Source organism: Salinicoccus sp. RF5, from assembly GCF_020786625.1.
Lineage (GTDB): Bacteria > Bacillota > Bacilli > Staphylococcales > Salinicoccaceae > Salinicoccus.
Window position 1 is genome coordinate 344,726 of record NZ_JAJGRC010000001.1, and the last position, 226,745, is coordinate 571,470.

The window sequence follows — 226,745 nt, forward strand, 5'->3', positions numbered from 1 at the left end:
CTTGCCTGGCTCACGACATCATTCATATACATATTGAAATCCATATTCATTATAAAAACTCCTTTTGAAACAGCCCCATGGAGAGGATGCGATTTCAGTTCCTTGTATTCAATTCTATAGCGGATGAGAGGTTTTGTAAAGTCTAGTAGATCGAAGTCGTTTCGACGGAATACGCTTCAATCCTCTCTTTGACGGCTTTCAGGAACTGGCCTGCCACCAGACCGTCCAGAATGCGGTGGTCGATGGACAGGCAGAGGTTGACCATATGCCTGACGGCAATCATATCATCAATGATGACCGGCTTCTTGACGATCGATTCAACCTGCAGGATGGCAGCCTGGGGATGGTTGATGATTCCCATGGACTGTACGGAACCGAAGGCACCGGTATTGTTCACTGTGAAGGTTCCCCCTGCCATGTGCTCCTGTGTGAGTTTATGGCTGCGCCCGAGCGCTGCAAGTTCCCCCACCTGCTTGGCGATTCCCTTGATGGAGAGGTCGTCGGCATTCCGTATGACCGGCACATAGAGTTTATCATCGCCGGCTACGGCGATGGAGATGTTGATGTCCTTGTTGAGGACGATCTTATCTCCCTGCCACGAGCTGTTCAGCATCGGATATTCCTTCAATGTTTCGGCGACAGCCTTGACGAAGAAGCTGAAGAACGTGAGATTGAATCCCTCCCGCTCCTTGAAGGCGGATTTATGGCTGTTGCGGACATTCACCAGGTTGGTGGCATCCACCTCCATCATCAGCCATGCATGGGGGATCTCCTGGCTGGACTGCACCATCTTGTTGGCGACAGCCTTCCTGACACCGGTCACCGGTATTTCGTCCCCCGCCATTATATTCCCGGAAGCTGGCGCAGGGTCTGCCTGCTGATCAGTGGAAGGCGCTGCCTTCGTCTCTGTTCCGGCGGTCACGGGACCTGCTTCAATCGTCTTCAGAACATCCTTCTTCGTAATACGTCCTTCAAACCCTGTACCTTCAATCGTATTGAGGTCGAGGTCATGCTCCTCGGCCAATCGCATCACTACAGGGGAAATTCTTGTTTTGGCCTTCTTCTGGGCACCCTTTTCCACTTTGCTTGTGGAGGATGGTGCGTCCTCCTGATTTTCATCGGATGACGGGGCCGCCTCTTCAGGCGCCGTGACGCTACCTTCATCCTCGTCAGCTTTTCCGGCCTCACCAGCACCATCCGTCTCCATCAGGCATACCGGGGTACCGACTTCAACGGTATCCCCTTCCGCCACAAGGAGTTCCTTGATCGTGCCCTCGAATACGGAAGGCACTTCCGCGGTCACCTTGTCGGTGATGACTTCACACAGGGGATCATATTCCTCGACCGTATCCCCGGGCTGGACCAGCCATTTTTCAATGGTCCCTTCTGTAACACTTTCGCCGAGCTTCGGCATCAGCACTTCTTCCATAGGTTTCGTCCTCCTTAATGCTCCGCGAGCTCTTTCATTTTGGCTTCTATCTTATCAGGGTTGATCATGAAGAAATCTTCCATTGGTGGCGCATAAGGCATGGTAGGAACATCCGGCCCTGCGAGCCTCATTATAGGTGCATCGAGGTCATACAGGCAGTTTTCTGCGATGATCGCAGCCACTTCACTGATGATGCTTCCCTCAAGGTTATCCTCGGTAACGAGCAGAACCTTTCCTGTCTTGGAAGCTGCCTCGATGATGCCTTCCTTATCGAGTGGATAGACAGTTCTAAGGTCGAGCACTTCTGCTTCATATCCATCCTTCGACAGGCGCTCTGCTGCCTGCAGGGCATAGTTGACACAGAGGCCATATGTAATGACCGTGATGTCGTCCCCTTCCCTTTTGACGTCCGCTTTGCCGATCGGCACGGTATAGTCGCCTTCAGGCACCTCTTCCTTGAGAAGACGGTAGGCTTTCTTGTGTTCGAAGAACAGCACCGGGTCGTTGTCCCTGATTGCCGAAATCAGGAGCCCCTTCGCATCGGATGGCGTGGATGGAATCACGACCTTCAGTCCAGGAGTTGAAGCGAAGATGGCCTCAACGGACTGGGAATGGTAGAGTGCACCGTGGATACCGCCGCCGAAAGGTGCACGGATGACCATTGGACAGTTCCAGTCGTTATTGGAACGGTATCTGATCTTCGCCGCCTCACTCAGTATCTGATTCGTTGCGGGCAGTATATAGTCTGCAAACTGAATTTCCGCCACAGGTCTTTTCCCCATCATTGCAGCACCGATGCTGGTGCCGACGATATTCGATTCAGCGAGTGGTGTATCCAGGCAGCGCATCGCACCGTATTTTTCCTGGAGACCGGCAGTGACCTTGAAGACGCCGCCTTTCTTGCCGACGTCCTCACCGAGGACGAACACACTTTCATCCTGGCCCATTTCGTAGTCGAGCGCCTGATGTATTGCCTGCAAATAAGAAATTTTAGCCATGGTGAACCTCCTCATAAACATGCGTCAAGGCTTCTTCAGGTTTCGGGTAAGGTGCTTTTTCAGCAGCTTTTGTCGCATCGGTGACGATTGCCTTCGCCTCTTTTTCCAAGGCTTCGAACCATGCCTCATCTGCAACGCCGTGCTCAAGGATGTATGACCTGAATTTGACCAGGCAATCCGATTCCTTCATGGTCTCGCGCTCTTCCTTCTCCCGATAGCTGTCATCATCGTCGGAGGAATGGGCAGTCAATCGTGTGGACATCGCTTCGATGAGGGTGGCGCCTTCTCCATTGACAGCACGCTCCCTGGCTTCTTTGACAGCCTTGTATACGGCAATCGGATCATTGCCGTCAATATGCTCTCCATGCATGCCGTATCCAAGTGCACGATCTGACAGTTTTTCAGCGCCATACTGGAGTTCACGGGGCACGCTGATTGCATAATCATTATTTTCGATGATGCAGATGAAGGGCAGGTCATGTACACCGGCAAAATTCAGGCCTTCATGGAAATCCCCCTGGTTCGAAGAACCTTCCCCGAGTGTAGTCAGAGCCACCCGCTTCTCATCGTCCATCTTGAATTTGAAACTTGCACCGACTGCGTGCAGGAGTTGCGTTGTTACACTCGAGCCTTGTGTCATGATGTTGCAGGATTTTTTACTGAAGTGCGAAGGCATCTGCTTTCCACCACTGGAGATGTCGCCCTTCTTGGCAAAAGCGGACAACATCGTTTCCTCTGCGGTCATCCCAAAATGCGTAACGAGCGCAAGGTCCCTGTAGTATGGGCTGATGATGTCCACTTCCCGATCAAGCGCATATCCCGCGCCCACCTGTGTCGCCTCCTGACCTTGGCATGAAATGACGAACGGAAGTTTACCCGCACGGTTGAGCAGCCACATCCTCTCGTCAATTTTTCTGGCAAGGTGCATCGTACGATACATTTCTTTCAGATCCTCTGATTCGAGGCCCGCTTCTTTATAATCCAACAATGTAGTGTCCTCCTTATACATGGATACCAATTCCTTCCGCATCAAGGCCGAGCTCCATCAGCACTTCCCCTATGGAAGGGTGGGCATGGGTGGCGCTGCCGACTTCAAGTGCCGATGCATCGAGAAATTTGGCCAGAGCCGCTTCGTTGATCAATTCGGTGGCTCCGGGGCCTATAAGGGATAGGCCGAGTATATCCTTTGCTTCCGGTTCTACGAGCATTTTACCAAATCCTTTTCCGCCATGGGCAATCACCGCTTTTCCCACCGCTGCAAACGGCACCTTATGTACGGAATATTCCATACCTGCCTCTTTGAGCTCCTTCTCCGTCCTTCCGATTGAAGCGACTTCAGGATGAGTATATATGCATCGTGGAACAGTAGTATAGTCAAGCGTGTATGGGCGTTTCTCGGCCATATGTTCGACTGCAATGACTGCTTCCTTGGTGGCCACATGGGCAAGCTGCAGATTGCCGATGGCATCCCCTACAGCATAGATGTTCGCATCCTTCGTCTGATAGTATTCATTGGTGGAGATGTAACCGCCATCAAGCTGTATCTTCGTATTGCCAAGACCGAGGTCTTCAGTGTTCGGAGCCCGGCCGATGGCGACCAGTGCCTTGTCGAAGGTATCTTCCCCTTCATCGAAATGGAGCGTGATGGCATCTTCTCCTTTGCTGATGCGGTCCTCATCCAGGGCCGTGCCGACCCTGAAAGTGACACCTTCAGCTTCGAGCGCTTTTTTCAATGCGCCGGCAAGATCCTTATCCTCATGCGGAATGATCTGGTTCCCTGCTTCGACCACAGTGACATGTGACCCGAGATCGGTCAGTATGCTCGCAAATTCAAGACCGATGACACCTCCACCGATGATCACCATCCTGGAAGGGATGTGATCGAGTGTCATCATGTCATCGCTTGAAAGTACGAGGGAACCATCGAATGGAAGGAACGGCAATGGCCGCGGTTGTGATCCCGTCGCAACCAGCACATGCTGGTTGATGAGGATTTCACTCTCCGCATCCTCGTCTTCGGGGTGTTCGACCGCCACGGTACCTGCCATCGGAGAGAATATGGAGGGTCCGAGTATGCGTCCATGGCCATTGAAGACATCCACCTTATGCTTCTTCATGAGATGTCTGACCCCGTTGTACATCTGATCGACCACTTCCTGTTTCCGCTCCTGCACCTTTCCCATATCGATTTCAGGCTCGACAGAACCTATGCCGAAGATGCCGGCATGCTTCATTGTATTGGCAACCTCCGCAGATTTGAGCATGCTTTTCGTGGGTATGCAGCCCTTATGGAGACATGTGCCCCCGAGCTTCTCCTTTTCGACGACTGCCGTCTTCATGCCGAGCTGGCTCGCCTTGATGGCTGCAACATAGCCGGCAGTCCCGCCGCCCAGTATGACCAGGTCATATTCGTATGCCATTATATCCACTCCTACATATAGGTTTTCATTTCTTCCCTGCCTGTCAGAACACGGTATGCCCCTTCCGCCAGCGCCTGCATCTCCTCTTCCCCCGGATAGACTGAGACCGGTGCAATGAATGAAATATAGGGCCTGACGAGGTCTATGAGATACGTGCTGTGGGCCATGCCTCCTGTAAAGATGATCTGGTCGACCTGTCCCTTCAATATGGCAGAACGGGAGCCGATCTCCTTTGCAAGCTGTGCGGCAAGTGCCTTGAATATCTTTTCGGTCGCTTTGTCCCCGGAAACTGCACGCTTTTCAAGCTCAAGAGCGTCCTGGGTGCCTGCGAGGGAGATGAAGCCGCCCTCCTTCGTCAATATCTCATAGATGCTGTCGTAATCGAGGCTGTTCTCAGTGATGTATCTGGCCAGGCTGCCGTTCGGCAATGAGCCTGTACGGGTCGGACTCATCGGTCCTTCGCCGGACAGCCCGTCATTCACATCGATCACCCTGCCCTTTTCATGTGCTCCGACAGTGATGCCGCCCCCCATATGAGAGACGATGACATTGACATCGGTATAGCGTTTTCCGATGGACGCGGCATACTTGCGGGCAACCGCCTTCTGATTGAGCGCATGAAAGACGGATTTCCTTTCGATGCCGCTGAGCCCTGTAAGGCGCACCGCCTCGGTCATTTCGTCCACGACCACCGGATCCGTGATGACTGCCCTGCAGCCATACTTTTCACGGAAACGGGCGGCGATGATGCCGCTAAGATTGGAGGCATGCCTGCCATACCTGTATGAGCCGAGATCATCGGTCATCTTGTCATTTATATCATATGTGCCGCCCTCTATAGGCTTCAACAGGCCGCCGCGTGCGCTGACGATATCGATGGATTCCGGAAAGATATCATTCCTTCCAAGAAAGCCTGTGATTGCATCGAGCCTGAAATCTATCTGGTCATGGAGCGGCCTGATGATTTCGTCGATCGGATGACTCATCGTTTCAGATATCAAGCTTTGGTCGTTCTCATATACCGCCACTTTGGTGGAGGTTCCTCCGAGGTTGACTACAAGGATGGTATATTGCATGCGGCGATCTACCTCCTGTTGAGAGTTGTCACTTCATTGAGTGAGAAAGTGCTTCTGACGCGCATCATGCTGTCTATGCGCTCTTCTGCAAGACGGTCTGCTGCGACAGTCGGTGTTACACCGTCACGCTTGGCGATGGAGAATATCTTATCCATCTGGTTGTATATCTCCTTAACCTTGCTTTTCGCGCGTTCTGCATTATATCCCTGCAGCTCGTCTGCAACGTTGATGACCCCGCCGCAGTTCACTACATAGTCGGGCGCATAGACGATGCCGAGCTCCTCAAGCTGGCTGCCATGCTTGTCGCTGTCAAGCAGCTGGTTGTTGGCACTGCCGCATACAGCCTTCACTTTGAGCTCCGGAATCGTGTCGTCGTTCAGGATGCCGCCGAGCGCGCATGGTGCAAAGATGTCCGCCTCGACAGAATAGATGTCTTCAATGCCTACCGCTTCAGCACCGAAGTCATTTACCGCCCGTTCCACGGAATCATCATTGATGTCCGTGACGATCAGTTTGGCCCCTTCTTCATGCAGATGTCTGCAGAGGTTGTAAGACACGTTGCCGACGCCCTGGACGGCAATCGTCCTGCCTTCGAGTGAATCATCACCAAACGCTTCCTTAGCCGTCCGCTTCATTGCCATGTATACACCATATGCGGTCATCGGACTTGGATTCCCGCCGGATCCGTATGACTCGCTGATGCCGCATACATATGGCGTTTCCTGATAGATCGTGTCCATGTCATTGACCGTAGTGCCCACATCTTCAGCGGTGATGTACCTGCCACCGAGACTGTTCACATATCTGCCCAGCGCCCTGAAGAAGGCCTCGGATTTGTCCTTCTCGGCATCTCCGATGACGACCGTCTTGCCGCCTCCGAGGTTGAGTCCTGCAGCCGCGTTCTTGTAGGTCATGCCCTTGGCAAGGCGAAGTACATCCTCTATCGCCTCTTCCTCCGTGTCATATTTCCACATTCTGCATCCGCCGAGTGCCGGACCGAGGGTAGTGTCATGTATGCATATGATCGCTTTCAGTCCACTTGTTTCATCATGGCAGAAAATCAGCTGTTCGTAGTCGTATTGCTCCATCTTTTCAAATATCATTCTTTATCACTCCAGTAGTTTATTTGGAAATCATCATTGCCAGGTTTATGGAATTATATCTGTCTTCGGCACTGTCGGCCCTTGAAGTCAGGACGATGGGTACTTTGGCCCCGGTGATGACGGAAGCGACTTTCGCCCCCGCAGCGTAGACCAGGGATTTATATAGTATGTTGCCCGACTCTATATTCGGTGCAATCAGTATATCCACGTCTCCTGCCACCTCCGAGGCCGAGCCTTTATGGCGGGCTGCATCTTCAGAAATCGCCATGTCAAATTGCAGTGGTCCCTCTATTGTACTATCAAACCCAAAGTTTTTGGCATCTGAATGTGCCAGCAAGTCTGCATCGGTGGTGGACGGCATCTTATCAGTGACTTTGTCTACTGCGGACAAAAGGGCCACTTTAGGCTTTTTGATGCCAAGCCGATGCGCACATTCAAGTGCATTATCGATGATCTTCCCCTTCTGGTCGAGCGTCGGGGCAATGTTCATGCCTGCATCGCTCAGGAGGACGGCCTTATGATAGTTGGGTATGTCGAAAAGTGCCACATGGCTGAGGAGACGTGTATGTATGAGTCCATACTCCTTTTTTAACACTTCCTTCATTAAAATGGAAGTTGGAACCAGGCCCTTCATGAGTATGTCGGCCTCCCCCGAGGCGACAAGTTCCAGGGCGCGCACTGCTGCTTCCTGGTCGTCCGCCGCATGATGTATTGTAATCGCATGGCCGATCATATGGCCGGCACCCAATGAGTGAAGCATGGATTCAAGTGAGCTGCAATCGTCCACAAGATGGCAGACCACCCCTTTTTCTTCAATTACGCGTATAAGGGGTTTCAGCACTTCAGGGTCTGCCGCCCTGCATACTGAAAGCGCTGTCATTTTATTTTTGTCCCCTATGAAAATTTCATCGAAATTCATGTTCCTACCTCCCCTACAATTTTTATTATACATATCCGCTTATGAATTTGCAGGATTTTAGATAAACATGGAATGTTCTGAAGATTCATATAAAATCATTTGTTTTATTACTCATCTCCCATGGGTTATAATGGGTCTATACAAATAATCAGGGTGATTCTATGCAGAAGGTGATTGCGCTCGTCATACTTGTCATACCGGTATTTCTGGCAGGTCTGGGCATCAAATATATGAGGGACAGTGTTTTCGGCATCGTCAATGATCCATTCACGCTTACAGTCGTACAGTTCATCGTCGGTCTTGTTCTGACGGTGGTCGGGGTATGGTTCATCGGTGGCTACATACTGCACCGCGAGCAGCGACAGAAAAGGGTTCAGGAACGTTTCCTGGAGAGGTCGAGACAATTGAAGGACGAGGAAAAAAGAGAAAGAGACGAATTGTAGATCAATTCGTCTCTTTCTCTTTGGCTGCTATCAATGTTTTTGCATTCTCCAGTGCTGCATCGGTGATGTCCGAGCCGCTAAGCATCCTTGCAATCTCGTAGACATGGTCGTCCGCATCAAGATATTTGGCGCTTGATGCTGTCCGCTGGTCCATGGTCTCCTTTGATACATACAGGTGGTGGTCCGCGAGTGCGGCCGCCTGGGGCAGATGCGAGATTGAAATGACCTGGCGCGTCCTTGAGAGGATCTGCATCTTCTCGGCCATGCGGGTGGCGACGAATCCACTGACGCCGGTATCTATTTCATCTAGGATCAGCATGCTCTGTGCATCGAACTCTGTAAAGATTGTCCGAAGCGCAAGCATCACCCTAGCGATTTCACCGCCTGAGGCGATGCGGTTCATCGCTTTGAGCGGCTCTCCCGCATTGGTGGAGATGAGGAACTCGACACCGGAGTACCCGCGTGAGTCGAAGGTCGCCTCCCTGACGCTGATTTCAAAGTCCGCTTCAGGCATATCCAGGTCCTGCAGCTCCTTCTTGATCCTGTTTTCAAGGAAGTGCTTCTGTTCTATCCTGTAGTCATGCAGTTCCTTGGCATGCTTTTCCATCTGCTTCAGCATCTTATCCTTTTTCTTTTCAAGTGCATCGAATGACTGTGCAATGTTCTCCAGCTGTTCGATGTCGTCTGCCAGTGCGCGCCTGTAATCGATCAGTTCGTCCAGCGTCTTGTTGTACTTGCGCTTCAGCGAGTTGAGGCTGGAGAGGCGTGCCTGTTTCGCATTGAGGCTCTCCTCGTCATAGTCCAGGGTGGAAAGGTCGCTCCCCACCCTGCTGTCGAGTTCATTCAGCAGATGGTAGGCTTCAATCACCGTATCACTGAATTCCCTATAGCTTTCATCATAATTGGCCAGTGTTTCAATATGGCCATGGATGTCGTACAGGAGGGTCTGTGGTGCATATTCCGAACTGAGCTGGGCATGTATGAGGGAGAGTGTATTATTGATCTTTTCGAAATTATCGAGGTAGCTTATCTCCTCTTCGAGCCGTTCCTCTTCCCCCTCTTCGAGCTCCATCCCGGTGAGTTCCTCGTACTGGTGCTGATACATCTGGAGCTGCTGGACCCTGTTCTTATCCTTGTATTCAAGTTCACTGATCCTGGCTTCAAGGGCTTTGAAGCGTTCGAAGCTGTCCCTGTATCTGCCGAAGGCCTCCCTGTCGGCCACATCGATATAGCGGTCGAGATACCGTATGTGCATGCTGTGCTCGAGTGCTTCGGACTGGGAGGACTGGGAATGGATGCTGACGACTTCATCCATGATCTCCTTGAGGGCCCCGAGGGTGATCATGTGGGAATTTATCTTGATGATGCTTTTGCGGTTCTGCATGACTTCCCTTCTGACGATATAGAGTTCGTCCTCCTCTATATCATTCTTCGCCAGCAGATCCTGCATCTTCTCCGATTCAGGAAAATCGAAGACACCCTCAATGACTGCACCTTCGGTTTCGTGACGGATGTCCTCTACCGATGCACGTTTGCCATAGAGGTATCTGATCGCTTCGATGATCATCGATTTCCCGGCACCGGATTCCCCGGAGATGACGGTGAGCCCACTGTCGAAATCAAGTTCAATATCCTTGAGCACTGCCAGGTTCTTAATCTTTAGACGTATGAGCAAATTAAACACTCCAATTTAGATCAAATTGAATATCCGATCCCTGATTTCCTTCTGTGCTTCCTCGTTCCTGCATATCATGAGACATGTGTCGTCACCACATATCGTGCCGACGACCTCCTCCCATTCGAGCTGATCGATGATGGCCCCGATCGACTGGGCATTTCCGGGCAGCGTCTTCAACACCAGCAGGTTTTCTGTATAATCCAGTTTTACGAAGCTGTCCATGAGATACCTGCCCAGCTTTTCGAGAGGATGGAACTTGCGGTCCTTGGGCATGCTGTAGATATAGGCGCCGCTCGGAGTAGGCACTTTGATGAGCTGGAGTTCCTTGATGTCCCGGGAGACTGTGGCCTGGGTGACATTGAAGTTGTATTCATTCAGCCGTTCCACCAGCTCCTCCTGAGTCTCCACCTTGCTGTTGGTAATGATTTCCCTGATCTTTATCTGTCGAATTGATTTATTAGACATGGTTGTCCTCCTCACGTACCCCTTTTGTATATTTATACATATAATATCACAAAATGGATTTGGATGACATAAAAAAGGACATCAGCCATAAACACTATGCTGAATGTCCTCTTCTTCTATGGTTGATGCGGCGCCCTGACCATGTCTCAAGTAGAACAGATATTCGATGTTCCCTTTGGTTCCGGTGATCGGGGACCGGGCGAGCCCTTCCGCTGAAAGCCCGAGGGCCCTGCATTCCGCAAGTACACGCCGTATTACATTTTCATGCGTTTCCTTTGATGTGATGATGCCGCTGTCCTCCCTTTCTTCAAGGTAGGATTCAAACTGGGGCTTGATGAGTGCAACGATTTCATATTCGTGACCGAACAGATGAACGATATGGCGCAATATCGGAATGATGGATGTGAACGATACATCTATAGTGAACACGTCCGGCTTCAGGTTGAATTGGGAAACCTCCGTATCCTTGAAGTTCGTCTGTTCCATCACGCTTACACGATCATCGGTACGGAGCCTGTAGTCGAGCTGGTTGGTGCCGACATCGACTGCATAAACATATACAGCTCCTTTTTGGAGGGCGCAGTCCGTAAAACCGCCCGTAGAACTGCCAATATCGGTGACCACCTTCCCTGAAAGTTCCATACCGAAGGATTTTACGGCATGGTCAAGCTTGATGCCGCCCCTCGACACATATGGTTTGATGTTCTTGAACCGTATGTCGGCCTTATTGATGTCAATGATTTCGGAAGGCTTATAGACGGGTTGGTTGTTGTTGAGCACCTTTCCCGCCATGATGATCCGCCTGACTTCCTCCAGGGTGCCCAGATTGAAGTGCTCATGGAGATGATCGTCAATTCTTGATTTCTTTTTCATTTTCCAGCTCCAGGAGTGTTTTGGACTGAAGGATGATATTATCTGCAGTGATGCCGATATCCTCCAGAAGCTTATTGACATCCCCATGCTCTACATATTCATTATCGATGCCGATCCGTCTGATTCCATTCTTGAATCCATGGTCGGCCATGAAGGCAGCGATCATACTGCCGAGCCCTCCATTCAGCATGGTCTCCTCGACTGTGAGGACCGGTTTCCCTGCATACCCGATGGATTGGAGCATCTCCTCATCCATCGGCTTGATGAACCGGGCATTGATGACGCCGGCATTGATGCCCGCCTCCTTGAGCGCCACTGCTGCATCTATTGCAAGGTCCAATGTCGGACCGAAGGAGATGATGGAAAGGTCTTCCCCTTCCATGACCGTCTCCCAGCTGCCATATTCGAGAGGCCCACGTGGTGCAGGCGCTTCGATGCCTTTGATGTTGCCGCGGGGATACCTTAATGCGACAGGTCCTTCGTGCTCGAAGGCGAGGTCGATCATCTGTTCCGCTTCAATCTCATCCTTCGGCATCATCAGTGTCATGTTCGGCAGTGGGGAGATGAAACTGATGTCGAAGACACCCTGGTGGGTCTCACCATCAGCGCCGACAAGTCCACTGCGGTCGATGCCGAGGAAGACGTTCAGGTTCTGACGGTCGACATCATGCAGCAGCTGGTCGTATCCGCGCTGCAGGAATGTGGAATAGATCGCAAGGTACGGGCGCATGCCGCTTGCAGCGAGGCCGCCCGACATGGTGACTGCATGCTGTTCGGCAATGCCGACATCAAAGAAGCGTTCAGGCAGTTCATTCTGGAACTTGGTCAGCTTGCTGCCGACAGGCATCGCGGGTGTCAGTGCAACGATCCGCTCATCCTTTTTGGCACGCTCAAGGACGGTGTTGGACATGAATTCACTCCATGAAGGTGTGGATTTACTGCCCAGCACCTCACCCGTGTCTATCTTGTATGGCCCGAGGCCGTGCCACTTGCCGAGTTTGTCGTCTTCGGCGGGATGATATCCCTTGCCCTTCTTGGTGATGACATGGATGACCACGGGACCCTTATAGTCCTTGGAAATATTTATCGCATTGGATAGCTCCGCAAAGTCATGGCCGTCCACCGGCCCGATATACTTGATGCCGAGCTCTTCGAAGAACACGCCGTCGACGACGAGGTACTTCATGCTGTCCTTTATCCTGTCCGCCATGTCCCTGAGCCTCGACCCCACCTGGGGCAGACGGTTCAGGAAATCTTCTATATCATGCTTGACCCTGTTGTACTGCGTGTTCGTGCGCATCCTGCCGAGCATGTTGTGCATCGCCCCGACGTTCGGCGCTATGCTCATCTCATTGTCATTCAGGATGATGGTCATGTTCGTCCTGTCAGATCCGATGTGGTTGAGTGCTTCAAGGGCCATGCCCCCTGTCAGTGCACCGTCACCGATTACGGGAATGACATGGTGGTCCTCCCCTTTTATATCACGTGCTTTTGCGATGCCCATGGCTGCCGATAGGCTGGTGGATGAATGGCCCGCTTCCCAGACGTCATGGTCGGATTCGCGCATCTTCGGAAAGCCGCACAATCCCTTATATTGTCTGAGCGTTTCAAACTCACTGATCCGGCCGGTGAGAATCTTATGAATATAAGCCTGATGACCCACATCGAAAATCAGCCGGTCATCTGGCGAATCGAAATGTTTATGCAGGGCAATCGTCAGTTCCACCACACCGAGGTTGGCTCCTATGTGGCCGCCTGTCCTCGAGCATGACTGGATCAGAAATTCCCTTACATCCTGTGCCAGTATTTTTAGTTCCTCATCATTCTTCTGTTTCAGGAATGATGGGTCTTTTATACTATATAGATTCATATAGCAACCACCTTTAAATTTGCTAATGCCAATTATACCACTTTTATCAACAGGGAAAAAATAAAAATGATAATTCATGGAATATGAATTATCATTGGTCTCTCACTGCAAACATCTGCAGCACATTATGAAGTTCTTCTGTATTGATGTTTTCAGACAGGCCGTCGAGCAGTCCGGCGGCTTCATCCGTAAGGGCGGCAAGCTCCCTGTGGGCGCCTTCCAGCCCATAGGTGCTGACGTATGTCATCTTGTTTTTGCGTTCATCACTGCCTGCCTCCTTGCCCGTAACGGCCATGTCCCCCTCGACATCAAGTATGTCATCCCTGATCTGGAAGAGGATGCCCAGTTTTTCGGCAAACGCGATGAGCCGCCCGCTGGTTTCCGGCGGCGCGTCTGCAATGATGCAGGCACACTCCACCGGAAGGACGATCAGCTGGCCGGTCTTGTACTGATGGATGTGTTCAAGCTCGGAGAAGCTGATTTCCTTCCCTTCAGCTTCCATATCGAGCATCTGTCCACCGATCATGCCATTGAAGCCGGCTTTTGATGCAATGCGGCTGATGATGGAAATGCGCTTGTCCGCTGAAAGCGATTCATCTGATGATACGATGCTGAAGCTCTCCGTCAGCAGGGTATCCCCCGCCAGGATGGCTGCCGCCTCACCGAACACCTTATGGTTCGTCGGCTTCCCCCGCCTATAGTCGTCATCGTCCATGGCAGGAAGATCATCATGGATGAGCGAATAGGTATGGATCATCTCGATGGCTGCCGCAGCATCGGCACCTTTCATCGGGTCCTCCCCCAGCGCCTCAAGTGTGGCAAATAGGAGGTACGGACGGAATCTTTTCCCGCCAGCCTTTATCGAATAGCTGCTCGCGACACGGATCGTGTCCGATACATGATTCTCCCCGAGGTGTGCCAGAATACGGGATTCGGTTGCTTCAAGGTATGCCTGCATATCTCTATTCATCCTCTGCTCCCTTACGGTTCAAGGTTTCGACTTTCAGCTCGGCATCTTTCAATATCTTCTCGCACTCCGCAGTCAGTTCGACGCCTTTCTGATAAAGCTTGAGGGATTCTTCGAGTGAAACCTCATCTTCATCAAGATGCTTGACGATCTGCTCCAGGTGCTTCATCTTCTCTTCAAACGTTTCACTTTTGGTTTCTGTCATCTTCGTTCACCTCTGTCACTTTCGATACAATGCTTCCCCGTGCAAAAGTCGTCTGCACTTCGTCGCCCGGCTGCAGGTCTGCGGCATCCTTGATGATGCCGCCTCCGCCTGTAGTGTAGGAATAGCCCCGCAGAAGTACATTGGTGGGGCTCAGGGAGTTCAGGCTTTCGACCATGCGGGTGAGGTTGTGCTTCGATTCGTTCGTTCTGATTGTCATGGACCGGTCGAGCCGGGACTTCCTGTCATCCAATATTTCAAGGCTCCTCCGTATGGCAGGTTCAGGGGTGTTGTACTTCACACCTTCCTTCAGGGCTGAGAGGCGGTAGTGCCTTTCACGGATGGACTGCTGCATTTTGTCGTCCAGTCCATCCTTCAGGGTGACGAGCTTCTCGGCCTGCTGGTCATAGAGGAGGTCCGGGTTCTTCAGTTTATAGTAGCTGCTCAGGGCATCTAGCTGGTTCCTGCCCACATCCAGTTTCCTAAAGATGCGGTCGGAGATGAAATTCCGGGCCTGTGTCAGCCGTTCCATGATGTCCCTCTGATCCGGCACCGCCATTTCAGCAGCAGCTGTAGGCGTCGGCGCCCTCATATCGGATATGTAGTCCACGAGTGTTGTATCCGTTTCATGTCCGATGCCGGTTATGACGGGTGTCTTCATATCGAAGACCTTGAGGGCCACTTCCTTTTCATTGAAAGTCCAGAGGTCCTCTATCGATCCGCCGCCGCGCGCCAGGATGACGATGTCATTCCCGAGCGCATCTGCATGCTCAAGGTTGTCGATCACCGCCTGTCTGCTCTTCGTACCCTGCATCAATGTATTGATGACAGTCACTTCGACAAGCGGGTAGCGCCTTGATAGTGTAGTGAGCATATCCTTTATGGCTGCGCCCGTCTCGGAACTGACGATGGTGATGGTTTTCGGATACTTCGGCAGGGGCTTTTTGTGCTCCTTTGAAAAGTAGCCCTGTTCGGCAAGCTGCTTCTTGTCCTTCTCCAGCTGTTCAAACAGGAGTCCGATGCCGTCCATCTCCATTTTTTCGGCATATATCTGATATTGGCCGCTGGATTCGAATATGCTGACCCTGCCTTCGATGAGGACACTCTGGCCTTCCTCAGGCTTGAACTTCATCCCATTGGCATATCGGGAGAACATGATGGCACGGATGACCGAACTGCCATCCTTCAGTGCAAAGAATATATGGCCGCTCGTGTGGTGCTTCACATTTGAAAGTTCACCTTTGAGAAAGACCCGTGTCAGATACGGGTCCTGGTCGAATTTATATTTGAGATATTTGGTCAGTGCACCGACGGTGAGATACTTAGTGTTCTCCATTGGATTGTTCATCCGTTTCGGTGATGAAATTCTTAAGGACGCCGTTCACAAAACGGTATCCATCCTTCTCCCCATACAGTTTGGTGAGCAGGATCGCTTCATTGATGACGACCCTCTGCGGGGAATCACCATGGAGCAGTTCGGAGATTGCCGTCCTCAGAATATTGCGTTCGACCTTCGGGATCCTTTCAAGTGTGTAGCTGGTCAGATGATCACTTATGTCGCGATCGACAGCCTCACTGTTTTCGAGGAAATAGTCCACGATCTGCCTGATGTAATCGTAGTCCCTGTAGAGATGATGGAATGCGGTCTCCTCCACCCCAACCAGGCCGTGGTCGACCTGGAAGATGATCTGGAAGATTTTTTTACGTTGCTCGTGTCTGTTCATTATTAACACCTATCTAATGTTCATTTATTTAATATTTACGATGTGCACATTGACTTCTTTGACATCATGCTCCGTCATGTTCCGTATCGTCTGGCTGACATTCTTCTGTATGCGCTCAGCCGTTTCATGTACGTTGCGATCTGCGGAAAGAGAAACATAGATGGAGAGCCTGACTTCATTGTCCCTAGTTTCCACCTTTACGCCGCGGCCTCTGTACTTCTTGCCTATCTTTTCGAAGTTTCCACTGGCAAAGTTGTTCTGCAACGCATGCACACCATCAGTTTCGGTAACCGCAATGCTGGCAATCACTTCGAGCACCTCTGGTGATATCTCTATATTCCCAAGATTTGTCTTGTCTTCCTGAATTCTCATGTTAATCACCTCGTCAATTCATTATATCATGATTTGACAGGAAATCAGTATTATAATCATTCGATCTGAATGATTGATGGAGCAGCAGGTTCGTATGGAACGGAATGGTTGTATCCACCCCGCCGATCTTGAACTCACCAAGTGCTCGAAGCGCGGTCTGAATGGCTTCTTCCCTTGAATCGGCATGTGTGATGAGCTTGGCGATCATCGAATCGTAGTACGGCGGAATGACGTATCCGGAGTAGCATGCTGAATCGAGGCGGACACCGTAGCCGCCTGGTGTGATGAATTCGCTGATCTTTCCTGCCGACGGCATGAAGTTCTTGTACGGGTTCTCGGCATTGATGCGCAGCTCGATCGCATGGCCCCTGAACTCGATCTCCTCCTGTTTGAAAGGAATCGGTTCCCTTCTGGCGACCTTGATCTGCATCTTGACCAGGTCTATCCCCGTAATCATTTCTGTAACAGGATGTTCGACCTGGATGCGTGTGTTCATCTCCATGAAGTAGAAACGGTCCTCATTCAGGTCATAGATGAACTCGATCGTGCCGGCACCGATATAGTCGATGCTTTTGGCGGCAGTCACTGCTGTTTCACCCATCTCCATACGCTTCTGTTCTGAAAGTACCGGACTCGGCGCCTCTTCGACAAGCTTCTGCATACGGCGCTGGATCGTACAATCACGTTCGCCCAGGTGGACGACGTTCCCGTGATAGTCCCCGAGCACCTGTATTTCGATGTGACGGAAGTTTTCGATGTACTTTTCGATATAGAGGCTCTTATTGCCGAAGGCACTCTCCGCCTCCTGCTCTGTCATTTTATAGTTCTGGACGAGGGAGGCCTCATCGCGTGCAACACGGATTCCCTTGCCGCCGCCGCCATAGCTTGCCTTGATGATGACCGGATAACCGATCTCCTCGGCAATCTGCTTCGCTTCTTCAACGGAGGCGACCACGCCTTCGCTGCCTGGAACAGTCGGTACGCCTGCCTTCTTCATCGTATCCTTGGCGATATCCTTGACCCCCATGAGCGCGATGGTCTCATGCATGGGTCCGATGAATATGATGTTGGAGGCCTCACACATTTCGGCAAAATCGCTGTTTTCCGCAAGGAAGCCGTATCCTGGATGGATGGCGTCGCATCCGGTCTTTTTGGCGATGGTGATGATGCTGATCATGTCGAGGTAGCTGTCCTTGGAGAGCTTGGGTCCGACGCAGTAGGATTCAGTGGCGATCTTCCGGTGAAGGCTGTCCTTGTCTGCTTCAGAATATATACTGACCGAGTCGATGCCCAGTTCCGTACATGCCCTGATGATGCGGACGGCAATCTCCCCGCGGTTGGCTACTAATATCTTATTGATCATTGTACTCTGAACAATGGCTGGTCGTATTCAACCATTTCTCCATCTTCCACGAGGATTTCGACGATTTCACCGGAAATTTCCGCCTGGATCTCATTGAACAGCTTCATTGCTTCAAGAATGCATACGACCGTTGAATTCTCAACCTTATCGCCGACTTTCACATAAGCTTCAGCCTCTGGGGAGGATGCTTTGTAGAATGTACCGACCATAGGTGCCTTTATGACCTTGCCCTCCTCTTTTGGAGCAGGTTCCGTGTTCTGCACAGGCTTCGGCTGCTGCGGCGCAGTGGCTACAGGGGCAGGAGTATTCTGCTGTTCATTCATGCTGTCACGCTTCAACTTGATGTCCACTTCGCCATCCTTGTACGAAAGCTCGGTCAGGGAGGCCTTTTCCATTTTACTAATCAGTTCATCAATATATTCGAGTTTCATGTCTACTGCTCCTTAACATTCAAAATTTCTGTCTTACATTTTACGCAAGTGGTCGTACCAATTCAAGGAAAAAATAAAAGCAGATCGAAATCTGCTTTTATTTTTATGCGCGGGAGACGTAGCTGCCATCATCCGTGCTGATGACCAGTGTATCCCCTTCATTGACGAAAAGTGGCACCTGGAGCACAAGGCCTGTTTCGAGCGTTGCTGATTTTGTCGCACCGCTTGCCGTATCCCCCTTGATACCCGGCTCAGTTTCGGAGACCTGCAGTTCCACTGATTTTGGAAGCTCCACACCCAGTGTCTCGCCTTCATACATGATCAGGGAGACATTCATATTCTCCTTGAGATACTTCAATTCTTCCTGGATTGCTGAAGCCTGGAGTTCGACCTGGTCGTATGTGTTGTTGTCCATGAATACATGGGCATCCCCATCTGCGTAGAGATACTGCATCTTCCTGTTGTCGATCTGTGCGCGGCCGACTTTTTCACCAGCGCGGAATGTCTTCTCCTGAATTGCACCTGTTCTGAGGTTTCTGAGCTTGCTTCTTACGAATGCAGCTCCTTTACCCGGTTTGACATGCTGAAATTCGACTACCCTCCAGATGCCGCCATCCACTTCCACTGTAAGTCCTGTTTTGAAATCGTTGACTGAAATCATGATATTCCTCCTAGGTTTCTGTTTTGAATCATATGATGAACAGCTCTTTACTGCTGTGGGAAAGCTTTTCAAGTCCCCCGTCAGTAAGGATGCAGTCATCTTCTATGCGGACGCCGCCGACGCCATCGATATAGATGCCCGGTTCCACCGTCACGCACATATCCTTTTCTAGCACCATATCACTGGATTTGGCGAGTCCCGGCATCTCATGGACCTCGAGTCCGAAGCCATGGCCGAGTGAATGACCGAAGTTTTCACCATAACCCTCATCCGTGATGATGTCACGGGCGATCGCATCAGCTTCCCTTCCCGTCATGCCGGTTCTGATTCCATCCAATGCGGCCAATTGTGATGTTAACACAATATCATGCACTTTTTCCATTTCTTCCGCCACAGATCCGACACCGAATGATCTTGTGATATCGGAAGCATAGCCTTCATAGTATGCACCGAAGTCGAGCGTCACCATCTCGCCGGCCTCGATCTTCTTATCGGAGGCGACCCCATGGGGCAGTGCGCCACGCTCGCCGCTGGCCACTATGATATCGAAGCTTGAACCTTCCGCACCAAGCTTGCGCATATGGTGCTCGAGTTCATTCCGCACCTCAAGTTCGCTCTGGCCGGGCTTGATGAACTTCAGGATGTGTTCATACGTCTCATCGGCAATTTCACATGCTTTCCTTATCAGTGAAACCTCGTCCGATGTCTTATACATCCGGATTCTTTCGATTTCATTGTCCAACGGCACGAGTTCGAATTTCGCGTCCAGCTGTGCATAAGTATTATAGTTCACATGCTGGCCTTCAAAGCCGATCGTCCGAAGCCCTTTTGTCTCCAGGAATTCCATGATGAAATCAAGGAGCCCCTTATCCTGAAGGACGAATTCGAAGTGCTCGGCCTGATTGGCTGCCTGTGCCTTGTACCTGAAGTCCGATATGAGGAAACGGCCTTCCTTCGTAATGATTGCAGCGCCGCTGGAACCGGTGAATCCCGTGAGGTAGCGCCGGTTGTAGCCACTCATGACGAGTATGGCATCCAGGTTGTTCTTGTCGATCAGGGTTCTGACCTTATCAAATTTAATCATTTGCATCTACTCCACCTTTCAAACTATATTTTACATTAAATTCATGATGATTTCAGTAAAGCATTGCCTCCAATTCAAATAAGGCCGGATATTTCCCAAAATGGAAATCGACCTTTGCATATGAATATCATCTTTCATAATAACATGATAATATAATACAATGAGATACAGGAGAATGAGTCTATGAAACGTTTATTATATATACCTCTGACGGCACTGCTTCTGGGTGCCTGCGGAAACCCGACAATCGAACAGGAGCTGGAGCAGGCCAACGAGCGCAACGAGGAGCTGAAGGGCATCCTCCAGACCGAGGAGGTCAACTTCCAGAAGAACACCCAGCGCCTCGAAGCGCTGAAGGAAGACATTTCCAAAATGAAATCCGTCATCGGCAACCCGGACATAAACAACTATGTCGATATCGTCACCGATTATGCCGGAGGGATGGAGCGCAGCCTCTCCGACATGGACGGACTGCTGTCCAATCATGGTGACGGGGAAGAACTTTCCGGCATGGAATCGGATTTCGAAGAAATTTCATCAGAGCTGTTTGAAACGATGGAGGCATATGATGAAAATTCCGCCGGCATCGAGCTTGATGAGTACCTCGAGAGGCAGCACAATGCCATCCAGCTGGCCAACGGTGATATCAGGGCAGCACTCGATACGATTGCAAACGGCATTGAGGCATCCGACTCCGCCCTCTTCGAACAGGGCATCGAGCAGCTGCGCAGCGCACACGAATACTATTGATAGAAGGAAGCGTCGAGATAAATGGATAAACCGAAATTCGGCGGCCAGGCAGTGGTCGAAGGCGTCATGTTCCAGTCGCAGAACAGTATGGTGACGGCAATCCGCCGGAACAATGATGAAATAGAGTATTTTGAAATGGAACGCCCCGAGAAGGAATGGGTGAAGAAGCTCAAGAAGATTCCGATATTGAGGGGCAACGTGGCAATCATAGAGTCCAGCATCTATGGCATGAAGCATATGGAATTTGCGACTGACCGCTTTGAGAGGGCACCGGAGGATGACGGGGAGATTGCACAGGAGAAGCAGGAGGCCAACACGGCCAAAATCGTCCTTTCCACAGTGATTGTAGGAATACTCTCATTCCTCGTAGGGAAGTTCCTCTTCACCCTGATCCCCGTCTTCATCGCCGAAGTGTTTTCCGGAATCGTCACATCACATGCCGGACAGGTATTTTTGGAGTCCTTCTTCAAACTGATCCTGCTGCTCGTCTATATCTATGTGATTTCGATGACACCGATGATCAGGCGGCTCTTCCAGTACCATGGTGCAGAGCATAAGGTGATCAACACCTTTGAAGGTGAAAAGGAGCTGACAATCGATAATGTCCAGGCACATTCCCGCCTGCATTACCGATGCGGGAGTTCCTTCATCCTCTTCACCGTACTCGTCGGCTTTGTAGTGTACATGTTCGTTCCGGTCGATCCCCTGTATGTCAGGGTCCTCAACCGGATTGCACTCATCCCGGTCGTAATCGGCCTGTCGTTCGAATTCCTCCAGTTCACGAACCGTGTCAGGCACATCCCCGTGCTCAAATGGCTCGGCATCCCGGGGCTGATGCTTCAGCTTCTGACCACAAAGCAGCCCGACGACCATCAGGTCGAAGTAGCGATCAAATCTTTCAACAAATTATTAAGGAGCGTATGATGATGAAAAAATTCCTGCTGTATCTGGTGCTTGCGATAGCGGCGCTGGGGCTTATAACCAACCTCGATTACTTCATGGGCATGATCGTCAACTCCTTGATATTCCTCCTTGTACTTGGTCTGATCATGTATGGCATCTATTATTTCTTCATACTTACACCAAGCCAGAGGAAATACAGGAAGGCACTGAGAAAGTCCAAGAGGAAATACAGGAAAATGAACAGATAGAAAATAGCCGCTCGATCGAGCGGCTATTTTTTCATCTTCTATAATTCCATTCATCTGAAGCGTACTTCTCTTTGATCTCCTCCAGCCGCTTTTCATCCTCCACTGTAAGCGCGTAGGGTTCCGTAGAGATGCCGAGCCCCTTTTCGAACCCATTCTTGAAGGCGGGATAGAGGTCCTCCACTGTGAAGTGCCTTCTGCTTATTTCATTGATGGCGACTGCCTTCTCCTTGAAAGCTTCCTTCATTTTGCTTTTGAACCGTTCATTAGAATATGTAAACATATCGAAAAGGTGGTCGATGTCCACATCAAGCAATATCGAACCGTGCTGCATGATGATGCCATTCTGACGGGTCTGAGCACTGCCGGCAATTTTACGTCCTTCAACGACGAGTTCATACCAGCTTGGCGTATCAAAGCATACACTGCTGCGGATGTTCGTCAGCTCCTTCTTTTCCTCATTCGTCCGTGGAATGCTGAAATAGGCATCAAGGCCCAGGTTTCTGAAGCCCTCAAGCAGTCCATGAGACAGTACACGGTAGCTTTCAGTGACGGATTCAGGCATATCCGGATAGTCTTCAGGAAGGACTACGCTGTATGTCAGCTCCTTGTCATGAAGGACACCGCGTCCACCCGTGGCCCGGCGAACGAGTTCATAGCCGTACGCCTTTACACGGTCGATATCGATCTCCTTGCGCATCTTCTGGAAATATCCGATCGACAGCGTTGGCGTCTCCCATTCATACAGCCGGATGGCAGCAGGAATTTCCTTTGCCCGGACCTTTTCCATAAGCAGTTCATCCAGGGCCATGTTGTGTACGGCATCGTTCTTCCCACTTGCGATATAGTACCATATATTGTTTGCCATATTGATCTCTCCCATCATTTTCTCTTTTAAATTATATCAAACATCTCTATAATAAACTTATGTGAAATTTTTAAGGAGAGATGTAAATTGGATACTTGGTTGATCATCCTGTTGGCTGCAGTCGTCGTCATACTGATTCTGGTGCTGAACGGCTACAGGAACATGAAGAGCGTCAAAGCGCTGCCCCAGGAGGAATTCAAGAAGGACTTGAGACGCGTCCAGCTGATAGACTTGAGGGAGAAGGAAAAATACGAATATGGTCATATCATGGGAGCCAGGAACATACCGATGATGAATTTTTCAATGAAGATGAATTCACTTCGCAAGGACAAGCCGATCTACCTTTATGACCAGAATGGCCGTCTGTCCATCAGAGCCGGCAGGATGCTGAAGAAAGCAGGCTATACGGAAATCTATATGCTGAAGAACGGCATCAGCAAATGGACCGGAAAAATAAAATCGAAAAACAGATGATGCAACAACATTAAAGTCCCCATGCTCCCGAGGAGCATGGGGACTTTACTATGGGTTCTATTTTTCGTCTACAATGTCTTCACGCTGGAATCTCAATACAGGCTTTCTTGCTGCCTGTGTTTCGTCCAGACGGCCGATGACTGTCGTATGAGGTGCTTCCAGGACGATATCCGGATTCTCTTCCGCCTCTTTCGAGATGCCGATCAGTGTATCGACGAAGCCATCCAATGTTTCCTTGGATTCGGTCTCTGTCGGTTCGATCATCATGCACTCTTCGACGTTGAGCGGGAAGTAGATGGTTGGCGGGTGGTAGCCGAAGTCGAGCAGGCGTTTCGCCATATCGAGCGTACGCACACCCATCTTCTTCTGCCTTGATCCGCTGATGACGAACTCATGCTTACAGTGCTGCTTGTAAGGCAGGTCGAATGTACCTTCGAGCCTTCTCATCATGTAGTTGGCATTGAGTACCGCGATCTCTGAAACTTCCTTGAGGCCGTCTGGTCCCATCGTACGGATGTACGTATAGGCACGCAGATAGATGCCGAAGTTGCCGAAGAACGGCTTGACGCGTCCGATGCTCTTCGGTACATCATGCTCGACCTTGTAGGAGCCGTCATCATTTTTGACGACAACTGGTTTCGGAAGGTACTTGGCAAGTTCAGATTTGACGCCGATTGGGCCGGAACCTGGTCCACCGCCGCCGTGAGGGCCGGTGAATGTCTTGTGCAGGTTGAGGTGTACGGCATCGAAGCCCATGTCCCCAGGTCTTACTTTTGCCATGATCGCATTCAGGTTGGCGCCATCATAATAGAGTTTGCCGCCTGCTTCGTGTACGATGTCGCGGATTTCAAGGATGTCCTCCTCGAAGAGTCCGAGTGTGTTCGGGTTGGTCAGCATGATGGCTGCCGTGTCATCCCCGACGAGACTCTTGAGGTGGTCGATGTCCACAAGTCCCCTGTCATTGGATTTCACAGTAACAGCTTCGAATCCGGCAACCACTGCACTTGCAGGGTTTGTACCGTGTGCTGAATCCGGAACGATGACCTTCGTACGCTTGAAGTCGCCATTGTCCTCGTGGAACGCCTTGATCATCATCAAGGCAGTCCATTCACCTTGTGCACCTGCAGCAGGCTGCAGAGTGATTTCGTCCATTCCAGTAATCTCTTTGAGGTGTTCCTGCATATCATATGTGATTTCAAGTGACCCCTGGATCGTCTTGTCGCTCTGGAGTGGATGGCTGTATGCAAATCCTGGCATTCTGGCAACTTTTTCGTTGATTTTCGGATTGTATTTCATCGTACATGAACCGAGTGGGTAGAAACCGGAGTCCACACCATGGTTCTTGTTCGAGAGCTCAGTATAGTGGCGCATCAGGTCAAGTTCACTGATTTCAGGGAGTTCCGCTTTAGTCTGGCGGATAAACTTGCTGTCCACGATGTCGCTGAGATCCTTTTTCTCCACTTCCAGATCAGGAAGTGAATAGGCAAAACGGTCTTCTGTGCTTCTTTCAAAAATCAAAGGACTGGATCCTTTAAGCATTGTATTCACCCAACCTTTCGACAAATCCATCTATTTCTTCTTTCGTACGCAATTCTGTCACTGCAATTAGCATGTGGTTGGCAAGTCCGGAATCCACTTTGCCGAGGTTGTATCCACCAATATAGCCGTGCTCGAGCAGTTCGTCATTGATTTCGTCGATGTCCTTGGACAGTTTGACGGCAAACTCATTGAAGGATTGGCCTTCCAATACAGTGAATCCTGCAGACTGAAGCTGATTCTTCATATAATATGTCTTCTGGATATTCTGCTCTGCCATCTCAACAGCACCATTCTTGCCGAGGGCACTCATCGCAACTGAAGATCCAAGGGCATTCAACGCCTGGTTGGAACAGATGTTGCTTGTCGCCTTGTCCCTTCTGATGTGCTGTTCACGCGCCTGGAGGGTAAGGACGAAGCCGCGGTTTCCATCGTCGTCCTGAGTCTGGCCAACAAGTCTGCCCGGCATTTTCCTCATGAGCTTCTTGGTTGCTGCAAAGTAGCCACAGTGCGGACCGCCGAATTGTGTAGGGATACCGAAAACTTGTGTATCTCCAGTGACGATGTCCGCCCCGAATTCACCCGGAGGCGTCAAGAGGCTCAGTGCCAGCGGGTTGCTGTTTACGACGAAGAGACCTTTATGCTTGTGGGCGATCTTCTCCATCTCCTCGAGATCTTCGATGGATCCGAAGAAGTTCGGGTATTGGACCATCACTGCTGCAGTATCTTCGTCAGATGCAGCATCCAGCTTTTCAAGGTCCGTATAAGTGCCGTCAAGCTCAACTTCCACTACTTCGATGCCCTGCGCCTTGCAGTAGGATTTGAGCACTTCAATCGCCTGGTAATGTACACCTTTTGAAACGACGACCTTCTTCTTGCGGGTCTGGCCTGCTGCCATTGTTGCAGCTTCTGCGAAGGCTGTCGGACCATCATACATGGATGAGTTTGCAACATCCATGGCAGTCAGTTCGGAAATGAGCGTCTGGAATTCGAAGATTGCCTGCAGCTCCCCTTGGGAAATTTCCGGCTGATATGGTGTGTAGGCCGTATAGAATTCTGAACGGGAAATGACATGGTCCACTACCGTAGGGATATAGTGGTCATAGACACCGGCACCCAGGAAGGAAACATGGGTTTCGGACGTGATGTTCTTGTTGGAAATGTTCGCGAGTTCACGCAGCAGTGCTGTTTCACTCTTTCTTTCCTTAAGATTGAGTTCTCCTTTGAATCTTACGTTCTCAGGAATATCCTCGAACAGTTCGGAAATGCTGTCGATACCGATCGTATCGAGCATATCCTTCTTATCTTTTTCAGTTAATGGCAAATAACGATGACTCAATTCATACACTCCCTTATACTCTTAATTTTTGTGGAATGGTGTTTTGACGAACTTGGCTTCTACATCCTTGTTCCTGACTTTGATGTTGAACGTTTTGTCGATTTCGTGGAAGTCGCGGTCTACAAGTGCAAGACCGATTGAACGTTTGGTCAGTGGAGACTGTGTACCGCTGGTTACATAGCCGACCTTGTTACCCTCGCTGTCAGTCACTTCATAATCCGTCCTTGCTATGCCTTTGCCCACCAGTTCGAAGCCGGCAAGCTTTCTTGGTGCGCCGTTCTCCTTCTGTTCCTTCAGGACGTCCCTGCCGATGAAATCACCCTTGTCCACTTTTACGGCAAAGCCCATGTTCGCTTCAATAGGTGTGATTTCTTCTGTGAGGTCCTGGCCATGGAGAGGCAGACCTGCTTCAAGCCTCAATGTATCACGGGAACCAAGGCCGCATGGTGCAGCGCCTTCGTCGATGAACAGCTTCCAGAGCTTTTCAGTATCTTCGGCAGCACAGTAGATTTCAAATCCATCCTCACCGGTGTACCCACTCTGGGACAGGATGACGTTGCATCCGTTGATGTCAACATCTTTCCTGAACTGGAACATCTTCATTTCGCTGATGTCTTCATCCACATGCTTTTGGACTGCTGCTCTGGCATCCGGCCCCTGTATTGCAATCTGGCCGTACTCCTTCGATACATTCGTCACTGTTGCGTCATAGCCGGAGATGGACTTGAGCCATTCGTAGTCCTTGTCCGTATTGCCGGCATTCACTACGAGGAGATATTTCTGCTCTTCTAGCTTGTAGATGACGAGGTCATCGATGACTCCACCCTGCTCGTTGCAGAGCATCGTGTATTGTGCTTTTACATCCGTAAGCTTCTCAGCATTATTGCTCAGTGCATAGTTTACAAACGCTTCCGCTTCATTGCCTTCCACGAGTATCTCACCCATATGGCTGACCTCGAACATTCCCATGGCTTCACGCACAGCAGTATGTTCTTCCTTGATGCTGCTGAATTGTACAGGCAGTGCCCAACCCGAAAAGTCGATGACCTTGACTCCGGATTCCTGGTAATAATCATACAATGGTGTTTTCTTAAGTTCAGACATGATTTTCCTCCTTTAATAAAAAACAGGACAGCTGAATATCAGCTGCCCTGTTGATTTCCTTCAGGAATGCGTCCCAGTGCTGTTCTTTTGCCTGAGAGATTCACCTGCTAGGCTTGCTCCTTCGGCGACGATCACTCGTTCTCTCGAGCACTGTTCAATCGCAAAATTTTCAATTATTAATCCGAACTCATTATAACCCCTATATCGATAAAATGGCAAGGCTTTTAAAAACAAAATGTAAGCCCTAACACGACTTTATTTCGAGAATGTCCGAAACCACTTCATTCACCTGAAGTGAAGCATCCATCTCATGGTCTGCAACTGCCCGGTATTTTTCTATGCGTCCTTCATAGAGTGCCTTGACCTGATCCCTGCTTTTTACCAGCGGCCGGTTCTCATCCCCTTCGATCCGTCGGTAGAGGGTCTCGAAGTCCGCATGGAGATAGATCACCGGCTGTTCCGTATTCTTGAGGAAATCGTAGGACCGGCCATATGTAACGACACCTCCGCCTGTGGCGATGATGCCGCTGGTCCTGCTGGTTCGTGAAAGTGCCTCAAATTCCTTCTCCCTGAACCCTGCTTCCCCCTCCTCTTCAAATATACGGGGAATCTCCCTGCCGGCGAGCTTTACCACTTCTTCATCCAGGTCGATGACCGGAAGGTCCATCCTTTCACCCAAAGCGTCAGCAATAGTCGTTTTTCCGCTTCCCATGAAGCCTATAAGTATCATATTTTTCCTCCTAGTCCATCAGTCCCTGGATCCGCATCTGATATATCTCTATGAAGCTCGACTGTATTTCCAGTATCATGAACATCCTATTATGATAATGGTAATACAGCCCCACCAGATATAGCAATATGAAGTATACGGAAAAGCTGAAGAAAGCATCATTTCGTGAAAAGAAGTGCTTCACTGTTCTCCCCCTCCCCCGAAGCTACTGTAAGGACAACATGGGTATCGGTTTCCCGCAGATTGAACTGCTCCACTTCGAACATGACGGTCACAAATCCGCTTCCTTCGACACTCTTGACTATGCGGCTGCCATGTTTGCGGTAGCTGATGTCGCCCTTTGCGGTCTTAAAGGTGATCACTTCATTTCCGCCATCGGCAGCCACATCTGTACTTCCTTCATGCACCTCTGTAATTTCAAAGATGAAGAAATCCATTTCAAAGCCTTTTTTCGGTGTCTGTACCGCATCAAACTGCATGAGGATCGATGGCATTAGCGCCATGACAAAAGCGGCGATGGACAGGCTGACCAGTGCTTCAATGTAGGTGAATCCCCCCGGCTCATTCAAAATAGGCACACCGCTTTTTAGTTTTTATGCTGCAGATCCGATTGTCATGGATCATATAGGAAGAAGTGCTCCTCCTGAAAGCTTCGAAATCTTCATGTGAAAGTATTTCGAGATACAGCCGCCTGTTGAATTCAAGTGCCTCTTCCGACTCCGTCATCGTCTGTTCGAGCATCATCACTGCAGGCATCAGTACGCTTATGATGATGCCGAAGATCAGCATCGCCAGCAGACTGTCGACGAGCATGAATCCTTTATCCTTCAATTCTGAACCGCCCCCTCTGTATCTGAAAAATGAAGCTTACGGGCCGGCCAAGACAGTCGAATGATATGGTGCCGAATTTGTCCGTGTCTCCATTGGATTTGAATATGATCCGCTCCAGGCCTCCAGACTTCAATTTACAGATGTCGAGGGAATGGGTTCTGATGACCCGGCCATTTCTGCCGCGGATCAGGAGACGCTGTTCCAGGCGGTCCATTTCAACGATCTGCTGAATGCCGCTGCCCATCGCCCCCGTCTGGGCACTCTGGAGAAAATAGCCGATGGTTTCAATCTCATGATCGATGTTCCTCCCTTTATCCGAGGGCATGTTCACCACGCTGAGTAGCATGAGGACGCTGATGATGCAGAGCGTCAGCATCATCTCAAGCATGGTGAACCCATCACTCGCTGCGTATCGCCTGCCCATTTGTAACCACAATCGCATCCCCATTTGCACATGTGACCTGATCAGTCGTCAAATATTCAGGGACCAGACTGTCTATGGTTGCCGGCGGTCCCCCTTCGTTCAGAGTGTAGGCTTCTACCTGGCTCTGGACCATGCGGACCTGCGCTTCACAGCCGGTATCCTGTACATTCGCACTCTGGGCCGCTATGTTCGGTATGATCAGGATGATCAACACGGATATGACGAGAAGGACAAGCAGCATTTCAATCAGTGTAAAGCCGGCATCGTTATTCTTCTTTAATTTTTTTGCACATGACTTTTTCATTTGTTTCCTCCTAGTTGATGGATGACATCATTTGGAATATCGGTAATACGATGATCAGATAGAGGCAGATGATCAGGACACCCAGGATGACGAAGATGACAGGCTGCACCTTCCTGGTCACATTCTCGATGCGCATGATCAGGCGCTCCAGTGTGTATTCGCTGAACATGATGAGTTCATTCCCTACGCTGCTGTTCTGTTCTCCGTGATTGACGAATATGGAAAGTTTCGGGTCCAGCAGTTCGATGTGTGCAAGAGCTTGCGAGAGCGAGTCCCCGGCCAGGAGTTTTGTCTCGATGCGCCTGGAGATGTGGCGGAGGTAAGGGTTGATCTCCTGGTGTATGAATAGGTCCAGGATCTCCTTCACTTCCAGGCCGTTATTCAGGAAATAGCCGAACTCGCGGGAAAACCGGTATGTCTGGTAGCCGATGAAGAAGAATCCGATGGAAGGGAGGCGTGCCAGAACCTTCGATTTCCGTTCGATGTCCTTCATATTCAGCAGATATAGTATGATACTTCCGGCAAGCATGACCGCGAACACAAAGATGAGTATCGCAAGCGGGAGGGCCTCAAGAGCCATGATGAGCATCTTTACGACCCCTTCAGAACTTGTCCCCATCGCTGAATAGAGGCTTTTGAACTGGGGGATCACAGTGAAGTTGAGTGTAATGAGTATAGTGAGGAATATTGCGACGAGGAGCATTGGATACTGCAGTGACTTGACCAGCTTGGCAGTCGTCTGCCTGACATTCTTCAAGTAGGCGGATGAATCCCTCAAATTTGCAAGCACCTCTCCATGGATCTCGGCGAAGGAGACCTGGATGACGATGGCGTCCCTGTACCCCATCGCCTTCAATATGCTGCTCAGGCTGCCGCCTGAATTGACCATATCCAGATACTCGTCCTGCTGCTGCGGCTTCAGTACATCATACTGTTCAATCAGGAACACAAGGGCCTGTTTGAGTGTGAAGCCGACTTCGAGGAGGTCTGCAACTTTCATGAGAAAATGGGCATCATATTTTCCGAGTCTATTTGAATTTCTCCACATATGAAAGATGTTCATCTTCTGTGAGCCTCCCCGCAAGGTGGAGGGCATCGATCTTGTCCACTATCGTCTGATGCCGTATGGTGCCGCCCTTCAATAAAGTTTCGATCTGGCTGTTGTCGAGTGATTCATAGATGATGAAGCTTCCACCCCCTGTATAGATGATGCGCTGATTCACGATCAGTGAGATGCTTTGCAGAATCTCTTCGTCATAGAGTCCGTAATCCTTCAGGCGGCTCAACGTACTGACTGCCGACCTGCTGTGGAAGGTGCTGAGCACCAGGTGCCCTGAAAGGCTCGCCTTAAGGAGCTGGGAGGCGATGGTGGCATCCCTGATCTCTCCGAACATGATGATGTCCGGATCGCATCGGAGCACGCCTTTCAGGAGCGGCGCATAGTCTATGTTCGCTTTTTCGTTGATTTCCACCTGGACCAGACCATCAAGTTCATATTCGATCGGATCTTCGATGCTGATGATCTGCCGCCTGCCGGATGCGGCCACTTCCTGGATAAGCCTGTACATGAGTGTGGATTTCCCCGACCCTGTAGGTCCGGTGAAAAGGATCAGCCCCTGCTGACGCCCCAGGTACGGCAGGAAGAAATCATAATCTCCCGGCGAGTTGAACAACGCGGATGAAGGACGGCCCTCCATCGCATTGAGCACACGGATGACGACGATTTCGTTCATCAGGGAGATCGGGAGTGTACTGACCCTGACATTCAACACTGTGTCTTCAATATTGATTGCCGTCCGCCCGCTCTGGGGAGTCTTGTGTTCATTGATGTCAAGCTCTGCTATGAACTTTAGATAATTCACGGATTTCCGGTATGTCTCCACCGTCATTTCCTTTAGGGGGTGCATCTCCCCCGCCTTCCTTATCCTGACTAGGCCCATTGCACTCTCAAGCGTCAGGTGGATGTCCGTAGCGTTCTGATGCATTGCATCTTTCAATATCTCTTCAACCAGCTGTTTCATCATTCACCTCCTACCCTATATATGGAGCAAAAGGGGCGTTTTGATTTTTTCTGAAATAAATGATGGATTTTTGCATTATGGTGTTTGATTTGCTGTATAATAGGGATTAATGGAAATGGGTTACATTACATTTATACCGATAAGTATTTACTTTGATATGCAATTTATTTATAATTGACTATGATATGTTAAGTAACGATGAAAGGACTGTTCCTATGGATAAGTTATTCAAGACATTGGGGTTCTGGACTGCAATGTTTGCAATCCTGTTCTATGTCGGTGACATGATGATGATGACGTTGTTCTTCATCGCTCAAACTGGATTCTTCATTCTACTCGGCTACATGAAGCTCACTGAAAGAATGTATATGTATGTATTTGCTGCATACCTGGTCTTTTTCTTTGTAGGATTTACATACTTCACAACCTTCCTGCTCGAGCCGAGTTTCGGTAACCAGCACTAATAAAGAACCAGGCAGATATCATCTGCCTGGTTCTTTATTTTGCCTATGCCCTGACAAAAGGGTTGCCGGTCTTCTCTTCACCGATCGTCGTATCTGGCCCATGTCCCGGATACACGGTCAGGTCTTCATCAAGGGTGTAGAGCTTCTCCCTGATGCTGTTCAGCAGGGTGAGGTGATCCGCCTGATACAGGTCGGTCCGGCCGATGCCGCCATTGAAAAGGACATCGCCGGAGACGATGAAACCTTCAAACAGGAAGCTCATGCTGCCGGGTGAATGCCCTGGTGTATGCAGCACCTGGAACTTGAAGCTGCCAATCCGGCGTTCTCCCTCTCCAATGATTTCTGGAGTTATGGAGGATTCGATGAGCTCGAGCCCCATATCCCTGTACTTGCCTGAACCATTCTTCGAGGCATCTCCGAGCCAGTCCTGCTCTTCCCTGCCTATCCATACATCGACCCCGAAATGGGCCGCAACTTCATCAAGTGCGCCGATATGGTCGAAGTGTGCATGGGTCAGCAGTATTGCCTTCACCGTCTGCCCCTCTTCGACTGCACTGATGATTTCATCTGCATCCCCTGACGGGTCGATGATCAGCACTTCATCTTCATGCTCCAGAATATAGCAGTTCGTCTCCAATGGTCCCAATGGTAATACTTTAATCTTCATGCTGGTCCCCCCTTAAAATCCACTCGACAAAGCTACGTTTTAATTATACAATATATATGAGAATAAAGAGAACATTGGAGGTTGAGCAAAATGCCATTCATCGATACTGGTGAACTGTTTGAAATTGGCGGTATTACCATCCATATCGGAGTCAACGCTTTTTCGATACTGATGCTGATGATTGCGATCGTCGGCGTATGGGGACTTGTGGCTGCAGTCAAGAACAGGAACCTGCTGGCTGTTCTATTCAGCTTTGCTACAGTCATTACATTTGGATTCTTTGCAATTGCTACCATCTTTACATACGGTTATCCGGATCTGGCACACTAGATCCATCCGCATGTATCAAAAAAGGCAAACCCACACTGGGTTTGCCTTTTTTATTTTTCTATATGGACAGTGTGGCCTCGGCTGCAGAAAGCTGCTTTTCAACCGCTTCCGTACCAGTTCCGCCAAGGCTCTTCCTTCTGTCGACTACAACTTTTGGTGTCAGTACAGTATAGATGTCCTCATCGATGGACGGATGGTGAGCCTGGAATTCTGCGAGGGATAGATCCTTCAGATATTTGCTGTCGTTGATGCATTTCAAGACCAGTTCACCGACCACTTCATGGGCCTTCCTGAACGGCACGCCTTTCTCCACAAGATAGTCGGCCAGTTCCGTAGCATTGGAGAAGTCCTTTTCGACGGTCTGTTCGAGCACATCTTCGTTTATCGTCATAGTTTCGAGCATCCCGGTCATGATGCGGAGGGATCCCGTAACCGTCGTCACTGCATCAAAGACCCCTTCCTTATCTTCCTGGAGGTCCTTGTTGTAGGTGAGCGGCAGGCCCTTGACGAGCATAAGCATGCTTGTAAGCGCTCCTGTCGTACGCGCACTTTTGCCGCGGATCAGTTCAGCCATATCAGGGTTCTTCTTCTGCGGCATCATGGAACTGCCCGTCGTGAACTGATCGGACAGCTGCACGAAGTTCGCCTCTTCACTCATCCAGAAGATGATCTCCTCCGATAATCTCGAAAGGTGGACCATGACGAGACTGATGTTGGACAGCGTTTCGATGATATAGTCCCGGTCACTTACAGCATCCATGCTGTTCTGGTAGATGTCCGAGAAACCAAGGAGCTCCTGGGTCTGTTCGCGGTCTATATCGAACGTCGTCCCGCTGATCGCACCGGCGCCAAGCGGTGAAAGGTCGATGCGCGCCAGTGAATCGTTGAAACGGTCCTTGTCCCTTTTGAGCATCCAGAAGTAGGCCATTATGTGATGCGAGAACAACACGGGCTGCGCACGCTGCAGATGTGTATAGCCCGGCATGACGACATGGATATTCTCCTTGGCAAGGTTGAGTATCGTATATTGGAGCGTCTCGATGCTCTCGATGATTTCATATGCCTTCTCTTTGATGTAGAGGTGCATGTCTGTGGCAATCTGATCATTCCTGCTGCGTGCAGTATGCAGTTTGCCGCCCACTTCGCCTATTTTGGAGATCAGGGCATGTTCGACATTCATATGGATGTCTTCATGCTGGACGGAAAATTCAAGGCGTCCTGCATCATAATCATCCAGCACCGCTTTCAGACCTTCTATGATCTGGTCCCTTTCCTCTCCTGTAATGATGCCCTGCGCTGCGAGCATCGTCGCATGTGCAATGCTGCCGGTGATATCCTTTTCAATCAGCACCTTATCAAAATGGATGGATGCATTGAATGCATCCACCCACTCCAGGGCCTCACCTTGAAATCTGCCGCCCCAGGCCTTCTTAGTCATAAAGCTTCACTCCGCTTTCGAGCATGGATTTCACTTTTGTCGGAAGTCCGAAGATCTCTATGAATCCAACGGAAGCATCCTGGTTGAAGGCATCTTCATTCGTGTAGGTCGCCAGTTTTTCGTTGTAGAGGCTGTTGTCTGAACGTCTGCCGGTAACAGTGACGTTTCCTTTGTACAATTCGACGCGGACTTCGCCATTGACAGGCTGCTGCATATCCTTGAGCATGTTCCTCAATGAATCGGACAGCGGGGAGAACCATAGGCCGTTGTATACCTGTTCAGCAAACTTCTGCTCGATGACCGGTTTGAAGTGTGCGATATCCTTCGTGAGGGTGATCGTCTCGAGATCATGTTTCGCCGTGAGAATCACTTTGGCACCCGGTGTTTCATAGACTTCACGGGATTTGATGCCGACGAGCCTGTTCTCGACGTGGTCGATTCTTCCAACCCCATGTGCACCTGCAATTTCGTTGAGCTTGATGATGAGGTCATCCAGGTCATAGGAGGCACCATTGATTGCAGTCGGGAGCCCTTCTTTGAAAGTGAGTACGAGCTCTTCTGCTTCGTCCGGTGCGTCAGCGATGTTGCTTGTGAGGTCATAGGCATCTTCCGGCGGCTTGTTCCAAGGATCTTCCAGCACGCCGCATTCGTTGCTTCTGCCCCAGAGATTCTGGTCGATGGAATAAGGGGAATCCAGATTGATTGGAATTGGAATGTTCTTCTCTTTTGCATAATCGATTTCTTCTTCCCTGCTCCATGTCCATTCGCGTACAGGTGCAAGCACCTTGAGTGTCGGATCCAGTCCCTGTATCGCCACTTCAAAGCGCACCTGGTCGTTCCCTTTACCTGTACATCCGTGCGCCACGTAGTCTGCATTCGCTTCATGCGCTATCTCGACAAGCTTCTTCGAGATGAGCGGACGGCTCAGCGCAGAGACCAGCGGATATTTCCCTTCATACATCGAATTGCCGTAGATTGCATATGCAACAAACTCATCAGCGAATTCCTTCGTCGTATCGATGACATGGGATTCGATTGCGCCCATATCCAAAGCCTTCTGATGAACGACATCAAGGTCTTTTCCTTCTCCAACGTCCAGGCAGACTGCCACGACATCGTATCCTTTATCAATGAACCATTGGATGGTTACACTTGTATCCAAACCACCTGAATATGCCAATACCACTTTTTCCTTCATTTCGGTCACCTCTATAATTTTTTAATATTGATTAATGTAATGATTAGAATGATAGCATTATAAAGATTCTAAATCAAGTATATTTATTCATTTTTATGCATGTTTTATATTTTACAAAGTTTTTTCCTTTATTTATACTTGATTTAACACAGAAGGAGAGATGATTAATGAGATATGTATTCATTACAGGCACAACCCGCGGGCTCGGGCACGCACTGCTCGATATATTCAGGGAGGACCGCATCATCAGCATTTCCCGTTCGAAAGTTGATACGGATATTGAACTGTATAGGGAATTCCATGTGGACTTCCTGGATGAGCAGGCATTGGAAGAGAAGGTTCCTGAAATATTCAATTCGATCGAGCCGGAAAAAGGGGATGAAATCTACCTGATCAATAATGCCGGCACTGTAAACCCGGTTAAATCGATCGCCAACATGGACGCACAGGGCTTTATGGACAACTACAAGATAAATGTCCTCGCCCCCGCCCTTCTCATGAAGGGGTATGTAAATGCCTTCAGTGACCTGCAGGCGGCGAAGCGCATACTTACGGTTTCCAGTGGTGCCGCACTGAACCCGATGGAAGGATGGGCTGCCTACTGCAGTTCGAAGGCCGCAGTGAATATGGTGAGCGATGTGCTGCGCCAAGAGATGGACCGCCTCGACTATCCGATCTTTACAGCAACCTACCGTCCAGGGGTCATAGACACGGACATGCAGGGTGAGATCCGTTCTGCTGATCCAGATGATTTCCCCGACCTTGAAACATTCAAAAAATATAAGGAATCCAATCGTCTCTATCCGCCGAAAGTTGTGGCCTATGTTGCCCATCGCATCATCACCTCCGACAACTTCGGCTTTTCCGAAAGCTACAGCATCAGCGATTTCCTATAAAAAGAAGGGAGCACAATTGTGCTCCCTTTTTAATTATGTCAGATATTGTTTCACCAGACGCGCCGCACCATAAATGCCGGCATCGTTACCGAGTTCCGCCATGACGATTTCGGTGTTCTCATATGCAGGCGGGAATGTGATCGGCCTGTAATGCGCTTCTATCCGCTCAGTCAATATCCGGCCGGCGCGGCTGACCCCTCCGCCGATGATGAAGTATTTGGGGTTTGTTACAGCAGAGATGTGGCTGAGGGCGATTGCGATATACTGTGCAACTTCATCAACCACCCGGAGGCCGAGCGCATCACCCTCCTGTGCTGCCTCAACAATCATTTTGGCTGAAACGGTACCATCTTCTATTTCCTGGGATAGGCGTGTATCCTTGCTGCCACCATAATAGTGCAGTGCAAGATTCTTCATTCCAGTCGCTGAAGCGACTGTTTCAAGACATCCCTTTTTTCCGCAGTTGCACTGGAAACGCTGGTCGTAGTCGACCAGCAGGTGGCCGATCTCACCGGCGGCGCCTCCATGTCCATGGATGAGCAGGCTGTTCGAGACGACGCCTCCACCAACACCGGTACCGAGTGTCACCATGACGACATCCTTGTGCCCCATCCCGGCACCTTTGAACTGCTCTCCGAGGGCAGCCACATTTGCATCATTGTCGACGATCGTACTCATGCCGCTCAAAGCCTCGAACTCTGCGGCAATCGGCTTGCGATGCATCCAGTTCAGGTTTATGGCTCCGTTCAGTATCCCATTATTGAAGTCCACAGGTCCCGGAACACCAAGTCCAACCCCAATGGTATCTTCAGGGCTGTAGCCTTCCGATTGGAAGGATTGATGGATATTCCCGAGTATCCTGCCACCTTCATCCGAAGTATCCGTTTGAATCTCCCATTTATGCAACAGTTCCAGTTCAGGTGTGAATACACCCATCTTGCATGTCGTGCCTCCAATATCAGTTGCCAATATATGCTTCATGTTCATCCCTCTTTCCGTCGTTTCAAAATCAGCACTGCTTCTATATATTCTTCTTTCGATATGAGTCCATGGCTATACAATTCCTTTATTTCCATCTCCATGAGTTTGAGCATGTTCCCCATATTTTTGTCGTATACATAAATGCCGTAACGGAGCAGCAGCTTGTTGATGTATGTCAGATCCCTAGCCATTGTCGAACTCCTCGGCAATCTGCTTCAACTGTGGATCATCTATCGTTTCCGTATTGAAATTGTCCAAAATACGTGCCATCTCCTCATAATTCCTCTCTTTCCGAAGCTGCATGAGTCTGTGGCGGGCAACCTGCTCTGCATCTGGATCGAGCTCCCAGCTGATGTCATGGAAATGACGTGCCTGCTCCATATTTCCATGATACTCGGCAATCAGCCCGAGGGCATGATAGGTGGCCGCCGTCTCGTTGTTCGTCCGTATGGATTGATTGAGGATATCGAGTGCAGCGTCGTATTCCCCCTCATCGATGTACTCCATCGCCTGGGTTGTCAATGGATGGGAGGATTCCTTCTGATGCATGACCATGAAGGAAAGCACCGATAGGCCGATGAGCAACGCAAGTGCTATGATGCGCCATTTGCTGCTGAACTTTTTAGGATGATAGAGCACACCCAACAATGCACCGAACAGCAGGCCGCCGACATGTGCATAATGATTCACGTTCGATATGAGCTGGGAAAACAGTGAGACCACGATGAAGACGGCGGCAATCTGAATCAGCAGCCTTGTGCTCAGACGCCCGTTCACAAGGAGATGGACGACGATTATCGCCAGCAGCCCATAGACTGCCCCACTCGCACCGAGTGAAATGCCTTCTGTCACGAACATCAGCGAGAACAGGCTGGAGGTGACTCCGGTGATGATATATGCAATCAGCAGCCGCCATCCGCCAAAGATGCTTTCAACGAATTTGCCCAGTATATAGAGTGCGAATATATTGAAGAGGAAATGGTCGACAGTGATGTGCAGGAAACTGCTGCTCAGCAGCCGGTAGAAGTCCCCCGCAATCACATTGTAATGGCTCAGCGCCATCATATATGTCAGGTTATAGGAGTCCCAAAGATGGATTGCTGCCAGATTGAAGAGGAACACCAGCAGGTTGATGCATACAAGCAGGTAGGTCATGGGTGTAAACTTGATCATGAACTTCTCGAATGGATGCCGGCTCATCAGCCTGCGCTGGTAATATCCTGCGTCTTTCGGCTTCTTATACTGGAGGTCCATCCTGAAGAAGGGATTGTTTACGATGGACTTCGCATCCGTAATCCCCTTCTGTATGATCTTCGTACCGTCCTGCCTGTACTTCTTCACATGCTTTTCTTCAGCCATGTGGTAGCTTTCAATCAATGAAATATCCATGTCCTGTGAGAAAAGATGGTTCATGTTCTCGAGGTAGTACATTTCTTCATCCAGCCCCTCTTCAGCGATATAGACGCTGGGGAGGCACATGAGTGCCCTTTTCTTGGAATCCTTCAGCCATATGGCATCGCGGGAATTGTCATACCTGAAGAAAGAATAGCCTGTATAGCGTGAAACTTCGTAGGCGATATGCCATATATTATGCATCATTCTCCCTCTTCGCTTCTGCGTCGATGATCCGCTCCGGTGTGATCAGGAGGTCCACGGGTATGTCGTGGTGCTCCACAATGACTTCACCGAGCTGCTCCTCGAACAGCAGGGAAACTTTCAGGCCATCATAGTGGCTCAGGAACCTGTCATAGAAGCCGCCGCCATATCCGATGCGGTAGCCCTCTTCAGAATAGATCAACCCTGGTACGACGATGAGGTCGGGACTGTTGTTTACATCTTCCGTATCTTCGGGAACCCGCAGGTTCTTCTCATCCTTCGTGACTTTATCGAATGAGGTGAACCTGCAGAAATTCAACTGCTTGCTGCTGTATTCGCAAACGGGTGTATATACCAGCTTCCCTTGCCTGACGAGGTGGCTGATGATATCATCCGTATCCATTTCGTGCGGCATGGCCAGGACGATGCCGACCGACCCGATATCGTGCTTCTCTATATAATCGAGCAGCCTTGATTTGAGTGTCTCTTCATTTTCCTTCTTATATTGCTCATCCATGGAAGAGAGCGTGGATATCATTTCCTTGCGCAGAGTTTTTTTGCTCATTTTAATGCCCCATTTCTTATGTAGTAGTTGACATATCATATCCATTATAATCCTCATCACAGCAAAGAAAAAGCCATAGCCTGAAATTAGCGGACAGAAAAAAGATCCTGGAGTATTCCAGGATCTAGTTCATCTGTTTTCTGCTTTCGTGTTTGTCCCCTGTAAGTACATAGAAGACATGTTCCGCCATATTCTTTATATGATCCCCGATCCGCTCAAGGTATTTCGCACACAACTGGCTCTGCCCTGTCAAAAAGGCATCGGTCTCCTCAAAGATATCCGACGTGGTGATCTGGACGAAGAGTGCATCGATGTCCTCATCCCGAGTGATGATTTCTGTACACAGATCGACATCGCTGGTGTCATATGCAGTCTTTACATCGGCCAGCATCAGCAGTGCAAGGCGCTCCATCGTGGACAGGCGCAGCAAAAGTCTTTGATTGGTGATGCGCACCCGCTTCCGCACCTCTCCCAGATTGCTGATGTTATCGCTGATACGTTCGAGGTCATCGGCCACTTTGATGCTCGAAATGATGAGTCTGAGGTCTGTGGCTACAGGCTGCTGGGTCGTTATCAGGTTGATTGCCTGGATGTTTATCTCCTCTTCCATCCTGTTGATCCTGAGATCGTCAGCAACCAACCGCCGCGCATCATCAGTGTTATCGCTCGAAAGTATGGAGGTGCTCCCTTTCAGACGGTCATAGCACTCATATCCCAGCGAGTTGACATTGTCATACAGCCTCCGCATTTCATCGGAGAATTTTCCGCGGTATGTCATACTTACCCGAACCTGCCTGAAACATAGTCTTCCGTGCGCTGGTCCTTCGGTTTCTCGAAGATGACATTTGTTCTGTCGTATTCGATGACGTGGCCCTGGTAGAAGAATGCAGTGCGATCTGAAATCCTCGCGGCCTGCTGCATATTGTGCGTGACGATGATGATGCTGTAGTCCTTCTTCAGTTCCTGCATCAGATCTTCGATTTTGGTTGTGGAAATCGGGTCGAGGGCGCTTGTCGGTTCATCCATCAGTATGACATCCGGTTCAATCGCCAGTGCGCGGGCGATGCAGATCCTCTGCTGTTGGCCGCCGGAGAAGCCATAGGCGTTATCACCCAGCCTGTCCTTCACTTCATCCCAGATGGCTGCGCCCTTCAGGCTTTTCTCCACCACCTGATCCAGCACCTTTTTATTGCGTATGCCGTGAACCCGTGCACCGTAGGCGACATTGTCGTAGATGGATTTCGGGAATGGGTTCGGCTTCTGGAAGACCATGCCCACTTTTGTGCGCAGTTCCTCCACGGTCAGCGACTTGTCGAAGATGCTCTGATCCCTGTAGAGGATATCCCCTTCCGTCCGGACGATGGGCACGAGTTCCACCATGCGATTCAGGGCTTTTATGAAAGTGGATTTCCCACAGCCGGAAGGCCCAATGATTGCGGAGATTTCGTTCCTGTTAAAATCAAGGTCGATATTCTGCAGGGCATGGTTGTCCCCATACCACAGGTTGAAGTCCTTCGCCTGGAATACAGGCTGGGATTGCTGCGCCGTCTCGATGTCCGCCGGGCGTTCTCGGGTTGCCGTGTCATTTATTATTTTCATATCTTTTTCCTCTTTTACTTTTGTCAAAGTCATATTAAAGCCTCCAGATTAAAAACGCTTAGAGTATTTATTCCTTATATATATTGCCACCGAGTTCATCAGGAACAGGATGAACAGAAGCACGAGTATCGCTGCCGCTGTAATGGACTGGAATTCCGGATTTGGCATTTTGACCCATGAGAATATCTGCATCGGCAGGGCTGAGAATGTATCGAATACGCCTGTCGGTGTGAACAGCAGGATCGTCGGTATGCCGATGACGACGAGCGGCGCTGTTTCTCCTATGGCACGGGAGAGTGCCAAAATGATTCCAGTGATGATTCCCGACAATGAGGCGGGGAGGATGATCCGGGTGATCGTCTGCCATTTTGTCGCCCCCATGCCGATGGATGCTTCACGGATGGAGGATGGTACCGACCGGATGGCCTCCTGGGAAGCCACAACGATTACAGGCAGAATCATGAGCGACATCGTCAGTGCCGCCGCAAGGACGGAATTCCCGAGTCCGGCCATTCTGACGAACAGCGTAAGGCCGAGCAGACCGAACACGACTGAAGGAACGCCCGCGAGATTGGAGATGTTTATCTTTATGAAGTCAGTAAGCTTATTTTTTGGTGCATATTCCTCCAGGTAAAGGGCTGTACCTACAGACAGGATGATTGCGATGGGTGCTGTAGTTGCCATCAGCCATAAAGTACCGATCAGGGCACCTCTGATGCCTGCGTTTTCAGGGCGGCTCGAGCTGAAGTTCGTGAAGAAGTCGGTCGTCAAATAGCTCCAGCCATCGATGATCGTGTCGATCAGCAGGGTCGCCAGGACGACCAGTCCTACGAGGGTGCACAGAAGGAAGATGTATTTCAGCACCTTGTTGAGCAGCAGCCGTCCATTCAATTTCTTTCCTATCGTCTTTTTATCAATCAATTCCATCTTAATATTCCTCCCTGAACTTCCGTGAGAACCATTGTGCAATCACGTTCATCAGCAGTGTGAAGACGAACAGCGTCATGCCGACGGCATAAAGGCTGAAGTAGACGTCACTGCCATAGGTCGCGTCGCCCGACGCCACTTGGACGATGAAGCCCGTCATCGTTTGAAGGGACTCCATGATGTTCAGACTTGCATTTGGTGTGCTCCCTGCCGCAATGGAAACGATCATCGTCTCGCCGATTGCCCGGGATACTGCAAGGACGATCGAGGCCATGATGCCAGAAACGGCAGCAGGCAGGACGACCTTGAACACCATCTCAAGCCTTGTCGAGCCGAGGCCGAGCGCCCCTTCACGCATGGTATTCGGAACGGAACTCATCGCATCCTCACTCAGGCTTGCGATCATCGGGATGATCATCACGCCGACGACAAGGCCTGGACTGATCGCGTTGAAGAGGTTGACTTCAGGCCAGATGCCCCTGATCAGAGGCGTGACGAAAGTCAATGCGAAGAACCCATAGACGACAGTCGGTATGCCGGCAAGGATTTCGAGTATCGGCTTGATTGTACGGCGCACCCGGTCGCTTGCATATTCACTCAGGTAGATTGCGGCCCCGAGGCCGATCGGTACTGCAAATGCGACTGCAATCACAGTGATCTTCATTGTTCCCATGATCAGGGCAAAAATACCCCACTCAGGGTCAGAGCTGAAAGCAGACCACTCGGTGGAAGTCAGGAATTCCACTGGGGAGACCCGGGTGAAGAACATTACCGTCTCGGACAGCAAAGTGACAAGGATGCCTATGGTCGTCAGTACGGACACCGATGTGATGAGGAGCAGGATGACCGGCACTGCCTTCTCTATGAAGACCGTACTCCGTCTGCCCTTTTTGTTGTCTATCATTTCACGAATATTATAATCACTCATAATGAACCTCGTTTCAAAATACTTTAAACTGGACGGGAAGGCCCCGTCCAGTTCCTTTTATTGGTCAAGTGCCTACTTGAACGCTTCGAGCTTGTCCTTCTGTTCCTGCATCTCGTCTTCAGTCAAAGCGACATAGCCCGCCTCTTCGGCTGCAGATGAAGCATTGTTCAGAGTGAATTCCATGAACTGCATGAATGATTCATTATTTTCAAGGGATTCATTCTTGGCGTATACGAACAGTGGACGTGCCAACGGATACTCATAGCTCATGACAGTCTCTTCAGTGACTTCAACAGGCTCTTCACTTTCCGGACCTTGAACGGGAACACCTTTCAGATTATCCTGGTTCACCATGTAGAAGTTGTAGCCGAAGAATCCGATTGAGTTTGCGTCGCTTGTGACGGATTGGGAGATGACGTTCGTATCCTGGTTCAATTCAGCTGTAATGTCGCCATCTTCCATTACCGCTTCCTTGAAGAAGTCATGTGTACCGTGTGACTGATCCGGCGCGTAAGCTGTGATTTCCTCTTCAGGGAATTCATCACGGACATCGTTCCATGTTTCAGCTTCGCCGCTGTAGATTGTCTGCAGCTCTTCGAAGGTCAGGTAGTCGACGAAATCATTTTCAGTATTTACTGCAACCGTCAGGCCGTCGTTCGCAACTTTGAATTCAGTGAAGTCGATGCCTGCTTCTTCCAGTGCAGAAACTTCTTCTTCCTTGATTTCACGGGAGGCGTTCTGGAAATCCGTCTCACCAGCTACAAATTTCTCGAAGCCGCCGCCTGTACCGGATACACCGATGGAAACTTGGACATCCGGATACTCGGCATTGAAATCTTCATTTATCAGTTCAAGAATCGGGGCCACTGTTGAGGACCCGTCACCAGTAACGCTGCCTGACAGGGAGCCACCCTCTTCCGCATTCGCTTCAGATCCTTCCGTCGCTTCTCCGTTGCTGCCCTCTGTACTTTCTTCAGATGGATCACTTGCATTGCCGCCTCCGCATGCTGCCAGAATGAATACCAGGCTCATCAGCAATGCAGCCATAAAGATACTCTTTTTCATTACCCGAACTCCTCCAATAAATTAAGTGTTGTATTTCCTACAAGCACTACTCTACCGAATGAATGTAAATTTGGAATGAATGGTTTGTAAAGATTGTGTAAATATAAAAAAACACCACCGGTGACGGGGTTCCGTCACCGGTGGTGTCATTCTAATAGCTGCCGTATACAAGTTTAGAATAGAAGTCGTTCGTATTATATTCATAAGGGGCGACTGCCGCTTCTTCATGGTACAATTCGTAGTATTTGTTGATGACGTCCCTGCCCAGATACTGAGCCGGGAAGAACGGCACTGTGTATGGCATGTTTGGGAAGATGACCGAGAATGCCATGTCCGGGTCATCGTGAGGCGCATATCCTGTGTATGTCTGGTTCAATATGGGATCCCCATTGAAATGTGCTTCTGCAGTCCCCGTCTTGCCGGCTGCCTTGGGCTCTAGTTCATGGTAGGCATCCCACCCGGTACCGTAGCGGTCGGTAGCAGTGTCATGGGTGTTGAATACGTCAAAGAAGCCATCTTGGATCTGGGCGAGTTCTGCAGGTGAAAACTCAACCGTGTTCAGCACTTTTCCATTGAAGGACTGGAGGATGGCGCCCTCCTCGTTCGTATCCCCTTCACGAACTTCCTTGGCCATATGAAGCCCCACCCTGTTGCCTCCATTGGCAATCGTCGAAACGTACTGTGACAGCTGGAGTGCTGAATACGTATCATACTGTCCGATGGACAGGTCGAGATAGCTGCTGGGATTGTTGTTGAATTCAGGTGTCAGACTCCTGGCTTCATTCGGTAGGTCGATGCCGGTTGAAACGCCAAGGCCGAATTGGCTGAGGCCATTCCGCAATGTCTGGCCAGCCTCTGTGACATCATTCGGGAGGGACATGCCCGGCTGATACTCCATGCCGGCAATCCCCATCGCTATCTTCATCATGTAGACGTTGGAGGAGACCATCAATGCTTCCTGATCGTCGATGGCAACCTTGCCGTCCCTGTTGAAGAAGGAACTTTTTGTGGTCCCGTCAGCAAATTCAAGCGGCTCATCGACAAGCGTCTCGCCGGCTTCGATGACGTCGTTCTGATAGCCAGTCGCCACTGTGGCACCCTTTACGGAGGATCCCACGGCATAAGTCGAAGTCAGTGCACCGTAATGATAGTCGACGACTTCCCCATTGTCATCAAGGCGTTTTCCGACCATGGCCAGCACATCCCCATTATTCGGATCCTGTACCACCAGGACGACCGTGTTGAGGTATTCCGGGATGATCGTATAGTCGATTTCCCCGCTCCGGCTGTTCCGTTGCTGGATCTCTTCAGCCATACTTCTCAATGATGTAAGATGATGCTCTGCAAGTTCCTCAAGTTCAAGCTGCAGATCGATATCCACCGTAAGGTAGAGGTCATCGCCCGGCTCACCTTCCTTGACCACTTCCTGGCTGATGATCTCCCCGGACTTGTCGGTCGAGTATTTGACCTGCTCCTTCTCGCCCCTGAGCACATTCTCATACTGGTATTCGAGATAGGTCTTCCCTACCCTGTCGTTCCGGGAATATCCACGGGCCATATAATGGTCCAGCAGCTCTTTTGGAAGGCCTTCCTCTGAGGAAGAGACTTCTCCGAGGACGGTCCGCAGGGTTTCCCCATATGGGTAGTCCCTTTCCCAGTCCATTCCTGTAGATATACCGTCGAGCAGTTCGAGCGATTCATTGATTTCGGCAAATTCCTCTTCGGTCACCCCTTCGCTCTTGATGACGGTGGGATTGAGCTCCCGTGCATTGACCATTTCGACATAAATTGCGATTGTATTCAAATCCTCCTCCGTAAGGACTGAGGAAACCTGTTCTTCGTCAATGCGCTGGTAGAGTTCCTGATTGAACTGCTCCTGTGAGATATTACCGTTATCAAGAAGGGTCTTCTCTTCGGACATCAGGTTCTCCACCTCATCCGGATAGCGGTTGATGAGGTAGTCCTGCTTGTCGCGCAGGGAAAGGTTCTCCGTCTCCATATCGAGATAACCGCTGAGTTCAACTGCCACATCCATGATTTCTCCGGATGACATGTTCCTGTGCCGTGTAAAATAAACGGCTTTCTTTGAGGCGTTGCCTACCAACAGATTGCCGTTCCTGTCATATATCTCGCCCCGCGGAACACTCTGGTTGATCTCGACGAACTGGGCATTTTCAACTTCTTCCTGGTATGTATCCCCTTGAACGATCTGAAGATAGCCCAATCGGAATATGAGTAGCAGGCAAAGGAGAAATACAAGCAGCAAGATGATATTGATCCTCGACTTCAATATCTGCCTGTTTATAGTTTCAAGGCTTTTAGTTTTCGCTCGTTTCAATCCAACTCATTCCTTTATCCAATTAAAAATATGTACAGTCATTCTACCACATAATGGAGGGGGAGCATTTAAAAATCAAATAAAAAAAAGAGTGGGAGCCCCCACTCTTTGATCCACAGCTTATTTTGCTTTGCTGTAGAGTTCGTTTACTTTATCCCAATTGACTACGTTCCAAAATGCTTTCAGGTATTCAGGACGTTTGTTCTGATACTTCAGATAGTACGCATGCTCCCATACGTCCACACCAAGGATTGGTGTCTTGCCATCTGTGACAGGGTTGTCCTGGTTTGGAGTGGACACGATTTCGAGTTCTCCATTGTTTACAACCAGCCAAGCCCAGCCTGAACCGAATCGGCCTGCACCTGCTGCTTCAAATTCTTCCTTGAACTTGTCGACAGATCCGAATTTGGATTCGATTGCATCTTTAACTTCGCCAGAAACCTCTTTGGATTCAGGAGAGAGAAGTTCCCAGAATAGTGAGTGGTTCAAATGACCGCCGCCATTGTTTCTCACTGCTGTCTTCTTGTCTTCTGGTACAGAGTCGAGATTCTTGATTACGTCCTCGATGGATTTGTTCTCGAATTCCGTTCCTTTGACAGCATCATTGAGTTTGGTCACATAAGTGTTATGATGCTTTGTGTGGTGAATTTCCATAGTTTCTTTGTCGATGTGTGGTTCCAATGCATCATAAGCATAAGGTAGTTCTGGTAGTTCAAAAGCCATAGTTAATTCCCCTCCATAGTTAATTGTTTACATACCAAATATATCAATTCGGTGTTAAAATAACAAATGTATTGCCTGATATAAAGTGATTTTTCAGACCTTTGGCTGAAAATCCGACTTGAATACATGCATTTCATCAAAAAGGAAGCGTTACACAATGAAGTATTTCACTTTTTTCAAACGGCTGCTGACCTTCAAGAAATACCCCCTGTTCAGGACAGCCAACTTCAAGCACATGCTCATCAATATAATGATCATATCCATTTTGATCGCCCTGCCGAACATCATCTCACTTTTCCAGAGTGTCAATGCGACATCGGGCCTCGGAAGTCTGGAGTCGGAAATCCCCGATTTCCGCATCGTGGATGGTGAATATGTCGGAGAGACCGAGACAGTTCCCATCCGGGGGAACGATATCCTCTTCAGTGAAGATATGACCACGGATGAGATGAAGGACGAAGGTTCCAGCATCCTCATCGGATTCCTGAAAGATGGCATCTACATCAGGGATGTCCAGAATTCGGGCTTCGACTATTCGTATATCAGCCAGGTCGAAACGGATGAGGACCTCGAAACCTTCATAGACCAGCAGACATCCAGCCTGTACTTCTATGTCCTCGTCTACATCGTCTTCTATATGGCCGTCATCATGTTCTTTGCAGTCATCTTCCTTTCTGCCGGCATCTACGTGCTGCACTTGATATCACAGCTCATGAAGAAGAAATCGCGGTTCATGAACTGGTTTAAATTCTCGACTTTCGCCACTGTCGCCGTCCTGATTCCGATGATCGCCATCCAGCTTGCAGCCGGACCGCTGCTCTGGTGGCTCTATCTGCTCACCCTGCCCTTCTATTACCACTACTTCGCCAAACTTCCCAAAGTGAAAGCGTAATCACAAGGCGCAACGTTTACATTTTCGTCTGGAATCTAGTATAATGACAGTTGATTTAGAGAATCATATAATATGAGGAGCTTGGTTATGTCTCAAATTACACACCGTACCAAAACAAGACCGGTAAAGGTCGGCGATGTGACGATCGGCGGCGCTGATCAGATCATCATCCAGAGCATGACAACGACAAAAACTCATGATGTCGAAGCGACAGTAAAGGAAATTCACCGCCTGGAAGAAGCAGGATGCCAGGTCGTACGTGTCGCATGTCCAAAAGAAGAAGATGCACTGGCCATTCCAGAAATAAAGAAACAGATCAATATCCCACTCGTTGTGGACATTCATTTTGACTATAAACTTGCCCTGCTCGCCGTAGAAGGCGGCGCAGACAAAATCCGCATCAATCCCGGCAACATCGGCAAACGTGAGAAGGTCGAAGCAGTGGTTGAAGCCTGCAAGGCAAAAGGCATTCCGATCCGCATCGGTGTCAATGCAGGCAGCCTGGAGAGGCATATCATCAAAAAGTACGGCTATCCTACTGCCGACGGCATGGTCGAGAGCGCATTACACCACATCAAGATACTTGAGGATCTTGACTTCCATGACATCATCGTGTCCATGAAGGCATCCGACGTCAACCTTGCCATCGAAGCCTATGAGAAGGCCGCGAAAGCATTCGATTATCCGCTGCACCTTGGAATCACCGAAAGCGGCACGCTCTTCGCCGGCACCGTCAAGAGTGCTGCAGGCCTCGGTGCAATCATTTCAAAAGGCATCGGCAATACGCTGAGGATCTCACTCTCTGCCGATCCGGTCGAAGAAGTGAAAGTCGCAAAGGAACTGCTGAAAAGCTACGGGCTCGCAAGCAATGCGGCGACACTGATCGCTTGTCCGACTTGTGGACGTATTGAAATCGACCTGATTGCGATAGCGAATGAAGTCGAGGAATATATTTCCACAATCAAGGCGCCGCTAAAAGTTGCAGTGCTCGGCTGTGCCGTGAATGGTCCGGGTGAAGCACGCGAAGCGGATATCGGCATCGCCGGTGCCCGCGGAGAAGGCCTCCTGTTCATGCATGGCAAGACGGTACGTAAAGTGCCTGAAGAAACGATGGTCGATGAACTGAAGAAGGAAATCGACATACTCGCTGAAGAGCACTACGAGAAGGAGCGCAGGGAAAAAGAAGAAGCAGCCAACAAATAATATGGAGAAGCCCCCCGCAGCCAAATCGGCTGCGGGGGGCTTCATTTCTGCCGTCTTCAGTTTGTCTGCTGAATTTTGAAGGCCTGCACGGTCTGGATGAACTTGTCCATGGTCCGTGTCAGATAGGCCTCCTTGTTCCATATGAAGTCCGTTGAGATATCACTGTACGCTTCTGGTATATCATGCGCATGGACCTCCCCCGATTGGATGAGCGGCTGTACGGTGGATTTTGGGACAAGGCTGATGCCAAGCCCGGAACGTATACTCCCGATGATCGTCTCAAGGGTGCCGAACTCCATGATTTTAGCGTGCACCACCCCTTCATCCATGAGCCACCTCTCCAGATTTTCCCGATAGCTGCACCCTTTTTTGAAGACGAGCATCGGCTGATTCTTCAGGTCGTCCAGACTGATTTCCGGCGAACTTGATACCAGGGTGAGTGTCTCACGGAAGATTTCTATCCTGTTCACTTTTGGATTGGGCTCAAAATTCGCGACGAATGCACCATCCAGGTGTCTGTCCAGTATTTGGGCAGTTATATTAGCCGTCACATCAGAAGTGAGGGCCAATGTTGTCCCGGGATAGGTGCGCTGGAACATGGAAAGGATGTCCGGCAGCTTCACGATGGTTTCCACCGTACCGATGTTCAGGCTGCCGGTGGGGCTGTCGATATCTTTGAAATCCTTTTCCATGTCATCGATGAGGCCCAGTATCTGCCGCGCATAGCCCTCCAGTTTCATCCCTTCCGATGTGAGTGTCGCCCCCCTGCTATGGCGCAGGAAAAGCTGTGTATCCAGTTCCGTTTCCAAAACCTTGATCCGTGCCGTTACATGGGACTGGACGAAATTCAATGCCTTTGCCCCTTTGCTGATGCTGCCCGCTTCCGCCACGCTCTGGAAAATGCGCAGATCTTTGATTTCCATTCTGGCCCTCCCCCATCATGAATGATTCGATCAATTTCCAATCATTATACATGAGGTTTCAGGCAGTATACAACGAATTTGAAAAGTTCCGATATTAAACCCTTGAGCCTGTCTGTTTCAAAGTTTTTCCATGCTCTGCTGCTGGAGGGCGGGACGTGTCGCAGAAAATAACGATATGTCGAGTTCGGTACTGCCTTCAGTGACAAGGTCGCCTAGAATCTCACCGACGACGCTCGAAAATTTGTAGCCATGACCGGAGAAACCGGCGGCGATCGCTACATGCGGATGTTCAGGATGCTTGTCGATGATGAAGTGCTCATCCGGTGTATTTGTGAATATGCATACCTTTCCGACATTGAGCCTGCCATTCGCCTGCTTCATCTGGGCACCTAGGAAATGCCTCAGATCCCCTTCGTCCTTATCGTAGACACCGAACTCCCTGTTCATATATTCGGGTGCCATATCCTCGCCATTGTCATACCGTCCAACCTTCAGTCCAGCCCCATCAATGCATGGGAATCCATAATATACACTGTCCGTCAGATCGGCGAAGAAGCCTGGAAAGTTGTCCGATCTGTAAAGGTCATCATCCGAATTGAACCAGGCGATCACCCGGCGGCTTGGTGTAATCTTGAGGTTCAGACCGAGGTCATCCAGTATCCGCTTATTCCATGCACCCCCGCTGATGATGAGTTTGTCTGAAGTGTAGGATGCATCATGCGTCGACACTCTGGCGGAGTCTTCATGCACTTCTATTTCCTGTACCGGTGCATTCACCTTGAGCTCAGCACCATTCTCCAGAGCAAGCCTGCGGAAAGTCCGGATGCTGTTTTCGCTGAACAGTACCCCCGCATCCGGCTCATAGCATCCGATATGATCATCATCGATCGAGATGCCGGCCCAACGCTGATTGACCTCATCGGCGGACAGGGTTTCGATGTTCAAATCGTATGCCCGCCCCCCTTCAATCGCCCTGCCTACAAAATCCGACTGCGGCGGTCCATATGTCAGTACTCCCGTCTTTCTGAAAATCGTTTCCGATGTTTTTGTCTGAAGATCATCCCACAGCTCCTGTGCGCGCATCGCGAGCGGCACATAGTCAAGACCCTCACCGCAAGCATGCCGGATGAGCCGGGTATCCCCACTATGGCTCCCGTTTGAATGCGGCGGATCGAAGGCATCGATCATGAGTGTCCGGACCCCCTTTTTAGCCAAGTAGTACCCTGCGGCCATCCCCATGGACCCTGCACCAACGATGATCACTTCATAATGGTTCTCCATACTATCTCTCCCCTTCAGGTAAAGCAGCCCATCCCCGGGTTGCTCCCATCTATTTGTATTCATCATACTGCCGGAACCGGTAAGTGTAAAATGACTGGTTGAGATATGTTCCATCACGATTCAAGATGACGGCAAAAACCGGAACCTTCGATGAGGTTCCGGTGCAACTAGACCATATCGTGCTTTGTTATATTCCTCTGATTCATTGCGTAACTGATGATGAAGAGTACCATACCTGCGGCAAGCGTATAGAAGGGAAGATGATAAAGATAAAAATCCATTCCGGGCAGTTCCCGGTCAAGCTGGTTGACATTGACCAGCGGCATGAAATGGAACAGATAGGCCATCAGCATCGGCACACCATAGATGACGTATCCAGTGGTAAGAAAACGCAGCCAGTGTTTGCCGAACCCGAGATAGTAGAGGCTCATTACTATCAAGCTCATACCAATCAGCATCACAAAGCCATATAGATAGTATGTTTCCTGGATAATCGTCATGTAGCTGCCGAATATGGCGGAAGTCAAAGCCAGCATCACCATATAGTAGATATAATCCCCCTTTATGATGTTCCTCTTGGTGTTGGGCAGCGTGAAAAAGAAGTAGTGGTTGGCATCCGACTTCAGCATATAGTGTATGTTCAGGTACGCTGAAGTCGTATAGACCACGGCGATACCATTTATTATATTTATGAAGGGCATCAGGCTTCCTCTGTAATCAGAAAACGATAATGCTGTGAGGAGGTTCATGAGAATCGTAAAGATTCCCAGGTACCATATCCATTTTGATTGGAATAGATTCAGGTAGAGCTGTTTACCCATTGATCGTCTCTCCCTTCTCCCTTTTTATGAAGTACATCATTTCGTCCATCGTCAGATCTTCAATCAATACCTTCTCCCCATATAATTCCTTAAGTGCCTGAGATTCTTTCGTCATCGCTTCAAATCCGAGTGCATTTGTGGCTGTACCGATCAGCAGTCCACCTGCATCAGCCGCAATCTGTCTATCTCCTTTTACTTTCCTGTAGGACTCGAAGAGCACATCCTTGTCCATGTCGAAAAGCACTTCCCCGTCATCGATCATTACGACGTAGTCGGCAATCTTCTCGAGATCCGTCGTGATATGTGTACTGAAGAGTATCGTGATATCTTCGTCCATCATGAGTGTCTGCAGTATATCCAGCAGTTCCATCCTGAAAGTCGGGTCAAGGTTCGACGTTGGCTCGTCCAGAATCAGCAGTTCGGCTTCATGGCTTAAGGCAATCGCAATTGACAATTTCACCTTTTCTCCTGTAGACAGGAATTTGACTTTGCTTGTGGCATCCACATTGAACCTTTCCAGATATGCAAAGAATGTATCAGCATGCCAATTGATATAGTAGATATTCAAAAGCCGATTCAGTTTTTTTGGACTGAGGTTCTGCGGAAAGCGGTCTTCGGCAAATACCAGACCGATAGTGTTCAGCAGCTCTTCCCTTTCCAATTCAGGATCCTTATCCAGTATGCTGATCCGCCCCTCGTCCTGCTTCTTCAACGTCAGCATATGATGAATCAGTGTGGATTTTCCCGATCCATTCTCTCCGATCAGACCAGTGATATACCCTTTCCTTAGGCTGAGGTTGATATCCTTCAATCTGAATCTGCCCATATACTTCTCCAATCCTTTGACTGTAACAGCATCCATCATTGATCCTCCTCCATCACCTTCATCATTTCCACCAGTTCGTCGATGGACAAATCTATTTTCTTCGCTGTTGAAAGCAACTCCTCCAATTTCTTTTCGACTTCAATCAAGAGCTGTTCCCTTTTGTTTTCGTTATTCTGTTCACTGACGTATGTGCCCTTTCCGACGACCGAATATACATATCCGGCAGCTTCGAGGTCCTGGTATGCCCGCTTCGTCGTGATGATGCTGATGCTCAGTTCCTTGGCCAGCCTACGCATCGACAATAAAGGATCACCCGGCCTCAATGCGCCCGTCATGATGAGGCGTATGATTTCATTCTTCAGCTGCTCATATATCGGGACATCGCTCCGGTTGGATAATTTTATATCCAATCACTTCACCTCCATATATACTGTGTATATATAATATATACACTATAAACAGTGGTGTCAATATGAAAAAACCAGAATCTATGAGATTCTGGTTCTTCTGCATACTCCACAGAGGCCGTAGAGTTCAACTTTATGGTTTTTTATTTCCACATCATCCAGCTCATTCTGCCATGTTTCGACCGGGCAGTAGCGGATGACTTTCGTGTCGCCGCATTCATCACATATGAAATGGTGATGGTGATGGGTGGTACATGAAATCTTGTAGTGCATCTCCCCGGACAATGTAGTCTGTTCGAGCACTTCTATATCCTTCAGCGTATACAGGTTGCGGTAGATCGTATCGTAGCTGATCCCTGGGTAGTCTTTGTTCATCAGCTCCTGTATATCCTTGGCGCTCAGGTACCTGTCCTCTTGAAGAAACAGTTCAATCATGCGCATCCGTTTTTGGGTAATCTTAAGGCTGTTTTCCTTCAGCCTTTCTTTATACTGAATCAATCGGTTCTCCACGTTTTTTCACTCCTATACGGTCGAGAATTATGGTCGCCGCCAGAATGGCCAGCGAAACGAGTACGATCGTGCCCCCTGGGGATATATCGAGATGGAAGCTCATGAACAATCCGACGATGACCGCAACTTCGCCGAATATGACACTCGTGAACATCAGCTGGCGGAAGCTTGAAGTGACGCGCATCGCTGAAGCGACAGGCAGTGTCATCAGGGCGCTGACAAGCAGGATGCCTACGATCCGCATTGAAGCACTGATGACGAGTGCCACGACGATGATGAACATGAAGTGGATCCACTTGTTGATATTCATGACATTCGCATACTCTTCATCGAATGAAACAAGGAACATCTCCTTGTACATCAGATAGATGAAGATGAGGACAATCACTCCGATGACGGAGATCAGAATCAGGTCGACGCTGCTCACTGCACTGATGCTTCCAAAGAGATATCCGAACAGATCCTGGTTGAATCCATCGGCGAGTGAGAGGAACAGTACGCTCAGTGCAACCCCGAAGCTCATGATGATCGGTATGGCGAGCTCCTGGTAGTGCCTGTAGACTGTACGCAGCCGCTCGATGCCGAGGGCACCCATGACGGAGAAGATGATCCCTGTAATGAGCGGGTTGATGGTCATCCCGATCAGCGACGACAGGTAGACGCCGAATGTAATGCCGCCCAGGGTGACATGGCTGAGTGCGTCTGCGATCAAAGACAGCCTTCTGATGACGATGAAGGTACCGATGAGGGGCGCAATCAGCCCGGCAATCAGGCCACTGACGAAAGAATACCGGATGAACTCATATTCGAGCAGAGCCTCGATCATTCGCAGCACGCCCTTTCGTGGTCATGTGAGACGAGCTGTAGTGGGAAGCCATAGATCTTGGACAGTTCCGCTTCACCCAGGTTCTTGAATTCGTGGTTGGTGCCATGGAAATGAAGATGCTCGTTCAGACAGGCGACTTCGTCCGCATGATCGACGACCACCCCTATGTCATGGGTGACGAGAAGAATCGTCACAGATTGTTCCTTGAGCCTGAACAGGACATCATAGAACTCCTTGACGTGTTTCGCATCGATGCCGACAGTCGGTTCGTCGAGGACGAGGATGCTCGGATTGTTGATCAATGCCCGTGCGATGAACACACGCTGCGTCTGTCCGCCTGACAGGAGTGAAATGTTCTTATCCTTCAAGTGGTTGATGTTGAGCATATCCAGCACTTCTTCAAGTTTCCGGTAGTCTTCCTTACCGAAACGCTTGAACAGTCCCTTGGCCTTCGTCAGGCCGCTGAGTACGACTTCGCTGACTGTTGCCGGGAAGCCTTTCGAGAAGCTGTTTGATTTCTGGGAGACATACCCGACTTCCTGCCATGCTTGGAAATTTCGCAGGCTGTTGCCATTGATGTATATTTCACCGCTCTGAAGTTTCAGGACCCCGAGGATCAGTTTGATCAGTGTCGTCTTGCCGGAGCCGTTCGGCCCCACCAGGGCGACGAAATCCCCTTTATGGATGCTGAGGTTGATGTCTTTCAAGGCGGGTGTCGTTTCCATCTTATCCCTATAAGTATAGGAGATGTTTTTCAGTTCGAATATCGGATGATCCATCTCGCCGACTCCTTTATCATTAATCATTACAATATTATAAAGGAATGATTACGATTTGTAAATAGGAATGATTACGAAATAAAACCAGGATGGCTGCTGCCATCCTGGTTTATCCGTACTACTCCTCTACTCCTGCCACCATCGGATTGATCTCCTCTTTAAGGGAAGGATTGAACTTACCGTTCCTGATCATTTCGATCTCGTGGGCATATGGTGCTATCCTGTTCTTCTTATCCGGTCCGACGAAAGGCGTTTCGAGTATTTTCGGTATGTCCCCGAAATCGGAATGGTTGATGATGTATGAAAGGGCATCGAAACCGATATGGCCAAAACCGATGTTTTCATGGCGGTCCTTGTGGGCGCCCCGTTCATTTTTGGAATCGTTGATGTGGAGGACTTTTATGCGGCCCTTGCCTATGATGCGGTCGAATTCATCCAGCACGCCGTCGAAGTCATTGACGATGTCGTAGCCTGCATCGTGCACGTGGCATGTGTCGAAGCATACGCTCAGCCTTTCATTATTCGTCACACCATCGATGATCTGTGCAATCTCTTCAAATGTACGGCCGACTTCAGACCCTTTGCCCGCCATCGTTTCGAGTGCAATCTGGACATCGTTGTCGTTCGTCAGCACTTCATTTAGCCCTTCGACGATCGATCTGATGCCACGCTCTGCTCCAGTGCCGACGTGACTGCCGGGGTGAAGGACGATCTGATTGCTGCCGAGGTGCTCGGTCCGCACAATCTCCTCCTGCAGGAATTCCACACCGTGTTCGAATACACCTTCACGTTCGGAATTGGCGATATTTATGATGTAGGGTGCATGGACGACGATCTTGGACATCCCATGATCCGCCATGTGGCGCTTGCCGGCTTCTATGTTCAGGTCTTCTATCTTCTTCCTTCTCGTGTTCTGCGGTGCACCTGTATAGATCATGAATGTATTGGCACCATAATTATGGGCACTGATGCTTGCCGCCTCCAGCATTTTCTTGCCGCTCATTGAAACGTGTGATCCTATAAGCATTTCATTCACCTTTCTGATTTACTATCTTTTTTTCTTCCTGCTCTTCGAGTGCTTCATGCGCTCCTGCTGCTTGAGGGTATTGAGTTCGTGCTTCATCTTCTTCCTGTAACCCGGCTTCACCTTCTTCGGCTTTTTCACCTTGTGGGAAAGCTGGTTCTCGAGATGGGAATCCTTGCGTTTCCGCTTTGCGCGTTCGGTCCTTGATTTTATTTCGACGAGTTCGCCCTTTTTAAGGTCCTCATGGATGAATTTATATCCTTTGGATTCAAGTGCATTGACGAGGTATTCCTCATCCGGTGTATAGAGTGTGACGGCCGTGCCTGTATAGGCACCCCTGCCCACACGTCCAACGCGGTGTGTGAAGAATTCGATGTCCTTCGGGATGTCATAGTTGATGACATGGGAGGCACCATCGATGTCGAGGCCCCTTGAAGCCAGATCGCTCGCCACCACCCATACATATTCAAGTTCACGGATCTTCTTGATCTCTTTGGTCCGCTCCCTCGGCTTCAGGCCGCCGTGGAAAAGGCCGACATTGACGCCGTTGCTGTTGAGGTATTCGAACAGTTCATCGGCACGTTCCTTGGAGTTGGCGAATATCAGGCCGATGTATGGCGTGATATCCTGTGTCAGCGCAAGCACTTTGGCTGCTTTGTCGTCGCCTTTCACAGGCACCAGGCTGTAGTGGATGGATGCTTTGTTCCTAGGCTGGTCGATGATGATGATCTCGGTTTCTCCGATATACTTCCTGAGGAAGATTCGGAGCGCTTCCGGTATGGTCGCAGAGAAGACGAGGAACTGAGCCGAATCGCTGACTGTGGAAGAGATGCTGTCGATCTGCTCCAGGAAGCCGAGGTCAATCATCAGATCGGCTTCATCGATGACCAGCCTTTCGACGGAATGGAGGTTGAGGCCGCCCTTATCCCTCAAATCTTTGATTCTTGTCGGCGTACCGATTACAATGTGGGGAGACTTGGATGCCTTCTGCACATCCCTTTCGATATCCGTGCCGCCGATGAAGGCAGCAGCCCTGATTTCAGGGAAGGACTTCAATATTTCAAGCGTCATCTGGTACAGCTGCTTTGCCAGCTCGCGCGTCGGTGCCGTGATGACAGCCTGTGTATGTGCATCCTCCGTGTTGATTTCATGTATGATGGGGAGGAGGAAGGCGTGTGATTTCCCACTGCCCGTCTCTGATTGTGCCACGACGTTCTCCTTCTTCAGGATCTTCGGGATGACACGCTCCTGTACGAGGGTAGGATGGGAAAAATTTATACTTTCGATTGCATTCAGCATCTGTTCGCTGAACCTGAATCTTTTGAATGCATTACTCATTGTTTCACCTGTTTTCTTTATTGGAACTCAGGTTACATTATAACCGAAATGAAGGTGTTAGGCCACACATCATTCATACTACATGATGATTTAAAAACGTGCGGCTTTTGGTTATAATGACATTAAGGGAGGAATATACTTCATGGATATTATTAAGATAAGCCCACGCGGGTATTGTTACGGTGTCGTAGATGCGATGGTGATTGCGCGGAATGCATCTATGGACAAGACACTGCCCCGCCCAATATACATTCTCGGCATGATCGTCCACAACAAGCATGTGACGGATGCGTTTGAAGAGGACGGCATCGTCACGCTCGATGGTGCCAACAGGCTTGAAATACTGGAAGGAATCAATGAGGGCACGGTGATCTTCACTGCCCACGGCGTTTCTCCGCAAGTCAAACAGCGTGCCAAGGAAAAGGGGCTGACATGCATCGATGCTACATGCCCGGACGTCGAGGTGACCCATCAGCTCATCCGTGAGCGGACGCGGGAAGGATACGATGTCGTCTATATCGGCAAGAAGGGCCACCCGGAACCGGAAGGCGCTGTCGGTGTGTCGCCGGATCACGTCCACCTCGTCGAAACGCTCGAAGAGGTCAAGGCGCTGCCTGAGGAACTGGCCCATAAGAAGCTCATCGTCACCAACCAGACGACGATGAGCCAATGGGATGTCGGCCATCTCATGGATCAGCTGAAGGAACAGTACCCGCACATCGAGGTCCACAAGGAAATATGCCTGGCAACGCAAGTGCGCCAGGAGGCGGTCGCCGAACAGGCACAGGAAGCAGATCTTCTGATTGTTGTGGGAGACCCGAAAAGCAACAACTCCAACCGTCTGGCACAGGTCTCTAAAGAAATCGCGCATACAAATGCCTACCGCATCAGTTCCTTGAGCGAATTGAAGACGGAATGGCTCGAGGACATAGATAGTGTGGCAGTAACAGCCGGTGCTTCCACACCAACCCCGATCGTCAAGGAAGTCATCGACTATATCAAGGAGTATGACAGGGAAAACCGTTCTGAACCGCGCTCTACAGTACCAAAGAACAAAATATTGCCAAAGATCAAGAAGGCGAAGCCTGTAAAGATCATGGATTAGAAAAAACCATCGAAGCACAATGCTTCGATGGTTTTTTATTCGAAAGGATTGGTGGTGAAGCTGGTCGCATGTACAGGCAGTTCGACGCGATCCTCCACCAGACGTTTCAGGCCTTCCGCCATGAACACTTCCATATAGTGGCCGACATCGATGATGTTCCGGCCGGCAAGTTTGGCATCATAGGCTTCGTGGTATTTCACATCTCCTGTGACGAGCACATCGACACCTTGTGAGAATGCTTCATTGATATAGCTCATGCCGGAGCCGCCGATGATGCCGACTTTATTCATCCTGCCGGTGTTGGCGTTGACGACATTGACGATGTCGTGCCCTGTTTTTTCCCTGATGAGTTCGACGAGGGATTCGAGCGTATCATCGTAATCGAACTTGACGCCGAGCCCCTTGTCGCTCGGTTTCTTCAGGGTGAGCACATCGTAGGCGGGTTCCTCATATGGATGGGATTTGATGAGCGCGTCAATCACCTGCTGTTCGTGCGCAGCTTCGAATATCGCTTCCACGATATACTCATCCACATGCTCCAATTCCCCTTGCGTGCCGATATGGGGGTCCGCTTCGTCATTCGGCCTGAACTGTCCTTTCACCGGATATTCGAAGAAGCATTCGGAATAGTCGCCCTGGTTGCCGACCCCTGCATCCGAAAGGTCTTTCTTCAGCTGTTCCACATCTTCCTTTGGTATATTGATTCTGAGCTTCTTATAGAAGTATTCATGCTTGATGAGGATTTCCGTCTGATCATATCCAAGCACTTCTGCAATCATATGACTGACGCCATGCGGCTGGTGATCCAGGTTCGTATGCATGGCGATGAGGTTGATGTCATTCCTGATCAGCTTTCTGACGATGCTGCCCACACCTGTCTCCGTGACATTTGAAACCTTCGGGAAAATCAGCGGGTGGTGGGCAATGATGACATTTGCACCCTTCTCAACCGCTTCCTCCACTGTGACGTGCGCGCAGTCAAGGGTCGTCAGAATGCCTGTGGCCTCATCATCCAAATCCCCGACCAGCAGTCCGGTATTGTCCCATTCTTCACTATCCTTGAAGGGGGCGATGTCATCAAGGATTCCCATCAGTTCTCTAATCTTCACTGTTCGAGCACCTCTTTCAATGCATTTATCGTATCAGCAACTTCATCAATTTTTTCAGTGTTTGATGAGTTCTGCTTCAACTTCCCATAAATGTTCCGTTGGTGTTCCAGTTCCCTTTCGAGCTTTTCGATAAACGCCTGTTCCCTCTTTTCAAGGAGGACCGGACCGAAGATCAGCTGCTTTTCATCATAGTCGGATGAACCTGGTTCAGCGACGATGATTTCATAGAAATGCCGTCCGTCCCTGATCACTGTTTCATCAATGATGCGATAGTCGGATCTTGCAAGCACTTTCCGTACCGGATAGGTGTACGTGTTCGCCTGAAGCACCAGCCGTGGCTTTCCTCCGAGGTTATGGAGGCCGTCTTCAAGTATTTCGGCAATGAGCGGACCACCCATGCCACAGATGGTGACGGTATCCACCGCATCATCCTGGGAGACCACTTCCAGACCGGAACCAAACCGTGCCTCAATCCTGTCTTCCATGCCTTCCCTTCTGATATTGTTTACAGTGGAATCGAAGGGGCCCTTCACCACTTCACCGCATATCGCCTGGCTGACGATTCCATTCCTGATCGCCTCTATAGGCAGGTATGCATGATCGGAACCGATGTCGAGAAGCTTCCTCCCGGTGATGAATTCCGAGACTTTCTGTAATCTTGCATCTAGCATTTCATTTCCTCCATCTGATATAAATAAAGACTTCCACACGATGTGTGGAAGTCAGTAAGCAAAAGTTATTGTTCTGAGAAAAACTCATACAACGTTGTAACATCTTCATCTGCGATTTGATCTTCAGTGAACTCAGGCATTGATCCTGGTCCCTCTCTCAAAGCAGCAGTGAAATCCTCTTCAGCAAGGCTGGTGCCCGCCAATGCAGGTCCCATACCGCCTGAGAAGTCCTGTCCATGACAGGATGCGCAGTTGTCGCGTGCAAACCCTTCAGCGTCAAAGTCTCCTGAAGAAGCCTCTTCGCCTCCGCCTTCTCCACCTTCTTCGCTGGCAGTCTCTTCTCCACCGCCTTCTTCTTCTTCATTGGCGCCTTGAGAAGAAAGCAGGAATACAAGCCCGATGCCTAGGAAGATGATAAGTATAAAAGGCACAATCGGATTACGATTCATAAAACAACCTCCCTAATCTCTTTGCAGAAACATATTCACATTTATAATTGTATATTAAATATGAGTAAAGTCAAAAGATTTTTCAGATAAAAATTTACACTGGCCAGGCTGCCTCATCAATCCATGAAGTCCTTGAGGCGCTTGCTTCTGCTTGGGTGCCTCAGCTTCCTGAGGGCTTTGGCTTCAATCTGCCTGATGCGCTCACGGGTCACACCGAACACTTTGCCCACTTCCTCAAGCGTCCTTGTCCTGCCGTCATCCAGGCCGAAACGGAGCCTGAGTACATTCTCTTCCCGGTCTGTGAGGGTATCGAGTACATCCTCAAGCTGTTCCTTCAGAAGTTCATAGGCAGCATGATCGGATGGACTCTGTGCTTCCTGGTCTTCGATGAAGTCCCCAAGGTGGCTGTCGTCCTCTTCCCCGATCGGTGTTTCAAGGGAGACGGGCTCCTGTGCAATCTTGAGGATTTCCCTGACCTTCTCAGCAGGCAGATCCATCTCCTCACCGATTTCTTCCGGTGTCGGTTCGCGACCCAGATCCTGGAGCAGCTGACGCTGGACACGGATCAGCTTGTTGATCGTTTCCACCATGTGGACTGGGATACGGATGGTCCGCGCCTGGTCGGCGATGGCACGTGTAATGGCCTGTCTGATCCACCATGTGGCATAGGTGGAGAACTTGAAGCCCTTGGAGAAGTCGAATTTTTCGACGGCTTTGATCAGGCCCATATTCCCTTCCTGAATCAGGTCCAGGAAGAGCATGCCGCGGCCGACATACCTTTTGGCAATGCTGACGACGAGGCGGAGGTTGGCCTCAGCCAGTCGGCTTTTCGCAACCTCGTCACCCTGCTCGATCTTCTTGGCAAGTTCTATCTCTTCCTGCGCACTGAGAAGATCCACCCGGCCGATTTCCTTGAGGTACATCCTTACCGGGTCGTTTATCTTCACTCCAGGTGGTGCACTCATGTCGTGGAGATTGAGTTTTTCATCGGAGTCAGTCGTATCCTTTTCATTTATGAGCTGGATGTCATTCTCATTTATTTCATCGAAAAATTCATCCATGGCATCTGCGTCGAGTTCGAAGCTGGACAGTTTATCAGCAATCTCTTCATGAGACAGATGACCCTGTGTCTTCCCCTTCTCCACCAGATGATTTTTGACTTGCTCTACAGATGTGAACAGTTCGACATCTTTCAGTTCGGTCGTCTTTACGTTTTTGTCTGCCATTTAAAGCCCTCCTATTCAGACTTCACACTCACCTTTTATAGCGACTGTTAATCTCATTCAACTGCTGTGCCAATTTGATCTGGAGTTCGATGTCATTGCTGTTTTCTGCTTCCTGCAGCTGCTGGTACAGCGACTGTTTTTCTTTCTCACTATTCCTAATACCACTTAAGTCTTCTATATAATCATTTACTTCTTCGGTCGTGATATCTTCATTTATGAGCAGTTCTTCCACTTCTACAGCAGTGCTGAAGTATTCTCCTTCAATGTATTGGCTGAATGATGATAATTCAAATTCATCATGTTTGTCAAAATATGCGCACAACCCTTTAAATATAACATAATAACGGGGTGCGGTTAATACTTCTTCACTTATATTGTCCTGGAAATTTAAAAACAGGTCCCGATCCTTCATCAGGGCGCGCAGGAGATAGCGCTCCTTCCGCTCCCTGAGGGGCAGCTGCCTCGGCCTGGCCACTGTGCCTGAAGAAGGGGCTGCGGCCTGATTGGGAACATTCTGTTCTATCGATTTGCGGTCCACCTTGTAGAGTTCGCTGATATGCTGGATCAGCCGCTCCCTAATGACCTGGTCCTTGACATGCCTGAGGTGGTCGGTAAGCATCTTCAGGTTGTTGGAAAAGGCCATGTCATTGTTCATGCTCTCTTCAAGCAGGTGTTCGGCCTTGAAGTGGATATAATGGCGCTTTTCGTTCTTGACCAGGTCCCGGAAGGTTTCTGCTCCATATTTTTCTATATATTCATCGGGATCCATGCCTTTTGGCATGGAGATGATGAAGACATTGAGTCCCCCTTCAAGGAGGTCCGCGCCAAGCGAGAGCTGGGCAGCCTGTCCAGCCTGATCCCCATCGAACATGAGGGTGACATTGGAGGCCAGGCGGTTCAGCATCTGGATATGCTGTTCGCTCAGGGCGGTTCCCATCAGCCCTATCACATTGTTCACATCGGTCATCTTCACCTTGATGATGTCGAGGTGGCCTTCCATCAGGATGACTTCATCCTGCTTGCGGATATCCTTGCGGGCATCGCTCAGATTATAGAGGAGGCGCCGTTTCTGGAATATGGAAGTCTCCGGTGTATTCAGGTACTTGGGCTCCCGTCCGTCCATGCTTCTGGCAGTATAGCCGACGATATAGCCCTGGTGGTTCCGGATCGGAATCATGATCCGTCCGCTGAACCGGTCATAATAGGAGAAATTCTCTTCATTACGGGAGATGACCCCCGCCTGGAATGCAAGCTCGAGGCTGAATCCCTTATCGGAGAGTGCATTTTTGGTGAAGTCGCGCATATCCGGTGCGATGCCGATCTTTTCCCTGCGTATGATCTCCCCTGAAAACCCCCTGTCCTCGAGATACTTGAGGGCACCCTCGCCCTCTTTCGTATGCATAAGGATATGATGGTAGAGATCGGTCATATACTCATGGATCCTGATGAGCTGCATTTCACTGTCGTTGGTGACCTGCTCGGAGGCCGCGATCTCGATGCCGAGCGGTTTCCCGAGTTTGCGGACAGCCTCTGTAAAAGATACGTTCTCAACTTCCATGTAGAACTGCAGGACATTGCCGCCCTTCTTGCACCCGAAACAGTGGCATATCTGCTTATCCGGACTGACGGTGAAAGAAGGCGTCTTTTCATTGTGGAATGGACAGAGACCGACATAGTTCCGTCCCCTCTTTTCCAATTTTATATAACTGGAAACAAGGTCAGTGATGTCGGTCCCCTGTTTAACTGCTTCTACTGTTTCATCTGGTATTCTCACTCACATCATCCTTTGATGTCGGGTCTGCCTTCGACATAATCCAAAATTTCGTTTGCGGTTTCCTCGATTGCCTTCTCAGAGACATCGATGACCGGACAGCCGATCTTACCGATCACTTCGTTGAAGTAGTCCAGCTCCTCCTGTATTCTCTGGTCATTGGCATAGCTCGCCGTATCCTTGAGGCCGAGCTGTGCAAGCCGTTCCTTCCTTATCTTGTTCAATGAGGTCGGGTTGATCTTCAGACCGACGCATTTATTCGGATCCACATTATAGAGTTCCTTCGGCGGTGTGACCTCGGGCACCATCGGTACGTTCATCACTTTATATTTCTTATGGGCAAGGTACTGCGACAGCGGCGTCTTGGACGTCCTTGAAACACCGATCAGCACGATATCCGCCTTGTCGAGGCCGCTTGCATCCTTGCCATCATCATACTTGACCGCAAACTCGATGGCCTCGATCTTCTTGAAATAATCCTCATCGAGACGGTGGACACGACCCGGCTCATAGTACGGGGCCTCTTCAGCCTTGCCTTCCAATATGCTCATCAGCGGTCCCATGATATCCACCGATGCGATATTCTCGGTCTGCAGTTCCTGCTTTATATACTTTCTGAGCTCGGGGGTGATGATCGTGAATACGACGATGGCATTCTTGCTTTTGGCAAGGTCGATGACATCATCCACGTTCTCCTCCGATTCTATATATGGATAGCGGATCAGTACTTCATCGGATTCATCAACATTGAACTGGGACAGGCATGCCTTGGCCACCAGTTCACCCGTCTCCCCGACGGAATCCGAAGCAACGATCACTTTAATCTTAGACATTCAAACACTTCCTTATTCCATGAGATTAACAAATACTCTTGTAATGGTGGTTTTGGTGATCCTTCCGATCACCTGGTCGATGCCATCCCGCTCCTCTACGACAGGCAGGGAATCGATCTGCTTTTCGATCAGCTGGTTTGCCGCATAGATCAGAAGGTCATTCGGATAGCATATGGTGATATTCGGCTTCCTGGTCATGATGACGCTCACCGGCGTCTTCTCTATGTCATTACCGCCCATCGTCCCCCTGAGCAGATCTTTCCTGGAAATGACACCTGCCAATGCCTTGTCGTTGTCGATGGCGTACAGGGTGCCGACATCCTCCAGGAACATCTTGACGACCGCTTCATAGATGGAGGTGTCCTCCTTGATCAGGATGGGTACGCTCTGTACTTCACTGACAAGTATGTTCCTGATTTTGGAAGTCATCACTTCCTCGGATTCCTTGCCGGTATAGAAATAGCCGACCCGGGGTCTTGCATCCAGATATCCCGACATGGTCAGTATCGCCAGATCGGGTCTGAGCGTTGCCCGTGTCAGCGACAGCTGTTCTGCAATCTTGCTGCCGGTGATCGGCCCGTGCTGCTTTACTATTTTGAGTATCTTTTCCTGTCTCTCATTCAGTTCCATGCCCTCACTCCCAACATACCCAATTATAATACATTCGGTGGAATAAAGAAATATACACAAAAGATTGCACAATAATCGAACTGTGGCTATAATGGAACTGAAGCGAGTTAAGGATGGTGCGAGCTTAACAATGAATTGGCATATCATAATGAAGATAAAAGTGGATATAAAAGCGGAGTGTCTACACTAATTGGGGTGGAACCGCGGGCTATGCTCGTCCCCGGATAACATTGATGTTATCCGGGGGCGTTTATTATTATCCGCCATCTTTAACTCTGATTATTCAAATGTAAGGAGTCGAATCAAATGGAAATGGAAACGATTGTGAATCTGGCAAAAACGAGAGGTTTTGTATTCCCGGGCAGTGAGATATACGGCGGCCTGGCGAACACATGGGACTACGGCCCCCTCGGCGTCGAACTCAAAAACAACATCAAGCAGGCATGGTGGAAGAAATTCATCCAGGAGTCCCCATACAATGTCGGACTGGATGCAGCAATACTGATGAACCCGAAGACATGGGAAGCCTCCGGACACCTCGGCAACTTCAACGATCCGATGATCGACTGCAAGGAATGCAAGTCCCGCCACCGTGCGGACAAGCTGATTGAAGATGTCATCCAGAAGGAGGACGATTCCTTTGTTGCAGACGGACTGAGCTTCGATGAAATGAAGCACATCATCGAGGAGCGCGATATACGTTGCCCAAACTGTGGTGCACACAACTACACGGAAATCAGGCAGTTCAATCTGATGTTCAAGACCTTCCAGGGGGTCACGGAATCCTCTACAAACGAAATCTTCCTGAGACCTGAAACGGCACAGGGCATATTCGTCAACTACAAGAATGCACAGCGTACGATGCGCAAGAAGCTGCCTTTCGGCATCGGCCAGGTGGGCAAGTCTTTCCGTAATGAAATCACACCAGGAAACTTCACATTCAGGACACGTGAATTCGACCAGATGGAACTCGAATTCTTCTGTAAGCCGGGCACAGAAATCGAATGGCAGAACTACTGGAAGGATTTCGCCGTCAAATGGCTCAAGGACCTGAACATGAGCGAGGCAAACACGAGACTCAGGGATCATGATGACGACGAGCTGAGCCACTATTCCAATGCGACAACGGACATCGAATACAAATTCCCGTTCGGCTGGGGCGAACTGTGGGGCATCGCGAGCCGTACCGACTTCGACCTGCGCCAGCATATGGAGCACTCGAATGAGGACTTCACATACCATGACCAGGAGACGGGAGAAAAGTTCATTCCCTACTGTATCGAACCTTCCCTCGGCCTTGACCGCGTCACGCTTGCCTTCCTGTGTGATGCCTATGAAGAAGAGGAACTCGATAATGGTGAAAAGCGCACAGTACTCAGATTCCACCCACAGCTTGCACCATTCAAGGCAGCAGTGCTGCCGCTGTCCAAGAAGCTGAGCGGTGATGCAATCAAGGTATTCGAGAAGATCGCTGGAGACTTCAATGTCGAGTTCGACGAATCCCAATCCATCGGCAAACGCTACAGACGCCAGGATGAAATCGGCACACCATACTGCATCACCTTCGACTTCGATTCACTAGAAGACAACAAGGTGACTGTCAGGGACCGCGACACGATGGAACAGACACGTGTGGCAATCGATGAACTGAATGATTTCCTCGAGGAAAAATTCAAATATTAGACAGCAAAAACGGCAAAGTCGAGGCTTTGCCGTTTTTTTATAATGTCTTCAGCAGACGCCTCGACTTGAAATAGACGCCGGTATATTCATCATATATCATCTCGACGAATGCGAGCAGGAGACCTGCATTCTCTTTCGAAATGCGGATCGAGTCCACCTGATCGACCGCCGTATGCTTCATATATCCGGCCAGGTAGAGCACCCTGTTGCTGACGGGGACGGCACGATGGGCCGTCTCCTCATCGATGCAGCGTGCACAGAGCACACTGTGATGACTGAAGGAGTAATGGGAGAACAGCGACCTGTCGGTAGTGCCGCATACAGCACATGCATCGACGTTCATCTGCCCGCCGTAGTACGGCAGCATCTTGATCGCTGTGAAGGACACGACTGCAGCCGGTGCACTCTCCGCTTCGAGCAGGGAGAGGGACTTGATCATGAGGCGGTAGAAGGTCTCCTGCGCCATGTCCTCTTCCAACGCCCGCGTGATGAGTTCCATGACATAGGAGGCATAGGTGTAGACGATGAAATCACCATTGACCCGCTTGAATGGCTGGATGACATCGACTTCATTCAGTGTACCCATCCCCTTGAAACGGTTGTAGGTGAAAAGCGCCTCCTTGAGTCCCTGCTTCAGGACGATGAAGGGGCTTTTCGTCTTGTTGAACCCTCTTGCCATCAACGGCACCTGCGTCCCATCCTCCGTCAATATGGTAATGATCCGGCTGGACTCACTGTAGTTGGTCTGCCGGATCATTACACCTTTATGCTGATATATCATCCGTGACCCTAATACTCCTCATCCCGGTAACCGAGCGAACGGATGAATTGCGACTTGTTGCGCCAGTCCTTCTGGACCTTCACCCAAAGTTCGAGGTAGACCCGGCTGCCAAGAAGGTTTTCTATATCAATGCGGGCCATCTTGCCGATTTCCTTGAGCATCTTGCCGTTCTTACCAATGACCATCCCTTTTTGGGAATCACGTTCGACGTAGATGACTGCCGAAACATTGACCGTCCCCCGGTCATCGGCCTTCATGCGTTCCACTTCCACCCCAATTGCATGTGGAATCTCCTGGCTGGTCAGGTGCAGCGCCTTCTCACGGATGAGTTCGCCCACGATGAAATGCTCAGGGTGGTCGGTGATCCGATCCTCCGGATAGTACATCGGTCCTTCCGGAAGATAGCCTTCGATGACCTCGAGCAGACGGTCCACATTATTGCCCTGGAGCGCCGATATCGGCACTACGTCTGCAAAAGGGAGCTTGTCCTTATACACCTCTATCTGTTCGATGAGCTTGTCCGGATGGACTAGGTCAATCTTGTTCATCACAAGGATGATCGGGGTCTCCGTATGCTTGAGCATATCGATGATGTATTCATCCCCCCGGCCAAGCTCCTCAGCCACATTTACGAGGAAAAGTATGGCTTCCGTTTCCCTCAGCGTGTTCCGTGCCACTTTCATCATATGTTCCCCAAGCTGATGCTTCGGCTTGTGGATGCCGGGCGTATCTATGAAGATCATCTGACTCGTCTCCGTCGTATGGACACCCTGTATCTTGTTTCTTGTCGTCTGGGGCTTGTCGGACATGATGGCCACCTTCTGCCCGAGAACCTTATTCATGAAAGTGGATTTGCCGACGTTCGGCCGTCCGATGATGCTTATGAATCCCGATTTGAATTCGTTTTCTGTCATAGTTCCATATCCTTCCCTGAAAAGCCGAGCGGCAGCAGATCATCCACGGAGCGTTTGATGACTTTACCGGCCGCATTCGCCAAATATACAGGCATATCATCGTCACAGAGCTCCTTCATGACCTGGCGGCAAGTACCGCAGGGACTTGAAGGCTCTTCAGAATCCGTAATGATCACAATTGCCTTGAATTTCTTGATATCATTGGAGTAGGCGCTTACCAGTGCACTGCGCTCTGCGCATATCGTTGCCGGATAGGCGGCGTTTTCTATATTCGCCCCATAGATGTACTGGTCATCTTCAGTGATGAGCAGTGCACCCACATTAAATTTGGAATATGGTGTATAGGCGCGGCTCTGCGCCACCTTCGCCTCTTTCAGCCATTCTTCCTTGAATATTCCATCATTCATAAAAACATCTCCTCATTAAATCAGATAGGGTATAAATATAATCAGACCGATAATGACGGCGTATGCTGCAGACAGCAGCACCCCGGCTGCCCCTGCATCCTTGGCGGCCTTGGCCATCGGATGGATGGTGTCCGTGGACAGATCTACTGCAGCTTCGACTGCTGTGTTGAATGCCTCAGCAATAAGCACAAGGAAGACCGCACTGACGATGAACAGCCAGCCGGTGCGGTCAAGTCCCACAACCATTCCGAGGATGACCGCCAGACCTCCAAACACGAGGTGTACGATGAAATGCGTATCCTTCTGCATCAGCCACCGGAGGCCCATGAAAGCATACTTGAACCTGTTGTAGAGCCTCATATCAATCTTCCCGCGTTACACCGAAGGCGTCGAGTATTTCATCCTGCAGCCGGTTCATCTCCTTCTCCTCATCCGCTTCCATGTGATCATAGCCGAGCAGATGGAGGAAGCCATGGAGCGTAAGGAACATCAATTCCCTCTTATAGCTGTGGCCGTATTCCTCAGCCTGCGACTTCGCACGATCCGTGCAGATGATGATGTCACCGAGCATCCGCGGGGCATCTTCATGGATGACATTGTCATCCTCATCCTCCATTGCGAAGCTGATCACATCCGTGACGGCGTCCTTTTCCCGATAGTTCCGGTTGATCTCCTGTATCTCCTCTTCATCGACAAAGGAGACGCTGATCTCCGCGTCATCCGTTTCATTCAGATGCCCATAGGCGAAACTGATCAGCGACTCGATTTCCCTCCTCTGGGTTTCATCCGTAAAATTGCCGTCATCCATGAAATCTATAGTTATCAAGCGGCTCACTCCTTCTCGTATGCCTTGATGATTTTTGATACAAGTGGATGGCGTACGACATCCGATTCATCCATCTTATTCACTGCGATTCCCCTGACATCGGAAAGCAGTCTGACCGATTCCACAAGCCCGCTCTTTGTGGATCCCGGAAGGTCGATCTGCGTCTCGTCGCCGGTGACGACCATCTTCGATCCGAATCCGAGCCGTGTGAGGAACATCTTCATCTGCATTTCTGTAGTATTCTGTGCTTCATCCAGAATTACGAATGCCTCATTCAAAGTCCGGCCACGCATGTAGGCAAGCGGCGCCACCTCTATGACACCGCGTTCTATGAGGCGGTCCGTCTGCTCTGCGCCGAGTACCGTGTGCAGGCCATCATAGAGCGGACGAAGATAAGGATCCACCTTTTCCTTGAGGTCGCCCGGCAGGAAGCCCAGGTTCTCCCCTGCTTCCACCGCTGGACGTGTCAGAACGATCCGTTTCACACTATTTTCACGGAGCATCTGGCAAGCCAGTACGACAGCGAGGAATGTCTTGCCTGTACCTGCAGGGCCGATGCCGAATGTCAGGTCATGGCGTTTGATGTTTTCTATATACAGGCGCTGCCCGGTCGTCTTCGCACGGATGCTCTTCCCTTTTACATCCCGGGCGACCTCTTCATTATAGAGATCCGCAAGGTATTCGATCGTCCCCTTGCGTGCCATCATCGCTGCAGACTGGACGTCCCTGAGATTGATGGACATCCCGCGCTGGATGATTTTAAGCAGGTTGATCAGCACATCTTCCGTCAATTCGATGTTTTGATCATCAGCACCATCGACGGTGATCTCATTGCCGAGGGTGTGGATCGTCACATCGAACTCCTCTTCCAGAAAAGTAATATGCTGATCATTTGCACCTATAAGTGCCTGAGCCTCTTCCAGGCTGTCTATATTTATAATATTAGGCATGCGTAAACCCCTTTTTCAGAAAGTCTCTTTCCCTTTAAATTTACCACTAAGCCACCGCTACTGCAATGAATTAGTGCAGGTGAAGACAGTTCCAGAAAGTCCCCTCAGACCATTTCACCGGTCCTTGTCCACCAATATATCCAATTTGGAAATGATGGTATTCGCAGCACTCCTGAAAGACAGGAAGGCACCCGCCTCCACCTGCTTCCGACCAGCACAGTATACGGTCAGGTGCACCCCCGCCTCCTTCCCATGGGTAATCACCCGATGGATCTTTACTTCCATTACGCCTTCAGGAAGCGATGGCAGGCGCACCTTCTCGATATCCACCCGTTCCTCGAGTTCAACATGGTCACCTTCTATAAAGGCAGCCAGTGCATCAATCAACAGACGCTTTTTCGGTGCATTGCCGCAGTCCTTCGGAAAAATAATGTGTACACCTTTCGCTGTAATGATGGTCTCCATTGAGTTCCCCTCCTTCCAATACCTTTTACCCACTCCTCAAGTTATTACAATAATATGAACGATGCTACTCTTTGTTAACTTTGTCACAAAATATCAATTGTTTTCTGATTCCTTTGATTTATATTGGAATTAACAGGTAAAGGAGCGATGGTAATGAAACCAGAAATCAGAATTCCGGACTTCAACGAAGTCCCTTTCATAGTCATTTGGGAACTGACGCGCGCATGTGAATTGCATTGCCTGCACTGCAGGGCTGAAGCACAGGTTGAACGCAATCCCTACGAACTGTCCACTGTAGAAGGCAAGCGGCTTATAGACGATATTGCCGCAATGGAGTACCCGATGCTCGTATTCACCGGCGGAGATCCGCTGATGCGGACGGATGTATTCGAACTTGCAGAATATGCCGTGGAAAAAGATGTCAGGGTTTCGATGACACCGAGCGCCACACCGAATGTCACGAAGGAAGCGATGCAGAAGGCGAAGGATGTCGGACTGAGCCGATGGGCATTCAGCCTGGACGGTCATAACAAGCAGGTCCATGACCATTTCAGAGGGACTGAAGGCAGCTTCGACCTGACGATGAAAGCCATCAGCTATCTGAACGAACTTGGTATGCCGCTTCAGATTAATACGGTGATTTCAAACTATAACATCGAATACCTTGAAGAAATGAGGGAGATGGTCGAATCCCTTGACTGCGTGCTGTGGAGCGTATTCTTCCTCGTACCGACAGGACGTGGGAAGAACGAGGATATGATCACCCCCGCCCAGCATGAGCAGGTATTCAGATGGCTGAATAAGATCAAGGACGAAGTCCCTTTCGATATCAAGACGACAGCCGCCCAGCACTACCGCCGGGTGGTCATACAGGATCAGATGCGTAAGAATAAGGATCCCGATGCGCAGATCCGCTACATGGATGCCCTCAGCGAAGGCAAAACAGGTACGATCGATGGCCTTGGACGCGCACCGAAAGGCGTCAACGACGGCAATGGATTCGTCTTCATTTCGCACATCGGCCATGTCTATCCAAGTGGATTGCTGCCGGTCAACTGCGGCAACGTGCGCGTCGACAAGCTCTCCGACATATACAGGAACTCGCCGATACTCAAAAGCCTCAGGAACCCTGACCTTTATAAGGGCAAATGCGGCGTCTGCGAATTCAGGCACGTCTGCGGCGGCTCCCGCTCAAGGGCTTATGCCGCCACTGGAGATTACCTTGAGAGCGAGCCTTACTGTGTATATATCCCGAAAGCCTACCGAAAGAAGAAAAGGAAGGTCACGGAGAACTGACCGGATGATATCGATGATTTTGAAAAGGGAGCGCTATAGCGTCCCTTTTCTATGTAAATAGGTGTATTTTTACTTTAAAATACTGTTATAATGGCTATAAGAAATAGGAGGGCTAACCATGGAAAACCAGATCATCGTCCCCCACCTATGGTTTGACACGGAAGCAGAAGAAGCAGTGGAATTCTACATGTCCATGTTCCCGGAATCGAAGCTTACAGACCGTACGACACTGCACGATACGCCATCCGGTGATGCACAGTAGCTTTCTTTTGAACTCTATGGCTACAGATTCATGGCCATCAACGCAGGCTCCTACTTCACGTTCAACCCATCCATCTCCTTCTTCATCAATTTCGACCCCTTAAAAGATGAGGAGGCGGAGCGGAATCTGGAGAAGACCTGGAATGCTTTGATTGACGGTGGCACTGCACTCATGCCGCTCGATGAATACCCCTTCAGCAAGAAATACGGCTCGGTCGAAGACAAGTTCGGAGTCTCATGGCAGCTCATTCTTGGTGGCCCCGAGGCGGGCGATTGGCCGAAGATCGTCCCTTCCCTGATGTTCATCGATCAGAATCTCGGAAAATGCGAAGACGCCCTGGAATTCTATCTTTCAGTCTTCGAAAACTCCCGAATGGGGGAAATCGCCAGATTTCCGGAGGATACGCCCCCTCACCTGCCCGGCTCGGTCATGTACTTGGATTTCATGCTCGAAGGCCAGTGGTTCTCTGCAATGGACAGTGCCGGCCCGCATGAATTCAACTTCAATGAAGCAATCTCCCTTATGGTGCTACGTGAGGACCAGAAGGTGGTCGACTACTACTGGGACGCGTTATCCGCAGAGCCTGAAGCGGAACAGTGCGGCTGGGTCGAGGACAAATTCGGTGTATAATGGCAGATCATCCCGAAGGAAATGAATGAGATGATGTCGAATGGCTCACCGGAACAGTTACGGAAAGTCACACAGGCTTTCCTCGAGATGAAGAAGATCGACCTTGAAGCACTGAAACAGGCGTATGAAAGTTGAGACAGGAAAGGGACCAGATGGATAGCAATCCATCTGGTCCCTTTTTTCTGCCTGGATGCTCAATCCTCTTCTGTAGCATCGTCATATGCCTGGAGGGCCTTGCCGCCATATACACTGCCGGGACCGCCGCCCATGACGATGGCTACACCTGCAATTTCAGCAACCTCTTCTCGCGTTGCACCGAGCTTGATCAGCTTGTTCACATGATTGCCGATGCATCCTTCACACTTGTCTGCGATTGCGTAGGCCAGTGCGGCAAACTCCTTCGTCTTCTTATCCAGTGCACCGGATTTATAGGCCGCATCCTGAAGATCTTTAAAACGCTTCATCGTATCCGGGATGGTTTTCTGAAGCCGTTTCGTGTTGCCCTGGGCAACGGTGTTGATTTCATTGAAATGTGTCATATCCTCTCACCTTTCCAACATTAAGTATGTTTCATATATTACTACAGCCTGCTGCGGAATGTCTGCCTAAGCATCCGGATGGAGATATTTCTCATCCCATCTCTCAGGCAGCAGTTCCTCCAGACGGACGGTCCTACCTGCGAGTCCGATTTCACATCCGTAGTTGTCCTCACCGACCTGGTTGATCAGTTCCCGGCACCGGCCGCAGGGAGGAAGGATGCTGCCATCCTCATGTACAGCTATGATTCTCGCGATATCATATTCACCGGAAGTCACCATTGCAGCAATCGCCGAATGCTCTGCACAGAAGCCGATGGAAGACGGCAGGTCGAGCGCGACGCCTGTATATATATTGCCTTCTGCAGTCATAAGCGCTGCTGCAACGTGTCCCATTTTTCCTTTCCTGCTCGTCGTTCTGGTGTTCAGCCTCTCTTTCGCAATCTCATAAAGGTCATCCACATCAATAGCCCCCTCTTCACAATCCCTCTGACTCCATTATATCAAAGAAGCACGGGGGCCCTTCCGGCCCCCATGCTTATGAATCACATGAAATTTGTGATGTGTACGGATACGAGTGTGGTCATCCATACTGCATGCACAATCTCCAGAATGCCGATCTGCTTCATCTTCCAGCCCCGGCCGTATAGTGCCACGGCACGGACCAGGCTAAGCAGGAAGGCGAGTGCCAATATCCAGTGTGCGCTGAGCATGATGATGAATACAATTCCATGATATGCATACGATGCAATCCTGTATTTCGGATTCTTCTTCTCCCGGATCATCGTCTTGACGAAAAGGGCTGTACTCGTAAAGAACAGTATGCTGATGATGATGACGAATATTACCGGCCACGACAGCACATGCAGATTGAGGAAGGCGATGCCGCCTCCTGCGAGCGCAAAAATTGTGATGGCGGATATGTCATTGAAGATGTTGCGTTCATCCCTGATCGACGCGAAATATACGTTCACTGCACCGAACGGCAGCATCATGAGGAAAAAGAAGAATATACGGTAATCGACCATCAATGGATAGATGAACAGGGCTGCTGAAAGGACAAAGAATAAAACCGCCGCCTTCAGGTAGCCATACTCCCCCTTCCGCCGTTTCTTGATGAAGAACAATACATGGTCCGCCATGAAGAAGATCATTAGCCAGCCTGCCATGTAGAAAAGCTGTGCCGGATGGAACCCTCCGGCCACCATACCGATAACCAATGGCATGAACACCATCGCCCACGCCCCATGCTGATTCTGTTTTTTGAATTTCATCGTCTCACCTCTTGCCCCCATTATATTACGGGGCAATATCGCGGAGAGGATCAGAAAATAACATTTTTGTGAATAAATAAACAAAAGCTGCCTGACTCAGGCAGCCCTTCAATGAAAACTGTTTTACTCTAACTTATATATTACTCATACAGTCTCTGCCGCCATGTTTCCTGCTCATCCGCCAGCTCGATGGTGGCCAGATGGATAACGGCGATTGCGGTAAAAGCTGCAACGAACAGTATTGCCATTGCGACGACGGGAATGTTGAAGAAAGCCGGAATCAGCATAAGCAAAGGGATGAGCAGAGTCACAAGCATACTGCGTTCCCTATATTCCCTGGACAGGTACTGTACTTCCCCGCACGATGGACATGGCATTCCCGGGGTGGATGTTGTATATCGCTTGAGTGTTGCCCTTACGTTCCAATTGTCTCCACAATTTCTACAACGTGTCAAAATACCTCTCCTTTTTATTCAGATGCATGGGTTCCAATCCTTTGGACAAGTTTCCATATAATGCTCTGTCATGAGGTGTTGCATCAGTTTTTGTCGTTCATTCAAACTATGAAAGGTATTATGCCACATGATACTTCAAAATACAAATCCGCTTTCAACACCTGCAGTTGCTGCCCTACTTGTCGAGGTTCAGTGATTTGAGCTGTTCGGCGAGCGCATTGTTGATCGGCGCCTCGTCCTCCTGCTCCTTCATATACTTGCGGACGGTACGCTTGTCGACCTTTCCGCGCCCTTCCTTCTTGCGTCTTGCCTCGAAGGCGGACAGCTTCTCCCTGTAGCCGCATTTGCACGTGAAGATCTGGCCGTCACCTTCGCCGCTCAGCGTCATCTTCTTCTTGCATTTCGGGCAGCGTGCATTGGTGACGCGGGCGACATTCTTGCGGTGGCCGCATTCCCTGTCCTGGCAGACGAGCATCTTGCCCTTCTTGCCGTTGACTTCAAGCAATGGCTTGCCGCAGTCGGGGCAGGACTTGCCGGATATGTTGTCGTGCTTGAACTTCTTGTCGCTTTCCTTGATCTCCTGGGTTATGGCCTTCGTATGGGATTTCATTTCCTTGATGAAATCCTCCTTCTTCAACTGGCCCTTGGCGATGCCTTCGAGCTTCTGTTCCCAGACCGCTGTTGTCGCAGGGGACCTGAGCGCATCAGGAACGAGGTCCAGCAGCTGCCTGCCTTTTGAAGTGATCCTGATGGCCTGACCGTTCTTTTCTATCAGGAATGAATTGAACAGCTTGTCGATGATGTCTGCCCGTGTCGCGACGGTACCGAGTCCACCGGTCGAGTCGAGTATCGATTTCAACTTCTTGTCCTGGACTTCCATGTACTTTGCCGGATTCTCCATCGCAGACAGCAGCGTCGCTTCCGTAAAGCGTGCGGGCGCCTTCGTCTGACCGGAAGTCTGGCTTACACGATGCACCTGGAGAGTCTCACCCTTTTCGAGTTTCGGAAGCTGCTGGTCCTTGACATCATCCGTCTCCTCTTCATCAAAATGATTGGAGTAGGCGGCTTTCCAGCCTTCCTTGAGGACGGTCCTGCCCTTGGCAATGAATGTCTCGCCCGCGGCTGTGGCCTTTACAGTCACCTGCTCGTACTCATGCGGTGGCAGAAGGACGGCGAGGAACCTTTTGATGATCATGTCGTAGAGCCTGCGCTCCCGTTCGTTGAAATCCGAGATGTGGACATGGTTCTCCGTCGGGATGATCGCATGGTGGTCGCTGACCTTGCTGTCGTCGACGAAGGACTTGTTCGCCTGTATCTTACCTCTCAGTATGCGTGTCGCTGTGGCACGGTAGTCCCCGATGCCGCATGCCTTCAGCCGCTCCGGCAATGTCGGTACGATGTCTTTTGACAGGTATCTTGAATCCGTCCTCGGGTAGGTGACGACCTTATGACGCTCGTAGAGTCCCTGCAGGACATTCAATGTCTCTTTTGCAGAGAAGCCGAACTGCTTGTTGGCATCCCTCTGAAGCTCCGTCAAGTCATAAAGCCCTGGAGCGAACGTCTTCTTCGGCTTGCTTTCCACCGAATCGACCGTCAGCGGACTGCCGTCCACCTTGTTGACCAGACCATCCAGCTTTTCCTTGTCGAAGCTCCGGCTGTTCCCTTTCTGATCCTGCCACGTCAATTTCAACTTGTCCGTCAGCGCTTCAATCCCGTAGTATGTCTTCGGTTTGAAGTTCCGGATCTCCTCTTCCCTGCTCTCGATCATCGCAAGTGTCGGTGTCTGCACACGTCCGCAATTGAGCTGTGCATTGAACTTCGTCGTCAATGCACGGGAGGCATTCAGGCCGATGTACCAGTCCGCTTCCGAACGGGCCACTGCGGCCTCATAGAGGTTTTCATAGTTCTTCCCGGGCTTGAGGTTGCGGAAGCCCTCACTGATCGCCTTATCCGTTACAGATGAGATCCACAGGCGTTCAATGGGCTTGTTGACCTTCGCCTTCTTGATGATCCAGCGAGCAACAAGTTCCCCTTCCCTCCCGGCATCCGTCGCGATGATGATCCTGTCTGCATCCTTGCGGAGCAGTTGGGACTTCACCGCATTGAACTGTCCGCGCGCCTTGTTGATCACAGTCAGCCTGAGCGGTTCAGGCAGCATCGGCAGATCATCCAGGTTCCATGTCTTATATTTATTGTCATAGCTTTCAGGGTCCGCAAGCGTCACGAGATGGCCGAGCGCCCATGTCACTATGTATTTATCCCCTTCAATGAATCCATTGCCTTTCTTATGGCAGTTCAATACTTTCGCAATATCCCTGGCCACAGAAGGTTTTTCGGCGAGTACTACACTTTTAGCCAATTTACTTCATCCTTTCAAAATCACAGCACTATATTTCCCCATTATACAGAAAAAGCCGGGGAATATTCATCCCCGGCAGCAAATTAGTTTTTGATCAGCTTTCTCATTTCATCATCTTTTTCCATGACATTCCTTGTGAATGGGCATTGCGGGTCGATCTTCCTGCCCTCTTGGCCGACGAACTCGACCATCGTTTCGACCAGCTGGGAGCCGACGCCCTCACCGCTCAGGCTGTCGTCCACCCTTGTGCTTTCCACTACATAGTCACCATCATCATCCACACTGAATATGATTTCAGCTTCGGGGTTGACTTCATCCTCCCCGACAAAGAACATATTCTCACCTTTTTTTATGTCCATCAGTCTTCCTCCCAATAGTTTTAGCTTTATATCTTTAATAGACGTTTTCAGCCTTTTGAAACATTCATGGCTCTGCGGAAGGGATAAAAGCCACGGGGGTGCGTTCTGTGTTAAACTGTTTTCAAATAGAATCCAGGCTCGGAGGTATCCAATGAACACATCACTGATCATCGCCTATATCATCGTTTTCGTATTATCCGCCATTCCGTTGTTCGAAGCCTTCGTCGTCGTACCGGTCGGTATTCTCGGCGGAATGAATTTCACCATGACCCTTATCATCGGCATTCTCGGCAACCTTGTCACACTGCTTCTGATCATCGTCCTGATGGATCGCATCAAAAGATGGTATCTCGCACGACAGGAAAGGAAAGGCAATACTAAGGACCGTAAATCGCAGCGTGCCGAAGCCATCTGGAAGAAATACGGGCTGCCGGGCCTCGCCTTCATCGGTCCATTCTTCGTCGGCAGCCACTTTACGGCACTGATGGCCGTCATACTCGGCGGCAGCCAGAAGGCCACCTTCTGGTGGGTGACGTTGAGTGTCGTCGCCTGGACACTCGGCCTTTCCATACTTGTACTGTTCGGAGTGGACTTCATGAACCTCGAAGACCGTCAGTTCCTCAGCCGTTTCATAAGTGAATAGAACATATATCAAATTGTCATAAAATTATGGTTCATGTTAATATATTCAATGTCACAAAACTAACCGATAAGGACAGATATGAATGAATAACCTGCAGAAAAATGGATATGCAAAATACGATCTTATGACAAGCCTCGATTATGACGGCATTGAAGCAGACTACAAGGAGATACTCGACTACTTCGAAGATCTGCCCATAGACGACTATGCCCCGGAAGCAAACCGCTACCGCAGATACTCCCGGGCACTTGTCCTTCCCACGTCCGGCACCATCGAATGGCTGCCGACCATCCGAAGAGATGGCGAAGAATATTCGGCCTACTTCCAGGGAAAGTTCAACCCCGAACATGCAGGCTCCTACAGGGAATTCCATTCCATCGGAGCATCCATCCAGAATAACCGTCTGCTCCAGGAAATCATCATGGCGAACTACCGGGAGACATTCTGGAAAGAGGAGGATCAAATCATGCCGATCCATGTCGGTGTACACTTCGTCAAACTGATGGTCGAATTGGATCAGGACCGGGCCGTATCATCCCCGGATTGCCTGCACCAGGATGGGGAACCGTTCACCTTTGCCCACCTGGTGGAACGCACCAATGTCGAAGGGGGAACGAACGCCATAGGTATACCTGAAGTCAGGGGAAGAAAACCGGAGGAAGCGCGTGATGAAGACCTCCACGAAATCTTTGAAATCACAAAGCCCCTTGAATCCTACGGCGTATACGACTCCAAAGTCAGCCACTACGTCAGTCCGGTTGAAAAGGGTGAAGACGACACACCAGGTGTCAGATCCGTCATATTGATCGATTATCAGCTGACAGTCGTTGCAGACATGGATGAATAGAAAGAAAGCCCCTGAGAGCGGATTGTGCCGCCTTCAGAGGCTTTCTTTTCATATTATAATACTATTGCGTGACCTTGAAGTTTCGTCACTCATTGCCGTAAGGCACTAAAGTCTGCCTCAGGTATTCTGACTTACTGAACAATTGCCTCGATGTAAGGTGGACAATCAGCAATATGAATATGAACTGATTGATTGATATTTATGCAAAAAGATTATGGGTTATCACTCCAATAATAACTGCCGTATACATTATTCTGCTCAATACGCCATCAATCTTCAGGCCTTCTCGAGTATTCCCCTCCATATCTATAAACAATCCCACCACAACAGTCACAGCTATGACGTAGAAGGGTATCTCTCCTATAAACGCCAGTGTGAGAAAAAAACATCCTATTATGTAAATCGTCATTAATAAAGGTAAACCATTTTTAAGCAATTTCATATGACCCACCCAAGCAGATATTTCTTTTACTTATAATCAATCCCTCCCCCATGACCTAATCATGGGGGAAGGATTGCCATGCTATTTCAATGAACCATGCGGGTCGATGACGAATTTCTTCGCTGCACCCTTATCGAAGTCTTGGTAACCATTCGGCGCCTCGTCCAGACTGATGACCGTTGCATTAACTGCTTTCGCAATATCTGCACGGCCGGAAAGGATCGCCTTCATCAGGTCACGGTTGTATTTCATTGCAGGTGTCTGCCCTGTAACGAAAGTATGTGCTTTTGCCCAACCGAGGCCAAGACGTACTTTTAAGGTGCCCTGCTGGGCGTCCTTGTCGGATGCTCCTGGATCCTCAGTTACATAAAGGCCTGGGATACCGAGCTTACCACCGGCTGTCGTAACATCCATGATGCTGTTGAGCACAGCGGCAGGTTGCTCCCCGCCATCGGCGCCATGGCCTGATGCCTCAAAACCGACTGCATCGACGGCGCAATCCACTTCGTCCACTCCAAGTATATTTTCGATCTGCTCACTCAACCGGTCATGCTTGGAGACGTTGACGGTCTCACATCCGAAGCTTTCCGCCTGCTTGAGACGTTCATCCTGCAAGTCACCGACGATGACGCGGGATGCGCCGAGAAGCTGCGCCGAGTGTGCAGCAGCGAGGCCGACCGGTCCGGCACCGGCGATATATACCGTCGAACCTGTCTTGACGCCTGCTGAATAGGCCCCATGATAACCCGTCGGGAAGATGTCGGAAAGCATCGTCAAATCGAGTACTTTCTCCATAGCCACTTCCCTATCCGGGAATACGAGCAGCTGGAAGTCTGCGTACGGCACCATGACATATTCGGACTGGCCGCCGACCCAGCCTCCCATATCCACATAGCCATAAGCTGCACCGGCACGTTCCGGGTTCGTGTTCAGGCAAATATGTGTTTTCTGTTCACGACACATGACACACCGGCCACATGCGATGTTGAAAGGTACGGAGGCGATGTCGCCTTTTTTGACGAATTCGACGTCCCTGCCCACTTCAATGACTTCCCCTAAAATTTCATGACCGAGGACAAGCCCTTCAGGCGCCGTCGTTCTACCCCTTACCATATGCTGGTCACTACCACAGATATTCGTCGTAATGACTTTCAGGATGACGCCATGTTCACATTTCCGTCCAACGTTCTCCTTCGGTACTCCCGGACCTTCCCTGAGTACGAGATCCGGATAATCAATATCCCTTACTTCAACGCTACCTGCTCCAGTATAGACTACACCACGATTTCCTGCCATCTTAACCCTCCTGTTAGTGTTTGACACCCTTTAGTCTGATTATGCAGCTCGAAGACATCTACGACAGTACTTACGCTCCTTTCGCTTTAAGTCTATATCAAAAGCCCTATGGGCTCTGATCCCCTTCTGCTCATCAAGCGTGTTGTGTAAGGATATGTAAAAAATCCTTTGACACCATCATATACCCTTCTGAATTTTCAGTCAATAATTGGAGATTATGTCATTCATTTTTTATAGGAAGAATGATGAACCCCTCCTCTATACTGCCAAACATCTTCTCTTCTGCGGCACCCGTATATATGTTATACATGCCGTATGCGCATAGGAACGCATCCACCTTATCCTCCAGATGCTTGTGCGATTTCCGTGTTGCACTGCGGAGGTCCCAATCTATTTTTTCAATGAGATCTTGCACTCTGCCTTCCGCTTCCATTTCTTTGAAAAGACCTGTCAGCCGGTCCATCTCCCCGCATGTCTCCTTGAAGGTCATCTTACGCTTCTTTTTGTACCTGATTGGATGCTTATCAGGGAAAAGACCGCAGCAGATGCCTGTCGGGAAGGTTTCGACAATATTGGACGCTCTGTTGTCGAAACCGATTCTGATGCCGGGTACCGACTGGATGATGTGGTTCATCAAAGTCTCTCCACGTATGTCCCCGAATGCACGGGTAAGGAAGGCGCGGTTCGAGTTGAAGGCGAACAGCCTGTGGCCATGAATCTTTGAACGCATCAGCTCCCCTTCTGCACCCCTTGACCCGCTTTCATTATTGACGATGAGCGGGGCGTCGATCGCAATCATCACAGGACCATCGGTGTAGTCCATGATGATGTCCAGTATATCCTCGTTGCTGTAGACAGCAGCATCCAGGAATTCCACCCGGCCGTCCGCGTCCATGACACATACACCCGTCTCGTTCCGGTATGTCCATGCCAGATCTATTCCGATGAATATCATTCATATTCCTCCATTCATATTCTTTTAGTGGTGTCTGCTCCTGCTACTTTGTTGATTTGACCCCCCTTCTCTCTTAAAATTGGTATGTATTGAAAATAGAGAGGAGCGCAATTATGAAAAAGTTCATCAATGCCAAAATATATGGACAGGATGAAGCAAGTGAAATCCTGGTGGAAAACGGTGTCTTCAAATCCATCGGCCAGGATCTTGATGATGCTGAAGAGGTGATCGATCTGGAGCACCGCCTGGTCCTCCCGCCTTACGTCGATCCACACCTTCATCTTGATTATATCTTTTCAGGCCTGGGCCCGGGCAACGCCAACATTTCAGGCACGCTGTTTGAAGGCATACAGCGCTGGAGCGACAACAAGAAGTCGTTGACTGAAGAAATGGTGCGTGAACGTGCCCTCCAGGGCATAAGGAAGGAGCTGAACCATGGTGTCCAGTATATCAGGACGCATGTGGATGTGACGGATCCGAACCTCACCGGCATGAAGGCCCTGCTCAAGTTGAAGGAGGAACTGAAGGATGTAGTGACGCTTCAGCTTGTCGCATTTCCACAGGAAGGGTTCTTCCGCTATGACGGAGCGGAACAACTTGTCGAGAAAGCCCTTGAGATGGGGGCGGATGTCGTCGGCGGCATCCCCCATTTTGAAATCTCGTATGAGCATGGCGTGGAATCGCTGAAGCGCATCGTCGACCTCGCCCTCAAATATGATGTCATGATCGACATCCACTGCGATGAGAATGATGATCCCAACAGCCGCTTCCTGGAAGTGCTCAATGCACTTGTCATGGAGAAGGGCTACGGTGAAAAGACGACAGCGAGCCATACGTGCAGCTTCGGATCGGCAGATGACAGCTACGTGGCGAAGATGATGGGCCTCTTCCACGAATCGAAGATCAATTTCATCTCCTGTCCGACCGAGAATGCCCATCTGCAGGGTCGCAGCGACAGCTATCCGAAACGTCGGGGACTGACGCGTGTGAAGGAACTGCTCTCAAACGGCAATGCAGTTGCATTTGCGCAGGACTCCATCGCCGACTACTGGTATCCGCTCGGCAATGGAAACATGATGAACATTCTCGACAACGGCATCCACCTCGCCCACTACACGCATATAGATGAAATAAACAAGGCCTTCAACCTCATCACATATAATGGTGCAAAGGTCATGCAGCTGAACGATGAGTATGGCATCGAACAGGGCAAGCCGGCAAACTTCATCGTACTTGATGCATATGACACGTATGAAGCAGTACGTGAACGGGCAGATGTACTTGCCTCGATCCGGAGCGGTGAATACCTCTTCAGACGGGCCCCGAGAAAGAACGAAGTTTCACATGCACTGCTGGAAGATATATAGCACGGTCCTACGGGCACATCCTGGAATCAGGGTGTGCCCTTTCTTCTGTCATGAGTTAAAATCCACCTGGATAAATTTAATTACCCATGTGTAGATGACATATTTGATGATATATTTTTAATCTTTACAGTTTTGTGAAAATACTATAGCATACAATGTGCGCAAATTAGACTACATACATATGGTATGGCGTGGTATTTGTTCCAACATCATCCATACCCGTTTCACCTCCACCACGAATATGCACAACCATCATTCAAATAAAGGGACGTGTCCATTAATGAAAAAAACGATTTTTATTGCCCTCATGCTGACGCTTGTCCTGTCCGCATGCGGCCGTCCGAACCAGAACGAGTCATCCGAAACAACAACAACAATCCGGCTGGCCTATCTGGTTTCGGAAAGTCATTCCTCGCATATCATCGGGGAGAAATTCAAGGAGCAGATCGAAGAGGAATCCGGCGGCAGACTTGAAGTCGAACTTTATCCAAGCGGATCCCTCTTCCCTTCCGACCGGGAAGCCGTCGAGTCGGTACAGCTCGGCAATGTCGAGATGACGATTCCAGCACTCGCAGTCGTCTCATCCTTCAACCAGAATTTCATGGTGCTCGACCTCCCCTTCCTTTTCGACAACTACGAAGAAGCCTATAAGGTACTTGATGGTGAGTATGGCCAGAGCCTGCTCGATGAGCTGGAGGACTACAACCTGAAGGGGCTCGTATACGCCGAAAACGGCTTCCGTCATATCACCAATAATGAACGCCCCATCTATGAACCAGAAGACCTTGAGGGCCTGAAGTTCAGAACATTGGAGAGTCCCGTCCAGACGGATATCTTCAAGGCATTCGGAGCCAATGCGTCACCGTTCGCCTTCGGTGAGATGTACACCGCATTGCAGCAGGGTACATACGACGCTATGGAAGGCCCGATTTCGCTCTACTACACCAGCAACCTGTATGAAGTACAGGAATACATGAGCCTCGTCGGCCAATATTATATGCCGACTGTCCTCCTTATGAACAATGACTTCTATGAAGGGCTACCTGAAGACCTGCAGGAAGTGGTCATGGATGCGGCCATCATGTTCCGGGAGGAGCAGCGGGAACTCGCCCACCAGCAGGATGAGGAATATCTCGAAGTAATGAAGGAGGATGGCCTCAAGGTAAACGATATAACCGAAGAACAGCGTGAAGCGTTCATCGAGGCGGCAGAGCCTGTATATGAAAAATACGACGAAAAGCTCGGCAATAATCTAATAGACGACCTTTTCGAGGCAAAAGATGAATAGCTGCACGCCCTACTACCTACAGAAGGAGCGGAACAATGATCAAAAAATTCAATAGAATTGAAGAAGGTTTTCTCATCGCGACTCTTGTCCTTATGGTAGCGCTCATTTTCGGACAAGTCATCGGAAGGTATATATTCCAGAACGCCCCAAGCTGGACGGAGGAAGCCGCACGCTATATACACATATTCCAAGTCTGGATCGGTGCAGGCTACGCAGTGAAACTGAGGGAGCATATCAAAGTCTCGGCATTCATCGACCTCTTCCATGGAATGACCCGGAAGGTGCTTGATATGGTCGCCCTCATCATCTGGTTCCTGATGGTCCTGCTCGTTGCGATTTTTGGAACCGAGCTTGTCATGACGACACTGCAGTATGGCCAGGTCGCCCCAGCAACTCAGATTCCATTCTGGCTGCCATATCTCGCCGTCCCGCTCGGCGCCTTGAGCATGATGATACGCCTCATCCTGCAGATGATTGAAATCATCAAAAAAGACTATGACAAACCTGGGGAGGCGGCATCATGACAGTAGCTATATTATTCGGTGTCTTCATACTCTGTTTCCTGATCGGTGTACCCATAGCCATCTCGCTCGGGGTTTCAGCACTCGCAGCCATATGGTTCGGCACCGACCTGCCGATCAGCCTGATTGCCCAGAAGGCATTCACATCACTCGACTCCTTCCCGCTTCTCGCCATCCCGTTCTTCATTCTGGCGGGTGTACTCATGGGTAAGGGCGGCATTTCGAAAAGACTGCTTGACCTGGCGACTGCCCTGGTAGGCTGGATGACCGGTGGGCTGTCACTCGTTACCATTGTTGCATGCATGTTCTTTGCTGCCATTGCCGGTTCAGGTCCGGCGACGGTTGCGGCAATAGGCGGATTCATGATTCCGGCGATGATCGCAAGAAACTACGATCAGGGCTTCGCCTCCGCCGTTCCTGCAACGGCGGGTTCCATGGGCGTCATCATCCCGCCAAGCATTCCGCTCGTCCTCTATGGCGCAATCGGCAACGTGTCCGTCGGTGCACTGTTCATGGCAGGCATCCTGCCTGGAATGCTCGTCGGCATCGCCATTATGCTGACGGCCTACTTCATCTCCAAGGCGAAAGGATACAAGCCTTCGGAAGATAAACGTACATTCGACTTCAAGGATGTGCTGAAGGCACTGAACGAGGCCAAATGGGCGCTGCTCATCCCCGTTATCATACTCGGCGGAATCTACGGCGGTATATTCACACCGACGGAAGCAGCTGTCACAGCCGTCGTCTACGCCCTGATCGTCGGCATATTCATCTATAAGGAACTGGATTTCAAGGCGATCTACGATGGCTTCATGGAAACCATCATGATCAATGCGACCACGATGATCATCATCAGCTTTTCCGTATCATTCGCATTCTTCATGACGCTAGAACAGATACCTAACAGCATCGCAACCTACCTGACGAATCTGTCATCCAACCCGGTTGCCATACTGTTCATCGTCATCCTGTTCCTGCTCGTCGTCGGCATGTTCATCGATACGATTTCAGCATTGGTCGTACTCACACCAATCCTGCTGCCGGTTGTCACAGCCGTCGGCGTCGATCCGATCCACTTCGGCATCATACTTGTCGTCGCACTCGCCATCGGCTTCGTGACTCCCCCACTCGGCGTCAACCTATTCGTCGCCTCGAGTGTCGGGAAAGTGTCGATCGAAAAGACAACAGTCGCAGTCATACCATTCATCATCGTCATGGTGCTGTGCCTGATCCTGATCGCGTTCATACCACAGCTTTCCATGTGGATGGCCGGACTGACGCAATGATTCTGAAACATTATAGTTTAATGTATTCTAACTTAAAAGACGGGTTCCTAAAAACAGGAACCCGTCTTTTTAAATATACTGGTGAATTTATTCGATCTGTATGAAACTTGAACTTCTACTTTTATATTTGGGGGCTCCTATTATTGTAAAGTGTACTTGACGTAAAATTTACTTTACAATAAAATGAAAACAAAGAGGTGGTATGCTATTGAAAAACAATGTAGCAGAACATAGAAAGAAAATGGGATACTCACAGGATAGACTCGCTGAAAAACTGGGAGTATCAAGGCAGACCATCATCTCCATAGAGAAAGGCAGATACAATCCTTCTCTGCCGCTGGCGATGATATTGGCGGAATTATTCAAAGTGAGGGTCGAACAGATTTTCTTTCTGGAGGATAAGGATTATAAGTGATCCAAATGATTAGGAGGCATATTTAAATATGAATAGTCCGAGAGCGTCGTTTCTTATACTCGGTGTTTTCTTTATTGTATTGGCCGGCCTTACGGGATTTGCAGCAATCATGGCAGAGTCACCACCGGCAGGCATATTCTATGTGACTATTGCTATGGCAGTCGTGAGTTTCAGCATGGCATATCTATATCCACAGTTTATTCAGAAGGATGAAAGGATGAAGCTGATCAGACAGAAGGGAACCATGGCCTCATTCGTCGCCATGGTAATCTACTTCATATTTTTTACGACAGCTCTCCAGTTCAACTGGATTGATGCACCAGCCTATTACCTGTTTCAGGTGTTCGGTGCACTGATGATATCTACCGTGTTCATATCATTAGTCATCTATGCAAAAGTGTATTAAAAAATCAGGATGAAGCAGAAGCTTCATCCTGATTTTATTTGCTTTCTTAAGCCACATCCCGCTTCGTGAACACAGCCCAGGAGGCAATGATGAATATAATCATGTATACTGCGATGACTCCTACTGAGAATCCGACGGTCATCTCTTCACGTATCGGCCCATATGGTGTGAAGTACACGGACAGGTCAGTGTTGGCGAAGAGTATATATTTGGACCAGGCATATTGGGCCAAAGCCTGGGCTGCAGTGGTTCCGACGAACATGAGGAACATTGAGAGCCCGATTGCAAGGGCGCTGCTCCTGAAGATGCTGGAAATCATGAAGCCGAATGTCGCCAGTACGATAATGTTAAGGGTTTTAAAGCCATACTGCATGAAAATTTCAGACAGCATCCCATTGCTCGACATGCCTTCAGGACGATTGACGATGATTTCCGGATTGATGGCCGGCAGTCCGTATGCAATCAGTCCTACGATGACGCTCGATGCAATCAGGAATAATAATGTGAACAGTGTGAACAGCAGGACGGCGACGTATTTTGAAAGCAGTATCGTGCTCCTTGAAATCGGTCGGATCAGTAGCTGTTTGATCGTGCCCCATCTGAATTCATTGGCGACAATGCCACCGGCAACAATGATGACGAACAGACTGACGAGTGATGTAGTGAAGAGGTTGTCCAGAACGAAATCGCCGGCGTTGTAGCCATATGGACGGATATCATTTTCAAGGTGGTACGTGTTTTCCTCTATCAGGGTCATATTAGTGGATTCTATGAAAGGATCCTCTTCCCCTTCCGTCTCAATCTGTTCCATCAGTGTTTGGTTCTCTTCCTGCAGTTCAGTCTCCCAGTCACCGGAATAGGACGTCTCCGAATCCACCGAATCGGTGACGGTATTCATGATCAGGCTGAAGATGACGAGTGCGACCAGGAACAGGTACATGACCCAGGTCGATTTCAGTACGTAGATTTTAGCGAGTTCATTTCTGACGAGGTCGAATAGCTTAGTCAATTACATTCTCTCCAATCATCTCGAGGAATCTTTCTTCCAGGGTGGTCTGCGTGACATTGACGCCGTATACCTCGATATCCCGATGGACCAGCGTCGTCACCAGATGCGGTATGTCATCCCTTTTCAACTGGATTTGCAGACGATCGACCGTCTCCAGCACTTCAACATTCGGCATCGTCCGTAGCACCTCAATGGCTTCCTCTTGCGGATTCACATCCAGATTGACGATGGCAGTATCAGTATCGGTTTCTTCATTCAAATCGTTGGTTGCGATGAGCTTACCGTTTTTGATGATGCCAATCCGGTCACACATCAGCTCGATTTCACTGAGCAGATGGCTGGATACGATGACGGAGACATTCTCTTCCACTGCCAGTCTGCGTATGTAGCGTCTAATCTCACGGATGCCCGCAGGATCCAGTCCGTTCGTCGGTTCATCCAGTATGAGCACCGATGGGCGGTGGAGCAGTGCCTGTGCAATACCGAGGCGCTGGCGCATCCCGAGTGAATACTTTCCGACCTTGGTTCCGATCGCTTTATCCAGACCGACCAGCTTGATGACTTCCCTGATGCGCTCATCTGTAATGCCATTCGACATGCGTGCGAAATGCTTCAGATTCTGCCAGCCTGTCATGAACGGATACATTTCAGGGTTCTCGACGATTGCCCCCACTTCGCTGATTGCCTTTCTGTATTCCTTTTTGATGCTGTGGCCCTTGATGACGACATCACCCTCCGTAATGCCAATCAGTCCTACCATCATGCGGATTGTAGTTGTCTTGCCGGCGCCATTCGGGCCGATGAATCCGAAAACCTCCCCTGGACGTATCTCAAAGTTCAGGTTCCGGATGATCTGCTTTCGACCGATGTCCTTATGTAGATCTATGATTTTCATAGTAGATTCAGACATATCAAATCGCTCCTTTCGATGAATTTGTGGGAGTGTGTAATTCTTAATACTCCATTTTATAGACTACCACATTAAAAAAGGTAATATCTTCTTTCAGCTAAAAATCTTCCATTTTGCATCCAGATACTTCTGATAGAATGGTGATAATGGAATCAGTACTGACCATCTATTATTAGAGGAAGTGAAGTCATGATCAGAAATGCTGAGGCCCAGGACCTCGAACATATCCTTGTCATTTATAATGATGCCATCCTCAACTCCACCGCCACATATTCCTATGAAGTTGAAGACCTTGAAGCCAGAGAACAATGGCTCAAAGAGAAGCAACAGAAAAAAGAGCCGGTCATTGTATATGAGGAAGCAGGCCATGTAGTCGCCTTCGCCACCTATGGCACTTTCAGAAATAAACCTGCCTACCGTTATACTGTTGAACACTCAATCTATGTCGGAGAATCCGCAAGGTGTAAAGGAGTGGCTACACAGCTCCTTGAAGAACTCATCCGCATTGCGGGAACAGAAGGATACAGAGTTATGGTGGCTGGAATCGATGCATCCAACAGCGGGAGTGTCAGATTGCACGAGAAGTTCGGGTTTGTCCATGCAGGTACATTGAAGAACGTCGGATTCAAGTTCGACAGATGGCTCGACCTAAGCTTCTACCAGCTGGATCTGTACGAAAAAGAAGCATCGCACAGATAATTTTTTCTTGCGATACTTCTTCTTTTCATCATACTTACTCTTTCCCGATGACCCCGTCCTTCATCTGTACGATGGTGTCAGCATATTCAAGGGTTTCTTCCTCATGTGTCACCATCAGTACTGTGATGTTCCTCTCCATGGATAAGGTCCTCAGCAGTTTCATCACTTCCATCGAGCGTTTCGAATCAAGGCTCGCCGTCGGTTCATCGGCAAACAGCATCTCAGGCTTATGGACGACTGCCCGGGCAATCGCAACCCTCTGCTTCTCTCCGCCGGAGAGGGTACCAGGATAACTGTCCCTATGTCCCCACATGTCTACCAGGTCAAGTATGCTTTTGATTTCCTCATTTCTTCTGTCTTTGCTCCATTTCAATTCTGCTGTATCCATCATCAACTCCAGCTGCTCCTGCACCGTCAAAAATGGTACGAGGTGCGCATGCTGGAATACAAAACCGAACTTTTTGGCCCGTATTGCCCGTACCTGGCGGGGGTTCATATCTGTCAGCGCTTCGTTTTGAAATATGATTGTGCCGGCCGTCGATTTCTGCAGACCTGCTGCTATTGTGAGCAAAGTGCTTTTTCCAGACCCGGAAGCACCGGTGAGTGCAGTGATTTCACCTTTGGTGATTTCCAGATTGATGCCCTTCAAAACCTTTTCTTTTCTATTGGCACTGCTGAATATCTTTTCAAGTCCATCGATTGATAGGATCGGCATCCTACACACCTCCTTGGTTTATAGCCTGCATCGGTTCCACTCTGCTGATCTGTATTCCCGACACGCTGGAACCGGCGAATCCAATGATGATGAAGACAAGCGACATCATGGAAGCAGAACCGGCCGTCAACATGGATGGCATGCCTGACGGCATGATCAGGGCAAGCAGTTGGCTGAGCCCTACTGATAAAATGAGGGCGATGGTTGTGATGATGGCCATCTGAGCCCACATCATCCTGAAGAGGGTTGCTGTTTTGACGCCGACGGCCTTCAGGATGCCATACATTGCAATTTTCTGGACGTTGATCATATAGAAGAAGATGCCGAAAAGCATGCCACTGATGATGAACAGGAATACGACGATCATGTTCAATGACAGCTGTTCTGCACTGTAACTTGGAATGGTATTCATGAATTCATCGTTTGTATATCTCTCAAGCCCCGCCACTGCAGGCGCGTCTTCACCTTCTACAAAAGCGATCTGATATGCATCCGTACGATACATCTCCTCGAAATCTGCACGATCTACAAACGCGACCGGAGAATGACTGAACTTCTGCTGTTCGATGAATGACTCCACTTGCAATTCGCCATCCAACAGTCTGTTGGTCAGCCCCTCATCTTCCTTGATGGCCGATTCCATCAGTGAAGCATCCAAAATGGTCTCCCCTTCCTCCACTTGAGGAAAGAGACTTCCGTCTGAATTGACGAATGCAACGCCATGCCGCTTCCCATCGTCACTTTCGAGCTCTCCCATCTGTATGGAGAAAAATGCAGCTTCCGGTACCGCTTCTTTGATTTCCGCCCTTTTCTTTTCATCCAAACCGGAAAAATTATACTGTGATTCCGCTTCCGCCTCCATATAGAAGGTGCCTTCGGGCATATCCTTGATGAGTGAGGCATTATCATATGACAGCCCGTTCGCCAGGCCGGCTATGATCATCGTCAGCAGGCTGATCAGGAAAATTATCGAACCCAGAATCACATATCTTGTCTTGAACTTCATCATCTCTTTCCATGCCATCTTCATTCCGACACCGCCTCTGCTGTACCGGCCGTTCCGGATGATCGTACTTCAGAAAGTCCTTTCCTCTTGTTTTCCATAAAAACATCCTCCCCAGTTCATCTGTATTTCATACTCTATACTTCGAATATGAACGCAATATGTACTGAGGAGGATTATTTTAATTTTTTGGGAGCACAACCCGGAATACAGTGCCATGATCATTTGATTGGACACTGATCGTTCCATTATGCAGCTCCACAACTTTCTGCACAATCGAGAGACCGAGGCCCGACCCTTGTATCTTCCCCGATCTTGAGGAATCTTCCCGGTAGAACCGTTCAAAGATGTGCTGCTTCGCTTCTTCTCCCATCCCGATGCCAGTATCCCTGAAGCTGACCTCTATATCATCCTCATGCTCAATCAGCTCTATCCCGATTTCACCAAACTTGCTGTTATATTTGATTGCATTGGACAGCAGGTTGTCCCATACCGCCTCGAGCAATGTTTCGTCCCCTGCAATAACAACATCTTGGATATCATGGGAAAGCATCAGATTGTCTTCATCAATCCTCCATTCATAGCGATGGATCAGCCGGCGCAACTGACTGCCGACATCGTATTCCTTCTTTTTCAGAAGATGCTCTTCATGATCCAGAGATGACAGCAGCAGCAGCTGGTTCGTCATTGCACTGATGCGGTCGGATTCACCATTGATGATTGAGAGATATTCCTGTGCTTTTCCATCACTGTCCAGTTCATTCTGAAGCAGTGCACTGTACCCTTTTATATTGGATAGCGGGGAATTTATATCATGGGTTATGTTGGAAATGAAATCTTTGCGCATATTTTCAGTCTGCCTGATTCTTTCTGCCATCTGGGCAAAGCTCTTCGTCAGTTCCCCCAGCTCATCCTTCCGCTTCGTTTCAAGTCCGCCGATATCGTAGCTGCCCTTGGACAGCGCCTTTGTGGCCGCACTCAGTCGGGTTACGGGGCGCACCATATATTTGGTCCCAATAAGCACGAAAATGATGCTCAAAACGATTGTGAGAAGGAAAAGCCAGCCGAACAGGAGGTGCATTTCATTGAAGAGCTTCTCTATATCCGGCCGCATGAACAGTGCGTAATTTTCCCCTTGATACTCCAAAGGCACACCGATGGTATTCTTAAGTTCGTTGGCAAAGAAACCGGTGACGAACGTCTCCCTCGGGAATCCCTGCATGCCATGATGGATGTTTCCATCCAGCACGGTTTCAACGACATGATTCGGAAGCGCATCTTCCCTGAATTCCGAGCCGTAGAACGTCCCATCACCCGAATCATCAGTCAAGTATAGCTGGTAACCGACAGCCGCCATATTCTCGAGATATTCATTGATGGACACTTCAGGATTACCCTCGATGAAGGTCGCCATCTCCTTGGCAATCTGCGTATTCTTCGCATCATTTTCCGGCTTCAAGTACTGCTGGTAATACGTGTTCGAAATGAAGAATGCAGTCAGAAAGCTGAGCATCATGATACCTATTGTCGTTGCAGCAAAAGTAGAATATAAGGAGCGCATCACTCATCCACCTCCAGGGAATATCCGACTCCCCTGACCGTATGGATGCGCGCTGGCACCGATAGTTGTCTGAAACGTTCCCTCAATCTTTTGATATGCACATCCACTGTCCGATTATCCCCTTCAAAATCCAGACCCCAGATGTCTTCGATCAACTGTTCTCGCGTAAAGACACGTTCGGGGTTCTTACCAAGCAAATACAGGAGCTCAAATTCCTTAAGGGGCAGCTTCACTGTCTTGGAACCGATCTTGATTGAATAGTTTTGCTGATAAAGCAGGACATTGCCGAGCCTGACCGGGGCCTCTTCCTTCACTGCACCATACCGGCGGAGCAGGGCCTTTATCCTGAATATAAGTTCCTTTGCTTCAAAAGGCTTGACCAGGTAGTCATCCGTACCGGCCGTGTAGGCCAATTCCTTGTCTTCAATCTGGCCTTTGGCCGTAAGGATGATGATGGGGATATTGTATATGTCACGAATCTCCTTCGTCAGTGCAATGCCATCCATATAGGGCATCATTACATCCACAACCGCTATGTCACATGGGTGCTCCTTGATATTTCTCAATGCATCTCTGCCGTCTGTCGATTCGACTGTCGCATATCCCTCTTCTTCAAGTTCCAGCCGAATAAATTCCCTTATGTTCTTATCATCATCCACAATCAAAACGCGTGCCATACTTTCGATCCTTTCACAAAGCATTCTAGTACAAACCCTTAAAATCATTTTCATCCATTCTATCATTATTGTATGAACCGAATATGAACAGATTTTCAGAACTATTCAATATATGGCCATACATAATAATTGGTATCTTCAAATCGCACTTCTATTGTTAAATACTTCAATTTTAGATAGAGTAAATACATAAGATTTTTATGGATTGGAGGGTGACCAATATGAAATTAAGCAACATTTTTCTGAGAGGCATCGCTATCATCTTATCGATTGTAGCGTTCGGTTTTTATATTTTTGTTATTACCGAGTTCACAGAGGGAACTATCCTCTCATTTCCTTACATATTGTTGACCATCTATTTTGTTGTATCTTTGGTGAGCTATCCTTTCATAGCTCTGGAAGATAATAAGGTGATTGAAAAAATTCGATTTCTTCCCAGCAGTTCCATTCTGCTTGTAAATTTTACGCTTGCGCCTTTTATATTATTCAAGCGCCTTTCAGACAAGAAAGAAAGCCGCGTACCATGAGTCTACCAATAAAAGGAGCCACATTCTTTTCTTCATTCGTTGTTTCAACTCCACATCTTTGATATCCGGTTCTTCCTCCTCTTTATTCTTGGCAGCAAGATACTGAAGAAGCGGAAGCATCGGAGGATTAGAAAGAGAGGCTCAGCAAGGAAAATCTCTTTGCTGATCCTCCCCTTTTTTGTACAGTACAATGACTTTCTGCACATTATTTTAATGGGATTTATGATGAAAGGAATGACGATCAATATACGGATAACATCCCCAAGAAACTTCAGTAACACTTCTCTCTCTTCTGTTTTCGGATGATGAAAACCAATTTTGTTTGAATTTTCAAAATTCGGTTATAGTTTATTATCAAGGAATTTTATGCCACATCTATATTCGAGATTTGAATAGGAACTACTTTATGGAGGAATGATAGGATGGAAAAAAGAAGACTGATCTTTATATTCATTTTAGGAATAATTATAGGAATGATTTCGGTCACACTTTTCGGTAATCTTTTTGTAAACATCATATTCTAGCAAATGATTTCATGGACGCAGGCGTAGACCTCTGCACTCTACAGTGTTGGGTATCTACTCCTTTTTCTGGTGGGACTGGATAGACGATCATTGAACCGACCCACCATCACTTATTGTACCTGCCTACCTGTTCTTTACAATGATGCCACCTATTGACCCGACAAGTATGTAAATCAGGAAAAAGATCCATAAATAGATTATTGATATCGATTCTTCGCCGAACAGTGAAAAAACTGATAATCCCAGTACCAGAATGGCAAGAGCTGCTTGAGAGAGTATGGACATGAAAACGAAAATGTTATGGGATATGCGTTCATCCGTCTCTGGTAAATCACTTTTTTCATGTCTGGCTATGAAAAATTCAAAAAGCAGCAGTAAGAATCCAGCTAAAGTTGCTCCAGCCATGACTTCAATCGGGAATCGACCTTGGATGAAATAAACCACAAGAGATCCCAGCAGCATCCCACCCACTATTCCCAAGACCATATACAATCTGCTCTTTCTGATGTTTTTAACTTGGCTCTCCTGATCGAATAGATTATTCATTTTCATCCTCCTCGAGAATAAAGACATTTTCCATAGGTTCGTCAAAGTATTTTAAAATTTTAAGAGAAAGCTCCAAGCTGGGATTATACTTATTTTTCTCAATCGCATTCATCGTTTGCCGTGTTACCTTAAGATCTTCGGCCATTTTGATTTGAGTGATTCCCTTCCTTGTGCGGATTTCTTTGATATGGTTTATTACTCCCAAGACTCCCCCTCCAAAAAGTAAAGATACCTTTACTATTATTATAATTAATGAATCCCTTTAAGTAAAGATATCTTTACGTTAATTTTACATCCCACGCATCTTAAAAACTGGGGTTTATTATAATAGGAGTCATATTGAATGGTGCAGTGTTAATATATGTGATTTTTTCAAAGTGTCCTTGACATGGGGTCCACATTAATCGTTTACCCACCGTTTGACTAGAATTCATACTTACGTCCTGAAAAAAACAACTTTAATCATCACAAATTTCTGCATTTAAATTCTCTATCATAAAATACTTCATCTAATTTATTCGAACATCATATTCCAAAATGAGGCTCCCCCACCAGAGATCCAAAACCATAGAACAATTAAAGAAATTAAAAACCAAGTAACTCTCCAAATATTGTTTTGCATTAAAAACTGAATACCGTAAAAAATTCCCCACCATAAAAAAGAAGTGTAGACTGCAAAATTGATGCTGGGAGATGAGACAGCACTCATTGCATTTCCAAACAAAGCGAGCAGGCCAAATACTGATATAGCAACTAGAACGATTATATTTAAACCATGAACATGCCAATTTTTCATGTTAAAGCCCCAATCTGAAAATATTTATTTAACTACTAAAATAGAAAAATCTAGCCTACGGTGTTTTTCACTACAATTATGTTTATGGAAACGATTTTACTCTATACTCTTTTTGTAATAAAGTGCGCTATGCACCCCATTGTAATAGACCAAAAAATAAGAAATATTGGAAAGCAAGAAAGCCAATATTCACTATTAGCGACAAAATAAGCATTCCTCTTCTTTCCTTTAAGACAAATAAACAAAAAATTCCAAGTATCAGAAATATGAAAGAAGCTATTGATAAAAGAATCAAAGGTAATGTTGGAGATATGTTATTATTGTAGTAAATTTCTCCCGGGACTAAATGTAAACTTCTTAAAATCACGATTAAAACAAACACAGCTATCATAATAAAAGTTCCTCTGGTTGTAATCAATCGCAGTTTATTTTTCATCGTTATTCATCCTTAATAAAATTGAAGGATCTGATTTTGTAAAAAGTTCAACTTTCATTTACACACAACCTAACAATAGATATATTATCTAATGAATTCCATATCTTTAAGAAACAAAAACAGCTTGTATCTTTGCATTTAATTACTCAATCGTAAAATATTCCATCTAATTTATTCGAATATCATATTCTAAAATGAAGTTCCTTCACCAAACATCGAATACCACAAACAATTATGTTTATAAAAACAAATTTGGCCAAAAATAGAAATAATACAATTGAAAGAAGGTGTAGAAATTTATGAGAAGTGCATCTTTGATAAGCTGGATCTCTTTGCTTAGTATCGTTTTTTCCATATTTTATTTTACACTCATTATGACGAGAGGGCCGATTATAACAGGAAGCCCGGCGATAGAAATTTATATTAGTCTTATTTCATTAGCTTTAGCTTTAGTACTTTCAATAATTGGTATTCTAAAAAAATCAGAGCCCAATCTTCTTCCTGGGGTGTCTCTCATTATAACAATAGCATTCGGTATCTTCTTTTTATTTGTCTATATCGTATCTGGCATGTCTACCGATTATTAATTTATATGACAAAATATAAGTGATTCTTAAAATCACAAGAAGGAAAAACATAAATATAATAGCAAACCATGATGAGAATGGTGCATCTAAGTTTGAATGTAAGTGGCAGTTATAAAATGTAGGTAATCGGCAATTTGAAATTGTTGGTTTACCTACATTTTTTGTATGCTTTTCTTATCCGGAAGAAAGAAGACAGATGGATGAGAGAAGACATACGCGAAGGAGTGAGACGCTATGTGATTGACGACATCAGATCCAACTTTGCTGCACTGGCCAGACAGTACAACTGCGACTACCGGACAGTGCAAACGGCGTATGAGGAAGCAAAAAAACCAAAAGCCAAGCAAGCTGGATACATATACGGAGACCATTGACTCGAAACTGGAGCTTCAGTGCAGTGTCTACAGTATTTACACATTCATCAGAAAGCAGGGCTATGATGGCAGTTATAGTCTTGTCAAACAATATTGCCGAAAGATTAGACAGAGGCGGCAGAAGAAGGCAACCATCCGTGTGATCCATTTACCGGAGCTCGCAATGCTTTTAATACATCTGATTTTTTATCGATTGCACTGATTCTTTTCAGTGTAATAAGATTAATAAAGTTTTCGAACAACAATTGAGCAGCTATCAATGCTACCTAAGCTATTTAAAATTGAAATACTTTATGAAGCGTTATAAGAGCGTCATCTTGAGTAACTTAGTCATTCTCTTTACAAGTAGTCGTCATCGAAGACGTAGTAAGCCAGTACAAAATATACAAGGATTGAAACAGGCATTGTAAATATGAAAATCAACCTTATCAAAATCGTAGGTATGCCTGTTTCTCTGGCAATTCCACCGCATACTCCATATATTGCTCTATCTTCAGATGCGGTCTTTATTTTCCTCATTATGTCCTCCCCCTCTTAATCTGTAAAATATTTATTATACGTATTCCCTGTAGGCATTGAAGTAATTAACATTTTGATAATATACAGGTAAATTCAAAAATCGCCTAATCTGTTGAAATCCTTTTATATCAAACTTTCGGTATTTTTTATATGGATGAAAAAGTATTAAAAAGGATTGTAATTGATGTAACCAAAACCAATTCGAAGCAAATTCATAAGTGTTAGTTAAAAAGAAATATGGGAGAATTCATTTTCCCACTTTTCCTCCAATTGGTTCAAAAATCACACCATCGGTTGTTTTTACCTGCAAAGGTTCATTTATTTCTCTTATGCCTATTTGAATAAAAGGAACTTTGTCTTCCTCCCCTCCATCTACAAATTTCAGCGTAATTTCTGTAGCTCCCTGTTTACTTAAATTTTCAACTTCAATCTCTTTTCCTAGATATTTTTCCCCTAATAATAAAGTAACTTCTTTGCTTCCCTCAGAAATAGTGGATATTCGGTAACCCTCTGTTTCTACAGGCGCAATATTTGACTGTGCAATAATCCAATATCCTTGTTCTGAATAAATGGTAATGCCAATCGTTGCCACAAAAATAATAGGTAAAATCAACAAGCTAATTTTATCTCTTTTATTGAGCTGCTTTGCTTCTTTTCCACTGCTTAATAGGGGTAGAAATAGTGCACCTGCGATACTAATAATAAAAAAGCCGGCTGATAGAAATAAATAAGCCATTCCTTCAAATCCCCCAACGAAGAATAAGCCATATGCAACAATAATTACGGCAAAAAGCAAAGTGATTATTGGTGCTAAATAATACTTGCCGTTCCTCTTCGCAACAATAAAAGTGAACATGAAAAGAATAAATCCTAAAAACAGTCCACTCAACAGAATTAAATAAGCCATGTCGATACCTCCATTTTAAGTAAAAGTTCTAATATACTGTATAAAGGTACAATTTAAAAATAAGGGGTGATATCGATCTCATTATGTCCATGATTTGAGTATTCATTTCATTATATAGTAATATTACTCTAATAATATTATACGAGGAGTGAGTATTTGAGACGCTTGCAAATCATATTTATAGTGGCAGTTTCATGCTTTTTGGCTGCATGTAATACTGATGAAGCAGATGATAGTGAGGAATATGTACTCTACTCCATTGAATTGGATTCTGATCAGGATGGAGAGACGATGAATTTCTTTATCAATGATGAAGAAGTAGATGTTGAAGTCATTTATAGTGATGATGAAGAGTTAAGTAGTTAATAAGATATTCTGAAATATTTAAGCATCAGAAAGCGGAAATTCAACGCTTTTTTGATGTTTTTATTTTCTTTGAAAAGATGTTGTTGGAAAATGACTCAGTTTCTGTAGCTCTTTCGTATGCTACAATTACATCAAATTAAAGATTGAATTTTTAGATATTATTAATATCAACAAGGAAGAATTGGATGCTTCGAGCTTCACTAATCGATACAGAGAGAGGACAATTCGAATTATTCAAGAAAGGTAAAGGACCGCCTCTGACCATTACGCACCTCTACAGTGAATTTAATGAGAAGGGCCGCATCATGTCCCAGGATTTATCCGAACACTATACTGTCCATGTCATCAACTTGAGCGGCGCCGGCCGATCTGTTGATCAAACTGATGAATATACATACAGCATGGATGATGCCATTCACGACCTGGAAGCGATCAGAGAATCACTAAGATTTGATGAATGGACATTTTCTGTTTACTCCACTGGAGGATTCCTTGCTTTGAAATACGCGGTGATGTGCCCGGGTAGCTTGACCAAAATCATTGCCGGCGGGCTGTGTGCATCCTATGAGTATATGGAACATGCTAGCACTCTCTACTGCAAGGATAACCCTAGCAATCAGAGGATGAAGGAGATGTTTACAGAACTTCGCAAACCGGAGATACCACTTGAAGAACACATTGTCCTGTCCAAGGAATGGATTATGATGTCACTGTACAGAAAAGACGCCTACTATGAACTGCTGAACCGGAAGTAAAGCGGGAGGACACTGATGTCCAAAATCGATTACTTCACATCGGTGCTTAAAGACTATGGTGTCCGTGAAGAATGGAAGAAAACACCGGTCAAAGCTCATATCTATTGTGGCAGACATGATGCACAATGCCTGCATGTCTTCAGTGAGGAAGTAGCAGATCTGATACCTAACGGTTCATTGACCACTTTCGAGTACAGCAACCATAACCCTGATATTGAGGAGGAAGAAAAATTCAAGATCTTGCTGAAATCAACAATAAGTCGTGCTTGATCATCTTTAATAAACATATATAAAAGGAGTTATTAACTTGAAAACCACAACCATAAAAGAATTGAATACAGAAGAAGAATTTCGCAGTGCCTTTCCCATAATGCAACAGTTGAGAACACATTTGGATGAAGAACAGTATATCAATCTCGTGAAAGAAGCGAAAGAAGTGGATAATTATCTGATGTATGCCCTTTTCGACAATGAGAAAATAGTTGCAGTCTGTGGATTCAAACCGATGATTACACTTTATTACGGGAGATTTGTCTGGGTATGCGACCTTGTCACAGACAGTGCCATCAGGTCCAAGGGTCATGGCAAGCAGCTTTTAGACTTCATCCATGAATGGGCTAAAAAGAATAATTATGAAAGTGTCGCCCTTTCATCCGGATTGGCACGTAAAGAGGCCCATAAGTTCTACGAGAAAAAGATGGATTATGATAAAGTCAGTTATGTTTTCAAGAAAAATCTATAAGCAACCGAAAGGCTGCAAGAGTCTCTCCTTCCTAAATTTCTCTATATTTCGACTTCCTCTGGCTCAAAAGGAAGAAGTAGACACCAAAAAGCACGATGATTCCGCCGAGAATTTGATACTTCCCGAGATATTCCGACAACAGGAAAAATGCCAGGATGGATGCCCCGACGGGCTCGAGCAGCATGGCCATCGAAACTGTGGTCGGACTCACCTCATTCAACAGGTAGTTGAATATGACATGCGCGATGGTGGGGAAAATCGCAAGCAGTATGAACAGGGCCCATTCTCTTGGTGGATACCCGGTCAATTCGGTTTGGGCGACGATGTTGTATATCAATAGAAATCCCCCGGCAATGCTGAACACGATGAAGCTGTAGACCCAGTGCGTAAGGTTCCGGACGGAATTCTGTCCGATCATAAAGTAGCATACAACCGCTACCGCGCCCAGGAATGAAAGGATATTGCCCGTGATTGCACTTAAGTCCGTAAAACTGAAATCCCCCCAGCTGATGATGACGACACCGAAAAATGAAATGAACACTGAAAAAGCAACCCTGCCACTCACTTTTTCCCTATATACAAGGTAAGCCCCCACCATTGCAATAATTGGCTGCAGTGCAAGAATGACCGTTGAGCTCGCCACGGATGTAAGCTTGAGTGATTCAAACCAGAAACCGAAATGCATTGCGAGGAATAACCCCGCGATGGTCAGCGCGCCCCACTCTCTTCGTGTGGGTTTCATCAACTCCCGCCTGTACTTGAAGACGATGGGAGCAAGCAGTATGCCGGCAAATATCATTCTGTACATGCTGATGATGCTTGCCGGTGCTTCAGACAGCTTTACAAAAATCGCAGCAAATGCGATGCAGATGACAGAGATGAAGAGTAGAATGACCACGAGTTTTCTCATTATCAAGCTTCTTTCCATGATATATATTTTCTTTCAATGATGATTTCTTTTTAATGGATTCTTTGCATATTGCCTCATGTCCACTTTAATTCCTGTTATTGTGCTGCCAAAAACAATAAAGAGTCCTTTATTAACCAATCAATCTGCCGAAAGCTGACCCCACACCTGTCTGCCAGAAGTATAGAAACACCAACATGACTAAAAACCAGGCCATTCTCCAAGTTCTGTTGGAACGTGCAAATTGAATGAGGTAAAAAACACTCCAGATCACAAACGAAAGTGCAATTGGCACCAACTGTGAAACCCCCATTCCACCCTCTCCGAAACCATAGGCAAGTAGGACCAGAAGGTTGAATGATAACAATAGAAGCAAAATAATAATGTTGTATACATGAAATGCTTTCTTGCTCAATTGTATCCCTCCCAACAAATGACATGCCCACTACATTCCATAGTCCTTTCAGGAATAGAAGTGTTTACAGTTTATAATGCAAAACATATTCATTGTTCTCCTCATCAAATGAATGGGAATAGAAACCGATGGATTTGAGTAATTTGCCCATCACTTCATTTCCTTTAACGTAATCTGCCACCAGTATGTCATACTTGCCCGACTTTCTAGCCATATCAATCGCTTTTTGAATCGTCTGCTTCCCATACCCCCGTTTCTGATACCTTTTGTCTATCATCATCCGCCAGATCATAAACTCCCGTTTCTCAGCATCGATATCAATCAATATAAATCCAACCACTTCATCCTCATCTTGTACAGCGTATGGGATCACATCGTCATCATTTCTGTATAAGTAGGATTCTGCCAAAGATTTTACATTCGGAGCGACAAACCCGGCCTGATCCTCACTTACTTCCATATTAATGACCTTCCAGAAATTATCCTCATTTATCTCTATAAATTCCAACAGTTCACCCTCCCCATCTTTTGTTTTGAAAAGCTTGAATCTTATACATGAGCAAATCTCTACTTTGGAAGACGACAATATTGTACCGGGTTCTACTCTACCTGAAAGTCTGTGAGACCACGCCGTTGCCTGCCTTCACTTCCACTTCTGCATATGCGCCATTTATAAAGGTGATCTGTGGGGGCATATGCCCGCAATCTATATCGTAGACAATAGGGACGCCCAATTCTTCAGAAAGTTCCTGGTATACATCCTGGACTGTATAATCTTCAACAGGCATGTCTGATGAGCTTCTCCCGAACATGATCGCTGATGCGTCCTTGAACCACCCTGCAAGTTTCATATGGACCAGTGTCCTTCTGAGTTCGACAATGGACATCTCGCAGTTTTCCAGATACCAGAGAATCGGTTCATCCGGGATATATTCTTCCCTGAAGCACTGGACATCTCCAAGCGGTGTGCCGATCAGATGTCGAATGGTGTCCATACATCCCCCCAACAGCCGGCCTTCGAATTTTTCATCATGACCTGATACTGTCTTCCAATACGTCTCTTCAGTCAGATTGAATATGTGGGGTGTAGGATTATCAAAATCCCAGTCCTCCTGGTACTTTTCTGATGAATATTGAATGACGGTGTCTCCTTCTTTATTGGATAAAACAGGTTTCCACATTCGTGTCGTTTCATCTGATGCCTCTCCCCTCAGATCGATGAGGTTGGTTCCATGGGCCGTAGCAATTCCCCTATTCAAAGTGATGGCCAGCAGCAGGAGACTGATGTCTGAATAGCCCAGCACCCATTTCTCACGGATGCTGTCAAAGTCAATATATTCAAGCGTTTCAATCAACAGTTCCCCACCCCACGGTGGGAAGATAAGTCCGATCGATTCATCGCGCATCATTTCATTGAACGCCTCTGCCCGTTTTTTTGCAGAAGCGGATTTTGCCTTCTCCTGTGTCCATGCAGTATCACCGGAAACAACCGAATACTCTTCATCTTTCAACTTCTGTATGGCCGACTCCAGTAAGTCATGCATCTCTTCTGGTATGCCGGATGATGGTGCTGTTATTCCTATTCCGGCTTTTTCTTCTAAAACTGGATACCTTATCATAATTAGCAGGCCCCTTCTACAACTTATTTTTTCTAAATTTTCACTTATTTATATGTTACCATATATAGTAATCGGGTTTTGGAATTCCCACAATTAAAATTGATCTGAATGGAGACCAGAAAATGGAGCACAGCATGGGATTGTATGAAGCACCCTTCAACTCAATGAAAGCCGGACGAAAAACAGTGGAAGTCAGGCTGAACGACCCTAAAAGAAGGAAAATTGATATCAAGGATACCATCAGGTTCACGAAGCTCCCCGAAGATGGTGAAACTTTAACCGTGGAAGTGACGGCCCTGCGTACCTATCCTACTTTCAAAGATATGTACAGGGATATTCCCGCAAAGGATATGGATGCTGATAACAGGACGATAGAAGAAATGGTTGAAAGCACCTACGAAATATATACGCGGCAACAGGAGACTGAATGGGGCACACTTGCCATAGAAATCAGACTGCTGAAGTGATACTTCAAAAAACAAACAGGAGGCACCATGTATACAGAAATCTTTGATGACATCATCTCAATCACACATAATGACTATTCCGGCCATCTGGATAAGAAGGGGTGGGATGATCCCGGGAAGTACAGGGACCGGATAAAAAGAATGGAAGCTGAAGATGCGCTCGATGCTGTGATATTCCAGGAAATTGTGGAGGATTATCTGCTCGACTTCAAGGACCGCCACATGTACTTCAGAGTGAAGGATAACGGCAAACAAAATACATATCATAATGGCTTCAGCACTAGGCGCTTTAATGATAAGCTTCATGTCACTGAAGTGACGGATGAGGACCGCCTGGAGACCGGTGATGCCCTCCTTTCTTTGGATGGTATACCGGTCAGTGTACTTATCGAAAAACATGAAAGGGAACTGTTCGAATTAGTCGCAGAGAGGGAGAACTGGAAGCCGATCATCCAAAGATACTCCAGCTGTGAAGTTGAGTCCAGGGATGGGACAGTGAAGACGATGGAGTTGAAACAGTATGCAAATCAGAATCGGAAGCCTGAATTCAAAGTGGAGAGACTTAACGATGGTGTACTTTTCATGTCCCTCCCCTCTTTCGCTAATGTAAAAGCTGTAGAGGTGATGCTTGAGGAATATCAAGAGCAATTGGAGACTGCAGGAAAACTCATCATCGATGTCAGGGGAAATGGCGGTGGCAGTGATCTGGCATTCAGGAATCTGCTGCCCTACCTCTTTCCTGAAGGAGAGACCTCGATTCCGCTTGAGGATTCAATCCAGGAATCCAACTGTACCCGGCGGAATGTCGAGTTGACTGCAAAGGTGTTTGGTCAGTTCCTTGAAAACATCGATGATGAAACGGTCAAAACGAACTTGAATAAATATGTGGAGGATATGGCGAAGAATGTTGGCCAAGGCTTCAAAATACTCGAGGATGAATCACCTGCCATCAATATTCAGGGGAAAGCTCTCCCTGAAAAGGTCGTCGCCTTGTCTGATGTGGGGTGTGCCAGCGCGTCTGAAGCCTTGATTGAATTCTGCAAGGAATCACCCAAAGCTGCAGTCATCGGCCGGCCGACTGCCGGGGTCAACGACTACTCCAATCTTGTCATCGAAGAGTGGGAAGGTCTGTTTGAGTTGTGGTATCCGACTTCAAGGATGGCAGGCATGAATAAAAAGGCTGATGGAGAAGCTGTTTCCATCATCCATCCGGACATCCACATACCATGGACCCCCACGCATATTACCCGGGATGTAGATTTGGAAAAGGCATTGGAGTTTCTGCAGACTTAGGAATCCAGCTTATCTATAAGAGCCGTCCAGGTTGATGGTGGGCGACACCCGCAGCGTTTATGCACCGGTTTAAAGGGAATTGTAAGGTACATCATCTACTCAGGGGGTATCGTCTTGACGACTTCACAAGCCATTCTGCTTCTCCTGGTCGGCTACATAGTGTTTACAATCGACAAGAAGCAGGATAACTTTCCAGTGCCGGTAATCCTTGTCCTCCTCGGAATCGGCCTGTACTTCATTCCCTACTTCTCCTCCGTCGAAGTGACGGAGAAGACCATCTATCACGTTTTCCTGCCGGCACTGCTGTTCACTTCCGCATATCAGTTTCCGGCAGATGGCTTCAAGAAGAATGCGGGCATCATCGCTTTTCTTGCCACTGTCGGCATCATGCTGACGGTGGCTCTGCTGGGCGGCGCGATCTATGCATTGAGCGGCCCGTTCGTCTCCATATCATTCCTTGGTGCCCTGCTGATCGCTTCGATCCTTACACCAACGGACCCGGTATCTGTAGTATCGATCATAAAGTCTGCTGCAGGAGATGAACGTGTGGCGGATGTCGTCGAAGGGGAATCGATGATCAACGATGGTACAAGCATCGTAATATTCAGTGCACTTGCCGGCATGTTCACCGGGAGCAAGTCTGTCGGTGTACTGTCTTTCCTTGGAGAGTTCCTCCTCGTCTCACTGGGAGGGGTTCTGCTCGGCGTCCTGTTCGGCTGGTTGATGGCCAAGGCCGTGCATTTCACCCACCACAGGCACTACCAGGTCATGTTGAGCATCGTTTTGGCCTACGGGACATTCAACCTGGCTGAAGCCATCAGTGTATCGGGGGTTCTCGCCACTGTGTTTGCCGGCATCATGCTGTCTTTCGAGTATGGCACTGCAGAAAAGGAAGAGCACTTCCGGGAGTCTTTGGATGGATTTTGGGAAATTGCAGAAATGTCGCTGTTGGCACTCCTTTTCCTGCTGATCGGCATCCAGGCAGCTAAATTCCTCATCTTTGATGGCTGGTTATTTGCTGTAATCATATTCGCACTATCCCTTTTCATACGCTTCATCGTCATATTGGCAAGCACCCAGATGTTTTCGGAATGGCGCCACCATATCAGTTGGAGGGAATCGACACTCATCTCATGGTCGGGCCTGAAGGGATCTATGTCTGTGTATCTCATATTGAGCATCTATTCCCAAAGCAGTTCGGGAGATGCAGACCTCATCATTTCACTGTCATTTGCAGCGGTCCTCATTTCCCTCATTGTACAGAGCCTCGGTGTCGCCCCATTGGCGAAAAAATTGATGAAATGACAGGATTCATAAAAAGAGCCCCTATCCTTTTTAAGGAAGCGGCTCTTTTTGCTGTGGTCACCCAAAGTAGATGTGGTGATGATGTTTGCAGCCTTCATTGAATTTGGAACTGCACTTGAGGCACCTGTCCGTATTCATGTATTCACTGATGGTGTGTGCTCTGCGGCATACACCGCACAGGATGGCATACGCATCATATTCGTCTGTTCCCCAAGGGATGATGGCATGGGCCTCCTGATCATCGTGGCATCTGTAGCATGGATAATACTTTCCGCAGCATCTGAACTTGATGGCAATGATGTCTTCATTCGAGTGGTAGTGGACGCAGCGTGTCTGTTCATCGATTATACTTCCATATACTTCCTGCATACAGTCCCTCCCGCCAATCCTGATTCCATCAATCATTTCCCGTTATGTCACATATAGGATATGAGCTCACCTTCCTCATTCTTCGAGGAACCTGGAAGCGGCAGCTCCGACATCTTCTGCCCATGCGATTGTGGAAATCAGGGATATACCATCGGCTCCGCTGTCCAGACAGGACTTGTAGTTTTTGTCGTCGATGCCCCCGATTGCGACCATCGGCATATCACCGATCAGCCGCCGCATTTCAACCAGACCCTCTACCCCGATTGCTGTGCCCGCATCAGCCTTTGAAGATGTCGTGAAGACAGGCCCGGTACCGATATAATCGACCTTTTCCAGGTTGCTCACTTCAAGTTCTTTCCGATCCCTTACAGACAGCCCGATGATCTTGTCATCGAAATAGCCAGGAAGGTCCGATACCGCCATGTCATCCTGACCGAGATGGATACCGTCGGCCTCCACCATTTCTGCCAGTTTCCAGTCGTCATTGACGATGAATGGCACATCGTACTCTTTGCACACCCTTTTAATGTCTGAAGCAAAACGGACCAGTGCATCCCCCTCGAGTGGATGCTGCCCCTTCTCCCTGAGCTGGAACATCGTGGCACCGCCTTCCAGCGCTTCACGTACGGTTTGAACCGCATCACCCCCAGCATCTTCGCTGCCGCAGATGAAATAGAGCCTGAGAAGTTCGCGATCCATCATAAACCTCCCACAATGCTGTCTTCAAGCAGAGTATCGTCATTCAGATATAATTCATCGATGAGACCCGCAATGAAGCTTCCCGGTGCCGGTATGGCGCACTTGCCGGCTGCAGCTTCGGCACAAAGATTGTAGTAGCTTACAGCATCCACAACCGCGTTCCTTTCGAAGGTGTCAGAAGTCCCGATGAATGCAGCCGTTATGGCACCGAGCAGACATCCTGATCCTGTAATCTTTCCCTGCAGGCCATGACCGTTCACCATCGTCGTCACACCATGCTCCGTCGCCAGTGCATCCTTCTCTCCAGTGACCAATGCCGGCACGCCATACTTCCGGTAGACAGCTTCGGCTATTTCTGCCGTGTTCGTCTTTTCAACGGAATCCACACCTTTCATGCGGCTTTCCGAACCGGATAGGGCCAGCATCTCACCAGCGTTCCCCTTGATGAGTGCCACTTTATGCCGGGCCAGCAGATCTTCGGTGACATCCACCCTGAAACGCGATGCACCGAAGCCGACCGGATCGAAAACGATGGGCACACCATTGTCATCCGCCGCCTCCATCATCTCATCCATCAGATGGACCTTTGCCCGGTCAGCTGTACCAATGTTGATCAGCAGTGCCGATGCTGCCTTCATCAGGTCCTCCGACTCTGTGATTTCGCCGCTCATGATGGGAGAGGCCCCGATCGCAAGCATCCCATTTGCAGTAAAATTCTTTACCACGTCATTTGTGATGCAGATGACGAGGGGATTCTCTTCTCTCATTCTTTCCAATCTATTCATGCAGTTCTTCCTCCCTGAAACTGAAGTGATTGACCGGCCCATTGCCCTTGCCAATGCCCGGACTGTTTCTGATGGCGGATGTAATATACTTTTTGGCCAGCCGGAAGCTCTCTTCAAGCGTCTTTCCTTTCGCAATTTCTGCCGTCATCACAGCAGAGAATGTACATCCTGTGCCATGGGTGTGCTGCGTTTCTATACGCGGTTCGCTCAAAATGACGGTATCATCCCGGGTGAAGAGATAATCCACTGCATCCCCCTGCAGATGGCCGCCCTTGATCGTCACACTGTGTGCACCGAGTTCCTCAAGGAAGATGCGTCCGACCTTTCTGATATCCACCTCACCCCCGATTTTATGGCCTGTAATCTTTTCGGCCTCATGGATGTTGGGCGTTACGGTCACGGATTTCGGAACCAGCGTGCTCCTCAGGAATTCGATGGTTTCCTCCTCCATCAGCGCATCACCGCTCGTGGCGATCATGACCGGGTCGATGACGAAGGGAATTTTGAAGTCCGCCACCATATTCGCAAGCACGACCATCATATCCACTGTTGCGACCATCCCACTCTTCATCGCGTGGGGCACCTCGTCACTCATTATGCTTTCAAGCTGTTTTTCCAGAAAGTCTGCAGGCACATTGAATACATCCTGTACGCCGGTGGTGTTCTGGGCGGTCAGGGACGTCACCGCCGCCATACCGTATACTCCCCTCGAATGAAAGGTCTTGCTGTCGGCCACCACCCCCGCACCGCCGGTGGAATCGGTTCCCGCGACAGTCAGGGCAATCGGCATTCTAGACATGGACACCCACCTCCATCCAGCGTTCCTTCGTGGCTGCCATGTTGAAATCATCACCATAGATCGCCTCGATGATGGGCTCCGCGTCATTCCTCAATTCTTCAGTCAGCATATAACCTCTCCTTATAGAATATAAAAACCCGTTTCCAGCGCAGGAAACGGGTTCAGTATGTAGACAGTCTATGCCGTACCAACCCACTTCCCTACGCTGGTATTAGCCAGATCAGGTCCAAGGGATCGGCCGAACGGCCGTCTCAGCAAAAAAGCACCCCTAGTGGTGTTTCTATTCAGTTGCCTCCAATGGTAGAGAATACTTTCTAAATTGTCAAATAAATCACCGCCGACTGAATAAGTGTCATTTCTGTAAATGTTATTGAACCCTGGTGTAATCCGTGCTAGTTTATTGATGGCAGCATTGCGCAAAGCAATGCGTTGTTACACCAGAAAACGATCAGGATGGTGCATGGATGAATGAAGATACAGACAGCAGAATAAAAACGCTGATGGAAATATTGATTGTTTCCACAAGACTCGGCCTGACCTCTTTCGGTGGGCCGATTGCGCATTTGGGCTACTTCCATGAAGAATACGTACGGAGGAGGAAATGGATGGATGAGGCGGCCTATGCCGACCTGGTGGCCCTATGCCAGTTCCTCCCTGGGCCTGCAAGCAGTCAGGTCGGCATCGGAATCGGTGTCGTCCGCGGTGGCTTGGTCGGGGGGCTGGTCTCCTTCCTCGGCTTCACCCTCCCCTCTGTAATCGCACTCATACTGTTTGCACTTATGCTCAATACTTATGGCTTCGAAGATGCAGGATGGATCGATGGAATGAAGGTTGTTGCAGTGGTCGTCGTGGCCCATGCGATCATCGGCATGGCACAGAAACTGACGCCTGATCTCGAGCGCAGGACCATCGCCCTGGGTGTGCTCGTCATCACTTTATTATGGCAGACCGCCTTTACGCAGGTAGGCGTCATTCTGCTTGCGGGGATAATCGGATTCATCCTTTACCGCAATCACTCGACAGATGACGGTGATACCGTTCACTTTCCTATTTCAAAGCGTGTGGGGTACGTATGTCTCTCCCTCTTTTTTGCACTGCTCGTTCTGCTTCCGGTCCTTCGTGAAGCGACCTCGAATCAGTGGATGGCAATGCTCGACAGCTTCTATCGTTCAGGTGCGCTCGTTTTCGGAGGCGGCCATGTGGTGCTGCCGCTTCTGGAACGGGAGTTCGTGCCCACAGGCTGGATGACGGCACAGGAATTCCTTGCAGGCTATGGTGCAGCTCAGGCCGTGCCCGGCCCGCTGTTCACCTTCGCCGCTTACCTCGGCACCATAATCAGTGGGTGGCAGGGAGGATTGTTTGCGGTATTTGCAATCTTCCTGCCGGCATTCCTGCTCATACTGGGAAGTCTGCCATTCTGGAATATGCTGCGCAGCAATCCAAACATAAAAGGTGCACTGACGGGCATCAATGCTGCGGTCGTCGGCATATTGATTTCAGCCCTATACAACCCGATATGGACGAGCAGCATCAATCAGACGGCCGATTTTGTTCTTGCCGCCATACTTTTCAGCATGCTTGTCCACTGGAAACTCCCGCCATGGGTGGTTGTATTGGCGGGTGCCGCAGGTGGCACGCTGATTGCCGTTCTATAGAGGATATAGGATGGTGTTTAACTGCATGTCAAAAATGGTAGAACAAACTGTATCATCATAATCTTTGCGCAAAGGAGTGCATGATCATGATAGAGCAGAATAAAGATCAGCAGGAACAGATGCGGCAGGAAGCCGAACTGAAGGCTGAAGAAGGCAAGAGCCAAAAGGAACAGATGAAGGAGAAGGCTCAGGCCAAGCAGCAGGATTTCAGGGACGAGAAGTCGAAAGTACAGGCGAAACAGGATGAAACGCAAGGGAAGATCAATGATGCAGCAGACCAAGTCGAACAGGAAAAAGGCGACAACCAGTTCAACCAGTACAAGTAGCACTTGCTTCCTGAAGCTGTGTATTGAATGAACATGCAAATAATGAAGCGGCATCCCCAAAATTTGGAGATGCCGCTTTTTTTGTCCTAGCTTCTGCTGCTCTTCACCTTCAGGCCGCGGTAACGGTTGATGGCCGCGCAGAATTCCTGTTTTCTCGGCAGCGCAAGATTCCCCGGATGGCCGGTATAGGGGGAAATGGAATCGAGGCCATTCTTTTCAATATGCGCATAGATGACGTCGGCCGCTTCCGACAGCGTCCGCCTGTCATCCAATACCTCATTCCTGAAATAATCCAGCATGACCGCAATGCAGTTCGTCTGACTGTCATCGACAAGCTGCTCCAGCCCCGACATGTCGATCGGTTCCCTGCCATAGAGGATGCTGGTCCTGCCTTTCGACTTCAGTCTTCCGTCCTTCCCGGCTTTCGAGAACCCTGCTTTCAGGGGAATTCTGGAACTCACCTCGCCGAACTGGTCATCAGAGGGGTTCTCACGCCTATACCCTTCCGTTTTGGCGATCTCCTTGGCAGCATCCGTAACATCCTTCAGCCTGTATTCATCCATCATGAGCACCTGGTCGGCCGCTTCAAAATAGTCGCCAGAGCCACCGACAATCAGGATGGTCGACACGCCTTTGTCATCATACAACGGCTTCACTTTGCTCGAGAATGGTGTGATCGGCTCCTTGTCCGGTGCAATCAGCTTCTGCATCCTTGCGTCCCGGATCATGAAGTTCGTCGCTGATGTATCCTCATCAATGAGCAGGAGGGACGACCCATATTCCAGCGCCTCCATGACATTTGCCGCCTGGGAGGTGCTTCCGCTGGCATTTTCGGTCGAAAACGCCCTTGTATCCTTTTTGGCGGGCAGGTTGTTGATGAAGGTGCTGATGTTCACCTTCTCTATGTTCCGCCCGTCTTCCGCCCGTATCTTCGATGCATCGGGCCGGGTGATGACCATCTCTCGGCCATCCCCCGGGATGTGATGGTAGACCCCGCGTTCCAGTGCCTGGAGCAGGGTCGACTTCCCATGATACCCGCCGCCGACGATCAGGGTGATTCCTTCAGGGATGCCCATCCCGGTCACTTTCCGGCCGCTCGGCAGGGCAATCTCAATTTCAAACCGCTCCGGACTTGCAAATGGTACCGCACCCTCCATCGGTCTGTCGGAGACGCCGCTTTTCCGGGGGAGGATGGAATCATTCGCCACAAACGCGACCAGATTCCTGCGTGCCAATTCCTCCTTCACATATGTCTGATCGACCATGAGTGTCGTTTGCTCCTTGAGCGCCTCCTGGTCCAGATTCCTATACAGCAGAGCCTTCTCGGCCACCTTTGGGAGTATGTCCATGAAGATGTGTACAGCGGCCTTCCCGAGTATCTTCCTGCCTGCTGCAGGCATCCCGACTTCAAAGCGCACTTCCAGTTCCTTCTCCCCGATCATTACGGAAGTTCGTTCCAGAATCTCCTGGCCGCACCTGTCGATCTGGATGCTGGCCCTGCCCTTAGAGGTCTTCTTTTCAGCTTGTGTCTGATCTGCGAATGCCCGTGTCAAAAAGTCGGATGCTGCGATGACCTTGGTTTTGCCATCCAGCAGGTCATCAGGGATGCCGGCTGTGTCCTTATCCATGATGATACGCATCTTGGATGGCGGTGCATATGGATCGGACTGGATATTGTCCACGGCAAGTCTGAACCGCTCAAAGCGGTATGTGCCCTTCAACCGTTTGTATGCTCCGTATTTCTGCCCATCCAGGCTTTTCAGCAACGCTTCAAACTGCTTGGAATCCTTCATTCAAATTCTCCTTTGGCTCATGTGTTTCATTGATTATACCCTTCCCTGATTTTAGCAATCCAATTGTAAGAAGTATAGCCATTGTAAAATACGATGCCGCGGTCCGGGTATGGAGTATAGAAGAAAGGAGTGTTTGAATGACACATAAAATCTGGTTCCGTACAGCCGTCGCCATTATTTTTTCATTACTGATCATACGCTTGTTCATGGAAGTTCAAGGCATATTTTCTCCGATCGTGGTGGTCGTACAGACCATCTTCCTGCCCCTGCTGCTTGGTGGAGTCCTTTTTTATCTGACAAGACCTATATTGTATTTCCTCGAAGAAAAGGGCTTTCCGAAATGGTCCGCCATCTTGGCTATCTTCATTTTGCTGGGAGTGCTCATTTGGCTGTTTTACATCCTGATTGCACCAATTGTTGCCAGCCAGATCAATTCCTTTGTGAATAATGCGCCCGGAATCATCAGAAGTGCAGAAGAATATGGAAGATCCCTACTGAGCCAGCGTGAGAACCTGCCGGATTCTGTCCGGGAACAGGCCAACAGCATAGCCGGACAATTTTCCGACTGGGCTTCGAATGTCGGCTCGTGGATCGTATCTTTCCTGACTGGTCTGGTTTCTGGGGTGCTTACCCTCATCCTCGTTCCATTCTTCCTGGTGTACATCCTGATCGACCACCAGAAGTTCGCACCGTTTGTCGCCCATTTCTTTACCGGTGAAAGACGGACATGGATCCGCAAAACGCTGCATGATGTGGATGAAATCTTGAAGGCCTATATCGTCGGACAGTTGTTCGTCAGCCTGTCTGTCGGGGCCATGCTGCTGATCGGCTATCTGCTCATTGGCCTTGACTATGCCTTCCTTCTTGCGCTCATCGGTGTCGCAACCAATATCATTCCGTTTTTGGGTCCCTATCTCGCTGTGATTCCAGCATTGATAATCGCTCTTGTTCAGGATCCGATCATGGCTTTGTATGTGGCGATCATCATGATTGTCGCCCAACAGATTGAAGGGAACCTGATCACACCGAATATCATGGGCAACGCACTGAATGTTCATCCCCTGACAGTGATCACGATCATACTCGCAGCTGGAAACATTGCCGGCATCTGGGGCATCATACTCGCCGTCCCCTTCTATGCGGTGCTTAAGGTCATCGTGACGAACATCTATGAAAAACGGGAGGAGATTACAAGGACAGCAAGAACAGACCTATACTGATCGGAAAAGTATGAACAGTTGACTATAAATAATGCCCATCCTCCGGATGGGCATTATTTATAGCTTCCCTATGTCTGCAATCAATGCCTCTACATCGTTTTCTTTGGTCGACCAGCTGGTACAGAAGCGGATCACTTTCCTGTCTTCATCCAGTTCTTCCCATGGCTGGAAAGCATACTTTCGGCTCAATTCATCCATCTGTTCCGTCGTCAGCACGGGAAACAGCTGATTGGTCGGCGATGGATAATGCATGTTAATCCCTTTGCTTTCAAAGCCTTCCTGGAGACGTTTTGCCATTTTCAGGGCATGACGTGATATGTCCACATACAGGTCGTCTTGAAACAGCACTTTGAACTGGATGCCGAGCAGCCGCCCCTTTGCCAGCATGCCGCCCTTCTGCTTGATGATATAGCGGAAATCCTCTTTGAGGGCGCTATTCGATATTACAACTGCCTCCCCAAACAATGCCCCCACCTTTGTACCGCCGATGTAGAAGACGTCGCATAACCTGGCCAGGTCGGCCAGGGTGACATCATTGTCTTCAGCGGCAAGTGCATATCCAAGCCTCGCCCCGTCCACCATGAGATGAAGATTATGATCATCACAGACCTTCCGGATCTCCTCCAGTTCCTGCTTGGAATACATGGTCCCCGACTCGGTCGGCTGGGAGATGCAGACCATCTTCGGCTGGGCCATATGCTCACGGATGGGACTGGTCCAGTGTCCATCCACAAAGTCCTGGATCTGCATCGCACTGATCTTCCCATCTTCATTTTCAATCACCAGTACTTTGTGGCCTGTCGCTTCTATCGCTCCGGTTTCATCAGCTGCGATATGTCCGGAATCCGGGGCGATGACCCCCTGATGGGTCCGGAGAGCTGATGAAATGATGGTCAGATTCGCCTGCGTACCGCCGACCATGAAATGTACATCCACATCGTTATCACATAATCTTGTGATCAGCGCCTTCGCCTCATCCGAATAGTGGTCCCTGCCGTAGCCAGGAAGCTGTTCTTCATTCGTCTCTGCAAGCTTTTCCATAATCCTTGGGTGTGCACCTTCAGTATAGTCATTGTCGAATCGGATCATCCCTATCCCTCTTTTCACATGGTTTGGCCCAAAAGCACCTTCACTTTTATAATAGTGTCATATGGATGCGGCCGTCAATCATGTGCCCCTCGATTTTCTTTCCACAAAAAAGGAGCGCCAGCAGGCGCTCCTTCTTATTCATCATTCAACTTCGAAACGGTGCAGCAGCTGTGCATTGATGGCGACTATGATGGTGCTCAAACTCATCAGGATCGCACCGACAGCAGGACTCAGAATGATGCCCCAGGGGGCAAGTACGCCGGCTGCCAATGGAATCGCGAAGATGTTGTAGCCGGTGGCCCAAATCAGATTCTGGACAAGTTTGTTGTACGTCTTCTTCGACAGGCTGAATATCGCAAGGATATCCTTCGGATTACTGTCGACGAGCACGATATCTGCACTGTCCATGGCGATGTCTGTACCTGCTCCGACAGCAATGCCGACGTCTGCCCTCGTCAATGCGGGAGCATCATTGATACCGTCGCCGGTCATCGCCACGACGAGTCCCCGTTCCTGGATTTCTGCCACCTTGTCCGCCTTCTGATCCGGCAGGACTTCGGCATAGACTTCATCGATCCCAATCTGTTCTGCCACATGGTCTGCCACTTTCCGATTGTCTCCGGTCAGCATGATGGCTTTGATATTTCTTTTATGCAGTTCAGCCACCGTCTCTTTTGCACTTTCCTTGATTTTGTCTGCAAGTGCGATTGCTCCAGACAGCTCCTCATCCACCACGAGGAAGACGACGGTCTTACCCTGGCTTGACCATTCATTGAAACGTGCATCATCAAAGTCGATATCATGTTCAGCAACGTAGCCGGGACTGACTACTTTGACATTCCTGCCTTCAATCTTTCCTTCGATACCGACGCCTGTAATGGAATTGAAATCGGACATTTCATGAAGCTCCAGATTCCTTGCAGAAGCTTCATCCACTATACCTGTCGCAATCGGATGCTCCGAATCATTTTCGACAGTTGCCGCATATGACAGGACTGCATCTTCATCCATGCTGCTGAAGGTCTCCATATCAGTGACTCCGAATGCTCCTTCAGTCAATGTGCCTGTCTTGTCGAATATCACTGCATTGATATTGCGCGCCTGCTCGAATTGGGGACGGTTGCGTATCAGCAGTCCATATTTTGCAGAAAGCGCAGTCGAAACTGAAATGACGAGCGGTGCTGCCAGACCAAGAGCGTGCGGACAGGTGATGACCATGACCGTCACCATCCTCTGGATGGCCGTATCCACAGTCGATCCGATGGAGAGCCAGACGATGAAGGTGATGATTCCTGCAGCCAAGGCGATATAGAACAGCCACTTGGCTGCCTTGTTGGTGACATCCTGGGTCCTGGATTTGGTCTTCTGTGAGTCCTTCACCATTTCGATGACCTGATTCAGGTAGGACGCATCCATGAGTTTCTCTATTTCTACAGTGAGTGAGCCTTCCCTGTTGATCGACCCGCCGATCACTTCATCACCTACGGATTTCACTACCGGCACCGACTCCCCGGTCAGCATCGATTCGTCCACCTGTGATTCCCCTTTTATGATCTTTCCGTCCAGAGGCATCTTATCCCCAGGCTTCACCAGCACATGGTCCCCTGCTTTGATTTCATCGACACGCACTTCATCTGTAGAACCATCCCCTGAAATGCGGTGTGCCGTATCGGGCATGAGCGAGGCCAGAGACTCCAGGGCTTTGGATGCATTGTTGATTGAGCGCATCTCGATCCAGTGCCCGAGGAGCATGATGAGTACGAGTGTGGCGAGTTCCCAGAAGATCTGCTCTCCATTAAAACCGAATACGACGGCGACACTGTAGAAGAAGGCGATGGAGATGGCCATGCCGATCAGGGTCATCATGCCGGGTTCTCCACCCCTCAATTCATCGACGGCTCCCTTGAGGAACGGCCAGCCTCCATAGAAGTAGACGAAGGTGGACAATGCGGCGAGAATGTAGAGGTCACCTGTGAAACGCCACTCCACTCCCATGAATTCCTGGATCATCGGTGACAGCAGCATGATGGGAATGGTGACTATCAATATGACGAAGAATTTGTTGCGGAACTCTGCCACCATATCTCCATGATGGTCATGCCCCATGTGGCCATTATTGCTTTGTTCATGATTGTGGGAACTTTCATGTCCTTCATGACTTGTTCCCTTCTCATGGTGATGTTTTCTACTATCATGTTCCATATAATCACTCCCCACATTTCATTTCATTCACACTATACCCCTTAGGGGTATTGATGTAAACAATTTTGCATGCCCTGCCGAATTGACATGCCGTAGAATGTATAAACAGTGGGTTTTTCAATAAACAAGCTTTATGTTACAGTGGAATGGCAATCACGAATATCGATTATATTCCTATGGAGAGATTTTTTATGAAGAGCAACAGCGCAATACTCTATCTATTGCTTGCTGTAGCACTTGTCATCCTAATCAGCGGCATCTACAACATCGCAGTCAACAACACGGCGAGTGTCGTGCAGATTCTTGCACTGACTGGCCTTGGCGCTCTTATAATAGTAGCGCTTCTGGGTTACACCGTAAGTTACTTCACTACACGAAAATAACTGTATAAAGCCGCAAGAAAGCCCACATGAGTCATCATGTGGGCTTTTTCGTGCTATTGTTTGATTGGTTTTTTCAGGAGTCCAAGCATCACTGCAGCTATCAGCGTACCTATAAGGAGTGAAAGCAGGAACATGAGTCTGCCTTCTCCAATGGTCAGTGCAACAAAGAGTCCGCCATGCGGGGCATTGACCGTCGTTGCAAATGCCATTGCAAGGGCGCCTGCTGTTGCAGAACCGACTACCATGGATGGAATGACCCGGAGCGGGTCGGCGGCTGCGAATGGAATGGCCCCTTCGGTGATGAAGGATGCACCCATGATCAGGTTGGTCGGCCCGGAGGACCTCTCCACCTGGGTGAACCTATTCCTGAACACCATGGTTGCCACAGCAATCGCAAGTGGCGGTACCATCCCGCCGATCATCGCTGCAGTGATCGGTTCCGGGTTGTTGGCAGACAGTGCTGCGATGCCGAAGGCATAGGCCGCCTTGTTGATTGGACCACCCATATCTATAGCCATCATCCCGCCGACAATCGCACCGAGGAGGACGATGTTGCCCCCGCTCATATTGCTTAGCGTCGTATTCATCCAGTCATTGAGTGCCGTAGCAGGCGGATCGACGATGTAGTACATGATGATCCCTGTCAGGAACACGCCAAGAAGCGGGTAGAGCAGGACAGGTTTCAATCCATCAAGCACCTGCGGCAGGCCTTCAAGAAGTTTCTTGATGCCGACCATGAGATAGCCTGCGAGAAAACCTGCAATCAGACCGCCGAGGAAGCCTGAGCCCATCGTCGATGCCATGAGCCCGCCAATCATGCCTGGAGCGAGACCTGGCCTGTCAGCTATGCTCATTGCGATGAAACCGGCGAGAATTGGAATCATCAGCTGGAAGGCATTGCCACCGATGAAGTTGATCATTTCTGCAAGCGGATTATACTGTGCGTGGTCCGGATCGGCGGAGTGGATGCCGAACATGAAACTGATTGCAATCAGTATACCGCCGGCGACGACGAACGGCAGCATGTTGGAGACACCGTTCATCAGGTGCTTGTAGATGGAAGGCTTGCCCTTGGCACTCTTCTGCCCTTCCATCTGCTTTTTGGACTGTTCTGCACGGTATGGTGTTCTTGATGTATCGAGTGCCTGATTGATCAGTTCCTCAGGGCGTTTGATGCCATCCGCAACAGGTGCTTCCACGACATTCCTGCCATCAAAGCGTCCCATCTGGACGTTTGTATCCGCTGCGACGATGATGCCGGAAGCACGGGCGATATCCTCATCCGTCAGTTCGTTCTTCACGCCTGCAGATCCGTTCGTCTCAACCTTGATGTCGTAACCCATTTCGCCTGCCTTCTTTTTCAATGCATCAGCCGCCATATAGGTGTGCGCGATTCCTGTCGGACATGCTGTGACACCCAGGATGAACGGACGGTCGGATGGTTCCGAAACAGCATCCTCCGTCGGCTCGGAGTCGTCGAAAGCATCGATCGTTTCGATGACTTCATCTTTTGTGGAAGCATTCATCAGCTGGTTTCTTGCATCGTCATTCATCAGTATGGTGGACAGTTTCGCCAGCGCATCCAGGTGCGTAGTCGCCTGACCCTCGGGCGCGGCGATCATAAAGAACAGATATGCCGGCTGACCGTCCATGGAAGCGTAGTCAATGCCTTCCTGGCTGCGCCCGAACATGATCGCCGGCTCAAGCACTTCCGCAGTCTGCGCATGGGGTATTGCGATGCCATCACCCACGCCCGTCGTACTTTGTGACTCCCGTCTATGGATGGCTTCCTGGAACTTATCCTTTTCGGAAATCTTTCCTGCTTCATGCAGCCCTTCCACCAGTTCCGTGATGACAGCATCCTTTTCTGATGCACGGACGTTCATATTGATAGTGTCTTTAGTCAAAAGTTCTGTAATTCTCATCATTTCACCTCTTCTATCGTCTGGATTTCTATCTGGTCAAGCAGTGCTTCTATGTCCCCACGTGTGGCAAGATCATCACTGAACGCCGTGGCGCTGCCGCATGCTATGGCATATCTGAGCTGTTCCGTGATGGGATGCCCTTTTCTGCTGATGAAACCGGCAACAGTAGAATCCCCGGCGCCGACCGAATTCTTCAACGTTCCTTCCGGCGACGGGACATAGTACCTATGCTCCGGGTTGATGAACAGCGCACCATCGCTGCCGAGGGTGAGCAGAATATTCTTTGCTCCAAGATCGAGCAGTCCCGTTGCCGCCTCGATCATCTCAGCTTTGGTCGACGGCTTCTTGCCGGTGATGCCTTCAAGTTCAAACAGGTTCGGTTTTATCAGATATGGCCTGTATTTGAGTGTCGATGTCAGCTTGTCGCCTTCGGCATCGATGGTGAACTCTATTCCTTTACTGTCAAGAAGCTGTGCCAGTTTTTCGTACAAGTTGTCGTGTCCCGAGGGAACACTTCCTGCAAATACGACATGGTCTTCTGTGGTGAGTTTTGATAGCTGGTCTTTCAGCCTATCGATATCGGAAGTGTCAATTATTGGCCCTGCAGCATTGATTTCCGTCTCTTCACCAGTTTTCAATTTAATATTTATGCGCGTGTCCCCCATAACTTTGATGAAGTCATGATGGATGCCCTGACTTTGAAGCGTCTCTTCTATGAAAGTTCCTGTGAACCCACCGACAAAACCGAGTGCGGTCGACGGCACTTCAAGGGCATTCAGAATCCTGGAAACATTAATTCCTTTACCTCCGGCATATTTTGCAGTGTCGCTGGTCCGGTTCAAAGCGCCAATTTCAAGCGCATCCAGGCGGACAATATAATCCACCGAAGGATTGAATGTGACTGTATAGATCATTATTTTTCACCCCCATAAATTTCAGTGCGTGATTTTATCTTTTCCACAAAAGGATGCTGCACATCGTCGGTGATGATGGATGCATCCTCTATGTCGGCAAATCTGATGAAAGCCGTACGATTGAATTTTGTGCTGTCTACCAGTGCATATGCATTCCTGGACTGGCGGATTGCACGACTCTTGATATACGCCTCCTCCTCTTCGGGAGTGGAAAGGCCATGCATCACATCCGCAGCATTTGCCCCGATGAAACACTTGTCAAACGACAGCCTGCTGATCTTGTCGATCACTTCAGGTCCAACAACTGCTTTGGTGACCGGTTTGATCCTGCCCCCAAGTACATGGACCTGATGACCATTGCGTACCAGCTGCTCAATCAATGTGATACCATTGGTTACAATTGTAAGATTCTGCTGAGAGATGAATGGCACCATCTCATATGTCGTCGTGCCGGCATCTATGAAGATGATGTCGCCCTCTTCAATCATACTTGCTGCTTTTTGAGCGATTTTGATTTTTTTGGAAAGATTTCTTACAGATTTTTCCCCATAATCTTCTTCCCTTTCAATTTGACTTATTGTAGCCCCGCCATGGATGCGCTCAAGCATCCCCTTTTCTTCAAGATACGTCAGATCCCTACGAATAGTAGGCGCACTGCTTGAAGTTATTTCTACAAGTTCATTGACTGAAGCCATCGTATTAGCATTCAAATAGTCCATTATTTTCTCGTATCTTTGATTGGTCAGCATTTCATCACCTTCTTCCATTAAAATATACTCCATTTTATAATCATAGTCAATCATAATCGTTCATAAACAATCAAAAAGAGCAAAAAAAAAGAAACGCCAGCATATGCTGACGTTATCTTCTGGATTTCGGTTTTCCGATGATTTCTGAAAAGATGACACCATTTACGATATCCTTGCGACCAAAGGAAAGGGATTCCTTTTGCACTTTCGGCTTTGGTTTTGGTTCCTCGGCTTTCGGCTGCCGGCGTGACCGCTCCCCAACCGCACCCGCTTCGATTTCATCTCTGCGGTTGCGCTCAGGCTGCCGTCGTGATTTCACTTCTTCACGGACCCTCTCAGCCCAATCATTGTTCTGTGAAGGATTTCTGGATTTCTCTCTGTATGGGTCCACAACCTTTTTGCCGACATTCGTTTCCTTTGCCTTCTCTTCAAGACTCCGGCCGAATGAGCGTTCAGACATCGGCCGCTGATTCGACTGCCTTTCTGCACGTTGTGTAGCAGGCCTTGAAGGGGCTGCCTCCTGTGCAGGCGGTCTCGAACTTTTTGGAGTCTGAGCTGTTTCACCGGAAAAACGACGTTCTATCTCTCCAACCATATCATCAAAAAGTCCTTTTGATTCTCCACCAGAGTTTGATTGTCTCCTTCTGGGAGCAGACTGACTGGTTGGCCGATCCATCTTGCTTGGATCAATATTCCGCTCTTCATCTTTACCTTTATCCTTCTGGCTGGCGATCGCCGTGTAGATGATGCCGCCTATGAAGATAAGCAGAGGGAGTATTTCCATATTATCACAGCCTATTCATCATCTTGAGTATCGCGTGTCGGATCAGTCATCTTGTTGATCGAATCCCTCATGTTCGTATCCGCTTCGACATTCTTAAGGTTGTAGTAGTCGCTTACCCCGATATTTCCACTTTTGAGTGCCTGGGCAAACGCGAGAGGCACTTCGGACTCGGCCTCTACAACTTTTGCGCGCATTTCCTGGACGCGTGCTTTCATTTCCTGTTCTTGCGCTACGGCCATTGCACGACGTTCCTCAGCTTTAGCCTGTGCAATATTCTTGTCTGCCACAGCCTGTTCAGTCTGGAGGTCCGCACCAATGTTCTTGCCGATGTCGACATCCGCGATATCAATGGATAGAATCTCGAAGGCTGTACCAGAATCCAATCCTTTGGAAAGGACGGTCTGGGAGATACGGTCCGGGTTTTCGAGAACGGCCGAGTGCTTGTCAGAAGAACCGATTGTGGAGACGATACCTTCGCCGACACGGGCAACAATCGTATCTTCACCGGCACCACCGACAAGGCGTTCAATATTCGCACGCACTGTAATGCGCGCTTTCGCCTTGACTTCGATACCATCCATCGCTACACCGGCGATAAAAGGTGTTTCGATGACTTTCGGATTGACGCTCATCTGCACAGCTTCAAGTACGTCACGACCTGCAAGGTCGATGGCAGCACACCTTTCGAATGTGAGGTTGATATCTGCCCGCTGTGCTGCAATCAGTGCATCAACGACACGGTCCACGTTACCGCCGGCCAGGAAGTGCGACTCCAGCTGGTTCGTCGTCACTTTAAGTCCTGCCTTGTGTGCTTTGATCATTGGCTCGATGACACGTTTAGGTCTGACACGCCTCAATCTCATACCTACAAGCGAGAATATACCTACATTGACACCTGCTGAAATTGCTGAAATCCATAAACCTACTGGTACGAATGACAGGAAGAAGGAAATGATGATGAAAGCAATTACTACCAGAAATATAATCATCAGTCCAGATCCTGTAATAAACATGGGATACATTCACAACGCTCCTTTTGAATTATTCTTCCATTGGACGAACGACAACACGTGTTCCTTCAACATGTATTACCTTTACCTCAACATCTCCAGCAATGTAGCCACCTTCCGCTACTGCATCAATCCGCTCGTCCCCATACCTTATCGTACCCGAGGGCCGCAGCGGTGTGACGGTCTTGGCTGTCTCGCCGAGCAGATAGGATCTGTCATCGAATGATGTATAACCCGATTCTGCATCTGTCGCATCCCTCAGAATCAGACGATTAAGGAATGGCAGCTTTTTCTTTTTCTTTTTCACAAATATCACCCACTCGATTATAGCTAATAAAATGATGACGAGAATATAGATGCCGAACAGAAGCAGATTCCCGCTGACCAGAATCATACTCACTATTATCATGATTCCGCCGAACAGTGCAAGGAAGCTACCGGTCATAAAAAGTCCCACGGTGATGAAAAGGGTACCGAGGGTGAAGAGGGTAACAACAACACCATTATATTCACCGATGAGAAGATGTCCTGCATAGTAGACGATGATGGAGAGTATTGAAAGTATGCCGATGATACTGATGCTTTCGGAAAAGAGCTGGTAGATCAGCCCGAGGAAGAATATTGCTAATAAAATAAAGGCGACCAATGGCATGGTAACTACATCTCTGAAGGCAGTCATAATATTCCCTATCACAAATGCCTGAGTTACAGCCATGTTAATCCCCTCCATTAAGTTCATTATACATGAAACCGCTGTATTATTAAATTGATTGCACTAAAAAAAGACAGCACAGTGTGCTGTCTCTATATCGTGATTATCAGAGGGAGTCGAACTATTTGAATTTACGTTTACGGGCAGCTTCAGATTTCTTCTTACGCTTTACGCTAGGCTTTTCGTAGAATTCTCTCTTACGAGCTTCCTGGATCGTACCGCTTTTAGAAACTGTGCGTTTGAAACGACGCAGCGCGTCTTCAATAGGTTCGTTCTTTTTAACTACTGTTTTAGACATCGTCTTCCCTCCCTCCGGATAACAAAAACCTTACTTTTACATAGCAATTACTATGTACTCACACATTATAATATATTGTAAAAAGCGGGTCAACTGCTAATTCAATAACTGCTCTCACTTGTACCTCCGCTGACGATCTCCTTGCCGCTTGAGGCACCGATCCTTGTCGCGCCGCTCTCGATCATGAGTTTGGCATCTTCAAATGAACGGACACCGCCGCTTGCTTTGACGCCCATATCTTCCCCAACGGTCAGGCGCATCAGCGTGATATCCTCCGCTTTGGCACCTTCGCCATTGAATCCGGTCGAAGTCTTGACGAAGTCCGCGCCGCATCTTTTGCTCAGTTCACATGCTTTGACGATTTCATCGCTGTCGAGCAACGCCGTCTCAATGATGACTTTAACCAGTACATCCTGGCCGGCTGCGTCGCATACGGCTTTGATGTCGTTGTATACAAGATCTTCATTGCCGGATTTCAATGCGCCGATGTTGATGACCATATCGACTTCATCCGCTCCATTCTGGATGGCATTCATTGTTTCAAAGGCCTTGACTTCAGATGTTGTTGCTCCGAGCGGGAAACCGATGACGGTGCACACTTTGACATCGCTGTCCTTAAGCAGGTCACTGCATGTTGAAACCCATGTCGGATTGATGCATACGCTGCAGAAATTGTATTCCATGGCTTCCTGGCACAGCTCGAAGATCTGGTCCTGTGTTGCTCCAGGTTTAAGCAATGTATGATCGATATATTTTGATAGTTCCATAGTATCACTCCATTAGTTGTTGGGATCTGTTGACTGGTCCTATTCCATTATATACTAGTTGGACCATTCATACATCAGATTGTGCGTTCGAGATAGGCATAGGCTTTGACCATCGGCTTCTCAAGCACTTTGACGACCTCACCTTTGCTCACCGGATAGCCCGGCTCGGTGATTTTGACCTTGACGAGTTCGCCGGTCAATGAAGGATCGCCTTCGACTTCCACTTTAAGGTAGTTGTCCGAGTGCCCGATGAGTTTGCCGTCCTTCTCCTCCTCAGGGATGATTTCAAGTACATCTTCCTTGAACTGCTCTGCATATGAAGTTGCCAGTGCGTTTGACAATTCAATCAGGCGATGGACACGTTCATTCTTCGTCCCTTCATCCACCTGATCCGTCATCCGCGCCGCCGGAGTGCCCGTACGGATGGAATATGGGAAGACGTGGAGTTCTGAGAAGTGGTGTTTTTTAATGAAGTCGAAGGTTTCCATGAACTCCTCTTCCGTCTCACCAGGGAAGCCGACGATGACATCGCTTGTGATGGCGACGTTCGGCATGATTTCCTTCAGCTTGATGATGCGGGATTCGAAGAATTCCATAGTGTATTTCCTGCGCATGCGCTTGAGCACGGTATCGCTGCCCGACTGGATCGGTATATGCAGGTGGCGGACGATCTTATTGGAATCATTGATCACATCGATCACTTCATCCGTCAGTTGGCTGGCTTCGATGCTGGAGATGCGCAGACGGTTCAGACCGTCCACTTGCTCCAGGTCACGGAGCAGCTGTGCAAGGTTGTAATCCTTGAGGTCCTCGCCATACCCCCCTGTATGGATCCCGGTGAGGACGATTTCCTTATACCCTTCATCCACGAGCTGCTGCGCCTGCTCCACGACCTTTTCCGGGTCACGTGAGCGCATGAGGCCCCTGGCCCATGGAATGATGCAGAAGGTGCAGAAGTTGTTGCAGCCTTCCTGGATTTTCAGTGTGGCGCGTGTACGGTCCGTGAAGTAAGGTACATCCATCTCTTCGTATGTACGCTTCTTCATGATGTTCTTGACTCCGTTGATCGGCTGGCGCTCCTCATGGTACTGGTTTACGTAATCGATCAGCTTGTCACGGTCTTCAGTACCGATGATGATGTCGACGCCTGGTATATTCATTATGTCTTTCGGTGCCGTCTGGGCATAGCAGCCTGTAACACAGACGACTGCATCCGGATTGTTCCGGATGGCACGCCTGATGACCTGCCTGCTCTTCTTGTCTCCTGTATTCGTCACTGTACATGTGTTGATGACGAATACATCCGCATTCTGCGTGAAGTCGACACGGTCATAGCCTTCACCCTTGAAGAGCTGCCACATCGCTTCTGTTTCATAGTGGTTCACTTTACAGCCTAATGTATGGAATGCGATTGTTTTTTCGCTCATAAAAATCAGATCTTTCTTAAGTGGATTTGTGGTTCATCTGCCCCATATAATAGCATAGCCTGCCCCTTTCTTCAATGAGAGGCAGGCTATTCAAACGTGGCGCTGATGGCCGACAACGCATATAGGGGGGCCGTTTCGGCACGAAGTATCCTGGGGCCGAGACGAATGGAATTTTGGCCGGAAAGCGCCTCTGTTTCCGCTTCACTGAAGCCGCCCTCAGGGCCGAATATGAAAGCGATGCGGTCGCCTGCACTGAGGGCCTGGAGCGTTTCATGGAGACTTGCAGCCGGATTGGATGCATTGCCTTCATAGGCGAACAGTACATGGTCGAAAGCATCGAGGGACAGCTCCTTCACAGCAGGCACGAAACCGATTTCCGGGATATGCTGCCTCCTGCTTTGTTCACTTGCTTCCCTGATGATCTTCATGTATCTTTCGATACGCTTCCGGCGCTTCTTTTCGTCAAGTTTCACGATGCTCCTGTCCGCATTATAGATGCTGAATGTATGGGCGCCGAGCTCCGTCGCCTTCTGGATCATCCAGTCAAACTTCTCGCCTTTCAAGAGCGGGCAGTAGACGATGATGTCGACGGGGAGTTCCGGTGATTCCTCCACCAGTTCCAGTGGACGGCATTCCACCGTCTCCCCGGCCGAGGTGATCTCGCATAGGAAAGTGTGCCGGCTGCCGTCCACCATGTGGAAGGCATCACCGGGCCTGAAACGCATCACATTCTTCATGTGGTGTGTATCATCAGCTGACGCTGTGAAAATCTCACCAATGCTTAATTTTTCATCCGTAAAGTATCGCTGCATGGTCTCACGCTTTCCTGGCCAGAATGCTGACCCAGCCATTTTCTTCAAGCACTTCCTCTATCGAGAAGCCGGCACCCTCCATATGCGCAATGATATCATCACGTGCTTCCGTAATGATTCCGGACGCTATGAAGTTGCCGCCCGCATTCAGGAGTTCATGCGCATCATCGATCATGTCATCGATGATATGGGCGAGGATGTTCGCAATGATGATGTCGTATGTGCCTGTTTCCGACTTCAGAAGATCGCCCGTTTCAAGCACGATGTCCTCTGCACATCCATTCAATTCGAAGTTTTCCCTGGCGACCTTTATGGACAGTTCATCGATATCCGTCGCCTTGAGGTCCCTCGCCCCCATCAGGTGGGAGCCGATCGTCAGAATGCCCGATCCCGTGCCGACATCAATGATCTTGTGTTCCGGTTTGACCGTATTCTCAATCATTTTGAGGCACATGCTGGTCGTCGGATGATCACCTGTGCCGAAAGCCATGCCAGGATCTAGTTTGATCAGCTTATCATCCGGCTGGAATTCGTAGTCCTCAAGTTCCCACGACGGCACGATGACGAACTGTTCGGAGACGCGGAAGCTGTGGAAATACTTCTTCCATTCGTTTTCCCAGTCCTCTTCGTTGATTTCCTTGGTTCCGATGACGATGGCAGACTTCTCGTCGAGCGGCTGCGACTCGATGAAATCATGGATTTCACCGAGTCTTCCCTCAATGTCTGCAGTCTCGTCAAAATAGACGATGATCCGAATGTCGCTTTCCGGATAATCCTTCGGATCGAGGCGGTATTTATCGTCGAAGTCATCGATCTTCTGCTTCAGAATATCCAGTGAATGCTCGACGGAGATCCCTTTTGATATCGAATTGAGGAACAGTGCAAAGGCCTCTTCATTGCTTTCCTTCGTCTGGATGGATACTTCATGCCATTTCATATCTAGTCACCCTTAAAGAATCGTTTTGTCTTGTCGAAGAAATTCTCATTCTGCTCGGTGATGTCTTCGCCGCCATGTTCGGCAAGCTGCCGGAACAGATCTGCTTCACGATCTGTAAGCTTGGTCGGCGTAACGACCTTCACAGTGACGAACTGGTCACCGTAGCCATATCCATGGACGTTCTTCACGCCTTTTTCCTTGAGGCGGAAGCGTTTGCCGGACTGGGTGCCTGCAGGAATCGTAAGCACAACTTCCGAGCTCAATGTCGGTACTTTCACTTCATCACCGAGCGCCGCCTGTGCAAATGAAATCGGCAGTTCGAAGTGGATGTCATCGCCGTCCCTTGTGAACCTGGAGTCCGGTCTGACGCGGAACACGATATAGAGGTCTCCCGCCGGTCCACCGTTGATTCCAGGGTCGCCTTTACCCTGCAGTCTGATCTGCTGGCCATTGTCGACACCCTCAGGGACAGTGACTTCAATCTGAACGTCTTTCGTAACAGTGCCGGCACCTTTACAGCTGTTGCAAGGATCCTCTATCTCTTCCCCTGAACCGTTGCAGGTCGGACATGTGCGTTCGGTCTGTACCCTGCCGAATGGTGTATTCTGCTCTACAGCTACACGGCCGGCACCGGAGCACATCTTACATGTCGATTTGGATGTGCCTGGCTTCGCACCGGTACCGTCGCAAGTATCACAGTTGACTTCTTTTTTGATTGTGATGGTCTTGGTGACACCGAAGACGGCCTCATCAAAGTTGACGGTCATCGTATATTGAAGGTCGTCACCTTTCCTAGGTGCATTCGGATCCATTCTGGAGCCGCCGCCGAAGAATGAGCTGAATATATCCTCGAATCCGCCGAATCCGCCGGCGCTGCTGAATCCGCCACCGCCGCCAAACTGCTGGTTCATGCCTTCATGGCCAAAGCGGTCGTACTGCGCCCGCTTGTCCTCGTCACTCAATATTTCATAGGCTTCCGATATTTCCTTGAACTTTTCATCGGAACCTTCTTCCTTATTTATATCCGGATGGTACTTTTTCGAGAGCTTTCGGTAGGCCTTCTTTATTTCATCCTTTGAAGCACCTTTACCGACGCCAAGCACCTCATAATAATCTTTTTTCGCCATTCTATCGCCTCCAACCTGTATACTATATCATTTAAAAAAGTCAAAGCCAACAGCATTGGCTTTGACTTTCATCAATCAGAAATTGATATCATAATTATTTCTTATCGTCTTCGTCCACTTCTTTGAAGTCTGCGTCCACGACATCATCGCCGGACTCCTGGGAAGCATCTGCACCTTCCTGGGCCTGCTGCTCCTGAGCCATCTGCTCATAGAGTTTCATGGACATGCCCTGGACAATCTGTTCAAGTGCTTCCTTCTTGGATTTGATTTCATCCATGTCGGAACCTTCAAGTGCTTTCTTGAGGTCTTCTTTTGCACTTTCCGCCTTTTCTTTCTCTTCAGCGTCGACTTTGTCTCCAAGGTCTTCAATTGTTTTGTCTGTTGTGAATACAAGCTGATCCGCTTCGTTTCTCAGATCCACTTCTTCACGGCGTTTCTTGTCTTCTTCTGCGTTCTTTTCAGCTTCTTCGACCATCCTGTCGATATCGTCATCAGAGAGGTTGGAGCTGGATTCGATTGTGATCTTCTGCTCTTTGCCCGTACCTTGGTCCTTCGCAGTAACATTGACGATACCGTTCTTGTCGATATCGAATGTCACTTCGATTTGAGGCACGCCCCTTGGTGCCGGTGGAATGTCCGTCAGCTGGAAACGGCCAAGCGTCTTGTTGTCTGCCGCCATTGGACGCTCACCTTGCAGTACATGGATATCCACGGCCGGCTGGTTGTCGGAAGCTGTGGAGAATACTTGGGACTTGCTTGTCGGAATCGTCGTATTGCGCTCGATGAGGACTGTGGATACACCGCCCATCGTTTCGATGCCGAGTGACAGTGGCGTCACGTCAAGCAGAACAACGTCCTGTACATCTCCGGAAAGTACACCACCCTGGATGGCTGCACCCATTGCAACAACTTCGTCCGGGTTGACACTCTTGTTCGGCTCTTTGCCGGTTTCCTTCTTGATGGCTTCCTGTACAGCCGGGATACGTGTAGAACCACCCACGAGGATGACCTGATCGATCTCGTTCCTGTCGATGCCGGCGTCTTTGATCGCCTGGCGTGTAGGTCCCATCGTACGCTCTACAAGGCTGTTGGAAAGTTCTTCAAATTTTGCACGTGTCAGGTTCATTTCAAGGTGCAGTGGTCCTGCTTCCCCTGCTGAAATGAATGGCAGTGAAATCTGTGTGGAAGATACACCGGAAAGGTCTTTCTTCGCTTTTTCAGCAGCATCTTTCAGGCGCTGCATTGCCATCTTGTCCTGGGAGAGGTCGATGCCGTTCTCCTTCTTGAATGACTCTACGAGATGATCGATGATGACCTTGTCGAAGTCGTCCCCGCCAAGGCGGTTGTCACCGGCTGTGGATAGTACTTCAAATACGCCGTCGCCGAGTTCAAGGATGGAGACGTCGAATGTACCGCCACCGAGGTCGAATACAAGTACTTTTTCATCCTGTTCCTGCTTGTCGAGGCCGTATGCAAGCGCCGCGGCAGTCGGTTCGTTGATGATGCGCTCCACTTCAAGTCCGGCGATGCGTCCGGCATCCTTCGTCGCCTGGCGCTCTGAGTCGTTGAAGTAGGCCGGTACTGTTACGACAGCTTTGGCAACCTTTTCGCCCAGGTAGCTTTCTGCAGTTTCCTTCAGGTTCTGGAGGATCATTGCAGAGATTTCCTGAGGTGTGTATTCCTTGCCATCGATGTTTTCCTTGTGATCTGTACCCATATGCCTCTTGATGGACATGATTGTGTTCGGGTTGGTGATCGCCTGGCGCTTCGCGACTTCACCGACCTGTTTTTCGCCATCTTTGAATGACACGACGGACGGCGTCGTACGGTTGCCTTCTGCATTCTGGATGACTTTCGGTTCTCCGCCTTCCAATACGGATACGACAGAGTTTGTTGTTCCCAAGTCTATGCCTATAACTTTACTCATAATAAGATTCCTCCATTATAGAAAATTTTCATTCGGTGCTGTACTGCTATTCGCTTACTTTGACCATGCTCGGGCGGATGACCCTGTCCTTCAGGATGTAGCCCTTCTGGAATTCCTCGATGACGATACCGTCATCTTCGTCGGAAGCTTCCGTCATCACGGCCTGGTGATAGTTCGGGTCGAACGGTTGTCCGACACTCTCTATTTCCCTTACATCATGCTTCATCAATGTGTTGACGAGATCGTTGTAGACCATCTCCACACCTTTGAGGAGGGAATTGAACGAGTCGGAGTCCCCTTCAATCTTGAGTGCACGTTCGAAGTTGTCTATGATCGGGAGCAGATCCTCGACGATGTCCTGGTTCTTGTACTTGTTGTTAGTTTCCATTTCCTGGCGGTTCCTGCGCTTGAAGTTTTCAAATTCCGCATAGAGTTTCAGGTACTTGTTCTCTTCTGTTTCCACCTGTTGCTTCAATGCTTCAATCTCTTCCTCTTTCGCTTTCAGTTCTGAATCTGCTTCATCCCCGTCATCTGCTTCGACATCGGCTGCATCTTCAACCGCCACGTCTTCAGTTTCAGTTTGGGAGGTTTCTTGTGTTTCCTCTTCAGAAGCCTGTTCATCAAGCTCCTGCTCCAATTCTTCCTTGGCTTTATTTTCTGTCACTGCGATCACTCCTTCTTATTTCCTGGTTCCGGATGGAATACATCAGTCGGATGACTTCCTTGTACCCCATTATTTCAGGACCAATTATCATTAGATTCCCATCCATGCCATTGACGGTGAAATTCGTCGCAATGACCGAAATGGAATCATAATCCCGATTCAGCTCGTCACTGAAATATACGTCGACCCCATCTATTGTATTGAGATCGATGATATCATTCAACTGATCCGATTCCATATCATCGTACAGTAGCTGTAATGTACTGATATCCGTGCTGATCTGGTGGATCAGATGATTGAAGCCGGAATGGCCGACCACCTGCTGGGGTTCACCTATTCCATCAACGACCGCGTTGATGATGCTTGATTTGAAAGCGCCGAGCTGACGCCTGACACGCATCGCATGGATGATCGACGGCAGGCTGCTCACAGACTGTCCATATGAGAGCACATTCATTTCATTGCCAAGCTTTTCAAGCTCTGGAACAGTGACATTTCCATCCATTTCAACCGGTATCTTTCTGATTGTTCCCGACTCAAGGACGATGATAAGGAGTAGTGTGTTTGTGGTGATGGGCGTCAGAAAAAGACCCTTGACTGTTTCGTCCTCTTCGGACAGGGAAACCTGTGTCAGATACTGTGTCGTATTGCTGATCATATCGGCCAGGGACCGGCTCATCTCATTGCGGTCCATATTCCCTCCCGCTTCCGGGATGATGTTGAAGTTCAGCTGGTCTTCGGATTCGCCGATCTGCTTGTTGAGCATATCTATATAGAAGCGCAGTGCCTTCCTCGAAGGAATCCTGCCGGCTGATGTATGGGGTTTGGTCAGGAAGCCGTCCGCTTCCAGCCTGGCCATTTCGTTCCTCACTGTCGCCGAAGAGATGTCAAGCCTGTACTTTTCAATCAGATGCTTGGAACTGATCGGCATCATAACCTTCAAAAAGTCATCGACAATTGAAAAAAGAATGATCTCCTGTCTCTGGGTTAAAATTGACATCACCTCATTAGCACTCTATATCCTTAAGTGCCAATATTAATTTATCAAAATGGTCAAAGTATGTCAATCCTTATGTTCTATAATTGGCGAAAACCCAATTTTAGAGCAGGAACTCCATGAATACGGTGTTACCGACCAGGCGCCCCTTCTCCGTCAGGGAGATGAAACCATCCTTTTTCTCAAGGTGTCCCTTTCCTATTTCCTGTTCTAGCACGGATCCATAAACATCCTCCATCGGTCGGCTGAACTTCCTATCGAACCTTGAGATTTCGACGCCTCTGTTCATACGGAGGCCGAGGAACATCTCCTCCTCCATCTGCGCCTTCTCATCGAGTGGCAGGGTTTCCTTGACGACGCTGCCCGTCTCCTTCATGGACTGGATGTAATGGTTGACCGGCTTGATATTGTAGTACCGCGTCCCGCCGACATACCCATGGCTGCCCGCCCCGGCACCATAATAGGGCGCGTTCATCCAATATGTCTTATTGTGGGCGGATTCATACTGCGGCGTCGAAAAGTTTGATATCTCATACTGGGGATAGCCGCGCTCTGCCAGGGCTTCGATGATATGGAAGTACTTCGCCCCTTCCGCCGAATCATCATCCACCTGCATCCGACCTTTCCTGATCTGGTTGTAGAACACCGTATGCGGTTCGATGATCAGGGAGTACCAAGAGATGTGCTTCGGCTTGAGGCGTTCGATGTGACGCAGGCTGTCTTCTATATCCCCCATGGTTTCGCCCGGCAGATTATACATCAGATCAAGCGAATAGTTGTCGAGGCCGATCTTCTTCATATGATTGATGGCATTGAATATATCATCATAGCCGTGGGAACGGCCGAGTACCTTCAGCAGGTCCTCATTGAACGTCTGCACGCCAAGGCTGATGCGGTTCACACCGTACCTTTTGAGCACATCGAGTTTCCCCGGCGTCAGTTCATCAGGATTGGCCTCGAACGTGAACTCATCCGTCACCGTGAACTTTGCAGTGACCACTTCAAGCAGACGGGCAAGCTGTGCCTCCGTCAATGCCGTCGGTGTGCCCCCGCCGACAAAGATCGTCTTCATGCGATCCTCCCCGATCATTTCGATCTCCCGGATCAGTGCATCCAGATAGTCGTCGACCGGCTGATTTTTAATAAGTACCTTATTGAAGTCGCAGTACGTGCATATGCGGTTGCAAAAGGGAATATGAATATAAAGACTCTCGACCATTTTTTCCACTCCATTCAAAAGTAAAAGCCACTTGATAGTGGCTTCTACTCTTCATCCATTTTAAGTACAGAAAGGAATGCCTCCTGAGGTATCTCGACATTTCCGACTGCCTTCATTTTCTTTTTTCCTTCCTTCTGCTTCTCAAGCAGTTTGCGTTTCCGGCTGATGTCTCCGCCGTAGCACTTGGAAAGTACGTTCTTGCCCATCGATTTGATGTTCGTCCGTGCGATGACCTTGTTTCCGATTGCGGCCTGGACCGGCACTTCGAACTGCTGGCGGGGAATGAGTGTCTTGAGCTTCTCCACGATATTCTTGCCCCGGTCATATGCGAATTCGCGGTGGACGATGACACTGAGTGCATCAACCTTCTCATTGTTCAGCAGTATGTCCATCTTGACCAGTCTGCTCTCCTGGTAGCCGATGAGTTCGTAGTCGAATGATGCATAACCCTTGGTCTGACTCTTGAGCTGATCGAAGAAGTCAAATACGACTTCCGACAGCGGAATCTCATAGATGATGTTGACCCGGATGTCATCCAGGTAATCCATGTTGACGAAGTTGCCGCGCTTCTTCTGGCAGAGCTCCATCACCGCGCCGACATACTCGTTCGGCACCATGACCGTGGATTTGACATAGGGCTCCTCGATATGGTCGATCTTCTGTGGATCCGGCATTTCTGCAGGGTTATCCACTGTAACCACAGAGCCGTCCGTCATGTACACTTCGTAGATTACCGATGGTGCAGTCGCAATCAGTTCGATGCCGAATTCACGCTCGATGCGTTCCTGGACGATCTCCATATGGAGCAGTCCGAGGAATCCGGTACGGAAACCGAATCCGAGTGCCTGGGATGTCTCCGGCTCATAGACGAGGGAGGAATCGTTCAGTTCCAACTTTTCGAGCGCCTCCCGCAGATCGTTGTATTTGCCCGTATCAATCGGATAGATGCCGCAGTAGACCATAGGATTCATCTTCTTATAGCCTTCAAGCGGTGATTCCGCAGGATTGTCGGCCAGAGTGATCGTGTCCCCGACGCGGGAGTCGCTGACATTCTTCACGGATGCCATGAGGTAGCCGACATCACCGACGGTCAGTTCCTTGACAGGCAGCGGCTTCGGCGTGTTGATGCCGACTTCAGCCACTTCGAATTCCTTGCCTGTCGCCATCATCCTGATCTTGTCCCCCGGTTTTACAGTCCCTTCCATGATTCTTATGGAGGAGATGACGCCCCGGTATGGATCGAAGACAGAGTCGAAGATTAGTGCCTTGAGGGGTGCGGACGGATCACCTGCAGGTGCAGGGACCGTCTCGACGACGCGCTCCAGAATCTCCTCGATGCCGATATTCGCCTTTGCAGATGCACGGATAGCCTCATCCTTGTCGAGTCCGATGACATCCTCCACCTCCTGGGCAATCCGGTCCGGGTCTGCTGCAGGCAGGTCGATCTTGTTGATGACAGGTATCAGCTCAAGATCATTATCCAGTGCCAGATACACATTGGCAAGTGTCTGTGCTTCAATGCCCTGTGCAGCATCCACAACAAGCACGGCGCCTTCACACGCCGCAAGGGACCTCGAGACCTCGTATGTAAAGTCGACATGTCCCGGTGTATCGATCAGATGAAAGATGTAGTCTTCCCCGTCTTTGGCAGTATATTTAAGCTGTACCGCATTCAGTTTGATTGTGATGCCGCGCTCACGTTCCAGATCCATCGAATCCAGGAGCTGCGCTTTCATCTCCCTTGATGCAACGGACTTGGTGTTTTCAAGAATACGGTCTGCGAGTGTACTCTTGCCGTGATCAATATGGGCGATGATTGAAAAGTTCCTTATTTTTTCCTGACGTTTCAAACGCTCTTGATCATTCATATATCTTCCAACTTTCTCTTATTAGACAGTGGTTGTATTATAACAACAAACATAATTTCATTCAATTCATTTTCCATTTATATTGCATAACGGCGGGATATTTGGTAAAATACTTTTTGTTGCAATAAAAGTTGTACAACTACAAGGTGGAGGTGAATGCAATGCCTAACATTAAATCAGCAATCAAAAGAGTGAAGACTACTGAATCCGCTCATAATCAGAACATTGCTCAAAAAAGTGAGATGCGCACAGCTGTCAAACGCGCAATGACTGCTAAAGAAAATAATTCAGAAAACGTTGAGACACTCGTTTCAAACGCTGTGAAACACGTAGATAAAGCTTCCAAAAAGAACTTGATCCACGGTAACAAAGCAGCACGTATGAAATCCAAGCTCATGGCAAAATAAAACCTTCCACAGGAAGGTTTTTTTATTTGCCGTAAATGAAGTCGGCCCCCTTTGGTCATTCCTGAAGGGGGCCCTTTTCATATCTCCATGATGAACAGTTCAAACAGGCTCTGCCTGTCCAGATAGCTGGATTTGAACTTGTAGTCGATGTCCCGGCATTTGACCATCTTTTGTTCAAGCTCCTCCTGCCGGTACTTCCTGACCTCGCGGGCGGCAAGCTTCACCCTGTACGGGTGGACCTTGAGGGATTTCGCAATGAAGTCCCCCTGATAACCCTCACCCTGCATCAGCTTCACCTGGTAAAGCAGCCTGAGCTGGCTGATGATGAGGTGCAAAAGCTGCATCGGCTCCTCATTCTGCAGGATGAGCACCCTGAGCAGCCTTACCGCTTCCGCCTTCCTGCCCGAGAGGATGAGGTCCGTCAGTTTGAAGATGTTCTGCTCCAGGCTGACGCTGACGATCTCCTCGACGTCCTCCCTCGTGATGGTGTCCTCCACATACAGGAGCAGCTTTTCAAGCTCGTTGGTCACGTGATCATACTTGATGCCGACCAGCTGGATGAAGAGGTCGAGGGCTTCAGGCGCCATGTCGACCTCCGCCTTCTCGGCCACGCTTCTTATATGGCTGCGGACTTCCTGCTCGGTCATTTCGCTGATCTCCGTCACCTTCCCCTTCGACTTCATCAGCTTGGTGATCTTCTTCCTGTTGTCCAGCTGTTCGCTGTATACTTTGAAGATGATGAGCGTATCATCATTCTTATTGTTGATGTATTCCACAAGCAGGTCGATATTGTGTTCGACTTCCGAGCGCACTTTGGCCCCGGTGAAGGAAAAGGCATCCTCCACGATGACGGCCTTCGCATCCGAGAGGAACGGCAATGTCTGCGCTTCCTCTATAATGGCTTCAACCGGTGTCTCTTTATAATTCAGGGTGACTATGCTGAAGGCATCCGGCTCTTTGACATAGGACTCGGCCAATGCCTTCGCCTTTTCGGAAATCCTCATGGTATTGCTGCCGTGTATTAGCTGTAATCGTTCCATTTAACGTCACTCCTGTATTAATTGTAAATCCATTATAGCTTTTTTATGATAAATATCCTATACTATTAGTGATATGTTTAGGAGGTTATCTCATGAATAAATTCGAAAAGCATGTACAATCAAAGAACAATGATGTCATCGATTCCGGCCTCGCCTTTGTTGTCGGATTCCTTGGGCTTACTGCAATCTATGTCATCGCCCAGATCTTCCAGATCGTTGCCGGATAGGAGAGCTGATCATTCAGCTCTTTTTTTTATGCAGTGATTGAGCGATGGATCAAGCTTCGTTTCAACGCACATCCTTCCGCCGTCGATCGTAAAACGCACCATGCCATGCTTTGATGTATCAAGAAGTGTCATATCCTCGAGCCGTTCCACTACCTCCCGGTGCGGATGCCCGTACCGGTTCCCCGCCCCTGCGGATACCAGGCCGTAGGTGAAGTCTGCATTGGCAATGAAGTATTCCCCCGTGGATGTATCCGAGCCGTGATGCGCAAGTTTCAGCACATCTGCTTCAATCTTGCCCGCCTCCGACACCCATAACTGCTCCATCTCTTCATCCGTGTCCCCTGTAAAGAGGAAATTGTAGGATCCGGTCTCCACTTCCAATACCAGTGAGTTCCTGTTCGGATCATCATCGCTATGCGCGGGACCAGGGAAAAGCCGTCTGATGGCGATGTCGCCCACCTGCAGTTCCCTGATATGAAGCGCATCTACGAGTACCCCTTGAAACGCATCGGGCATGTCTTCATACCACGCCTGGAATCCGGGATCGTTGGGGTTCACATATATGTGGTCCACCGCCATCCTACTGATGATATGATGCGCCTCCCCCACATGATCCAGGTCGAAATGCGACAGTACCATCATATCGATGCGGTCGACTCCCGCCTCCTTGAGATATGGCAGGATGGTCTGATCGGAGAGCATCTGTCCCGCATCCCGATAATAATATCTGCCGCCCGTATCGATGAGGAGGACAGAGCGGTTTCGATGATCTTCTATGACGAAAGCATCTCCCTGGCCGACATCCACCATTGTAACAGTAAAGTCATCGTGAGGAATACGATCGATCAGAAATATTGATAGGATGAAGCATGCAGAAAGCATCAGGAACTGCCTGACCTGCCTGAGACAGAGGGTCCGGATCATCCAGTAGGACAAGGTGCTCAAGAGGATGAGCCAGAATGGCCCCAGGCTGCCCACCGATGTACGGTGGTCCATGCCGTCAGCGATCAGCGTGATCACACCCTTCAGAGTTTCGAAGACGAAAGCATATCCTGAATCGACAACTTCAGGCAGGTGGGTGAAAACCATGACATTGAACAGTATGACCATCGGGAAGATGACGGAGGTGAAAAGCGGTACAAAGATCATATTCATCACGATTCCGCTGATGCTCAATTCGTTGAACTGGTGGAGCAGGATGACCAGCGTGGATATCTCGGCGATCAGGGTGATGCCGAGCAGCTGGATGAAGAATCCTGAGCCGCTCCAGTAATGGCGGCTCAGGATGATCATGAAGGTCGTGATGTAGGACAGTTGGAATCCGGCATGGAGTACGATCCAGGGATTGATCACGATCTGCACCAGTGCAGAGAGCGAGATGACGGAAAGATACGGTTTTTTTCTTGTGAATGAAACAAGGAGCAGTGTCACCGTCATGAAGACTGCCCGAAAGACGCTCGGACTGAAGAAGTTGAGGCACAGGAACACCAGAAGTGCGGCAATCATCAACAGCTTGATCAAAGTGATGTCCAGCCTGAACCGGTTCAGTACATAAAACAGGATGGCAGTGATGAAGGCCACATGTGTGCCCGAGATGACATAGAGGTGGTAGATGCCGAGCTTCTGCAGCTTATCGAAGAGTTCGGAGGTGATATATGACTTGTTGCCGACGGAAAGGGTGAGTATATCAAACTTATAGTCATATACAGTCGACCCAAGGACGGCTTCCATGTATCCGTCACGCATTTTTGCCAGATGCATGCCCCATGTCATGGGACCTGCCGCACATTGGCTTGAATCGACCGAATCGGCATATATGCGTCCATCCAGACCATTGACATTCATGCGCATACGGTCATCCTTCTTGATGAAATTTCGCTGCGCTTCCGGCACCACCACTTCAAAAGGCCCCTGGCATACTGCCCCAACCGGGAGTTTTACCGCCTCCTCCATGTACAGGTCATAGCGTCCGCCTTCATGGGTCACGGTATGTGCGACTCCATCCCGGTAATACTTATAGCCAGTGACCGTCACGGTATCCACCATGGCCGGTGAATCCTTTTCAGGCAAAATAAAGACAGCCATTGCTACAATGGCTGTCGTTCCAAGGTGGAAGAGCAGGAATGCCTTCCCCTTCATTCTTCTATGGCATATAAGACTGGAAATGATGATGAAAAACACCGCCGGAACCGGCTGGGCATACAGGATGTATCCATTGAGCACCGAAAGCAGCATGAGAAAAAGGATCATGGCTGCTTTTCAAAAGAATCGATGATGCTTGCCCTGTCGAAATCGATGCGTTCATAATGGACACCGGTCTTATCCAGCAGTTCCAGGGCGTATGGATGGTTCTTATAGTCTTCGGCATAGTATATGTATCGGATACCGGCCTGTATCAGCGACTTCGTGCAGTGTACACATGGGAAATGCGTGACATAGATGCTCGCCCCTTCCGTGGACACGCCGAATTTGGAGCATTGGAGCAGTGCATTGATTTCCGCATGGATGGTCCTGATGCAGTGGCCCCCTTCAACGAGGCAGCCGACATCTATGCAGTGGGCCTCTCCCGATACGGATCCATTATAGCCGCCGGCGATCACCCGGTTGTCCTTCACGATCGTCGTCCCCACCTTCAGCCGCTCACATGTCGAACGGAGGCTCAATAGGTGGCTCTGTGCCAGAAAGTACTGATGCCAGTCTATTCTCATTCTATCCCTCCTCTTGTCTGTCCATTAGTCTATTGTAATATAAGGTTCCAGACTTTCAAATGTTTTATCGCCGATGCCGGGTATGTTCTTGATGTCTTCAAGTTTCATGAACAATCCGTGCTCCTCCCGATAATCGATGAAGAGCTGTGCCTTCTTCTCTCCGATGCCGTTCAATGTCACGAGCTCCTCCACCCCAGCGGTGTTGATGTTCACCTTTTCGCCGTCATCGGCGGTCGCGGGGCTTTCGGTCACGGGGACATCCGCCTCCACGGCCTCTCCAACCACAGGTACGTAGATCACCATCTCGTCCACAAGCTTCATGGACTGGTTGACGGTGAGGAGGTCTGCATCGGCCTCAAGCTGGGCCATCTCCAGCACATTCTTGACCCTGGCATCAGGCGGCAGCTCAAATACCCCCGGATACTTCACCGCACCCTTCACTTCCACAAAAATGGTCGCCGCTTCCGTCGTCATCTCCTCCAGGGAGGGCTCTTCAATGGAGGATTCCGGCTCATAGGCCATCACCTCCACACCCTCATCGGCGGAAAGCAGGGCAAAGGCTGCAGCCACCAGCATCAGGACGCCACCGCCGGCAATCCAAAATTTGTACTTCTCCCATATTGCTCTGATATCCATCATGCCATTCTCCTCCATAAAAAACCTCTTTATATATATATGGAGCAAAAAGGGCATTTTGATTTTTTTCGATGTCAAATAAATAAAAAAACTTGAGAAATAAAAATAACCCGGCTCAATAGCCGGGTTCATGTCATCGCTGTTTCTTCTTCAATATATAGAATACCCTATCACACACTTCTGTCACTGCATTCTCGGCATCAAAATCACTGAATGCGGTATCGATGATGAATCCGGACCTGTCGATGAGCTGGAGCATGTCCTTGTGCGTATAAGTCCGCTGGGCATGTGTTTCCTGCACTTTACGGTAAAGGTCGGATGTTTCCTCCTCCTTTATGAAAAAGGTCATATCGTGGATGACGGAAAGGGGCGCCTCCCCTTTTATGGCATTCCATATATAGGTGATGTGATCCGTTTCATCACTGTATGTCACATCGTTGAAGTCGTTCGTCATCTTGAAGACGCTGTGGATGTCGAATATGAAGAAGCCCCCGGGGGTCAGGTGGTTGTAGACATTCTCAAGAACTGCCAGAATCTCACCTTCGTCCTGGCAATAGTTGAGGACGTCGACGGTCGCCGTCACCATATCAAACTGTCTGCCGAGATCGAAATCCTTCATGTCGCCCTGAACATACGAGACATTCCCTCCGCTTTCCTGCCTCGCCACATCGATCATCATATCCGACTGATCCATGCCGATGATTTCATCGAATGGCAGCTGGGCCGTCAATCTGCCCGTCCCGCAGCCGATGTCGAGTACCGTCCGGCGACCACCCTTGAATTGGCGGATGATGTCGAGCCACAGTCCATAGGGCATATCATATGTCAGTTCATCATAATAGTGGCTGAACAGCTGATAGACGGGTCTAGACTTCAACACGCTCACCGTGTTTGAACAGGCGTTCAAGGTTATAGTATTCACGTTCAGGCTTGTGGAAGACATGTACAACCACGTTATTGACATCAAGAAGGATCCATTTTGCATCCTTATATCCTTCAACGAGATAATCCAGATCATTCTCCTTGCAGACATCCATGACTTCATCTGCAATCGCCTGCACCTGCCTGTCCGAATTCCCGTGGCAGATCAGGTAGCAGTCCGTGACACTGCTCGTATCACTTACATCAAATTTCATGATTTCTTCTGCACGTTTATTATCACATGCTTCAATCAGCATATTGACAAGGTGTTCCGTATCCATACAGTCACTCCTTAACCATATTATAGTAGTTGAGGCACTCCACTGTCCTGTGATAGACTGCCCGGTCCTTCGAGACCAGATGAAGCACATTCGCTTTTGTGATTTCATATATCGCGAGATCGAGGTTCTTCTCCTCGAATACGATATCACGTATTTGGTCGACGCCGGGCTGGGACCGTTTCGGTTCGATGTAGTCGGCAACATAGATGATCTTCTCATTCAGGGACATATGGCTTCTGCCGGTGGTATGGTTCATTATCGCCTGGTAGATCTCCTCGTCCAGGATGCCGTGCTCCTCCCGCATCTTGACTGCCGCCACAGGTCCATGCAGCACTTCAGCTTTAAAGCTCAGCAGTTCCGGGTCGAGCTTGTAGTTCGTCACGTATTGGTACATTTCTCCCAGTTCATCGTATTTGGAGAAATCATGGAGAATGCCGGCCAGGAAACATTTGTTGGCGTCCCCACCATATATCTTGGCCATTTCAATTGCTGTTTCAGCAACCCGTTTGGAATGCTTGTAGCGTTTCTCGGGCAGTTTGTCCTTTACGAGGGTGATGGCTGCCTTATGCTTCATACAGATGATTCTCCTTTACATACTGATACACTTCGGGGTCTAGCTGATGGCGGACGATTTCCCCGTCCCTGATGCGGTCCCTGATGATTGTGGAGGATATTTCGATCACCGGCTGGTTGATGGTGATGAACCTGTCATCGCTGATGGGCTCTCCCGAATACCGGTCCATGATGACGAAGTCCATGAGCTTGAGCAGTTCCTCATGCCGATGCCATTTTTCAAAACTCTTATACTGATCGGTACCGATCAGGAAATAGCGTTCATCCTCCGGATATTCTTCCTGCAGATGGACGGCTGTATCATACGTGTAGCTGACGCCTTCCCGGGTCATTTCCCAATCGTCGATCTCCATGAAACCATAATCCCTGATGGCTAGTTCCAGCATGTTCAGGCGATGATCATCCCGGGTGGGCGCATTCTTTTTGAGCGGCGACTGCTTCGCGGGAATGCAGATCACCTTGTCCAGTCCAAGTGAAATTTTGGCTTCAACGATTGCATGTACGTGCCCGGGATGGACCGGATCGAATGTTCCGCCAAAAAAACCTATCTTCATGACAGCTCAATCTTTTTATTTTCTTTTGACTCCCTGTACAGCACAATCGTATTGCCGATGACCGTAACGATATGGCTCTCCGTCCCTTCGCTGATCTGTGCTGCAATGTTGTCCTTGTCTTCAAGGCAGTTCTGAAGGATGGAAATTTTAATCAGTTCCCGTTTTTCAAGCACATCGTCGATCTGCTCCAGGAAATTGTCATTCACACCATTTTTCCCGACCTGGAAAATGGGGTTGAGATGATGTGCCTTTGATTTGAGCTGCTTCACTTGACGTGAAGATAATTTATTCATGATTTACCTCCGATATATTCTTCGTATTTTTCATTTATTGCCCCGTAGTCCCCTTCTTCACCGGTCCAGATGCCATATGCGTCCATTGCCTGATGGATGAGCATCGGCATACCATTCATTTGATGGTCGTCCGCAAAATATTCAAGGAACTTCGTCTTCCGTGGCTGATAGATCAGGTCGACTCCGACCGCACTCCCGGATATCAATGATTCAGGAATTTCCATCTCCTTCAGAAGGTCCTCCCCCTTCATGCCCACAGGTGTGGCATTTACGATGGCATCAAACTGTTCTGTCCCGGTGATGTCCGAAATCATCATGGCTTTGAAGTCGTCGTCTGTGAACCGTTTGAAGCTTTCGATACGCCGGGCCGCGATCGTCACGTCATCCCCATTATTGGCATGCGCGCGATGGACGGCTTTGGCGGCCCCGCCAGCACCGATGATGAGCACGCGCCGCTTTACCTGGCCGAAAACCTCGAGGAAGGCGTTCATGTAACCGGTAATGTCCGTATTGTGGCCCGTCAGCCTGTCCCCATCGATCGATACCGTATTGACCGCCCCGATCTTCTTTGCGTCCGTGTCCACTTCATCCAGATATGAAATGATCGCTTCCTTATGCGGAATCGTCACGTTGAATCCTGAGAGCTCCTTCGAGGCAACCAGATCCCTGATATGCTGCAAATGATCCGGATGTACAGAAAGTGCCGCATAGTTGTCATCTGTTCCCTTCGCCTCAAAATTCGCATTGTGGATGAGGGGGGAGAGTGAATGGGAGATTGGATATCCTATTACTGCATAATTACCCATTATACCCCACCTTTAAATATCGTCGGCCTGCTTGTGACATCAATTCCTTTCGGAACACGGACCGATACTTTTGCGCCTGCGCCCACACGGATGAAGGCCAGACCGCTGATGGAGATGTCGCTGTCCTCCCTGATGTCGAATTCGAATGTTTCATAGGACGCGCTCAAATATGGCGTCTCGAGTTCCGGGGGCGCAAGCAGTGTGTTGAAATGCTTTTCGTAGAAAGCCTCGGCATTTTCCGTCTTGGTACGGTGGATGTTCAGCGCGTGGTTGGTATAGACGATGAAGCTGTTCCTGTCCCCATCGACGAAATCAACACGTGCGAGATTCGATATGAACAGCGTCTGACCGGAGTCCAGCTGGAACCCCTTCGGCTTGATTTCCTTCGCCGGGGTGATGTGCTTCAGATCCTCACTGCTTACATAATGGGCCATCTGGGAATCCATCACTACACCCGGGGTATCATAGATGAATGCACCCCCGCCGAGCGGGATGTCGATCAGGTCGAGCGTCGTGCCCGGAAACCTGCTCGTAGTGATCACTTCCTTGTCGCCGGAAGTATTCTCGATGAGCCGGTTGATCAGCGTCGACTTCCCGACATTCGTCGTGCCCACGACATAGATATCCTTACCGTCGGCATATCCCGACAGCTTATCGACGAGCTTATCGATGCCCTCATTCTTCATGGCACTGACCACTACCGTGTCCACGGCTGTGATGCCCGCTTCGCTGAGCATCTGCTTTGCACGGTGCACCAGACGGCCGCGGTTGATGGATTTCGGCAGCAGGTCGATCTTGTTGATGACGGCGACCACCTTCTTGTCGCCGACGATACGGTTGAAGGAAGGGATGAGGCTGCCATGGAAATCGAAGACATCGATGACTTTGACGATCAGCCCGTCGGTTTCATACAGGGCGTTCAGCATGGTCATGAACTCCCCGGAGTCCACATCGATATCCATCACTTCATTATAATGTTTGAGCCGGTAGCATCTTTTGCAGATCGGCTCCTCCTTGTCGAGCCCGCTTGCCGGAATGAACCCCGGTCTATTCTTATCTTCGGTCTGCAGCTCAGCGCCACAGCCGATACATTTTATCGATTCCAAATGTTAGTCCCCCCATTGGATTAGACCTTTACGGTCGAAATACTTCATGATGATGCGTTCGATCCTGCGATTGACGACGGTCGCCCATCCGTCCTTGTCCTTGACGGGAAAGACAAGGATGCTCTTCAGACCGGCCCGGTTCGCTCCGAATACATCGGTGAGCAGCTGGTCGCCGATCATGACGGTCTCGGAACTGTCCATGCCCATCATGTGCACTGCCTTCCTGTAGGATCGCGCAAGCGGCTTCCTTGCTCTGAATATATATTCGATGTCATGGGGATCACTGAATTCACTGACCCTGACGCGGCTGCCATTGGAGACGATCGTTACCTTAATGCCATTGTCCTTCATCGTCCTGAACCATTTCAGCACCGTTTCGCTGGCTGATGGTTCGTCGAATCCCACAAGCGTGTTGTCGAGGTCTATGATGACAGCGCGAATTCCGCGTTCCTTCAAATATTGGGGCGTAATTCCTTGAAATTCCTTGAAATAGTCACTGGGAAGGAAATATTTTTCTAGCAGCTTCAATATGCGCACTCCTAATGAGTTTTTTTATATTCTACCACATAAATAAAAGCCCCTTAATAGATTAAGGCGCTTTTTGTGTTATTCAATGATTTCATTATCTTCTGTTTCAGTATCCTTGTAGATGAGGAAACCGATAACGACTGTAATGATGATTGAAATGATCATAAGAAAAAGCATGGATTTTCCCTCCTGATTACAAGTCCTTCAATAATGATTTTACAACTTCGGATGAATGAACACAAGCTTTCGACAGAAATTCTTCATAAGTCATATCGGCCGTGTCATCCGCCTTGTCGGATATGGAACGGATGATGACGAATGGTGTGGAATACTGGTAGCAGGTCTGTGCAATGGCGGCCGATTCCATATCGACGGCCATCGCCTTTCTGAAGTTGCGGGTGATGCCATTCTTCTGTTCACTGTTGCTGATGAATGAATCTCCACTGACGACCAGACCGCCATGTCCCTTGATGGAGGGATGCGCCGCTATCGCTTCAAGCGTCAGCTTGACGAGCCCTTTGTCTGCAATATAGAACTTCGGCATGCCTGGCACCTGCCCGAGTTCATAGCCGAACTCGACGGCGTCCACATCATGGTGGAGGACCGAAGTGCTCACCACCATATCCGTCACATCAAGGTCACCCGACAATGCACCGGCGACACCTGTATTTATGATGATCCGGACATTGTAGCGTTCGATCAGGAGCGCTGTTATCATGCTGGCATTGACTTTGCCGATGCCGCTTTCAACCAGTACGGTATCCTGCTCAAAGAGGGTTCCCCTGTACACTTTCGTATGGGCAATCGTATCCGTCGCCTCGATATCCATCCACTCCTTGAGGATATCGATTTCAGGCTTCATGGCTCCGATGATGCCGATGGTGCCTTTAGTCAATAGACACGATCTCCACTTTCATCTCATTGCCGTTCGGGAGCGGTACATTCACGGAATCATTGAGCTTTGCTCCAAGCAGTGATTTTGCAATCGGTGATTCATTCGAAATCTTCCCTTCAAATGGATCTGCTTCGGCACTTCCCACGATCTGGTAGGATTCTTCATCCCCGTCCGGGAGTTCCTTGAATGTCACTGTCTTGCCGATCTGCACCATATTGTTGTTGCTTGTATCCTCGATGATTTTTGCATGGCGCAGCATATCTTCGATTTTAGTTATTTCCTGCTCCACAAAACCCTGTTCATCCTTCGCAGCATCATACTCTGAGTTCTCGGAGAGGTCCCCGAAGCTTCTTGCTACCTTGATCTTCTCCACCACTTCGGGACGCTTTACCGTCCTCAGATGCTCGAGTTCCTCCTGAAGCTGTTCATAGCCACTCTGTGTCATTGGATATTCTTTTTGTAGATCCATCGTAACCCTCCATATAATTGTTAAGTTTGTTTTCTATCGTCTATTCATTGAGCAGAGTTCGGATTTTAGTCGTAATCAGATCGATTGCCACATTGTTTTCTCCGCCCTCTGGGATGATGATGTCACTGAAACGCTTGGTCGGTTCTATGAATTGCAGGTGCATCGGCCGGACGACGTTCAAATATTGGCTGATGACCGAGTCCATTGTGCGTCCCCGCTTCTCGATATCCCGCTTCAGCCGTCTCAGGATGCGGATGTCGGAATCCGTATCCACATAGAGTTTGACATCCATGAGGTTCCTCAGCTGCTCATTTTCAAGGGCAAAGATCCCCTCTATGATGATGACATCCTTAGGCTCCACCTGGATGGTAACATCACTCCGGGTGTGTATTTCATAGTTGTATGTCGGTATCTCGACTGGCTGGCGGTCGATCAGTTGCCTGATATGGGATATCAGAAGATTGTTGTCGAAGGCGAAAGGATGATCATAGTTCGTCTCGAGCCTCTCTTCGAATGTCTTATCGCTCTGATCCTTGTAGTAGTAGTCCTGTTCGATCAGAATGACGCTGTGACCATTCAGCGCCTCCATGATTTTACGGGTCACCGAAGTCTTTCCGGACCCGGATCCTCCGGCAATGCCTATGACTGTTGGTCTTTTCATCTGTGCTCTCCCTCTTTGTCCTTAGTGATGACGAGCAGTCCGTCGCCCACCGGCAGGAAGGCCGAGGACACATCCGATTCTGCAATCATCCTGTTGAAGCCGTCGACCTTCTCCTTCATTCTGCGCGTCCCCCTCGAGGTGATGGCCTCTTCCGTAACAAGGCCGCGTAGCAGTATGTTGTCGACGATGATCAGTCCGCCCGGTTTCACGAGCGGCATGTACCGCTCATAGAAGCGCCGGTTGTTCCCTTTTGATGCATCAATGAAGAGCAGGTCAAAAGGTTCGCCGTCAAGTGCTTCAAGCGGAATCTCCTTGGCGTCACCAAGCAGGCTCTGCACCCTGCCTGCCACGCCATGCTGTTCAAAGAAGATGTTCGCCCGGCTGTGGACGGCCTCGTCCTTCTCTATCGTCACTACATCGATATCCCGATCGACGGAGAGCATATGCATTGCACTATAGCCTATGGCCGTCCCGACTTCAAGCACATGCCTGACACCGGCAAGTTTCATGTAGTGCTTCAGTACGCCAAGCGCATCCGCATCCATGATCGGAACATGATGCGCCTCTGCATATTCAAGCATATCCGGAAATATTTCCGGCTGTGCATTAAGATTTTTAACATATTCGTAAATGTCCATATTCCCCACCATATACAAAAAATACAACTGATAACCTAAGTTATCAGTTGCTTTGTTTATCACAATTCATAGTAGCACAAAATATTTTGGTTGAAAAGGTGATTTTCACCTTTAGTTGTTATTGATGTACTTCTCACGATTTTCGACGTGTTCCTCGAAGGTTTCAGCAAAGTGGTTGTTGCCTTCACTGTCTGCAAGGAAGTAGTAATAGTCGGTGTTGGACGGGTTCATCGTACTCTGGACGGACTCCATGCCAGGTGAAGCGATCGGACCCGGGGGCAGCCCCGTATGGATATAGGTGTTGTATGGGTCTTCGACTTCCAGGTCTTCGAAAAGGGTGCGCTCCTGGTGTTCACCGAGCGCATAGAGTACGGTGGGATCCGTCTGGAGCGGCATGCTCGGCGTTTCCGACATCCTGTTCAGGAAGACGCTCGCAATCTTGGAACGATCGGCGAGCGAGGTCGCCTCCTTCTCCACAAGGGAGGAGAGGGTCAGGAACTCATGGAAGGAAAGCTCCCTGGATTCCCCTTCGAAATTGATCGAGTAGCCATTGCCCGACTGGAAGACGCTGTAGGTGTTGTTCCTTGTCGCATCCAGCATCTGCCTGACGAGTGTCTCTACTTCAGGCTCCTCCTCTGTAATGTCGTAGGTGGCGGGGTATAGATAACCCTCAAGCGGGTACTTTATATCCTCTGACAATATATCCTCTGAAAGCATATCCGGGTAATCCTCAATCAGCGATTTGATGAACTCCTCATCCTCCATCAGCTCGAGGAAGCGGTCTGCCACTATCGGCAGCTGTTCATCCGCCTGTTCGGCGATCTGCTCGATGGCATACCCTTCAGGTATCGTCAGCCTATGGTGCACTTCTTCGTAGACCCTGCCGGTCTCGAGTGTCTTGGCTATCTGTTCGAAATCCATGGAGGGGGAGAGTTCATAGTCCCCTGCATGATAGTTTGTAATGCTGTTCAGCTTCAGGAAGTATTCGAACATCGTACCGTTCCTGATGATTCCCTCCTGTTCGAGCTGGTCACCGATCATGCCCGCTGATGATCCCTGCTCAATCGTCACTTCCTTCATCTCGGTTGAGTTCGGGTCCAGCGGTTCGGACCCCGATTTGATGTACATATAAATGAAGAATGCAGCCACGATGAAGATGACCGCAAGCGCAGCAATCACAAATAACGAAAGGTAGGATGAAACAGTCTTTGAAAATTTAATATCATCGTATTTACTCATATATGACTCCTATCTCAAAAATAGCTTCCAATCGACATTGGAAGCCATTCCCTATTAACTGAAAAAGATCTACTCTTCCGGTTCATCCATCCGGGTGTTTACAACCTCTTCAATCATATCCCATTCTTCATCCGTCTCGACAGGCATGAACTTGCCGCCATCGCCGTCTTCATCCGGCACATTGATCATCGGGATGAGCTCTATTTCTTCATCATCATTGGAGAAGTTGCCTTCTTCAGCAAGGATCACATAATCCTTATTGAATTCTGGATGATGGAATTCCAGCATCTTGCGATAGAGGACCTCGTTGCCTTCCTCATCATACAGTGTCAGAAGTTCTTCTTCCATGTTGAAATCCATTTCTTCCTGACTCATAGTTCAGTCTCCTTTAACTGGATTATCGAGATAGCCCTGCAGTATAAATACCGCGGCCATTTTATCGATTACAGCTTTTCTTTTTTTTCGGGAGAGATCCGCTTCAAGGAGCGATCTCTCTGCACCGATGGTGCTGAGACGCTCGTCCCATAATATTATTTTAACATCTGGCAGTTCGTTTTCAAGCAATTTACTATAATGGATGGACCTGTCGCCGCTTTCGCCGACAGAATTGTTCATGTTTTTGGGGAGACCGACGATGATTGTGGAGACGTCATTCTCCTCCACAATCCGGGCCACCTCTTCAATGCCGTATACTTCTTCATGATAGTCTATCTTCAGTGTAGTCAGTCCCTGTGCTGTCCAGCCCAGGGCATCGCTCAGTGCGATGCCGACTGTTTTTGTGCCTACATCAAGCCCCAGTATCCTATTCATGGATTTCCTTCTCGATATATGTCCGTACAAGAACTTCCATGATTTCATCCCGGTCGATGTGGCGGATGCGGTTCCGCGCTTCATTATGGCGCGGGATGTACGCAGGGTCCCCGCTCTGCAGGTAGCCGACGATCTGGTTTATGGGGTTGTATCCACGCTCTTCAAGCGTGTTATAGACAGTGGTCATGATTTCCTTCACATTGTGTGCTTTCGCATCATCCACATCAAACTTCATCGTTTCATCAAATTGATTCAAAATCAGCACTCCCATCCTTGCTTGCATTTCATCCATTATATCATTGTTACCGTTTTATTGAGAACTTTTAATGTAGTCTTCAACAAATTGTAATGCATTTGTTATATTCTCGGGTGCCGTACCGCCACCCTGTGCCATATCCGGCCGGCCGCCGCCTTTGCCTTCCACTGTGGAGGCCATGCCTTTCATGATCTCTCCGGCCTTGAACCTGTCCGTCAGTTCTTTCGGCACCGTGACCACGAGCGAGACCTTGCCGTCATTGACTGCGCCGAGTGCGATGATGGCGTCCTGCGCCCGGGACTTTATGCGGTCCATCGTTGCGCGCAGTTCCTTGGCATCATCCGCCGGAACTTCCTTGGAGAGGACGGGGACACCGCCGATTTCCTTGATGTCGCCGGTCACATCCGCAAGCTTTTCATCCTGTCTGGATGCCTGCAGCTCCTTGATCTTCTGCTGGAGGCTGCGGTTTTCATCAAGCAGGGAGTCGACACGCTTCTCGACCTGGTTCTCCCTGACCTTCAAACGGCCTGAAATGGACGCAAGCAGTGCCTCCTTCTCTTTATAGAGATTGACGGCATAACGGCTCGTCACTGCTTCGATCCTGCGCACACCAGCGCCGATGCCCGTTTCGGAGACGATTTTGAACAGCCCGATCTCCCCGGTGTTCCTGACATGGATGCCCCCGCACAGTTCGACGGAGTACTGGTCGATGTCCACTACGCGGACGACGTCTCCATACTTTTCCCCGAACAGTGCCATCGCACCCTTCTCCTTGGCCTGGCCGATCGGCATTTCGGAAATCTCGACATTCATGTTGCTGTAGATCTTCTCATTGACGATCGTTTCGATCCTTTCAATCTCCTCATCGGTAAGGCCTTCGAGGTGGGAGAAGTCGAAGCGCAGACGCTCCTTCTCGACGAGGGAACCCGCCTGGTTGACATGGTCTCCAAGCACATCCTTGAGCGCCTGATGAAGGAGGTGGGTCGCCGTGTGGTTCTTCGTGATGAAGTCGCGGCTGTCCTTCAGCACATCCAGGGTGAAGGTTTCACCGGATTTGACGGTGCCGGACTCGATGCGCGCCACATGGACGTTCTGGCCATTCGGTGCACGGTACACGGATTCGACCTGAAGTTCCGCCCCTTCATTCGAAATGCGTCCCTTGTCTGCGACCTGTCCCCCGCTTGTGGCATAGAACGGCGTCCTGTCGAAGATCAGTTCGACCGTGCCCTCTGTGGCACTGTCGACCGCCTGATCGTCCTGGACGATGTAGAGCAGTCGGCCGGACTCCCGAAGGGAGTGGTAGCCGGTGAATTCACTCTGTGCTGTAAGGCCGGCAAGCGTCTCGGACTGCACCTGCATGGATTCACCCGCTTTCCTTGCGTTCCGCGCACGTTCACGCTGCTGCTTCATCTCCTCGACGAACCCTTCCTCATCGACTTCAAGGCCGTCATTCTCTGCATATTCCTTCGTCAGCTCATACGGGAATCCATATGTGTCATAGAGCCTGAATGCATCATGGCCGCTGATGACACCGCCGCCCGCTTTCGCCTTTTCACGGACCTGCTCATATATCTGGATGCCTTCATCGAGGGTCGCCAGGAAGCGCTCCTCCTCCTTCTTGATGACGTCACGGATGAAGGAGAGACGCTCTGTGACATTCGGATAGAAGCCATGCATCACTTCTGCAACAGGGTCCGCCAGTTCGTACATGAAGGCACGCTCGATATCTAGCTCCTTGCTGAAGCGTACTGCACGGCGGATCAGCCTCCTGAGGACATATCCCCGGCCTTCGTTCGAAGGCAGCGCGCCGTCCGCCACCGCAAAGCTCACAGTACGGATATGGTCGCTGATGACCTTGAAGGCGACGTCAGTATCTTCACTCTGGCCGTACTTCCTGCCGCTGACAGCCTCGATGCGGGAGAGGATCGGCGTGAACAGGTCGGTGTCGAAGTTCGTCGGCACCTCCTGTGTAATGCTTGCCATACGCTCCAGGCCCATGCCGGTATCGATGTTCTTCTTCGGCAACGGCGTGTAGGATCCATCCTTGTTGTGGTTGAACTCACTGAAGACCAGGTTCCAGATCTCAAGGTAGCGTTCATTTTCCCCGCCCGGATACATTTCCTCAGCCGGTGTATCGAACTCGAATTCCGGTCCGCGGTCGTAGAAGATTTCACTGTTCGGACCGCATGGACCTTCGCCGATATCCCAGAAGTTCCCTTCGATGCGGATGATGCGCTCAGGAGAGAGTCCGATGACATTCCTCCAGATGTCGTATGCATCCTCATCCTCAGGGTGGATCGTCACGTAGAGCAGATCTTCATTGAAGCCGATCCACTCACTGTTCGTGAGGAAGTCCCAGGCATACTTGATTGCCCCTTCCTTGAAATAATCTCCGATGGAGAAGTTCCCGAGCATTTCGAAGAATGTATGGTGGCGGGCTGTGAACCCGACATTTTCTATATCGTTGGTACGGATCGCCTTCTGTGCGTTGACGATCTTCGGGTTGTCCGGGATGACCCGGCCATCGAAATATTTCTTCAGGGTCGCCACTCCGGAATTGATCCAGAGCAGGGAGTCGTCATCGATCGGGACGAGCGGTGCACTCGGTTCCACCATGTGCCCCTGTGTCCTGAAATAGCTAATGAACATTTCCCTTATCTCATTGCCTGTCAATTGCTTCATTACTCTCACTCCTCAGTTTTTGGAAAATAAAAAAAGATCCTCCCAATATCATATGGGACGATCTGAACCGCGGTACCACCCAAGTTATGACCGGAGTCATCACTCTAAGAGTATTCACCTGGACGGAAAGCAGCACGTGAAGGGATGCGTCATTGTTTCCACCAGCCACAATGTCTCTATAAAGCGCATGCCAACACTCAGAATTCCATCTTTATCAAACTTGTTTTGATTATAGAAATATTCATCCGATATGTCAAATGAAATCGTACGGGGTCACATCCTCCATATTGATCATCGCCGGGATCTCGAACATCGTCTCCTCCGTAAGGGCCGCAGGAGGCACCCCGTCCCCGTCGGTTTCCGTCCGGGATTCCCTGCCGAAGAGCAGACGGATCATTTCATACAGTGAGGTCCGCCGCTGGATGCCCTCCTTCTCCAGTGATTCATAGAAGGCCTCGGCGTCACCGCACAGTATCAGTGATTCCTTCGCACGCGTGATGCCGGTATAGACGATGTTCTTCATCAACATGTGGCGGTAGCTCCTGACCACAGGCATGATGACGATCGGATATTCACTCCCCTGCGCCTTATGGATGCTGGTGCAGTATGCATGGGAGAGTTCCGTCAGTTCCTTCCGCTCATAAGCGATGTGGATGCCGTCGTAGTCCACCATGATGGTGTCCTTCTCCGCCCCGTCGCCGTCCTTGAAGAGGATGGATTCGATGACGCCGGAGTCACCGTTGAAAATGTTGTCCTCTGCACGGTTGACGAGCTGGATCACCTTATCGCCCTCCCTGAAGATGACATCACCGAAGGCGATTTCGTTCTTGTCCTCCGTTTCCGGATTCAATATGGACTGGAGGATCTGGTTCAGCTTCAGTATGCCGGCATCCCCCTTGTAGATCGGGGCGAGGACCTGAATGTCCCGCATGTCATACCCCTTGGCCACAGCCTTATTGACGACATTGTCCACAAGGTCGGGTATCTGGTTCACCCTTGCCGGAATGAACAGCCGGTCCTTGAATTTGGCGGTGATGTCCATCCGCTGCCCTTCCTTTATTTCATGGGCAAGGCGGATGATGGAGGAGCCTTCCCCCTGCCGGTAGATCGTGTCGAGTTCGGTCACGGGGATGATTTCAGATTCTATCAGGTCCTTGAAGACCGTCCCTGGTCCGACCGAAGGGAGCTGATCCCTATCGCCGACGAAGACGAGATTCGTGAAGGGCTTGACGTTGCGCATCAGCTGATAGAAGAGCCATGTGTCGACCATGGACATCTCGTCGATGATGATCAGATCGGCATCGATCTCGGCATCGATCATTTCATCCTTCTCCGTGTCCATGCCCCATCCGATCATCCGGTGGATCGTGGAGGCGGGGATGCCGGCGGTCTCGCTCAGGCGCTTCGAAGCGCGCCCAGTCGGGGCGACGAGCCTGATCGGATATTCGTCTCCTTCGTACTCCTCGTGATCCTTCAGGTCATGGAGCTCGTGATAGGCCTTGATGATGCCCTTGACGATGGTGGTCTTACCCGTACCTGGTCCGCCGGTAATGATGGAGATCTTCTCTGTGAGTGCGGCGATCATCGCAGACTTCTGCTTCGCATTGTAGTGGATGTTGAACCGCTCCCCCACTTCGCTGACGACTTCCCCAGCCTTCTCTTCACTGACCGGGACATCCATCCGGTCGTTCATCATCCTGTAGATCTGTTCAGAGGATTTGTATTCGGAATAGAACAACGAAGGGATGTACAGGCGTTTCTCGTACTGGACCAACTTGTCATTGTCCGAAAGTGAATCGATCGTCCGGCTGATGTCTTCCCTGTTGAAGTATTCCTGGCCATCCTGGTTCAGCAGGTCGGCCGCCAGATCGATCAGCTCGTCGTGCCCCATGTAGGTATGCCCATCAGACATGACGATGCCTTCCATGATGTACATGATGCCCGCCTCAAGACGGCTTTCGTCATTGCGGGCGATGCCGGCCGTATGTGCGATGCGGTCCGCCGTCTGGAAACCGATGCCTTCTATGTCCATGACCAGCCTGTATGGGTCCTTCTCTATCACGTGGAGCGCCTGATCCTGATATGTCTTCAGGATCTTTGCGCTCATCCGCGCCCCGAAACCGAGCTCGGTGAGCTTGATGACGAGCCTTTCGGTCTGGCTGTTCTCGAGGATCCGCTGATGAATCATGTCCCGCTTCTTTGCGGTGAGTCCACCCACCTCATTGAGCGCAGAACGGTCATCTGCAATCTTCTTAAGGGCATCGACGCCGAGCGTTTCGACGATCTTCTTGGCCGTCTTCTCACCGATGCCCGGGAAGGTGTCCCCGGACAGGTACTGGATGACACCGCGCACTGTGGTCGGCTGCTCCTTCTTGAATGTTTCCGCACTGAACTGCTCGCCGAAGCGCGCGTGTTTCGTCACCTTCCCGGAAAAACGGTATGTCTCCCCTTCTGCAATCGCATGGAAGTAGCCGGTGACGATCACTTCATCATTGAAGTTTGTATTCGTTTCATTTATCAATACTTTGAGTACAGTAAAGCGCGTCTGTTCACTGAGGAAAATGACGCGCTCCACTTCACCGACGATATACGTATCATCGTAGATTGTTGATTGTGCCAACTGAGATCACCGTCCCTGACGCTTGCTGTCTTCCTATTTGAGTTTACTGATGGCATTGTGGGCGAGATGATGGTCTGCCTGGATGTCTACAGCCCGGTGGAAGTGCTCGAGCGCCTGTTCCCGGTCATCATCCTTCATCAGCTTCAGAAGCCCCATATTATACTCGGCGTCTGCATTCTCCTCTTTCATGGCCACTTTCCCAAGCAGCTTGTCGGCCGGTTCGTACAGGCCGATCTGGCAGCACAGCAGTCCATACTGGAAAGCGACTTCCAAATCTTCCGGCTTCGCCTTGTAGGCCGCTTCAAAGAACTGCAGCGCCCGCTCCGCATCATTCAGGTGGACATGCGACATCGCCAGCATGAAGTTCAGGTCCCCGTCTTCCGGGTTCCGGCTGTATGCAAGCAGGTAGAGCCTGACCGCCTCTTCGAACCGCTCGCTGTCATAATAGATGTTGGCAAGCGTGTAGTAGGCGCTTGTACTCCCGGGATTGAGCGTGATCGCCTTCTGGAGGAAGCGTTCCGCCTCCTCGTCCCTTCCTGCCTGGTGGAGGAGGCTGCCGCCGTTGATGTAGTGGGCCTCCTCTTCAGGGTGCGCCTCTATCTCCTTGAAAATCTCCTCGAGCGCTTCTTCGATCCGTCCTTCTTTAATGAGTTGCTCATATTTGATCGCCATTATCCCAGATACTCCAATTCTTTTGCTTCTTTGAAGACACGGTCGATCGTTGCACCGCCGAGGCACACATCCCCATCATAGAAGACGACTGCCTGGCCGGGTGTGATTGCGCGTGCCGGATCGTGGAATTCCACGTGCAGCCTGCCGGCATCAAGCTTGGTCACCGTGACCGGCACATCCTCCTGGCGGTATCTGAACTTGGCCGTGCATTCGAAGTGGTCCGGCGTATCGTTGATGAAGTTGATTTCGGACGCTTCAAGGCTTGAAGAGTACAGCGCTTCATTTTCGTAGCCGGAAACGACGTAGAGTTCATTCGTCTCGAGATTCTTGCCTGCAACGAAGTATGGACCGCCATCCCCTCCGATGCCAAGTCCCTGACGCTGGCCGATCGTATAATACATCAGACCATCATGCTGGCCCTTGTCCTCTCCGGTATCCATATTGATCATGCGGCCCGGGTTCGCAGGCAGATATCCGCTCAGGAACTCCTTGAAATCCCGCTCGCCGATGAAGCAGATGCCGGTCGAGTCCTTCTTATCCTTCGTGGCAAGGTCATATTCCCTGGCGAGTGCCCGCACTTCGGATTTCTCCATATGTCCGAGCGGGAACATGACGCGGGAGAGCTGCTCCTGGGACAGCTGGTTCAGGAAATAGGTCTGATCCTTGTTGCGGTCGACCCCCCTGAGCATCGTCGATCCATTCTCATCGTGGATGACCTGTGCATAGTGGCCGGTCGCGACATAGTCGGCACCGAGTTTCATGGCATGGTCGAGGAATGCCTTGAACTTGATCTCCTTGTTGCACATGACGTCGGGGTTCGGTGTCCTGCCCTTCTTATATTCGTCGAGGAAGTACTGGAATACCCTGTCATAGTACTCCTTCTCAAAATTGACCGAGTAGTACGGGATGCCGATCTCCTCTGCAACCAGCCTGACGTCCTCGTAGTCTTCGGTTGCGGTGCATACACCGAATTCATCGGTGTCATCCCAGTTCTTCATAAAGATTCCAATGGTGTTGTAGCCCTGGTCCTTGAGCAGCTTGGCGGTGACGGAACTGTCCACGCCGCCGCTCATTCCAACTACAACCGTCGTATTCGAGTTGTCCATCAGATCATTCCTTTCCATTTATAGTTCATCAGTTCATGAGTCTTTCATATATATCTCCAAGTGCTTCGGCGATCCTTTCGATCTCCTCGTCCGTCATCATGTATGAAAAGCTGAAACGGATGGATTTCGTGCTCCTGTCCGTCTCCCCATACATGGAAGACAGCACGTGGGAAGGCTCCAGTGTACCTGCATGGCATGCTGAACCCGCCGACAGGCAGATGCCGGCCATATCGAGTGCCGTCAACAGGAATTCCGCGTCTGTCCACGGGAAGTACAAGTTGATGATGTGGCTGGCCGACTGGTTGACGTCGCCGTTCACCTGGAACGGGATTTCAGCTGAAGTCAGCGTGTTCAGCAGCAGTTCCTTCAGCTGCATCTCACGGATGCTCCGCCGCGTCATCTCGTCCGATGCCTTCTGCATCGCCGCCGCCATCGCCTGTATCCACATGGTGTTTTCGGTGCCGCCCCTTGCATCCCGTTCCTGGGAGCCGCCTGTAATTACGGGGTCAAGATGCACGTCCTTAGACTTGTAGAGCAGTCCCACACCTTTGGGTCCGTACAGCTTATGGGCGCTCAAAGACAGCAGATCCACGCCGAGATCTTCGACGTCGACCGTCATATGTCCGAATGCCTGTACTGCATCGACATGCAACAGTGCGTCTGATCCGGAGAGCATCTCCCGGATCTCGTAGATCGGCTGCATCACACCGGTTTCGTTGTTGACGAGCATGATTGAAACGAGTGCTGTATCCTCCCGGAGCGCACGCTTCAATGCACCCATATCCACAACGCCCCGCTCATCGGCGGGTACATAGGTGACTTCGGCATCGGCCTCGAGGACCCTGAACGTGTTGAGGACCGAGGCGTGTTCAACCTCGGTTGTGATGACATGCGGACGGTCGCGGCGTCCGATCACGCCCCTGATTGCCATGTTGTTCGCCTCTGTCGCACCACTTGTAAAAATGATATCCGAAGCGGAAGCGTTGAGCAGTGCAGCCGTTTGCCTTCTCGCCTTCTCAAGCTGTGCCTTGGCACGCTTGCCGGCCTTATGGATGCTGGATGGGTTGCCGAACTCATCCGCATTGTCGATTATATTTTTCAGAATATCCCTGTCCACCGGAGTGGTCGCTGCATAGTCAGCATACACTTCCACTGTTGATCACCCTACTTTGCAAATAGCTTTATTATACAATATAGAATTTTAACATGGAATAGTAAATTTTTATACTTTCCAGACCGTTTATTAGACAAAATAATTCCGATGGCCGATAATTGTGCACAGATAGGAGGAATTGCAAATGCCAAAGAAATTGACACCATCCATCCTGAACCTCGTGCCTGTGCGTGAGGGCAAGGATGCCGGCGATGCATACAGGGATATGGTGGACCTTGCACAGCATGTGGACGACTCCGACTATGCCAGATATTGGGTCGCCGAGCACCACAACACGACATCCATCGCATCTTCTGCGACACGGCAGCTGATCCACCATATTCTGCAGCACACGGAGCACATACGCGTCGGAAGCGGCGGCGTCATGCTCCCGAACCACTCCCCCCTCATTGTGGCTGAGGAGTTCGGCACCATGCACGCCATCTTCGGGGACCGCCTCGACATCGGCCTCGGCCGCGCACCGGGTACGGATATGCGGACGGCTGCGGCAATAAGGCGCAATAATCATGACGGTGTATATACGTTCGGTTCGGAGGTCGAAGATATCCGGAAGTACCTTTCTGATGAAGAGACGAAAGTCGTCGCCTTCCCAGGCCATGGGACCAATATTCCATTGTACATTCTCGGATCTTCTACGGATTCCGCACATATCGCCGCAAGGCTCGGACTGCCTTATGCATTTGCAGCCCACTTTGCACCGGATCAGATGGAAGCGGCCTTCAAGATATATGAAAGGGAGTTCGAACCTTCCGGACAGCTCGATGAACCATACAAGATCGCTTGCCTGAATGTCATCTGCGCAGATACTGACGAAGCGGCGAAATATCTCTCAACGACGATGTCCCAGTTTGTGCTGAACGTCGTGCGCGGCGGGCGGAATAAACTTCAGCCGCCCGTCGATGACATGGGGCCGCTCTGGACGGAACCTGAAAAGCAGATTGTCGAAAGCCGCTTTCCGGTGGCGCTCCTCGGCTCGGAAGGAACGGTCCTGGACAAGCTCAGACTGTTCCAGCAGCAGTACAATTCCGACGAAATCATGGCGGTCAGCTATATATATGATACGGATGCCCAGAAGCATTCTTACGACATATTCGAAAAAGTGGTACAGAAATACAACAGTTGACCTGAAGAAGCCCCCTCATGATCATGAGGGGGCTTCCTATTGGAAAATATCCACTTTTTCGTGCAGGCAGCCGGATACGCTGGCGAGGGCATCGACAATGCGGTCGGCGTCCTCCTCCCTGCATAGTGTGAGGAGGGAGGGCCCTGCGCCGCTGATGACAGTCGCATAGGCCCCTTCCGAAAGCGTAATCCGTCTGATGTCCCCGTATTCTGCAATCAGTGACTCACGGTATGGTTCATGGAGGCGGTCAGACATCATCAGCTCACCCATCGATCGATAGTCGCTGTTCATGATGGACAGCAGCATGACATTGTTGATGGCATTCTGGCTGACCGCATCCGCCCGTGAATATGAAGTGGGGAGTGCCGCACGTGCTTCTCCCGTATCGATCTCGTATGGCGGGACGCTCACGATGGCCGCAAGACCATCAAGCGTCAATGTATGGTAATGGAGGTCTCCGTCGTTGTAGTATCCGACGAACAGCCCTCCGGTCACGGCCGGTCCGACATTGTCGGGATGCCCTTCAAATCCACTGCCGCACTTGACCTTGTCGAAATCGCTCAGTCCGAGCCGGCAGAAATGGTCCGCAAGTTCGACCCCGGCGATGATTGCCGAGGCGGAACTGCCCATGCCGTGGGTCAGCGGGATTTCACTGGACATCTTTATCTTGAGGGGCGGGAGCGTTTCGCCGTACTCCTCTGCAACCTGGATGGCGGTAGCCACGACGAGGTTCTCTTCATCGGCAGGCAGGGCTTCAAGGAAATCATCCTGAAAGACGACTTCGAAACGGCCGCTCTCCTCCGCTTCGATCTTGAGGAACTTTCCTAGTGCGAGTCCCATCGAGTCGAATCCCGGCCCGAGATTCGCACTCGTTGCCGGCACCCTAAACTGATGGGCTGGCATCTTTTGATATGCTTTCGATATATTCGATGATCTGGTCCTCGTCATTCGGCAGCACCTTCGGCTTCTGTGTAATCTGTTCGATTGCGGTTTCCGGATCCTTCAGTCCGTTTCCTGTAAGGACGGTCACGACTGTGGAGCCCTTTTCTATCTTCCCATTCTCGAGAGAGCGGATCATGCCGGCGACACTTGCATTGGAGCCGGGTTCTGCAAAGATGCCTTCGGTCCCTGCGAGGAGCTCATAGGCCGAAAGGATCTCATCATCGGTGACCGATTCGATCATGCCGCCGGATTCATCCCTGGCCGCCACAGCAAGCGACCAGCTTGCAGGATTGCCGATGCGGATGGCGGTTGCCACGGTTTCAGGCTGGGCGACGATCTCATCATTGACGATGGCCGCCGCCCCTTCCGCTTCAAAGCCATACATCTTGGGGCGTCCGCAGGATTTCTTTTCATCGTATTCCTTGAAGCCCTTCCAATATGCGGAGATGTTGCCTGCATTCCCGACCGGGATGGTGAGGTAGTCCGGCGCCTTGCCGAGCACATCGACGATTTCAAATGCCGCCGTCTTCTGCCCCTCAAGCCTGTACGGGTTGACCGAATTGACGAGGGTGATGTCATCCTTCTCCTCGGCGATGCGGCGGACGATCTTGAGCGCTTCGTCGAAGTTGCCCTCGATGGAGACGATCTTTGCGCCATACATCATCGCCTGCGCCAGTTTGCCGAGGGCGATCTTGCCTTCCGGAATGACGACGATGGTGTTGAGCCCCGCTCTTGAGGCGTAGGCTGCAGCCGAGGCGGATGTATTGCCTGTCGACGCGCAGATGACGGTGTGCGCCCCCGCTTCCTTCGCCTTCGCCACGGCCATGACCATGCCGCGATCCTTGAAGGAGCCTGTCGGATTCACCCCTTCTACTTTTGCATAGAGGTCTGCTCCATACTTTTCACTCAGCGTATCAAGGCGGATGAGCGGTGTATCCCCTTCATGCAGCGTCAATTTCGGTGTTTCTCCGGTGACGGGGAGCAGCTCACTGTATTCTTTGATCAAGCCTTGCCAATTTGCCATGCTATCAATCTCCTTCTACCTGATATATTGCTTCAATGCCGAAATTCTGGTCCTGCTTCAGCTGTTCGAGCTGATCCGGATCGATCGGTGATGTGATCACCGTCGTCTCCGCTCCTGGATCCAATACACTGTATTCGACCTTCAGGCCAGCAAGATGCTTCTTCAAGGCGACCGCTTCTGCGGCGAAGCGAATGAAATACTTGTGGCTCGACTGCGACGGCTTCACTGACGCCGTCTGCTGCGGCGTGAGGTTGAACTGCTTCCTCCCGGCGTTCCGCCAGCAGTTGATCAAGTCCGACACGACGGCCGATGCCGTTTCCTTTCCGCCCGCACCCGGGCCGTAGAACATCGTCTCCCCGACTGCATTGCCGTTTACATATACTGCGTTCTTTTCATACCCGACCGAGGACAGCTGATGATCGGATGGCAGGAACACGGGCGCCACTTCCACCGACATGCCCTGGTCGTCAAACTCACTCTTCCCTACAAGCTTCAGTATCAGCCCTTCCTTCTTGGCTGTCTCTATATCCTTCAGTTCAACATTGTTGATGCCTGTAACTGGAACCTCGTCGATATCGACCTTGCGGTCGTAGGCCAATCGGGACAGGAGGACGATCTTGCGCTGGGCGTCGAAGCCGCCCACATCATTTGTAGGGTCAGCTTCAGCATACCCCTTATCCTGCGATTCCTTCAATGCCTTTTCATAATCCCAGCCATCGTTCGTCATCTTGGTCAGGATATAGTTCGTCGTGCCATTCAGAATGCCCATGACCTTATGTATCTCATTGGCGTTCAGACCGTGTTCGATGGCATGCAGGATCGGTATGCCGCCAGCCACACTTGCTTCATAAAGCAGCCTCGCATCATTTTCATTCGCAACTTCGGTCAGTTCATCGATATATTTGGCAAGCATATCCTTGTTCGCACTGATGACATGGATGCCCTTTTCGAGGAATCTCTTGAGGATATCCCGTGTATCTTCCATGCCGCCCATCACTTCTATGACGGCATCTATATCATCCGCTCGATACAGATCAGTGATGTCATCGGTCAGCTTCACATTCGTCAGGTCAACATCCCGTTCCTTGTCGATGTTGTTGACGAAGACGTGGCTGATCGTTACATCTTCACCCATCAGTCCTGAGATCTTGCTTTTATTCATTAGGAGCACTTCAACGACTCCGCAGCCGACTGTGCCCATTCCAAGTATTGCCAAATTCATATCGCAAACACCCTCCTGTATCTTTTCTTCGTATAAGATTATATATTAGAGAGAAAAGTTCAAAAATTCAAGAAATAATTTAAAAAAAGGTACACAAGTTTTATTATTTCATGTAATATTGTTTTTAAAATTCAGAAATGAGGGTGTGAGATGATGAAAGTTGTGAAGTTTGGAGGGAGCTCCCTAAGCGATTCCCATCAGGTCAGAAAAGTGGCCGATATAATAAAAAGTGATGCCGAACGGCGGATTGCTGTCGTCTCGGCCCCAGGAAAGCGGTTCAGTGAGGATACTAAGGTCACGGACATGCTGATTGCCCTGCACGCGAACAAGACGGCAGGGTTCGACACCAAAGAGGCGATCGACCGGATCATCGACAGGTTCTCCTCGATCATCAACGACCTCGGCATCGACCAGGACTTGCTTGGTCAATACCGGACGACCCTGAACAGCTATCTTGATGACATAAAGGAGGAAGACCGGCTTCTGGATGCACTGAAGTCCTGCGGGGAAGATTTCAATGCCCAGCTGTTGAGTGCCTACCTGAACAAGATCGGCGTGGATGCCGAATATATGTCACCGAAGGAAGCAGGCATCCTGGTGACAGATGAGCCTTCCAATGCCCAACTGATCGAGTCATCCTACGAGCGGCTGAACAGGCTGAAGGATGCGCCGCACGTGATCGTCATCCCCGGCTTCTTCGGATATTCTGAAAACAACCAGATCGTCACCTTCCCGAGAGGCGGATCAGACATCACCGGGGCCATCGTGGCGAGGGGCGTCGAAGCCGACCTGTATGAAAACTTCACGGATGTCAGCTTCATCTATTCTGCACATCCGGGGCTTATAGATGAACCGCATGCAATCAAGGAAATCACGTACCGCGAGATGCGTGAGCTCTCCTATGCAGGCTTCGGGGTCTTCCACGACGAGGCGCTTGCTCCGGTATACAAGAAGAAGATTCCGATCATGATAAGGAATACGAACGACCCTGAGGTTGAAGGGACGAAGATCGTCTCCGAACGGGAGTTCATCCCTGAAATGCCGGTCATCGGCATCAGCTGTGATGAAGGGTTCACTTCAATCACCATGAACAAATACCTGATGAACCGGGAGATTGGATTCACGCGTCGGCTTCTCCAGATCTTAGAAGACCACTGCCTCTCTTACGAACATATCCCGTCCGGGATCGACAACCTCTCCATCATACTCAGGTCCAGACAGTTCGAAGGAAATACAAAGCTCGAAGAGGTGATGGCCGACATCAACGATAAGTTGGAACCGGAGTCCATGTATGTTGAGGATGACCTTGTACTGCTCGTCATCGTGGGCGAAGGCATGAAGGAGCACATCGGCATCGCGACCAAGACGACGACTGCGCTGAGCGATAATGGGGTCAACATCAGCATGATCAACCAGGGTGCATCCGAAATCAGCATGATGTTCGCAATTGCCTTGGAAGATGAAGAAAAGGCACTTCGTGCCATCTACAGCAATTATTTCAGCGGAGTGAAAGTGTAATTCTGGCATTCAAATGGATGAATGATTCCTTCTCACAGGGTATACTGGTATGAAGAGATACTGGAATATGGGAGGGCCAGAATGATATTTGAAAAAAGACTACAGCATATTAAGAGGTACAGGGAGATTGCCCTCGCCTTCTCGAAGAGCGGCTTCGGCTATATCGTCGAGGAGCTTGGCCTGGATGAAGTGCTATCCCTGCCGAAGCGTCTCCTGATGAAGCAGGATTCGGAACACGTCGAGAAGACGCGGGGGGAACGCATCCGGCTGTTCCTTGAAGAGATGGGGCCGACTTTCGTCAAAATCGGGCAGGTGGCGAGCACCCGTCCCGATCTCGTGCCGGAAGACATCATCAATGAACTTTCGAAGTTGCAGAGCCACGTCCCCCCCTTCCCCTATGAGGAAGTGGAGACGCTCATGGAAGAGTCGCTCGGTGCACGTGTCAGTGATATCTTCGACACCCTGGAACACAAGGCAATCGGATCAGCCTCCATCGGCCAGGTACACAGGGGTGTCCTGACAACTGGAGAAGCAGTGGCCGTCAAAGTTCAGCGTCCAAACATCGAAAAGATCGTACGTAATGACCTTGAAATCCTCCACAATCTGGCGATGATGGCGGAATCAAGGCTTGAATGGGCACGCCAGTACCAGCTGATGGACATGATTGAAGAGTTCAGCAGAGCCATCATAGATGAACTGGATTATACGATAGAGGGCCGGAATACCGAAAAGATCGGCAGACAGTTCAAAGATGATGAAACCGTCCACATCCCGGCGATATTTTGGGATGTGACCACGAAGAATGTTCTGGTCATGGAATACATCGACGGCATTGGAATCAGTGATTTCGATGCCATCGACCAAAATGGATATTCCAGGGAACGCCTTGCCGAGCGGCTCACCCACGCCATCTTCCATCAGATATTGATTGAAGGTTTCTTCCACGGCGACCCGCACCCCGGCAACATCACCATTATGGAGGATGAGGTCATCGGCTTCATGGATTTCGGGATGGTAGGTAAGATGACAAAGGAGATGAAGGCCAATTTCGGTTCGCTCCTGATCGCGATGATGAGGAAGGATGCAGACGGCGTCGTCAGGGCCATCACCCGTATGGGCGTCGTCCCCGACGAAGTGGATATGAAGGCATTGAAGAAGGATGCTGAACTGCTCCGCGACAAATACTATGACATACCCCTCAGCCGCATGAACCTTGGCGAGGCGGTACAGGACATCTTCGACATCGCCAATACGCACCGTATAAAGCTGCCGACCGATTTCACCATGCTCGGCAAGACGATCCTCACACTCGAGAGCATCGTCCGTCAGCTCGACCCTGATTTCAGCATCGTCGATGTAGCAGAACCATTCGGCAGACAACTGCTCAAGGAACGGTACAATCCGAAGAATATTTCCGACCGGGCATGGCACCAATGGCTCGACTTCAGCGATGACCTGCAGGACACCTCCCATAACCTCCATGAATTTTCCAAAGGACTGAAGAAGAAGAAGGTGCCGGTCGAACTAGAGCTGCGGCGCAGTGAACAGTTCATGAAGCGGCTGGATCGGCTCGGCAACAGACTGTCCTTCAGTATCGTCCTGCTTTCCTTCAGCATCATCATGGTCGGGCTGATCATCAGTTCGGCCCTCTCGGACCAGACCAATGTAATCTTAAGCATTCCTGCTGTTGAAATAGGCTCCGTAGTCGCCCTCATTATGTTCATCGGAATGATCTATTCGATATTCCGATCGGGAAGATTCTAAAAAAAACGTTGGAGATCACATGATCTCCAACGTTTTTTAGATATAGAACATATAGTCATCCACTTCGTCCTCATCGTGGTTGATCATGTCCTGCAGCGAAGTATGGTCAAGCACATCCCTCAGGGCATCCCTGATGCGGCGCCACAGATAGCGTTCCGTATCCGTGTCCTTGTCGTCACCCTCGACGGCGACGATGTTCTCCTCAAGCGTCCTGAATATCTTACCTACCGTAATTTCATCCGGCGAAAAGTTGAGTTCATAGCCGCCGTACGCACCCCGTGTACTTTTGACCAGTTCCGCCTTCTTCAGGTTGGCCACTATCTGTTCCAGGTAGAGGTCGCTGATGCCCCGCTCTTCTGCAACCGACTTGACGCTCCGTTTCTTCCCTCCATAATTTCTGGCCAATGCCAGCATGAAGTAGAGTCCATATCTTCCTCTTGTAGAGATTTTCATAAAACACCTCGTAGTTTAAGTTCATTTATAATTATAGTAGTATTAAATATACCATAACTCTGAAACAGGTGAAAATATGTCAACTCAACCATTAAGCTACAGGATGCGTCCGAAGACGATTGACGAAATACTCGGACAGTCGCACCTCGTCGGCGAAAACAGCATCATCAGAAGGATGGTCAAGGCGAGAAGGCTTTCCTCCATGATCCTCTATGGACCGCCGGGCATCGGCAAGACGAGCATAGCCAGCGCCATCGCAGGATCCACGAACTACAAGTTCAGGACACTCAATGCCGTAACGAACACCAAGAAGGATATGCAGGCAGTCGCCGAGGAAGGGAAGATGAGCGGCAGCGTCATCCTCCTCCTCGACGAGATCCACCGTTTGGACAAGGCGAAGCAGGACTTTCTGCTTCCACACCTTGAGAATGGGAACATCATACTGATCGGCGCCACGACCTCCAACCCCTATCACGCGATCAATCCGGCCATACGGAGCCGGTGCCAGATATTCGAACTGGAACTGCTCGACCCGGACGATGTAAGGGAAGCACTTGAGCGTGCCATCGGAGATGCATCGCGCGGCCTCGGGGACATCAACCTGGAAATTTCCGATGAGGCGATCGGCTACCTCTCCCACACCAGCCAAGGAGATGTAAGAAGTGCACTGAATGCACTGGAACTTGCTGCGCTCAGCACAGAGAAGAATTCCGAGGGCGTCACGGTCATCGGTATTGAAGATGCCAAGGCATGCATGCAGAAATCGGATCTTCTGTATGATAAGGATGGCGATCAACACTATGATGTCATGAGTGCCTTCCAGAAATCGATCCGCGGCAGTGATGTGGACGCAGCACTCCACTACCTCGCCCGGCTCGTTGAAGCAGGCGACCTCGTCACCATCGCAAGGCGCCTTCTCGTCATCAGCTATGAAGATATCGGCCTCGCCAATCCTCAGCTTGCTTCACGCACACTCGATGCCATCGTCTCTGCTGAACGCCTCGGATTTCCGGAAGCACGCATTCCCCTCTCGCAGGCCGTCATCGAGCTTTCCCTGTCACCGAAATCGAACAGTGCCATCAAGAGTATCGACGGGGCCTTATCAGATATAAGGAAAAAGAAGACGGGCGCCATTCCGAAGCATCTGAAGGACAGCCACTACAAAAGTGCCGAGAAGCTTGGAAATGGCATCGGCTATAAATATCCGCATAATTATCCGAACCACGTGGTCAGTCAGCAATATCTGCCAGACCCCCTCAAAAATGCCGCCTATTACCAGACATCGGATGTCTCAAAGTATGAAAAACAGCTTGCCGACATATACGACAAGCTTAAAAAATTATAAAAAAATAAGCACCGAATTGTAATAATTCGGTACTTATTCGGAATATCCGAGCTAAAGCCGTGTGTCATTGTTGATTATTTTGGCCTGCTAAGTGCAGGTGGGTGCCCTGTTCCCTACTCCAAACGTCCTGTCAAGCAGGCATGTTTTTCATAGGAAAACCTATCGGGCTCCCGTTTATAAAGGTGTTAGGTCAAAATATAATTCAACACATCACGAACTTCTCAGATATTCCTATTACCAATATAATAGCACAGGATATCCAAAAAAGATAGTAATAAGTATCTTTTTATTCTGTGAATTTGAATCACATACTGTATCTGCCCTAGCTGCCATTATTGCGGCTTTTGCATCACGCATCCCTCAGTCTGCTCTCCACTCCATATGGAGAAATCCGGCCTCCCGCCTTCCACAAAGTGTCCTGTGGAACAGCGGGAGGTTCTTCTATTCCTCGATGTCCACTTCGATATGCAGTTCCTTGAGCTGTTCACCCGATACCCTGGACGGCGCATTCATCATCAGATCGCTTGCACTGGCGGTCTTCGGGAAGGCAATGACATCACGGATGTTATCCGTACCGGCCAGCAGCATGACGAAACGGTCGAAACCATAGGCGATGCCGCCGTGTGGCGGAGCGCCATACTTGAATGCCTCAAGCAGGAACCCGAACTGTTCGTCGCGCTCTTCATCTGTGAAACCAAGTGCACGGAACATCTTCTCCTGCGTCTCTGCATCATGGATACGGACGGAGCCGCCACCCAGTTCATAACCATTGAGCACGATGTCATATGCATTCGCGATGACTTCCTCGGGCGCTGTTTCCAGCTTCCCGACATCTTCCGCTTTAGGGGAAGTGAATGGATGGTGGGCGGCAAAGTAACGGCCTGCCTCCTCATCATATTCGAACAGCGGCCAGTCCGTCACCCATAGGAAGTTGAACTGGCCTTCCGGAATGAGGTCGAGATCCTTTGCCAGCTTGTTCCTCAAGTTGCCGAGTGATGCATGGACGACCTTTTCCGTATCCGCAACGAAAAGGATGAGGTCTCCGTTTTCAAGTGAGAGGGTCTCATAAAGTTCCTTTCGATTATCTTCACTGAAGAATTTGGCGATCGGACCGTTCAAGTCGCCCTCCTTCACCTTCAGCCATGCGATGCCCTTCGCCCCATAGGTCTTCACATATGTCTCCAGCTTGTCGATGTCTTTTCTGGAGAACCGGCTCTCTTCACCTTTAAGGACGATCGCCTTGACCATCCCCCCATTCTCGACGGCGGAACGGAATACTTTGAAATCGACGGATCTGCTGAAGTCGCTCAAGTCATTGAGTTTGAGGCCGAAGCGCGTATCCGGCTTGTCGACGCCGTACTCGGCCATCGCCTGGGCATATGTCATCCTCGGCAGAGGCGTCTCGATATCGACGCCCTTGACATCCTTCATCACCTGCGTGATCATTCTTTCATTCAGTTCGATCATCTGCTCCTGGTCTGTGAACGACATTTCGATATCCACCTGCGTGAACTCGGGCTGCCTGTCCGCCCGTAGGTCCTCATCACGGAAACATTTTACAATCTGATAGTAGCGCTCCATGCCTGAGAGCATAAGGAGCTGCTTATAGATCTGGGGTGACTGCGGCAGGGCATAGAACTCCCCTTCATGTACACGGGAAGGCACGAGGTAGTCCCGGGCCCCTTCCGGTGTCGATTTGGACAGGACGGGCGTCTCGATATCGATGAACGTTTCATTGTCCAGGAAGTTCCTGATGCTGCGGTTGAGCTGGTGACGGAGCTTCAGTATATTCTGCAGCTTAGGCTTCCTGAGGTCGAGATAGCGGTATTTGAGGCGGATATCTTCCGCAATCGACTCGTCCATGACCTGGAATGGTGGGGTCTCGGCTTTGGACAGCACCTCCACTTCATCGATCAGCAGCTCGATCTTTCCTGTTTCAATGTTGTCGTTAAATTGGGAAGGGTCCCTCTGCAGCACTTTTCCCGTCACCGCAATGACATACTCGGAACGGATGCGTTCTGCAGTTTCGAGTGCAGCTTTCGACACCTCAGGGTTGAAGACGACCTGAATGACGCCGGAACGGTCCCTGAGGTCGATGAATATCAGGCCGCCGAGGTCACGTCTCTTCTGGACCCACCCTTTCAGGTGGACACTCTCTCCTGTCAGTTGTTCTGTGATTTCCGTTGCATATTTTCTCATGATCCATTCTCCTCAATTAGCGTACTTAATTGTTGCAAGTCATCCATGCTGACCTTTTTCGTTCCTCCGGACTCCATATGCTTCAGCTCGACTTCCCCTGTTTCAAGTTCGGATTCCCCGAGCACGATTGTGAAGGCCGCCCCTTTCCTGTCTGCATCCTTCATCTGAGCTTTCAGTTTCCTGTGCTTGTAGTCCATATCACAGCTGATGCCTTCCGCACGCAGCCTGTGGAGCAGCTGCCCTGCTGTCGCTTCAGCTGCTGCGTCCAGTGTACAGATGTAGAGGTCGATGCCTTCAGGCTCGGGTATTTCGATGCCTTCCGCTTCCAGCGCAAGCAACAGGCGCTCTATGCTCAGTGCAAAGCCGATGCCCGTCTCCTGCGGCCCATCAAGCAGTTCGAGCAGACCGTTGTATCGGCCGCCACCACACAGCGTGGTGATGGCTCCGAAGCCTTCAGCATCGCTCATCAGTTCAAATGCAGTATGTGTATAATAGTCGAGCCCACGCACAAGATTATAGTCGATTTCATAGGAAATGCCGAGTGCATCGAGGTTTTCCGTCACCTTTTCGAAGTAGACTTTGGACTCCTCATTCAAATAGTCGTATATTCTTGGTGCATTCTGGACAAGTGCATGATCCCTGTCCTTCTTGCAGTCGAGTATGCGCATCGGATTCGTATCGATGCGGGTCTGGCAATCCGAACAGAACTCACCGATTGACGGCCTGAAGTGATCCACGAGTGCTTGGTTGTATGCCGCCCGGCTGTCCTGGTCCCCGATGGAATTGATGTAGAGTTTCAGGTTCTTCAGTCCGAATGACTGGTATATATGCATCAGCATGCTGATGACCTCCACATCGATCAATGGATCCTCCACACCGATCGCTTCGATGCCGAACTGGACAAATTGGCGGTATCTGCCCTTCTGGCGGCGTTCATACCTGAACATCGGCGCCAGATAGTATACTTTGACCGGCTGGTTGACGTCGTGCTGCATCTTGTTTTCGATGTAGCTCCTGACCACCGGTGCTGTGCCTTCCGGTTTCAGCGTCATGCTGCGGTCGCCCTTGTCCATGAACGTATACATCTCCTTGTTGACGATGTCCGTCGAACCGCCGACCCCCCGTACGAACAGTTCGGTGGATTCGAACACCGGCGTACGGATTTCCTTATAGTTGTAATTCTGTGCGATTTCATGCAGCCTGTCTTCAATGAACTGCCATTTGTATGTGTCCTTCGGCAATATATCCTGCGTGCCTCTTGGAATCTGTATCATATGTTCCACTCCATTCCTAAAATATAAAAAAGCCCCTTATATCCAGACGGATATAAGGGGCGATTAGATCGCGTTGCCACCCTGCTTCAGCCCTTACCGGGCCCTCTTGCATAATAACGGCTGCCACCGCCTGTATTGAAGGATTCTACCGAAGTGTCGGCTGAAGGATACCGGCGGACAACCTGCTTTCAGCCTCGGCAGGTCTCTCTGTCGTCCACCCTATCCACCTCTTCGGATCGATGAATTCACATCATTCAATTATTTAATATGATATTGTTTAAACCGTTACAAGTCAAGCATTCAATTCAAATAATCATTGATCCCCTCAACAATCCCCTTGACCATCATATCCTGGTAGCGGCTCTCATTCAGCACCATGTCATCCACGGCATTGCTCAGATAGCCCAGTTCCACCAGCACGGCGGGATAATCGAGCTGCCACGTCACCTGATAGTTCATGGAGTGCACACCGCGGTTGTGGAAATAGGAGCGCCGATCGAGTGCCTTGTTGATCGACTCGGCAAATGCCTTCTGTTCCGGATATGTATAATAGGTAGTGAATCCGGAGACATCCGGATCATCCATGGCATCGCTGTGGAGGCTGATGAACAGGTCGCCCTCAACCCTCCGCTGGTCAAGCGAGGCGAATTCATCCCTGCCGCGTGTAAGGATGACCTCGGCGCCGCCAGCTTCAAGCTGTGACTTGAGGCTCTGTGCCATGCTGAAGACGATCTCATCCTCCGTCACACCAGAAATGCTTGTGGCTCCGGGGTCCTTGCCGCCATGGCCGGGATCGATGACGATCACCGTCCCGCTGAAATCATGGGACTGCTCATCAATATCAATCTGTACGGCTTCTCCGGACACTGAAAAGAAACGGTTGTAGACCAGTACGGCAACCAGAATGATGACTCCGGCCGCCGAAAGGAAGAACAGGGGGGCTGCATAGATATGCTTCTTGTACTTCAGGAAATGCTTGAACCCCTGAAATATGCTGTTGAAAATTCCGGCTGGCCGCTTCATTACTGTATTTTACCACCTATGGATTCATAAAGTATGGTGATGGGACCGTCGTTGTTGATCTGGACATTCATCATTTCACCAAAGAATCCTTCCTTGACGGTCAGGTCCATCTTCTGCAGATGGGCGTTGAAGAGCCGGTACAGCCTGTCGGCATGCTCTTTATCAGCCGCCTCCGTAAAGCTCGGCCTGTTCCCTTTTCTGACATCTGCATAGAGTGTGAACTGCGAAATGCTCAATATTTCTCCGCCCACATCCTTGATCGACAAGTTGATCTTGCCCGATTCATCCTCGAAATTCCTGCTAGCAGCTATCTTTTCCGCGAGTTTCAGCGCATCCTCCTCGGTGGAATCCTTGGATACACCCACGAGCAGACAATAGCCCTGGCGGATTTCATTGAAGAATTCGTTGCTGATGACTGTTGCACTGGATACTCTCTGTAATACTACTCTCATTTCTACACCTCATTTAAAAACGCGTTCTACGCTGTATATGTCCGGAAGCTGTTTGATCTTGTCCACGACCCGATGGAGGTCCGCGACATTCTGCACCATTACGGACAGGCTGATCTTTGCGTGCTTATCGATATCCGCCCGACCGTTCACACGGGTGATCGGGAATTTGGTGCTGGCGACGACGTTGAGCACCTCATTGACGAGACCCTGGCGGTCGTAGCCCGACACTTCCAGGTCCGCCTGGTATTTACGGTCCTTGTTCTTGTTCTTGACCCATTCCACATCGATCAGCCGCTCTTTTTCGTTTCTGATGTTCGGGCATGTGGCCACATGGACCTTCACACCATGGCCCTTCGTGATGAAGCCGACGATATCATCTCCGGGAATCGGATTGCAGCATTTCGACAGGTTGATCAGCAGATTGTCCATGCCCTGGACATACACGCCCGACTCCGTCGAAATTTCCTTGTAGTGGTGCGTCCGGTCGATCTCCTCGACGACGTTCGTCTTATCTTCATTGACCTTGAATTTCTCCATCAGCCGGTTCGTCACCTGCTGTGCGGTGACACCTCCGAAACCGACCATGGCATACAGGTCATCTTCATTGCTGATGTTGTAGCGGTCCAGCACGGGATTGATGAACTGCGGCTTCAGTACCTCGTCCGGTTTATGGTCGCGGTTTTTGATCTCATGCTCCACCGCAAACCGGCCTTTTTCGATGTTGCTTGCACGGTCCTGCTTCTTGAAGAAGGCACGGATCTTGTTCTTTGCACTCGATGATCGTACCATCTTCAGCCAGTCCAGACTCGGGCCGTAGGACTGCTTGCTTGTCCTGATCTCCACAATCTCTCCGGTGGAGAGTTCGTAGTCGATCGGCACGATCTTGCCGTTGACTTTGGCACCGATCATGCGGTTCCCCACTTCCGTATGCACCTGGTAGGCGAAATCTATTGGAATGGCGCCCATCGGCAGTTCCACCACATCGCCGTTCGGGGTGAATACGTAGACCTTGTCACTGAGGAGATCCGTCTTCAGCGCCTCCATGAATTCCTCTGCATCCGGAGAGGAGGTCTCCTGATCGATCAGGTCCTGGAACCAGTTGATCCGCTTGTCCATGGAAGGCTCGCCCTTGAGCTCCTTGCCTTCCTTGTAGGCCCAGTGCGCAGCAACCCCGTGTTCGGCAATCTCGTGCATCTCATATGTACGGATCTGTATTTCAAGGGGGTCGCCATTCGGTCCGACCACAGTGGTGTGGAGGGACTGGTACATGTTCGGCTTCGGCATGGCAATGTAGTCCTTGAACCGTCCGGGCATCGGCTTCCAGATGGTATGGATGACGCCGAGCACCGCATAACAGTCCTTGATGCTCGTCACAAGCACCCGGATGGCGAGCAGATCGAAGATCTGGTCGAACTGCTTGTGCTGCTTCTTCATCTTGCGGTACACACTGTATATGTGCTTCGGACGGCCGGACAGCTGGCCTTTGATGCCAGTGTGGTCCATTTCCTCCTGGATGCGGTCGATGGCCTGGTTGATGACGATCTCCCGCTCGCTCCGCTTTTTCTTCATCAGGCTGACGATCTTGAAATACTGCTGGGGCTCGATATATCTGAGTGCAGTATCCTCAAGCTCCCACTTGATGCTGGAAATACCAAGGCGATGTGCCAGGGGCGCATAGATTTCAAGCGTCTCCTGGGCCGTCCGGACCTGCTTGTGCTCGGGCATCGCCTTGAGTGTGCGCATATTGTGGAGGCGATCCGCAAGCTTGACCAGAATCACCCGGATATCCTTGGCGATGGCGATGAAGAGCTTGCGGTGGTTCTCCGCCTGCTCCTCCTGCTTGGAGCGGTACTTGACCTTTTCAAGTTTGGTGACGCCGTCGACGATTACGGCGACCTCCTCATTGAACATCTCCTTGAGGTCATCAAATGTATATGGCGTATCTTCAACCACATCATGAAGGAACCCGGCAATGATCGTCGGTCCGTCAAGTTTGAGTTCCGCAAGTATCCCGGCCACCTGCACGGGATGCAGTATATAAGGCTCCCCACTCTTCCGATACTGGCCCTTATGTGCTTCATTGGCCAATTCGTATGCTTTACGGATCATAAGCATATCCTCTTCACGCATGTATGAACCACACATGCGTATGACATCGTCTTTGCTATATGGATATTCCTTATTCATGACCTCACCGCTTCCCATTTACACTAGTTAGACTCATCATACTATAAAACCTCTTTCAAATAAATGAATGACAAAAAAAGCCTGTTTGCACAGACTTTAAAACAGGCTACTCATCATACGTGATCAATGAGATTGTATCATATCCTTCGAGGAGTTTCCTGCCTCCCAAATATTCAAGCTCGATCAGGAAGGCGATGCCGACCACAATGCCGCCGAGGGATTCCACAAGGTGGATCGTCGCTTCTATCGTGCCGCCTGTAGCGAGGAGGTCATCCGTAATCAGCACGCGCTGGCCCGGAGAGATCGCATCCTTGTGCATCGTCAGGACATTGGTGCCGTACTCCAGTTCATATTCATATTTGATGACTTCCCTTGGAAGCTTCCCTTCCTTCCGTACAGGAGCAAATCCGATTCCCATGCTGTATGCCACAGGACAGCCGATGATGAAGCCGCGGGCTTCAGGGCCGACGACGATGTCGACTTCCTTCTCCCGTGCATACTCCACCATCTGATCTGTCGCATACTTGTATGCAGGACCATTGTCCATGATTGTTGTAATGTCCTTGAAACTGACGCCTTCCTTCGGCCAGTCCGATACTTCTGATACATATTTTTTTAAATCCATTTCTAATCCACCACTCAATTTGAAATTAATGATCTGAGATACTCTTTCAGTTCAGATGAAGAAGACATCTTGAGAAGCCTTTCGGCTTCCAGCTGACTTTTAAGCTTCTGGTAGTGCCTGGAGTCCGCGAGCTTCCAATTCTCCTCTTCCTGACCCTTATATACTATACCATCTTTTAGTGTGATAATCTCCAAATCCGTCATAATATCGATGGCCATCTTGAGAAATTTCATCTTTATGCCCAGTCGGTCAGCCAGGGCCGGGGCATGTTTCGCAAGATCTATCGTACCTTCTTCAGCCTTCCCCATCAGCTGCAGCACATTTGATATATCCTCTGCTTTTGGTATGCCTGTGAAGAACAGCTCCTCCTTCTGATGGAAAAGCGCGATGATTTTGGATGCATGGATGTCCCTCAGGGAATACGAGAGGTTCTCCACGCTTTCAGGCAGATCCCTCAGCACCACCGTCTTCGAAGTGAAAGGGAGTGCTTCACCGTAGTGGTAGTAGTTCTCCCCTTTCTTTTCCCTGCCTTCGGCTATGACGAAAACATCTTCCTGCGTGATCATATCGAAGCGCTGGTCGGTACGGCTCCTCATATCAATCAGCTGTACACTGTCGACGCTCGCATCCTGCAGCATCATCTGAAGTGTCCGTTTCTGGTTGAACTCATTCACATTCACCGTTCCGACCAGGCTGATCGGATCCTGGGTGGAAACTTCATTGATCAGATGTCCGAAGCCGAAACCGATGACATCCATGCCGACCTTCGGCATGGACAGCTTGATGTGCGACCGGTCCTTGCCGACCTGCTTGATTGTGCCGATATTCTCATTGGATAGGAGGAAGACGGGAGACTGGAAGGATTGGCCGAAAGGCTTGAGACGGCCGAACCGCTCGAATGCCTTCATGCTCATATTCCCCTGTTTGATCTGGTAGTCTATATGCTTCAGCGGCCTCAAGTTCAGTTCCAGCCCGTTCATATGCTGCTCCAGCTCATCCTTGAATGCCTCGATATCCGCTGCGCCCACTTCGACACCGAGCGCGAGTGCGTGCCCGCCGAAGCGATGGTGGTGATTCGAATGTTCCGCAAGGATCCCGTGCAGATCCACACCTTCGATTGAACGGGCGGACCCCCGATATATATCTCCGTCCAAGGTCAGCACAATTGCCGGTTTCCCGTATTTCTCGACGATTTTTGAAGCGACGATGCCGAGTACACCCGGATGCCACCCTTCACGGTAGACGATATTGATCTGATTGCCGGCGTCTATATCGGCATCGGCTTCGCCGAAGATCGTCTCCACCAGCTGCTTCCTTTCCACATTCATATCCTCGACGACTACAGCCTGCTCATAGGCAAGGTTCATATCCTCTTCAAGAAGCAGTTCGACTGCGATTTCCGCTTCCCCGAGCCGGCCGGTCGCATTGAGGCGCGGCGCGAGTCCGAACGCGATGGTCTCTTCATCGATGTAGCCATCGCTCCCTGCACTTCTCAGAAGCGTATGGACTCCTGCCGGGGGCGTGTCATTCAGAACTTTCAGCCCCTCGGTGACGAGCTTCTTGTTTTCATCTATCATGGGCACAAGGTCGGCGACGGTGCCGATCGCCACCCAGCCGAGGTCTTCCTTCCTATCAAGCCCGAGTGCCTGCACAAGCTTGTAGGTGATGCCGACCCCGGCCAGTGATTTGAAGGGGTATTCCCCATCCGGATGATCCGGGTGCAGTATGGTGACTTCAGGCACATCCTCCCCGAATGCATGGTGATCGACCACGATCACATCCACACCCCGGGACGTGAGGAATCCGATCTCCCTGCCGCCTGAAACTCCATTGTCGACAGTGATGACGAGATCATACTGGCCGACGACGATTTCCTCGAAGATGGTCTGGTTCGGGCCATACCCATCCTCGATCCGGTTGGGGATGAAGAAGTCCACATTGTCGTCATCCGTTTTCCTTCGGAGTGCTGACAGAAGGAGCACAGTGCTTGTGATGCCATCTGCATCAAAATCGCCATAGACGAGTATGCGCTCGTCACCTTCCAGTGCAGCCTCTATGCGAGCCACTGCCTTATCCATCATGTGGACGCGTCCGGCATCATATGTCTTCGGGTGGTAGATTTTCTCCAAGTCTGCCTCCGTTGTGAATCCCCTGTTCTCCAATATTGTCTGTTCCAGCGGGTCCAACTTGAATTTTTCACGGAGCGGTTCCGGAATGTCGGAAGTCTTACGTCTTACTTTCCACTCATACTTCGACTGGTACATATTCTTCATCCTTTGCAAAACGCCCAAGGGATCTTGGGCGTTTCAGGTATTATACTAATATTTTATCATCATCTTTGCTTTTTTCCTCATAAACCGTCAGGGCGCCGTCTGCATTGCGCAGCTGGCGCTTCTTCAGGATGCCCCACAGCTGCAGCGCGATGAAGAGTGATGAATAGATGCCGCTGATCAGGCCGACCAGGAGGGCAATCGAGAAATTCAGTATGGCGGTGCTTCCGAAGAGTACAAGGAAGACCACCACGATGATGACGGTAAGGACCGTATTCACGGAACGCGTGAGCGTCTGCTTGAGGGACCGGTTGATGATGGTGTCAATCTCCTCTTCCTTCCGTATGACTTTGTACTTCCTCAAGTTCTCCCTCACCCTGTCGAATGTGACGATCGTATCATTGATCGAGTACCCGATGATCGTCAGCACCGCCGCAATGAAGGTGATGTCGACTTCCAGACGGAAGATCGAGAAGACCGTAATCATGATGAAGGCATCATGGATGAGAGCGAGCACACTCGGCAGTGCCATCCGCCATTCGAACCTTATGGTCGCATAGAGGATGATGCCGATGGATGCGATTGCGAGAGCGATGACCGCATTTTTGGCCAGTTCCTGTCCGATGACCGGACTTACCGTACTGATTGCCGGCTCACTGCCGTAGAGGTCATCGAACGTGCTCTGCATCTCAGTGACGGAATCCTGCGGAAGATTCTCCGCATACTGCACAACCACCATGTTATCTCCGGACGTCGTGATGCTGTCCGGGGACAGGTCCATCGCTTCGAGTTCCTCTTCAACCTGCTCCACTGTCGCTTCACCGTCAGTCTGTATATCCGCCCTGGTACCACTTGTGAAGTCGATGCCGAGGTTCAGCCGGAATATCGACAGGATGAGCAGTCCGACCAGGATCGTGCCCAGACTGAATGCAAAGAATTTTCTGGAGTGGCCTACGAAATCGAAACGGTCCCATGGTGTCGTAAGGTCTTCTATGTCCTTGCCTTCATTGATGCTGTATCTGCTCTCCTCCTTCACGCCGAACCATCCGAGACGGTTGTTGAAGAAGCCGGATTTGATCAGCATCGACAGCAGGAAGCGTGTCAGGAATACCGCTGTGATGAAGCTCATCAGTATGGAGAGCAGCAGCATGGTCGCAAAGCCTTTTACACTGCTTGTACCGAAGGCGAAGAGCACGACGCCTGCGACCAGTGTAGTGATGTTCGCATCGATGATGGTCCACAATGAGGCAGCAGATGCCTTCTTATAGGCCTGCTTCAGGTTGCGGCCGATGCGTAGTTCATCCTTTATCCGTTCATACATGATGATATTGGCATCCACAGCCATCCCCACACCGAGGATGAGGGCTGCGATCCCCGGCAGTGTGAGCACCCCGCTGATCATATTGAAGCCGAATATCGTCAGGTAGATATAGACTGTGAGCGTGACCGCAGCAACAACCCCGGGGAGCCTGTAGAATGCGATCATGTATATGAATACGAGTGCCACGCCGATCAGGCCGGCAGTGACGGTCTCATCCAGTGCCTGTTCACCGAACTGGGCGCCGACGGAGGTCGAATAGATCTCAGTCAGTTTTACCGGCAGTGCACCGGAATTGAGGAGTGCAGCGATGTTCTGTGCACGCTCAATGCCTTCCTGGCCTTCAAATCCGCCGGAAATCATGACATCGGACGAATTGATCGGTTGGGAGACGCTCGGAGCAGAGATGAATTTCGGATCGGCCTTCTGGGCCTCCTCTTCAAAACTGTCCTCACCCTCCTCAAAGTCCATCCAGATGACCATCAGGTTCTCGCCTGCCGGACGCTGGGAAATCTCTTCGGTGATATCCCTGAATTCCCCCGGATCCTTCAGTTCGAGTGAAACCATCGGCTGGTTCATTTCATCAAAATTCTGGCTCGCCCCGCCCTGAACCAGATCGGAACCATCCATCAGGACATTGTCATCCACATCCCGGATGGTCAGTTCAGCCTGGGTACTGAGCAGTTCCCGTGCCTCCGTCTGATCATCGACACCTGCCAGCTGTACGCGTATGCGGTTGCCTTCCTCGATCTGTATGTTCGGTTCCGATACGCCGAGCACGTTGACCCGTGAATCCAGCGTCTGGGCCGTACTCTGAACTGCAGTATCATCAATTTCGTCGCCTTCATTCAAAGGTTCCACCTGATACAGCACTTCAAAACCGCCCTGGAGGTCCAGCCCGAGATTGACATCCTTGACGAGGTCCTTGACGGTCAGGCCGATGACTGTCAGCAGCATGACGGCCACCAGGACAGCAGCTATGATTCTATTCGTTTTCACTTTCAAAAAAACACACCTCGATTATATTGTAAGTCCTCAACGTTTCAATTATAACTGTTACCACCAAAAATTAAAATGAAAAAAGCTGACTCCTTGAGCCAGCTGATGGTCTTTCTATTTTACGATTTCTTTAAGCGCAACACGCTCAAATTTGAGTACTGCGCCATTCACATCATCCGTACGGATGTACATGTGCTTCTGGTCGAACGACTCCACCGTTCCGTGGATGCCGCCGATCGTGATGATCTCATCACCTTTTTGCAGGCTTGACTGCATGTTCTGAACTTCCTTCTGCTTCTTCTGCGCAGGACGGATCATCAGGAAGTACATTACCAGGATGAGTACCAGAAACGGCAGGATGGCCATGAAAAATTCCATCTATACATCTTCTCCTCTGTTAGAAATTTTTCGGATTTTCAACATTCAATCCGTATGATTCGAAAAATGCTTCTTTAAAATCCATCAATTGATCATTTAAAATTGCAGTTCGAATATCCTCCATCAATTTTAGCAGAAAATACAGGTTATGATAAGTGGTAAGCCTCAATCCCAAAATTTCATCCGTTTTGAACAGATGGCGCAAGTATGCCTTCGTGTAATTACGGCATGTGTAGCAGTCGCACCCGGGATCGAGTGGTGTGAAATCACGCTCGAATTTCTTGTTCTTGACGACGACCCGGCCCTTTGATGTCATTGTGGTGCCATTCCGTGCAATACGGGTCGGGAGGACACAGTCGAACATGTCTATGCCCCTGATGACGCCTTCAATCAGGGCATCGGGCGAGCCGACACCCATCAGATACCTCGGTTTGTCCTCCGGAAGGAATGGTACCGTCTCCTCCAGCATGCGGTACATGATCGGCTTCGGCTCTCCGACGGAAAGGCCGCCGATCGAATAGCCGGGGAAGTCCATCGCCACAAGGTCCTTCGCACTCTGGGCCCGGAGGTCGCTGTATTCCCCGCCCTGTACGATGCCGAACAGTGCCTGGTTCCTGTCATGCCCTTCCTTGACATGATGGGTAAGGCAGCGTTCTGCCCACCTGGTGGTCCGTTCGATCGAATCCTTGACATACTTCTTCTCTGCAGGGAATGGCGGACACTCGTCGAATGCCATCATGATGTCGGAACCGAGGTCGTGCTGGATATCCATCGCCTTCTCGGGACTCAAAAAGAGTTTGGAGCCATCAAGGTGGCTTCTGAAATGGACGCCTTCCTCTTCAATCTTGCGCCTGTCACTCAGGCTGAACACCTGGAAACCGCCGGAATCCGTCAGGATGGGCTTGTCCCAGTTCATGAACTTATGGAGGCCTCCGGCTTCCCTGATGATGTCACTGCCGGGTCTCAGCCACAGGTGGTAGGTGTTGCTCAGAATGATCTGACTGCCGATATCTGCGAGCTCCTCAGGTGTCATCGTCTTCACTGTCGCCAGCGTACCGACAGGCATGAATATCGGTGTATCGATTGTGCCGTGCGGCGTGTGCAGTTTGCCGATGCGGGCACCGGTCTGCTTGCATGTCTTTATATGTTCATATCTTATTGCCATCTATTCTTCATCCTCATATATTATCATCGCGTCTCCAAAGCTGAAGAACCGGTACTTCTCATCAATCGCATGCTGGTAGGCCTTCATTACCGTATCCTTGTCGCTGAAAGCGCTGACCAGCATCATCAGGGAGGACTTGGGGAGGTGGAAGTTCGTGATCAGCGCATCAACGGCCCTGTACTGGAAGCCCGGATAGATGAAAATGTCCGTAAAGCCGCTCGCCTCTTCGAACCTGCCATGATCCCGCATGATCGTCTCCAATGTCCGCGTACTCGTCGTACCGACACTGACCACTTTTCCTCCATTTTCCCGGACTCCATTGAGTACATCCGCCGTCTCCCGGTTCATGATATAGAATTCGGAGTGCATCTTATGGTCCTCGATGTTATCAGCACTGACGGGCCTGAATGTGCCGAGGCCCACATGCAGGGTGATATAGGCGATATGTACACCCTGCGCCCTGATGCGCTCGAGCAGCGCTTCAGTAAAATGAAGCCCAGCCGTCGGCGCGGCAGCGGACCCCGTATTTTTTGCATAGACCGTCTGGTACCGATCCTTATCCTCCAGTGTTTCCTTGATGTATGGCGGCAAAGGCATCTCACCCAGTTCATCGAGGACATTCTCGAGCAGCCCTTCGTGGTGGAGGCTGACATGTCTGATGCCCTCATCGAATGTGCCGGTGCATACCGCCTTCAAGAGACCATCACCGAAGTCGATCTCCGTCCCCTCCTTGACCTTCCTGGCCGGACGGATGAGCACTTCATACCCGCCTTCGATCGGTTTGAGCAGCAGCATCTCCACTTTGGCGCCCGTCTCATGCTTCACACCGAAGAGCCTTGCCGGCAGTACTTTCGTATCATTGAGCACCAGTGCATCACCCGCGTTGAGGTACTTCACAATATCCTCGAACTTCCCGTCCGATACAGTCCCATCCGCCTTATTCAGGCCGAGCAGCCTGCTCTGTGCCCGGTCTTTCAGAGGGGTCTGGGCAATGAGTGATTCAGGCAGCTCAAAATCAAATTCCTCGAGTTTCAAAACCTATTCCTCATTTCTGAATATATCCATCTGTGATTTTCCATTAAAGTAGTCGTAGCTTTTTGCTGTAGCCTTCCGGCCCCTCGGTGTCCGTTCGAGGAACCCCTGCTGGATCAGGTACGGTTCGTATACATCCAGCAGTGTGATGACTTCCTCACCAATCGACACAGCCACGGTTTCAAGGCCCACCGGCCCGCCGCCGTATGTTTCGAGAATCGTATTCATGATCTTGTGGTCGATCGGGTCCAGCCCGCTCGGGTCGACTTCCAGCACCTTCAGCGCATGGTTCGTCGTCTCGAGGGTGATGGACGGCTCCTTCTTCACGATCGAAAAGTCCCGGACACGCCTGAGCAGCCGGTTGGCGATCCGCGGCGTGCCGCGTGAACGTCTGGCAAGCTCGATTGCACTGTCATCGTCGATGGCGACTTCAAATATGTCCGCTGTACGGTTGACGATGGTGACCAGGCTGTCGACATCGTAGTATTCGAGCCTCAGCTGGACGCCGAAACGGTCACGGAGCGGTGCCGAAAGGCTGCCGAAGCGTGTCGTCGCCCCCACCAGTGTGAATGGCGGCAGGTCGATCCGGATGCTCCTCGCTTCCTCCCCTTTGCCGATGACGACATCAAGGAAGAAGTCCTCCATTGCAGAATAGAGGATCTCCTCCACAGCCCGAGGAAGCCGGTGGATCTCGTCGATGAACAGGACGTCCCCCATCTCGAGGCTCGATAGAATCGCCGCAAGATCCCCGGCACGTTCGATTGCCGGCCCGGAAGTCGTCCGTATGTTCACACCGAGCTCATTGGCGATGATGTTCGACAGCGTCGTCTTGCCGAGTCCCGGAGGGCCGTGCAGAATGACGTGGTCCAACGCCTCTTCCCTGATCCGCGCAGCTTCTATGAATACGTTCAGGTTGTTCTTCAATGTCTGCTGGCCGATATACTGGTGCAGATATTCGGGCCGGAGCGACATTTCCAAATGCTCTTCATTCTGCTGCTTTCCTTCATCTAAAATGCGATCATCCATAATAGCACCCCATTACTGAACTAGGTATTTAAGCCCTCTTTTTACTGCTTCGTCCACAGAACCGAAAGATTCTTTGCCCAAGTGCTTCTCAATGCGCTTGAGCTCACGTCTGCTGTAGCCGAGCGCCTCCAGGGCGAGCAGGGCTTCGCTGATGAAGTGGTCATTGCCATCCACATCAGGCGACTCGGGTGAAGCATCCACATGTCCGAGCTTGCCTTTCAAATCAAGGATGATCTGGCTGGCCGTCTTCTTGCCGACACCCGGGAACTTCTGCATATACTTCTCATCTTCGGTTTCGATCGCCCGGATGATCTCATCCGGGGTGGAGGCAGCCAGAATTGCCATTGCACTCTTCGGGCCGATGCCCGTGACCTGCAACAGCGACCTGAAAAGGATCTTTTCATCCCTCGAGTTGAAGCCATAGAGCGTATGGCTGTCCTCTCTTACGATCAGTTCCGTGTGGATCTTCACTTCGTTCTCCTTATTATGCTCAAAGCGAAAAGGATTCGGAACCATGATCAGGTAGCCGATCCCATTCGTCTCCACAGTGATATACTGCGGCTCCACTTCCTTCAAAACACCAACAATATACTGATACATCAAATCACCATCATTCTACGAATTCGAATTCTCCGCCGAGTATCCTTACAGTATCCCCGGTCTGGATGCCGCGCTCCCTGAGCGCATCATCAATGCCCATGGAACGCATCTGTCTGGCGAATCTCCTGACAGCAGCATCACGGTTGAAGTCCGTCATCTTGAACATGCGCTCTATGGCATCCCCGGAGACGACATATGCACCATCATCATCACGGCTGATCTCGAATGTATCCGGATCCTTCTCGTGACGATAGACCACACGGTGGTCCGTCTCCTCTATGACTTCCTCCACTTCAGATGTCTCTTCGAGCAGATCTGCAACCCTGTATAGTACTGTATCCAGGTTCTCTCTCGTCGCTGCAGATATTCTGAAGATCTCCTTATCTCCGCCTACCGCTTCAGTGAAACGGTCGAAGACCGCTTCATCCTCCACCAGGTCGACCTTGTTCAGCACTATGATTTCAGGACGCTTCAGGAGGTTTTCATTATATAGGCCCATCTCATTGCGGATGATCCTGTAGTCTTCGACTGCATCCCTTCCTTCAAGCCCGCCGATGTCGATGACATGGACGATGACCTTCGTCCGCTCGACGTGGCGCAGGAACTGATGTCCAAGACCCGTACCCTCGGAAGCCCCTTCGATCAGCCCAGGCAGGTCTGCCATCACAAACGAACGGCCGTCTCCGGTTTCAACCACACCGAGGTTCGGCTTGATGGTTGTAAATGGGTAGTCGCCCGTCTTCGGCTTCGCTTTCGACACTGCGCTGAGTATCGTGGACTTCCCTACACTCGGGAAGCCGACAAGCCCTACATCCGCGAGGAGTTTGAGCTCCATGACCACATCGAGCTCTTCACCCGGTTCACCATTTTCGGCAAAATCGGGCGCAGGATTACGGGAGGAGGCAAATCTTGAATTACCGCGTCCCCCGCGTCCGCCTTTTGCCACGACTGCGCGCGCGCCATGCTGTACAAGGTCCGCAAGCGTTTCGCCGGTATCCTTCCTTTTGACAATGGTGCCTGGCGGCACTTTCAGCACCATCGGCTCACTATTCTTACCGTGTGCATTCGAATTCATCCCATTCTCGCCGCGCTTCGCCTTGAAATGGCGCTGATAACGGAAATCCATCAGTGTCCTGAGTCCCTCATCGACTTCGAATATGATGTCCGCACCATTGCCGCCATCACCGCCGGAAGGTCCGCCCAGCGGCACATACTTCTCACGTCTGTATGCGACAAGGCCATTCCCGCCATCGCCGGCTTTTAAGTAAATATCTACCTGATCTATAAACATTGTCTCACCTCTATCCTTAAATATTATAGCATATCAATTTCAGCACATTTAAATAAAAAGGACACCAGCTTTGCTGATGTCCATTCGTTTCATTATTTTGCTTCCTTGTATACGGAAACGCGTTTCTTATCGCGACCCAGACGCTCGTATTTTACAACGCCGTCGATTTTGGCGAAGAGTGTATCATCGCCGCCGCGACCTACGTTTTCACCCGGGTGGATTTTAGTCCCACGCTGACGGAAAAGAATGGATCCGCCTGTAACGTACTGGCCATCCTGCCTTTTCGCACCGAGGCGTTTGGATATGGAATCACGACCGTTTTTCGTTGAGCCTACACCTTTTTTGGATGCAAAGAATTGAAGATTCAGTTTAAGCATTGCTTTCACCTCACTTGAATAATAATCTGATATGTTCACCGTATTCTTCTTCTATCGTTTTTAAAGAAATGATCATGCTTTCAAGCAGCAGCTGTAATTTTGCGTCGTCCGGTTCTTCGAGTTTGAATTCGAAATAGCCGGTCTCTTCCTCCATATTGATGGAAGGGTTGGCTTCCGTCATATTGAGGATTGCATTTACAGAACCGAAAACGACTGCTGAAGCACCGGCACAGACAATGTCCTTGCCGTGTTCATCGAACTGGGCATGCCCTTCCATCTTGAAGGATGTAACCTGTCCATCATCGTTTATGTTGAATTCTACATTGATCATTACGCGTCGATCTTATCAACAGTCAGCTTCGTATAAGGCTGACGGTGCCCTTGCTTACGCTTGTAGTTCTTTCTGCGCTTGAATTTCACCACGTCGATCTTCTTGCCGCGGCCGTGCTTTTCAACTTTCGCAGATACAGTTGCACCTTCAACTGTAGGCGCACCGACCTTAACGGAATCTCCACCTACGAAGAGCACTTTGTCGAATGTGAAGGTCGCACCTTCCTCTGCATCAATTTTCTCTACATAGATCGTTTGACCAGATTCGACTTTAATCTGTTTACCACCTGTTTCGATAATTGCAAACATACTTACACCTCCTGATTTAAAATAAGACACGCCATCTACAGGTGGATTTGCATCACTTGAACCTGTAATTGAGCGGTTGATGTCTACATTATCACCAACTACTGCATTATACCAACGGTGTTCCCTGCTGTCAATGCTTTGGCAGTACCTCTTTTCTGACCTTGGAAGTCTTCAGTGCGATGATGAAAACAAGGATGAAGATCAGCGCGTTCAGGAGCAGGCTCGGCGCCGCCCTGAGCGCCAGATAATCGAATGCCGACAGATGCACCATGTCGAGCGCACTGTAGACGAAGTAGATGTAGAGGTCATAGAAGAAGGTCAGGAGCAGCACGACGAATGCCAGGGCGACGAAGTCCTTATGGAAGACCCTGAATGCGGTGTGCATGAACAGGACGAAAGCCACCATGCCAAACGTATGGATGCCGTAGAGCGATCCTATGTACAGGTCCAGCATGGCACCGAAGACGACGCCGAGCAGAACACTCATCCTGGGACTGGCATATACCGAGACGAGCAGTATGAACATCAGCAGTGCCCGGGGGACGAAATAAACCTCCACACCGCCGATTTCCATCGGGCTGAAGTCTGCAAACAGGAAATCCACATACATCAGCAGGAATGAAAACAGAAATATTATGATCGCCCTCATGCTATTCCTCCATGGATTCCGGATTTCTTTCGATTACGAAGACGACATCGACATCATCGACATTGCCCTTCATCTGGACGTAGGCATTCTGGCTCAATCCATATTCGTCATTCTGGACCTCCACGACCGTCCCGATGAGGAGGCCTTCAGGATAGTCGCCGACGAGTCCGCTCGTAAGCACTTCATCCCCGCGAGCAAGTCCGCTGCGGTTCTTTATGTTTTCGATGACCAGAAGGTTCCGTTCCGTATCGTATTCGCGAATGTTGCCGTAGATCGGATTGCCATCATGAATGACCTCCACAGACATGTTGTTCTGGGATACGTCAGTCGTCAGCAGTTCGACATAGCTGGAGCCGCCGTTCGCACGTGCGACTGTGCCGATCAGGCCCTCCGGCGTCATGACCGCCATCCCTTCATCGATGCCGTCCGCCTCCCCCTTGTCGATGGTGAAATTGTTCAGCCACTGGTCCGGGGAGCGGGAGATCACCCTTGCATTGATGCTTTCATAGGACTGCTTGGAACTGATGTCCAAAGCTTCCCTCAGTTCTTCATTCTCGGCCTTGAGACGTTCCAGGTCCGACTGCATCTGGGGCAGCATCTCCAGCTGTGCCCTGAGCTGTTCATTCTCCTCAACCGCATTGAAGCTCTGCCTGATGCTCGAGAATATGCTGCCGGCAAAGTTGAGCGGTGCCTCGATGATCATCTGTGAGCCGGCAGCCGCATCGGCGGTGAACTGTTCAGCTTTGGTCGTGGTACTGCGGTCGGTGATCGAGAAACCGATCAGGATGATGAGTATGATGATGCCGAATAGGATCATCAGCATGCGGTTACGGTTGAAAAGCCTGTTCACTGTAGAGCGCCTCCATTAATACGTTGATATATGATAAAAGAATACCATACACGGCCGGTTCTGATAAGCATATGTAAAATAAAAAAATAGAGAGGCGGCAGCCTCTCTACAACAGATAAGATAATAATATATATGATATCTAGAACAAGAATGGATCTGTTCTATCAAAAGCCACGATTCATGATGGACATCATTACTTCATGACTTGTTATGTCGTTTTCATTACATCTATTATGTTACATGTATTCGGGGATGCTTTCAAGGGGTGATTCGAAATTAAATGTTGTACTTTTCCACGTCACTGCCATAGATGACGGATATTCCCAAAGCGGGAAATAACATCTTCCAGCATCTGATCCCTGACGGCAAGGGATATTCTGATGTAGCCGCTCCCCCTCGATCCGAAGGGAATGCCCGGGGTCACGAGGATGGACTGCTCCTTCATCAGAAACTCCCTGAAGGACTCCCCATCATGGCCTTCCGGCACACGGATCCATCCGAATATTCCGCCCCTTATGGGATTGATCGGGATGCCCATCTCTTTGAATGCCCCGGTCACCAGGGCACTCCGCCGCCGGAACTTCTCCTCCTGGTGCGGCAGTATCTCTCCTGCATTTTCCAATGCTGCAATGGATGCATCCTGCAGGACACCCCACATCCCTGTCTGGGTATGATCCTGATACGTATTGATCGCTTCGATCATTTCATGGTTGCCTACCGCAAAGCCCACCCGGAAACCGGACATGTTGAAGCCCTTGGAAAGTGAGTATATCTCGATGGCACACTCCAGATCCGGGTCGCTTTCGAGCATACTCGGATGCCGACCTTCGAAGGAGAACGGCGCATAGGCGAAATCATGGACGATCCGCGTCTTCGTACCTTTGAACCGCGCCACCGTGCGGTCGAAGAATTCCTTGTCTGCAACGGCGCCGAGCGGGTTGGATGGATAGTTCAAGTAGAGGAGCCTGGCATTATCGAGCTCATCGTCCGGCAACCTATCGTAATCCGGCAGGTACCCGTTTTCGGGAAGAAGCGGAAGATCATAGACCTCCCCGCGTGCAAGCCTCACGCCGGCCGCGTAGTCCGGATAGCCCGGGTTCGGCAGATAGACACCCTCGCCCGGTTCGATGAACAGCATCGGAAACTGGACCAGGGCACTTTTCGTACCATAGAGTATCGCTATATTATGCTCTGAAAGTTCCACACCATACTGGTCGGAGTAGAACCTGATGATCGCATCCTTGAAGGACTGCTTCCCTCTGAAAAGACCGTACCGCTGGTTCTCTTCATTATATAGGGCATCGGACGCCGCATCCAGGATCGGGCCCGGCGTCTCCCCATCCGGGATGCCGACCGCCAGGTTGATCAGCGGCAGTGGACCCTGTTCCACATTGCTCGCCATCGCTGTTTTGAAATAGCTGGGTGGTATGCTCTCAATCAGTCTGTTTGCCATTAGAATCCCTCCGGTTTATCGAAGCCCTGGAACTGATTGTCTATCGTCTGTTTAAAATGCTCAGACTCGACGGCTTCGATCAGGGAACGGGAAAGTTCCGTCTCCTCATCCTCTGCATTGATGACAATCTGGTTCCGGAAATTCTCGTTCATATTCTCAAGCTGCAGTGCATCCGCCAGATCCATGCCGCTTGCCAGGGCGAAGTTGCCTGGCACAAGCGAGAGTCCAATCTGATCTACACTCCTCGGCAGCTGACCCGAATCCTGGTAGACGAACTCGAGGTTCTTATTGTTCTGAAGGATGTCTTCTTCTTCGATGGCCAGCATATTGGCATCTTCAGCTATTTCTATCAGTCCTGCGTCCATCAGTGTCTGGAACCCTCTGGAGGAATTGACCGGATCGAGCGGCAATGCGACTTCGCTGCCATTCTCAATCTCTGCGATGGAATCAAACTCGCTGGAATAGAGCCCCATCGGTGCAGTCGGCACCTGGATCAGGTTGATGAAGTCGGTGCCATTTTCGTTGTTGAAGTCCTGCATGAACGACTTGTTCTGATAGAGGTTGGCATCGAGGTCGCCATTATGCAGCGCATTGTTCGGCTGGATGTAATCCGTATATTCGACGATTTCCACCACATAACCCTGCTCTTCAAGTGCCGGCTTCAGTGCAAAGTTCACCATATCACTGTACGGCCCCGTTGATGCACCGATTGTAATGACCTCGCCCTCCCCTTCATAGAGCAGGGCGCTCGATCCGATGATCACTGCCAGTGTCGAAGCAAGAAATATCAATATTCCGCGCATATCAGTTCCCCTCCTGTCTTTGGCTCAAGTAGTCCCCAATGAGCTGTATCAGCTGGACGATGATGATCAGCACGACGACTGTCGCAACCATCGTCACCGTATCATAGCGGTAATAGCCATATCTGATGGCAAGGTCGCCGATGCCGCCCCCGCCGACCACCCCCGCCGTTGCACTGAATGCGACGATGGAGATGATCGTCAGCGTAATCGCCTGGGTGATCCCGCGTTTCGATTCCGGAATCAGGACGTCCGTCACGATCAGCCATAGGGAGGCACCACCGGCGATGCTCGCCTCAATGACACCCGTATTGACGCCGTTGAAGCTTGTTTCAACAAGCCGTGCAAACAGCGGGATGGCTGCGAGCGACAACGCCACGCTCGCAAATACAGGACCATGCGAACTGTTCGTCAGCCATGTCGCAATCGGCATGATTGCGACGATCAGTATGATGAATGGGAATGAGCGGATGACGTTGGTCACTGCGCCCAGAAACTGGTTTAAAGGCTTTATCCGAAACAGCAGCGGATTCGCCGTGATATAGAGCAGTATGCCGAGCGGCAGCCCGAGCAGCACCGCAAAGAAGATGGAGATGGAAACCATCAGTGTCGTCTCAAGCAGTGCACGGTAAAGGAGCGGTGCAATCTCAGTCAATCTCTGCATAGATTTCAGCCCTTTCTATTCCTTTGGATTCATCGATGAAGCTTTTCAGACGCGCTATTTCGTCCGGTTCGCCCTTGATGTGGAGCATCAGGAAGCCGAGAGGCATATCATGTATGTATTCGATGCGTCCGTTCAGAATGCTGATGTCACATTCAAAATGGCGGTAGAGCTGGTTCACATAGTTCGCCTCAGCATGCTCGTTGAGGAATTTGATCGTAATCACTTCGGAACGATCGTTCACCTCGATATGGGAAGGGATGACAAAATCATATATATCCTGTACGAAGCCCCTCGTCACATCATGCTTCGGATGGCTGAATATGCTGTAGACGTCATCGATCTCTACAACTTCACCTTCCGTCATGACGCCGACACGGTCTGCAACTTCCTTTATGACTTCCATTTCATGGGTGATCAAGACGATTGTGATGCCAAGCTCCCTATTGATCCGCTTCAGAAGTTTCAGGATGGTCTTCGTCGTATCGGGGTCTAGTGCACTGGTCGCTTCATCGCACAGCAGGACATCCGGATGGTTCGCAAGGGCCCGTGCGATGCCGACACGCTGCTTCTGGCCGCCGCTCAGATTTTTCGGATAGCTGTCCGCCTTGTCGCCGAGTCCGACAAGGTCGAGAAGTTCCTCGATCCGTCCCCGCGTTTTCTTTTTGTCATACTTGCTTGCCTTAAGAACGAATTCAATATTCTGATAGACCGTCTTCGATTCGATCAGATTGAACTGCTGAAAGATCATGCCGATTTTCTGCCGGCGGATTCTGAGGTCCTCCCCCGTCAGACTTCCAAGCTCAGTCCCGTTCACGTTCACTTTGCCGGAACTCGGTGCCTCAAGCAGATTGATCAGTCTGAGCAGCGTACTCTTCCCTGCCCCGCTAAAGCCGATCAGTCCAAATATCTCCCCTTCCTCTATCGTCAGGGAAAGTTTTTTCAAAGCCTCGATCCTCTTCCCCTTGACCTCATATGTCTTCGACACATCTTCAAGCACAATTGCCATTCCACCACTTCCTTCCTAAAAATGAAAAGCCACCTGCCCAAAGGCAAATGGCTTCGATCGTTTATCTGCCAAGCCTGCGGCTTGCGGGATTTAGCACAGTGCCTTACGGCCTGTTGCTGAAGCTTCACAGGGCCCAATCCCTCCACTTCTCTGGATAAAAGTATTCAATTGAATGCTCATCACTCTACATTAATGTGGGAGAAAAGTCAAATTTCAAAATATTTTCTCCCACAGTTATTCCACTCCGGATACATGGGCCACCTGCATGGTGTACATCTTGGCGTATTCTCCGCCCGATTTGAGGAGGGCCTCATGACTGCCCCGCTCGACAATACGTCCGGCATCAAGCAGGAGGATCTGATCTGCATGCTGGATCGTCGAGAGTCTGTGTGCAATGATGAATGTCGTCCGATTCCGGCTTACGACCTTCATGGCATGCTGGATCATCTGCTCCGTCTCCGAATCGATGTTGCTTGTCGCCTCATCCAGTACGAGCACCTTCGGATCGAACACCAAGGCACGTGCGAATGAAATCAGCTGCCGTTCCCCAAGGGACAGTGTCGAACCGCGTTCTGCAAGTTCTGTATGCACGCCATCCGGCAGCCTGGAGAGCATTTCAGCTCCACCCACACTCACGAGCGCCGCCTCTGCCTCCGCTTTCGTAATATCGGTATTGTTCAGCCTGAGGTTGAACAGCAGCGTCCCGCTGTAGATGAAGGGATCCTGGAGCACAATCGACATGTACTGCCTCAAAGACTGCTTGCCGATGGTTCGGATATCCCTGCCATCGAACCGTATGGTGCCCCCGGTCGGGTCATAGAACCGCATCAGCAGGTTGATGATCGAACTTTTGCCGGACCCTGTATGGCCGACAAGTGCCACCGTCTCTCCCGGTGATACTTCCATATTGATGTCCTCAAGCATCTGATTTTTGCCGTCATATGAAAAACCAACCCGTTCGAAGGCGATATGTCCATCAAATTCGCCAAGCACACCCGTGTCATCCTCTTCTGCCTGAGCATCCAGCAGTTCGAACACTTTGAGCGCTGCCACCCGCGCCTGTTCATATATATCCAATTGGCGGATGATCTCGAACAACGGGTTGAAGTAGCGTGTAATATAGTCGACCAGGATATACATCGTCCCGACCGACAGGGCTGCCGACCCGTCGAGGAAAGCGGAGGCGAATATATAGACCAGCACAGCGAACAGCAGGGAACGGAAGGTCCCCATAAGGTTCTCTCCAGTGGCACTTTCAAGTCTGATCAGGCTGTTCGAACTTCTGACATAGCCATCGTTCAGATTTTTGAACTCCTCCGTCACCTGGGATTCCCGGTTGAAGGTCTGGATGATCGGCATGCCGCTGATCGACTCATTCAGCATGGCGTTGATGTCGCTGTTCCGCTCCCGCCGCATATGATTGTACCCTTCCGAATACTTCCTGTAGAGCACCATCCATATGAGGACGAGAGGGATGACCATGAGCATGGCAAGTCCCGCCCAGAAGTTGATGAAGAATGTCACTGCCGTAATGCCGCCGATGGTCAGAGTGCTCACCAGAAACATCGGCAGCACCTCTGAGAACATATGCAGGATGGATTCCGTATCATTCGTGATTCGGGCAACCACCTTGCCGGCCGGCAGATCGTCGAAGTAGCGGATCGGCAGCTTCTGCACATGCCGGAAGACATCGTTGCGGATGTCCTGCACTACGAGGGCACCCGATTTCTGCAGCACGATTTCCTGCAGGTAGCTGAAGATGGCGTGCATCATCTTGATGCTGAGGAATACGCCAAGGAGCTGGTAGATCGGCAGCATTTCTATCTCCCCTGTACCATCCTGTATATGACGGTCGAGGATCTGCATGGCAATAAAAGGCCCGAGCAGTTCGAATCCGACCATCAGCACCATGAGCGATATCCCCAGGATGAAATGCCTTCGGAACTTAAAGGCATAGCCCATTAATATTTTCATTTCCTTCATGTCGATGCACCCCCCTTCAGATAATAGTCGTTCTGCCGGCTGTACCAGCCATCTGAAGCGGACAACTCATCATGGGTCCCCATCTCTATGATCCGGCCGTCATCCAGGACAACGATCAGGTCAGCATGCTGGATGGCAGACAGCCTGTGTGTCACGATGATGGTCGTCTTATCTGTACGATTCCTACGGATGCCGTCGATGATCCTCTTTTCCGTTTTTGCATCCACGGCACTGAGGGCGTCATCCAGGATCAGTATATCCGGATCCCGAATCAGACTCCGTGCAATGGAGATCCGCTGCTTCTGGCCGCCGCTCAGGGCGATGCCCTTTTCACCAACCATCGTCTCGAGTCCCTCGGGCATCCGCTTGAGATCCTGATCGAGCGCACTAAGATGGATTGCATCCTCAAGCTGTGCCTCAGTCGCCCCGGGATTTCCGAACAGGATGTTCTCCCGTACCGTCCTTGAGAAGAGGATGTTCTCCTGGGAGACATACCCCACCTTCTCCCGCAGTGTTCCCCGGTCAAGCTCCGCTATCGGCCGGCCATCAATGACCAGCCTCCCCTGCCCTTCAGGATAGAACTTCAGAAGCTGTTTGATGAGCGTCGATTTACCGCTGCCCGTCCTGCCGACAATGCCGAGCGTCTGACCGCTTTTTAGCGTGAGTGATACATCGGCCAGGTTCGTTCTGCCACTCAGTGGATACTGGAACGAGACGTGGTCGAAATCCATATTTGATTCCTGGATTCCATGCACGCCACTATCATTCACATCATCCTCCATATCCAGAACACTGTTGATGCGTGTCAGCGAAGCATTTCCCCGCTGCATGACATTAAACAGCATGCCGACGGCGAACATCGGCCATATCAGCATGTTCAGATAGACATTGAAGGCCACAATGTCTCCGACAGTTATGAGGCCGCGGTTCGCAAGCACTGCGCCATAGCCGAATGCGACCATGAAGCTGAATGTCGTGACGATGATCGTCAACGGCTGGAATAATGCATCAAGACGCTCCACTTTCATGAATTTCTCCAGATAGTCGTCCGTCATCCCCCTGAACCGTCTGTTCTCGGCTCCCTCCTGCACATAGCTCCGTGTGAGCTTCACCCCTTCCACGATTTCGAGCACCGAATCGTTCATAGATCCAAACGCCTCCTGGCTCTCCGTATGCGCCTCGTTGATCCTTTTGCCGAGTCGCTGCTCGACAATCGCCAATATCGGCAGCGGCAACAGTGCAAAGAAAGTCAGCTGCCAGGAAATCGTGAATCCCATGACCAGTATGATCGTCAGCATGAAAGTCGTCGCATCCACCAGGGTCAAAAGTCCCATGCCAGCGGCCTGATTTACGCTCTTCAGGTCGTTCGTCGCCTTCGCCATCAGGTCGCCCGTCCGATTGCGTTCATAGAAGCTCGGCGACATGAGCAGGAACTTCCGCATCAGCTTCATCCTGATGATGCTTTCGATCTTCACCGCCCCGTCGAAGAGCAGATAGGCCCATAGATATGTCGCCACGTAAGTCAGTATGGTCACCACGATGAATACACCGACCAGCTGCCACATCAGGCGCTCCGTCATTTCCCCACCGGCAATGGCATCGATGGTCCAGCCAATCAGCTGCGGCGGAATGATTTCAAGGATATTCGCCACAAGCAGTACAAGTACGATTGTCGTATACTTCCATTTATGTTCTCCAAAATACCATTTCAATTTCCATAAAAAATCAAACATGATATCACCACCCTGTCCGAAACCAGGGATTCAATCCACAATTACAGTCGATGGTCCCCTCTGGTTTTCCTTGTTGTGTTATTCGTTGGTGTCATAGCGTCAAACTGTCTTATGCAAATTGAAGATACCACATCATCAGCCCCTTGTTTACAGAATTTTCTTAAAAATGACATCAAAAAAAGTGCGCACTCCATTTGTGCACACTCATTACGAGCATAAAAATAGAGAGGCGGCAGCCTCCCTACAACAGATAAGAAATAATATATATGATATCTAGATCCAACCGGAATGATTAGAATCTATCAAAGGAGGCAACACTATAAAATTGGTTTACGGATGAAAGAATTACATTAATCATCGGTTTGACCTCCTTGTTATGTCATTTTTAAGTCATATTTATAATATCCCAAACTATTTCGGTTTTCAACAGAATTTACAAATATTACAGAGTTGTAATCGATTTGTAATGTTTAAAATCGCACTTTACCAGTCTGAAGTGAAGAAAAGATCGTATTTTTCATAATCTATGAACTTGGCGTGATAGAAGTCACAGGCGGCTTGGTGGATATAGTTATGGTATATCCGGTCATACTCATATGAACCAAAGAAAGGACCAGGGAATGCAGGCATAAGCAAATTTGCTTTTTCAGGAGAATGGCGGATTTCATTAAGTAAAAGATACAGTTCATTCACCATTTCTAATGACAACTTTATTTTTCCACAGTTTTCAAGACTGAAATGCTTCACAAAGTAACCCTGCAATGCGTTGAATTTCCGATAGTAACTATATTCGATGACTTCATTGGTTTCACGTTCCTGAAGATAAAGATACATATCCAATCCCATCTACCCACTCCTCATTTAATGAAATTCATTTCCTTTAAACTGATATACTTTCCCGAACCAATAATGATGTGGTCTAGAAAATCAACTCCTATCATCTCCCCACATTCATGAAGTCTTCTAGTAACTTCTATATCCTCTCTGGAAGGTGAGGGGTCTCCACTTGGATGATTGTGTACACAAATGATTGCTGCTGCACTTCTTTTTACTGCTTCCTTATATACTTCCCTTGGGTGAACTATGGAGGTGTTCAAAGAACCTTTGAACATCGTCTCCTGATGAATCACCATATTTTTCGTTGATAAATACAGAACCACGAAATGTTCCTGTTGATAATATCTCATCTTCTCCATCAGAAGATCACTTACGTCATCCGGACTCTTTATATAAATATCTTCCTCAAGTGAATGCGTATGCATTCTGATTGCAAGCTCAATTACAGCAAGAATTGTTACGGCCTTCGCCTCCCCAATCCCCTTTACACTTATCAGTTCCTGGTAGGTCAGGCCTCTGAGCTCACGTATGGTTTTCATATCTTTTATGATTCTATTTGCCACTGTTATGCTCGATTCTTCCCTGTTGCCGGTATTGATGATGATGCCCAACAGTTCCTGGTTGGTAAGTTTGTCTGGTCCGTAGTTCATCAACCTCTCACGTGGTTTGTCAGAATCATGCATTTCTTTGATTAATAGTGTCATAGGAACCCTCCGAAATAGATTGTGTTTATCTCTTCATAAAGGATGAATGCTAGGATAAGCGCATTTGTGATGAAAGGAACAAGAGGTATTTTGCGTGGCATATCACTTTTATAAAAGTGAAGAATTATTATAAACAGTCCTCCTATTATATAGGTCAGAAGAATTGTATAGACGAAGAAATTGACCGGTGTTATCAGTGTGATGACTGTAAAAAGCTTGATGTCACCATAACCTACAGAATCCGAAAATAGCAGATAGAACAAATGAAGTATGAGAATAATGACTATATCTTTAAAAGGTTCGATATATTGTAGATCTGTCAGAAAAAGCCCGGTAAAAAGAAACAATAGACTCATATGATTTGGAATCGTAAAAGTTTTGAAATCATTCAGAGCAACAGGTATGAGTATAGTAATCATAAGATAATACAACGTGAGATCCTTTAGGGACAGGTCGTAAAATATGGGAAGGAGATAAAAGAAAATCAGTAATAGTTCACAAATAAAAGAACCAATATCAATATTACTTTTACATTGGGAACATTTTCCTTTTAGTAACACGAAGCTGGCAACCGGAATCAACTCCATCCATGTCAGAGTATGATGACATGAATCACACCTGCTTCTTCTATAAAGAATGTTTAAATGTTTTGCTTCTGTAACTGCAACCATGAATGAAGCGCATATACCACCAAACAATATAATCCATACCATAGTCTCCCTCCTCTGCTACAAACATATTACCTCTGATTTATTTTGTTGTAAAAATGCAGAAATGATGAAACATGGGACCTTTATCCGGATTATTCTTTTAATGCATTTATAAATGTACAGTTTTCTTATTTCTGCAAAGATTGGTTTGAAAATCATACATTTATCATCAAGCCAAGAGTGTTTAATCCTTATTAATGAGATAAAGTCATATAAATCGGTAACTCTGAAAATACAGGAGAAGACAAAAAAGACACAGTATCCCAAAAATTAGTCGAGCTTTTTGGGATACTGTGTCTTAGTTAAGTCTATGATATATAAAATTGATGATTAATCGTTTAAATCTTTCCGAATATATTCTGGCACCCATAGTTGGCAGATATTAATGCACGATGGTTACGACTCTTTTATATGCCATCACTTATCCATCAAATTCTCTCAACAACTCCGACATAAGTAAACCGTCCACGGCACCTACGGCATATATACCGCTTCTCATACCCTTTCATATTCCTGCTGAACTGGTACCTGCACTTCTTGCATTCATACAGGTAGCTCTCTCCTCTATACATATGGGTCCGTGTTCTGGAAATCCCAAGGCGATCGAGGGTTCTGATGAATGTGGCATCAGAATCTCTGTAGGGCTGATTTTTGGCGAAGAGTGCATAGTGGACGCATTCGTGGTACAACACATCAAGAATGGTTTCGGAGGGATTATTATTGATGAAAGTATGTGACATCACGATCTCCATTTCCTTATCCTGCGGTTTGCCCCGTATGTATTTTATGCGGAAGGCACCGAGTCTTGATTTCATACGCTTTGAAATGCGGATCGGTATATCAAGTGGCATGCCGAATTCCCTTTTGAGGAAAGCATCTGCATGCTGCTCCAGTTGTATCTGTTCCATTTCATCGACCTCTATCATTCTGAATTCTCATTGTCTTCATCTTCTCATATTTTGCGTGATGATGGAATTTCATTTGAACAGAAAAAAGCCAGGGTATCATCTACCCTGGCCTCATCTATTCATTAGAGCAATTCTTTCGCGAGCAATTTGTAGACATCAAGACGTGTCTCCTGCGCGTGTGGGATACTGACGATCATCGCTTCATCGAAGCCGTACATCTCCTGCTCGGCCTGCAGCTTTTCGGCAACTTCCTTCGCCGATCCGACGATATGGAGCGGACGGCGCTGCTGGATCTTCATCTTGTCCATCTCGGTGAGTGGATAGTCTTTCGCTTCCTCCGGGGTCAGGGATTTCTCGATCCTGCCCTGTGAGAGCCATAGACCTGCAATGTCCTGCGGCTTTGCCTGGTATTCCGCTTCTTCCCGCGTCTCAGCTGCCGTCACCATGTAGCATACGTTGATTTCCGGCTTCTCCATGAATGCTGAAGGCTTGAAGTTCCTTCTGTAGGCATCGAGTATTTCACGGCTCAGTTCACCATTGAAGAACTGGGCGAATGAATATCCGACACCCATCTTGGCGGTCTCGATGGCACTGTTGCCGCTTGACCCGAGCATCCATGCTTCCGGCAATGTCACATTGTCCGGTACAGCAGGGGTCGAGCCGAACAGTCTGCCTTCCGGTGTCTCATCATTGATCAGTTGAAGTGCAATCTGGTACTTCTCATACATGTTGTCCATCTCGGGACGCTTGCCTTCCGACAGTGCATAGACCGCCCTGCCGTCTCCACCGGGTGCACGGCCCACGCCGAAGTCGATCCGTCCGGGTGAGAATGCACTGAGCGTCTTGAACACTTCAGCCATCTTGAGTGGTGAATAGTGCATCATCATGACACCGCCTGTGCCGATGCGGATATTTTCAGTCTTTGCCGCAAGCCGCGCCGCCGTAATTTCCGGAGCGGAGCTGACGACGGATCCGATGCCGTGGTGTTCAGCCATCCACATGCGGTAATAGCCGAGTTCGTCAGCAAGCACCGCCAGTTCCTCCGATTTCCTGAGCGCATCCACGCCGGTGTTGCCTTTTGTCACAGGTGCCTGGTCCAGTACACTTAATCTCATCATTAACATCCTTTTCTATATCTGTCGTTTTGTTGCGCTATTGTTCGAAGAGTCTATTGAGTTCCTGTTCACGCTTCAGCTTTGCAGGGGTCACGTCATTGCCGAGCGGATCGATGACCGTGAGGCCAGCGAGGTTGTCGAGCACCTGTCCGCGGAACTGGCGCATATAGTCTTCCCTCAGCTGCTGCTGCTCCGCACGCTCTTCATCCGTCAGCCCAATCTGCTTCTGCTTCCTTGCAAGTTCATTGATCCTATCGAGTCCTATAATCATAATTACCATCTACCTTTTAATATTGATACTCTCTATTGGCTATATTATCCTCTGTATATTGAAATGTCCTAGACGACCATCTTTGCGTCCAACCACTTTCTGAGGGCGGCCATCTGACTGTTGTAGCGCGCCGCCTGAAGCTCCTCGGTCAGTGAAGCGATGGTCTCACGTTTGAGTACGGATTTCCATGAATCCTCCGCCTCGTCCATCAGACTGCCGAGGATGCACTGGTCATCCTCCTCATCAAGCTCAAGCATGCCTTCGAGAATGCCGCTCGGTGTATAGAGGGACTGCTGCCCTTCTATCGCAACATATATATCATATACCCGTATATCCTCCGGAGGCTGCTTCAGCTTGAAGCCGCCCTTCGTGCCCGGAACGGAAGTGATCAGTTCCGCACTGCCCATTTTCCTTAGCAGTTTCTGAAAATACGTCGGTGACGCGCCGATCTGTCTGCTGATTTCTTCACTGTGAAGCACCGCCCCGTCCGGGAGCATATTGAGCAGCAGTACCGCATAGACCGACTGTTCAACGCCTGTCTTCATTTTCATGCCTGATCACTTCCCTTCTGTGTAAACCGGATAATTGTTGTCCAGATTGAAATAAATTCTAACAGATAGACCTGCTCCATTCAAATGTAACGACTTGGCGCAAAAACAGCACAGAGTTTCATCTTTACTTTATAATCGAAATGGTGAAAGGAGATGCATACCATGCATATCAAGGAGATTAAAAACATTGAAGAAGATAGGATGGAATTATCCCGCCTCTTCCAGGAAGTCGTTGCCCATGGTGCCTCGATGAACTTCCTGCACCCGATGAGCGATGAAACGGCACTCCGCTATTGGGATGGCGTCCTGTCGGAGTATGTTCAGCTATACGCAGCGATACTCGACGACAAGATTGCAGGAACAGTCCAGCTCCACCTCAGTGATAAGGAAAATGGCCAGCACCGGGCGGAAATCGCCAAACTGATGACACACCCGGATGCCCGTAGGAAAGGGGTCGCAAAGTCATTACTCCAGCATGCCGAACAGGCGGCCATGCGGGCGGACCGATGGCTGCTGCTACTGGATACCGAGAAGGATGGGCCGGCGAATTTCCTCTATCTGGCCGAAGGCTACAAGAGTATTGGTGAAATCCCTGCCTATTCACAAGATCCTTTTGGAGAATATAAGGATGTTACTATTTACTACAAACATTTGAAATGATTGCGGGAAGTGACTTTGTAATCAGACAGAAGGAGCAGATATGCCGTTTCTGTCCATAAAAAGAGACGGTGTGGGACTACTCAGCCCACACCGTCTCTTCAGTTATTTGTATTATTTACCCTGTACAGTTCTTCCTGTCCAGGCACTCATGCCGCCACGCACGTTTACCACATCGGCATCATTCTTCTTGAGCATCTTGGCTGCCCGCTTGCTTCTCATGCCGGACTGACAGATTACATAGACTTTCTTATCTTTCGGGTCATAGTTCCCCACTTCACTGAGCGGTACGTTTTTGGCCCCTCTGATATGTCCGCTGCGGAATTCGCGGGGTGTCCTTACATCCAGCAGCACCGCATCCTTATTGATTTTCTCTTCTAACTCTGAAGTTGTGACTGATGGTACACTATTAAAAATTGAAAACATTCGATCACTCCTATTTTTGATTTTACGAACTTTTGAAGTTTCCATACCTTCCTGAAAACATTCATCTCATATATATTCTTACCCAATAAAATACCCTTAAGGGTATAATAAAATAATCTCTGCAATATGTCAAATACCCCGTACGGTATTAAAGCTTGCATTGATTGTTAAAGTCCAATTAAAAATTCAAGTTTGTTTTCTTTAGTGAATAAAGATTATGGGTAGATATTCTATATGTCCAACCAAATGGCGTTAATCAGCAGATCCACGAAAGGCTGCGCATGCCATGACAATTCAATTTCATGAACAGGAGAGATGAAGAGATGAGAAATGTTGAATTCCATAATGGAAACACGATGCCACAGATAGGCCTGGGTGTATTCAGGGTCGAAGATGGCGAGGAATGTAAAAATGCAGTCAAACATGCGATTGTGAGCGGCTACCGCAGCATCGATACGGCAATGATCTACAAGAATGAAAAGAGTGTCGGCGAAGGTATAAAGGAAGGCATGAAGGAAGCAGGAATCGACCGTTCTGACCTTTTCATAACTTCCAAGCTTTGGTTTGATGACTTCGGCCGTGGAAATGTCGAGAAGGCCTACGGTACGTCACTCGAAAACCTGGACCTCGACTACCTCGACCTGTATCTCGTCCACTGGCCGGGCACTGATGAAGAGCTCATGATCCAGACTTGGCAGGAGATGGAACACCTGTACAACAACGAACGGGTTGAGAACATCGGCGTCAGCAACTTCACGATCCAGCACCTGGAAAGGCTGCTGCAGCGTACCGACGTCAAACCGGTCATCAACCAGGTCGAATACCACCCCTACCTTGTACAGAATGACCTGAAGCTGTTCCTCGAGTCCCGCAAGATCATCATGGAGTCCTGGTCGCCCCTGATGAACGCCAAGGTGCTCAATGATGAGACCATCAATGAGATTGCTTCTGAAACAGGAAAATCCCCGGCACAGGTCGTCATCAGATGGAATATCGAAAATGGACTCGTCACCATACCGAAGTCCGTTACACCTGAAAGGATTGAGGAGAATATAGATGTATTCGACTTCTCCCTCAGTGACGCGCAGGTCAACCGGATCAATCTGCTGAACAGGAATGAGCGCAATGGATCCGACCCTGCGACATTCAATGGGAAGAAATAGATAGTAATCGTCCAAACTATATTACGAACACAAAAGATACCCTTGGCGGGGACATCCGCCAAGGGTATCTTTGTCGTATTGCATGCTGACTCAGTCTATAGCCGGCTGCTGCTTCACAAAACCGAAGTATATGATCAGTGCAGCCATGCTGCAGAGGATGGCGACGAGCCCCAGGGGCCACGCGGCCTCGTCCCCTGCCATGCCGACGATTGGGGAGACAACCGCACCGCCGATGAACGGCAGCAGACCAAGGAACGCCGACGCGCTTCCGGCGGATTTCTTCTGGTTCTGCATACCAAGCGAGAACGCGGTCGTCGTCACCAGCCCGACACTCGATACGACGAGAATCAGGGCGATGAGCATCGGCAATAGGGAGAGCTCAAGCAAGACCACCATCACTAGCACTACACTGCCGGTGACGGACATCAGCACCCCCATCAGCAGTATGCGCACTTCGTGCATGAATGAAGACAGCCTGCCGGTCGCCTGGGCTGCGACGATGATCCCAAGCCCATTCATCGCGAAAATGAGCGAGAACTGCTGGGGTGAGACGCCATAGATGTTCTGCAGGACAAAAGGAGAGCCCGCTATGTAGGCGAACATGGCGGTCATGATCAGCGCCTGGGTGAAGGCGATGCCCATGAACACCTTATCCCTGAAGAGATCCCCGAAAGTTTTGATGACCGCAAACACATTGCCTTCGGAACGGTTCGATTCATCGAGCGTCTCCCCGAACATGAATGAAACCGACAGGAGCAGGAGCACGCCGATGGCTGCGATGACCAGGAAGATGACAGGCCATGAACCGAAGTTGAGGATCAAGCCGCCTGAAATCGGAGCAAGTATCGGTGCCGCCCCATTGACCAGCGCGAGCAGGGCAAATGCCTTCGTCAGCTCCTTGCCCACATACATGTCCCGGGCCGCTGCCCGTGCAATGACGATGCCCGCTGCGCCTGTAAACCCTTGGATGAAGCGGAGCAGCACGAACACCCATATGTTGGCGATGAAGGCGCATAGTGCAGAAACCACCGCATATATGGCAAGTGTATATAGGAGCGGCCGCTTCCGCCCCATGATGTCGCTGAGCGGACCGAATATGAGCTGGCCGGCAGCAAGGCCGATCAGACAGGCCGTCAGACTGAGCTGGGCGAGCGATGCGGTCGTATCAAGATCCGAGGCCACAATCGGCAGTGCCGGCAGATACATATCCATCGACAATGGACCAATCGCAGTCAGCAGACCAAGCAGCACGACAATCCAGACCTTCCGGGATTTTTCTTCATGATTCACATTCATGCGGCACCTCTTCTTATATCATATTTCTGATGATTAAACGCCCGCTTATCATTGGCCAAGAAACAGGCCGCAATTGAACATTCAAAAAGGTATTGAAACATTGGATATCATTCTTCAAATTCTATGTCGTCGTATGCATGAGTCCAATGATAGGGTTGAAGTGCTTCCAAAGTTTTAAATTCAATGTTGTCATGGTAGTTGCTTGTCACCGCAACCTTAACCCCTCTGCCCCAATAAAGTAGACGTTCCTGACATGTACCACATGCTGTCAGTATTTTAAATGCACTACTTTCATCATCTCTGACCAGACATAAGGAGTGTGTGATAACTTCTGCCTCTTTATGTGCCTCCAGTATCGAACCTGTTTCAATGCAAAGTTCTGTAGAAGCATTAATGACTTCTGGAGCTACGGACGTATAAATTTTCCCTGATTTTGTGTACATAGCCGCGGCTCCGCCCCAACCTTTTGGATATCTATTTTCTATCAACTCTTTTGCTTCTTCAAATAAAAGTTGCTCTATACTCATTTCATCCACCCTCTCAATTATTTAATATAGAAATTGTTTTTATTTTTCATTTCGGCGTCAAATCCATTTAGAGTCAAAGATTATGATGCAACCGGAAATAGGCAGTTATATACTGCAGCCGGTTTTCCCTAGAATAAATGATTCATCTCCATAAAAGAAGCCCCAAAGCTGATTTGGTTCAACTTTGGGGGATGCGGCGCCTTCAGGCGGCCATTCACTACTCCATCTCTTCCTGCTTCGGCATGCCGCTCTGGGCACCGAGCTTCTGCACGGAGAGGGAGGCGGCTTTATTGGCGAAAGCGACCGCTTCTTCAAGCAGCCTACCCTCCGCCAGCGCCACGGCAAGTGCGCCATTGAATGTATCTCCGGCGCCTGTAGTGTCCGTAACTTCAACCTTCTCCGTCGGCACTGTGATCATCCTGTCCTCACTGAAGAAGGAAGCGCCTTTGGCGCCGTTTGTGATGATCAGCCTGTCATGGAATTTCGGCAGGCCGTCTGTATCATATGCAAACAGCTTCTCCGCTTCATTATCATTTGGTGTGATATATGCGGCCTTTTCCCAATGTATATCATCCAGCTGCATGGCAGGCGCAGGATTGATGATGACGGGTACGCCGAGCGTCCCGCAGAGATCGAGGATGTGTTCAATGGTCCGTTTCGGAATTTCGAACTGGATGAGGACATAGTCACTTGCTTCGATCTGATTTTTGAACCCGTCCACATAATCCGGGGTGACTTCACCGTTGGCGCCGGCAATGATGATGATCCGGTTGTCATGGTTTGAGACGATGATGTTGGCGAGTCCGGAGGAGATGCCTGCCTCCGTTTCTATGCCGTCCGTATTCACACCCTGGGCTTCGAAATTATCAATGAGGGTGGCACTGAACGGATCATCCCCGACCTTGCCGATCATATGTACTTCTGCCCCGAGTCTGGCAGCGGCGACGGCCTGGTTTGCCCCTTTGCCGCCGGGCAGGGTTTTGAAGCTGTCGCCTGAGATTGTTTCACCCTGCTCGGGCATGTTTTCGGCAACAGTCACGAGGTCCATATTGATGCTGCCGATGACTGTAATCCTAGGTGTTTTCATGTGATTCCACCCCGCCATACGATTCAAGGATCTCTTCAAACAGGTTCCAGAATGCTTCCTGGTCCACTTCATGGGCAAATCGTGTATTCGGAATACGTCCAGTGACACCGAGCAGATCGACTGCAGTCGCACCGTATGTGAATTCACCTTTCGTCTCGATCGCCACATGCACATGCTTGAAGCCGAACAGCTCCGGCTTCAGCAGATACATCGTCGTGCATGCATCATGAATCGGTCCGCCGGCCATGCCGAAGTGCTCCTGATACATATCGCCGAAGAATACGAGCAGCTCGGAGACGAAGTCCGCCACTTTGTTGTCGACCTTTGCGATCTGCTTCTGGACGTCGTCCGTCGCAATGACCTCATGGGTGGCATCCAGACCGAACATCACAATCGGCATACCGCTCTCATAGACCACTTTGGCAGCTTCGGCGTCCACATATATGTTGAATTCCGCGGCAGGTGTCCAGTTGCCGAAGGTGCCCCCGCCCATCAGTACGATCTCTTCTATGTTGCGTTTTATCTCAGGCGCTTTGACGAGGGCCATGGCGATGTTCGTGAGCGGGCCGGTCGGCACCAGGGTCACCTTTTCTTCAGACTGCTTCACCTGGTCGATGATGAAATCCACCGCATGGCCATCTGTCTTCCTGCTCACCGGTTCCGGCAGCACAGGGCCGTCCATACCGGACTCCCCGTGGATTTCCGTCGCAATCTCGCTATCCTTCACAAGCGGGCGGGAGGCACCCTGCACCACGGGTACATCGAGGCCAAGCAGATCCTTGACCTTCAATGCATTGACCGTATTCTTCTCCACTTCCACGTTTCCGGCGACCGTAGTGATGCCGAGGATGTCGAGGCTGCTCCTTCTCGAAGCGGCGATGATGATGGATATCGCATCATCATGTCCCGGATCACAGTCCAGTATTACTTTTCTCGCTGTCATATTCTACATCTCCTGTTCTTCAATATGGATTGACGTGAACATTCACATCCATCACTTCTTCATGGTTTTTCAGCAATGTCTGCTTGACGACCCTTGCGACATGATGCCCCTCTTCCACGGTAATGTCCGCATCGACGCTGATCTTGATGTCGATGATGACGTAGGAGCCGTGCGAGCGCGCAATCAGGCGGTCGATTTGCCTGACCTTATCGATGTTCACCACCGTCTCCCGCATTTCCTCGGTTTCATCCTCATTCAATACGACTTCAAGCGTCATGCTGACGGCTTCTTTCGCGAGTTGGAACCCCATATACATGATGATCAGTGCAATGATGGCACTGGCAATGGGGTCAAGGTATCCGAGGTACGGTATGCCGTAGGCGGTGCCGATGATGGACAGCCCGATGCCGATGAGGGCGACGACGGAGGATATCGCATCCGACCGGTGATGCCAGGCATCAGCGATGAGCGCCGGGCTTTTTATCCTTGTCCCAAGCCTGTATTTATATTGGAAAAGCACTTCTTTGACCACGATGGAAAATATGATGACATACAGCGCAATCATCGTCGTATAGTTCTCTGCAGTGCCTGTGATCAATGAGACGATCGCATTGTAGATGATTTCGAACCCCACCACTACAAGTAGTATGGCCACAATCAGGGTGGCCACATTTTCGGATTTGCCATGTCCGTATGGATGCTCGCTGTCAGGCGGTTTCTGTGCGGCCCGGATGCCGACGAGCACAGCGATGGAACTCACCACATCCGAAGCCGAATGGGCGGCGTCGGCAACGAGTGCGCGGCTGTTCCCGAGTATACCCCCCACCGCCTTCAATACTGCGAGGAGCAGGTTCACCGCAATGCCGATCATTGTCGCAATCTGTGCTTTCCTGTATCTGTTACTCATGATTCAGCCCTCTTTTACATGCATTGTCACTTCATACTATCATATTCCCCTGTTCATGGAACAAAAAAACAGAACCTTGCGGTTCTGCTTCTATTGGGGGCCTTCCTCTGCGAGCGTCTCCACATCGGAGACGATCTCCTCAAGCGGAAATTCCGTATCGCCGGTATCTACACCCGGGTAGTCCTTGATGATCTTGCCCTGCTGGTCGATCAGGTAGAAACTGATGCCATGTGTCACCTGGTTGCTGCCTTCAGGCGGCGGTGCCACGATGGTCTTGAAGTTGCTTTCAGCGAATCCCCTGATGAAATCATAATCATAGCCTGTCACCAGCTGCCAATCCACACCTTCAGGAACATTGTAGTATTCGATATAGTCGGTCAGCACTTCAGGCGAATCCGTTTCGGGATCGACGGAGAAGCTGAGGACACCATAATCCTCGACGCCCCGGGCCTCGAGTTCTGTGACCACTTCCGTCATATTCACCGTCATCGGCGGGCAGACCGTGGCACAGTTGGTGAAGATGAAGTCGAGCAGCCACACCTTGCCTTCCATATCTTCCCTTGTGACTGTCTCCCCATCCTGATTGGTCACTTCGAAGTCATCGACCGTATTGCCGTAGCGTGACATCGTCTCGACACCGGAGGCGCTGCAGGCTGACAGGACAAGCGTTAAAATAAATACAATAAAAATAGACTTCCGCATCAATAACCCTCCGATTTCTGGTTAATTACAACTATATCAAATAAAGCAGTCACAACAACCTGTAAAAAAGGGCAATTTGTGAAAATAGTATGGCATATTCCCTACAGACACCATAAAAGGGAGTCTCCAGTACTGGAAACTCCCTTCAACACTCCTCTAGCCGTTCCCCTACTGCTCCTTTAGGAGGAATGTCATCAGAAGACCTGCGGCAGCCATGACGGCCGAGAAGACGAATGATATATTCACCCCGGCGACTTCATCGGCCAGTGATGGTGTTCCAGCGGACAGGTTCAATGCGACCCCCGTCATCACCGTGACCATCACAGCTGTAAAGAGGGAGCCGCCGATCTGCCGCATCGTATTGTTCATGGCGGTGCCATGCGGAATCTTCGAATCATGCAGGGCATTCATTGCGAAAGTCGTCAAAGGCATCATGGTGAGTCCCGTGCCGAGCAGACGGAATGTATAGACAATCGCAAGATAGGTGAATGTCGTCTCGACGGTCAGGAAGGACAGCATTATGGACGTTGCAAGTATCAGGCCGAGCCCAATGAAGGTCAAAATCCGGATGCCGAACTTGTCGAAGAGGATTCCCGCAACGGGCATCGTCGCCCCCATGAGGAGAGCCCCGGGCAGCAGGGCCAGTCCCGATTCGAACGGGGTGTAGCCGAGCATGTCCTGCATGAGTACGGGCAGTATGTTGTTTGCACTGACCATGGATGTGAAGACGATGACGCCGATCAGTGAGCTCATCAGGAAATAGCGGTTCTTGAAGACGGTCATTTCCAATATCGGCTGCGGCAGCTTGAGCTGGCGTTTCGTGAACACCATTACAAGCGCCAGTCCGCTGATGACCGAGAGTAATACGAGCGGATCCATCCATCCCCTGACCCCTGCGACGGAGAACCCGTACAGCAGCCCGCCGAATCCGAGCGTGGACAGTATGATGGAAGGGATATCGACCTTGGGGTTGGTCTGGTGGGTGACGTTCTTCATCGACAGGTACGCGAGCAGCAGATTGGCGAGCACGAGCGGCAGCACGATGAAAAACAGCGACCGCCATGGCCAGATGCCGACGATGTATCCGGCAAGCGGCGGACCGATTGCCGGTGCCAGCCCGATGACGAGCCCGAAGTATCCCATCGCCTTGCCCCGCTGTTCAAGCGGGAACTGCGTCAGCAGGATGACCTGCGTAAGCGGCATCATGATGCCGGCTGCAACCCCCTGCAGTATCCTGCCGGCGAGCAGCACCGAATATACGGGAGCGAACGCTGCAAGGATGGTGCCTGCAATGAATATCATCATGCCCGTCAAGTACAGGGTTCTTGATGTGAACTTATTGATCAGGAATGCCGATACCGGAATCATGATGCCGTTGACGAGGAAGAAGCCGGTCGTCAGCCACTGTGCCGTACTGAACGGAATGTCGAAGGCCGCCATGATCGGCGGCACCGCCGTGACCAACAGCATCTGGTTGAGGAGCACAAGGAACGAACCCATCATCAATGTCGCAATCAGCACCGTCTTCTGGCTTGGCCGGGTAAAGCTTTTGATCTGCATATTCTCACTACTTCCTTCTGGTGACCCACCTGTTTTTATTTGAACTTCGTAGTGCTCCGTTCATTTACTGCAGTGACTTCGAGTATATTGTCCATGCGTTCCTTCAATTCTTCAACATGGGAGATGATGCCGACCATCTTGCCGTGCGTCTGCAGCTCCATCAGTGTATTCACCGCCATATCGAGTGTTTCGGGGTCGAGTGTGCCGAACCCCTCATCGATCAGCATCGTCTCAAGGCTGATGCCGCCGGATTCCTGCTGCAGGGCTTCGTTCAGTGCAAGGGCCAGTGTGAGCGCCGCCTGGAAGGACTCTCCTCCGGAAAGCGAAGTGATGTGGCGCGGACGGTTGTTGTAGAAGTCGAACACTTCAATATCAAGGCCCGTCTTGCGGCTGCTTTTCGAAGTACTGCGCCTGAGCTCATACCGGTGGTTCGTCATTTCGAGCAGCCGGACATTCGCAATGTGGAGGATGCGGTCGAGATAATATGTGAGGACATAGCGTTCGAGCGATACCTTCTGCTCGTTCCTCCCTGAGACTGCGTCGACGAGTGCGACAAGCGCATGGAGTGATTCCAGCTCTTCGTTGTGCTGTTCAATCAGGGCTTCCATTTTATCCGAAGTCTCCTTGTTGTGCTCGATGTTCGCGAATACCCGGGCACGCGCATTGGTCAATGATTCACCCTTTTCCTCAAGCTGACGGATTTCGTCCTCGACTGCCCCGGTATCCTGGAATTCACGGTTTTCCACCGTCTCGAGCAGCGCTGTCCTGCGGCTCGCCAATACTTCCTTCCTGCTGTGGAATGATTTGATCGCTGCCTCCATCGAGGCGGCATCCGTCCTTTCCAGCACAGAGAGCATATACGCCCTGTCCCTTCCGGTCTTTTCCGTGAAGCTGTCGATCTGTGGCGCCGCTTTTTCAATCTCGTCAGTCAGCGTCCTGACCTGCTCCTTCTGGTAGGCCAGCTTCTCCTCCAGCCGGGACTTCTGTTCCCTGCAGTTTTGCTGCTGCTTTTCATTTTCCATGACGCGGCGCTGATAGTCCTCCAGTGCCTGCCTGCATTTCTTGAAGGAAGCGGTGAAATCTTCGTACCTTTCATACCCGGACTGTGTCCTGAATTCTTCTGCGCGGTTTTCTGCGCGGGAGAGGGAATGCCGGATATTGTTCTCTTCCAGCCTATTGTCGGCGAGTATCCGGTTCAGTTCATTCTGACGCTGGTCGAGCTGCTGCTTACGTTCAAACTTCTTCCTGTCCGCCTCGATCTCTTCATCCAGCCGGGTACGGCGCTCCCGCTTCTCCTGCAGGGAGGCTTCAAGTGCGGCAACCTCCCTGCGCGCCTTTCCTGAGAGCAGTTCCTCTATCACCGTGATGCGCCTTTCTTTGGTGTCCTTCTCCTCGAGCAACGCTTCGAGATCCGCTTCGAACTTTTTGAGTTCCGCCTCTTCCGCCTCGGACAGATATTCATTTTCCGCAGGCAGCACCTCGACTTTCTGCTGGCAGACCGGGCATGGGCTGCCCACTTCAAGATGCCGGACCAGATGTTCGATATGTACACCGTCGGCTGCAGAGAACCTGCTTTTTACACGCTTCTTCTTTTCTTCCCGTGCAGACTCGATGCTTTCACGTTTCCCGTCAATCGCTTTGATCTCGCCGGACAATCTGGCCTTCTCTTCATCATACCGCCTGTTGCCCTGCTCTTCTTCAATCTCCTGACCGAGGGTGCTGATCTCGTTGTCCAGTTGGAACTTCTCCTCGTTCAACTGGTCCGAACGCCTGCGGTCCCAGGATTCTGAAGCCAGCGTCTCTTCAACTGATTCCAACTCCTTTGAAAGCCTGCCGTTTTCCCGTTCGATCTCCTGCTTCCTCTTGTTGAGGGAGGCGAGTGCTTCATCCAGTTGCGCGATGTCCTCATCACCCATGAAACGCTCCGTCGAGTTGAGCCAGCGCTCCGCCTTCCTGTACAGCGCATCCTTCTCCCCGAGTGCCGTCTGATCCGAAAGGAGCTGTTCCAGTTCCCGGTCGACCTGTTCGGACTGTGCCTCGAGTTCCGAGAGTGCCGTTTCAGCCTCCGTCTTCCTTCGCAGCGCCTGGTCCTCCATCTTCAATGCATACTCCATCTCCTTGACCGCCCGGTATTCCTCAAGGGAGGCTTCGAGAGATGCGATTTCGGAATGCTCGGTTTCAAGTGCTGTGAGCTGTGTGCCGATTTCCTCAAGCTCCTGGAGTTTCCTGTTATGCTCCTGCTTCTGCTGGAGTTGTCCGCGCTTCGTCTCGAGAGTCTGCCGGTTCTCTTTCAGACCCTCTTCCATCCTGGTCTGCTCTGCTTCCAGAAGGGATTGGATGTCCCGGATCGCCGCCACCCTCTTGGTGAATGTCGGATAGTCCGCCTCGAGAAGTGCCTGTGCCCGAGGGAGCCCGCCCCCGCTTACCGTATTGAAGAGTCCCTCAATCTTCGCTTCGACGGTTTCACTTTCGGCCTGTTTCTCCTTCTTCAGTACATTCAGCCGCTTCTCGAACTGGACGAACCTTTCCGTCCGGAACAGGGTCCTCAGAATCTCCTGCTTCTGTTCACTTGATGATGTCAGCAGCCTTTTGAACTCTCCTTGAGGCAGAATGAGGATCTGCCGGAACTGCTCGGCATTCAGCTGAATGATGTCGAGCACCTTCTGCTTCACCCCATTGATGCTGCCTTCCAGCACTTCACCGGATGCGTCATACAGCACGGCTTTCGGCGGCACCGGTGTCTTGCGGCCCGCCTTGCTGTAGGAGAGGGTTCGTTCAATCGTGTAGCGTTTTCCCCTGATCTCGAATTCCAGGCGGATGCTGCTGATGTCATCATCCGTCGCGAACTGGCTCCTGACCGAACCTTCGGCCCTGTCACTCGTCGACAGTGTGCCGTAGAGGGCATAGGTGATCGCGTCGAATATCATCGTCTTCCCGGAGCCCGTGCGGCCGCCGATCAAGAACATGCTGTCCCTGACACGGTCGAAATCTATCGTTTCATTCTCAAAAGGGCCGAAGTACTGCATGTTAATCCGAATCGGTTTCATCTGCATCACCTTTGAAATAAGTATTGAATATCTGTTTCTGATAGTCCGTCGGCGCCTCTCCATGGACGGTTTCGATGAATGACTCGAATATTTCCGCATCGCTCGAACGGTGGGCATCCACCGTCGATTGGACCGCTTCGTGTTCCTTCCTCACCGGTCTGAGCTCAAGTGTATTCGGGTACAGCATCTTCAGTTTCGCCATCGGGTCGTTGACGGTCTCCATGCCCGCAAGTTCGAACTTGAAGTAGGCCCGGCTGTCCTCGAATGTCACCGCCTCATTGATGACTTCATCGAAAGTGCCCTGGTAGTGCACAAGATCGCGCCTGCACTCCAGCGGCTCGAAACGGCATTTCGTCACATCCCCGGTCTCGACGATACGGAATCCCTTCGGCTGCTTCACTTCCGAAAATGAATATTTGAGCAGGGAGCCGCTGTAGAATATCTTCTCATGCGTGATTGCGAACGGATGATGGAGGTGTCCGAGGAGCACCAGGTCGAATGCATCAAAAAGCTCCGCCCCCACCTCCTCCGACAGTCCGACGGACAAGGGGCGCTCGGAGTCCGATGCCTTCCCTTCCGAAATGAACATGTGCCCGATGAGGACATTGTAGGCCCCGGGGTCCATGACATCCGCTACCTCTTCCGTAATACGCCGGTAGACATCATGGTGCGTCTGGATCGATTCATCATCGAAGAACACCTTCGCCTCGAGCACATCCAGATGCGGCACCATATAGAAATGATGTCCATCCACAACTACCGGTGTGGTGATGTCGGACAGCGATGTGCGCATATGATAGGCGCTCTTCTCGAACCAGTAGCTGCCGTAGTCGAGCCTTGAACGGCTGTCATGGTTGCCGCTGATGGCAAGCACCGGGATGCCCTTTTCTATATTGATTCTGTACAAATATTCATTGACGAGCTTGAGTGCCGCCTGTGACGGGTTGCTCCGGTCGAACACATCGCCGGCCACAACCACCATGTCGACGGGGTTCTCTTCCATATATTCAATCAACTGTTCCAGTATGAATTGCTGGTCCTCTATCAGGTCCACGCCGTTCAGGCGTTTTCCGATATGCCAGTCTCCAGTATGTAATATCTTCATCCTACCACCTCATATATATATGATTATACAAGAAAAACCGCCCCCAAGTAAATTTGGGGGCGGCGTTTCAGCTCAGCTGCCTGATGGATATGATGAGATCGTCCAATTTCCGCTCCATGCGGTGAAGCAGGAAGAATGTGATCACTGCCGGAAATCCAACATCGCTGACAAGTGGGACCCATTCCACGCTAGATGATCTCGGTGACGTTCTGTTCGACGATCTTGGCAGAATGCACGGAGACCGGTTTCCCCTGCATCGGCGCCAGGACGCCGGTTTCTATGAGGCGTTCCGCCTCAAGCAGGAGTGACGCTTCGGTCAGATCCTCCTTCGGATTGCTGATGTTCAGCGTGAATCGGCGGTTCAGTTCTGTGTTGAATACAATCACAAGTTTCTTGGTCATTGCCCTTCCTCCCCTTCATTAGTTGATGACGTAGGTCTGTTCCTTCTCGACGATTGTATATTCGTCGTTCGCCAGGTTGCTGTAGATGTCTGCCAATGTGTTGATGGCTTCATCCGTCGATGTAATGTCCAGGTTCCTCACGGATCTGAAACGGGGTTTTTCATCGCCTGTCTCGTCCGCTTCAAAGAAATAGAATTTAGCACTCATGTTCTTCAGCATATCCCTCACCTCCTTCACCCTATATATCGTCACAAATGATTCAATGGACAATTCTGTTTTAATTTCCTATAATGACTGGGAGGTGAGGGAATGAACGATATATTTATGTGGGGCATCGCTCTATGGACATTCGTCATGCTGGGGGCAATGACCATCGGCGGATATTTCATGTTCAGGAAGTTCCTGAAGCGGATGCCGAAGGAAGATGGATACAGTGAACTCGACTGGCAGGACTATTATATAGATAAGGCACTCCCCCTATGGAATAACGAAGCGCGTCACCTTCTGAACGAGCTGGTCAGCCCGGTCCCCGAGCTGTTCAGGGATGTGGCGAAGGAGCGGATCGCCGGACGGATCTCAAAGATTGCACTGGATGAGAAGGCGGACAACATCACACTCGACCATATCATGAAGGGATATATCATCGCGACACCGAAACGGGACCATAAGTTCATGAAGAAGAAGCTGGATGATATGGAAATCGACTACTCCCCATATGAAGACCTCTTCCAGTATGCCGATGACGAAAAGCAGAAGTTCTCCATATTCGAACAGACAGAAAAAATAAGCAGCAGATCATAATGAGCGGCGCCTCCAAGTTATTCAACTTCTTGGACGCGCTTCATTGATCTGCTGCTTTTTGAATGCCTGGAGATGGATGAACATCGACAGTCTCCAGATGACGATCATTACAAATGCAAGGAGGAAGAACATCCCTCCGATCTCCCCGGGCGAAATGCTCATGGACAATACGGTCTTCATGATGATCCTGAGTGCCAGGAGGACGACCAGTATGACGGGGAACATCCTGGACTGCTTTACATACAGTTCCCCGCCCCTCTCCTCATATCGGGTCGTGAGAACGAGTACGATGGAGAACAGCAGTCCTACAACCGTCGCTTCCATGATTTCAAAAGGTGTCAGCCTGAAGTACGGGAATATGTACATCAGCGCGCCTGTAGACATCATGACCGGCGGTATGATGATCTTCGCCATCGTCAGGGGCCGCTTCGCCGCCTTCTGCCTGACGAAGACTGCAACGATGCCCATGAATACCGCCATGATGGATGCAGCAATAAACAACATGCTTTCGATGGTCATGATCAGAACCCCTGGAAGTCGCCGAAGAACGGCTGCAGCCATATGATGATCTGTGTCAGGCCGTCAAAATAAAGGAGTATACCCATCAGCACCATGATGACCCCGCCGGTCTTCATGATGGTACTGGAATACTTGAGCATCCAGCGCGTCCTGGACACGAAGAAGCTCAACGTGAAGAATGGGACTGCAAACCCCAGACAGTAGACCACCATCAGCATCAGTGCGTTGTTCGGCTCCGTTGCGCTCATGGCGAAGATCGCACCGATGATCGGGCCGTTGCACGGTGTCCATCCAGCTCCGAATGCCATGCCGATCAGAATCGAACCGATAAAGCCGGATGGCCTGTTCTTGAACTGGATCTTCCGGTCCTTCATCAGGAAGCTGAAGTTCAGCACCCCTGTAATGATGAGTCCGAATATGACGATGAGGATCGCGCCGAGCTGGCGGATCAGATCGGAATATTCTATGAGCAGGCCGCCGAAGAATGCTGTGCCGAAGCCCAGCGCAATATATATAAGACTGAAACCGATAAGAAAGAACACGGTATGAAGGATCGCCCGGAAATTGAATTTCTGACTCTCGACTTCATTATAGCTCATCCCCGTTATGTAGGAGATGAATGCAGGGAATACCGGAAGTACGCACGGTGAGACGAAACTCAGTACGCCGGCTCCGAATGCGAGAAGAAAAGTCACTTCGCTACCCATAAAAAATACCTCCATTCAGATGTCATTTTAACAGACATGATGGAGGCATAAGTAGCTTTCGGCTCTGCAATTTAGAATTTTCTATGACAATTGATGCTGTCCATTCTGCAGCTGGTACATCTTATGGTAGATGCCGCCATGCCGGATGAGCGCATCATGGCTGCCACGCTCCACGATTTCACCTCTATTGAGGACGAGGATCTGGTCTGCATCCTGGATGGTCGACAAGCGGTGTGCGATGGCCAATGTGGTCCTGCCCTGTCGCATCCGTTCGAGCGACTGCTGTATCTGCTCTTCGGTCTCGGAGTCGATGTTTGCGGTCGCCTCATCAAGGATCAGTATTTTGGGATCCATGGCCATCGTGCGTGCAAACGCCAGCAGCTGACGTTCGCCGCTCGAGAAGGCGCCGCCCTTTTCAATCACCCGATGCTGGTACCCATCCGGAAGCCTGTTGATGAACTTGTCCGCATAGACGAACTCGGCAGCGGCCTTGACCTGCTGGAAAGTCATTTCCGGATGATACAGCCGGATGTTCGATTCCACCGTGCCATAGAAGATGAACGGATCCTGCAGCACAAGCCCGACCCTCCTCTTGAGTGCCTGTCTCGAAATATCCTTGATGGAGTGGCCGTCGATCAAAATCTCCCCTTCGGAAAACTCGTAGAACCGCATGAACAGGTTGATGATGGAGCTTTTACCGGAGCCTGTATGGCCGACGAGTGCCACCGTTTCACCCGGACGTGCCGTGAAAGAAATGTCTTTCAGCACATCCGTCCTGCCGTCATAACTGAAGGTGACATTCCTGAATTCGATGTGCCCGTCGGTGATGCCGTAATTGGAGGTCTCCGGCTGATGGGGCTCTATCCTTTCATCGTCGATCAGTGTAAATACCCGGCTCGCCGCAACGAGTGCCTGTTGGAATATGTTCAAGTTCTGGCTGACCTGGTTGATCGGCTCAAAGAAACGTTCCATATATTGGATGAAGGCGAAGATGACACCTGCGGTGACAGTCGAACTGAAGCTGAGCAGCCCGAAATAACCGAGGATGACGGCGATCGCCAATACATATATCATGCTGATGGCCGGCCGGAGCAGCAGTCCATCGAGCCGCACGTTCTTCATATTATACTGGTAGTGCTTTTCGTTTATTTCATTGAACTCCCTGCCAAGGCGCCCTTCCTGGTTGAACACCTGGATGATCTTCATGCCCTCTATCGACTCGGCGAGTTTGGCGTTCAGATCGCTGAGCAGTTGGCGTGCATGGGAAAAGAAGTTGGCGGAGTACTTCCTGTAGATTCCGAGTATCAGCACGATCACCGGCATGAAGAGCAGCGCCAGCAGCGCGAGCCTGACATCAAGGATGAACATCATGACGAAGCTCGATATGACCATGAAGAAGGCCATGAGGAAAGTTGCCAGCACCCCGATGAACATCTCGACGATCGCTTCGGTGTCATTGGTGATCCGGGACACCACACTGCCGCCCGGCACCTTGTCGAAATACCGCATGCCGAGCCTGCCTATCTTGTCGAATGCATCGATGCGCAGCTGCTGGATGACTTTGAATGCCAGATACTGGAACAGATAGATCTGCATATAGGTCGACGCCGCGCCGACCAGCTGCACAAGCACGAATATCGTGATGAGCCAAGTCATATCCCCTTCCGGGAAGATGCCCGGCGTCAAGTAGTCATCGATGAAGACCATCACCAGGTATGGGGTCGCCACACCGGTGATGGTGGAAATGACCAGCATGATGAAGCCGAATGTCAGCGTCCCCTTGAAGGGCAGCGTATATTTCATCAGCCTGAAAAGTACGTTCTTCTGATCATTGAAGGAGAGGTTGAACTGATTGTCTTCCATCTAGTCGTCCTCCTTTTGCACCAGGTCATCCAGCGAGCTCTCGAGCGCTTCCCGCAATGCCTGGGAGTTATACGTATCGTGATACCAGCCCTTCTGTTCCATCAGTGCCTGATGCGTGCCACTTTCGATGATCGTGCCGCTGTCCATGACGATGATCAGGTCGGCATGACTGACTGCACTCATACGGTGGGCAGTGATGATGTTCGTCTTGCCGGCCCGGTTCGACTGGATGTTGGCGAGTATCCGCTCTTCCGTCTCGGCGTCAACCGCAGACAGCGAGTCATCCAGTATCAGCACTTCCGGGTCCTTGATGAGGGCACGGGCGATGGAAATCCGCTGCTTCTGGCCGCCCGAGAGCGAAACGCCCCGCTCGCCTACAACGGTTTCATAGCCATCAGGGAAACCCTTGATGTCCTCATGGATATGGCTGAGGCCTGCTGCATGGAAGATATCTTCATCCGGCAGGTCAGGGTTGCTGAAGGCGATGTTGTTGCGTATCGTCGTCGAGAACAGGAAATGATCCTGCGGTACATACCCGAACTGGCTTCTGAGGTTGCGGATGCTGTAGTCGCGGAGTGCATGGCTGCCGTAGCGGATATTATCCTGATTGACCGTGTCGAATTCCCGGAGCAGCAGACGAATCAGGGCGCTTTTACCTGAACCTGTGCGTCCGACAATGCCGACCGTCGATCCTTTCCGTATTGTGAACCGGACATCCCTCAGACCATCCGACTCGTCGTCCGGAAAGTTGAACGCACCGATATTGAATTCGATGTCCCCATCCGGCTGATCCTCAATTCGGTAATCTGCACCGATCTGATTCGGCGTATCCATGATGTCCTGTATACGGTCATATGATGCGCTCCCCCGCTGGACGAGATTGAAGAACCAGCCGAGTGCGAGAAGCGGCCACACCATCATGCCGAGATAGGTGGTGAAGGTCACAAGCGCACCGATGGTGATGGTATCATCCAGCACCATGCGCGCACCGAAGAAGATGGACAGGAAATAGCTCACACCGATGACAGTCATGATCGTCGGATCGAACAGGGCGTCGACCTTCGAAACCCTCAAGTTCTTTTCGACCACATCATCACTCAACTTCCGGAAATCCGCCTGATCACTTTTCTCGTAGCCGAATGTCTTCGTCACCTTGATGCCCGATATGCTCTCCTGCGTCTTGTCGTTCAGCATGCTGAAGGCCGCCTGCGCCTTCTTGAAGCCGCGGTTCATCAGCGTGCCATAATAGCTCGTCAGGATGACCATGAGCGGCAGCGGAATCATGGCGATGAGCGTCAGCTTCGGACTGATGGTGATCGCCATCGTAATCAATACTGCGCCCCCTGTGATGAGAGAGTCCGCAATGGTAAGGATTCCCGCGCCGGCCGTAGCCTGGACCGCCTGGATATCATTCGTCGCATGCGCCATAAGGTCGCCTGTGCGGCGCTTCTGATAGAATGCCGGGCTCATTTCTGAATATTTATTGTAGAGGCGGGACCTCAGGATCCTCCCAAGCCGGTAGCTCGCCCCAAAAATCATGATGCGCCAGAAATACCTGACTATGTATGTCAACACAGCAACAGCGATCAGCAGCAGTATGAACTGCAGCAGCAGATCCCTAGTCAGTGTCTCCTGCGCGATGCCGTCGATCACCCAGCCGATCACCTGCGGTGGAACGAGTTCCATAAGTGCCACCAGAATAAGCATGATGATCCCCACAGTATAGCTGCGCCATTCGCGGGCGAAGAACCACCCCAATTTCCTGAATACTTTCATACCGATCCCCCTTGCTGTCATATACATCTAAATTCTACCATATGTTTCGAGATATGAAATAATCAATAGATGAAGATCGTCGATTTTTATACCCTTATAAATCCGTTACATGTTTAAATGGAATGACATCGGGAAAAATTTAGTGTAATAAGTTATTCAGGAGGGTGATTATGTCGAAGTCAGGTATGAATACTCTAAAACCGGGAGAGCACTATAAAGCACATGAAATCGACAGTTTCATCACGACGACCGATGCAGTCATATTATCTACAAACGACAACGAACTCTTCTCGGATCCTGAGCGTGAGTTCAAAGTGACTCATGAATTCGAAGGTTTCTTCGAACATTCTTCGAAAGATGGAGAAAAACACTTCAGGGAAAAGAAAGCCTATATAGTTGAAAAAGTCTAATACTGCAAAAAATCCCGTCTGATTATTCATCAGGCGGGATTTTCATTTTGATATATGAATCAGTTATTCGAATGTCACATTTTCAAGCCTGATGTTGCCGACTGGATCGAGATCCACCCCACTCACCTGCGATGCGTTCACACCGATTGCGAAATTGGTGTGGAAGAGATATGCCGCCGGCGCTTCCTCGATCAGGATTTCCTGAGCCTGGCTGTATGCTTCAAATCGTGTATCTTCATCAGGTTCAGTACGCCCTTCATCGAGCAGGTTGTCGACTTCTTCATTCGTATAGAATGAACGGTTGCCCGTTTCACCATGGCTGTTTGAATGGAACAGTGCATACAGACCGTAGTCTGCATCTGCTGTTACCGTCGTCCAGCCAAGGATGAACATCTCATGGTCGCCCTGTGCTGTCCTGTCGAGGTAAGTGCCCCATTCGAACTGCTCCACCTGGACATCGATGTTCAGTTCGGAAAGCTTCTCCTGGATGTATACGGCAGTATCGATGATCTGTGGATCTTCATCCACCCAAATCGTCGTTTCGAAGCCATCTGCAACATCCGTTTCTGAAAGAAGTTCCTTCGCGCGTTCCATATCATATTCTACACCTTCAAGGTTCTCATCATGGCCCCAAACATCAGGTGCCAACGGACCTTCGGCCTTGATTCCCATGTCGTCATATACACCGGAGATGATTTCATCCCTGTCGATCGCATAGGAGATCGCCTGTCTGACCTTCACATCATCGAACGGTTCCTTCTCGGTATTGAAGCCGAGATAGGACATCCTTACAGATTCCTGTTCGACAAGTTCAGTCTCTTCCCCTTCTTCAATACGTACGGCGCTTGAAGAATCCACATCACCGGCAACCTGGATGCCGCCAGTTTCAAGTTCAGCCATGCGGGCGCCATTTTCAGGAATGACGCGGAATGTCACAGTTTCGAATTCGCGGTCACCGCCCTGGAAGTCGTCGAACTTCTCAAGTACAGTCTCTTCACCGGCGGAACGGGATGCGAACATCAGATGGTTCGTACCATCCGCTTCCGAGCCGATGACAGAGCCGAGATGCTCTGAAATCTGTTCGGCAACATCGTCATACTCTGAGCCGCCTTCCGCGCGGAGCTCATAGTACTCGTCTGCAGTCATGTCCACGCCCGCTTCATCAAGCGCCGCCTGGTAGTCGCGGTCGATGATGTCCTTGCTCATGATGCCTGCCGTATTATGGGCGAGGTGGCTTGGCAGCGGTGCAAATGGATATTCAGTATGCATATTCACTTCATAATCCCCTACAACTTCCACTTCGGAGATCATTTCGAACAGGAATGCAACCTGGGATGCAACCGCAGTGTCCCTTACACGGTCCATCGTCGCCTTTACATCTTCGGCAGTGAACTCAGACCCTTCGTGGAAAGTCGTCCCCTCCCTCAATGTGAAAGTCCATACGTCATCTTCAGTCGCTTCCCATTCTTCAGCAAGTCCTGGCGCGAGTTCCATATCCGTCTCCTGGAAGACAAGCGTTTCATAGATGTTCCGTCTTACCTGTGCAGAAGCGGAGTCGTTGCTCCCATGCGGATCAAGTGTAACCGCATCATCCATCATCGCAATGGTCAGGTCACCCGAACCGGAGCCACCCGATGCTTCAGAATCTTCGGAAGTATTCTCTCCTTCTGCACTTCCATCCGCGCCCTCCTCCACATTGGAATCATCCGTACATGCAGCCAGGGCCAGTGTCAGTACGAAAACCATAAGTAACATAAAATACCGTTTGTTCATTCATTTTCCTCCTTTGCTTGAATAATTCAAGTATATATGAATACTTATGCCTGTTCAATGAATATTCAAAAAAGTGTCAAATTTTAAAATTGAAGTGGCAGAGGTAGATTAAAACAAAAAAATAAACCCTTCCGCTCAGACGGAAGGGTTCATCTTTATTTTTTTGAAGCTTTCATACGATCTTTAGCTGATTTTGAATCCGTATTGCGATTCATCATCGTCATCATCTGATTGATTTTCTTCTGGGAAGGTTTCTGTCCCATCTGCATCATCATCATTCTGAGCATGTCTTCATTGATCGGCGGGTTCTTCTCAAGATAGTCCATCATGTACTTTCTTGCGAGGAAGAATCCAAGCGCAACGCCACCGATGAGTGCAACTATAACAATCAGTATCCATATCCAAGTAGCCAAACTGCTCACCTCTTTCTTCGTAGACCATAATAAAGTTTACATCAAAAGCAGGTGTTTTTCAACAGATTATTTATCCATTACAGTCTGCAGGATGCGTTCAACGGTGAAGCCGTACTTCTCCACGACGACATTCCCTGGAGCACTTGCACCGTAGGTGTCGATCGTATGCAGTTTGCCGTTCATGCCGATGAAACGGTGCCAGCCGAGGCTTGCGGCCATTTCGATCGCCGTCCTGTTCTCGATGTGTGTATTGAGTACACTTTCGATATAGTCTGCATCCTGTTTAAGGAACTGCTGCATGTTCGGGATGGAGGCGACCTTTACCCTGACGCCCTGCTTATCCAGTTGCTCCGCTGCCTTGACCGCCAATGGCACTTCGCTGCCGGAAGCGAACAGTATTGCATCATCGCCCTTGTCGACGGCGATATAGCCGCCTTTTCTGACGCCGGCTTCCACAGTTTCGTATGGGACATCGATCGCTTCGACGTTCTGGCGTGTCAGGACGAGGGCCGTCGGTGCATCTTCCGCTTCCATCGCCACTTTCCATGCGGCACGGACTTCATTTCCATCTGCCGGACGGATTGTATTCAGGTTCGGAATCGCCCTGAGGCCTGCGAGCTGTTCTACCGGTTCATGTGTCGGACCATCTTCCCCGACGGCGATGGAGTCATGTGTCAGTACATATGTCACCGGCAGCTTCATCAGTGCACTGAGTCGGATGGCCGGCTTCATGTAGTCGCTGAATACGAAGAATGTGCCACCGTAAGGGTAGATGCCGCCATGCGCCGCCATGCCGTTCAATGCAGCAGCCATGCCGAATTCCCTGACACCGAACCAGATGTTTCGGCCATCATAGTTTCCGGCACCGAAGTCTTCTTCGCTTTTGACGTTCGTCTTGTTGCTGCTGGCGAGGTCGGCAGCGCCGCCGAAGAGCGTCGGTACAGTTGCCGAGAGCGCCTGGATCATTTCACTTGAAGTCGCCCTAGTCGCCTTGGAATCACCCGCTTCATAGATCGGGAGGTCCTTGTCGTAGCCTTCCTGCAGACGATGGTTGATCGCATCATCAAGTTCGCTGTAGAGTTCAGGATGTTCATTCCTGTAGTCCTCAAGCATCTTGAGCCATTCCGCTTCCCTTCCATTGCTCCGTTCCTTCAT

At 49.9% G+C, this 226,745-nt stretch carries 247 protein-coding genes, 1 other RNA gene, 1 pseudogene, 3 riboswitches and 1 other annotated feature (2 of these 253 running past the window's edge); of the genes and pseudogenes, 47 read left to right on the top strand and 202 right to left on the bottom strand.

Going from position 1 to position 226,745, the window contains the following annotated elements:
• From LLU09_RS01890 to LLU09_RS01925, 8 genes are all read right to left on the bottom strand, one after another.
• Window positions 1–50, bottom strand: partial view of a BrxA/BrxB family bacilliredoxin gene (locus tag LLU09_RS01890; RefSeq protein ID WP_040104689.1) — the start only. 388 nt of this gene lie to the left of the window's left edge; 50 of the gene's 438 nt are visible here — the first part of the coding sequence; its start codon is at window positions 48–50; its stop codon lies off the left edge, out of view.
• 92 nt (window positions 51–142) lie between these two features.
• Complete coding sequence (locus tag LLU09_RS01895; protein ID WP_228310249.1) at window positions 143–1,429, bottom strand: dihydrolipoamide acetyltransferase family protein; 1,287 nt, start codon at window positions 1,427–1,429, stop codon at window positions 143–145.
• 14 nt (window positions 1,430–1,443) lie between these two features.
• A complete protein-coding gene (locus LLU09_RS01900) occupies window positions 1,444–2,427 on the bottom strand; it encodes an alpha-ketoacid dehydrogenase subunit beta (protein WP_228310250.1) in 984 nt (327 codons plus the stop codon).
• The gene (locus LLU09_RS01905) at window positions 2,420–3,415 is read right to left on the bottom strand and encodes a thiamine pyrophosphate-dependent dehydrogenase E1 component subunit alpha (protein ID WP_304612931.1); all 996 of its coding nucleotides are present in this window, start codon (window positions 3,413–3,415) and stop codon (window positions 2,420–2,422) included. The genes LLU09_RS01900 and LLU09_RS01905 overlap by 8 nt, the downstream gene beginning before the upstream one ends.
• 13 nt (window positions 3,416–3,428) lie before the next feature.
• On the bottom strand, window positions 3,429–4,847 hold the full coding sequence (gene lpdA / locus LLU09_RS01910) for a dihydrolipoyl dehydrogenase (RefSeq protein WP_228310251.1): 1,419 nt from the start codon (window positions 4,845–4,847) through the stop codon (window positions 3,429–3,431).
• 11 nt (window positions 4,848–4,858) lie between these two features.
• The gene (buk, locus tag LLU09_RS01915) at window positions 4,859–5,923 is read right to left on the bottom strand and encodes a butyrate kinase (RefSeq protein WP_228310252.1); all 1,065 of its coding nucleotides are present in this window, start codon (window positions 5,921–5,923) and stop codon (window positions 4,859–4,861) included.
• Window positions 5,924–5,931: 8 nt separating this feature from the next.
• Window positions 5,932–7,026: a Leu/Phe/Val dehydrogenase gene (locus tag LLU09_RS01920; RefSeq protein ID WP_094905578.1), complete on the bottom strand. Its 1,095-nt coding sequence runs from the start codon at window positions 7,024–7,026 to the stop codon at window positions 5,932–5,934.
• A 19-nt stretch (window positions 7,027–7,045) separates the two neighbouring features.
• Complete coding sequence (locus LLU09_RS01925; RefSeq protein ID WP_228310253.1) at window positions 7,046–7,945, bottom strand: phosphate acyltransferase; 900 nt, start codon at window positions 7,943–7,945, stop codon at window positions 7,046–7,048.
• A 161-nt stretch (window positions 7,946–8,106) separates the two neighbouring features.
• Here LLU09_RS01925 and LLU09_RS01930 point away from each other — a divergent pair, with 161 nt between their 5' ends.
• Window positions 8,107–8,388: a DUF2627 domain-containing protein gene (locus LLU09_RS01930; RefSeq protein ID WP_228310254.1), complete on the top strand. Its 282-nt coding sequence runs from the start codon at window positions 8,107–8,109 to the stop codon at window positions 8,386–8,388.
• Window position 8,389: 1 nt separating this feature from the next.
• On the opposite strand, the gene recN is transcribed toward LLU09_RS01930, so the two are convergent.
• The 13 genes from recN to LLU09_RS01995 all read right to left on the bottom strand — a co-directional run bounded on the left by recN (window position 8,390) and on the right by LLU09_RS01995 (window position 20,078).
• A complete protein-coding gene (gene recN, locus LLU09_RS01935) occupies window positions 8,390–10,063 on the bottom strand; it encodes a DNA repair protein RecN (RefSeq protein ID WP_228310255.1) in 1,674 nt (557 codons plus the stop codon).
• A gap of 15 nt (window positions 10,064–10,078) precedes the next feature.
• Complete coding sequence (gene ahrC, locus LLU09_RS01940; protein ID WP_228310256.1) at window positions 10,079–10,531, bottom strand: transcriptional regulator AhrC/ArgR; 453 nt, start codon at window positions 10,529–10,531, stop codon at window positions 10,079–10,081.
• A gap of 81 nt (window positions 10,532–10,612) precedes the next feature.
• The gene (locus LLU09_RS01945) at window positions 10,613–11,404 is read right to left on the bottom strand and encodes a TlyA family RNA methyltransferase (protein WP_228310257.1); all 792 of its coding nucleotides are present in this window, start codon (window positions 11,402–11,404) and stop codon (window positions 10,613–10,615) included.
• On the bottom strand, window positions 11,382–13,274 hold the full coding sequence (gene dxs, locus LLU09_RS01950) for a 1-deoxy-D-xylulose-5-phosphate synthase (protein WP_228310258.1): 1,893 nt from the start codon (window positions 13,272–13,274) through the stop codon (window positions 11,382–11,384). The genes LLU09_RS01945 and dxs overlap by 23 nt, the downstream gene beginning before the upstream one ends.
• A gap of 91 nt (window positions 13,275–13,365) precedes the next feature.
• Entirely contained in the window at window positions 13,366–14,244 is an 879-nt protein-coding gene (locus LLU09_RS01955; RefSeq protein ID WP_228310259.1) for a polyprenyl synthetase family protein, read from the bottom strand.
• Complete coding sequence (xseB, locus tag LLU09_RS01960) at window positions 14,237–14,446, bottom strand: exodeoxyribonuclease VII small subunit (protein WP_228310260.1); 210 nt, start codon at window positions 14,444–14,446, stop codon at window positions 14,237–14,239. Before xseB ends, LLU09_RS01955 begins: the two co-directional genes overlap by 8 nt.
• The gene (gene xseA, locus LLU09_RS01965; protein WP_228310261.1) at window positions 14,427–15,779 is read right to left on the bottom strand and encodes an exodeoxyribonuclease VII large subunit; all 1,353 of its coding nucleotides are present in this window, start codon (window positions 15,777–15,779) and stop codon (window positions 14,427–14,429) included. Before xseA ends, xseB begins: the two co-directional genes overlap by 20 nt.
• Window positions 15,766–16,167 carry a transcription antitermination factor NusB gene (gene nusB, locus LLU09_RS01970; protein ID WP_124010018.1) on the bottom strand — a complete coding sequence of 134 codons (402 nt, stop codon included), beginning with the start codon at window positions 16,165–16,167 and terminating at the stop codon, window positions 15,766–15,768. The genes xseA and nusB overlap by 14 nt, the downstream gene beginning before the upstream one ends.
• 24 nt (window positions 16,168–16,191) lie before the next feature.
• Window positions 16,192–16,539: an Asp23/Gls24 family envelope stress response protein gene (locus LLU09_RS01975; protein ID WP_052443599.1), complete on the bottom strand. Its 348-nt coding sequence runs from the start codon at window positions 16,537–16,539 to the stop codon at window positions 16,192–16,194.
• Between the two features lie 13 nt (window positions 16,540–16,552).
• On the bottom strand, window positions 16,553–17,899 hold the full coding sequence (accC, locus tag LLU09_RS01980) for an acetyl-CoA carboxylase biotin carboxylase subunit (RefSeq protein WP_228311104.1): 1,347 nt from the start codon (window positions 17,897–17,899) through the stop codon (window positions 16,553–16,555).
• Window positions 17,899–18,333, bottom strand: coding sequence for an acetyl-CoA carboxylase biotin carboxyl carrier protein (accB, locus tag LLU09_RS01985; RefSeq protein ID WP_228310262.1), 435 nt, complete (start codon window positions 18,331–18,333; stop codon window positions 17,899–17,901). Before accB ends, accC begins: the two co-directional genes overlap by 1 nt.
• Before the next feature lie 103 nt (window positions 18,334–18,436).
• A complete protein-coding gene (gene efp / locus LLU09_RS01990; RefSeq protein WP_228310263.1) occupies window positions 18,437–18,994 on the bottom strand; it encodes an elongation factor P in 558 nt (185 codons plus the stop codon).
• A 28-nt stretch (window positions 18,995–19,022) separates the two neighbouring features.
• Window positions 19,023–20,078: a M24 family metallopeptidase gene (locus LLU09_RS01995; RefSeq protein ID WP_228310264.1), complete on the bottom strand. Its 1,056-nt coding sequence runs from the start codon at window positions 20,076–20,078 to the stop codon at window positions 19,023–19,025.
• Between the two features lie 183 nt (window positions 20,079–20,261).
• Here LLU09_RS01995 and LLU09_RS02000 point away from each other — a divergent pair, with 183 nt between their 5' ends.
• Genes LLU09_RS02000 through LLU09_RS02010 form a run of 3 tightly spaced genes read left to right on the top strand, consistent with a single transcriptional unit; the run spans window position 20,262 to window position 21,979 of the window.
• Window positions 20,262–20,828, top strand: coding sequence for a hypothetical protein (locus LLU09_RS02000; RefSeq protein ID WP_228310265.1), 567 nt, complete (start codon window positions 20,262–20,264; stop codon window positions 20,826–20,828).
• A gap of 21 nt (window positions 20,829–20,849) precedes the next feature.
• Window positions 20,850–21,752: a DUF1385 domain-containing protein gene (locus LLU09_RS02005; RefSeq protein ID WP_222998227.1), complete on the top strand. Its 903-nt coding sequence runs from the start codon at window positions 20,850–20,852 to the stop codon at window positions 21,750–21,752.
• 2 nt (window positions 21,753–21,754) lie between these two features.
• On the top strand, window positions 21,755–21,979 hold the full coding sequence (locus tag LLU09_RS02010) for an SA1362 family protein (protein ID WP_040104824.1): 225 nt from the start codon (window positions 21,755–21,757) through the stop codon (window positions 21,977–21,979).
• A gap of 31 nt (window positions 21,980–22,010) precedes the next feature.
• Here the strand turns inward: LLU09_RS02010 and LLU09_RS02015 are convergent, their stop codons facing one another.
• Entirely contained in the window at window positions 22,011–22,844 is an 834-nt protein-coding gene (locus tag LLU09_RS02015) for a lipoate--protein ligase family protein (RefSeq protein ID WP_228310266.1), read from the bottom strand.
• A gap of 87 nt (window positions 22,845–22,931) precedes the next feature.
• Here LLU09_RS02015 and LLU09_RS02020 point away from each other — a divergent pair, with 87 nt between their 5' ends.
• A complete protein-coding gene (locus LLU09_RS02020; protein ID WP_040104669.1) occupies window positions 22,932–23,318 on the top strand; it encodes a rhodanese-like domain-containing protein in 387 nt (128 codons plus the stop codon).
• Between the two features lie 57 nt (window positions 23,319–23,375).
• On the opposite strand, the gene gcvPB is transcribed toward LLU09_RS02020, so the two are convergent.
• From gcvPB to LLU09_RS02075, 11 genes are all read right to left on the bottom strand, one after another.
• A complete protein-coding gene (gene gcvPB, locus LLU09_RS02025) occupies window positions 23,376–24,857 on the bottom strand; it encodes an aminomethyl-transferring glycine dehydrogenase subunit GcvPB (protein ID WP_228311105.1) in 1,482 nt (493 codons plus the stop codon).
• Window positions 24,850–26,193: an aminomethyl-transferring glycine dehydrogenase subunit GcvPA gene (gene gcvPA / locus LLU09_RS02030; protein WP_040104822.1), complete on the bottom strand. Its 1,344-nt coding sequence runs from the start codon at window positions 26,191–26,193 to the stop codon at window positions 24,850–24,852. Before gcvPA ends, gcvPB begins: the two co-directional genes overlap by 8 nt.
• A 21-nt stretch (window positions 26,194–26,214) precedes the next feature.
• Window positions 26,215–27,300, bottom strand: coding sequence for a glycine cleavage system aminomethyltransferase GcvT (gene gcvT / locus LLU09_RS02035; RefSeq protein WP_040104667.1), 1,086 nt, complete (start codon window positions 27,298–27,300; stop codon window positions 26,215–26,217).
• A gap of 66 nt (window positions 27,301–27,366) precedes the next feature.
• Window positions 27,367–27,455: riboswitch (glycine riboswitch) on the bottom strand.
• A gap of 86 nt (window positions 27,456–27,541) precedes the next feature.
• On the bottom strand, window positions 27,542–28,027 hold the full coding sequence (locus LLU09_RS02040; RefSeq protein ID WP_228310267.1) for a shikimate kinase: 486 nt from the start codon (window positions 28,025–28,027) through the stop codon (window positions 27,542–27,544).
• A 10-nt stretch (window positions 28,028–28,037) separates the two neighbouring features.
• The gene (locus tag LLU09_RS02045; protein WP_170156336.1) at window positions 28,038–28,211 is read right to left on the bottom strand and encodes a hypothetical protein; all 174 of its coding nucleotides are present in this window, start codon (window positions 28,209–28,211) and stop codon (window positions 28,038–28,040) included.
• A complete protein-coding gene (locus tag LLU09_RS02050) occupies window positions 28,186–28,605 on the bottom strand; it encodes a competence type IV pilus minor pilin ComGF (protein WP_228310268.1) in 420 nt (139 codons plus the stop codon). Before LLU09_RS02050 ends, LLU09_RS02045 begins: the two co-directional genes overlap by 26 nt.
• Window positions 28,589–28,858, bottom strand: coding sequence for a type II secretion system protein (locus tag LLU09_RS02055; RefSeq protein ID WP_228310269.1), 270 nt, complete (start codon window positions 28,856–28,858; stop codon window positions 28,589–28,591). Before LLU09_RS02055 ends, LLU09_RS02050 begins: the two co-directional genes overlap by 17 nt.
• Entirely contained in the window at window positions 28,848–29,282 is a 435-nt protein-coding gene (locus LLU09_RS02060; RefSeq protein WP_228310270.1) for a type II secretion system protein, read from the bottom strand. The genes LLU09_RS02055 and LLU09_RS02060 overlap by 11 nt, the downstream gene beginning before the upstream one ends.
• A complete protein-coding gene (gene comGC, locus LLU09_RS02065) occupies window positions 29,257–29,586 on the bottom strand; it encodes a competence type IV pilus major pilin ComGC (RefSeq protein WP_040104663.1) in 330 nt (109 codons plus the stop codon). Before comGC ends, LLU09_RS02060 begins: the two co-directional genes overlap by 26 nt.
• Window positions 29,587–29,596: 10 nt before the next feature.
• Window positions 29,597–30,682: a competence type IV pilus assembly protein ComGB gene (comGB, locus tag LLU09_RS02070; RefSeq protein ID WP_228310271.1), complete on the bottom strand. Its 1,086-nt coding sequence runs from the start codon at window positions 30,680–30,682 to the stop codon at window positions 29,597–29,599.
• Window positions 30,615–31,607 carry an ATPase, T2SS/T4P/T4SS family gene (locus LLU09_RS02075; protein ID WP_228310272.1) on the bottom strand — a complete coding sequence of 331 codons (993 nt, stop codon included), beginning with the start codon at window positions 31,605–31,607 and terminating at the stop codon, window positions 30,615–30,617. Before LLU09_RS02075 ends, comGB begins: the two co-directional genes overlap by 68 nt.
• A gap of 215 nt (window positions 31,608–31,822) precedes the next feature.
• Here LLU09_RS02075 and LLU09_RS02080 point away from each other — a divergent pair, with 215 nt between their 5' ends.
• Window positions 31,823–32,071 carry a DUF2626 family protein gene (locus LLU09_RS02080; protein ID WP_031545000.1) on the top strand — a complete coding sequence of 83 codons (249 nt, stop codon included), beginning with the start codon at window positions 31,823–31,825 and terminating at the stop codon, window positions 32,069–32,071.
• Window positions 32,072–32,114: 43 nt separating this feature from the next.
• On the opposite strand, the gene LLU09_RS02085 is transcribed toward LLU09_RS02080, so the two are convergent.
• On the bottom strand, window positions 32,115–32,738 hold the full coding sequence (locus tag LLU09_RS02085; protein ID WP_228310273.1) for an MBL fold metallo-hydrolase: 624 nt from the start codon (window positions 32,736–32,738) through the stop codon (window positions 32,115–32,117).
• Between the two features lie 90 nt (window positions 32,739–32,828).
• On the opposite strand from LLU09_RS02085, the gene LLU09_RS02090 reads away from it, so the two are divergent.
• A complete protein-coding gene (locus LLU09_RS02090; RefSeq protein ID WP_040104659.1) occupies window positions 32,829–33,068 on the top strand; it encodes a DUF2759 domain-containing protein in 240 nt (79 codons plus the stop codon).
• A 58-nt stretch (window positions 33,069–33,126) separates the two neighbouring features.
• Here LLU09_RS02090 and argH read toward each other — a convergent pair whose 3' ends face one another.
• Both argH and LLU09_RS02100 read right to left on the bottom strand, forming a co-directional pair.
• On the bottom strand, window positions 33,127–34,506 hold the full coding sequence (gene argH, locus LLU09_RS02095; RefSeq protein WP_040104658.1) for an argininosuccinate lyase: 1,380 nt from the start codon (window positions 34,504–34,506) through the stop codon (window positions 33,127–33,129).
• Entirely contained in the window at window positions 34,499–35,704 is a 1,206-nt protein-coding gene (locus tag LLU09_RS02100; protein ID WP_228310274.1) for an argininosuccinate synthase, read from the bottom strand. Before LLU09_RS02100 ends, argH begins: the two co-directional genes overlap by 8 nt.
• Before the next feature lie 167 nt (window positions 35,705–35,871).
• Between LLU09_RS02100 and LLU09_RS02105 the strand changes: the two genes are divergently transcribed.
• Window positions 35,872–36,600 (top strand): SDR family NAD(P)-dependent oxidoreductase, encoded by a 729-nt coding sequence (locus tag LLU09_RS02105; RefSeq protein ID WP_228310275.1) that lies wholly within the window; start codon window positions 35,872–35,874, stop codon window positions 36,598–36,600.
• 33 nt (window positions 36,601–36,633) lie between these two features.
• Here the strand turns inward: LLU09_RS02105 and LLU09_RS02110 are convergent, their stop codons facing one another.
• The 11 genes from LLU09_RS02110 to LLU09_RS02160 all read right to left on the bottom strand — a co-directional run bounded on the left by LLU09_RS02110 (window position 36,634) and on the right by LLU09_RS02160 (window position 47,322).
• Window positions 36,634–37,581, bottom strand: a complete 948-nt coding sequence (locus LLU09_RS02110) for an ROK family glucokinase (RefSeq protein ID WP_094905604.1) — start codon at window positions 37,579–37,581, stop codon at window positions 36,634–36,636.
• Window positions 37,582–37,583: 2 nt separating this feature from the next.
• The gene (locus tag LLU09_RS02115; RefSeq protein ID WP_228310276.1) at window positions 37,584–37,772 is read right to left on the bottom strand and encodes a YqgQ family protein; all 189 of its coding nucleotides are present in this window, start codon (window positions 37,770–37,772) and stop codon (window positions 37,584–37,586) included.
• A complete protein-coding gene (locus tag LLU09_RS02120) occupies window positions 37,765–39,177 on the bottom strand; it encodes a rhomboid family intramembrane serine protease (protein WP_228310277.1) in 1,413 nt (470 codons plus the stop codon). Before LLU09_RS02120 ends, LLU09_RS02115 begins: the two co-directional genes overlap by 8 nt.
• A complete protein-coding gene (locus tag LLU09_RS02125; RefSeq protein WP_228310278.1) occupies window positions 39,170–39,742 on the bottom strand; it encodes a 5-formyltetrahydrofolate cyclo-ligase in 573 nt (190 codons plus the stop codon). The genes LLU09_RS02120 and LLU09_RS02125 overlap by 8 nt, the downstream gene beginning before the upstream one ends.
• Window positions 39,743–39,866: 124 nt before the next feature.
• A complete protein-coding gene (gene phoU, locus LLU09_RS02130) occupies window positions 39,867–40,520 on the bottom strand; it encodes a phosphate signaling complex protein PhoU (protein WP_228310279.1) in 654 nt (217 codons plus the stop codon).
• 2 nt (window positions 40,521–40,522) lie between these two features.
• Window positions 40,523–41,374, bottom strand: coding sequence for a phosphate ABC transporter ATP-binding protein PstB (pstB, locus tag LLU09_RS02135; protein WP_304612933.1), 852 nt, complete (start codon window positions 41,372–41,374; stop codon window positions 40,523–40,525).
• A gap of 15 nt (window positions 41,375–41,389) precedes the next feature.
• Entirely contained in the window at window positions 41,390–42,268 is an 879-nt protein-coding gene (gene pstA, locus LLU09_RS02140; protein ID WP_228310280.1) for a phosphate ABC transporter permease PstA, read from the bottom strand.
• Window position 42,269: 1 nt separating this feature from the next.
• Complete coding sequence (gene pstC / locus LLU09_RS02145; RefSeq protein ID WP_255620617.1) at window positions 42,270–43,196, bottom strand: phosphate ABC transporter permease subunit PstC; 927 nt, start codon at window positions 43,194–43,196, stop codon at window positions 42,270–42,272.
• A gap of 72 nt (window positions 43,197–43,268) precedes the next feature.
• On the bottom strand, window positions 43,269–44,261 hold the full coding sequence (locus LLU09_RS02150) for a phosphate ABC transporter substrate-binding protein PstS family protein (protein WP_228310281.1): 993 nt from the start codon (window positions 44,259–44,261) through the stop codon (window positions 43,269–43,271).
• A 151-nt stretch (window positions 44,262–44,412) separates the two neighbouring features.
• Window positions 44,413–46,599: a peptidoglycan D,D-transpeptidase FtsI family protein gene (locus LLU09_RS02155; RefSeq protein ID WP_228310282.1), complete on the bottom strand. Its 2,187-nt coding sequence runs from the start codon at window positions 46,597–46,599 to the stop codon at window positions 44,413–44,415.
• A gap of 120 nt (window positions 46,600–46,719) precedes the next feature.
• Window positions 46,720–47,322: a superoxide dismutase gene (locus LLU09_RS02160; protein WP_040104645.1), complete on the bottom strand. Its 603-nt coding sequence runs from the start codon at window positions 47,320–47,322 to the stop codon at window positions 46,720–46,722.
• Window positions 47,323–47,479: 157 nt separating this feature from the next.
• On the opposite strand from LLU09_RS02160, the gene LLU09_RS02165 reads away from it, so the two are divergent.
• Together LLU09_RS02165 and ispG are read left to right on the top strand one after the other, a co-directional pair.
• The gene (locus tag LLU09_RS02165) at window positions 47,480–48,214 is read left to right on the top strand and encodes a DUF1189 family protein (protein WP_228310283.1); all 735 of its coding nucleotides are present in this window, start codon (window positions 47,480–47,482) and stop codon (window positions 48,212–48,214) included.
• Window positions 48,215–48,301: 87 nt separating this feature from the next.
• A complete protein-coding gene (gene ispG, locus LLU09_RS02170; RefSeq protein ID WP_040104643.1) occupies window positions 48,302–49,417 on the top strand; it encodes a flavodoxin-dependent (E)-4-hydroxy-3-methylbut-2-enyl-diphosphate synthase in 1,116 nt (371 codons plus the stop codon).
• A gap of 56 nt (window positions 49,418–49,473) precedes the next feature.
• Here the strand turns inward: ispG and LLU09_RS02175 are convergent, their stop codons facing one another.
• From LLU09_RS02175 to LLU09_RS02220, 10 genes are all read right to left on the bottom strand, one after another.
• Window positions 49,474–50,340 (bottom strand): LysR family transcriptional regulator, encoded by an 867-nt coding sequence (locus LLU09_RS02175; protein ID WP_228310284.1) that lies wholly within the window; start codon window positions 50,338–50,340, stop codon window positions 49,474–49,476.
• Window positions 50,341–50,457: 117 nt separating this feature from the next.
• Window positions 50,458–51,621 (bottom strand): N-methyl-L-tryptophan oxidase, encoded by a 1,164-nt coding sequence (gene solA, locus LLU09_RS02180; protein ID WP_228310285.1) that lies wholly within the window; start codon window positions 51,619–51,621, stop codon window positions 50,458–50,460.
• Window positions 51,622–51,788: 167 nt separating this feature from the next.
• On the bottom strand, window positions 51,789–52,442 hold the full coding sequence (locus LLU09_RS02185) for a hypothetical protein (RefSeq protein ID WP_228310286.1): 654 nt from the start codon (window positions 52,440–52,442) through the stop codon (window positions 51,789–51,791).
• Window positions 52,435–53,304, bottom strand: coding sequence for an ABC transporter ATP-binding protein (locus tag LLU09_RS02190; protein ID WP_228310287.1), 870 nt, complete (start codon window positions 53,302–53,304; stop codon window positions 52,435–52,437). The genes LLU09_RS02185 and LLU09_RS02190 overlap by 8 nt, the downstream gene beginning before the upstream one ends.
• Window positions 53,304–53,678 carry a GntR family transcriptional regulator gene (locus tag LLU09_RS02195; protein WP_094905616.1) on the bottom strand — a complete coding sequence of 125 codons (375 nt, stop codon included), beginning with the start codon at window positions 53,676–53,678 and terminating at the stop codon, window positions 53,304–53,306. The genes LLU09_RS02190 and LLU09_RS02195 overlap by 1 nt, the downstream gene beginning before the upstream one ends.
• Before the next feature lie 78 nt (window positions 53,679–53,756).
• A complete protein-coding gene (locus tag LLU09_RS02200; RefSeq protein ID WP_228310288.1) occupies window positions 53,757–54,173 on the bottom strand; it encodes a Fur family transcriptional regulator in 417 nt (138 codons plus the stop codon).
• On the bottom strand, window positions 54,160–55,011 hold the full coding sequence (locus tag LLU09_RS02205; protein WP_040104636.1) for a metal ABC transporter permease: 852 nt from the start codon (window positions 55,009–55,011) through the stop codon (window positions 54,160–54,162). The genes LLU09_RS02200 and LLU09_RS02205 overlap by 14 nt, the downstream gene beginning before the upstream one ends.
• On the bottom strand, window positions 55,008–55,790 hold the full coding sequence (locus LLU09_RS02210; RefSeq protein WP_228311107.1) for a metal ABC transporter ATP-binding protein: 783 nt from the start codon (window positions 55,788–55,790) through the stop codon (window positions 55,008–55,010). The genes LLU09_RS02205 and LLU09_RS02210 overlap by 4 nt, the downstream gene beginning before the upstream one ends.
• A 118-nt stretch (window positions 55,791–55,908) precedes the next feature.
• Window positions 55,909–56,817, bottom strand: a complete 909-nt coding sequence (locus tag LLU09_RS02215; protein WP_228310289.1) for a deoxyribonuclease IV — start codon at window positions 56,815–56,817, stop codon at window positions 55,909–55,911.
• Window positions 56,818–56,838: 21 nt separating this feature from the next.
• Window positions 56,839–58,152, bottom strand: a complete 1,314-nt coding sequence (locus LLU09_RS02220) for a DEAD/DEAH box helicase (protein ID WP_228310290.1) — start codon at window positions 58,150–58,152, stop codon at window positions 56,839–56,841.
• Window positions 58,153–58,294: 142 nt separating this feature from the next.
• Between LLU09_RS02220 and LLU09_RS02225 the strand changes: the two genes are divergently transcribed.
• Window positions 58,295–59,257: a 4-hydroxy-3-methylbut-2-enyl diphosphate reductase gene (locus LLU09_RS02225; protein ID WP_040104632.1), complete on the top strand. Its 963-nt coding sequence runs from the start codon at window positions 58,295–58,297 to the stop codon at window positions 59,255–59,257.
• A 35-nt stretch (window positions 59,258–59,292) separates the two neighbouring features.
• Here LLU09_RS02225 and LLU09_RS02230 read toward each other — a convergent pair whose 3' ends face one another.
• From LLU09_RS02230 to ccpN, 7 genes are all read right to left on the bottom strand, one after another.
• Window positions 59,293–60,366: a Nif3-like dinuclear metal center hexameric protein gene (locus LLU09_RS02230; RefSeq protein WP_228310291.1), complete on the bottom strand. Its 1,074-nt coding sequence runs from the start codon at window positions 60,364–60,366 to the stop codon at window positions 59,293–59,295.
• Entirely contained in the window at window positions 60,363–61,037 is a 675-nt protein-coding gene (locus tag LLU09_RS02235; RefSeq protein WP_228310292.1) for a tRNA (adenine(22)-N(1))-methyltransferase, read from the bottom strand. The genes LLU09_RS02230 and LLU09_RS02235 overlap by 4 nt, the downstream gene beginning before the upstream one ends.
• A 65-nt stretch (window positions 61,038–61,102) precedes the next feature.
• On the bottom strand, window positions 61,103–61,486 hold the full coding sequence (locus tag LLU09_RS02240) for a c-type cytochrome (protein WP_228310293.1): 384 nt from the start codon (window positions 61,484–61,486) through the stop codon (window positions 61,103–61,105).
• Between the two features lie 116 nt (window positions 61,487–61,602).
• Window positions 61,603–62,712 (bottom strand): RNA polymerase sigma factor RpoD, encoded by a 1,110-nt coding sequence (gene rpoD / locus LLU09_RS02245; protein WP_031545069.1) that lies wholly within the window; start codon window positions 62,710–62,712, stop codon window positions 61,603–61,605.
• 28 nt (window positions 62,713–62,740) lie between these two features.
• The gene (gene dnaG, locus LLU09_RS02250) at window positions 62,741–64,486 is read right to left on the bottom strand and encodes a DNA primase (protein ID WP_228310294.1); all 1,746 of its coding nucleotides are present in this window, start codon (window positions 64,484–64,486) and stop codon (window positions 62,741–62,743) included.
• A gap of 5 nt (window positions 64,487–64,491) precedes the next feature.
• Window positions 64,492–65,316, bottom strand: coding sequence for a pyruvate, water dikinase regulatory protein (locus LLU09_RS02255; RefSeq protein ID WP_040104627.1), 825 nt, complete (start codon window positions 65,314–65,316; stop codon window positions 64,492–64,494).
• A gap of 12 nt (window positions 65,317–65,328) precedes the next feature.
• The gene (gene ccpN, locus LLU09_RS02260) at window positions 65,329–65,946 is read right to left on the bottom strand and encodes a transcriptional regulator CcpN (protein WP_228310295.1); all 618 of its coding nucleotides are present in this window, start codon (window positions 65,944–65,946) and stop codon (window positions 65,329–65,331) included.
• A 306-nt stretch (window positions 65,947–66,252) separates the two neighbouring features.
• On the opposite strand from ccpN, the gene LLU09_RS02265 reads away from it, so the two are divergent.
• On the top strand, window positions 66,253–67,629 hold the full coding sequence (locus LLU09_RS02265) for a glycine--tRNA ligase (protein ID WP_228310296.1): 1,377 nt from the start codon (window positions 66,253–66,255) through the stop codon (window positions 67,627–67,629).
• 37 nt (window positions 67,630–67,666) lie between these two features.
• On the opposite strand, the gene recO is transcribed toward LLU09_RS02265, so the two are convergent.
• The 7 genes from recO to LLU09_RS02300 form a co-directional block, all read right to left on the bottom strand.
• Complete coding sequence (gene recO, locus LLU09_RS02270; protein WP_228310297.1) at window positions 67,667–68,410, bottom strand: DNA repair protein RecO; 744 nt, start codon at window positions 68,408–68,410, stop codon at window positions 67,667–67,669.
• Window positions 68,411–68,418: 8 nt separating this feature from the next.
• Window positions 68,419–69,324, bottom strand: a complete 906-nt coding sequence (era, locus tag LLU09_RS02275; RefSeq protein ID WP_228310298.1) for a GTPase Era — start codon at window positions 69,322–69,324, stop codon at window positions 68,419–68,421.
• The gene (gene cdd / locus LLU09_RS02280; protein WP_228310299.1) at window positions 69,321–69,731 is read right to left on the bottom strand and encodes a cytidine deaminase; all 411 of its coding nucleotides are present in this window, start codon (window positions 69,729–69,731) and stop codon (window positions 69,321–69,323) included. Before cdd ends, era begins: the two co-directional genes overlap by 4 nt.
• A 15-nt stretch (window positions 69,732–69,746) precedes the next feature.
• Entirely contained in the window at window positions 69,747–70,091 is a 345-nt protein-coding gene (locus LLU09_RS02285; protein WP_228310300.1) for a diacylglycerol kinase, read from the bottom strand.
• A 1-nt stretch (window position 70,092) separates the two neighbouring features.
• Complete coding sequence (ybeY, locus tag LLU09_RS02290; protein ID WP_370632448.1) at window positions 70,093–70,557, bottom strand: rRNA maturation RNase YbeY; 465 nt, start codon at window positions 70,555–70,557, stop codon at window positions 70,093–70,095.
• A 5-nt stretch (window positions 70,558–70,562) separates the two neighbouring features.
• Window positions 70,563–71,507 (bottom strand): PhoH family protein, encoded by a 945-nt coding sequence (locus LLU09_RS02295; protein WP_228310301.1) that lies wholly within the window; start codon window positions 71,505–71,507, stop codon window positions 70,563–70,565.
• A 114-nt stretch (window positions 71,508–71,621) separates the two neighbouring features.
• Entirely contained in the window at window positions 71,622–71,972 is a 351-nt protein-coding gene (locus LLU09_RS02300; RefSeq protein WP_228310302.1) for a hypothetical protein, read from the bottom strand.
• 153 nt (window positions 71,973–72,125) lie between these two features.
• Here LLU09_RS02300 and LLU09_RS02305 point away from each other — a divergent pair, with 153 nt between their 5' ends.
• The 3 genes and pseudogenes from LLU09_RS02305 (at window position 72,126) to LLU09_RS12650 (ending at window position 74,160) form a co-directional block, all read left to right on the top strand.
• A complete protein-coding gene (locus tag LLU09_RS02305; RefSeq protein ID WP_228310303.1) occupies window positions 72,126–73,268 on the top strand; it encodes a TIGR04053 family radical SAM/SPASM domain-containing protein in 1,143 nt (380 codons plus the stop codon).
• A 118-nt stretch (window positions 73,269–73,386) separates the two neighbouring features.
• Window positions 73,387–73,767, top strand: a pseudogene (locus LLU09_RS12645) (VOC family protein); the annotation flags it as partial.
• Window positions 73,768–73,812: 45 nt separating this feature from the next.
• Complete coding sequence (locus LLU09_RS12650; RefSeq protein ID WP_370632469.1) at window positions 73,813–74,160, top strand: VOC family protein; 348 nt, start codon at window positions 73,813–73,815, stop codon at window positions 74,158–74,160.
• A 194-nt stretch (window positions 74,161–74,354) separates the two neighbouring features.
• On the opposite strand, the gene LLU09_RS02315 is transcribed toward LLU09_RS12650, so the two are convergent.
• From LLU09_RS02315 to LLU09_RS02340, 6 genes are all read right to left on the bottom strand, one after another.
• Complete coding sequence (locus tag LLU09_RS02315; RefSeq protein ID WP_228310304.1) at window positions 74,355–74,699, bottom strand: carboxymuconolactone decarboxylase family protein; 345 nt, start codon at window positions 74,697–74,699, stop codon at window positions 74,355–74,357.
• Window positions 74,700–74,765: 66 nt separating this feature from the next.
• Complete coding sequence (locus LLU09_RS02320) at window positions 74,766–75,158, bottom strand: cytidine deaminase family protein (protein ID WP_228310305.1); 393 nt, start codon at window positions 75,156–75,158, stop codon at window positions 74,766–74,768.
• A gap of 83 nt (window positions 75,159–75,241) precedes the next feature.
• Complete coding sequence (locus LLU09_RS02325) at window positions 75,242–75,970, bottom strand: YwiC-like family protein (RefSeq protein WP_228310306.1); 729 nt, start codon at window positions 75,968–75,970, stop codon at window positions 75,242–75,244.
• Between the two features lie 140 nt (window positions 75,971–76,110).
• Window positions 76,111–76,425 carry a TIGR04104 family putative zinc finger protein gene (locus LLU09_RS02330; RefSeq protein ID WP_175287014.1) on the bottom strand — a complete coding sequence of 105 codons (315 nt, stop codon included), beginning with the start codon at window positions 76,423–76,425 and terminating at the stop codon, window positions 76,111–76,113.
• Window positions 76,426–76,600: 175 nt separating this feature from the next.
• Window positions 76,601–78,784: a DNA topoisomerase III gene (locus tag LLU09_RS02335; RefSeq protein WP_228310307.1), complete on the bottom strand. Its 2,184-nt coding sequence runs from the start codon at window positions 78,782–78,784 to the stop codon at window positions 76,601–76,603.
• 83 nt (window positions 78,785–78,867) lie between these two features.
• Window positions 78,868–79,143 carry a GNAT family N-acetyltransferase gene (locus LLU09_RS02340; protein WP_228310308.1) on the bottom strand — a complete coding sequence of 92 codons (276 nt, stop codon included), beginning with the start codon at window positions 79,141–79,143 and terminating at the stop codon, window positions 78,868–78,870.
• A 151-nt stretch (window positions 79,144–79,294) separates the two neighbouring features.
• Between LLU09_RS02340 and LLU09_RS02345 the strand changes: the two genes are divergently transcribed.
• On the top strand, window positions 79,295–79,786 hold the full coding sequence (locus tag LLU09_RS02345) for a small multi-drug export protein (protein ID WP_228310309.1): 492 nt from the start codon (window positions 79,295–79,297) through the stop codon (window positions 79,784–79,786).
• A gap of 82 nt (window positions 79,787–79,868) precedes the next feature.
• Window positions 79,869–80,633: a 2OG-Fe dioxygenase family protein gene (locus LLU09_RS02350; protein WP_228310310.1), complete on the top strand. Its 765-nt coding sequence runs from the start codon at window positions 79,869–79,871 to the stop codon at window positions 80,631–80,633.
• A 199-nt stretch (window positions 80,634–80,832) separates the two neighbouring features.
• Here LLU09_RS02350 and LLU09_RS02355 read toward each other — a convergent pair whose 3' ends face one another.
• From LLU09_RS02355 to LLU09_RS02365, 3 genes are all read right to left on the bottom strand, one after another.
• Complete coding sequence (locus LLU09_RS02355; protein WP_228310311.1) at window positions 80,833–81,075, bottom strand: hypothetical protein; 243 nt, start codon at window positions 81,073–81,075, stop codon at window positions 80,833–80,835.
• 81 nt (window positions 81,076–81,156) lie between these two features.
• A complete protein-coding gene (gene fdhA / locus LLU09_RS02360) occupies window positions 81,157–82,371 on the bottom strand; it encodes a formaldehyde dehydrogenase, glutathione-independent (protein ID WP_228310312.1) in 1,215 nt (404 codons plus the stop codon).
• Between the two features lie 220 nt (window positions 82,372–82,591).
• Window positions 82,592–83,326 (bottom strand): DUF429 domain-containing protein, encoded by a 735-nt coding sequence (locus tag LLU09_RS02365; RefSeq protein ID WP_228310313.1) that lies wholly within the window; start codon window positions 83,324–83,326, stop codon window positions 82,592–82,594.
• Between the two features lie 113 nt (window positions 83,327–83,439).
• Between LLU09_RS02365 and LLU09_RS02370 the strand changes: the two genes are divergently transcribed.
• The 6 genes from LLU09_RS02370 to LLU09_RS02395 all read left to right on the top strand — a co-directional run bounded on the left by LLU09_RS02370 (window position 83,440) and on the right by LLU09_RS02395 (window position 88,609).
• Complete coding sequence (locus tag LLU09_RS02370; RefSeq protein WP_228310314.1) at window positions 83,440–84,693, top strand: amidohydrolase family protein; 1,254 nt, start codon at window positions 83,440–83,442, stop codon at window positions 84,691–84,693.
• A 280-nt stretch (window positions 84,694–84,973) separates the two neighbouring features.
• Window positions 84,974–85,981, top strand: a complete 1,008-nt coding sequence (locus tag LLU09_RS02375) for a TRAP transporter substrate-binding protein (RefSeq protein WP_228310315.1) — start codon at window positions 84,974–84,976, stop codon at window positions 85,979–85,981.
• A gap of 35 nt (window positions 85,982–86,016) precedes the next feature.
• Entirely contained in the window at window positions 86,017–86,505 is a 489-nt protein-coding gene (locus LLU09_RS02380; RefSeq protein WP_040104603.1) for a TRAP transporter small permease, read from the top strand.
• Window positions 86,502–87,788: a TRAP transporter large permease gene (locus LLU09_RS02385; protein WP_228310316.1), complete on the top strand. Its 1,287-nt coding sequence runs from the start codon at window positions 86,502–86,504 to the stop codon at window positions 87,786–87,788. The genes LLU09_RS02380 and LLU09_RS02385 overlap by 4 nt, the downstream gene beginning before the upstream one ends.
• Before the next feature lie 208 nt (window positions 87,789–87,996).
• Entirely contained in the window at window positions 87,997–88,203 is a 207-nt protein-coding gene (locus tag LLU09_RS02390; protein WP_124010060.1) for a helix-turn-helix transcriptional regulator, read from the top strand.
• Window positions 88,204–88,231: 28 nt separating this feature from the next.
• A complete protein-coding gene (locus LLU09_RS02395) occupies window positions 88,232–88,609 on the top strand; it encodes a permease (RefSeq protein ID WP_228310318.1) in 378 nt (125 codons plus the stop codon).
• A gap of 46 nt (window positions 88,610–88,655) precedes the next feature.
• On the opposite strand, the gene LLU09_RS02400 is transcribed toward LLU09_RS02395, so the two are convergent.
• Window positions 88,656–89,618, bottom strand: a complete 963-nt coding sequence (locus LLU09_RS02400; protein ID WP_228310319.1) for an ABC transporter permease — start codon at window positions 89,616–89,618, stop codon at window positions 88,656–88,658.
• The gene (locus LLU09_RS02405) at window positions 89,611–90,528 is read right to left on the bottom strand and encodes an ABC transporter ATP-binding protein (protein ID WP_228310320.1); all 918 of its coding nucleotides are present in this window, start codon (window positions 90,526–90,528) and stop codon (window positions 89,611–89,613) included. The genes LLU09_RS02400 and LLU09_RS02405 overlap by 8 nt, the downstream gene beginning before the upstream one ends.
• A 189-nt stretch (window positions 90,529–90,717) precedes the next feature.
• Here LLU09_RS02405 and LLU09_RS02410 point away from each other — a divergent pair, with 189 nt between their 5' ends.
• Entirely contained in the window at window positions 90,718–91,227 is a 510-nt protein-coding gene (locus tag LLU09_RS02410; RefSeq protein ID WP_228310321.1) for a GNAT family N-acetyltransferase, read from the top strand.
• Between the two features lie 34 nt (window positions 91,228–91,261).
• Here LLU09_RS02410 and LLU09_RS02415 read toward each other — a convergent pair whose 3' ends face one another.
• The 4 genes from LLU09_RS02415 to LLU09_RS02430 all read right to left on the bottom strand — a co-directional run bounded on the left by LLU09_RS02415 (window position 91,262) and on the right by LLU09_RS02430 (window position 95,183).
• A complete protein-coding gene (locus tag LLU09_RS02415; RefSeq protein ID WP_228310322.1) occupies window positions 91,262–91,942 on the bottom strand; it encodes an ABC transporter ATP-binding protein in 681 nt (226 codons plus the stop codon).
• Window position 91,943: 1 nt separating this feature from the next.
• Window positions 91,944–92,972, bottom strand: coding sequence for an ABC transporter permease (locus LLU09_RS02420; RefSeq protein ID WP_228310323.1), 1,029 nt, complete (start codon window positions 92,970–92,972; stop codon window positions 91,944–91,946).
• 154 nt (window positions 92,973–93,126) lie between these two features.
• Window positions 93,127–94,506: a sensor histidine kinase gene (locus LLU09_RS02425; protein WP_228310324.1), complete on the bottom strand. Its 1,380-nt coding sequence runs from the start codon at window positions 94,504–94,506 to the stop codon at window positions 93,127–93,129.
• The gene (locus tag LLU09_RS02430; RefSeq protein WP_228310325.1) at window positions 94,506–95,183 is read right to left on the bottom strand and encodes a response regulator transcription factor; all 678 of its coding nucleotides are present in this window, start codon (window positions 95,181–95,183) and stop codon (window positions 94,506–94,508) included. The genes LLU09_RS02425 and LLU09_RS02430 overlap by 1 nt, the downstream gene beginning before the upstream one ends.
• A 221-nt stretch (window positions 95,184–95,404) precedes the next feature.
• Between LLU09_RS02430 and LLU09_RS02435 the strand changes: the two genes are divergently transcribed.
• Window positions 95,405–95,710, top strand: a complete 306-nt coding sequence (locus LLU09_RS02435) for a hypothetical protein (RefSeq protein ID WP_031545150.1) — start codon at window positions 95,405–95,407, stop codon at window positions 95,708–95,710.
• Between the two features lie 647 nt (window positions 95,711–96,357).
• On the opposite strand, the gene LLU09_RS02440 is transcribed toward LLU09_RS02435, so the two are convergent.
• The 4 genes from LLU09_RS02440 to LLU09_RS02455 form a co-directional block, all read right to left on the bottom strand.
• The gene (locus tag LLU09_RS02440; protein ID WP_228310326.1) at window positions 96,358–96,780 is read right to left on the bottom strand and encodes a hypothetical protein; all 423 of its coding nucleotides are present in this window, start codon (window positions 96,778–96,780) and stop codon (window positions 96,358–96,360) included.
• The gene (locus tag LLU09_RS02445) at window positions 96,773–96,985 is read right to left on the bottom strand and encodes a helix-turn-helix transcriptional regulator (RefSeq protein ID WP_031545153.1); all 213 of its coding nucleotides are present in this window, start codon (window positions 96,983–96,985) and stop codon (window positions 96,773–96,775) included. Before LLU09_RS02445 ends, LLU09_RS02440 begins: the two co-directional genes overlap by 8 nt.
• Window positions 96,986–97,294: 309 nt before the next feature.
• Window positions 97,295–97,576, bottom strand: coding sequence for a hypothetical protein (locus LLU09_RS02450; protein WP_228310327.1), 282 nt, complete (start codon window positions 97,574–97,576; stop codon window positions 97,295–97,297).
• A 127-nt stretch (window positions 97,577–97,703) separates the two neighbouring features.
• Complete coding sequence (locus tag LLU09_RS02455) at window positions 97,704–98,012, bottom strand: hypothetical protein (protein WP_228310328.1); 309 nt, start codon at window positions 98,010–98,012, stop codon at window positions 97,704–97,706.
• 787 nt (window positions 98,013–98,799) lie between these two features.
• On the opposite strand from LLU09_RS02455, the gene LLU09_RS02460 reads away from it, so the two are divergent.
• Window positions 98,800–98,973, top strand: coding sequence for a hypothetical protein (locus LLU09_RS02460; protein ID WP_228310329.1), 174 nt, complete (start codon window positions 98,800–98,802; stop codon window positions 98,971–98,973).
• A gap of 339 nt (window positions 98,974–99,312) precedes the next feature.
• Here LLU09_RS02460 and LLU09_RS02465 read toward each other — a convergent pair whose 3' ends face one another.
• Together LLU09_RS02465 and LLU09_RS02470 are read right to left on the bottom strand one after the other, a co-directional pair.
• On the bottom strand, window positions 99,313–99,492 hold the full coding sequence (locus tag LLU09_RS02465) for a PspC domain-containing protein (protein WP_228310330.1): 180 nt from the start codon (window positions 99,490–99,492) through the stop codon (window positions 99,313–99,315).
• A gap of 247 nt (window positions 99,493–99,739) precedes the next feature.
• Window positions 99,740–100,399, bottom strand: a complete 660-nt coding sequence (locus tag LLU09_RS02470; protein ID WP_228310331.1) for a hypothetical protein — start codon at window positions 100,397–100,399, stop codon at window positions 99,740–99,742.
• Window positions 100,400–100,555: 156 nt separating this feature from the next.
• Here LLU09_RS02470 and LLU09_RS02475 point away from each other — a divergent pair, with 156 nt between their 5' ends.
• The 4 genes from LLU09_RS02475 (at window position 100,556) to LLU09_RS02490 (ending at window position 102,262) form a co-directional block, all read left to right on the top strand.
• Window positions 100,556–100,765 carry a hypothetical protein gene (locus LLU09_RS02475; RefSeq protein ID WP_228310332.1) on the top strand — a complete coding sequence of 70 codons (210 nt, stop codon included), beginning with the start codon at window positions 100,556–100,558 and terminating at the stop codon, window positions 100,763–100,765.
• A gap of 185 nt (window positions 100,766–100,950) precedes the next feature.
• Complete coding sequence (locus LLU09_RS02480; RefSeq protein WP_228310333.1) at window positions 100,951–101,520, top strand: alpha/beta fold hydrolase; 570 nt, start codon at window positions 100,951–100,953, stop codon at window positions 101,518–101,520.
• A gap of 15 nt (window positions 101,521–101,535) precedes the next feature.
• Window positions 101,536–101,790 (top strand): alpha/beta fold hydrolase, encoded by a 255-nt coding sequence (locus LLU09_RS02485; protein WP_228310334.1) that lies wholly within the window; start codon window positions 101,536–101,538, stop codon window positions 101,788–101,790.
• Window positions 101,791–101,827: 37 nt separating this feature from the next.
• Window positions 101,828–102,262, top strand: a complete 435-nt coding sequence (locus tag LLU09_RS02490; RefSeq protein WP_228310335.1) for a GNAT family N-acetyltransferase — start codon at window positions 101,828–101,830, stop codon at window positions 102,260–102,262.
• Window positions 102,263–102,293: 31 nt separating this feature from the next.
• Here LLU09_RS02490 and LLU09_RS02495 read toward each other — a convergent pair whose 3' ends face one another.
• The 4 genes from LLU09_RS02495 to LLU09_RS02510 form a co-directional block, all read right to left on the bottom strand.
• Window positions 102,294–103,178 (bottom strand): DMT family transporter, encoded by an 885-nt coding sequence (locus LLU09_RS02495; protein WP_228311109.1) that lies wholly within the window; start codon window positions 103,176–103,178, stop codon window positions 102,294–102,296.
• Between the two features lie 124 nt (window positions 103,179–103,302).
• Window positions 103,303–103,584 carry a hypothetical protein gene (locus tag LLU09_RS02500; RefSeq protein ID WP_228310336.1) on the bottom strand — a complete coding sequence of 94 codons (282 nt, stop codon included), beginning with the start codon at window positions 103,582–103,584 and terminating at the stop codon, window positions 103,303–103,305.
• A gap of 64 nt (window positions 103,585–103,648) precedes the next feature.
• The gene (locus LLU09_RS02505; RefSeq protein ID WP_228310337.1) at window positions 103,649–104,092 is read right to left on the bottom strand and encodes a GNAT family N-acetyltransferase; all 444 of its coding nucleotides are present in this window, start codon (window positions 104,090–104,092) and stop codon (window positions 103,649–103,651) included.
• A gap of 97 nt (window positions 104,093–104,189) precedes the next feature.
• Complete coding sequence (locus LLU09_RS02510) at window positions 104,190–105,203, bottom strand: S66 family peptidase (RefSeq protein ID WP_228310338.1); 1,014 nt, start codon at window positions 105,201–105,203, stop codon at window positions 104,190–104,192.
• 122 nt (window positions 105,204–105,325) lie between these two features.
• Here LLU09_RS02510 and LLU09_RS02515 point away from each other — a divergent pair, with 122 nt between their 5' ends.
• The 3 genes from LLU09_RS02515 (at window position 105,326) to LLU09_RS02525 (ending at window position 108,268) form a co-directional block, all read left to right on the top strand.
• A complete protein-coding gene (locus tag LLU09_RS02515; protein WP_228310339.1) occupies window positions 105,326–105,670 on the top strand; it encodes an ASCH domain-containing protein in 345 nt (114 codons plus the stop codon).
• Window positions 105,671–105,697: 27 nt separating this feature from the next.
• Window positions 105,698–106,963, top strand: a complete 1,266-nt coding sequence (locus LLU09_RS02520) for a S41 family peptidase (protein ID WP_228310340.1) — start codon at window positions 105,698–105,700, stop codon at window positions 106,961–106,963.
• A gap of 114 nt (window positions 106,964–107,077) precedes the next feature.
• Window positions 107,078–108,268 carry a cation:proton antiporter gene (locus LLU09_RS02525; protein WP_228310341.1) on the top strand — a complete coding sequence of 397 codons (1,191 nt, stop codon included), beginning with the start codon at window positions 107,078–107,080 and terminating at the stop codon, window positions 108,266–108,268.
• A 57-nt stretch (window positions 108,269–108,325) separates the two neighbouring features.
• On the opposite strand, the gene LLU09_RS02530 is transcribed toward LLU09_RS02525, so the two are convergent.
• From LLU09_RS02530 to thiD, 4 genes are all read right to left on the bottom strand, one after another.
• Window positions 108,326–108,637 (bottom strand): CHY zinc finger protein, encoded by a 312-nt coding sequence (locus LLU09_RS02530; RefSeq protein WP_228310342.1) that lies wholly within the window; start codon window positions 108,635–108,637, stop codon window positions 108,326–108,328.
• Window positions 108,638–108,712: 75 nt separating this feature from the next.
• Window positions 108,713–109,336, bottom strand: coding sequence for a thiamine phosphate synthase (thiE, locus tag LLU09_RS02535; protein ID WP_228310343.1), 624 nt, complete (start codon window positions 109,334–109,336; stop codon window positions 108,713–108,715).
• Window positions 109,336–110,121 carry a hydroxyethylthiazole kinase gene (gene thiM / locus LLU09_RS02540; RefSeq protein WP_040104588.1) on the bottom strand — a complete coding sequence of 262 codons (786 nt, stop codon included), beginning with the start codon at window positions 110,119–110,121 and terminating at the stop codon, window positions 109,336–109,338. Before thiM ends, thiE begins: the two co-directional genes overlap by 1 nt.
• Complete coding sequence (gene thiD, locus LLU09_RS02545) at window positions 110,114–110,920, bottom strand: bifunctional hydroxymethylpyrimidine kinase/phosphomethylpyrimidine kinase (RefSeq protein ID WP_228310344.1); 807 nt, start codon at window positions 110,918–110,920, stop codon at window positions 110,114–110,116. The genes thiM and thiD overlap by 8 nt, the downstream gene beginning before the upstream one ends.
• Before the next feature lie 180 nt (window positions 110,921–111,100).
• A riboswitch (TPP riboswitch) is annotated at window positions 111,101–111,200 on the bottom strand.
• A 184-nt stretch (window positions 111,201–111,384) separates the two neighbouring features.
• Here thiD and LLU09_RS02550 point away from each other — a divergent pair.
• Both LLU09_RS02550 and LLU09_RS02555 read left to right on the top strand, forming a co-directional pair.
• The gene (locus LLU09_RS02550) at window positions 111,385–112,575 is read left to right on the top strand and encodes a chromate transporter (RefSeq protein WP_228310345.1); all 1,191 of its coding nucleotides are present in this window, start codon (window positions 111,385–111,387) and stop codon (window positions 112,573–112,575) included.
• An 86-nt stretch (window positions 112,576–112,661) separates the two neighbouring features.
• Window positions 112,662–112,901: a hypothetical protein gene (locus LLU09_RS02555; protein WP_228310346.1), complete on the top strand. Its 240-nt coding sequence runs from the start codon at window positions 112,662–112,664 to the stop codon at window positions 112,899–112,901.
• An 86-nt stretch (window positions 112,902–112,987) separates the two neighbouring features.
• Here LLU09_RS02555 and LLU09_RS02560 read toward each other — a convergent pair whose 3' ends face one another.
• Window positions 112,988–114,694, bottom strand: coding sequence for an ABC-ATPase domain-containing protein (locus LLU09_RS02560; protein ID WP_228310347.1), 1,707 nt, complete (start codon window positions 114,692–114,694; stop codon window positions 112,988–112,990).
• Window positions 114,695–114,831: 137 nt separating this feature from the next.
• On the opposite strand from LLU09_RS02560, the gene LLU09_RS02565 reads away from it, so the two are divergent.
• Window positions 114,832–115,914: an AI-2E family transporter gene (locus LLU09_RS02565; RefSeq protein ID WP_228310348.1), complete on the top strand. Its 1,083-nt coding sequence runs from the start codon at window positions 114,832–114,834 to the stop codon at window positions 115,912–115,914.
• A 57-nt stretch (window positions 115,915–115,971) separates the two neighbouring features.
• Here LLU09_RS02565 and LLU09_RS02570 read toward each other — a convergent pair whose 3' ends face one another.
• Window positions 115,972–117,003, bottom strand: coding sequence for a threonine aldolase family protein (locus LLU09_RS02570; protein ID WP_228310349.1), 1,032 nt, complete (start codon window positions 117,001–117,003; stop codon window positions 115,972–115,974).
• 141 nt (window positions 117,004–117,144) lie between these two features.
• Entirely contained in the window at window positions 117,145–119,205 is a 2,061-nt protein-coding gene (locus LLU09_RS02575) for a copper-translocating P-type ATPase (protein ID WP_228310350.1), read from the bottom strand.
• 191 nt (window positions 119,206–119,396) lie between these two features.
• On the opposite strand from LLU09_RS02575, the gene LLU09_RS02580 reads away from it, so the two are divergent.
• Window positions 119,397–119,588, top strand: coding sequence for a hypothetical protein (locus tag LLU09_RS02580; protein WP_040104580.1), 192 nt, complete (start codon window positions 119,397–119,399; stop codon window positions 119,586–119,588).
• A 53-nt stretch (window positions 119,589–119,641) separates the two neighbouring features.
• On the opposite strand, the gene LLU09_RS02585 is transcribed toward LLU09_RS02580, so the two are convergent.
• From LLU09_RS02585 to lepA, 17 genes are all read right to left on the bottom strand, one after another.
• Window positions 119,642–121,513, bottom strand: coding sequence for a PTS fructose transporter subunit IIABC (locus LLU09_RS02585; protein WP_228310351.1), 1,872 nt, complete (start codon window positions 121,511–121,513; stop codon window positions 119,642–119,644).
• Window positions 121,513–122,427, bottom strand: coding sequence for a 1-phosphofructokinase (gene pfkB / locus LLU09_RS02590; protein ID WP_228310352.1), 915 nt, complete (start codon window positions 122,425–122,427; stop codon window positions 121,513–121,515). The genes LLU09_RS02585 and pfkB overlap by 1 nt, the downstream gene beginning before the upstream one ends.
• The gene (locus LLU09_RS02595) at window positions 122,427–123,194 is read right to left on the bottom strand and encodes a DeoR/GlpR family DNA-binding transcription regulator (protein WP_228310353.1); all 768 of its coding nucleotides are present in this window, start codon (window positions 123,192–123,194) and stop codon (window positions 122,427–122,429) included. The genes pfkB and LLU09_RS02595 overlap by 1 nt, the downstream gene beginning before the upstream one ends.
• A gap of 94 nt (window positions 123,195–123,288) precedes the next feature.
• The gene (locus LLU09_RS02600; protein WP_228310354.1) at window positions 123,289–123,960 is read right to left on the bottom strand and encodes a hypothetical protein; all 672 of its coding nucleotides are present in this window, start codon (window positions 123,958–123,960) and stop codon (window positions 123,289–123,291) included.
• 11 nt (window positions 123,961–123,971) lie between these two features.
• A complete protein-coding gene (floA, locus tag LLU09_RS02605; RefSeq protein WP_370632452.1) occupies window positions 123,972–124,949 on the bottom strand; it encodes a flotillin-like protein FloA in 978 nt (325 codons plus the stop codon).
• Window positions 124,950–125,001: 52 nt separating this feature from the next.
• On the bottom strand, window positions 125,002–125,685 hold the full coding sequence (locus LLU09_RS02610) for an NfeD family protein (protein WP_228310355.1): 684 nt from the start codon (window positions 125,683–125,685) through the stop codon (window positions 125,002–125,004).
• Window positions 125,686–125,803: 118 nt separating this feature from the next.
• Window positions 125,804–125,980 carry a 30S ribosomal protein S21 gene (gene rpsU / locus LLU09_RS02615; RefSeq protein WP_017548804.1) on the bottom strand — a complete coding sequence of 59 codons (177 nt, stop codon included), beginning with the start codon at window positions 125,978–125,980 and terminating at the stop codon, window positions 125,804–125,806.
• 101 nt (window positions 125,981–126,081) lie between these two features.
• The gene (deoC, locus tag LLU09_RS02620) at window positions 126,082–126,747 is read right to left on the bottom strand and encodes a deoxyribose-phosphate aldolase (protein WP_228310356.1); all 666 of its coding nucleotides are present in this window, start codon (window positions 126,745–126,747) and stop codon (window positions 126,082–126,084) included.
• Window positions 126,748–126,821: 74 nt separating this feature from the next.
• Window positions 126,822–128,174 carry a tRNA (N(6)-L-threonylcarbamoyladenosine(37)-C(2))-methylthiotransferase MtaB gene (mtaB, locus tag LLU09_RS02625; RefSeq protein WP_228310357.1) on the bottom strand — a complete coding sequence of 451 codons (1,353 nt, stop codon included), beginning with the start codon at window positions 128,172–128,174 and terminating at the stop codon, window positions 126,822–126,824.
• An 86-nt stretch (window positions 128,175–128,260) separates the two neighbouring features.
• Window positions 128,261–129,025 (bottom strand): RsmE family RNA methyltransferase, encoded by a 765-nt coding sequence (locus tag LLU09_RS02630; RefSeq protein WP_228310358.1) that lies wholly within the window; start codon window positions 129,023–129,025, stop codon window positions 128,261–128,263.
• The gene (gene prmA / locus LLU09_RS02635; protein ID WP_228310359.1) at window positions 128,991–129,923 is read right to left on the bottom strand and encodes a 50S ribosomal protein L11 methyltransferase; all 933 of its coding nucleotides are present in this window, start codon (window positions 129,921–129,923) and stop codon (window positions 128,991–128,993) included. The genes LLU09_RS02630 and prmA overlap by 35 nt, the downstream gene beginning before the upstream one ends.
• 2 nt (window positions 129,924–129,925) lie before the next feature.
• Window positions 129,926–131,050, bottom strand: coding sequence for a molecular chaperone DnaJ (gene dnaJ, locus LLU09_RS02640; protein WP_228310360.1), 1,125 nt, complete (start codon window positions 131,048–131,050; stop codon window positions 129,926–129,928).
• Between the two features lie 94 nt (window positions 131,051–131,144).
• Entirely contained in the window at window positions 131,145–132,977 is a 1,833-nt protein-coding gene (dnaK, locus tag LLU09_RS02645; protein WP_228310361.1) for a molecular chaperone DnaK, read from the bottom strand.
• 46 nt (window positions 132,978–133,023) lie between these two features.
• Window positions 133,024–133,641 carry a nucleotide exchange factor GrpE gene (gene grpE / locus LLU09_RS02650; RefSeq protein ID WP_228310362.1) on the bottom strand — a complete coding sequence of 206 codons (618 nt, stop codon included), beginning with the start codon at window positions 133,639–133,641 and terminating at the stop codon, window positions 133,024–133,026.
• Window positions 133,628–134,641, bottom strand: a complete 1,014-nt coding sequence (locus LLU09_RS02655) for a heat-inducible transcription repressor HrcA (RefSeq protein ID WP_228310363.1) — start codon at window positions 134,639–134,641, stop codon at window positions 133,628–133,630. The genes grpE and LLU09_RS02655 overlap by 14 nt, the downstream gene beginning before the upstream one ends.
• A gap of 100 nt (window positions 134,642–134,741) precedes the next feature.
• Complete coding sequence (gene hemW, locus LLU09_RS02660) at window positions 134,742–135,857, bottom strand: radical SAM family heme chaperone HemW (protein WP_228310364.1); 1,116 nt, start codon at window positions 135,855–135,857, stop codon at window positions 134,742–134,744.
• 44 nt (window positions 135,858–135,901) lie between these two features.
• The gene (gene lepA / locus LLU09_RS02665) at window positions 135,902–137,725 is read right to left on the bottom strand and encodes a translation elongation factor 4 (protein ID WP_228310365.1); all 1,824 of its coding nucleotides are present in this window, start codon (window positions 137,723–137,725) and stop codon (window positions 135,902–135,904) included.
• A 161-nt stretch (window positions 137,726–137,886) separates the two neighbouring features.
• Between lepA and rpsT the strand changes: the two genes are divergently transcribed.
• The gene (gene rpsT / locus LLU09_RS02670; protein WP_031548992.1) at window positions 137,887–138,132 is read left to right on the top strand and encodes a 30S ribosomal protein S20; all 246 of its coding nucleotides are present in this window, start codon (window positions 137,887–137,889) and stop codon (window positions 138,130–138,132) included.
• Window positions 138,133–138,209: 77 nt separating this feature from the next.
• Here rpsT and holA read toward each other — a convergent pair whose 3' ends face one another.
• Entirely contained in the window at window positions 138,210–139,172 is a 963-nt protein-coding gene (holA, locus tag LLU09_RS02675) for a DNA polymerase III subunit delta (RefSeq protein ID WP_228310366.1), read from the bottom strand.
• A 92-nt stretch (window positions 139,173–139,264) separates the two neighbouring features.
• Here holA and LLU09_RS02680 point away from each other — a divergent pair, with 92 nt between their 5' ends.
• Window positions 139,265–139,399 (top strand): YqzM family protein, encoded by a 135-nt coding sequence (locus LLU09_RS02680; RefSeq protein ID WP_228310367.1) that lies wholly within the window; start codon window positions 139,265–139,267, stop codon window positions 139,397–139,399.
• Between the two features lie 9 nt (window positions 139,400–139,408).
• Here the strand turns inward: LLU09_RS02680 and LLU09_RS02685 are convergent, their stop codons facing one another.
• The 24 genes from LLU09_RS02685 to LLU09_RS02800 all read right to left on the bottom strand — a co-directional run bounded on the left by LLU09_RS02685 (window position 139,409) and on the right by LLU09_RS02800 (window position 161,006).
• Window positions 139,409–141,649, bottom strand: coding sequence for a DNA internalization-related competence protein ComEC/Rec2 (locus LLU09_RS02685; protein ID WP_228310368.1), 2,241 nt, complete (start codon window positions 141,647–141,649; stop codon window positions 139,409–139,411).
• Window positions 141,646–142,107 (bottom strand): ComE operon protein 2, encoded by a 462-nt coding sequence (locus LLU09_RS02690; protein ID WP_040107039.1) that lies wholly within the window; start codon window positions 142,105–142,107, stop codon window positions 141,646–141,648. Before LLU09_RS02690 ends, LLU09_RS02685 begins: the two co-directional genes overlap by 4 nt.
• A gap of 24 nt (window positions 142,108–142,131) precedes the next feature.
• Window positions 142,132–142,743, bottom strand: a complete 612-nt coding sequence (locus tag LLU09_RS02695; protein ID WP_228310369.1) for a ComEA family DNA-binding protein — start codon at window positions 142,741–142,743, stop codon at window positions 142,132–142,134.
• A gap of 133 nt (window positions 142,744–142,876) precedes the next feature.
• Window positions 142,877–143,623: a class I SAM-dependent DNA methyltransferase gene (locus tag LLU09_RS02700; RefSeq protein WP_228310370.1), complete on the bottom strand. Its 747-nt coding sequence runs from the start codon at window positions 143,621–143,623 to the stop codon at window positions 142,877–142,879.
• Window positions 143,610–143,945, bottom strand: a complete 336-nt coding sequence (gene rsfS / locus LLU09_RS02705) for a ribosome silencing factor (protein ID WP_228310371.1) — start codon at window positions 143,943–143,945, stop codon at window positions 143,610–143,612. The genes LLU09_RS02700 and rsfS overlap by 14 nt, the downstream gene beginning before the upstream one ends.
• A gap of 4 nt (window positions 143,946–143,949) precedes the next feature.
• Window positions 143,950–144,519, bottom strand: coding sequence for a bis(5'-nucleosyl)-tetraphosphatase (symmetrical) YqeK (gene yqeK, locus LLU09_RS02710; RefSeq protein ID WP_094905680.1), 570 nt, complete (start codon window positions 144,517–144,519; stop codon window positions 143,950–143,952).
• Window positions 144,509–145,072 carry a nicotinate (nicotinamide) nucleotide adenylyltransferase gene (gene nadD / locus LLU09_RS02715; protein WP_228310372.1) on the bottom strand — a complete coding sequence of 188 codons (564 nt, stop codon included), beginning with the start codon at window positions 145,070–145,072 and terminating at the stop codon, window positions 144,509–144,511. The genes yqeK and nadD overlap by 11 nt, the downstream gene beginning before the upstream one ends.
• The gene (gene yhbY, locus LLU09_RS02720; protein ID WP_094905682.1) at window positions 145,069–145,365 is read right to left on the bottom strand and encodes a ribosome assembly RNA-binding protein YhbY; all 297 of its coding nucleotides are present in this window, start codon (window positions 145,363–145,365) and stop codon (window positions 145,069–145,071) included. The genes nadD and yhbY overlap by 4 nt, the downstream gene beginning before the upstream one ends.
• Entirely contained in the window at window positions 145,362–146,171 is an 810-nt protein-coding gene (aroE, locus tag LLU09_RS02725) for a shikimate dehydrogenase (RefSeq protein WP_228310373.1), read from the bottom strand. The genes yhbY and aroE overlap by 4 nt, the downstream gene beginning before the upstream one ends.
• Window positions 146,171–147,277, bottom strand: coding sequence for a ribosome biogenesis GTPase YqeH (yqeH, locus tag LLU09_RS02730; RefSeq protein WP_124010090.1), 1,107 nt, complete (start codon window positions 147,275–147,277; stop codon window positions 146,171–146,173). Before yqeH ends, aroE begins: the two co-directional genes overlap by 1 nt.
• 3 nt (window positions 147,278–147,280) lie before the next feature.
• Window positions 147,281–147,805 (bottom strand): YqeG family HAD IIIA-type phosphatase, encoded by a 525-nt coding sequence (locus LLU09_RS02735; protein WP_228310374.1) that lies wholly within the window; start codon window positions 147,803–147,805, stop codon window positions 147,281–147,283.
• A 193-nt stretch (window positions 147,806–147,998) separates the two neighbouring features.
• Window positions 147,999–148,700 (bottom strand): 5'-methylthioadenosine/adenosylhomocysteine nucleosidase, encoded by a 702-nt coding sequence (locus tag LLU09_RS02740; protein WP_124010091.1) that lies wholly within the window; start codon window positions 148,698–148,700, stop codon window positions 147,999–148,001.
• Window positions 148,693–149,169 (bottom strand): transcription elongation factor GreA, encoded by a 477-nt coding sequence (gene greA, locus LLU09_RS02745; protein ID WP_040105506.1) that lies wholly within the window; start codon window positions 149,167–149,169, stop codon window positions 148,693–148,695. Before greA ends, LLU09_RS02740 begins: the two co-directional genes overlap by 8 nt.
• Window positions 149,170–149,209: 40 nt before the next feature.
• On the bottom strand, window positions 149,210–149,830 hold the full coding sequence (udk, locus tag LLU09_RS02750; protein WP_040105507.1) for a uridine kinase: 621 nt from the start codon (window positions 149,828–149,830) through the stop codon (window positions 149,210–149,212).
• Window positions 149,827–150,411, bottom strand: a complete 585-nt coding sequence (locus LLU09_RS02755) for an O-methyltransferase (RefSeq protein WP_228310375.1) — start codon at window positions 150,409–150,411, stop codon at window positions 149,827–149,829. The genes udk and LLU09_RS02755 overlap by 4 nt, the downstream gene beginning before the upstream one ends.
• A gap of 168 nt (window positions 150,412–150,579) precedes the next feature.
• Window positions 150,580–151,707 carry an endolytic transglycosylase MltG gene (gene mltG / locus LLU09_RS02760; RefSeq protein WP_228310376.1) on the bottom strand — a complete coding sequence of 376 codons (1,128 nt, stop codon included), beginning with the start codon at window positions 151,705–151,707 and terminating at the stop codon, window positions 150,580–150,582.
• A gap of 69 nt (window positions 151,708–151,776) precedes the next feature.
• Window positions 151,777–152,082: a DUF1292 domain-containing protein gene (locus LLU09_RS02765; RefSeq protein WP_040105510.1), complete on the bottom strand. Its 306-nt coding sequence runs from the start codon at window positions 152,080–152,082 to the stop codon at window positions 151,777–151,779.
• Between the two features lie 3 nt (window positions 152,083–152,085).
• The gene (ruvX, locus tag LLU09_RS02770; protein ID WP_124010094.1) at window positions 152,086–152,517 is read right to left on the bottom strand and encodes a Holliday junction resolvase RuvX; all 432 of its coding nucleotides are present in this window, start codon (window positions 152,515–152,517) and stop codon (window positions 152,086–152,088) included.
• Complete coding sequence (locus LLU09_RS02775; protein ID WP_040105512.1) at window positions 152,510–152,773, bottom strand: IreB family regulatory phosphoprotein; 264 nt, start codon at window positions 152,771–152,773, stop codon at window positions 152,510–152,512. Before LLU09_RS02775 ends, ruvX begins: the two co-directional genes overlap by 8 nt.
• 54 nt (window positions 152,774–152,827) lie before the next feature.
• Window positions 152,828–155,455: an alanine--tRNA ligase gene (gene alaS, locus LLU09_RS02780; RefSeq protein ID WP_228310377.1), complete on the bottom strand. Its 2,628-nt coding sequence runs from the start codon at window positions 155,453–155,455 to the stop codon at window positions 152,828–152,830.
• A gap of 253 nt (window positions 155,456–155,708) precedes the next feature.
• Window positions 155,709–158,075 (bottom strand): SF1B family DNA helicase RecD2, encoded by a 2,367-nt coding sequence (gene recD2 / locus LLU09_RS02785; RefSeq protein ID WP_228310378.1) that lies wholly within the window; start codon window positions 158,073–158,075, stop codon window positions 155,709–155,711.
• Between the two features lie 33 nt (window positions 158,076–158,108).
• Window positions 158,109–158,747, bottom strand: coding sequence for a tetratricopeptide repeat protein (locus LLU09_RS02790; RefSeq protein ID WP_228310379.1), 639 nt, complete (start codon window positions 158,745–158,747; stop codon window positions 158,109–158,111).
• Entirely contained in the window at window positions 158,747–159,853 is a 1,107-nt protein-coding gene (gene mnmA / locus LLU09_RS02795) for a tRNA 2-thiouridine(34) synthase MnmA (RefSeq protein ID WP_040105735.1), read from the bottom strand. The genes LLU09_RS02790 and mnmA overlap by 1 nt, the downstream gene beginning before the upstream one ends.
• Before the next feature lie 28 nt (window positions 159,854–159,881).
• A complete protein-coding gene (locus LLU09_RS02800) occupies window positions 159,882–161,006 on the bottom strand; it encodes a cysteine desulfurase family protein (RefSeq protein ID WP_228310380.1) in 1,125 nt (374 codons plus the stop codon).
• 145 nt (window positions 161,007–161,151) lie between these two features.
• Between LLU09_RS02800 and LLU09_RS02805 the strand changes: the two genes are divergently transcribed.
• A complete protein-coding gene (locus tag LLU09_RS02805) occupies window positions 161,152–162,150 on the top strand; it encodes an LLM class flavin-dependent oxidoreductase (protein ID WP_228310381.1) in 999 nt (332 codons plus the stop codon).
• A gap of 36 nt (window positions 162,151–162,186) precedes the next feature.
• Here the strand turns inward: LLU09_RS02805 and thrB are convergent, their stop codons facing one another.
• Genes thrB through LLU09_RS02820 form a run of 3 tightly spaced genes read right to left on the bottom strand, consistent with a single transcriptional unit; the run spans window position 162,187 to window position 165,338 of the window.
• Complete coding sequence (gene thrB / locus LLU09_RS02810; RefSeq protein WP_228310382.1) at window positions 162,187–163,053, bottom strand: homoserine kinase; 867 nt, start codon at window positions 163,051–163,053, stop codon at window positions 162,187–162,189.
• On the bottom strand, window positions 163,034–164,116 hold the full coding sequence (thrC, locus tag LLU09_RS02815; RefSeq protein WP_228310383.1) for a threonine synthase: 1,083 nt from the start codon (window positions 164,114–164,116) through the stop codon (window positions 163,034–163,036). The genes thrB and thrC overlap by 20 nt, the downstream gene beginning before the upstream one ends.
• A gap of 4 nt (window positions 164,117–164,120) precedes the next feature.
• Window positions 164,121–165,338 (bottom strand): homoserine dehydrogenase, encoded by a 1,218-nt coding sequence (locus LLU09_RS02820; protein WP_228310384.1) that lies wholly within the window; start codon window positions 165,336–165,338, stop codon window positions 164,121–164,123.
• A 153-nt stretch (window positions 165,339–165,491) separates the two neighbouring features.
• Between LLU09_RS02820 and LLU09_RS02825 the strand changes: the two genes are divergently transcribed.
• Window positions 165,492–166,856 (top strand): aspartate kinase, encoded by a 1,365-nt coding sequence (locus LLU09_RS02825; protein WP_228311112.1) that lies wholly within the window; start codon window positions 165,492–165,494, stop codon window positions 166,854–166,856.
• An 81-nt stretch (window positions 166,857–166,937) separates the two neighbouring features.
• Window positions 166,938–168,620 carry an ABC1 kinase family protein gene (locus LLU09_RS02830; RefSeq protein WP_228310385.1) on the top strand — a complete coding sequence of 561 codons (1,683 nt, stop codon included), beginning with the start codon at window positions 166,938–166,940 and terminating at the stop codon, window positions 168,618–168,620.
• Window positions 168,621–168,656: 36 nt separating this feature from the next.
• Here LLU09_RS02830 and LLU09_RS02835 read toward each other — a convergent pair whose 3' ends face one another.
• Window positions 168,657–169,073: an RrF2 family transcriptional regulator gene (locus LLU09_RS02835; protein WP_228310386.1), complete on the bottom strand. Its 417-nt coding sequence runs from the start codon at window positions 169,071–169,073 to the stop codon at window positions 168,657–168,659.
• A 76-nt stretch (window positions 169,074–169,149) separates the two neighbouring features.
• Between LLU09_RS02835 and LLU09_RS02840 the strand changes: the two genes are divergently transcribed.
• Window positions 169,150–170,418, top strand: coding sequence for a replication-associated recombination protein A (locus tag LLU09_RS02840; RefSeq protein ID WP_094905699.1), 1,269 nt, complete (start codon window positions 169,150–169,152; stop codon window positions 170,416–170,418).
• A 39-nt stretch (window positions 170,419–170,457) separates the two neighbouring features.
• Here LLU09_RS02840 and ssrS read toward each other — a convergent pair.
• From ssrS to LLU09_RS03005, 33 genes are all read right to left on the bottom strand, one after another.
• A non-coding RNA gene (ssrS, locus tag LLU09_RS02845) (6S RNA) lies at window positions 170,458–170,649 on the bottom strand.
• Between the two features lie 210 nt (window positions 170,650–170,859).
• The gene (gene aspS, locus LLU09_RS02850; protein WP_228310387.1) at window positions 170,860–172,617 is read right to left on the bottom strand and encodes an aspartate--tRNA ligase; all 1,758 of its coding nucleotides are present in this window, start codon (window positions 172,615–172,617) and stop codon (window positions 170,860–170,862) included.
• The gene (gene hisS, locus LLU09_RS02855) at window positions 172,614–173,891 is read right to left on the bottom strand and encodes a histidine--tRNA ligase (protein ID WP_228310388.1); all 1,278 of its coding nucleotides are present in this window, start codon (window positions 173,889–173,891) and stop codon (window positions 172,614–172,616) included. Before hisS ends, aspS begins: the two co-directional genes overlap by 4 nt.
• 300 nt (window positions 173,892–174,191) lie before the next feature.
• On the bottom strand, window positions 174,192–174,914 hold the full coding sequence (locus tag LLU09_RS02860) for an N-acetylmuramoyl-L-alanine amidase family protein (RefSeq protein WP_228310389.1): 723 nt from the start codon (window positions 174,912–174,914) through the stop codon (window positions 174,192–174,194).
• Entirely contained in the window at window positions 174,914–175,366 is a 453-nt protein-coding gene (dtd, locus tag LLU09_RS02865) for a D-aminoacyl-tRNA deacylase (RefSeq protein WP_228310390.1), read from the bottom strand. Before dtd ends, LLU09_RS02860 begins: the two co-directional genes overlap by 1 nt.
• 9 nt (window positions 175,367–175,375) lie before the next feature.
• Window positions 175,376–177,553, bottom strand: a complete 2,178-nt coding sequence (locus LLU09_RS02870) for a RelA/SpoT family protein (RefSeq protein WP_228310391.1) — start codon at window positions 177,551–177,553, stop codon at window positions 175,376–175,378.
• A 106-nt stretch (window positions 177,554–177,659) separates the two neighbouring features.
• A complete protein-coding gene (locus LLU09_RS02875) occupies window positions 177,660–178,178 on the bottom strand; it encodes an adenine phosphoribosyltransferase (protein WP_040105526.1) in 519 nt (172 codons plus the stop codon).
• A 14-nt stretch (window positions 178,179–178,192) separates the two neighbouring features.
• On the bottom strand, window positions 178,193–180,442 hold the full coding sequence (gene recJ, locus LLU09_RS02880; RefSeq protein WP_228310392.1) for a single-stranded-DNA-specific exonuclease RecJ: 2,250 nt from the start codon (window positions 180,440–180,442) through the stop codon (window positions 178,193–178,195).
• 49 nt (window positions 180,443–180,491) lie between these two features.
• The gene (gene secDF / locus LLU09_RS02885; RefSeq protein WP_370632453.1) at window positions 180,492–182,765 is read right to left on the bottom strand and encodes a protein translocase subunit SecDF; all 2,274 of its coding nucleotides are present in this window, start codon (window positions 182,763–182,765) and stop codon (window positions 180,492–180,494) included.
• Window positions 182,766–182,879: 114 nt separating this feature from the next.
• Window positions 182,880–183,143, bottom strand: a complete 264-nt coding sequence (yajC, locus tag LLU09_RS02890; protein WP_040105528.1) for a preprotein translocase subunit YajC — start codon at window positions 183,141–183,143, stop codon at window positions 182,880–182,882.
• Window positions 183,144–183,162: 19 nt separating this feature from the next.
• On the bottom strand, window positions 183,163–184,308 hold the full coding sequence (tgt, locus tag LLU09_RS02895) for a tRNA guanosine(34) transglycosylase Tgt (protein WP_040105529.1): 1,146 nt from the start codon (window positions 184,306–184,308) through the stop codon (window positions 183,163–183,165).
• Window positions 184,309–185,343 (bottom strand): tRNA preQ1(34) S-adenosylmethionine ribosyltransferase-isomerase QueA, encoded by a 1,035-nt coding sequence (gene queA, locus LLU09_RS02900; RefSeq protein ID WP_228310394.1) that lies wholly within the window; start codon window positions 185,341–185,343, stop codon window positions 184,309–184,311.
• 3 nt (window positions 185,344–185,346) lie between these two features.
• On the bottom strand, window positions 185,347–186,366 hold the full coding sequence (gene ruvB / locus LLU09_RS02905; RefSeq protein WP_228310395.1) for a Holliday junction branch migration DNA helicase RuvB: 1,020 nt from the start codon (window positions 186,364–186,366) through the stop codon (window positions 185,347–185,349).
• Between the two features lie 12 nt (window positions 186,367–186,378).
• Entirely contained in the window at window positions 186,379–186,966 is a 588-nt protein-coding gene (ruvA, locus tag LLU09_RS02910) for a Holliday junction branch migration protein RuvA (RefSeq protein ID WP_094905708.1), read from the bottom strand.
• A gap of 10 nt (window positions 186,967–186,976) precedes the next feature.
• Window positions 186,977–188,257 (bottom strand): GTPase ObgE, encoded by a 1,281-nt coding sequence (gene obgE, locus LLU09_RS02915; protein WP_094905709.1) that lies wholly within the window; start codon window positions 188,255–188,257, stop codon window positions 186,977–186,979.
• A 92-nt stretch (window positions 188,258–188,349) separates the two neighbouring features.
• Window positions 188,350–188,634, bottom strand: coding sequence for a 50S ribosomal protein L27 (gene rpmA, locus LLU09_RS02920; protein WP_040105534.1), 285 nt, complete (start codon window positions 188,632–188,634; stop codon window positions 188,350–188,352).
• Between the two features lie 10 nt (window positions 188,635–188,644).
• On the bottom strand, window positions 188,645–188,965 hold the full coding sequence (locus LLU09_RS02925; RefSeq protein ID WP_124010109.1) for a ribosomal-processing cysteine protease Prp: 321 nt from the start codon (window positions 188,963–188,965) through the stop codon (window positions 188,645–188,647).
• Complete coding sequence (gene rplU / locus LLU09_RS02930; protein ID WP_040105536.1) at window positions 188,965–189,273, bottom strand: 50S ribosomal protein L21; 309 nt, start codon at window positions 189,271–189,273, stop codon at window positions 188,965–188,967. Before rplU ends, LLU09_RS02925 begins: the two co-directional genes overlap by 1 nt.
• Window positions 189,274–189,287: 14 nt before the next feature.
• Window positions 189,288–189,361, bottom strand: a sequence feature (ribosomal protein L21 leader region).
• Window positions 189,362–189,403: 42 nt separating this feature from the next.
• Window positions 189,404–189,922, bottom strand: coding sequence for a rod shape-determining protein MreD (mreD, locus tag LLU09_RS02935; protein WP_228310396.1), 519 nt, complete (start codon window positions 189,920–189,922; stop codon window positions 189,404–189,406).
• A 1-nt stretch (window position 189,923) separates the two neighbouring features.
• A complete protein-coding gene (mreC, locus tag LLU09_RS02940; RefSeq protein WP_040105538.1) occupies window positions 189,924–190,772 on the bottom strand; it encodes a rod shape-determining protein MreC in 849 nt (282 codons plus the stop codon).
• 298 nt (window positions 190,773–191,070) lie between these two features.
• Window positions 191,071–192,225, bottom strand: a complete 1,155-nt coding sequence (locus LLU09_RS02945) for an aminotransferase class I/II-fold pyridoxal phosphate-dependent enzyme (RefSeq protein ID WP_228310397.1) — start codon at window positions 192,223–192,225, stop codon at window positions 191,071–191,073.
• On the bottom strand, window positions 192,225–193,028 hold the full coding sequence (locus LLU09_RS02950) for a MetQ/NlpA family ABC transporter substrate-binding protein (RefSeq protein ID WP_175286941.1): 804 nt from the start codon (window positions 193,026–193,028) through the stop codon (window positions 192,225–192,227). Before LLU09_RS02950 ends, LLU09_RS02945 begins: the two co-directional genes overlap by 1 nt.
• A gap of 1 nt (window position 193,029) precedes the next feature.
• Window positions 193,030–193,689, bottom strand: a complete 660-nt coding sequence (locus LLU09_RS02955) for a methionine ABC transporter permease (protein ID WP_031548829.1) — start codon at window positions 193,687–193,689, stop codon at window positions 193,030–193,032.
• Complete coding sequence (locus tag LLU09_RS02960; protein WP_228310398.1) at window positions 193,673–194,695, bottom strand: methionine ABC transporter ATP-binding protein; 1,023 nt, start codon at window positions 194,693–194,695, stop codon at window positions 193,673–193,675. Before LLU09_RS02960 ends, LLU09_RS02955 begins: the two co-directional genes overlap by 17 nt.
• Window positions 194,696–194,753: 58 nt before the next feature.
• A riboswitch (SAM riboswitch) is annotated at window positions 194,754–194,856 on the bottom strand.
• 73 nt (window positions 194,857–194,929) lie between these two features.
• Window positions 194,930–196,678: an ABC transporter ATP-binding protein gene (locus LLU09_RS02965; protein ID WP_228310399.1), complete on the bottom strand. Its 1,749-nt coding sequence runs from the start codon at window positions 196,676–196,678 to the stop codon at window positions 194,930–194,932.
• Complete coding sequence (locus tag LLU09_RS02970; protein WP_228310400.1) at window positions 196,675–198,411, bottom strand: ABC transporter ATP-binding protein; 1,737 nt, start codon at window positions 198,409–198,411, stop codon at window positions 196,675–196,677. Before LLU09_RS02970 ends, LLU09_RS02965 begins: the two co-directional genes overlap by 4 nt.
• 483 nt (window positions 198,412–198,894) lie before the next feature.
• Complete coding sequence (locus LLU09_RS02975; protein ID WP_228310401.1) at window positions 198,895–199,257, bottom strand: hypothetical protein; 363 nt, start codon at window positions 199,255–199,257, stop codon at window positions 198,895–198,897.
• An 11-nt stretch (window positions 199,258–199,268) separates the two neighbouring features.
• On the bottom strand, window positions 199,269–199,952 hold the full coding sequence (gene radC, locus LLU09_RS02980) for a RadC family protein (protein WP_124010116.1): 684 nt from the start codon (window positions 199,950–199,952) through the stop codon (window positions 199,269–199,271).
• A complete protein-coding gene (locus LLU09_RS02985; RefSeq protein WP_228310402.1) occupies window positions 199,949–200,665 on the bottom strand; it encodes a prepilin peptidase in 717 nt (238 codons plus the stop codon). The genes radC and LLU09_RS02985 overlap by 4 nt, the downstream gene beginning before the upstream one ends.
• 425 nt (window positions 200,666–201,090) lie before the next feature.
• Window positions 201,091–201,570, bottom strand: coding sequence for a SprT-like domain-containing protein (locus LLU09_RS02990; protein WP_228310403.1), 480 nt, complete (start codon window positions 201,568–201,570; stop codon window positions 201,091–201,093).
• A gap of 122 nt (window positions 201,571–201,692) precedes the next feature.
• Entirely contained in the window at window positions 201,693–202,685 is a 993-nt protein-coding gene (locus LLU09_RS02995) for an LLM class flavin-dependent oxidoreductase (RefSeq protein WP_040105548.1), read from the bottom strand.
• Between the two features lie 37 nt (window positions 202,686–202,722).
• Window positions 202,723–202,956: a DUF896 domain-containing protein gene (locus LLU09_RS03000; protein ID WP_175286928.1), complete on the bottom strand. Its 234-nt coding sequence runs from the start codon at window positions 202,954–202,956 to the stop codon at window positions 202,723–202,725.
• A 68-nt stretch (window positions 202,957–203,024) separates the two neighbouring features.
• Complete coding sequence (locus tag LLU09_RS03005; protein WP_228310404.1) at window positions 203,025–203,507, bottom strand: RrF2 family transcriptional regulator; 483 nt, start codon at window positions 203,505–203,507, stop codon at window positions 203,025–203,027.
• Between the two features lie 162 nt (window positions 203,508–203,669).
• Here LLU09_RS03005 and LLU09_RS03010 point away from each other — a divergent pair, with 162 nt between their 5' ends.
• Window positions 203,670–204,167: a GNAT family N-acetyltransferase gene (locus LLU09_RS03010; RefSeq protein WP_228310405.1), complete on the top strand. Its 498-nt coding sequence runs from the start codon at window positions 203,670–203,672 to the stop codon at window positions 204,165–204,167.
• A gap of 111 nt (window positions 204,168–204,278) precedes the next feature.
• Here LLU09_RS03010 and LLU09_RS03015 read toward each other — a convergent pair whose 3' ends face one another.
• Complete coding sequence (locus LLU09_RS03015) at window positions 204,279–204,590, bottom strand: rhodanese-like domain-containing protein (protein ID WP_175286925.1); 312 nt, start codon at window positions 204,588–204,590, stop codon at window positions 204,279–204,281.
• Window positions 204,591–204,913: 323 nt separating this feature from the next.
• Here LLU09_RS03015 and LLU09_RS03020 point away from each other — a divergent pair, with 323 nt between their 5' ends.
• Window positions 204,914–205,753 carry an aldo/keto reductase gene (locus LLU09_RS03020; protein ID WP_228310406.1) on the top strand — a complete coding sequence of 280 codons (840 nt, stop codon included), beginning with the start codon at window positions 204,914–204,916 and terminating at the stop codon, window positions 205,751–205,753.
• A 90-nt stretch (window positions 205,754–205,843) separates the two neighbouring features.
• Here LLU09_RS03020 and LLU09_RS03025 read toward each other — a convergent pair whose 3' ends face one another.
• The 12 genes from LLU09_RS03025 to LLU09_RS03080 all read right to left on the bottom strand — a co-directional run bounded on the left by LLU09_RS03025 (window position 205,844) and on the right by LLU09_RS03080 (window position 217,547).
• Window positions 205,844–207,049, bottom strand: coding sequence for a multidrug effflux MFS transporter (locus tag LLU09_RS03025; RefSeq protein WP_228310407.1), 1,206 nt, complete (start codon window positions 207,047–207,049; stop codon window positions 205,844–205,846).
• 107 nt (window positions 207,050–207,156) lie between these two features.
• A complete protein-coding gene (locus LLU09_RS03030) occupies window positions 207,157–207,576 on the bottom strand; it encodes a cytidine deaminase (protein ID WP_031548776.1) in 420 nt (139 codons plus the stop codon).
• A gap of 217 nt (window positions 207,577–207,793) precedes the next feature.
• Window positions 207,794–208,663, bottom strand: coding sequence for a ribokinase (gene rbsK, locus LLU09_RS03035; protein ID WP_228310408.1), 870 nt, complete (start codon window positions 208,661–208,663; stop codon window positions 207,794–207,796).
• Window positions 208,650–209,606 carry a nucleoside hydrolase gene (locus LLU09_RS03040; protein WP_228310409.1) on the bottom strand — a complete coding sequence of 319 codons (957 nt, stop codon included), beginning with the start codon at window positions 209,604–209,606 and terminating at the stop codon, window positions 208,650–208,652. Before LLU09_RS03040 ends, rbsK begins: the two co-directional genes overlap by 14 nt.
• Before the next feature lie 19 nt (window positions 209,607–209,625).
• Window positions 209,626–210,513 (bottom strand): cation diffusion facilitator family transporter, encoded by an 888-nt coding sequence (locus LLU09_RS03045; protein WP_228310410.1) that lies wholly within the window; start codon window positions 210,511–210,513, stop codon window positions 209,626–209,628.
• 90 nt (window positions 210,514–210,603) lie between these two features.
• Window positions 210,604–211,215: an SCO family protein gene (locus LLU09_RS03050; protein WP_228310411.1), complete on the bottom strand. Its 612-nt coding sequence runs from the start codon at window positions 211,213–211,215 to the stop codon at window positions 210,604–210,606.
• A 168-nt stretch (window positions 211,216–211,383) separates the two neighbouring features.
• On the bottom strand, window positions 211,384–212,775 hold the full coding sequence (locus tag LLU09_RS03055) for a DHA2 family efflux MFS transporter permease subunit (RefSeq protein WP_228310412.1): 1,392 nt from the start codon (window positions 212,773–212,775) through the stop codon (window positions 211,384–211,386).
• A 35-nt stretch (window positions 212,776–212,810) separates the two neighbouring features.
• Window positions 212,811–215,822, bottom strand: coding sequence for an AAA family ATPase (locus LLU09_RS03060; protein ID WP_228310413.1), 3,012 nt, complete (start codon window positions 215,820–215,822; stop codon window positions 212,811–212,813).
• The gene (locus LLU09_RS03065) at window positions 215,803–216,927 is read right to left on the bottom strand and encodes an exonuclease SbcCD subunit D (RefSeq protein WP_228310414.1); all 1,125 of its coding nucleotides are present in this window, start codon (window positions 216,925–216,927) and stop codon (window positions 215,803–215,805) included. The genes LLU09_RS03060 and LLU09_RS03065 overlap by 20 nt, the downstream gene beginning before the upstream one ends.
• 67 nt (window positions 216,928–216,994) lie before the next feature.
• The gene (locus LLU09_RS03070; RefSeq protein ID WP_084185049.1) at window positions 216,995–217,114 is read right to left on the bottom strand and encodes a YvrJ family protein; all 120 of its coding nucleotides are present in this window, start codon (window positions 217,112–217,114) and stop codon (window positions 216,995–216,997) included.
• 1 nt (window position 217,115) lies between these two features.
• On the bottom strand, window positions 217,116–217,328 hold the full coding sequence (locus tag LLU09_RS03075; RefSeq protein ID WP_040105564.1) for a DUF2922 domain-containing protein: 213 nt from the start codon (window positions 217,326–217,328) through the stop codon (window positions 217,116–217,118).
• Window positions 217,329–217,346: 18 nt separating this feature from the next.
• Window positions 217,347–217,547, bottom strand: a complete 201-nt coding sequence (locus tag LLU09_RS03080) for a DUF1659 domain-containing protein (protein ID WP_228310415.1) — start codon at window positions 217,545–217,547, stop codon at window positions 217,347–217,349.
• A 90-nt stretch (window positions 217,548–217,637) separates the two neighbouring features.
• On the opposite strand from LLU09_RS03080, the gene LLU09_RS03085 reads away from it, so the two are divergent.
• Window positions 217,638–218,129, top strand: a complete 492-nt coding sequence (locus LLU09_RS03085) for a DUF2621 domain-containing protein (protein WP_228310416.1) — start codon at window positions 217,638–217,640, stop codon at window positions 218,127–218,129.
• A gap of 21 nt (window positions 218,130–218,150) precedes the next feature.
• On the opposite strand, the gene LLU09_RS03090 is transcribed toward LLU09_RS03085, so the two are convergent.
• The 4 genes from LLU09_RS03090 to LLU09_RS03105 form a co-directional block, all read right to left on the bottom strand.
• Window positions 218,151–218,633 (bottom strand): CcdC family protein, encoded by a 483-nt coding sequence (locus LLU09_RS03090; protein WP_228311113.1) that lies wholly within the window; start codon window positions 218,631–218,633, stop codon window positions 218,151–218,153.
• A 17-nt stretch (window positions 218,634–218,650) separates the two neighbouring features.
• Window positions 218,651–219,355 carry a cytochrome c biogenesis CcdA family protein gene (locus tag LLU09_RS03095; protein ID WP_228310417.1) on the bottom strand — a complete coding sequence of 235 codons (705 nt, stop codon included), beginning with the start codon at window positions 219,353–219,355 and terminating at the stop codon, window positions 218,651–218,653.
• Window positions 219,356–219,436: 81 nt separating this feature from the next.
• Window positions 219,437–221,218 carry an ABC transporter ATP-binding protein gene (locus tag LLU09_RS03100; RefSeq protein WP_228310418.1) on the bottom strand — a complete coding sequence of 594 codons (1,782 nt, stop codon included), beginning with the start codon at window positions 221,216–221,218 and terminating at the stop codon, window positions 219,437–219,439.
• Window positions 221,219–222,994 carry an ABC transporter ATP-binding protein gene (locus tag LLU09_RS03105; protein WP_228310419.1) on the bottom strand — a complete coding sequence of 592 codons (1,776 nt, stop codon included), beginning with the start codon at window positions 222,992–222,994 and terminating at the stop codon, window positions 221,219–221,221. It lies immediately after the preceding gene.
• A gap of 170 nt (window positions 222,995–223,164) precedes the next feature.
• Between LLU09_RS03105 and LLU09_RS03110 the strand changes: the two genes are divergently transcribed.
• The gene (locus LLU09_RS03110; protein WP_228310420.1) at window positions 223,165–223,404 is read left to right on the top strand and encodes a hypothetical protein; all 240 of its coding nucleotides are present in this window, start codon (window positions 223,165–223,167) and stop codon (window positions 223,402–223,404) included.
• A 63-nt stretch (window positions 223,405–223,467) separates the two neighbouring features.
• On the opposite strand, the gene LLU09_RS03115 is transcribed toward LLU09_RS03110, so the two are convergent.
• From LLU09_RS03115 to tkt, 3 genes are all read right to left on the bottom strand, one after another.
• A complete protein-coding gene (locus LLU09_RS03115) occupies window positions 223,468–225,150 on the bottom strand; it encodes a glutathione ABC transporter substrate-binding protein (RefSeq protein ID WP_370632456.1) in 1,683 nt (560 codons plus the stop codon).
• Window positions 225,151–225,332: 182 nt separating this feature from the next.
• Window positions 225,333–225,590 carry a YneF family protein gene (locus LLU09_RS03120; RefSeq protein WP_040105573.1) on the bottom strand — a complete coding sequence of 86 codons (258 nt, stop codon included), beginning with the start codon at window positions 225,588–225,590 and terminating at the stop codon, window positions 225,333–225,335.
• A 66-nt stretch (window positions 225,591–225,656) separates the two neighbouring features.
• Window positions 225,657–226,745, bottom strand: the 3' portion of a protein-coding gene (gene tkt / locus LLU09_RS03125; RefSeq protein ID WP_228310422.1) for a transketolase. Its footprint extends 897 nt past the window's final position; 1,089 of the gene's 1,986 nt are visible here — the last part of the coding sequence; the start codon falls outside the window, past its right edge — the gene reads right to left on this strand; it ends in the stop codon at window positions 225,657–225,659.

What these genes read in the sequence shown, in the direction of transcription:
- recO (WP_228310297.1), bottom strand. Translation starts at nt 68,410, where the DNA reads ATGATATATCAGCATAAAGGTGTAATGATCCGGCAGACCAACTACAGT.
- LLU09_RS02985 (WP_228310402.1), bottom strand. Translation starts at nt 200,665, where the DNA reads ATGGTATGGATTATATTGTTTGGTGGTATATGCGCTTCATTCATGGTT.
- LLU09_RS03000 (WP_175286928.1), bottom strand. Translation starts at nt 202,956, where the DNA reads ATGATTATAGGACTCGATAGGATCAATGAACTTGCAAGGAAGCAGAAG.
- LLU09_RS02100 (WP_228310274.1), bottom strand. Translation starts at nt 35,704, where the DNA reads ATGAAGGAAAAAGTGGTATTGGCATATTCAGGTGGTTTGGATACAAGT.
- argH (WP_040104658.1), bottom strand. Translation starts at nt 34,506, where the DNA reads ATGACTAAGAAGGCCTGGGGCGGCAGATTTCAAGGTGAGGCCCTGGAG.
- LLU09_RS02005 (WP_222998227.1), top strand. Translation starts at nt 20,850, where the DNA reads ATGGATAAACCGAAATTCGGCGGCCAGGCAGTGGTCGAAGGCGTCATG.
- rplU (WP_040105536.1), bottom strand. Translation starts at nt 189,273, where the DNA reads ATGTTTGCAATTATCGAAACAGGTGGTAAACAGATTAAAGTCGAATCT.
- LLU09_RS02365 (WP_228310313.1), bottom strand. Translation starts at nt 83,326, where the DNA reads ATGATATTCATCGGAATAGATCTGGCATGGACATACCGGAACGAGACG.
- LLU09_RS02875 (WP_040105526.1), bottom strand. Translation starts at nt 178,178, where the DNA reads ATGGATTTAAAAAAATATGTATCAGAAGTATCGGACTGGCCGAAGGAA.
- LLU09_RS03110 (WP_228310420.1), top strand. Translation starts at nt 223,165, where the DNA reads ATGTCGAAGTCAGGTATGAATACTCTAAAACCGGGAGAGCACTATAAA.
- LLU09_RS01895 (WP_228310249.1), bottom strand. Translation starts at nt 1,429, where the DNA reads ATGGAAGAAGTGCTGATGCCGAAGCTCGGCGAAAGTGTTACAGAAGGG.
- rpoD (WP_031545069.1), bottom strand. Translation starts at nt 62,712, where the DNA reads ATGGCAGACAAAAACGTAAAGACGACCGAACTGAAAGATGTCGAACTG.
- LLU09_RS02015 (WP_228310266.1), bottom strand. Translation starts at nt 22,844, where the DNA reads ATGGCAAACAATATATGGTACTATATCGCAAGTGGGAAGAACGATGCC.
- LLU09_RS02115 (WP_228310276.1), bottom strand. Translation starts at nt 37,772, where the DNA reads ATGGCTAGGGATCTGACATACATCAACAAGCTGCTGCTCCGTTACGGC.
- LLU09_RS02755 (WP_228310375.1), bottom strand. Translation starts at nt 150,411, where the DNA reads ATGCTTGAATATGCAGAGGCGCATCATGTTCCGATCATGGATGCGGAT.
- prmA (WP_228310359.1), bottom strand. Translation starts at nt 129,923, where the DNA reads ATGAAATGGCATGAAGTATCCATCCAGACGAAGGAAAGCAATGAAGAG.
- LLU09_RS01920 (WP_094905578.1), bottom strand. Translation starts at nt 7,026, where the DNA reads ATGATATTTGAAAAGATGGAGCAATACGACTACGAACAGCTGATTTTC.
- ruvX (WP_124010094.1), bottom strand. Translation starts at nt 152,517, where the DNA reads ATGAATAGGATACTGGGGCTTGATGTAGGCACAAAAACAGTCGGCATC.
- LLU09_RS02340 (WP_228310308.1), bottom strand. Translation starts at nt 79,143, where the DNA reads ATGGACATAAAAAAAGGTGAGAATATGTTCTTTGTCGGGGAGGATGAA.
- greA (WP_040105506.1), bottom strand. Translation starts at nt 149,169, where the DNA reads ATGGATCTACAAAAAGAATATCCAATGACACAGAGTGGCTATGAACAG.
- LLU09_RS02120 (WP_228310277.1), bottom strand. Translation starts at nt 39,177, where the DNA reads ATGCATAATATATGGCATATCGCCTACGAAGTTTCACGCTATACAGGC.
- LLU09_RS02460 (WP_228310329.1), top strand. Translation starts at nt 98,800, where the DNA reads ATGAGAGAAGACATACGCGAAGGAGTGAGACGCTATGTGATTGACGAC.
- LLU09_RS03075 (WP_040105564.1), bottom strand. Translation starts at nt 217,328, where the DNA reads ATGACCAAGAAACTTGTGATTGTATTCAACACAGAACTGAACCGCCGA.
- LLU09_RS02295 (WP_228310301.1), bottom strand. Translation starts at nt 71,507, where the DNA reads ATGCCTAATATTATAAATATAGACAGCCTGGAAGAGGCTCAGGCACTT.
- LLU09_RS03115 (WP_370632456.1), bottom strand. Translation starts at nt 225,150, where the DNA reads ATGGTTTTCGTACTGACACTGGCCCTGGCTGCATGTACGGATGATTCC.
- pfkB (WP_228310352.1), bottom strand. Translation starts at nt 122,427, where the DNA reads ATGATCTATACAGTCACATTCAATCCTTCGGTGGATTATATTGTCCGC.
- LLU09_RS02380 (WP_040104603.1), top strand. Translation starts at nt 86,017, where the DNA reads ATGATCAAAAAATTCAATAGAATTGAAGAAGGTTTTCTCATCGCGACT.
- LLU09_RS02285 (WP_228310300.1), bottom strand. Translation starts at nt 70,091, where the DNA reads ATGAGGCTCTACAACAGGTTCAAGTATGCTTTCATGGGCCTCCGGTGG.
- LLU09_RS02350 (WP_228310310.1), top strand. Translation starts at nt 79,869, where the DNA reads ATGAATAACCTGCAGAAAAATGGATATGCAAAATACGATCTTATGACA.
- pstA (WP_228310280.1), bottom strand. Translation starts at nt 42,268, where the DNA reads ATGGAATTGATTGATAAAAAGACGATAGGAAAGAAATTGAATGGACGG.
- rpsT (WP_031548992.1), top strand. Translation starts at nt 137,887, where the DNA reads ATGCCTAACATTAAATCAGCAATCAAAAGAGTGAAGACTACTGAATCC.
- ispG (WP_040104643.1), top strand. Translation starts at nt 48,302, where the DNA reads ATGTCTCAAATTACACACCGTACCAAAACAAGACCGGTAAAGGTCGGC.
- mltG (WP_228310376.1), bottom strand. Translation starts at nt 151,707, where the DNA reads ATGAGTAAATACGATGATATTAAATTTTCAAAGACTGTTTCATCCTAC.
- LLU09_RS03060 (WP_228310413.1), bottom strand. Translation starts at nt 215,822, where the DNA reads ATGAAACCGATTCGGATTAACATGCAGTACTTCGGCCCTTTTGAGAAT.
- LLU09_RS02570 (WP_228310349.1), bottom strand. Translation starts at nt 117,003, where the DNA reads ATGATCCGATTCGACAATGACTATACTGAAGGTGCACACCCAAGGATT.
- LLU09_RS02085 (WP_228310273.1), bottom strand. Translation starts at nt 32,738, where the DNA reads ATGAAGATTAAAGTATTACCATTGGGACCATTGGAGACGAACTGCTAT.
- LLU09_RS02225 (WP_040104632.1), top strand. Translation starts at nt 58,295, where the DNA reads ATGGATATTATTAAGATAAGCCCACGCGGGTATTGTTACGGTGTCGTA.
- tgt (WP_040105529.1), bottom strand. Translation starts at nt 184,308, where the DNA reads ATGGCAATAAGATATGAACATATAAAGACATGCAAGCAGACCGGTGCC.
- LLU09_RS02165 (WP_228310283.1), top strand. Translation starts at nt 47,480, where the DNA reads ATGAAGTATTTCACTTTTTTCAAACGGCTGCTGACCTTCAAGAAATAC.
- cdd (WP_228310299.1), bottom strand. Translation starts at nt 69,731, where the DNA reads ATGAATGATGGAATATTCAAGGAAGAATGGCTGAAAGAGGCGAAGGTG.
- LLU09_RS02840 (WP_094905699.1), top strand. Translation starts at nt 169,150, where the DNA reads ATGTCAACTCAACCATTAAGCTACAGGATGCGTCCGAAGACGATTGAC.
- LLU09_RS02160 (WP_040104645.1), bottom strand. Translation starts at nt 47,322, where the DNA reads ATGGCTTTTGAACTACCAGAACTACCTTATGCTTATGATGCATTGGAA.
- nadD (WP_228310372.1), bottom strand. Translation starts at nt 145,072, where the DNA reads ATGAAGATAGGTTTTTTTGGCGGAACATTCGATCCGGTCCATCCCGGG.
- LLU09_RS02480 (WP_228310333.1), top strand. Translation starts at nt 100,951, where the DNA reads ATGCTTCGAGCTTCACTAATCGATACAGAGAGAGGACAATTCGAATTA.
- rpsU (WP_017548804.1), bottom strand. Translation starts at nt 125,980, where the DNA reads ATGTCTAAAACAGTAGTTAAAAAGAACGAACCTATTGAAGACGCGCTG.
- LLU09_RS03045 (WP_228310410.1), bottom strand. Translation starts at nt 210,513, where the DNA reads ATGAGTAACAGATACAGGAAAGCACAGATTGCGACAATGATCGGCATT.
- dtd (WP_228310390.1), bottom strand. Translation starts at nt 175,366, where the DNA reads ATGAGAGTAGTATTACAGAGAGTATCCAGTGCAACAGTCATCAGCAAC.
- ruvB (WP_228310395.1), bottom strand. Translation starts at nt 186,366, where the DNA reads ATGGATGATCGCATTTTAGATGAAGGAAAGCAGCAGAATGAAGAGCAT.
- LLU09_RS01930 (WP_228310254.1), top strand. Translation starts at nt 8,107, where the DNA reads ATGCAGAAGGTGATTGCGCTCGTCATACTTGTCATACCGGTATTTCTG.
- LLU09_RS02585 (WP_228310351.1), bottom strand. Translation starts at nt 121,513, where the DNA reads ATGAGAATTACAGAACTTTTGACTAAAGACACTATCAATATGAACGTC.
- LLU09_RS02695 (WP_228310369.1), bottom strand. Translation starts at nt 142,743, where the DNA reads ATGGATATCAGAGCAATATGGGAGAAGTACAAATTTTGGATTGCCGGC.
- dnaJ (WP_228310360.1), bottom strand. Translation starts at nt 131,050, where the DNA reads ATGGCGAAAAAAGATTATTATGAGGTGCTTGGCGTCGGTAAAGGTGCT.
- LLU09_RS02685 (WP_228310368.1), bottom strand. Translation starts at nt 141,649, where the DNA reads ATGATCCTTTTTCTCATGCTGCTTTCGGTGCTCAATGGATACATCCTG.
- LLU09_RS03085 (WP_228310416.1), top strand. Translation starts at nt 217,638, where the DNA reads ATGAACGATATATTTATGTGGGGCATCGCTCTATGGACATTCGTCATG.
- LLU09_RS02415 (WP_228310322.1), bottom strand. Translation starts at nt 91,942, where the DNA reads ATGCCGATCCTATCAATCGATGGACTTGAAAAGATATTCAGCAGTGCC.
- LLU09_RS02690 (WP_040107039.1), bottom strand. Translation starts at nt 142,107, where the DNA reads ATGAGAATAGACTGGCATCAGTACTTTCTGGCACAGAGCCACCTATTG.
- LLU09_RS02945 (WP_228310397.1), bottom strand. Translation starts at nt 192,225, where the DNA reads ATGGCAAACAGACTGATTGAGAGCATACCACCCAGCTATTTCAAAACA.
- LLU09_RS02435 (WP_031545150.1), top strand. Translation starts at nt 95,405, where the DNA reads ATGAAATTAAGCAACATTTTTCTGAGAGGCATCGCTATCATCTTATCG.
- LLU09_RS02950 (WP_175286941.1), bottom strand. Translation starts at nt 193,028, where the DNA reads ATGCGCGGAATATTGATATTTCTTGCTTCGACACTGGCAGTGATCATC.
- LLU09_RS02375 (WP_228310315.1), top strand. Translation starts at nt 84,974, where the DNA reads ATGAAAAAAACGATTTTTATTGCCCTCATGCTGACGCTTGTCCTGTCC.
- LLU09_RS02110 (WP_094905604.1), bottom strand. Translation starts at nt 37,581, where the DNA reads ATGAAGCATATATTGGCAACTGATATTGGAGGCACGACATGCAAGATG.
- aspS (WP_228310387.1), bottom strand. Translation starts at nt 172,617, where the DNA reads ATGAGAAAATATGCAACGGAAATCACAGAACAACTGACAGGAGAGAGT.
- LLU09_RS02410 (WP_228310321.1), top strand. Translation starts at nt 90,718, where the DNA reads ATGATCAGAAATGCTGAGGCCCAGGACCTCGAACATATCCTTGTCATT.
- LLU09_RS03005 (WP_228310404.1), bottom strand. Translation starts at nt 203,507, where the DNA reads ATGAAAATGAAGACAGGCGTTGAACAGTCGGTCTATGCGGTACTGCTG.
- LLU09_RS02090 (WP_040104659.1), top strand. Translation starts at nt 32,829, where the DNA reads ATGCCATTCATCGATACTGGTGAACTGTTTGAAATTGGCGGTATTACC.
- LLU09_RS02305 (WP_228310303.1), top strand. Translation starts at nt 72,126, where the DNA reads ATGAAACCAGAAATCAGAATTCCGGACTTCAACGAAGTCCCTTTCATA.
- LLU09_RS02150 (WP_228310281.1), bottom strand. Translation starts at nt 44,261, where the DNA reads ATGAAAAAGAGTATCTTTATGGCTGCATTGCTGATGAGCCTGGTATTC.
- LLU09_RS02510 (WP_228310338.1), bottom strand. Translation starts at nt 105,203, where the DNA reads ATGATAAGGTATCCAGTTTTAGAAGAAAAAGCCGGAATAGGAATAACA.
- LLU09_RS02325 (WP_228310306.1), bottom strand. Translation starts at nt 75,970, where the DNA reads ATGAAATTCAAAAAACAGAATCAGCATGGGGCGTGGGCGATGGTGTTC.
- LLU09_RS02265 (WP_228310296.1), top strand. Translation starts at nt 66,253, where the DNA reads ATGGAAATGGAAACGATTGTGAATCTGGCAAAAACGAGAGGTTTTGTA.
- LLU09_RS02175 (WP_228310284.1), bottom strand. Translation starts at nt 50,340, where the DNA reads ATGGAAATCAAAGATCTGCGCATTTTCCAGAGCGTGGCGGAAGCGGGC.
- LLU09_RS02550 (WP_228310345.1), top strand. Translation starts at nt 111,385, where the DNA reads ATGAATGAAGATACAGACAGCAGAATAAAAACGCTGATGGAAATATTG.
- LLU09_RS03095 (WP_228310417.1), bottom strand. Translation starts at nt 219,355, where the DNA reads ATGGGTAGCGAAGTGACTTTTCTTCTCGCATTCGGAGCCGGCGTACTG.
- LLU09_RS03080 (WP_228310415.1), bottom strand. Translation starts at nt 217,547, where the DNA reads ATGCTGAAGAACATGAGTGCTAAATTCTATTTCTTTGAAGCGGACGAG.
- thiD (WP_228310344.1), bottom strand. Translation starts at nt 110,920, where the DNA reads ATGTCTAGAATGCCGATTGCCCTGACTGTCGCGGGAACCGATTCCACC.
- comGB (WP_228310271.1), bottom strand. Translation starts at nt 30,682, where the DNA reads ATGCCCTCCACCTTGCGGGGAGGCTCACAGAAGATGAACATCTTTCAT.
- LLU09_RS02060 (WP_228310270.1), bottom strand. Translation starts at nt 29,282, where the DNA reads ATGGGCAGGCGATACGCAGCGAGTGATGGGTTCACCATGCTTGAGATG.
- LLU09_RS02010 (WP_040104824.1), top strand. Translation starts at nt 21,755, where the DNA reads ATGAAAAAATTCCTGCTGTATCTGGTGCTTGCGATAGCGGCGCTGGGG.
- lepA (WP_228310365.1), bottom strand. Translation starts at nt 137,725, where the DNA reads ATGAATGATCAAGAGCGTTTGAAACGTCAGGAAAAAATAAGGAACTTT.
- LLU09_RS03065 (WP_228310414.1), bottom strand. Translation starts at nt 216,927, where the DNA reads ATGAAGATATTACATACTGGAGACTGGCATATCGGAAAACGCCTGAAC.
- LLU09_RS02215 (WP_228310289.1), bottom strand. Translation starts at nt 56,817, where the DNA reads ATGCTTATAGGATCACACGTTTCAATGAGCGGCAAGAAAATGCTGGAG.
- mnmA (WP_040105735.1), bottom strand. Translation starts at nt 159,853, where the DNA reads ATGGACAACTCGAATACGACGGTTGTAGTTGGAATGAGCGGCGGCGTG.
- LLU09_RS02370 (WP_228310314.1), top strand. Translation starts at nt 83,440, where the DNA reads ATGAAAAAGTTCATCAATGCCAAAATATATGGACAGGATGAAGCAAGT.
- LLU09_RS01995 (WP_228310264.1), bottom strand. Translation starts at nt 20,078, where the DNA reads ATGATTAAATTTGATAAGGTCAGAACCCTGATCGACAAGAACAACCTG.
- LLU09_RS02555 (WP_228310346.1), top strand. Translation starts at nt 112,662, where the DNA reads ATGATAGAGCAGAATAAAGATCAGCAGGAACAGATGCGGCAGGAAGCC.
- LLU09_RS02300 (WP_228310302.1), bottom strand. Translation starts at nt 71,972, where the DNA reads ATGGAGACCATCATTACAGCGAAAGGTGTACACATTATTTTTCCGAAG.
- LLU09_RS02205 (WP_040104636.1), bottom strand. Translation starts at nt 55,011, where the DNA reads ATGATCGAGGCTCTGCTCGAATATGAGTTCATCCGGTATTCTTTCGTC.
- xseB (WP_228310260.1), bottom strand. Translation starts at nt 14,446, where the DNA reads ATGACAGAAACCAAAAGTGAAACGTTTGAAGAGAAGATGAAGCACCTG.
- LLU09_RS02825 (WP_228311112.1), top strand. Translation starts at nt 165,492, where the DNA reads ATGAAAGTTGTGAAGTTTGGAGGGAGCTCCCTAAGCGATTCCCATCAG.
- LLU09_RS03015 (WP_175286925.1), bottom strand. Translation starts at nt 204,590, where the DNA reads ATGTTTTCAATTTTTAATAGTGTACCATCAGTCACAACTTCAGAGTTA.
- LLU09_RS02255 (WP_040104627.1), bottom strand. Translation starts at nt 65,316, where the DNA reads ATGTCTAAGATTAAAGTGATCGTTGCTTCGGATTCCGTCGGGGAGACG.
- thrB (WP_228310382.1), bottom strand. Translation starts at nt 163,053, where the DNA reads ATGCCAGCCCATCAGTTTAGGGTGCCGGCAACGAGTGCGAATCTCGGG.
- LLU09_RS02680 (WP_228310367.1), top strand. Translation starts at nt 139,265, where the DNA reads ATGAATAAATTCGAAAAGCATGTACAATCAAAGAACAATGATGTCATC.
- LLU09_RS03025 (WP_228310407.1), bottom strand. Translation starts at nt 207,049, where the DNA reads ATGAATGTGAATCATGAAGAAAAATCCCGGAAGGTCTGGATTGTCGTG.
- LLU09_RS02185 (WP_228310286.1), bottom strand. Translation starts at nt 52,442, where the DNA reads ATGGGTAAACAGCTCTACCTGAATCTATTCCAATCAAAATGGATATGG.
- yajC (WP_040105528.1), bottom strand. Translation starts at nt 183,143, where the DNA reads ATGGAATTTTTCATGGCCATCCTGCCGTTTCTGGTACTCATCCTGGTA.
- hemW (WP_228310364.1), bottom strand. Translation starts at nt 135,857, where the DNA reads ATGGTCGAGAGTCTTTATATTCATATTCCCTTTTGCAACCGCATATGC.
- LLU09_RS02210 (WP_228311107.1), bottom strand. Translation starts at nt 55,790, where the DNA reads ATGGATCATCCGATATTCGAACTGAAAAACATCTCCTATACTTATAGG.
- LLU09_RS02395 (WP_228310318.1), top strand. Translation starts at nt 88,232, where the DNA reads ATGAATAGTCCGAGAGCGTCGTTTCTTATACTCGGTGTTTTCTTTATT.
- dxs (WP_228310258.1), bottom strand. Translation starts at nt 13,274, where the DNA reads ATGAATCTATATAGTATAAAAGACCCATCATTCCTGAAACAGAAGAAT.
- LLU09_RS02630 (WP_228310358.1), bottom strand. Translation starts at nt 129,025, where the DNA reads ATGGCTGGGTCAGCATTCTGGCCAGGAAAGCGTGAGACCATGCAGCGA.
- LLU09_RS02560 (WP_228310347.1), bottom strand. Translation starts at nt 114,694, where the DNA reads ATGAAGGATTCCAAGCAGTTTGAAGCGTTGCTGAAAAGCCTGGATGGG.
- LLU09_RS02565 (WP_228310348.1), top strand. Translation starts at nt 114,832, where the DNA reads ATGACACATAAAATCTGGTTCCGTACAGCCGTCGCCATTATTTTTTCA.
- LLU09_RS03010 (WP_228310405.1), top strand. Translation starts at nt 203,670, where the DNA reads ATGCATATCAAGGAGATTAAAAACATTGAAGAAGATAGGATGGAATTA.
- LLU09_RS03055 (WP_228310412.1), bottom strand. Translation starts at nt 212,775, where the DNA reads ATGCAGATCAAAAGCTTTACCCGGCCAAGCCAGAAGACGGTGCTGATT.
- pstC (WP_255620617.1), bottom strand. Translation starts at nt 43,196, where the DNA reads ATGAGTGATTATAATATTCGTGAAATGATAGACAACAAAAAGGGCAGA.
- LLU09_RS02515 (WP_228310339.1), top strand. Translation starts at nt 105,326, where the DNA reads ATGGAGCACAGCATGGGATTGTATGAAGCACCCTTCAACTCAATGAAA.
- LLU09_RS03020 (WP_228310406.1), top strand. Translation starts at nt 204,914, where the DNA reads ATGAGAAATGTTGAATTCCATAATGGAAACACGATGCCACAGATAGGC.
- LLU09_RS02190 (WP_228310287.1), bottom strand. Translation starts at nt 53,304, where the DNA reads ATGGATGCTGTTACAGTCAAAGGATTGGAGAAGTATATGGGCAGATTC.
- LLU09_RS02595 (WP_228310353.1), bottom strand. Translation starts at nt 123,194, where the DNA reads ATGGAAGAAGGTGATGAAATGCTGACCAATCAAAGATACGAGAAAATA.
- ccpN (WP_228310295.1), bottom strand. Translation starts at nt 65,946, where the DNA reads ATGGAACTGAATGAGAGACAGGAAAAGATACTCAAAATAGTAAAGCAG.
- LLU09_RS02355 (WP_228310311.1), bottom strand. Translation starts at nt 81,075, where the DNA reads ATGAAATTGCTTAAAAATGGTTTACCTTTATTAATGACGATTTACATA.
- LLU09_RS01945 (WP_228310257.1), bottom strand. Translation starts at nt 11,404, where the DNA reads ATGAAAAAGAAATCAAGAATTGACGATCATCTCCATGAGCACTTCAAT.
- LLU09_RS02315 (WP_228310304.1), bottom strand. Translation starts at nt 74,699, where the DNA reads ATGACACATTTCAATGAAATCAACACCGTTGCCCAGGGCAACACGAAA.
- LLU09_RS02820 (WP_228310384.1), bottom strand. Translation starts at nt 165,338, where the DNA reads ATGAATTTGGCAATACTTGGAATGGGCACAGTCGGCTGCGGAGTCGTT.
- thrC (WP_228310383.1), bottom strand. Translation starts at nt 164,116, where the DNA reads ATGGCAAATTGGCAAGGCTTGATCAAAGAATACAGTGAGCTGCTCCCC.
- yqeK (WP_094905680.1), bottom strand. Translation starts at nt 144,519, where the DNA reads ATGAAGCATAAGGCAGCCATCACCCTCGTAAAGGACAAACTGCCCGAG.
- LLU09_RS02655 (WP_228310363.1), bottom strand. Translation starts at nt 134,641, where the DNA reads ATGTCAATTTTAACCCAGAGACAGGAGATCATTCTTTTTTCAATTGTC.
- LLU09_RS03040 (WP_228310409.1), bottom strand. Translation starts at nt 209,606, where the DNA reads ATGACAGCGAGAAAAGTAATACTGGACTGTGATCCGGGACATGATGAT.
- LLU09_RS02925 (WP_124010109.1), bottom strand. Translation starts at nt 188,965, where the DNA reads ATGATCAATGTAGAATTCAACATAAACGATGATGGACAGGTTACATCC.
- solA (WP_228310285.1), bottom strand. Translation starts at nt 51,621, where the DNA reads ATGGAGAACCATTATGAAGTGATCATCGTTGGTGCAGGGTCCATGGGG.
- rsfS (WP_228310371.1), bottom strand. Translation starts at nt 143,945, where the DNA reads ATGGATACGGAACACCTTGTCAATATGCTGATTGAAGCATGTGATAAT.
- LLU09_RS02965 (WP_228310399.1), bottom strand. Translation starts at nt 196,678, where the DNA reads ATGAAGGAAATGAAAATATTAATGGGCTATGCCTTTAAGTTCCGAAGG.
- LLU09_RS02860 (WP_228310389.1), bottom strand. Translation starts at nt 174,914, where the DNA reads ATGAAGCGGCCAGCCGGAATTTTCAACAGCATATTTCAGGGGTTCAAG.
- LLU09_RS02790 (WP_228310379.1), bottom strand. Translation starts at nt 158,747, where the DNA reads ATGGCGATCAAATATGAGCAACTCATTAAAGAAGGACGGATCGAAGAA.
- udk (WP_040105507.1), bottom strand. Translation starts at nt 149,830, where the DNA reads ATGAAAAGACCAACAGTCATAGGCATTGCCGGAGGATCCGGGTCCGGA.
- LLU09_RS02575 (WP_228310350.1), bottom strand. Translation starts at nt 119,205, where the DNA reads ATGGAACATGATAGTAGAAAACATCACCATGAGAAGGGAACAAGTCAT.
- LLU09_RS02235 (WP_228310292.1), bottom strand. Translation starts at nt 61,037, where the DNA reads ATGCTAGATGCAAGATTACAGAAAGTCTCGGAATTCATCACCGGGAGG.
- LLU09_RS01900 (WP_228310250.1), bottom strand. Translation starts at nt 2,427, where the DNA reads ATGGCTAAAATTTCTTATTTGCAGGCAATACATCAGGCGCTCGACTAC.
- rpmA (WP_040105534.1), bottom strand. Translation starts at nt 188,634, where the DNA reads ATGCTTAAACTGAATCTTCAATTCTTTGCATCCAAAAAAGGTGTAGGC.
- LLU09_RS02405 (WP_228310320.1), bottom strand. Translation starts at nt 90,528, where the DNA reads ATGTCTGAATCTACTATGAAAATCATAGATCTACATAAGGACATCGGT.
- LLU09_RS02600 (WP_228310354.1), bottom strand. Translation starts at nt 123,960, where the DNA reads ATGGAAATACTCCCTCTGCTTATCTTCATAGGCGGCATCATCTACACG.
- deoC (WP_228310356.1), bottom strand. Translation starts at nt 126,747, where the DNA reads ATGGAACTATCAAAATATATCGATCATACATTGCTTAAACCTGGAGCA.
- alaS (WP_228310377.1), bottom strand. Translation starts at nt 155,455, where the DNA reads ATGAAGCAATTGACAGGCAATGAGATAAGGGAAATGTTCATTAGCTAT.
- efp (WP_228310263.1), bottom strand. Translation starts at nt 18,994, where the DNA reads ATGATTTCAGTCAACGATTTCAAAACAGGACTTACAGTGGAAGTGGAT.
- dnaK (WP_228310361.1), bottom strand. Translation starts at nt 132,977, where the DNA reads ATGAGTAAAGTTATAGGCATAGACTTGGGAACAACAAACTCTGTCGTA.
- LLU09_RS02970 (WP_228310400.1), bottom strand. Translation starts at nt 198,411, where the DNA reads ATGTTTGATTTTTTATGGAAATTGAAATGGTATTTTGGAGAACATAAA.
- LLU09_RS02530 (WP_228310342.1), bottom strand. Translation starts at nt 108,637, where the DNA reads ATGCAGGAAGTATATGGAAGTATAATCGATGAACAGACACGCTGCGTC.
- LLU09_RS02580 (WP_040104580.1), top strand. Translation starts at nt 119,397, where the DNA reads ATGAAGAGCAACAGCGCAATACTCTATCTATTGCTTGCTGTAGCACTT.
- LLU09_RS02805 (WP_228310381.1), top strand. Translation starts at nt 161,152, where the DNA reads ATGCCAAAGAAATTGACACCATCCATCCTGAACCTCGTGCCTGTGCGT.
- LLU09_RS02830 (WP_228310385.1), top strand. Translation starts at nt 166,938, where the DNA reads ATGATATTTGAAAAAAGACTACAGCATATTAAGAGGTACAGGGAGATT.
- LLU09_RS01975 (WP_052443599.1), bottom strand. Translation starts at nt 16,539, where the DNA reads ATGAGAATTCAGGAAGACAAGACAAATCTTGGGAATATAGAGATATCA.
- LLU09_RS02470 (WP_228310331.1), bottom strand. Translation starts at nt 100,399, where the DNA reads ATGGCTTATTTAATTCTGTTGAGTGGACTGTTTTTAGGATTTATTCTT.
- LLU09_RS02455 (WP_228310328.1), bottom strand. Translation starts at nt 98,012, where the DNA reads ATGAAAAATAAACTGCGATTGATTACAACCAGAGGAACTTTTATTATG.
- recJ (WP_228310392.1), bottom strand. Translation starts at nt 180,442, where the DNA reads ATGTACCAGTCGAAGTATGAGTGGAAAGTAAGACGTAAGACTTCCGAC.
- LLU09_RS02385 (WP_228310316.1), top strand. Translation starts at nt 86,502, where the DNA reads ATGACAGTAGCTATATTATTCGGTGTCTTCATACTCTGTTTCCTGATC.
- LLU09_RS03030 (WP_031548776.1), bottom strand. Translation starts at nt 207,576, where the DNA reads ATGAGTATAGAGCAACTTTTATTTGAAGAAGCAAAAGAGTTGATAGAA.
- LLU09_RS03090 (WP_228311113.1), bottom strand. Translation starts at nt 218,633, where the DNA reads ATGTTGTTTATTGCTGCATCCATCATGGCGGTATTCATGGGCATCGTT.
- floA (WP_370632452.1), bottom strand. Translation starts at nt 124,949, where the DNA reads ATGATTATATTTCTGGTAGTAATTGCTTTCATCATCATTTCCTTCTTC.
- aroE (WP_228310373.1), bottom strand. Translation starts at nt 146,171, where the DNA reads ATGGGTAATTATGCAGTAATAGGATATCCAATCTCCCATTCACTCTCC.
- LLU09_RS02105 (WP_228310275.1), top strand. Translation starts at nt 35,872, where the DNA reads ATGAGATATGTATTCATTACAGGCACAACCCGCGGGCTCGGGCACGCA.
- holA (WP_228310366.1), bottom strand. Translation starts at nt 139,172, where the DNA reads ATGGAACGATTACAGCTAATACACGGCAGCAATACCATGAGGATTTCC.
- LLU09_RS01925 (WP_228310253.1), bottom strand. Translation starts at nt 7,945, where the DNA reads ATGAATTTCGATGAAATTTTCATAGGGGACAAAAATAAAATGACAGCG.
- mtaB (WP_228310357.1), bottom strand. Translation starts at nt 128,174, where the DNA reads ATGAGCGAAAAAACAATCGCATTCCATACATTAGGCTGTAAAGTGAAC.
- era (WP_228310298.1), bottom strand. Translation starts at nt 69,324, where the DNA reads ATGACAGAAAACGAATTCAAATCGGGATTCATAAGCATCATCGGACGG.
- rbsK (WP_228310408.1), bottom strand. Translation starts at nt 208,663, where the DNA reads ATGAAAACACCTAGGATTACAGTCATCGGCAGCATCAATATGGACCTC.
- accB (WP_228310262.1), bottom strand. Translation starts at nt 18,333, where the DNA reads ATGAAACTCGAATATATTGATGAACTGATTAGTAAAATGGAAAAGGCC.
- LLU09_RS02520 (WP_228310340.1), top strand. Translation starts at nt 105,698, where the DNA reads ATGTATACAGAAATCTTTGATGACATCATCTCAATCACACATAATGAC.
- LLU09_RS02870 (WP_228310391.1), bottom strand. Translation starts at nt 177,553, where the DNA reads ATGAATAAGGAATATCCATATAGCAAAGACGATGTCATACGCATGTGT.
- LLU09_RS03050 (WP_228310411.1), bottom strand. Translation starts at nt 211,215, where the DNA reads ATGCGGAAGTCTATTTTTATTGTATTTATTTTAACGCTTGTCCTGTCA.
- phoU (WP_228310279.1), bottom strand. Translation starts at nt 40,520, where the DNA reads ATGACATACCGCGGAAAATTCTCCGATGAAATGCGGAGGCTGTATGAC.
- LLU09_RS02220 (WP_228310290.1), bottom strand. Translation starts at nt 58,152, where the DNA reads ATGAGTAATGCATTCAAAAGATTCAGGTTCAGCGAACAGATGCTGAAT.
- LLU09_RS02425 (WP_228310324.1), bottom strand. Translation starts at nt 94,506, where the DNA reads ATGCGCTCCTTATATTCTACTTTTGCTGCAACGACAATAGGTATCATG.
- fdhA (WP_228310312.1), bottom strand. Translation starts at nt 82,371, where the DNA reads ATGGCAGGAAATCGTGGTGTAGTCTATACTGGAGCAGGTAGCGTTGAA.
- ruvA (WP_094905708.1), bottom strand. Translation starts at nt 186,966, where the DNA reads ATGTATCAGTATATTGTTGGTGTTTTGAAGGAAGTGGAGCCGCAGTAT.
- LLU09_RS02960 (WP_228310398.1), bottom strand. Translation starts at nt 194,695, where the DNA reads ATGGCAATTGTGCTTGAAGATGTGTCGAAGACATATGAGGTCAAGGGG.
- LLU09_RS02450 (WP_228310327.1), bottom strand. Translation starts at nt 97,576, where the DNA reads ATGAAAAATTGGCATGTTCATGGTTTAAATATAATCGTTCTAGTTGCT.
- LLU09_RS02835 (WP_228310386.1), bottom strand. Translation starts at nt 169,073, where the DNA reads ATGAAAATCTCTACAAGAGGAAGATATGGACTCTACTTCATGCTGGCA.
- LLU09_RS02610 (WP_228310355.1), bottom strand. Translation starts at nt 125,685, where the DNA reads ATGGCTGTAACTCAGGCATTTGTGATAGGGAATATTATGACTGCCTTC.
- LLU09_RS03105 (WP_228310419.1), bottom strand. Translation starts at nt 222,994, where the DNA reads ATGAAAGTATTCAGGAAATTGGGGTGGTTCTTCGCCCGCGAATGGCGC.
- LLU09_RS02485 (WP_228310334.1), top strand. Translation starts at nt 101,536, where the DNA reads ATGTCCAAAATCGATTACTTCACATCGGTGCTTAAAGACTATGGTGTC.
- buk (WP_228310252.1), bottom strand. Translation starts at nt 5,923, where the DNA reads ATGCAATATACCATCCTTGTAGTCAACCTCGGAGGAACCTCCACCAAA.
- thiE (WP_228310343.1), bottom strand. Translation starts at nt 109,336, where the DNA reads ATGGATCGCGAACTTCTCAGGCTCTATTTCATCTGCGGCAGCGAAGAT.
- LLU09_RS03100 (WP_228310418.1), bottom strand. Translation starts at nt 221,218, where the DNA reads ATGGAAGACAATCAGTTCAACCTCTCCTTCAATGATCAGAAGAACGTA.
- nusB (WP_124010018.1), bottom strand. Translation starts at nt 16,167, where the DNA reads ATGAACAGACACGAGCAACGTAAAAAAATCTTCCAGATCATCTTCCAG.
- lpdA (WP_228310251.1), bottom strand. Translation starts at nt 4,847, where the DNA reads ATGGCATACGAATATGACCTGGTCATACTGGGCGGCGGGACTGCCGGC.
- yhbY (WP_094905682.1), bottom strand. Translation starts at nt 145,365, where the DNA reads ATGAATAAATTATCTTCACGTCAAGTGAAGCAGCTCAAATCAAAGGCA.
- LLU09_RS02420 (WP_228310323.1), bottom strand. Translation starts at nt 92,972, where the DNA reads ATGAAGATGGCATGGAAAGAGATGATGAAGTTCAAGACAAGATATGTG.
- LLU09_RS02440 (WP_228310326.1), bottom strand. Translation starts at nt 96,780, where the DNA reads ATGAATAATCTATTCGATCAGGAGAGCCAAGTTAAAAACATCAGAAAG.
- LLU09_RS02975 (WP_228310401.1), bottom strand. Translation starts at nt 199,257, where the DNA reads ATGGGATTGGATATGTATCTTTATCTTCAGGAACGTGAAACCAATGAA.
- LLU09_RS02125 (WP_228310278.1), bottom strand. Translation starts at nt 39,742, where the DNA reads ATGAGCAAAAAAACTCTGCGCAAGGAAATGATATCCACGCTCTCTTCC.
- LLU09_RS02465 (WP_228310330.1), bottom strand. Translation starts at nt 99,492, where the DNA reads ATGAGGAAAATAAAGACCGCATCTGAAGATAGAGCAATATATGGAGTA.
- mreD (WP_228310396.1), bottom strand. Translation starts at nt 189,922, where the DNA reads ATGAGGGCGATCATAATATTTCTGTTTTCATTCCTGCTGATGTATGTG.
- LLU09_RS02995 (WP_040105548.1), bottom strand. Translation starts at nt 202,685, where the DNA reads ATGAGATTAAGTGTACTGGACCAGGCACCTGTGACAAAAGGCAACACC.
- LLU09_RS02000 (WP_228310265.1), top strand. Translation starts at nt 20,262, where the DNA reads ATGAAACGTTTATTATATATACCTCTGACGGCACTGCTTCTGGGTGCC.
- LLU09_RS02430 (WP_228310325.1), bottom strand. Translation starts at nt 95,183, where the DNA reads ATGGCACGCGTTTTGATTGTGGATGATGATAAGAACATAAGGGAATTT.
- hisS (WP_228310388.1), bottom strand. Translation starts at nt 173,891, where the DNA reads ATGATACAGATTCCAAGAGGCACGCAGGATATATTGCCGAAGGACACA.
- LLU09_RS02240 (WP_228310293.1), bottom strand. Translation starts at nt 61,486, where the DNA reads ATGAATCGTAATCCGATTGTGCCTTTTATACTTATCATCTTCCTAGGC.
- obgE (WP_094905709.1), bottom strand. Translation starts at nt 188,257, where the DNA reads ATGTTTATAGATCAGGTAGATATTTACTTAAAAGCCGGCGATGGCGGG.
- LLU09_RS02080 (WP_031545000.1), top strand. Translation starts at nt 31,823, where the DNA reads ATGGATAAGTTATTCAAGACATTGGGGTTCTGGACTGCAATGTTTGCA.
- LLU09_RS02990 (WP_228310403.1), bottom strand. Translation starts at nt 201,570, where the DNA reads ATGGAACAGATACAACTGGAGCAGCATGCAGATGCTTTCCTCAAAAGG.
- LLU09_RS02955 (WP_031548829.1), bottom strand. Translation starts at nt 193,689, where the DNA reads ATGCAGAGATTGACTGAGATTGCACCGCTCCTTTACCGTGCACTGCTT.
- LLU09_RS02345 (WP_228310309.1), top strand. Translation starts at nt 79,295, where the DNA reads ATGAACACATCACTGATCATCGCCTATATCATCGTTTTCGTATTATCC.
- xseA (WP_228310261.1), bottom strand. Translation starts at nt 15,779, where the DNA reads ATGGAGAACACTAAGTATCTCACCGTCGGTGCACTGACCAAATATCTC.
- LLU09_RS02075 (WP_228310272.1), bottom strand. Translation starts at nt 31,607, where the DNA reads ATGAAACAGCTGGTTGAAGAGATATTGAAAGATGCAATGCATCAGAAC.
- LLU09_RS02765 (WP_040105510.1), bottom strand. Translation starts at nt 152,082, where the DNA reads ATGAGTCAGGAAGAAATGGATTTCAACATGGAAGAAGAACTTCTGACA.
- LLU09_RS01955 (WP_228310259.1), bottom strand. Translation starts at nt 14,244, where the DNA reads ATGAATAGAGATATGCAGGCATACCTTGAAGCAACCGAATCCCGTATT.
- ahrC (WP_228310256.1), bottom strand. Translation starts at nt 10,531, where the DNA reads ATGTCTAATAAATCAATTCGACAGATAAAGATCAGGGAAATCATTACC.
- gcvPB (WP_228311105.1), bottom strand. Translation starts at nt 24,857, where the DNA reads ATGCTTAAAGGATCCAGTCCTTTGATTTTTGAAAGAAGCACAGAAGAC.
- LLU09_RS02040 (WP_228310267.1), bottom strand. Translation starts at nt 28,027, where the DNA reads ATGATACTTATAGGCTTCATGGGAAGCGGAAAAACGACTATTGCTGAC.
- comGC (WP_040104663.1), bottom strand. Translation starts at nt 29,586, where the DNA reads ATGAAAAAGTCATGTGCAAAAAAATTAAAGAAGAATAACGATGCCGGC.
- thiM (WP_040104588.1), bottom strand. Translation starts at nt 110,121, where the DNA reads ATGAATAGATTGGAAAGAATGAGAGAAGAGAATCCCCTCGTCATCTGC.
- pstB (WP_304612933.1), bottom strand. Translation starts at nt 41,374, where the DNA reads ATGACTTTGACAAAAGTAAAAGAGGAAAAAGATATGAAAATAATAAAT.
- radC (WP_124010116.1), bottom strand. Translation starts at nt 199,952, where the DNA reads ATGACACTATTAATCAAAGAAATGCATGATTCTGACAAACCACGTGAG.